The 226,380-nt window shown below is 69.4% G+C and carries 217 protein-coding genes, 5 tRNA genes and 2 pseudogenes (2 of these 224 only partly in view); 129 read left to right on the forward strand and 95 right to left on the reverse strand.

Annotation, left to right across the window (positions count from 1 at the left end; all coding sequences use genetic code 11):
- Positions 1-329 carry the end of a dihydrolipoyl dehydrogenase family protein gene (locus H0B56_RS02765; protein WP_180891321.1) on the forward strand. It extends 1,078 nt beyond the left edge of the window, so 329 of the gene's 1,407 nt are visible here — the last part of the coding sequence; the start codon falls outside the window, past its left edge; the stop codon is at positions 327-329.
- Positions 330-383: 54 nt separating this feature from the next.
- On the opposite strand, the gene H0B56_RS02770 is transcribed toward H0B56_RS02765, so the two are convergent.
- The 3 genes from H0B56_RS02770 to H0B56_RS02780 all read right to left on the reverse strand — a co-directional run bounded on the left by H0B56_RS02770 (position 384) and on the right by H0B56_RS02780 (position 3,467).
- Positions 384-899, reverse strand: a complete 516-nt coding sequence (locus H0B56_RS02770; RefSeq protein WP_180891322.1) for a gamma carbonic anhydrase family protein — start codon at positions 897-899, stop codon at positions 384-386.
- Positions 900-1,009: 110 nt separating this feature from the next.
- Positions 1,010-2,554 carry an FAD-dependent oxidoreductase gene (locus H0B56_RS02775; protein WP_180891323.1) on the reverse strand — a complete coding sequence of 515 codons (1,545 nt, stop codon included), beginning with the start codon at positions 2,552-2,554 and terminating at the stop codon, positions 1,010-1,012.
- A 4-nt stretch (positions 2,555-2,558) separates the two neighbouring features.
- Positions 2,559-3,467, reverse strand: a complete 909-nt coding sequence (locus H0B56_RS02780) for an AurF N-oxygenase family protein (protein WP_180891324.1) — start codon at positions 3,465-3,467, stop codon at positions 2,559-2,561.
- A 194-nt stretch (positions 3,468-3,661) separates the two neighbouring features.
- On the opposite strand from H0B56_RS02780, the gene H0B56_RS02785 reads away from it, so the two are divergent.
- Together H0B56_RS02785 and H0B56_RS02790 are read left to right on the forward strand one after the other, a co-directional pair.
- Positions 3,662-4,531 carry a PhzF family phenazine biosynthesis isomerase gene (locus H0B56_RS02785; protein WP_180891325.1) on the forward strand — a complete coding sequence of 290 codons (870 nt, stop codon included), beginning with the start codon at positions 3,662-3,664 and terminating at the stop codon, positions 4,529-4,531.
- Between the two features lie 233 nt (positions 4,532-4,764).
- Positions 4,765-5,229, forward strand: coding sequence for an NUDIX domain-containing protein (locus H0B56_RS02790; RefSeq protein WP_180891326.1), 465 nt, complete (start codon positions 4,765-4,767; stop codon positions 5,227-5,229).
- Positions 5,230-5,279: 50 nt separating this feature from the next.
- Here the strand turns inward: H0B56_RS02790 and H0B56_RS02795 are convergent, their stop codons facing one another.
- Positions 5,280-5,681: a MarR family winged helix-turn-helix transcriptional regulator gene (locus H0B56_RS02795; RefSeq protein ID WP_180891669.1), complete on the reverse strand. Its 402-nt coding sequence runs from the start codon at positions 5,679-5,681 to the stop codon at positions 5,280-5,282.
- A gap of 248 nt (positions 5,682-5,929) precedes the next feature.
- On the opposite strand from H0B56_RS02795, the gene wrbA reads away from it, so the two are divergent.
- The 4 genes from wrbA to H0B56_RS02815 all read left to right on the forward strand — a co-directional run bounded on the left by wrbA (position 5,930) and on the right by H0B56_RS02815 (position 9,200).
- Positions 5,930-6,547, forward strand: coding sequence for an NAD(P)H:quinone oxidoreductase (gene wrbA / locus H0B56_RS02800; RefSeq protein WP_180891327.1), 618 nt, complete (start codon positions 5,930-5,932; stop codon positions 6,545-6,547).
- Between the two features lie 83 nt (positions 6,548-6,630).
- A complete protein-coding gene (locus H0B56_RS02805) occupies positions 6,631-7,608 on the forward strand; it encodes a ring-cleaving dioxygenase (protein WP_180891328.1) in 978 nt (325 codons plus the stop codon).
- Positions 7,605-8,237, forward strand: a complete 633-nt coding sequence (locus H0B56_RS02810) for an alpha/beta hydrolase (RefSeq protein ID WP_180891329.1) — start codon at positions 7,605-7,607, stop codon at positions 8,235-8,237. Before H0B56_RS02805 ends, H0B56_RS02810 begins: the two co-directional genes overlap by 4 nt.
- Before the next feature lie 69 nt (positions 8,238-8,306).
- On the forward strand, positions 8,307-9,200 hold the full coding sequence (locus H0B56_RS02815) for an LLM class flavin-dependent oxidoreductase (protein WP_180891330.1): 894 nt from the start codon (positions 8,307-8,309) through the stop codon (positions 9,198-9,200).
- 181 nt (positions 9,201-9,381) lie between these two features.
- Here the strand turns inward: H0B56_RS02815 and H0B56_RS02820 are convergent, their stop codons facing one another.
- The gene (locus H0B56_RS02820; RefSeq protein WP_180891331.1) at positions 9,382-10,212 is read right to left on the reverse strand and encodes a helix-turn-helix transcriptional regulator; all 831 of its coding nucleotides are present in this window, start codon (positions 10,210-10,212) and stop codon (positions 9,382-9,384) included.
- 29 nt (positions 10,213-10,241) lie between these two features.
- Positions 10,242-11,882 carry an AMP-binding protein gene (locus H0B56_RS02825; protein WP_180891332.1) on the reverse strand — a complete coding sequence of 547 codons (1,641 nt, stop codon included), beginning with the start codon at positions 11,880-11,882 and terminating at the stop codon, positions 10,242-10,244.
- Between the two features lie 210 nt (positions 11,883-12,092).
- On the opposite strand from H0B56_RS02825, the gene H0B56_RS02830 reads away from it, so the two are divergent.
- Positions 12,093-13,025 (forward strand): glutathione S-transferase family protein, encoded by a 933-nt coding sequence (locus tag H0B56_RS02830; RefSeq protein ID WP_180891333.1) that lies wholly within the window; start codon positions 12,093-12,095, stop codon positions 13,023-13,025.
- A 66-nt stretch (positions 13,026-13,091) separates the two neighbouring features.
- Here H0B56_RS02830 and H0B56_RS02835 read toward each other — a convergent pair.
- From H0B56_RS02835 to H0B56_RS02845, 3 genes are all read right to left on the reverse strand, one after another.
- Positions 13,092-13,167 (reverse strand) — tRNA-Lys (locus tag H0B56_RS02835).
- Between the two features lie 144 nt (positions 13,168-13,311).
- A complete protein-coding gene (locus H0B56_RS02840; RefSeq protein WP_180891334.1) occupies positions 13,312-13,470 on the reverse strand; it encodes a hypothetical protein in 159 nt (52 codons plus the stop codon).
- Positions 13,471-13,563: 93 nt separating this feature from the next.
- Positions 13,564-14,256: a TetR/AcrR family transcriptional regulator gene (locus H0B56_RS02845; protein ID WP_180891335.1), complete on the reverse strand. Its 693-nt coding sequence runs from the start codon at positions 14,254-14,256 to the stop codon at positions 13,564-13,566.
- Positions 14,257-14,358: 102 nt separating this feature from the next.
- On the opposite strand from H0B56_RS02845, the gene H0B56_RS02850 reads away from it, so the two are divergent.
- Positions 14,359-17,076 carry an MMPL family transporter gene (locus tag H0B56_RS02850; RefSeq protein ID WP_180891336.1) on the forward strand — a complete coding sequence of 906 codons (2,718 nt, stop codon included), beginning with the start codon at positions 14,359-14,361 and terminating at the stop codon, positions 17,074-17,076.
- Positions 17,076-19,118 carry a YhgE/Pip family protein gene (locus H0B56_RS02855; RefSeq protein WP_180891337.1) on the forward strand — a complete coding sequence of 681 codons (2,043 nt, stop codon included), beginning with the start codon at positions 17,076-17,078 and terminating at the stop codon, positions 19,116-19,118. The genes H0B56_RS02850 and H0B56_RS02855 overlap by 1 nt, the downstream gene beginning before the upstream one ends.
- 75 nt (positions 19,119-19,193) lie before the next feature.
- Here H0B56_RS02855 and H0B56_RS02860 read toward each other — a convergent pair whose 3' ends face one another.
- The gene (locus H0B56_RS02860; protein ID WP_180891338.1) at positions 19,194-20,048 is read right to left on the reverse strand and encodes a PhzF family phenazine biosynthesis protein; all 855 of its coding nucleotides are present in this window, start codon (positions 20,046-20,048) and stop codon (positions 19,194-19,196) included.
- A gap of 82 nt (positions 20,049-20,130) precedes the next feature.
- Here H0B56_RS02860 and H0B56_RS02865 point away from each other — a divergent pair, with 82 nt between their 5' ends.
- The gene (locus H0B56_RS02865) at positions 20,131-20,703 is read left to right on the forward strand and encodes an HhH-GPD-type base excision DNA repair protein (protein ID WP_180891339.1); all 573 of its coding nucleotides are present in this window, start codon (positions 20,131-20,133) and stop codon (positions 20,701-20,703) included.
- Between the two features lie 97 nt (positions 20,704-20,800).
- Entirely contained in the window at positions 20,801-21,634 is an 834-nt protein-coding gene (locus tag H0B56_RS02870) for a hypothetical protein (RefSeq protein WP_180891340.1), read from the forward strand.
- 24 nt (positions 21,635-21,658) lie between these two features.
- Here the strand turns inward: H0B56_RS02870 and H0B56_RS02875 are convergent, their stop codons facing one another.
- The 4 genes from H0B56_RS02875 to H0B56_RS02890 all read right to left on the reverse strand — a co-directional run bounded on the left by H0B56_RS02875 (position 21,659) and on the right by H0B56_RS02890 (position 27,577).
- On the reverse strand, positions 21,659-23,134 hold the full coding sequence (locus H0B56_RS02875) for a hypothetical protein (RefSeq protein WP_180891341.1): 1,476 nt from the start codon (positions 23,132-23,134) through the stop codon (positions 21,659-21,661).
- Positions 23,135-23,239: 105 nt separating this feature from the next.
- Positions 23,240-24,961, reverse strand: a complete 1,722-nt coding sequence (locus H0B56_RS02880) for an ABC-ATPase domain-containing protein (protein WP_180891342.1) — start codon at positions 24,959-24,961, stop codon at positions 23,240-23,242.
- A gap of 120 nt (positions 24,962-25,081) precedes the next feature.
- Positions 25,082-25,954 (reverse strand): diacylglycerol/lipid kinase family protein, encoded by an 873-nt coding sequence (locus tag H0B56_RS02885; protein ID WP_180891343.1) that lies wholly within the window; start codon positions 25,952-25,954, stop codon positions 25,082-25,084.
- 45 nt (positions 25,955-25,999) lie between these two features.
- A complete protein-coding gene (locus tag H0B56_RS02890) occupies positions 26,000-27,577 on the reverse strand; it encodes an FAD-binding oxidoreductase (RefSeq protein WP_180891670.1) in 1,578 nt (525 codons plus the stop codon).
- Between the two features lie 80 nt (positions 27,578-27,657).
- On the opposite strand from H0B56_RS02890, the gene H0B56_RS02895 reads away from it, so the two are divergent.
- The 8 genes from H0B56_RS02895 (at position 27,658) to H0B56_RS02930 (ending at position 36,672) form a co-directional block, all read left to right on the forward strand.
- A complete protein-coding gene (locus tag H0B56_RS02895; protein WP_180891344.1) occupies positions 27,658-28,308 on the forward strand; it encodes a TetR/AcrR family transcriptional regulator in 651 nt (216 codons plus the stop codon).
- Positions 28,305-29,846 (forward strand): glycerol-3-phosphate dehydrogenase/oxidase, encoded by a 1,542-nt coding sequence (locus tag H0B56_RS02900; RefSeq protein WP_180891345.1) that lies wholly within the window; start codon positions 28,305-28,307, stop codon positions 29,844-29,846. The genes H0B56_RS02895 and H0B56_RS02900 overlap by 4 nt, the downstream gene beginning before the upstream one ends.
- Positions 29,847-29,946: 100 nt before the next feature.
- Complete coding sequence (locus tag H0B56_RS02905) at positions 29,947-30,843, forward strand: SDR family oxidoreductase (RefSeq protein WP_180891346.1); 897 nt, start codon at positions 29,947-29,949, stop codon at positions 30,841-30,843.
- Positions 30,844-30,907: 64 nt separating this feature from the next.
- Positions 30,908-31,267, forward strand: a complete 360-nt coding sequence (gene cutA, locus H0B56_RS02910) for a divalent-cation tolerance protein CutA (RefSeq protein ID WP_180891347.1) — start codon at positions 30,908-30,910, stop codon at positions 31,265-31,267.
- Positions 31,268-31,357: 90 nt separating this feature from the next.
- The gene (locus H0B56_RS02915; RefSeq protein ID WP_180891348.1) at positions 31,358-31,639 is read left to right on the forward strand and encodes a metal-sensitive transcriptional regulator; all 282 of its coding nucleotides are present in this window, start codon (positions 31,358-31,360) and stop codon (positions 31,637-31,639) included.
- A 193-nt stretch (positions 31,640-31,832) separates the two neighbouring features.
- Entirely contained in the window at positions 31,833-33,230 is a 1,398-nt protein-coding gene (locus H0B56_RS02920; protein WP_246360783.1) for a hypothetical protein, read from the forward strand.
- Complete coding sequence (locus H0B56_RS02925) at positions 33,227-34,213, forward strand: glutamate ABC transporter substrate-binding protein (RefSeq protein WP_180891349.1); 987 nt, start codon at positions 33,227-33,229, stop codon at positions 34,211-34,213. The genes H0B56_RS02920 and H0B56_RS02925 overlap by 4 nt, the downstream gene beginning before the upstream one ends.
- Positions 34,210-36,672: a serine/threonine-protein kinase gene (locus H0B56_RS02930; RefSeq protein ID WP_180891350.1), complete on the forward strand. Its 2,463-nt coding sequence runs from the start codon at positions 34,210-34,212 to the stop codon at positions 36,670-36,672. The genes H0B56_RS02925 and H0B56_RS02930 overlap by 4 nt, the downstream gene beginning before the upstream one ends.
- A gap of 119 nt (positions 36,673-36,791) precedes the next feature.
- Here the strand turns inward: H0B56_RS02930 and H0B56_RS02935 are convergent, their stop codons facing one another.
- On the reverse strand, positions 36,792-37,373 hold the full coding sequence (locus H0B56_RS02935; RefSeq protein ID WP_343063727.1) for a PaaI family thioesterase: 582 nt from the start codon (positions 37,371-37,373) through the stop codon (positions 36,792-36,794).
- Positions 37,374-37,733: 360 nt separating this feature from the next.
- Between H0B56_RS02935 and H0B56_RS02940 the strand changes: the two genes are divergently transcribed.
- The gene (locus H0B56_RS02940) at positions 37,734-37,937 is read left to right on the forward strand and encodes a cold-shock protein (protein WP_089300447.1); all 204 of its coding nucleotides are present in this window, start codon (positions 37,734-37,736) and stop codon (positions 37,935-37,937) included.
- 81 nt (positions 37,938-38,018) lie between these two features.
- Here the strand turns inward: H0B56_RS02940 and H0B56_RS02945 are convergent, their stop codons facing one another.
- Entirely contained in the window at positions 38,019-38,402 is a 384-nt protein-coding gene (locus H0B56_RS02945) for a hypothetical protein (protein WP_180891352.1), read from the reverse strand.
- Between the two features lie 447 nt (positions 38,403-38,849).
- Between H0B56_RS02945 and H0B56_RS02950 the strand changes: the two genes are divergently transcribed.
- The 6 genes and pseudogenes from H0B56_RS02950 (at position 38,850) to H0B56_RS02975 (ending at position 41,653) form a co-directional block, all read left to right on the forward strand.
- The gene (locus H0B56_RS02950) at positions 38,850-39,098 is read left to right on the forward strand and encodes a hypothetical protein (protein WP_180891353.1); all 249 of its coding nucleotides are present in this window, start codon (positions 38,850-38,852) and stop codon (positions 39,096-39,098) included.
- A gap of 158 nt (positions 39,099-39,256) precedes the next feature.
- A tRNA-Glu gene (locus tag H0B56_RS02955) sits at positions 39,257-39,329 on the forward strand.
- Between the two features lie 13 nt (positions 39,330-39,342).
- A tRNA-Asp gene (locus H0B56_RS02960) sits at positions 39,343-39,419 on the forward strand.
- 46 nt (positions 39,420-39,465) lie between these two features.
- Positions 39,466-39,539: transfer RNA gene (locus tag H0B56_RS02965), tRNA-Phe, on the forward strand.
- A 359-nt stretch (positions 39,540-39,898) separates the two neighbouring features.
- Positions 39,899-40,678 (forward strand): aminotransferase class IV family protein, encoded by a 780-nt coding sequence (locus H0B56_RS02970; protein WP_180891354.1) that lies wholly within the window; start codon positions 39,899-39,901, stop codon positions 40,676-40,678.
- A gap of 90 nt (positions 40,679-40,768) precedes the next feature.
- Positions 40,769-41,653, forward strand: a pseudogene (locus H0B56_RS02975) (SUMF1/EgtB/PvdO family nonheme iron enzyme).
- A 183-nt stretch (positions 41,654-41,836) separates the two neighbouring features.
- On the opposite strand, the gene H0B56_RS02980 reads toward H0B56_RS02975, so the two are convergent.
- Entirely contained in the window at positions 41,837-43,333 is a 1,497-nt protein-coding gene (locus H0B56_RS02980; RefSeq protein ID WP_180891355.1) for a UvrD-helicase domain-containing protein, read from the reverse strand.
- Positions 43,305-44,570, reverse strand: coding sequence for an ATP-dependent nuclease (locus H0B56_RS02985; protein WP_180891356.1), 1,266 nt, complete (start codon positions 44,568-44,570; stop codon positions 43,305-43,307). The genes H0B56_RS02980 and H0B56_RS02985 overlap by 29 nt, the downstream gene beginning before the upstream one ends.
- A 1,280-nt stretch (positions 44,571-45,850) precedes the next feature.
- Here H0B56_RS02985 and H0B56_RS02990 point away from each other — a divergent pair.
- Complete coding sequence (locus H0B56_RS02990; RefSeq protein ID WP_180891357.1) at positions 45,851-46,138, forward strand: hypothetical protein; 288 nt, start codon at positions 45,851-45,853, stop codon at positions 46,136-46,138.
- A gap of 56 nt (positions 46,139-46,194) precedes the next feature.
- Positions 46,195-47,460 (forward strand): ergothioneine biosynthesis protein EgtB, encoded by a 1,266-nt coding sequence (gene egtB / locus H0B56_RS02995; RefSeq protein WP_180891358.1) that lies wholly within the window; start codon positions 46,195-46,197, stop codon positions 47,458-47,460.
- Between the two features lie 95 nt (positions 47,461-47,555).
- Here the strand turns inward: egtB and H0B56_RS03000 are convergent, their stop codons facing one another.
- The gene (locus tag H0B56_RS03000) at positions 47,556-48,815 is read right to left on the reverse strand and encodes a cation:proton antiporter domain-containing protein (RefSeq protein WP_180891359.1); all 1,260 of its coding nucleotides are present in this window, start codon (positions 48,813-48,815) and stop codon (positions 47,556-47,558) included.
- A gap of 261 nt (positions 48,816-49,076) precedes the next feature.
- Between H0B56_RS03000 and H0B56_RS03005 the strand changes: the two genes are divergently transcribed.
- The 3 genes from H0B56_RS03005 to H0B56_RS03015 all read left to right on the forward strand — a co-directional run bounded on the left by H0B56_RS03005 (position 49,077) and on the right by H0B56_RS03015 (position 51,588).
- Positions 49,077-49,511, forward strand: a complete 435-nt coding sequence (locus tag H0B56_RS03005; protein WP_180891360.1) for a VOC family protein — start codon at positions 49,077-49,079, stop codon at positions 49,509-49,511.
- 92 nt (positions 49,512-49,603) lie between these two features.
- Positions 49,604-50,662, forward strand: coding sequence for an FxLYD domain-containing protein (locus H0B56_RS03010; protein WP_180891361.1), 1,059 nt, complete (start codon positions 49,604-49,606; stop codon positions 50,660-50,662).
- Positions 50,659-51,588: a hypothetical protein gene (locus tag H0B56_RS03015; protein WP_180891362.1), complete on the forward strand. Its 930-nt coding sequence runs from the start codon at positions 50,659-50,661 to the stop codon at positions 51,586-51,588. Before H0B56_RS03010 ends, H0B56_RS03015 begins: the two co-directional genes overlap by 4 nt.
- A 56-nt stretch (positions 51,589-51,644) precedes the next feature.
- On the opposite strand, the gene H0B56_RS03020 is transcribed toward H0B56_RS03015, so the two are convergent.
- Together H0B56_RS03020 and H0B56_RS03025 are read right to left on the reverse strand one after the other, a co-directional pair.
- On the reverse strand, positions 51,645-53,033 hold the full coding sequence (locus H0B56_RS03020; RefSeq protein ID WP_180891363.1) for an FAD-dependent oxidoreductase: 1,389 nt from the start codon (positions 53,031-53,033) through the stop codon (positions 51,645-51,647).
- Positions 53,034-53,127: 94 nt separating this feature from the next.
- Positions 53,128-53,484 (reverse strand): cupin domain-containing protein, encoded by a 357-nt coding sequence (locus tag H0B56_RS03025; RefSeq protein WP_180891364.1) that lies wholly within the window; start codon positions 53,482-53,484, stop codon positions 53,128-53,130.
- A gap of 106 nt (positions 53,485-53,590) precedes the next feature.
- Here H0B56_RS03025 and H0B56_RS03030 point away from each other — a divergent pair, with 106 nt between their 5' ends.
- Both H0B56_RS03030 and H0B56_RS03035 read left to right on the forward strand, forming a co-directional pair.
- Entirely contained in the window at positions 53,591-54,493 is a 903-nt protein-coding gene (locus H0B56_RS03030) for a universal stress protein (RefSeq protein WP_180891365.1), read from the forward strand.
- 187 nt (positions 54,494-54,680) lie between these two features.
- On the forward strand, positions 54,681-55,595 hold the full coding sequence (locus H0B56_RS03035) for a lipid kinase (protein ID WP_343063728.1): 915 nt from the start codon (positions 54,681-54,683) through the stop codon (positions 55,593-55,595).
- 71 nt (positions 55,596-55,666) lie between these two features.
- Here H0B56_RS03035 and H0B56_RS03040 read toward each other — a convergent pair whose 3' ends face one another.
- The gene (locus H0B56_RS03040; RefSeq protein WP_180891367.1) at positions 55,667-56,230 is read right to left on the reverse strand and encodes a flavoprotein; all 564 of its coding nucleotides are present in this window, start codon (positions 56,228-56,230) and stop codon (positions 55,667-55,669) included.
- A gap of 255 nt (positions 56,231-56,485) precedes the next feature.
- Between H0B56_RS03040 and H0B56_RS03045 the strand changes: the two genes are divergently transcribed.
- From H0B56_RS03045 to H0B56_RS03065, 5 genes are all read left to right on the forward strand, one after another.
- On the forward strand, positions 56,486-56,890 hold the full coding sequence (locus H0B56_RS03045; protein ID WP_180891368.1) for a nitroreductase family deazaflavin-dependent oxidoreductase: 405 nt from the start codon (positions 56,486-56,488) through the stop codon (positions 56,888-56,890).
- Between the two features lie 167 nt (positions 56,891-57,057).
- Positions 57,058-58,494: a lipase maturation factor family protein gene (locus H0B56_RS03050; RefSeq protein ID WP_180891369.1), complete on the forward strand. Its 1,437-nt coding sequence runs from the start codon at positions 57,058-57,060 to the stop codon at positions 58,492-58,494.
- A gap of 123 nt (positions 58,495-58,617) precedes the next feature.
- Positions 58,618-59,256 carry a TetR/AcrR family transcriptional regulator gene (locus H0B56_RS03055; RefSeq protein WP_180891370.1) on the forward strand — a complete coding sequence of 213 codons (639 nt, stop codon included), beginning with the start codon at positions 58,618-58,620 and terminating at the stop codon, positions 59,254-59,256.
- Between the two features lie 49 nt (positions 59,257-59,305).
- Positions 59,306-61,111 carry a hydroxysqualene dehydroxylase gene (locus tag H0B56_RS03060; RefSeq protein WP_180891371.1) on the forward strand — a complete coding sequence of 602 codons (1,806 nt, stop codon included), beginning with the start codon at positions 59,306-59,308 and terminating at the stop codon, positions 61,109-61,111.
- Between the two features lie 84 nt (positions 61,112-61,195).
- The gene (locus H0B56_RS03065) at positions 61,196-61,681 is read left to right on the forward strand and encodes a GNAT family N-acetyltransferase (protein WP_343063729.1); all 486 of its coding nucleotides are present in this window, start codon (positions 61,196-61,198) and stop codon (positions 61,679-61,681) included.
- Positions 61,682-61,733: 52 nt separating this feature from the next.
- Here the strand turns inward: H0B56_RS03065 and H0B56_RS03070 are convergent, their stop codons facing one another.
- Positions 61,734-62,105 (reverse strand): hypothetical protein, encoded by a 372-nt coding sequence (locus H0B56_RS03070; protein ID WP_180891372.1) that lies wholly within the window; start codon positions 62,103-62,105, stop codon positions 61,734-61,736.
- Positions 62,106-62,211: 106 nt separating this feature from the next.
- On the opposite strand from H0B56_RS03070, the gene H0B56_RS03075 reads away from it, so the two are divergent.
- The 4 genes from H0B56_RS03075 to H0B56_RS03090 all read left to right on the forward strand — a co-directional run bounded on the left by H0B56_RS03075 (position 62,212) and on the right by H0B56_RS03090 (position 66,222).
- Positions 62,212-63,096 (forward strand): helix-turn-helix domain-containing protein, encoded by an 885-nt coding sequence (locus H0B56_RS03075; protein WP_180891373.1) that lies wholly within the window; start codon positions 62,212-62,214, stop codon positions 63,094-63,096.
- Positions 63,071-63,277, forward strand: a complete 207-nt coding sequence (locus H0B56_RS03080) for a DUF397 domain-containing protein (RefSeq protein ID WP_180891374.1) — start codon at positions 63,071-63,073, stop codon at positions 63,275-63,277. The genes H0B56_RS03075 and H0B56_RS03080 overlap by 26 nt, the downstream gene beginning before the upstream one ends.
- A 33-nt stretch (positions 63,278-63,310) precedes the next feature.
- The gene (locus tag H0B56_RS23395) at positions 63,311-64,963 is read left to right on the forward strand and encodes a LuxR C-terminal-related transcriptional regulator (protein ID WP_180891375.1); all 1,653 of its coding nucleotides are present in this window, start codon (positions 63,311-63,313) and stop codon (positions 64,961-64,963) included.
- Between the two features lie 182 nt (positions 64,964-65,145).
- Entirely contained in the window at positions 65,146-66,222 is a 1,077-nt protein-coding gene (locus tag H0B56_RS03090) for a class I SAM-dependent methyltransferase (protein WP_180891376.1), read from the forward strand.
- Between the two features lie 377 nt (positions 66,223-66,599).
- Here H0B56_RS03090 and H0B56_RS03095 read toward each other — a convergent pair whose 3' ends face one another.
- Positions 66,600-67,448, reverse strand: a complete 849-nt coding sequence (locus H0B56_RS03095; protein WP_180891377.1) for an EamA family transporter — start codon at positions 67,446-67,448, stop codon at positions 66,600-66,602.
- Positions 67,449-67,675: 227 nt separating this feature from the next.
- Between H0B56_RS03095 and H0B56_RS03100 the strand changes: the two genes are divergently transcribed.
- A complete protein-coding gene (locus H0B56_RS03100) occupies positions 67,676-68,287 on the forward strand; it encodes a 2OG-Fe(II) oxygenase family protein (protein WP_180891378.1) in 612 nt (203 codons plus the stop codon).
- Between the two features lie 77 nt (positions 68,288-68,364).
- Here the strand turns inward: H0B56_RS03100 and H0B56_RS23400 are convergent, their stop codons facing one another.
- From H0B56_RS23400 to H0B56_RS03120, 4 genes are all read right to left on the reverse strand, one after another.
- Positions 68,365-71,421 (reverse strand): cell wall-binding repeat-containing protein, encoded by a 3,057-nt coding sequence (locus H0B56_RS23400; protein ID WP_180891379.1) that lies wholly within the window; start codon positions 71,419-71,421, stop codon positions 68,365-68,367.
- A gap of 119 nt (positions 71,422-71,540) precedes the next feature.
- Positions 71,541-72,179 carry an LppA family lipoprotein gene (locus tag H0B56_RS03110; RefSeq protein ID WP_180891380.1) on the reverse strand — a complete coding sequence of 213 codons (639 nt, stop codon included), beginning with the start codon at positions 72,177-72,179 and terminating at the stop codon, positions 71,541-71,543.
- Positions 72,176-73,834 carry an alpha/beta hydrolase gene (locus H0B56_RS03115; RefSeq protein ID WP_180891381.1) on the reverse strand — a complete coding sequence of 553 codons (1,659 nt, stop codon included), beginning with the start codon at positions 73,832-73,834 and terminating at the stop codon, positions 72,176-72,178. The genes H0B56_RS03110 and H0B56_RS03115 overlap by 4 nt, the downstream gene beginning before the upstream one ends.
- Positions 73,831-74,148: a hypothetical protein gene (locus H0B56_RS03120; protein ID WP_180891382.1), complete on the reverse strand. Its 318-nt coding sequence runs from the start codon at positions 74,146-74,148 to the stop codon at positions 73,831-73,833. Before H0B56_RS03120 ends, H0B56_RS03115 begins: the two co-directional genes overlap by 4 nt.
- Positions 74,149-74,334: 186 nt before the next feature.
- On the opposite strand from H0B56_RS03120, the gene H0B56_RS03125 reads away from it, so the two are divergent.
- Positions 74,335-74,691, forward strand: coding sequence for a GntR family transcriptional regulator (locus H0B56_RS03125; protein WP_180891383.1), 357 nt, complete (start codon positions 74,335-74,337; stop codon positions 74,689-74,691).
- 3 nt (positions 74,692-74,694) lie between these two features.
- On the opposite strand, the gene H0B56_RS03130 is transcribed toward H0B56_RS03125, so the two are convergent.
- Genes H0B56_RS03130 through H0B56_RS03145 form a run of 4 tightly spaced genes read right to left on the reverse strand, consistent with a single transcriptional unit; the run spans position 74,695 to position 77,710 of the window.
- Positions 74,695-75,081 (reverse strand): VOC family protein, encoded by a 387-nt coding sequence (locus H0B56_RS03130; protein ID WP_180891384.1) that lies wholly within the window; start codon positions 75,079-75,081, stop codon positions 74,695-74,697.
- A 57-nt stretch (positions 75,082-75,138) separates the two neighbouring features.
- Positions 75,139-75,603: an SRPBCC family protein gene (locus H0B56_RS03135; protein ID WP_180891385.1), complete on the reverse strand. Its 465-nt coding sequence runs from the start codon at positions 75,601-75,603 to the stop codon at positions 75,139-75,141.
- 9 nt (positions 75,604-75,612) lie between these two features.
- Positions 75,613-76,455 (reverse strand): phosphoenolpyruvate hydrolase family protein, encoded by an 843-nt coding sequence (locus H0B56_RS03140; RefSeq protein WP_180891386.1) that lies wholly within the window; start codon positions 76,453-76,455, stop codon positions 75,613-75,615.
- Position 76,456: 1 nt separating this feature from the next.
- Positions 76,457-77,710 (reverse strand): Tm-1-like ATP-binding domain-containing protein, encoded by a 1,254-nt coding sequence (locus tag H0B56_RS03145; RefSeq protein ID WP_219632103.1) that lies wholly within the window; start codon positions 77,708-77,710, stop codon positions 76,457-76,459.
- Positions 77,711-77,878: 168 nt separating this feature from the next.
- Between H0B56_RS03145 and H0B56_RS03150 the strand changes: the two genes are divergently transcribed.
- The gene (locus H0B56_RS03150) at positions 77,879-78,148 is read left to right on the forward strand and encodes a GlsB/YeaQ/YmgE family stress response membrane protein (protein ID WP_180891388.1); all 270 of its coding nucleotides are present in this window, start codon (positions 77,879-77,881) and stop codon (positions 78,146-78,148) included.
- 582 nt (positions 78,149-78,730) lie between these two features.
- Positions 78,731-79,387 carry a methyltransferase domain-containing protein gene (locus H0B56_RS03155; RefSeq protein WP_180891389.1) on the forward strand — a complete coding sequence of 219 codons (657 nt, stop codon included), beginning with the start codon at positions 78,731-78,733 and terminating at the stop codon, positions 79,385-79,387.
- 72 nt (positions 79,388-79,459) lie between these two features.
- Here the strand turns inward: H0B56_RS03155 and H0B56_RS03160 are convergent, their stop codons facing one another.
- Positions 79,460-79,714: a hypothetical protein gene (locus H0B56_RS03160; protein ID WP_180891390.1), complete on the reverse strand. Its 255-nt coding sequence runs from the start codon at positions 79,712-79,714 to the stop codon at positions 79,460-79,462.
- 113 nt (positions 79,715-79,827) lie between these two features.
- On the opposite strand from H0B56_RS03160, the gene H0B56_RS03165 reads away from it, so the two are divergent.
- Positions 79,828-81,231, forward strand: a complete 1,404-nt coding sequence (locus H0B56_RS03165) for an aminotransferase-like domain-containing protein (RefSeq protein ID WP_180891391.1) — start codon at positions 79,828-79,830, stop codon at positions 81,229-81,231.
- A 101-nt stretch (positions 81,232-81,332) separates the two neighbouring features.
- Positions 81,333-82,115 carry a TIGR01458 family HAD-type hydrolase gene (locus tag H0B56_RS03170; RefSeq protein ID WP_180891392.1) on the forward strand — a complete coding sequence of 261 codons (783 nt, stop codon included), beginning with the start codon at positions 81,333-81,335 and terminating at the stop codon, positions 82,113-82,115.
- A 41-nt stretch (positions 82,116-82,156) separates the two neighbouring features.
- On the opposite strand, the gene H0B56_RS03175 is transcribed toward H0B56_RS03170, so the two are convergent.
- The 5 genes from H0B56_RS03175 to H0B56_RS03195 all read right to left on the reverse strand — a co-directional run bounded on the left by H0B56_RS03175 (position 82,157) and on the right by H0B56_RS03195 (position 86,823).
- Positions 82,157-82,906 carry a LytR/AlgR family response regulator transcription factor gene (locus tag H0B56_RS03175; protein ID WP_180891393.1) on the reverse strand — a complete coding sequence of 250 codons (750 nt, stop codon included), beginning with the start codon at positions 82,904-82,906 and terminating at the stop codon, positions 82,157-82,159.
- 4 nt (positions 82,907-82,910) lie between these two features.
- The gene (locus H0B56_RS03180; RefSeq protein ID WP_246360785.1) at positions 82,911-84,254 is read right to left on the reverse strand and encodes a sensor histidine kinase; all 1,344 of its coding nucleotides are present in this window, start codon (positions 84,252-84,254) and stop codon (positions 82,911-82,913) included.
- Positions 84,251-85,945, reverse strand: coding sequence for a solute symporter family protein (locus tag H0B56_RS03185; protein ID WP_180891394.1), 1,695 nt, complete (start codon positions 85,943-85,945; stop codon positions 84,251-84,253). The genes H0B56_RS03180 and H0B56_RS03185 overlap by 4 nt, the downstream gene beginning before the upstream one ends.
- Positions 85,942-86,316, reverse strand: a complete 375-nt coding sequence (locus tag H0B56_RS03190; protein ID WP_343063730.1) for a hypothetical protein — start codon at positions 86,314-86,316, stop codon at positions 85,942-85,944. The genes H0B56_RS03185 and H0B56_RS03190 overlap by 4 nt, the downstream gene beginning before the upstream one ends.
- An 81-nt stretch (positions 86,317-86,397) precedes the next feature.
- Positions 86,398-86,823 carry a hypothetical protein gene (locus tag H0B56_RS03195; protein ID WP_180891395.1) on the reverse strand — a complete coding sequence of 142 codons (426 nt, stop codon included), beginning with the start codon at positions 86,821-86,823 and terminating at the stop codon, positions 86,398-86,400.
- A gap of 295 nt (positions 86,824-87,118) precedes the next feature.
- Between H0B56_RS03195 and H0B56_RS03200 the strand changes: the two genes are divergently transcribed.
- Both H0B56_RS03200 and H0B56_RS03205 read left to right on the forward strand, forming a co-directional pair.
- Entirely contained in the window at positions 87,119-87,430 is a 312-nt protein-coding gene (locus H0B56_RS03200; protein ID WP_343063731.1) for a DUF4212 domain-containing protein, read from the forward strand.
- A complete protein-coding gene (locus H0B56_RS03205) occupies positions 87,427-89,112 on the forward strand; it encodes a VC_2705 family sodium/solute symporter (protein WP_180891396.1) in 1,686 nt (561 codons plus the stop codon). Before H0B56_RS03200 ends, H0B56_RS03205 begins: the two co-directional genes overlap by 4 nt.
- Before the next feature lie 100 nt (positions 89,113-89,212).
- Here the strand turns inward: H0B56_RS03205 and H0B56_RS03210 are convergent, their stop codons facing one another.
- From H0B56_RS03210 to H0B56_RS03220, 3 genes are all read right to left on the reverse strand, one after another.
- Positions 89,213-89,698 carry a GNAT family N-acetyltransferase gene (locus H0B56_RS03210; RefSeq protein WP_180891397.1) on the reverse strand — a complete coding sequence of 162 codons (486 nt, stop codon included), beginning with the start codon at positions 89,696-89,698 and terminating at the stop codon, positions 89,213-89,215.
- Positions 89,699-89,774: 76 nt separating this feature from the next.
- A complete protein-coding gene (locus tag H0B56_RS03215) occupies positions 89,775-91,022 on the reverse strand; it encodes a DUF418 domain-containing protein (protein WP_219632105.1) in 1,248 nt (415 codons plus the stop codon).
- Between the two features lie 116 nt (positions 91,023-91,138).
- Positions 91,139-92,134 carry a substrate-binding domain-containing protein gene (locus H0B56_RS03220; RefSeq protein WP_180891398.1) on the reverse strand — a complete coding sequence of 332 codons (996 nt, stop codon included), beginning with the start codon at positions 92,132-92,134 and terminating at the stop codon, positions 91,139-91,141.
- Between the two features lie 134 nt (positions 92,135-92,268).
- Between H0B56_RS03220 and H0B56_RS03225 the strand changes: the two genes are divergently transcribed.
- Positions 92,269-93,264 (forward strand): Gfo/Idh/MocA family protein, encoded by a 996-nt coding sequence (locus H0B56_RS03225; RefSeq protein ID WP_180891399.1) that lies wholly within the window; start codon positions 92,269-92,271, stop codon positions 93,262-93,264.
- A gap of 42 nt (positions 93,265-93,306) precedes the next feature.
- On the opposite strand, the gene H0B56_RS03230 is transcribed toward H0B56_RS03225, so the two are convergent.
- A complete protein-coding gene (locus tag H0B56_RS03230; protein ID WP_180891400.1) occupies positions 93,307-94,671 on the reverse strand; it encodes a DUF222 domain-containing protein in 1,365 nt (454 codons plus the stop codon).
- Between the two features lie 40 nt (positions 94,672-94,711).
- Positions 94,712-95,023, reverse strand: coding sequence for a hypothetical protein (locus tag H0B56_RS03235; RefSeq protein ID WP_180891401.1), 312 nt, complete (start codon positions 95,021-95,023; stop codon positions 94,712-94,714).
- 110 nt (positions 95,024-95,133) lie between these two features.
- On the opposite strand from H0B56_RS03235, the gene H0B56_RS03240 reads away from it, so the two are divergent.
- Together H0B56_RS03240 and H0B56_RS03245 are read left to right on the forward strand one after the other, a co-directional pair.
- A complete protein-coding gene (locus H0B56_RS03240; RefSeq protein ID WP_180891402.1) occupies positions 95,134-96,003 on the forward strand; it encodes a helix-turn-helix domain-containing protein in 870 nt (289 codons plus the stop codon).
- A 2-nt stretch (positions 96,004-96,005) separates the two neighbouring features.
- The gene (locus H0B56_RS03245; protein WP_180891403.1) at positions 96,006-96,182 is read left to right on the forward strand and encodes a DUF397 domain-containing protein; all 177 of its coding nucleotides are present in this window, start codon (positions 96,006-96,008) and stop codon (positions 96,180-96,182) included.
- A 31-nt stretch (positions 96,183-96,213) separates the two neighbouring features.
- Here H0B56_RS03245 and H0B56_RS03250 read toward each other — a convergent pair whose 3' ends face one another.
- From H0B56_RS03250 to iolC, 13 genes are read right to left on the reverse strand one after another with little or no spacing between them, the layout of a single operon-like run.
- On the reverse strand, positions 96,214-97,260 hold the full coding sequence (locus H0B56_RS03250; RefSeq protein ID WP_180891404.1) for a Gfo/Idh/MocA family protein: 1,047 nt from the start codon (positions 97,258-97,260) through the stop codon (positions 96,214-96,216).
- Positions 97,257-98,285: an alcohol dehydrogenase catalytic domain-containing protein gene (locus H0B56_RS03255; protein WP_180891405.1), complete on the reverse strand. Its 1,029-nt coding sequence runs from the start codon at positions 98,283-98,285 to the stop codon at positions 97,257-97,259. The genes H0B56_RS03250 and H0B56_RS03255 overlap by 4 nt, the downstream gene beginning before the upstream one ends.
- 23 nt (positions 98,286-98,308) lie before the next feature.
- Positions 98,309-99,169, reverse strand: coding sequence for a sugar phosphate isomerase/epimerase family protein (locus tag H0B56_RS03260; protein WP_180891406.1), 861 nt, complete (start codon positions 99,167-99,169; stop codon positions 98,309-98,311).
- Positions 99,170-99,222: 53 nt separating this feature from the next.
- Entirely contained in the window at positions 99,223-100,227 is a 1,005-nt protein-coding gene (locus H0B56_RS03265; protein WP_180891407.1) for a Gfo/Idh/MocA family protein, read from the reverse strand.
- A 13-nt stretch (positions 100,228-100,240) separates the two neighbouring features.
- Positions 100,241-101,077, reverse strand: coding sequence for an ATP-binding cassette domain-containing protein (locus H0B56_RS03270; protein WP_180891408.1), 837 nt, complete (start codon positions 101,075-101,077; stop codon positions 100,241-100,243).
- Positions 101,078-101,082: 5 nt separating this feature from the next.
- Positions 101,083-102,171 carry an ABC transporter permease gene (locus H0B56_RS03275; protein WP_180891409.1) on the reverse strand — a complete coding sequence of 363 codons (1,089 nt, stop codon included), beginning with the start codon at positions 102,169-102,171 and terminating at the stop codon, positions 101,083-101,085.
- 6 nt (positions 102,172-102,177) lie between these two features.
- Complete coding sequence (locus tag H0B56_RS03280; protein WP_180891410.1) at positions 102,178-103,161, reverse strand: substrate-binding domain-containing protein; 984 nt, start codon at positions 103,159-103,161, stop codon at positions 102,178-102,180.
- A 53-nt stretch (positions 103,162-103,214) separates the two neighbouring features.
- Positions 103,215-104,189 (reverse strand): TIM barrel protein, encoded by a 975-nt coding sequence (locus tag H0B56_RS03285; RefSeq protein ID WP_180891411.1) that lies wholly within the window; start codon positions 104,187-104,189, stop codon positions 103,215-103,217.
- Between the two features lie 18 nt (positions 104,190-104,207).
- Positions 104,208-105,704 carry a CoA-acylating methylmalonate-semialdehyde dehydrogenase gene (locus tag H0B56_RS03290; RefSeq protein WP_180891412.1) on the reverse strand — a complete coding sequence of 499 codons (1,497 nt, stop codon included), beginning with the start codon at positions 105,702-105,704 and terminating at the stop codon, positions 104,208-104,210.
- Between the two features lie 12 nt (positions 105,705-105,716).
- A complete protein-coding gene (iolD, locus tag H0B56_RS03295) occupies positions 105,717-107,606 on the reverse strand; it encodes a 3D-(3,5/4)-trihydroxycyclohexane-1,2-dione acylhydrolase (decyclizing) (RefSeq protein WP_180891413.1) in 1,890 nt (629 codons plus the stop codon).
- 6 nt (positions 107,607-107,612) lie between these two features.
- On the reverse strand, positions 107,613-108,494 hold the full coding sequence (iolB, locus tag H0B56_RS03300; RefSeq protein WP_180891414.1) for a 5-deoxy-glucuronate isomerase: 882 nt from the start codon (positions 108,492-108,494) through the stop codon (positions 107,613-107,615).
- Positions 108,491-109,348: a Cgl0159 family (beta/alpha)8-fold protein gene (locus H0B56_RS03305; protein ID WP_425484488.1), complete on the reverse strand. Its 858-nt coding sequence runs from the start codon at positions 109,346-109,348 to the stop codon at positions 108,491-108,493. Before H0B56_RS03305 ends, iolB begins: the two co-directional genes overlap by 4 nt.
- 40 nt (positions 109,349-109,388) lie before the next feature.
- Complete coding sequence (iolC, locus tag H0B56_RS03310) at positions 109,389-110,375, reverse strand: 5-dehydro-2-deoxygluconokinase (RefSeq protein ID WP_343063733.1); 987 nt, start codon at positions 110,373-110,375, stop codon at positions 109,389-109,391.
- Positions 110,376-110,547: 172 nt separating this feature from the next.
- Here iolC and H0B56_RS03315 point away from each other — a divergent pair, with 172 nt between their 5' ends.
- The 5 genes from H0B56_RS03315 (at position 110,548) to H0B56_RS03335 (ending at position 116,567) form a co-directional block, all read left to right on the forward strand.
- Positions 110,548-111,594: a LacI family DNA-binding transcriptional regulator gene (locus H0B56_RS03315; protein WP_246360786.1), complete on the forward strand. Its 1,047-nt coding sequence runs from the start codon at positions 110,548-110,550 to the stop codon at positions 111,592-111,594.
- A 133-nt stretch (positions 111,595-111,727) separates the two neighbouring features.
- Positions 111,728-112,036 (forward strand): type VII secretion target, encoded by a 309-nt coding sequence (locus H0B56_RS03320; RefSeq protein ID WP_180891415.1) that lies wholly within the window; start codon positions 111,728-111,730, stop codon positions 112,034-112,036.
- Positions 112,033-114,285, forward strand: coding sequence for a DUF6571 family protein (locus H0B56_RS03325; protein ID WP_180891416.1), 2,253 nt, complete (start codon positions 112,033-112,035; stop codon positions 114,283-114,285). Before H0B56_RS03320 ends, H0B56_RS03325 begins: the two co-directional genes overlap by 4 nt.
- The gene (locus H0B56_RS03330; RefSeq protein ID WP_180891417.1) at positions 114,285-115,385 is read left to right on the forward strand and encodes a hypothetical protein; all 1,101 of its coding nucleotides are present in this window, start codon (positions 114,285-114,287) and stop codon (positions 115,383-115,385) included. The genes H0B56_RS03325 and H0B56_RS03330 overlap by 1 nt, the downstream gene beginning before the upstream one ends.
- A 6-nt stretch (positions 115,386-115,391) precedes the next feature.
- Positions 115,392-116,567 (forward strand): hypothetical protein, encoded by a 1,176-nt coding sequence (locus tag H0B56_RS03335; protein WP_180891418.1) that lies wholly within the window; start codon positions 115,392-115,394, stop codon positions 116,565-116,567.
- Here H0B56_RS03335 and H0B56_RS03340 read toward each other — a convergent pair.
- The 5 genes from H0B56_RS03340 to H0B56_RS03360 all read right to left on the reverse strand — a co-directional run bounded on the left by H0B56_RS03340 (position 116,526) and on the right by H0B56_RS03360 (position 121,606).
- On the reverse strand, positions 116,526-117,485 hold the full coding sequence (locus H0B56_RS03340; protein WP_180891419.1) for a metal ABC transporter permease: 960 nt from the start codon (positions 117,483-117,485) through the stop codon (positions 116,526-116,528). The two genes, H0B56_RS03335 and H0B56_RS03340, sit on opposite strands and share 42 nt — an antisense overlap.
- Complete coding sequence (locus tag H0B56_RS03345) at positions 117,482-118,384, reverse strand: metal ABC transporter permease (protein WP_180891420.1); 903 nt, start codon at positions 118,382-118,384, stop codon at positions 117,482-117,484. The genes H0B56_RS03340 and H0B56_RS03345 overlap by 4 nt, the downstream gene beginning before the upstream one ends.
- A gap of 8 nt (positions 118,385-118,392) precedes the next feature.
- Entirely contained in the window at positions 118,393-119,160 is a 768-nt protein-coding gene (locus tag H0B56_RS03350; RefSeq protein WP_180891421.1) for a metal ABC transporter ATP-binding protein, read from the reverse strand.
- 3 nt (positions 119,161-119,163) lie between these two features.
- Complete coding sequence (locus H0B56_RS03355) at positions 119,164-120,180, reverse strand: metal ABC transporter solute-binding protein, Zn/Mn family (protein ID WP_343063734.1); 1,017 nt, start codon at positions 120,178-120,180, stop codon at positions 119,164-119,166.
- A gap of 586 nt (positions 120,181-120,766) precedes the next feature.
- Entirely contained in the window at positions 120,767-121,606 is an 840-nt protein-coding gene (locus H0B56_RS03360) for a hypothetical protein (protein ID WP_180891422.1), read from the reverse strand.
- Positions 121,607-121,961: 355 nt separating this feature from the next.
- Here H0B56_RS03360 and H0B56_RS03365 point away from each other — a divergent pair, with 355 nt between their 5' ends.
- Entirely contained in the window at positions 121,962-122,618 is a 657-nt protein-coding gene (locus tag H0B56_RS03365; protein ID WP_180891423.1) for an RNA polymerase sigma factor, read from the forward strand.
- A gap of 5 nt (positions 122,619-122,623) precedes the next feature.
- Here H0B56_RS03365 and H0B56_RS03370 read toward each other — a convergent pair whose 3' ends face one another.
- Positions 122,624-123,799, reverse strand: coding sequence for a pyridoxal phosphate-dependent aminotransferase (locus H0B56_RS03370; protein ID WP_180891424.1), 1,176 nt, complete (start codon positions 123,797-123,799; stop codon positions 122,624-122,626).
- A gap of 228 nt (positions 123,800-124,027) precedes the next feature.
- On the opposite strand from H0B56_RS03370, the gene H0B56_RS03375 reads away from it, so the two are divergent.
- The 3 genes from H0B56_RS03375 to H0B56_RS03385 all read left to right on the forward strand — a co-directional run bounded on the left by H0B56_RS03375 (position 124,028) and on the right by H0B56_RS03385 (position 126,512).
- Positions 124,028-125,272, forward strand: coding sequence for a DUF445 domain-containing protein (locus tag H0B56_RS03375; protein ID WP_343063753.1), 1,245 nt, complete (start codon positions 124,028-124,030; stop codon positions 125,270-125,272).
- 100 nt (positions 125,273-125,372) lie between these two features.
- Positions 125,373-126,065 (forward strand): maleylpyruvate isomerase N-terminal domain-containing protein, encoded by a 693-nt coding sequence (locus tag H0B56_RS03380; protein ID WP_219632106.1) that lies wholly within the window; start codon positions 125,373-125,375, stop codon positions 126,063-126,065.
- Between the two features lie 78 nt (positions 126,066-126,143).
- Positions 126,144-126,512, forward strand: coding sequence for a VOC family protein (locus H0B56_RS03385; protein WP_180891426.1), 369 nt, complete (start codon positions 126,144-126,146; stop codon positions 126,510-126,512).
- A 54-nt stretch (positions 126,513-126,566) separates the two neighbouring features.
- On the opposite strand, the gene H0B56_RS03390 is transcribed toward H0B56_RS03385, so the two are convergent.
- Positions 126,567-126,818: a Smr/MutS family protein gene (locus tag H0B56_RS03390; RefSeq protein WP_089300377.1), complete on the reverse strand. Its 252-nt coding sequence runs from the start codon at positions 126,816-126,818 to the stop codon at positions 126,567-126,569.
- Between the two features lie 317 nt (positions 126,819-127,135).
- On the opposite strand from H0B56_RS03390, the pseudogene H0B56_RS23170 reads away from it, so the two are divergent.
- The 4 genes and pseudogenes from H0B56_RS23170 to H0B56_RS03410 all read left to right on the forward strand — a co-directional run.
- Positions 127,136-127,549: pseudogene (locus H0B56_RS23170) on the forward strand (helix-turn-helix domain-containing protein); the annotation flags it as partial.
- Between the two features lie 381 nt (positions 127,550-127,930).
- Entirely contained in the window at positions 127,931-128,668 is a 738-nt protein-coding gene (locus tag H0B56_RS03400; protein WP_180891427.1) for a hypothetical protein, read from the forward strand.
- A gap of 146 nt (positions 128,669-128,814) precedes the next feature.
- Positions 128,815-129,108, forward strand: a complete 294-nt coding sequence (locus H0B56_RS03405) for a DUF2516 family protein (protein WP_089300576.1) — start codon at positions 128,815-128,817, stop codon at positions 129,106-129,108.
- Between the two features lie 12 nt (positions 129,109-129,120).
- Positions 129,121-129,675: a YbaK/EbsC family protein gene (locus H0B56_RS03410; protein ID WP_180891428.1), complete on the forward strand. Its 555-nt coding sequence runs from the start codon at positions 129,121-129,123 to the stop codon at positions 129,673-129,675.
- Positions 129,676-129,679: 4 nt separating this feature from the next.
- Here H0B56_RS03410 and H0B56_RS03415 read toward each other — a convergent pair whose 3' ends face one another.
- Entirely contained in the window at positions 129,680-130,189 is a 510-nt protein-coding gene (locus tag H0B56_RS03415; protein ID WP_180891429.1) for a DUF2505 domain-containing protein, read from the reverse strand.
- Between the two features lie 24 nt (positions 130,190-130,213).
- Here H0B56_RS03415 and H0B56_RS03420 point away from each other — a divergent pair, with 24 nt between their 5' ends.
- The 15 genes from H0B56_RS03420 (at position 130,214) to H0B56_RS03490 (ending at position 145,676) form a co-directional block, all read left to right on the forward strand.
- The gene (locus tag H0B56_RS03420; protein ID WP_180891430.1) at positions 130,214-131,284 is read left to right on the forward strand and encodes a UDP-N-acetylmuramate dehydrogenase; all 1,071 of its coding nucleotides are present in this window, start codon (positions 130,214-130,216) and stop codon (positions 131,282-131,284) included.
- Between the two features lie 348 nt (positions 131,285-131,632).
- Positions 131,633-132,886: a D-inositol-3-phosphate glycosyltransferase gene (mshA, locus tag H0B56_RS03425; RefSeq protein WP_281373563.1), complete on the forward strand. Its 1,254-nt coding sequence runs from the start codon at positions 131,633-131,635 to the stop codon at positions 132,884-132,886.
- Complete coding sequence (locus tag H0B56_RS03430; RefSeq protein WP_180891432.1) at positions 132,883-133,374, forward strand: type III secretion system chaperone family protein; 492 nt, start codon at positions 132,883-132,885, stop codon at positions 133,372-133,374. Before mshA ends, H0B56_RS03430 begins: the two co-directional genes overlap by 4 nt.
- A gap of 590 nt (positions 133,375-133,964) precedes the next feature.
- Positions 133,965-134,714, forward strand: a complete 750-nt coding sequence (locus H0B56_RS03435) for a phosphoglyceromutase (RefSeq protein ID WP_180891433.1) — start codon at positions 133,965-133,967, stop codon at positions 134,712-134,714.
- Between the two features lie 229 nt (positions 134,715-134,943).
- A complete protein-coding gene (locus tag H0B56_RS03440) occupies positions 134,944-136,188 on the forward strand; it encodes a sensor histidine kinase (RefSeq protein ID WP_343063736.1) in 1,245 nt (414 codons plus the stop codon).
- Between the two features lie 19 nt (positions 136,189-136,207).
- A complete protein-coding gene (locus H0B56_RS03445; RefSeq protein ID WP_180891434.1) occupies positions 136,208-136,894 on the forward strand; it encodes a response regulator in 687 nt (228 codons plus the stop codon).
- 166 nt (positions 136,895-137,060) lie between these two features.
- Entirely contained in the window at positions 137,061-138,044 is a 984-nt protein-coding gene (locus H0B56_RS03450; RefSeq protein WP_180891435.1) for a Ppx/GppA phosphatase family protein, read from the forward strand.
- Between the two features lie 57 nt (positions 138,045-138,101).
- The gene (locus tag H0B56_RS03455; protein ID WP_180891436.1) at positions 138,102-139,418 is read left to right on the forward strand and encodes a hypothetical protein; all 1,317 of its coding nucleotides are present in this window, start codon (positions 138,102-138,104) and stop codon (positions 139,416-139,418) included.
- 123 nt (positions 139,419-139,541) lie between these two features.
- Positions 139,542-140,312 carry a sugar phosphate isomerase/epimerase family protein gene (locus H0B56_RS03460; RefSeq protein WP_180891684.1) on the forward strand — a complete coding sequence of 257 codons (771 nt, stop codon included), beginning with the start codon at positions 139,542-139,544 and terminating at the stop codon, positions 140,310-140,312.
- Positions 140,313-140,500: 188 nt separating this feature from the next.
- Positions 140,501-141,352 (forward strand): thioesterase family protein, encoded by an 852-nt coding sequence (locus tag H0B56_RS03465; RefSeq protein WP_180891437.1) that lies wholly within the window; start codon positions 140,501-140,503, stop codon positions 141,350-141,352.
- Between the two features lie 121 nt (positions 141,353-141,473).
- Positions 141,474-142,337: a pyrroline-5-carboxylate reductase gene (gene proC / locus H0B56_RS03470; RefSeq protein WP_180891438.1), complete on the forward strand. Its 864-nt coding sequence runs from the start codon at positions 141,474-141,476 to the stop codon at positions 142,335-142,337.
- A 316-nt stretch (positions 142,338-142,653) separates the two neighbouring features.
- Positions 142,654-142,866: a helix-turn-helix domain-containing protein gene (locus tag H0B56_RS03475; protein ID WP_089300364.1), complete on the forward strand. Its 213-nt coding sequence runs from the start codon at positions 142,654-142,656 to the stop codon at positions 142,864-142,866.
- Positions 142,867-143,022: 156 nt separating this feature from the next.
- A complete protein-coding gene (locus H0B56_RS03480) occupies positions 143,023-143,121 on the forward strand; it encodes a 30S ribosomal protein bS22 (RefSeq protein WP_089300574.1) in 99 nt (32 codons plus the stop codon).
- A 221-nt stretch (positions 143,122-143,342) separates the two neighbouring features.
- Positions 143,343-144,404, forward strand: a complete 1,062-nt coding sequence (locus H0B56_RS03485) for an NAD-dependent epimerase/dehydratase family protein (protein ID WP_180891439.1) — start codon at positions 143,343-143,345, stop codon at positions 144,402-144,404.
- 162 nt (positions 144,405-144,566) lie between these two features.
- A complete protein-coding gene (locus H0B56_RS03490; RefSeq protein WP_425484489.1) occupies positions 144,567-145,676 on the forward strand; it encodes a lysophospholipid acyltransferase family protein in 1,110 nt (369 codons plus the stop codon).
- Positions 145,677-145,717: 41 nt separating this feature from the next.
- On the opposite strand, the gene H0B56_RS03495 is transcribed toward H0B56_RS03490, so the two are convergent.
- The 3 genes from H0B56_RS03495 to H0B56_RS03505 form a co-directional block, all read right to left on the reverse strand.
- On the reverse strand, positions 145,718-146,662 hold the full coding sequence (locus H0B56_RS03495) for an HAD family hydrolase (RefSeq protein WP_425484482.1): 945 nt from the start codon (positions 146,660-146,662) through the stop codon (positions 145,718-145,720).
- A gap of 193 nt (positions 146,663-146,855) precedes the next feature.
- Positions 146,856-148,037, reverse strand: coding sequence for a DUF5667 domain-containing protein (locus tag H0B56_RS03500; RefSeq protein ID WP_180891442.1), 1,182 nt, complete (start codon positions 148,035-148,037; stop codon positions 146,856-146,858).
- A gap of 238 nt (positions 148,038-148,275) precedes the next feature.
- Positions 148,276-148,980 (reverse strand): sigma-70 family RNA polymerase sigma factor, encoded by a 705-nt coding sequence (locus H0B56_RS03505; RefSeq protein WP_425484490.1) that lies wholly within the window; start codon positions 148,978-148,980, stop codon positions 148,276-148,278.
- Positions 148,981-149,516: 536 nt separating this feature from the next.
- On the opposite strand from H0B56_RS03505, the gene H0B56_RS03510 reads away from it, so the two are divergent.
- The 16 genes from H0B56_RS03510 (at position 149,517) to H0B56_RS03585 (ending at position 165,186) form a co-directional block, all read left to right on the forward strand.
- Positions 149,517-149,753: a glutaredoxin family protein gene (locus H0B56_RS03510; RefSeq protein WP_180891444.1), complete on the forward strand. Its 237-nt coding sequence runs from the start codon at positions 149,517-149,519 to the stop codon at positions 149,751-149,753.
- A gap of 423 nt (positions 149,754-150,176) precedes the next feature.
- Complete coding sequence (locus tag H0B56_RS03515; protein WP_180891685.1) at positions 150,177-150,956, forward strand: redox-sensing transcriptional repressor Rex; 780 nt, start codon at positions 150,177-150,179, stop codon at positions 150,954-150,956.
- On the forward strand, positions 150,957-152,327 hold the full coding sequence (locus tag H0B56_RS03520) for a glutamyl-tRNA reductase (protein WP_180891445.1): 1,371 nt from the start codon (positions 150,957-150,959) through the stop codon (positions 152,325-152,327).
- Positions 152,324-153,277 (forward strand): hydroxymethylbilane synthase, encoded by a 954-nt coding sequence (hemC, locus tag H0B56_RS03525; protein ID WP_180891446.1) that lies wholly within the window; start codon positions 152,324-152,326, stop codon positions 153,275-153,277. Before H0B56_RS03520 ends, hemC begins: the two co-directional genes overlap by 4 nt.
- Before the next feature lie 127 nt (positions 153,278-153,404).
- Positions 153,405-154,949, forward strand: a complete 1,545-nt coding sequence (locus H0B56_RS03530) for a bifunctional uroporphyrinogen-III C-methyltransferase/uroporphyrinogen-III synthase (RefSeq protein ID WP_180891447.1) — start codon at positions 153,405-153,407, stop codon at positions 154,947-154,949.
- 67 nt (positions 154,950-155,016) lie between these two features.
- Positions 155,017-155,988, forward strand: coding sequence for a porphobilinogen synthase (hemB, locus tag H0B56_RS03535; RefSeq protein ID WP_180891448.1), 972 nt, complete (start codon positions 155,017-155,019; stop codon positions 155,986-155,988).
- Between the two features lie 16 nt (positions 155,989-156,004).
- Entirely contained in the window at positions 156,005-156,550 is a 546-nt protein-coding gene (locus tag H0B56_RS03540; RefSeq protein WP_180891449.1) for a hypothetical protein, read from the forward strand.
- Entirely contained in the window at positions 156,532-157,041 is a 510-nt protein-coding gene (locus H0B56_RS03545) for a DUF3093 family protein (protein ID WP_246360788.1), read from the forward strand. The genes H0B56_RS03540 and H0B56_RS03545 overlap by 19 nt, the downstream gene beginning before the upstream one ends.
- A gap of 26 nt (positions 157,042-157,067) precedes the next feature.
- The gene (locus H0B56_RS03550) at positions 157,068-157,391 is read left to right on the forward strand and encodes a hypothetical protein (protein ID WP_180891450.1); all 324 of its coding nucleotides are present in this window, start codon (positions 157,068-157,070) and stop codon (positions 157,389-157,391) included.
- Between the two features lie 120 nt (positions 157,392-157,511).
- Entirely contained in the window at positions 157,512-158,807 is a 1,296-nt protein-coding gene (gene hemL / locus H0B56_RS03555) for a glutamate-1-semialdehyde 2,1-aminomutase (RefSeq protein ID WP_425484491.1), read from the forward strand.
- Positions 158,804-159,454, forward strand: coding sequence for a histidine phosphatase family protein (locus tag H0B56_RS03560; RefSeq protein ID WP_180891452.1), 651 nt, complete (start codon positions 158,804-158,806; stop codon positions 159,452-159,454). The genes hemL and H0B56_RS03560 overlap by 4 nt, the downstream gene beginning before the upstream one ends.
- Complete coding sequence (locus tag H0B56_RS03565; RefSeq protein WP_180891453.1) at positions 159,451-160,032, forward strand: TlpA family protein disulfide reductase; 582 nt, start codon at positions 159,451-159,453, stop codon at positions 160,030-160,032. The genes H0B56_RS03560 and H0B56_RS03565 overlap by 4 nt, the downstream gene beginning before the upstream one ends.
- Positions 160,033-160,078: 46 nt before the next feature.
- A complete protein-coding gene (locus tag H0B56_RS03570) occupies positions 160,079-160,852 on the forward strand; it encodes a cytochrome c biogenesis protein CcdA (RefSeq protein ID WP_180891454.1) in 774 nt (257 codons plus the stop codon).
- On the forward strand, positions 160,849-162,495 hold the full coding sequence (gene resB, locus H0B56_RS03575; RefSeq protein WP_180891455.1) for a cytochrome c biogenesis protein ResB: 1,647 nt from the start codon (positions 160,849-160,851) through the stop codon (positions 162,493-162,495). Before H0B56_RS03570 ends, resB begins: the two co-directional genes overlap by 4 nt.
- Positions 162,495-163,514 carry a c-type cytochrome biogenesis protein CcsB gene (gene ccsB, locus H0B56_RS03580; protein WP_180891456.1) on the forward strand — a complete coding sequence of 340 codons (1,020 nt, stop codon included), beginning with the start codon at positions 162,495-162,497 and terminating at the stop codon, positions 163,512-163,514. Before resB ends, ccsB begins: the two co-directional genes overlap by 1 nt.
- 304 nt (positions 163,515-163,818) lie before the next feature.
- The gene (locus tag H0B56_RS03585; protein WP_180891457.1) at positions 163,819-165,186 is read left to right on the forward strand and encodes a nucleotide-binding protein; all 1,368 of its coding nucleotides are present in this window, start codon (positions 163,819-163,821) and stop codon (positions 165,184-165,186) included.
- Positions 165,187-165,324: 138 nt separating this feature from the next.
- Here H0B56_RS03585 and H0B56_RS03590 read toward each other — a convergent pair whose 3' ends face one another.
- Positions 165,325-165,516, reverse strand: a complete 192-nt coding sequence (locus tag H0B56_RS03590; RefSeq protein ID WP_180891458.1) for a hypothetical protein — start codon at positions 165,514-165,516, stop codon at positions 165,325-165,327.
- A 98-nt stretch (positions 165,517-165,614) separates the two neighbouring features.
- Complete coding sequence (locus tag H0B56_RS03595; protein ID WP_089302259.1) at positions 165,615-165,821, reverse strand: BldC family transcriptional regulator; 207 nt, start codon at positions 165,819-165,821, stop codon at positions 165,615-165,617.
- A 408-nt stretch (positions 165,822-166,229) separates the two neighbouring features.
- Between H0B56_RS03595 and H0B56_RS03600 the strand changes: the two genes are divergently transcribed.
- Genes H0B56_RS03600 through cds1 form a run of 3 tightly spaced genes read left to right on the forward strand, consistent with a single transcriptional unit; the run spans position 166,230 to position 168,346 of the window.
- Complete coding sequence (locus H0B56_RS03600) at positions 166,230-166,703, forward strand: Lrp/AsnC ligand binding domain-containing protein (protein ID WP_180891459.1); 474 nt, start codon at positions 166,230-166,232, stop codon at positions 166,701-166,703.
- Between the two features lie 23 nt (positions 166,704-166,726).
- Entirely contained in the window at positions 166,727-167,242 is a 516-nt protein-coding gene (locus tag H0B56_RS03605; protein ID WP_180891460.1) for a DUF4229 domain-containing protein, read from the forward strand.
- 9 nt (positions 167,243-167,251) lie between these two features.
- Positions 167,252-168,346, forward strand: coding sequence for an L-cysteine desulfhydrase Cds1 (cds1, locus tag H0B56_RS03610; RefSeq protein WP_180891461.1), 1,095 nt, complete (start codon positions 167,252-167,254; stop codon positions 168,344-168,346).
- Between the two features lie 40 nt (positions 168,347-168,386).
- Here the strand turns inward: cds1 and H0B56_RS03615 are convergent, their stop codons facing one another.
- From H0B56_RS03615 to H0B56_RS03625, 3 genes are all read right to left on the reverse strand, one after another.
- Positions 168,387-169,259: a 1,4-dihydroxy-2-naphthoate polyprenyltransferase gene (locus H0B56_RS03615; RefSeq protein WP_180891462.1), complete on the reverse strand. Its 873-nt coding sequence runs from the start codon at positions 169,257-169,259 to the stop codon at positions 168,387-168,389.
- Between the two features lie 61 nt (positions 169,260-169,320).
- Positions 169,321-174,858: an ATP-binding protein gene (locus H0B56_RS03620; protein WP_180891463.1), complete on the reverse strand. Its 5,538-nt coding sequence runs from the start codon at positions 174,856-174,858 to the stop codon at positions 169,321-169,323.
- 228 nt (positions 174,859-175,086) lie between these two features.
- Positions 175,087-176,340 (reverse strand): AMP-binding protein, encoded by a 1,254-nt coding sequence (locus H0B56_RS03625; protein WP_180891464.1) that lies wholly within the window; start codon positions 176,338-176,340, stop codon positions 175,087-175,089.
- Positions 176,341-176,470: 130 nt separating this feature from the next.
- On the opposite strand from H0B56_RS03625, the gene H0B56_RS03630 reads away from it, so the two are divergent.
- Together H0B56_RS03630 and glmS are read left to right on the forward strand one after the other, a co-directional pair.
- On the forward strand, positions 176,471-176,749 hold the full coding sequence (locus H0B56_RS03630; RefSeq protein WP_180891465.1) for a hypothetical protein: 279 nt from the start codon (positions 176,471-176,473) through the stop codon (positions 176,747-176,749).
- A 39-nt stretch (positions 176,750-176,788) separates the two neighbouring features.
- On the forward strand, positions 176,789-178,615 hold the full coding sequence (gene glmS, locus H0B56_RS03635) for a glutamine--fructose-6-phosphate transaminase (isomerizing) (protein WP_180891466.1): 1,827 nt from the start codon (positions 176,789-176,791) through the stop codon (positions 178,613-178,615).
- A 67-nt stretch (positions 178,616-178,682) separates the two neighbouring features.
- Here the strand turns inward: glmS and H0B56_RS03640 are convergent, their stop codons facing one another.
- Positions 178,683-179,636 carry a 1,4-dihydroxy-2-naphthoyl-CoA synthase gene (locus H0B56_RS03640; protein ID WP_180891467.1) on the reverse strand — a complete coding sequence of 318 codons (954 nt, stop codon included), beginning with the start codon at positions 179,634-179,636 and terminating at the stop codon, positions 178,683-178,685.
- Positions 179,637-179,744: 108 nt separating this feature from the next.
- Here H0B56_RS03640 and menD point away from each other — a divergent pair, with 108 nt between their 5' ends.
- The 20 genes from menD (at position 179,745) to H0B56_RS03740 (ending at position 204,830) form a co-directional block, all read left to right on the forward strand.
- Entirely contained in the window at positions 179,745-181,436 is a 1,692-nt protein-coding gene (gene menD, locus H0B56_RS03645; RefSeq protein WP_180891468.1) for a 2-succinyl-5-enolpyruvyl-6-hydroxy-3-cyclohexene-1-carboxylic-acid synthase, read from the forward strand.
- A 122-nt stretch (positions 181,437-181,558) separates the two neighbouring features.
- On the forward strand, positions 181,559-182,719 hold the full coding sequence (locus H0B56_RS03650; protein ID WP_180891469.1) for a glycosyltransferase: 1,161 nt from the start codon (positions 181,559-181,561) through the stop codon (positions 182,717-182,719).
- Positions 182,720-182,811: 92 nt separating this feature from the next.
- Positions 182,812-183,507, forward strand: coding sequence for a demethylmenaquinone methyltransferase (locus H0B56_RS03655; RefSeq protein WP_180891470.1), 696 nt, complete (start codon positions 182,812-182,814; stop codon positions 183,505-183,507).
- A 58-nt stretch (positions 183,508-183,565) separates the two neighbouring features.
- The gene (locus H0B56_RS03660) at positions 183,566-184,861 is read left to right on the forward strand and encodes a geranylgeranyl reductase family protein (RefSeq protein ID WP_180891471.1); all 1,296 of its coding nucleotides are present in this window, start codon (positions 183,566-183,568) and stop codon (positions 184,859-184,861) included.
- A 534-nt stretch (positions 184,862-185,395) separates the two neighbouring features.
- Complete coding sequence (locus H0B56_RS03665) at positions 185,396-185,833, forward strand: NADH-quinone oxidoreductase subunit A (RefSeq protein WP_089302271.1); 438 nt, start codon at positions 185,396-185,398, stop codon at positions 185,831-185,833.
- An 87-nt stretch (positions 185,834-185,920) separates the two neighbouring features.
- Complete coding sequence (locus tag H0B56_RS03670; protein ID WP_219632110.1) at positions 185,921-186,562, forward strand: NuoB/complex I 20 kDa subunit family protein; 642 nt, start codon at positions 185,921-185,923, stop codon at positions 186,560-186,562.
- Positions 186,563-186,677: 115 nt separating this feature from the next.
- Positions 186,678-187,442, forward strand: a complete 765-nt coding sequence (locus H0B56_RS03675) for an NADH-quinone oxidoreductase subunit C (RefSeq protein WP_180891687.1) — start codon at positions 186,678-186,680, stop codon at positions 187,440-187,442.
- A complete protein-coding gene (locus tag H0B56_RS03680) occupies positions 187,439-188,866 on the forward strand; it encodes an NADH-quinone oxidoreductase subunit D (RefSeq protein ID WP_180891472.1) in 1,428 nt (475 codons plus the stop codon). Before H0B56_RS03675 ends, H0B56_RS03680 begins: the two co-directional genes overlap by 4 nt.
- A 44-nt stretch (positions 188,867-188,910) precedes the next feature.
- The gene (gene nuoE / locus H0B56_RS03685) at positions 188,911-189,663 is read left to right on the forward strand and encodes an NADH-quinone oxidoreductase subunit NuoE (protein ID WP_343063754.1); all 753 of its coding nucleotides are present in this window, start codon (positions 188,911-188,913) and stop codon (positions 189,661-189,663) included.
- Positions 189,660-190,976 carry an NADH-quinone oxidoreductase subunit NuoF gene (nuoF, locus tag H0B56_RS03690; protein ID WP_180891474.1) on the forward strand — a complete coding sequence of 439 codons (1,317 nt, stop codon included), beginning with the start codon at positions 189,660-189,662 and terminating at the stop codon, positions 190,974-190,976. Before nuoE ends, nuoF begins: the two co-directional genes overlap by 4 nt.
- Positions 190,973-193,477, forward strand: a complete 2,505-nt coding sequence (locus H0B56_RS03695) for an NADH-quinone oxidoreductase subunit G (protein ID WP_180891475.1) — start codon at positions 190,973-190,975, stop codon at positions 193,475-193,477. The genes nuoF and H0B56_RS03695 overlap by 4 nt, the downstream gene beginning before the upstream one ends.
- Positions 193,474-194,820, forward strand: a complete 1,347-nt coding sequence (nuoH, locus tag H0B56_RS03700; protein WP_180891476.1) for an NADH-quinone oxidoreductase subunit NuoH — start codon at positions 193,474-193,476, stop codon at positions 194,818-194,820. The genes H0B56_RS03695 and nuoH overlap by 4 nt, the downstream gene beginning before the upstream one ends.
- Complete coding sequence (gene nuoI, locus H0B56_RS03705; protein WP_180891477.1) at positions 194,807-195,349, forward strand: NADH-quinone oxidoreductase subunit NuoI; 543 nt, start codon at positions 194,807-194,809, stop codon at positions 195,347-195,349. Before nuoH ends, nuoI begins: the two co-directional genes overlap by 14 nt.
- Entirely contained in the window at positions 195,346-196,239 is an 894-nt protein-coding gene (locus H0B56_RS03710; protein WP_180891478.1) for an NADH-quinone oxidoreductase subunit J, read from the forward strand. The genes nuoI and H0B56_RS03710 overlap by 4 nt, the downstream gene beginning before the upstream one ends.
- The gene (nuoK, locus tag H0B56_RS03715; RefSeq protein WP_089302279.1) at positions 196,236-196,535 is read left to right on the forward strand and encodes an NADH-quinone oxidoreductase subunit NuoK; all 300 of its coding nucleotides are present in this window, start codon (positions 196,236-196,238) and stop codon (positions 196,533-196,535) included. Before H0B56_RS03710 ends, nuoK begins: the two co-directional genes overlap by 4 nt.
- Positions 196,536-196,591: 56 nt before the next feature.
- A complete protein-coding gene (gene nuoL, locus H0B56_RS03720; RefSeq protein ID WP_180891479.1) occupies positions 196,592-198,502 on the forward strand; it encodes an NADH-quinone oxidoreductase subunit L in 1,911 nt (636 codons plus the stop codon).
- A complete protein-coding gene (locus H0B56_RS03725; protein ID WP_180891480.1) occupies positions 198,499-200,055 on the forward strand; it encodes an NADH-quinone oxidoreductase subunit M in 1,557 nt (518 codons plus the stop codon). The genes nuoL and H0B56_RS03725 overlap by 4 nt, the downstream gene beginning before the upstream one ends.
- A gap of 8 nt (positions 200,056-200,063) precedes the next feature.
- Positions 200,064-201,671: an NADH-quinone oxidoreductase subunit NuoN gene (gene nuoN / locus H0B56_RS03730; RefSeq protein WP_180891688.1), complete on the forward strand. Its 1,608-nt coding sequence runs from the start codon at positions 200,064-200,066 to the stop codon at positions 201,669-201,671.
- A 163-nt stretch (positions 201,672-201,834) separates the two neighbouring features.
- Positions 201,835-202,863, forward strand: coding sequence for a polyprenyl synthetase family protein (locus H0B56_RS03735; protein ID WP_180891689.1), 1,029 nt, complete (start codon positions 201,835-201,837; stop codon positions 202,861-202,863).
- Positions 202,864-203,051: 188 nt separating this feature from the next.
- Positions 203,052-204,830 carry a sunset domain-containing protein gene (locus H0B56_RS03740; protein WP_180891481.1) on the forward strand — a complete coding sequence of 593 codons (1,779 nt, stop codon included), beginning with the start codon at positions 203,052-203,054 and terminating at the stop codon, positions 204,828-204,830.
- Between the two features lie 157 nt (positions 204,831-204,987).
- On the opposite strand, the gene H0B56_RS03745 is transcribed toward H0B56_RS03740, so the two are convergent.
- The 4 genes from H0B56_RS03745 to H0B56_RS03760 form a co-directional block, all read right to left on the reverse strand.
- Positions 204,988-206,052: a thiamine pyrophosphate-dependent enzyme gene (locus tag H0B56_RS03745; protein WP_180891482.1), complete on the reverse strand. Its 1,065-nt coding sequence runs from the start codon at positions 206,050-206,052 to the stop codon at positions 204,988-204,990.
- Positions 206,049-207,956, reverse strand: a complete 1,908-nt coding sequence (locus H0B56_RS03750; protein WP_180891483.1) for a 2-oxoacid:acceptor oxidoreductase subunit alpha — start codon at positions 207,954-207,956, stop codon at positions 206,049-206,051. The genes H0B56_RS03745 and H0B56_RS03750 overlap by 4 nt, the downstream gene beginning before the upstream one ends.
- A 367-nt stretch (positions 207,957-208,323) precedes the next feature.
- The gene (locus H0B56_RS03755) at positions 208,324-209,085 is read right to left on the reverse strand and encodes an enoyl-CoA hydratase (RefSeq protein ID WP_180891484.1); all 762 of its coding nucleotides are present in this window, start codon (positions 209,083-209,085) and stop codon (positions 208,324-208,326) included.
- On the reverse strand, positions 209,082-209,561 hold the full coding sequence (locus H0B56_RS03760) for an Lrp/AsnC family transcriptional regulator (RefSeq protein WP_180891485.1): 480 nt from the start codon (positions 209,559-209,561) through the stop codon (positions 209,082-209,084). The genes H0B56_RS03755 and H0B56_RS03760 overlap by 4 nt, the downstream gene beginning before the upstream one ends.
- A gap of 74 nt (positions 209,562-209,635) precedes the next feature.
- Here H0B56_RS03760 and ddaH point away from each other — a divergent pair, with 74 nt between their 5' ends.
- Together ddaH and htpX are read left to right on the forward strand one after the other, a co-directional pair.
- The gene (ddaH, locus tag H0B56_RS03765; protein ID WP_219632114.1) at positions 209,636-210,499 is read left to right on the forward strand and encodes a dimethylargininase; all 864 of its coding nucleotides are present in this window, start codon (positions 209,636-209,638) and stop codon (positions 210,497-210,499) included.
- A gap of 139 nt (positions 210,500-210,638) precedes the next feature.
- Positions 210,639-211,493 carry a zinc metalloprotease HtpX gene (htpX, locus tag H0B56_RS03770; protein WP_180891486.1) on the forward strand — a complete coding sequence of 285 codons (855 nt, stop codon included), beginning with the start codon at positions 210,639-210,641 and terminating at the stop codon, positions 211,491-211,493.
- Positions 211,494-211,549: 56 nt separating this feature from the next.
- Here htpX and rfbA read toward each other — a convergent pair whose 3' ends face one another.
- Positions 211,550-212,431: a glucose-1-phosphate thymidylyltransferase RfbA gene (gene rfbA, locus H0B56_RS03775; RefSeq protein ID WP_180891487.1), complete on the reverse strand. Its 882-nt coding sequence runs from the start codon at positions 212,429-212,431 to the stop codon at positions 211,550-211,552.
- A gap of 27 nt (positions 212,432-212,458) precedes the next feature.
- The gene (locus H0B56_RS03780; RefSeq protein WP_180891488.1) at positions 212,459-212,950 is read right to left on the reverse strand and encodes a YajQ family cyclic di-GMP-binding protein; all 492 of its coding nucleotides are present in this window, start codon (positions 212,948-212,950) and stop codon (positions 212,459-212,461) included.
- A 248-nt stretch (positions 212,951-213,198) separates the two neighbouring features.
- Between H0B56_RS03780 and H0B56_RS03785 the strand changes: the two genes are divergently transcribed.
- Positions 213,199-213,280, forward strand: a tRNA-Tyr gene (locus tag H0B56_RS03785).
- A gap of 121 nt (positions 213,281-213,401) precedes the next feature.
- On the opposite strand, the gene H0B56_RS03790 is transcribed toward H0B56_RS03785, so the two are convergent.
- From H0B56_RS03790 to H0B56_RS03865, 16 genes are all read right to left on the reverse strand, one after another.
- A complete protein-coding gene (locus tag H0B56_RS03790; RefSeq protein ID WP_180891489.1) occupies positions 213,402-214,769 on the reverse strand; it encodes a tyrosine-type recombinase/integrase in 1,368 nt (455 codons plus the stop codon).
- Positions 214,769-214,957 carry a helix-turn-helix transcriptional regulator gene (locus tag H0B56_RS03795; RefSeq protein ID WP_180891490.1) on the reverse strand — a complete coding sequence of 63 codons (189 nt, stop codon included), beginning with the start codon at positions 214,955-214,957 and terminating at the stop codon, positions 214,769-214,771. The genes H0B56_RS03790 and H0B56_RS03795 overlap by 1 nt, the downstream gene beginning before the upstream one ends.
- A 204-nt stretch (positions 214,958-215,161) precedes the next feature.
- Positions 215,162-216,526 carry a DUF3987 domain-containing protein gene (locus H0B56_RS03800; RefSeq protein WP_180891491.1) on the reverse strand — a complete coding sequence of 455 codons (1,365 nt, stop codon included), beginning with the start codon at positions 216,524-216,526 and terminating at the stop codon, positions 215,162-215,164.
- On the reverse strand, positions 216,523-216,900 hold the full coding sequence (locus H0B56_RS03805) for a hypothetical protein (protein ID WP_180891492.1): 378 nt from the start codon (positions 216,898-216,900) through the stop codon (positions 216,523-216,525). Before H0B56_RS03805 ends, H0B56_RS03800 begins: the two co-directional genes overlap by 4 nt.
- Entirely contained in the window at positions 216,900-217,826 is a 927-nt protein-coding gene (locus H0B56_RS03810; protein ID WP_180891493.1) for a bifunctional DNA primase/polymerase, read from the reverse strand. Before H0B56_RS03810 ends, H0B56_RS03805 begins: the two co-directional genes overlap by 1 nt.
- A 229-nt stretch (positions 217,827-218,055) precedes the next feature.
- Positions 218,056-220,308: an FtsK/SpoIIIE domain-containing protein gene (locus tag H0B56_RS03815; protein ID WP_343063738.1), complete on the reverse strand. Its 2,253-nt coding sequence runs from the start codon at positions 220,306-220,308 to the stop codon at positions 218,056-218,058.
- Positions 220,309-220,400: 92 nt separating this feature from the next.
- A complete protein-coding gene (locus H0B56_RS03820; RefSeq protein WP_180891704.1) occupies positions 220,401-220,577 on the reverse strand; it encodes a hypothetical protein in 177 nt (58 codons plus the stop codon).
- Between the two features lie 25 nt (positions 220,578-220,602).
- Positions 220,603-221,517 carry a DUF2637 domain-containing protein gene (locus tag H0B56_RS03825; protein WP_180891494.1) on the reverse strand — a complete coding sequence of 305 codons (915 nt, stop codon included), beginning with the start codon at positions 221,515-221,517 and terminating at the stop codon, positions 220,603-220,605.
- The gene (locus H0B56_RS03830) at positions 221,514-221,939 is read right to left on the reverse strand and encodes a hypothetical protein (RefSeq protein WP_180891495.1); all 426 of its coding nucleotides are present in this window, start codon (positions 221,937-221,939) and stop codon (positions 221,514-221,516) included. The genes H0B56_RS03825 and H0B56_RS03830 overlap by 4 nt, the downstream gene beginning before the upstream one ends.
- 20 nt (positions 221,940-221,959) lie before the next feature.
- Positions 221,960-222,190 (reverse strand): hypothetical protein, encoded by a 231-nt coding sequence (locus H0B56_RS03835; RefSeq protein ID WP_180891496.1) that lies wholly within the window; start codon positions 222,188-222,190, stop codon positions 221,960-221,962.
- Between the two features lie 122 nt (positions 222,191-222,312).
- The gene (locus H0B56_RS03840; RefSeq protein WP_180891497.1) at positions 222,313-222,549 is read right to left on the reverse strand and encodes a hypothetical protein; all 237 of its coding nucleotides are present in this window, start codon (positions 222,547-222,549) and stop codon (positions 222,313-222,315) included.
- The gene (locus H0B56_RS03845) at positions 222,546-223,028 is read right to left on the reverse strand and encodes an RRQRL motif-containing zinc-binding protein (RefSeq protein WP_180891692.1); all 483 of its coding nucleotides are present in this window, start codon (positions 223,026-223,028) and stop codon (positions 222,546-222,548) included. Before H0B56_RS03845 ends, H0B56_RS03840 begins: the two co-directional genes overlap by 4 nt.
- Positions 223,028-223,228 (reverse strand): hypothetical protein, encoded by a 201-nt coding sequence (locus H0B56_RS03850; protein ID WP_180891498.1) that lies wholly within the window; start codon positions 223,226-223,228, stop codon positions 223,028-223,030. Before H0B56_RS03850 ends, H0B56_RS03845 begins: the two co-directional genes overlap by 1 nt.
- Before the next feature lie 124 nt (positions 223,229-223,352).
- Positions 223,353-223,493, reverse strand: coding sequence for a hypothetical protein (locus tag H0B56_RS03855; protein WP_180891499.1), 141 nt, complete (start codon positions 223,491-223,493; stop codon positions 223,353-223,355).
- A gap of 147 nt (positions 223,494-223,640) precedes the next feature.
- Positions 223,641-223,844, reverse strand: coding sequence for a hypothetical protein (locus H0B56_RS03860; protein WP_180891500.1), 204 nt, complete (start codon positions 223,842-223,844; stop codon positions 223,641-223,643).
- On the reverse strand, positions 223,844-224,155 hold the full coding sequence (locus H0B56_RS03865) for a hypothetical protein (RefSeq protein ID WP_180891501.1): 312 nt from the start codon (positions 224,153-224,155) through the stop codon (positions 223,844-223,846). The genes H0B56_RS03860 and H0B56_RS03865 overlap by 1 nt, the downstream gene beginning before the upstream one ends.
- Positions 224,156-224,310: 155 nt before the next feature.
- On the opposite strand from H0B56_RS03865, the gene H0B56_RS03870 reads away from it, so the two are divergent.
- From H0B56_RS03870 to H0B56_RS03880, 3 genes are all read left to right on the forward strand, one after another.
- On the forward strand, positions 224,311-224,667 hold the full coding sequence (locus H0B56_RS03870; RefSeq protein WP_180891502.1) for a helix-turn-helix domain-containing protein: 357 nt from the start codon (positions 224,311-224,313) through the stop codon (positions 224,665-224,667).
- A gap of 237 nt (positions 224,668-224,904) precedes the next feature.
- Positions 224,905-226,104 (forward strand): helix-turn-helix domain-containing protein, encoded by a 1,200-nt coding sequence (locus H0B56_RS03875; protein WP_180891503.1) that lies wholly within the window; start codon positions 224,905-224,907, stop codon positions 226,102-226,104.
- Positions 226,101-226,380, forward strand: the 5' portion of a protein-coding gene (locus H0B56_RS03880; protein WP_219632116.1) for a flavoprotein. 263 nt of this gene lie beyond the right edge of the window; only the first 280 of its 543 coding nucleotides appear in the window; the start codon lies at positions 226,101-226,103; its stop codon lies off the right edge, out of view. Before H0B56_RS03875 ends, H0B56_RS03880 begins: the two co-directional genes overlap by 4 nt.

Consider the following 226,380-nt stretch of genomic DNA (forward strand, 5'->3'; position numbering starts at 1 on the left):
CCCCGCTGGTGGGTGCGGTCGGGCTCACCGAGGCCACGGCACGGGAGCGCGGCCACCGGGTCGTGACCGTCACGCACGACACGGGAGCCGTGGCCGGTGCGGTGACCAAGGGCGGCGGCCTGTCGGGCACGAGCAAGCTGGTCATCGACGATGACCGCCGGATCGTGCTCGGCGCGACGTTCACCGGCCCGGCCGCCGACGAGCTGGTGCACGGTGCCACGATCGCCGTGGCAGGGGAGGTACCCGTGGACAGGCTGTGGCACGCCGTGCCGTCGTTCCCCACGGTCAGCGAGGTGTGGCTGCGGCTGCTGGAGAAGTACGGGCTCTGAGTACCGCTTCCTGAACGGCAGCGAGCATCGGGTGCCCGCGCGCGTTCCGCCGTGTCAGCCCACCGCGGCGGAATGCGTGTTCTTGTGCCGCAGGTACGTCCGGGCGTTCGCGGTGATGTGGTCCCGCTCGTCCTGGCTCGTCTCGCGCCGCACCTTGCCCGGGACTCCTGCCACCAGGGAGTTGGCGGGTACCTCGGTGTTCTCTAGTACGACAGCACCGGCGGCGATGATGCTGCCGGAGCCGATCCGGGCGCCGTTGAGCACGGTCGCTCCCATCCCGACGAGCACGTCGTCCTCGATGGTGCAGCCGTGCAGCACCGCGCCGTGGCCGACCGAGACCCCTGCGCCGACGGTGACGGGCCGGTCCGGGTCGGCGTGCACCATGCACCCGTCCTGCAGGTTGCTCTCCCGCCCGAGGACGATGCGGTCGTTGTCGGCGCGTAGCACGCAGCCGTACCAGACACTCGCCTCGGCGGCGACCTCGACGGCACCGATGAGGTAAACCCCTGGGGCGACCCAGCCGCCGTCCGCCACGTGCGGGGTGGACCCGTCGAGACTGATCCGGTGCATCCGGCCTCCCTCGTACTCGCCTGCGTGCCGCGTGCCAACGTACCTATCGTCGGCGAGCGGCCGAGCGACCGCCACCGCACATCCGGCCGCCCCGTCGCGGGAGCGCCGGATCAGGAGGGTCCGGCGGCGGCGCGTGCGGGGCGCCGGGCGCGCCGCGAGGCCAGCTTGACGAAGTTCTTGGGCTTGCGGCGGGGCTCGGGCAGCCGTCCCGCGATGGCGTCGTCGAGCAGAGTCCCGACCGTCTCCTTGGCGCACGCCCTGTTCGCGCCGATGCCGCCCGAGGGGCCGCGCTTGATCCAGCCGACCACGTAGGAGTTCTGCCGCCCCTGCACGCGCCCGCCCGAGTGCGGGATGGTCCCTGCCTGTTCGTCGAACGGCAGCCCGTCCACCGGAGCGCCCCGGTAGCCGATCGCGCGGATCACCTGACCCGCGGCGATCTCGACATCGCCCGTGCCGCCGGTGGCGCGGATACCGCGAACCTGCGTGTCGCCGAGGATCTCGGCGGGCGCGGAGTTGAAACGGAACACGATGCGACGTTTCCCGTGCCCGGGTGGCGCCGAGCAGTCGACCGCCTCGCGCGTGACGCCCTGGAGCAGCCGCGCCTTGTCGCCGGTACCCGCGTCGTCGATGGCCTGGGCGACTGCCGGGTCATGCGCGTCCACCACGAGCTCGATGCCCTCGTGCTCGGTGAGCGCGAGAAGCTCCGGCCTGGTGTACGCGGCGGCGTCGGGCCCGCGCCGCCCGAGGAGCACGACCTCGCGCACCTTGCTGGACTTCAGCTGTGCCAGGGCGGTCTGCGAGATCGTCGTGCCGTCGAGCGCGCTCGGGTCGGTGGTCAGGATCCGCGCCGCGTCGAGCGCGACGTTGCCGTTGCCGACGATGACCACACGCTCGGCAGAGAGGTCGACGGCGTCCTCCGGCACGTCCGGGTGGCCGTTGTACCAGGCCACCACGGTCGTTGCCGCGATGCTGCCGGTCAGGTCCTCGCCGGGGATGCCGAGCCTGCGCGCGGACGAGGCACCGACGGCGTAGATCACGGCGTCGTGGTGGGCGGCCACCTCGTCGACCGTGACGTCCTTGCCGATCTCGACGCCCAGCCGCATCCGGAGCCGGGGGTGGTTGTGGAAGCGGGCGAAGTTCTCGCCGATCTTCTTGGTGGACTGGTGGTCGGGCGCGACGCCGTACCGGATGAGGCCGCCCGCGTGCGGCAGCCGGTCGATCAGGGTGACCCGGGCGTTGGTGTGCAGGAGCAGGTCCTCGACCGCGTACATACCCGCGGGCCCTGTGCCGACGACGGCGACGTCGAGCGGCTCGAGGTCGGCCGGGATGACCCGGTCGAACACCGGCTGGTCCCAGGAGTGGAAGTTCGGGCTCGGGTCGCTTGCTTCCGCGATGGGGTTGCGGTCCGCGTAGTAGTCGGCGTTGATGTCGGCGTAGGGCTTCAGCGACTCGGTCAGCCCCTCGACGGGGAAGATGGCGTCGACCGGGCAGGCATCCGCGCAGGCGCCGCAGTCGATGCACGCCTGCGGGTCGATGTAGAGCATCTCGGTGAGGCCGAAGTCCGGCTCGTCCGGAGTCGGATGGATGCAGTTGACCGGGCAGACCGAGATGCAGGTCGCGTCGGTGCAGCAGGTCTGTGTGATCGCGAAAGCCATGGGCTCAGATCAGGTTCGCTCGCTTGTAGAACCACATCGCCGACCTGGTGAGCAGCCCGGCCGAGTTGAGGAACTCCATCAGTCCCGCGCAGCTCGAACGCATCATCGACTTGTGGTGCTCGTTCGCCTTCGCCTCGCGGATGGCGCGCTCGGGGTCGAGTCCCGCGTTGGCGTACACGTCCTTGTTCACCATGCTGGTGACGATGAAGTACGAGGCGATCGCCACGACGAGGGCGTCGACCTGCCTGCGCAGCTTGCCGGATCCCTGCAGCCGTGCCTTGGTCTCCTCCCTGGCGAACTTCATGTGCCGGGACTCTTCGACGACGTGGATGTTGTTGATGGTGCGCACGAACGGTGCGACGCGCTCGTCCCGCATCCAGTCCCGTTGCATCACGTCGAGCACTTCCTCGGCGACCAGGATCGCGGCGTAGGCGGACTCGCCGAACGCGACGGACTTGAACAGCCTGCCGAGCTCGACGACGACGCGGTTCGGGCGGTAGGCGGGGGCGCCGAGCTTGGCCGCACCCCGCGCGAACATGATGGAGTGCCGGCACTCGTCGGCGATCTCGGTCAGCGCCCACTGGAAGGACGGGTCGGTCGGGTCCTTGGCGTAGAAGTCCCGCAGCACCATCTGCTGCAGGATCATCTCGAACCAGATGCCGGTGCTGGCTACCGAGGCGGCTTCCTGGCGGGTCAGCTCGCGCTGCTGTTCCGGCGACATCTCGTCCCAGTAGGACGTCCCGTACAGGGTGCTCCACTCGGGGCTGGCGCCGTGATAGCTCGTGTCGAGCGGCGTGTCCCAGTCGACCTCCTCGGTGGGGTCGTAGGACAGCGTCTCGGACGAGTCCAGCAACCTGCGAGCGACGTCGTCTCGGTCCTGCTGCGGGGCGACCCCGGACTCGACGGCGACCATGAGCGCCTCCCTTCGATGGTGTTACCTGAGGTAACGTTACACGAGGTAACACGGACGTCGACACCCCCGTGAATTCGATGATCATGTGGCGCGAGTCACATACGGTTGCGGCGTCAAGATCGTCTCTGAGCCGCGGTTCCCGGTCCCGGTGAGCAGCGCGGGAATGCCGCGGTCACGGTCACGGTTATCCGGACATGGTCGCTGCGTCTCGTGTTGATGTCCTCCGTTACGCCGCCTTCACCGGTGAGCCCGCCGGGGGCAATCCAGCCGGAGTGGTCCTCGATGCCGGCGAGTTGAGTGATGCCGAGATGCAGCGGATCGCGGCGGAGGTGGGCTACTCCGAAACCGCCTTCGTCGTGGACGCGACCCCTGAGCGGGGGAGCTACCGGTTGCGATATTTCAGTCCCCGCGCGGAGGTGGCTTTCTGCGGCCACGCCACCGTCGCCACCGCGATCGCGATCGCGGAGCGGTCGGGAACGGGCGAGGTGCGGTTCGAGATCGGCCCCGGCGAGATGACGCTCAACGTGACCGGGGGACAGGACGGTACCTTGTGGGCCACGTTCACCAGCGTCGCCACCCGCAGCCGCCTCGCGACCGCTGCAGAGTGGGAACCGGTCCTGAGCGCGCTCGGGTGGTCCGGCTCCGAGCTGGATCCCGCGTACCCGCCCGCGGTGGCCTACGCGGGCAACGACCACCTGGTGCTCGCTGCCGCCAGCCGGGAACGGCTGGCACGGTTGGACTACGACTTCGAGGCACTGGGTGCGCACATGCGAACCCATGGCTGGACGACGGTCCACCTCGTGTGGGCGCAGTCAGCCACCGTCTTCCACGCCCGTGACCCGTTCCCCGTCGGTGGTGTCGTGGAAGACCCCGCGACCGGAGCCGCGGCTGCCGCGTTCGGTGGTTACGTGCGTGAGCTGGGGTCGGTGGGCCTGCCTGCGCGGCTGCACATCGTTCAGGGCGAGGACATGGGCAGGCGCAGTGACCTGATGGTCGATCTGGCGGCCGATGACGACCGGGTCAGCGTCACCGGCACGGCTGTGCGGCTGCCCCGGCCGAGCTGATGCGGTCCGGGGTACGCAGGTCCGGCGAGTACGCCGTCCGGGCCTGGATACGCCGCGAGGGCCGGTGCCTCCTGGCGCGCGAATACGGCAGGACCTGGTCGTTCCAGCTCGGCAGTCACGTCGAACCCGACGAATGACAGGTCACCGCGTAGGCTGCGGCCAGGTCGGATGCACCACCTGTGCGGATGTAGCCGGCCTGGCCGCAGAGACCACACACGCGAGGACCCGTCGTCGTGCCCGACCGCCACCTCATCGATGTCCACGTTCTTCTGATCAGCGACCCCGGACTACTGCTGACCAGGCGACGCGGCGGCGGCTTCGACGGCATGTGGCACCTCCCGTCCGGCAAGCTCGACGCCGGTGAGGACGCGTTGACCGCCGCTGCGCGCGAGGCCGAGGAAGAAGTCGGCGTGCTGATCGACCCCGCCGACCTGGATCATGTGCACACGCTCCACGTCAACGGCTCCGGTCCCGAGCCCCGGCTCGGGCTGTTCTTCGCCACGGCACGCTGGATCGGTGAACCCGTCAACCGGGAACCCGACAAGTGTTCCGGCATCGGCTGGTTCGACCTCGACAGCCTGCCCACCGACCTCATCGACTACCCCGGAGCCGGGATCACCGCCTACCGTGAGGGCGTGTCCTTCTCCATCAAGGGCTGGAACCGCGAACCCGACACCGCCGTTACGGCCGGGACGTAACCCGAGCAGCGACCCCGCCGAGGACACATCGGCGGACCCGGCGACGGAGGTCACTGCGTGTCGTCGAGCCGCGCCTGCACTTGTGTGCTGATCGCGAGCAGGGTGTCGACCTGCTCGGCGGTGAGCTGGTCGAAGACCAGGTCACGGACCGTGTTCACGTGTTGGGGGGCCGCCTGTTCGATCGTGCGACGGCCCTCAGCGGTCAGCGCGATGAACGCGCCCCGCGCGTCATCGGGGCACTCCTGGCGTTCGACGAGGCCGCGGCGCTCCATGCGTGCGAGGTGATGCGACAGGCGGCTCTTCTCCCACTGCAGTGCCTGGGCCAGTTCGAGCACGCGGACGCGCTCGTCGTCTCGATCGGTGAGCTGGACCAGCACGTCGAAGTCGGACAGCGACAGCCCGGAGTCGGCCTGGAGGTCCCGGTGCAGGCGGGCGGTCAGGCGAGCGTGCATGTCGAGGTAGGCGCGCCAGGCGCGCTGCTCGTATTCGGTCAGCCAGCGAGGGTCGGTCACATCTGCCAGTGTAGCGGAGTAGTTGACACGTCACCATGTTCCCTCTATTATCTTTGGTGATACGTCAACTATCTGGGTGCGGCCGTATCGGATCCCGAGTCCGACGAGAGCGAGCGGGCGCCCGGCAGGACGAAGCAGCGCACGCATTCCGGCCGTGCCGGAATGCCACCGAAGGAGGACAGGACGACATGAACCAGCCGGTCAAGCTGAGCGTGATCTACTACTCGGCCACGGGCACGATCGCGGAAATGGCGTCGGTACTGGCCAAGACCGCCGAGGCCGAGGGGGCGGAGGTCCGCGTACGCCGGGCAGCCGAACTGGCTCCGGACGAGGCGATCGATTCCAATCCGGCTTGGCGCGAGAACGTGGAGTCGACCAGGCACATACCCGAGGCCACCCCCGATGACGTGGTGTGGGCCGATGCGGTGGTTTTCGGCTCGCCGACGCGGTACGGCAACGTGGCGGCGCAGCTGAAGCAGTTCCTCGACACGCTCGGGCCGCAGTGGCAGCAGGGCTTGCTGGCCGACAAGGTGTACAGCGGGTTCGTCTCCAGCGCCACGCGGCACGGTGGACAGGAATCCACCCTGCTCGCCCTGTACAACACCATTCATCACTTCGGCGGAATCGTCGCCAGCCCCGGCTACACCGATCCGGCGAAGTTCGTTGACGGCAACCCGTACGGCACCAGCCACGTGGATGGCAACGGTCAGCTGCCCGTCGACGAGGACACCCGGACCGCCGCGAGCGTGCAGGGCAAGCGTGTCGTGGCCATCGCGGCCGCGATGGCGAACGTTCGTGCGGCGTGACGATGCGACACGCCTGAAGCCCTGGTACGGCCGCCGGGAACTGCACCTGCGGCCGGACCAGGGTTTCGGGGAGGAGAGCAAGTATGACTCTGGCAACCAGCGGGCTGCACCACGTGACAGCCATCGCGGGTGACCCGCAACGCAACGCGGAGTTCTACCTGCGCACGCTCGGGCTTCGGCTGGTCAAGACGACGGTCAACTTCGACGCCCCGGACGTCTACCACCTCTATTACGGCGACGAGTCCGGTCGGCCGGGCACCTTGTTGACCTTCTTCCCGTTCGGCCAGGTACCGCCGGGCCGACGCGGGACGGGGCAGGCCACGACGACCGCGTTCTCGGTACCGGCATCCTCGATCGGCTGGTGGCGCAAGCATCTGCGGGACCTGGGGGTCGAGGTCAGCGATATCGCCGAACGTGACGGTGAGGCGGCGCTGACCTTCAACGACCCGGACGGGCTCGAGCTGGCGCTGGTGGCCCATCCGCAGGGAGACCAGCGCGACCCGTGGGACAACGGGGTCATCCCGCCCGAGCACGGGGTTCGCGGGCTGCACTCGGTGACGCTGTCCACGGCAAGCGAGTCCGGCACTGTCGCGATGCTGGAGGAGCTGGGGCTGCACGCAGCGGGCCAGGACGGCAACCGGCTCCGGTTCGCCGCGGGAGCCGGCGAACCGGGCGGTTTGGTGGACGTGGTGGTCTCCCCGAACGGTCCGCACGGGCTCGTGGCAGGCGGTACCGTGCACCACGTGGCATGGCGCGCGCCGGACGAGGCCACGCAGGAACGGTGGCGCGCGGAGCTCGTCGAGCGGGGAGCGCAGGTTACCTCGATCCTCGACCGGCAGTACTTCCGCTCGATCTACTTCCGCGAACCCGGCGGAACGCTGCTGGAGATCGCGACGGACCAGCCCGGGTTCAACGTCGACGAGCCCCTGCTGGAACTCGGCAGGGCGCTGAAACTGCCACCGTGGTTGGAGCCCGATCGCGAGCAGATCGAGGCAGCACTGCCGGACCTGTCGTTGCCGGCCGAGAACAACCCGGAACTCGAGGAAAGGACCACGCCATGACCGCCACATTGGACCGTCCCCACGTGTGGTTACCAGGCTCCTCGGACACGCCGGAAGCTCCGCTGTTGTTGCTGCACGGCACCGGCGGTGACGAACACGACCTGCTGCCGTTGCGCGACCACCTCGCACCCACGGCACCGGCGCTGTCCGTGCGCGGGTCGGTGCAGGAGAACGGGATGCCCCGGTTCTTCCGCCGCCTGCGCGAGGGGGTGTTCGACGAGCAGGACCTGCGTGCCCGGGTCGACGAGCTCACTGAGTTCCTCACCGCGGCGGAGCAGGTGTACGACGTCGAGCCCGGCACGTGGCGCGCGGTCGGGTTCTCCAACGGCGCCAACATCGCGTCCGCGACCCTCCTGCGCAGACCGGGGGCGCTGTCCGGAGCGGTGCTGCTTGCCGCGATGGTTCCGTTCCACACCCCGCCGCGGGCGGACCTGACCGGCAAACGGGTCGCGGTGGTCAACGGGCAGGCCGACCCGATGGCCACCCCCGAACACACCGCCACGCTCACCGAGCAGCTTCGTGCGGCGGGTGCGACGGTGAGCGTTCACACTCACCAGGGTGGACACACGATCAATCCACAGCTGCTCCCGGCTGTGGCCGAGTTTCTGGAGAGAGCGAACCACATGTGACCGGCGGAGCGGGGCCGGGCGTCAGCCGCCGGTTGACGCAGGCACCCACCGTACGGAAAGGAACGGGACATGGGTGACTACGGGCGCGAGCTGCAGTTCGGCGCATTCGTCACGCCGGATGCCGAGGCTGTGGCCCACACGCTGCACGTAGCCTCCGTGAGCGATGAACGCGAGCTTGACCTGATCGGTATCCAGGACCATCCGTACCAGAAACGATTCCTGGACACCTGGTCCCTGATGGCCACCATCCTCGCCCGCACGCACCACGTTCGCGTCTTCCCCGACGTAGCGAGCCTGCCCCTGCGCGCACCGGCGGTGCTCGCGAAAGCCGCTGCCAGCCTCGACCTGCTGTCCGGCGGGCGCGTCGAGCTGGGCCTGGGTGCCGGAGCGTTCTGGAAAGCCATCGGTGCCATGGGCGGGCCGGTACGCAGCCCCGGTCAGGCCGCGACGGCACTGACCGAGGCGGTCGCGGTGATCCGAGCCATGTGGTCCGGTGCGCCCTCCGTACGAGTCGACGGCACCTACTACCAGCTGTCCGGGGTGCACCCCGGCCCCGCACCCGCGCATCCCATCGGCCTGTGGCTCGGTGTGCTCGGCCCACGCCTGCTCGCCGAGGTCGGACGCTCAGCAGACGGCTGGGTACCGTCGTCGAGTTACGTGGCGCCGGACGGTCTTGCCGACAAGCACGCCCGTATCGACGACGCCGCGTACGACGCGGGCCGTGACCCCGCCGGGATCCAGCGCATCTACAACATCTTCGGCACGATCACCACCACCGGATCGCGCGGATTCCTGCACGGTCCGGCCGAACAGTGGATCGACCAGCTCACCGAACTCGTCCTTGAGTACGGCATGGACACCTTCGTGCTCGGAACCGACGGGGACGACCCTGACCAGATCCGCGCCTTCGCCGACGACATCGCCCCTGCGGTTCGTGCCGCCGTGGCCGACGAACGCCGCTGAGACCGGCAGCGCGAATCGAGGTCCGGGAGGCCGGTGTGGACGGCTGCTGCGACGTCCAGGGCAGCGACGATCGCACCGCCGGACACGCGGCCCCTGCTCAGAACGAGTTGGTTGCCCAGACGTGTTCCGCTCCTTGGAGTCGTTGCCGATCACCGTCAGCGAATCGGCGACATGACTGCCGCTAGGTAATCAGCCCGGCCCGGCGGCACGCCGCGATCAGCGCCAGTCGGTTGTGCACGCCGGTCTTACGCATGGCCGTCTTGAGGTAGGCCTTGATGGTTGCGGGGGCGAGCCCGAGCCGGCAGGCGACGTCGGCGTTGGACAGCCCGGCAGCGACCTGCACCACGACGTCCAGCTCGCGGCGGGTGAGCTGGTAGTCGGTCTGAGGCGGCTCGCTCGGTTGCCCGCCGCCACCGGCCCGCACGGACAACGCCTCGATGCGGGCGCGCAGTTGGGGGTCGGTGACCTCGTCGGCGAGAGCGCGCGCCTCGGCGTGGACGGCGCGTAGCTGCTCGCGCAGGTGTGCCGACTCCCGGGCACCGGCCGCGGTGTCGAGCTCGTCGAACCGGCGTGCCACCTCGTCGTCGACCCGCAGGTCGAACCGGTACTCGTTGATCAGCCGGTACGCGATGTCGATCCGCCGGTCGCTGATCGGGTTCGCGCTGCGCAGGGCGCCGTAGATCATCGCGCGCGGCACGCCGTCCAGCATCACCGGAATCGCCAGGATCGACCGTAGTCCCGACTGCGCGACCGGCTGGTCGAAGTCGTGCGTGATGCAGTCGGCGCGCTGGTAGTCGGTGACCGCCATCGGCCTGCCAAGCAGCATCGCCTTGCCGCCGATGCCGGCGCCGGCATCGACGACGACGCCGTTCAGCGGGTGCATGCGCTGCCCGGAAACCCGGTCGATCAGGTACCGGTCGCTACGGGGCGCTATCTCCGCGCCGAAGGAGCCGTCGAGTCCGGCCGAACTCCGGATCCGCTCGACAAGACCCTCTAACCGTGCTCGCGGCATCTTCCGAGTGTCGCACAGGAAATGCCTGATCAGCGACCTCCGGAGAGGATCTCGATGGCCCGCTCGCGCATGTCGACCTTGCGCACCTTGCCGGTGACGGTCATCGGGAACTCGTCGACGACGTGCACGTAGCGCGGGATCTTGTAGTGCGTGAGCCTGTCGGTGGCGAACTCCCGCAGCGACTCGGCGGTAATCGGCTCCGCGCCGTCGCGGAGGATGACCCAGGCCATCAGCTCCTCGCCGTACCGCTCATCCGGCACGCCGATGACCTGCGCATCGACGATGTCGGGGTGGGTGTGCAGGAACTCCTCGATCTCGCGGGGGTAGATGTTCTCGCCACCCCGGATGATCATGTCCTTGATGCGGCCGGTGACCTGGACGTACCCCTCGTCATCCATCACGGCGATGTCGCCGGTGTGCATCCAGCGTGCGGCGTCGATGGCCTCGGCGGTTTCGTCCGCCTGCTCCCAGTACCCGAGCATCACCGAGTAGCCGCGGGTGCAGAACTCGCCAGGGGTGCCGCGTGGCACGGTCAGTCCGGATTCCGGGTCGATGATCTTCACCTCGAGGTGCGGGTGCACCTGCCCCACCGTCGACACCCGGCGTTCGATGGTGTCGTCGGTACGGGTCTGCATCGACACCGGCGACGTCTCCGTCATGCCGTAGCAGATGGTGACCTCGCGCATGCCCAGCCGGTCGATGACCTGCTTCATGATCTCGGCCGGGCAGGGAGCGCCCGCCATGATCCCGGTGCGCAGGCTCGACACGTCGTACTGATCGAGCGACGGCTCGGACAGCTCGGCGATGAACATCGTGGGTACGCCATACAGCGAGGTGCAGCGCTCGGCGGCGACGGTCTCCAGCGTCGCCTCGGGGTCGAAACCGGGCGCGGGGATGACCATGCAGGCGCCGTGGCTCGTGGCGGCGAGATTGCCCATCACCATGCCGAAACAGTGGTAGAACGGCACCGGGATGCAGATCCGGTCGGCTTCGGTGTAGCCGCACAGCTCGCCGACGAAGAAGCCGTTGTTGAGGATGTTGTGGTGCGACAGCGTCGCGCCCTTGGGGAACCCGGTCGTGCCCGAGGTGTACTGGATGTTGATCGGGTCGTCCGGCGAGAGGGTGGCCGCGATGTCGTCGAGCCTGGCGTGGTCGGCGGCCGCACCTGTGGCGAGCAGGTCGTGCCACTCGGGGGTGCCGAGAACCAGCACGTCGCTCAGGGTGGGGCAGTCCGGCCGAGCCTCGTCGATCATGGCGACGTAGTCCGACGACTTGAAGCCGGACGCCGAGATGAGGGTGCTGATACCGGCCTGGTTGAGGACGTAGGTCAGCTCATGCGTGCGGTAGGCCGGGTTGATGTTGACCAGGATCGCGCCGAGCTTCGCCGTCGCGTACTGCACGAGTGTCCATTCCGGGCAGTTCGGGGACCAGATGCCCACCCGGTCACCCTTGCCGACACCGCGTGCGGCGAGGCCGAGCGCGACGGCGTCGACGTCGTCGGCGAACGCCCGGTACGTCCAGCGCCTGCCGCTCGGGTGGTCGACCAGCGCCTCGCGGTCACCGAACGCCGCGACGGTGCGGGTGAGGTTGTCGCCGATCGTGTCACCGAGCAGCGGGACCTCGGACGTGCCTGACGCGTAGCTCGGACGTTGCGGCGTCGCTGCTGACATGGGCCCTCCGGTCGTCGTGCTGTGCTGGGTCGCGGGGTGAAGTACGCCACCCTCGCCGCGGTGCGCTCAACCGGCTACCCACAAAAGTGGGTGCCTGACGCCCGGAGCGGTTCACCGCCCGAGGATCGACTCCTCACGGGCACCGTGCCGCCGTCGTACGGCGTCCGACGCGTGCCGACATCGCGGGACCGCCGGACGTAGGCTGGGCGTATGGCCGACAAGTCGTTCCGCCGGGACATGAACTACGTGCCGGACCGGATCACCAAGGATGCCCGCACGCCCGAGCACGGGCCGGTCGACGGCGAGTTGTGGCCCGTCGAGCCGGGCCGGTACCGGCTGATCGCAGCTCCTGCGTGCCCGTGGGCGAACCGGAGCGTCATCGTCCGCAAGCTGCTCGGGCTGGAGGATGTGATCTCGCTCGGGCAACCCGGCCCCACCCATGACGAGCGCAGCTGGACCTTCGACCTCGACCCGGGCGGCCGTGACCCGGTGCTGGGTATCGAGCGGCTGCAGGAGGCGTACTTCCGGCGGTTCCCGGACTACCGACGCGGTATCACGGTGCCCGCGATCGTCGAGGTTTCCAGCGGGAAGCTGGTCACCAACGACTTCCCGTGGATCACCCACGATTTCTGGCACGAGTGGACCGACTACATCAAGCCGGATGCACCGGACCTGTGGCCCGCCGGACTCCGCGAGGAGATGGACGCGGTCATGGAGCGAATCTTCACCGAGATCAACAACGGCGTCTACCGTTGCGGCTTCGCCGGATCCCAGGAGGCGTACGAGGAGGCCTACGACCGGCTGTGGACGAGCCTCGACTGGCTCGAGGAACGGCTGGCGGGGCGTCGGTACCTGATGGGGGACACCATCACGGAGGCAGACATCCGGCTGTTCACCACACTGGTGCGCTTCGACGCCGTCTACCACGGCCACTTCAAGTGCAACCGGCAGAAGCTGTCGGAGATGCCCGTGCTGTGGGCCTACGCCCGCGACCTCTACCAGACCCCCGGTTTCGGCGAAACGATCGACTTCGAGCAGATCAAGACCCACTACTACGTGGTACACACCAGCATCAACCCGACCCAGATCGTGCCCAAGGGCCCCGACCCGGATGCGTGGCGGACACCGCACGGGCGCGGCTGACGCGGCGAGGTCGATTCGGCGCCGTTCACCGCGGCCGACTGCCGTCCGATCGCTGACCTGGGATGATGGTGGGCCGCCTGGGACTCGAACCCAGAACCTACGGATTAAAAGTCCGCAGCTCTGCCAATTGAGCTAACGGCCCGGCGCGGTCAGTGTATCCGGACGTCTTGACGTGATCACATGGGCGGTGCCTGCTTGTATTGCCTGCACGAATGCGTCTACGCCGCTTGCGGCTACAGGGGCGTGCCTTGTGTGTCCGGCGTCGGCGCCCCGGCGCTGTGCCGGCTCATCGGCGCTCCATGATCGCCAGGTAGTCGCCGCTGCCGGTCTGGTGCACATCGGTGAGTTGCCAGGGTGAGTCGGCCAGGGGTTCTTCCAGCTCCCGCGGGGAGCAGAGCAGGTAGTCGAACCAGGGCGTGGCCAGCCGCTCGTGGCGGACCCGCATGCGCACCTGCCCCGCCATCCTGTCGTGAGCCCGGTTGTGCCGGTGGTACGCGAGGTGATCAGGATTGTCCGTGGCGTACGGGTCGTAGCCCGCTCATTCCTCGCGCACGACCAGCGACAGCAGGACCTCGGGCAGCACCTCGGTGAGCAGCCGGTCGTCCGTCGTCGCGTCCACGCCCTCGAACAGGGCCTGCTCCAGGGCCTTCTCGTATATCGCCGCCAGCACCGATACCGCGTCATGCGGTGTGACGCGCAGCGCGATGTCGAGTCGCCGGAGCATGTCGGCCAGGATGTCGCCGATCTCGTCGAAGAACCGGCGCTGCGCCCGCTCGGCCTGCTCCCGTAGCCGCGGCTGCCGTAACGCGTGCACCCGGAACTCGCTGACGAGCAGGTGCCACCGCTGGTCGGGCACGAGCGGTTCCATGAACAGCGTGCCGATCTGCCGGACGGTCTCCCGCAGCGACTGCCTTCCCGCCACGGCGTTGTCGGCCAGGACGTCGTCGATGACGGCCCGCAGCCGCTCGCGGCGCTCGTGCATCTGTTCCTCGTACATCGCCAGGAACAGGTCTTCCTTGCTGGTGAAGTTCGAGTAGAACGCACCCCGGCTGAAGCCGGCCCGGTCGCAGATCAGCTCGATCCGCGCGTCCCGGATCCCGTGCTCGGTGAGTACGTCGAACGCCGCGTCGACCAGCCTGCGCCGCGTCTCGGCGCGCCGGGGTGTCGTGCGAGGGCGCGGGACCTCCTCCACCGCCTCGGCCGTGGCACTGTCACCCGTTGCCCGCGTCATCGTGTGATTCGCCCCGCATTCCACGCCCAGCAAGCGCTTAGCGTACTTAGGGTAGGACGATACACCGTGTATCGATCGAGGTGAAAGCCCCGGGAGTGTGAATTGTCGTCGTTGCTGTACCGCCTGGGCCGGGCCACGGCCCGTGGCCGGGCCCTCGTCCTGGCAGCCTGGCTCGCCCTTCTCGCGCTCTCCGGCGGTGCCGCGCTGCTGCTGGGTCAGGGCACCGACGACACCTTCGCCATACCCGGCTCCGAGTCCCAGGAGACGTTGGACTACCTCGGGCACGTCTTCCCCGAGATGAGCGGGGCACAGGCGCAGCTGGTGGTGGTCGTACCCGAGGGTCAGCGGGTCGACACCCCGGCCAACCGGGAGGCCGTCGAGGCCGCGGTCGGCGAGATCGAGGAGGTCCCCGATGTCGCGCTGGTGGCGAACCCGTTCGACGAGGACGTGCATGATGTCGTGTCCCCGGACGGGCGCGCGGCCCTGATCGCGGTACCGCTCGACGTCGACATCGAGGACGTCTCCGAGCGGACCAGGAGCGACATCGCGGCCATCGCCGAGGACCTGCGCGCCGACATCGGTTCCGGGGCCGAGGTGCACACCGGCGGCAAGGCCTTCGAGGAGCTCGTGCCGGAGTTCAGCATCGTCGAGATCATCGGCGTCGCCGTCGCGCTCGTCGTGCTGCTCGTGCTGTTCAAGTCGATCCTCGCCGCGGGCATGCCGCTGATCACGGCGGTGATCGGCGTGGGGGTCTCCGTCGGGCTGATCATGGCCGTGACCGTGCTGACCCCGATCTCGTCGACCGCCCCGATGCTGGCCGTGATGCTCGGGCTCGCGGTCGGTATCGACTACGCCCTGTTCATCCTCTCCCGGCATCGTGACCAGCTCGCCGAGGGCGTCGAGGTGGAGGAGTCGATCGCGCGCGCCGTGGCGACCGCCGGGTCGGCGGTGCTGTTCGCGGGCGTCACCGTGATGATCGCGCTGCTGGCGCTGTTCGTGGCGGGCATCCCGTTCCTCACCACGATGGGTATCGCCGCCGCGGGTGCGGTGGCGATCGCCGTGCTCGTCGCCGTCACCCTCCTGCCCGCCCTGATGGCGTTCGCGGGCAGGCGCCTACGCCCCCGCACGCCGCGCCGCGCGCGAAACGGCCGGGGGCGTCCCGCGCGGGCCGGTCTGGCCGCGAAGTGGGTGCGCGGGGTGACGAGGGCACCGGTGATCACCATCGTTGTGCTGGTCGCCGGTCTCGGCCTGATCTCCCTGCCGGGTGGCAGCCTCCAGCTCGCCCTGCCGAACGGCGGCAGCGAGGAGGAGGGCGCCCCCGCACGGGATGCCTACGACGCGCTCACCGAGCACTTCGGCCCCGGCTACAACGGCCCGCTGCTGGTGGTCGCGGACATCATCGGCTCGCACGACCCGGTCGGCGTCGTCGACGGCATCGCCGGGGACATCGAGGAGATCGACGGTGTCCAGACGGTCCCGCTGGCCACACCCAACCGGGACGCCGACACCGGCGTCATCCAGGTGATCCCCTCGAGCGGACCCGACTCCGAGGAGACCAAGCAGCTCGTCCAGACGCTGCGCGACCACGAGGAGCACTTCGCCGACGCCTACGGCGTGAGCACCTCCGTGACCGGACTGACCGCGATCGCCATCGACGTCTCGGACCAGCTGGGTGACGCGTTGCTGCCGTTCGGGGGCATCGTCGTCGGGCTCTCGCTGTTGCTGCTTGCGATGGTGTTCCGCTCGATCTGGGTACCGATCAAGGCGAGCGTGGGCTACCTCCTGTCCGTCGGTGCCGCGTTCGGCGCCACCGCGCTGGTGTTCCAGCACGGCCACTTCGCGGAGCTGCTGAACGTCACCGAGACCGGCAGCGTGATCAGCTTCCTGCCGATCATGCTCATGGGCATCCTCTTCGGACTCGCCATGGACTACCAGGTCTTCCTGGTCTCCCGCATCCGTGAGGACTACGTGCACGGCGGCGACCCGCACCGCGCGATCGAGACCGGGTTCGTCTCCGCGTCCCGGGTGGTCGTCGCCGCCGCCGTCATCATGTTCGCGGTGTTCGCCGCGTTCGTGCCGGAAGGCATGGCGACGCTCAAGCCCATCGCGTTCAGCCTCGCGGTCGGCGTGTTCGTCGACGCCTTCCTCGTGCGGATGACGCTGGTGCCCGCGATCCTGTCGTTGCTCGGCGAGCGCGCGTGGGGGCTTCCGCCGAGGCTGGACCGCAAGCTGCCCGCTTTCGACGCCGAAGGTGGCGCCCTGGAGCACGAGCTGCAGCTGGCCGACTGGCCGTCCCCGGACTCGGCCGAGGTTGTCAGCGCGCGCGAGCTGAGCCTGACCGACGACAGGGGCCGCGTGGTGTTCTCCGGCGTGGACACCCACCTCCTGCCGGGGGGTCTGCTCGGCGTGCACGGCTCCGGACCGTCCGGCAAGACCGCGTTGCTGTACGCGATCGGCGGCCGGGTGCCCGGCATCGACGGGGACCTGAAGGTGCTCGGCAGGGTGGTCCCGCAGCACGCTCGGGCGGTGCGCACCCGCGTGGCGCTGATCGCCTGCCGTGACACAGACACGCCCGCGGACGAGGCGCGGACGGCCCTGTCCGACGGCCTGTCCTTGCTCCTGTTCGACGACCTGGACGCGGTGGTCAACACCGGCCAGCGCGACGCCCTGCGCACGCTGCTCGCGCGGCCGGTCACCCCGGACGGGACGCCCGCCGGGGTCGTGTTCACCTGCCAGGACCCGAACCTGCTGCTCGACATCCTGCCCCCGACGCGGTTGTCGACCATCGATCTGTCTCGCCGGCTCGTTGAGGTGCCCTGATGCTGAATCCACTGGCCAACACCGCTCGCGCCCACGCGCCGGGACCGCTGTCCTGGCGCACCTGGGCGGGGCTGGTCGTCATCCCCGTACTGGTGCTCGGCTTGCTCACGTGGGCGTTCGCCGCGCCGCAGGGTGAGCACAACGACGCGCGAGCCGCCGTGGTCAACAACGACGAACCCGTCGAGATCGACGGCCAGATGATGCCCATCGGGCGGGAGCTCGCCGCGAAGCTCACCCAGGACGACGACCCCGCCGGGTACTCGTGGGTGCTCACCGACGCCGAGGACGCGCGCTCCGGTGTGGACGACGGGAGCTACGTCGCGACGGTGACGATCCCGGAGAACTTCTCCGCGCACGCTACGTCGACCGCGAACGAGGACCCGATGGAGGCCACGCGGGCGTTGCTGGAGATCGAGGTCTCCGACAGCGCCGGGCTGGCCGACCCCCAGGCCAGCAAGCGATCCGCCGAGGAGCAGGTCGACGAGCTCAACCGGGAGGTCGTGCAATCGCAGCTCGAGCAGATCTACGGGGCGTTCACCGAGATGCACGACCAGCTCGGCGAGGCCGTCGACGGTGCCTTCGAGCTGGCAGGAGGTGCGGGTGAGCTCGCAGGCGGCGCCGAGGAGCTGGCTGGCGGCGTCGGTGAGCTGAACCGGGCGGCGCAGGAGCTCGCCGGGGGTGCCGAGGAGCTGGCCGACGGCACCGGCGAGCTGTCGGCGGGCGCCGGGGAGCTCGCGGACGGTCTCGGCGAGGCGCGGGACGAGACCGCGCGGTTGCCCGAGCTGACCCGCAAGCTCGCCGAGGGCGCGCGCGAGGTCGCCAAGGGCAACCGGCAGATCGCCGACACGGTGGCCCCGCTGGCGGACCGGGTGATCGACGCGGTGGACGCCCTGCCGTCGGCGACGGAGACCGCGGACAAGCTCAGCCGGATGGCCCAGCGTTGTGCCGACGAGGGCGGCGAGGCCGAGTTCTGTGAGCAGTTGACCAGCCTGTCCGAACGGGTCAGCGAGCACGCCGCGACGATCGACGGGGCGACCTCGCGCGTGCGGGACGCGGCCGTGCAGGCCAAGGAGGCGGTCACCGGGCTCGCCGACGGCGCCGAGCAGGTCGCCGATGGCAACGAGCGGCTGGCAGACGAGATGCCCGGGCTCACCGCGGGTATCGCCGAGGCCGCGGACGGCGCGGAGGAGCTGCACAGCGGGATCGTCGAGCTCGACTCCGGTGCCGCGGAGCTGGCGACAGGGGCAGGCAGGCTCGCCGACGGCACCTCCAGGTTGTCCGGCGGTGCGGCCGAGCTGGCAGGCGGCGCGGACGAGGTGCACGGCGGCACCGAACAGCTCGCTTCCGAGCTGGACGACGGGCAGGACCAGGTGCCGAACTACGACGAGGACGAGCGCGAGCACCTCAGCGAGATCGCGGCGACGCCGACCGCGGCGGACGTCCGCGGGACGCCGGACTTCGGCCACGCGGCGGTGGCGCTGTTCATGGCGCTCGCGTTGTGGGCAGGTGGACTCGCGACCTACCTGGTCACCCGGGCCGTACCGGCAGAGGTGCTGGCCTCGAGGGACCCCAGCTGGAAGATCATCCTGCGCGCCGCGGTCCCCGGCGCGACGATCGCGACGATCAGTGCCGTGGCGGTGAGCCTCATCCTGTGGCCGGTGCTGGGGCTGAGCTTCGGCGAGGTGGTGGCGTTCCTCGGTGTCTCGCTGCTGGCCGCGGCCGCGTTCATGGTGCTCAACCAGGCCCTGGTGGCGATATTCAAGCGTCCGGGCCGGTTCGTGTCCGTGGCGGTGCTGGTGCTGACGCTGGGCGTCAACGTGATCTCCACGGTCCCGGCGAGCTTCTCCGCCCTGGGAGCGTTGCTGCCGACCCAGGGGGCGGTGCGGGCGCTGAGCGCGATCACCACCGGAGCCTCCGGCGGGTACTCAGGGGTGCTCGAGCTGGTGATCTGGCTGGTCATCGGCAGCGTGGCGATGATCGCCGTCACCGACCGCCGCCGCGTGCTGCCTGCCAAGAACCTACGGGTGGGGAGCCGAACGTGACATCGGGCTCCTTCTAAGGAACCGAGGTCACCCTCGGCTCCCGCCCCGTGCCCCGCATCGCCCGGTCGGCGCGGGTCACCCGCCTGCGGCCAGCACGGTGCCGTCGAGCACCGTCACGGCCCCCCCGGTGAGGTGCACCCGCTCACCGGCGATCGCGGTGCGGGCGGTCCCGCCACGGGCGGAGGCCTGCAGGCCGACCAGCTCGGTGGAGTCGAGGCGCCGCGACCAGTAAGGGGCCAGCGCGGTGTGCGCGCTGCCGGTGAACGGGTCCTCGTCGACGTCGACGGCAGGCGCGAAGAAGCGGGAGACGTAGTCGTAGCCGGTACCCGGCTCGGCGGCGGGCGCGGTGACGATCACGCCACGGACGTTCTCCGCCCGGGTCCACTGCGCGAGCGCGGCCAGGTCCGGTTCCAGTGCCCGCACGGTCGCCTCGTCCCGCACGACCACCAGCACGTCCCCGAGGTCGCCGGTGCCGAAGGCCGCTTCCGGGCTGGCGCCGAGCGCCTCGGTCAGCGCACTCGCGACCGGCACGGTCGCGAGCCGCGCGGCGGGGAAGTCCAGGGTGATCGACCCGCCCCCGTGGGTGTGCGCCAGCAGGATCCCGCTACGGCTGCTGAACCGGATGGTTCCGGCGCGGCCGGAGTCGGCGTGCAGCGCGTGCGCGGTGGCCAGGGTGGCGTGGCCGCACAGGTCCACCTCGGCTGCCGGGGTGAACCAGCGCAGCGCCCAGTCGGCGCCGTCGCCGTCCGGAAGGGGGTAGGCGAAGGCGGTCTCCGAGTGCCGCATCTCGGCCGCGACGCGCCGCATCCAGCTCTCGTCCGGCCAGCCGCCTGCCTCCAACAGGCACACCCCTGCGGGGTTGCCGGTGAACGGCTCTCCGGTGAAGGCGTCGATGACACGGATGCGTACCCCTGGCCCCTCGATCGTCATGGGCGACACCTTACGTGTGTGAGGCGGCCCTGGGTGCGCCTGGCGCGACGCGCGGGGCGACGGGCCGTGAAATACTGGCGCCATGACCACGACGTTGTGTTTGACGCAGGATCCGGACGCCGACGCGCTGCTCGCCGAGAACCCGCTTGCCGTGCTCGTGGGGATGTTGCTCGACCAGCAGGTCGCCATGGAGGTCGCGTTCGCGGGGCCGAAGAAGATCGCGGACCGGTTCGGCAGTGTCGACGCCGAGTCGATCGCGGGTGCCGATCCCGAGGAGTTCGCGGCGCTCTGCGCCGAGAAACCGGCCGTGCACCGCTACCCGGGCTCGATGGCCAAGCGGATCCAGACGCTGTGCCAGTACCTGCTCGAGCACTACGAGGGCGACGTGACCCTGCTGTGGAAGCGTGGCGAGCCGGACGGTCGTGAGGTGCTGCGCAGGCTCAAGGACCTGCCCGGCTTCGGGGACCAGAAGGCCAGGATCTTCCTCGCGTTGCTCGGTAAGCAGCTGGGGGTTCAGCCTGCAGGCTGGCGCGAGGCCGCGGGCTACTACGGGGAGGACGGTGCCCGGCGCTCGGTTGCCGATGTCGTCGACGAGGTCACCCTGGACGAGGTGCGGGCCTTCAAGAAGGCCGCGAAGGCCGCTGGGAAGAAGTAGCCACGTCCGAGTATTGCTGACATAGAGTCAACAAGCTAGGCTCCGTGCGCGCATGCACGGGTAGGCACTGCTGTCGGCTCACCGGAGTGTGGTGGTCATGCGCTCACGACGTGTCGGGGCTCTCGCGGCCATGGTGTCGCTGGTGTTGCCGCTGATCGCGCCCGCGCCGGCGGCCGGGGTCGCTGCTCGCGGGCCGGACGAGTGCGCGGCGACCCTCGACTGCACGGCCGAAGAGATCAACCTGATGTCGATGCCGGAGCGGGCCGAGTTCGTCCGTGACATGTCCGAGGGTCCGGCCGCGGAGCTGCTGCCCGGTTACCAGCCCCGGTGGCGCAACATCGAGGGTGTCATCGCGTTCTTCGACGACTACTCGCTCGGTGAGCCGGGTTCCTGGATATCCTATGTGGACGCCGGGATCGTCGAGGGGATCGAGCGCGGGATCGCGCTCGCGCTCGGCGAAGGGACGGACGACTTCGGCAACCCGGGGTCGGTGTTGTGGGCCGAGTACCTCACCAGGCTGGCCGACGGCGAGCTCGAGGGGCGCGCCGCGCACGACGAGGCCTGGAGCGTGGCCGAGCAGGCGGCCACCGAGCACGGCGTCCACCTCGCCGAGGAGGTACACGGCGTCGAGCCGAGCGGGGCGGAGCGGCGCTACTACACCTTCTCGGAGTTCTACCGCTGGATGATGCGCAACAGGCTGGAGGCCTTCGACATCCTGGCACCACCGGTAGAGCCGGGCGAGCGCGAGAAGCAGCACTTCGTCGACTGGTTCACCGACGTGACCACACCGGACCCGAGTTACCGGGGCTCCGTGATGGCCTACGAGTACGCCACGCTCGACGTCCCGGGCGGTACGCTCGGCGCTCTGCTGCTGTTCCGCGCGTACCTGGCGGAGATGTACGAGATGTACACCGCCGAGCAGGGCGGCTGAGCACGGCCGGTGCGGTGGTCCGTCCTACCCGGCCAGAGTGCACTCCGGGAGGTCGACCCGCGAGCCGATCGGGTCACGCTCCAGGAGCGCCGCGATGGTGCCGGGGTCCTGCGTCATCGCGAACGCGCGACGGCCGTCGTCGAGCAGGCACACGAGATGGCCGATGTTCGGCTCCCCGGATCGGTCGTAGCTGACCGTGTAGGTCTCCACGACGGCCCGTCCTGTGTAGTCCTCCGCGATCTCCCGTGCGGGGAGGGCGTCCACTTCGGCCTGCACATCGTGGTGGGCGTACCGCTCCCGCGGCTCGCGTGCCGACAGCACGACCGCGGCGTGCTTGGTCAGGTACCACCCCGTCGCTGTGGCGAGCCCGCTCGCCCCGGGGTCGGCGCGGAGGCGCTCGTGCAGCGTGGCCAGCGAGTGCATCACGTAGTTGCTTCCCGGGCCTCCCGCGAAGGTGAGCCCGCCGGTCACGGTCGGTGCGGGGTGCGGCTCCTCCAGCTCGATGCCGAGCTCGGTCGCGGCAACCTGCACCGCGGAGGGGAAGCAGGAGTAGATGTCGCGGTAGGCGATGTCGTCGACGGTCATGCCCGTGTGGCCGAGCAGTGCGCGCCCGATCGCGCGAATGGCGGGCGAGCGGTGCAGCTCGGCGCGGTTGCCGACGTACCAGTGGTCGTTCGCGGCCGCCGTGCCGTGCACGAACACCCAGTTCTCCCGGGGGATCCCCGCCCGCTCGGCAGCGGCAGCCGAACACAGCACCACAGCGGACGCCTGGTTGACGTAGATGTTGGCGATGGTGAGCTTGCGGTAGGGGAAGGCGACCATGCGGTTGTTCGCCGGGTCGGCGATCTCCTCCGCACTGGTTCCCGCCGTGTTCCACGCGTGCGGGTTGGTCGTGGCCACCTCGGCGAAGCGTGCCCACAGCCGGGCGATCCAGCGCTGGTGGTCCTCGACGTCGCGCCCGGCCGCCGCCCGCAGCGCGTTCTCGAACAGCGGGTAGAAGTGCACCGGCAAGCGCAGCTCGGCGGCCTCCTCCGCGGGGTGGTTGGCGTGCTTGTCGGACCCGAGCGTGCGGGTCGGCCCCGGGCCGTCCTCGGTGACCTGCCCGTTGTCGATCTGGCCCTGCTGCAGCGCCCGGACGGCCTCGCAGCCCGCGAGCAGCGCGGTGTCGACCTCGCCGTCCCGGATCTGCTGGCAGGCGTCGGCCAGCAGGTCGAGCGGGCTGGTCCCGCTCGCGCGGGTGGTTACGGTCTCGCGCGGCTTCGCACCGAGCTCATCGGCCAGCTCGCGACCGGGATCGCTGGGCCGCCACGTCAGGCAGTCGGCGACGCCCACGAGCTGGATGTCGTCCCGCAGCCCGTCCGTGCCGGCACCGGTGTCGGCCAGCGCGTCACGGGCGGCTGAGGAGATCAGATCCGGGATGGAGATCGTCCCGGTGGCGTCGGTCGCGCCGACCTGGCCGGCTCCGACCAGTACCGGTGTCGTGGGGTCCAGCGTGCTCATCGCCGTACCGTAACAATCGTTGTCCGGATGCTAATAAGGATTGTGACGTAGATCAGAGCGCGCCGTCACCGGGCGTTCGCGCCCGCGCCCGGTCGGCAGGCGCGGTCAGGACTCGCCGTCCCTGGTCGCGCTGATCCGCAGCGAGCGCAGCCTGGCCAGCGCCGCGGCGACCTCGTAGCGGCGCGGCACGGCGAAATCGCCGAGGAAGCCGCGCTGCAGCGCGTCCGCCCCCGACTCGTCCAGGTCCCGTTCCAGCAGGTCCAGGAACTCCGCGATGGAGCGCTTGCCGTCCAGCAGCCCCTTCTCCACGCCGTAGCTCAACGCGAGGCCGATCCCCATCACCTGGCTGGTGTCGACGATCTGCTCGACCGCGCGCAGGTCGATGTCGTCGCCGCCGAGAACCAGGGTGTCGGTGCCGCGCTGCTTGATCCGCCGCTTTCCCTTGCTGTCCTTGCCGAGCGCGTCCGGCCGGCACACCCGTTGCCGGATCCGGGGGAACCGGTCGGTCTCGGTGCGCCGCTCGGGCTCGTCGGAGCGCAGCCGGAACGCCTCGGCTGTAACGTCGTATGCCTCGTAGGCGGCCATCATGATGACCCGGTCGGCGATGTCGAGGTAGTCGCCCGAACCGCCCATGGCCAGCACGGTGGACACGCCGTGCTGGCTGTACAGCGGCCGGGCGAGGTCGATGAACGGCGTCAGCGGCTCGTTGTCCTTGGCGACCAGCGCCTGCATCCGCGCGTCCCGGATCATCATGTTGGTCGCGGCGGTGTCCTCGTCGATCAGCAACACGTCCGCGCCTGCCTCGAGGGCCTCCACGGTCGTGGCCGCCTGCGAGGTCGAGCCGGAGGCGTTGGTGGTGGAGAAGTCACTGGTGTCGGCGCCGTTGGGGAGCCGCCCGACGAAGGAGCTGACATCCACGCGCTGCACGCTGCGGCCGTCCTCGGCGCGCACCTTCACCGCGCTGTCCCTGCTGACGACCAGCTCGCGCCCGTCGCCGGGGATGTGGTCGTAGACCCCGTGCTCCAGGGCCCGCAGCAGGGTGGACTTGCCGTGGAACCCGCCACCGGCGATCAGCGTGATGCCCTCGCCGACGCCCATGCCGCTGACCCGTCCCCGGTTCGGCAGGTCGACGCTCACCCGGAGCGACTCGGGTGAGTGGAACGGTATGCCGTCGGCAAGCGGCCGGTCATCGGTGCCGCTGCGCCGCGCCAGCATGGCACAGTCGGCGACGAAGCCCACCAGGCCCAGCGAGGGAAGCGCCCTGCGCAGCGCGTCGGTGTCCTCCACGGAGTAGACGAACTCCTCCAGCGCCTCGGCGTCGAGTGCCGCGTGGCGTGCGGCGGCGTTCACGGCGTCCGGCAGCTGCTCACACAGCGCCTTCCGCGCGCCCTTGCCGTCGATCCGCCTGCGCGGACCGGGCAGGTTCAGGCCCATCCGCAGGGTCAGGTCTCCGTCATGCACCCGTACCGCGCTGCGGTCGAGCACTTCCTGCCCGCCGACGTCGATGTTGAGCTCCGTGTTGCGCAGCCGCTTGCCGAGGGCGCGCAGCACGAAGTCGGCCAGCCCGCGGGCACGCACCCGGTTGGCCCAGAGGTGCTCGGGGAAGTCCGCGGTGCGCGCGGGCACCCGCACCTCGACGCGGCTGGCCGGGGCGAACGGGTCCGTCTGTGCCTTGAGCAGCTCCACGACGAAGCCGTTGGCCTCCCAGCTGCCCTCGATCGACCGGTACTGCCCGTACCCCTTGCCGTCCAGCGCATGGAGCCGGGACTCGAGCTGCTGCAGCGAGCCCCGGATCGTGCCGTGCCTGTTGCTGTGATCGCCGCTCATCAGTCCTTACCGTGCCTCATCCCGGTACCGGCCCTGTCAGCGGCCCCGAGGGGCGAGCCGAAGGCCCTCTTCGGTGCGTATGTGGTACCCGAGGAGTCCTTCGGCTCGCCCCCCGGACGGTTAGCCGGGGGCGATGACGTTCAGCGCGCCGGGCAGGATGCGCACCCGGGCGGGGAGCTCGCCGATCTCGTCGCCGTCGGCGCACAGCGGGACCGGCCGGTCGGCGTCGAGGACGATGTCGGTGACCGTCTCGTGGGTGACCTCCGCGCGGTGCACGTGGCCGCCCGTGCGGGCCTCGCGCAGGAACTTCACGATCTCCCGCCGCGGTCCGGTACCGACCACGAGCAGGTCGCTCATCCCGTCGTCCAGTACGGCCTGCGGCACGATGGACAGCCCGTGGCCGTAGGCGCCCGAGTTGGCGATCACGACGGTGTGCGCGCGCATCGACCGGGTCTGCCCGTCGCTGCTGAGGGTGTACCGGGGAGGGCGCCACGTGAGGATCGCCCGTACCGGTGCCAGCCGGTACAGCAGGCCGGCCGGCACCCATCTGCTTCCGTTGATGATCGAGGTGGCCGCGGCGTCGATGCCCGCGTAGACGTTGCCCGGCACGATCACGCTGCCCACTTCCAGGACGTCGATCTGCCGTGCCTGCCCCTCGAACAGCAACCGCGCGAGCTCGGTGGGATCCTCCGGCAGGGCGAGCGCGCGGGCGAGGTCGTTGCCCCGCCCGGACGGCACGATCCCCAGGGTCCCTCCGGTGGTGACCACGCCGCCCGCTACGTCGCGCACCAGCCCGTCCCCGCCTGCGGCCAGCACGACGTCACCCCGGGCCGCGGCTTGCTCCGCGGCCGAGATCGCGTGCTCGCGGCCGTGCGTCTCCTCGACGGTGACCGACGCGCCCCACTGCTCGAGCAGCCGGGTCACCGGCCGCAGGCGCTCGGCCGCATGGCCGCCGCCCGCGATCGGGTTGATCAGCGCCGTGTACCTGCGCATCGCGGTTCTCACCCTCTAGTGGTCTGGTCGTCAGCGGCGTTCATGCTACGGGGCGATGAGCACACCGGGATTGAGGATGCCGGCGGGGTCCAGGGCCCGCTTCGCCGCGCGCAGCGCCTCGGCGGCCTGCTCGCCGACCTCCTCGGCGTAGCTCTCCCTGTGGTCGATCCCGACCCCGTGGTGGTGGGTGATCGTCCCGCCCGTGGAGCGGATCGCCTCGTTCGCCGCGGCCTTGGCGGCCGACCACTGCGCGACCGGGTCGCCTGCCTGGGCGCAGACCACGGTGAAGTACAGCGAGGCCCCCGTCTCGTAGACGTGCGAGATGTGGCACAGCACGAGTGCGGGCGTGTCCGCGGCCTCGAGCTCGGCGCGCACGGCCTCGGTCACCGCCTGGCGCAACCGGTGCAGGTTGGACCAGAAGGTGGCGGTTTCCAGCGTTTCGACAAGGGCACCCGCGTCGAGCAGCGGGTCGCGCAGGTACGGGGCGCGGTACCGGCCCGCGCGCCACGCCTCGCCGGGCTCGGTGCCGAGCGGGCGCCCGCCCGCCGCGCGCAGCACCTCGGCCGCGGCCGCGCGGTTCGCCGCGACCTCGTCCGCGCTGCCCTCGTGGCCGACGACGGCCAGGCAGCCATCGGCCCCGCTGCCGGGGCCGCGTGCCGGGTCGGCGAGGTTGACGCTGGTCTCGGCCTCGTCGGACAGCCGCAGCACCGTCGGCAGTGGCCCGTCCTGGGCGAGGGCGCGCAGCGCGTCCGAGCCCGCCTCGAAGGAGTCGAACCGCCATCCCTCGTAGACACGCTCGGCAGGCGCGGGGCGTACCCGCACGGTCACCGAGGTGATCACGCCGAGGGTCCCTTCCGAGCCGAGCACGAGCTGGCGCAGGTCGGGCCCGGCGGCGGACATCGGGGCGCTGCCGAGCTCGATGGTGCCCTGCGGGGTGGCCAGGGTCATGCCCACGACCATCTCGTCGAACCGGCCGTACCCGGCGGAGGCCTGCCCCGCCGAACGGGTGGCGGCATACCCGCCGATGCTGGCCCCCTCGTAGGACTGCGGGAAGTGCCCGAGCGTGAACCCGTGCGCGGCGAGCAGCCGCTCGGCGTGCGGCCCGCGCACGCCCGCCTGCAGCGTGGCCGTGCGGGAGGTCTCGTCGATGGCGGTCAGCCCGTCCAACCGGCCGAGATCCAGCGTGATCACCCCGTTGAACCGGTCTCCCCGGGGCGCGAGCCCGCCGACCACGGATGTCCCGCCGCTGAACGGGACGACGGCGATCCGGTGCTCGGTGCACACCTGGAGCAGGAACAGGACCTGCTCGTGGTCGGCGGGAACGACCACGGCGTCCGGCGCGTCCGCTGCGTCGCCGGAACGCAGCTTGAGCAGGTCTGGGGTGGACCATCCGCGGGTATGCCTGACCCGCGTCGCGCTGTCGGTGTGCACGTGGTCGCGCCCCACCACGTCCTCCAGCGCCGCCCTGGCCTGGTCGGTGAGCCGGACCGGCGGTACGGCGATCTCGTCCGGCTCGACGGGCTCGCGTGCCGGCTCGCCCGCACCGAGATGGGTCAGCGCGGTGCGTACCGCTTCGGGTAGCTCGGCGGGGCGGGAGGGGTCACCCCAGCGGTAGGGGTGCATATCCACGACGGGGAGATCGGACTCGCTCACGGGGGCCTCGCGGGTGTGTCGGCTGGCAACGTGCTGATACACTTTTACATATGATGTCTCAGCATAACAGCCCGGAGCTACACCGGCCGGAGAGCGGCGGAGCCGGGCTGCGTGCGGCCAACGCGATCGATGAGGAGCACATCCTCGATGCCGCCTACGAGCTGCTGCTGGCCATCGGCCTGCGCCGGATGACCATGGCCGAGATCGGCCGTGCGGCCGGGGTGTCGCGGGCGACGCTGTACCGGCGGTGGCGCAGCGTGCGCGAGGTCGTCGCGGCGCTGATGACGCGCGAGTGGAGCGCGCTTGCAGACGGGGTGTTCGACATGCCGGCGGATTCGGCCAGGGAACGCCTCGTCGAGGGGATCGTGCGCATCGTCCGGCAGACCCGGGCCCACCCGCTGATGCGCAAGATCATCGAGCTCGACCCCGACTTCCTGCTGCCGTACATGCTGCAGCGGCGCGGTCGCAACACCGACCAGCAGCTCGAGCTGATCGAGCAGGGTCTGCGTGCCGGAGTCGCGGACGGCTCGGTCCGCGCGGCCGACGTCGAGACCCAGGCGCAGTCGTTGCTGCTGACCGCGTGGTCGTTCGCGCTGACCGGTCCCGTGTTCGCCGACAACGCGCCGACGAGCGAGAGCGCGCGGCTGGAGGCCCTTGACGGCGAGCTGCGCGAGTTGCTCGCGAGGTACCTGAAGCCATGAGCGGCACGCATTCCTCCTCGCTGAACGCCGCGCGCCGCGCGCGCGAGCTCGCCGGGCTGCCCGGTGAGTCCCCCGTCGACGTGCTCGTTATCGGCGGCGGGGTCACCGGTACCGGGGTGGCGCTGGACGCCGCGAGCCGCGGGCTGTCGGTCGTGCTCGCCGAGAAGCACGACCTGGCCTTCGGCACAAGCAGGTGGAGCTCGAAGCTCGTGCACGGCGGGCTGCGCTACCTCGCCTCCGGCAGCGTCGGCATCGCGCACGAGAGTGCTGTGGAGCGCGGCATCCTGCTGAGCAGGACGGCCCCGCACCTGGTACGCCCGTTGCCGCAGCTGGTGCCGCTGCTGCCGGGGGTGAGCGGCCCTGCTGCCGCGCTGGTACGGGCAGGCTTCGCAGCGGGAGACCTGTTGCGTCTCTCGGCACGCACCTCGCACCACTCGCTACCGCGGTCGCGCCGGGTGACACGGGCCGAGGTGCAGCGGCTGGCACCGACGGTGCGTGCCGAGGGGCTGCGCGGCGGCCTCCTCGGCTGGGACGGCCAGCTCACCGACGACGCGCGTCTGGTGGTGGCGCTCGCGCGCACCGCAGCCGCGCACGGCGCGCGGGTGCTGACGCGATGCGCGGCCGAGGACGTCACCGGTGGTGGTGCCGTGCTGCGTGACCGGCTGACGGGGCAGGCCACGCAGGTCGATGCCCGCATGGTCGTCAACGCCACCGGGGTGTGGGCAGGCGGGCTCGCGCCCGGCGTGTCGTTGCGGCCGAGCAGGGGCACGCACCTGGTGCTGCCCCGTTCGGCCTTCGGCGATCTCGCCACCGGCCTGATGACGCCCGTGCCGGGCGAGCGCAACCGGTTCGTGTTCGCCCTGCCCGCAGACGAGCGCCGCGTGTACGTCGGGCTCACCGACGAGGAGACCGGTGGTGAGATCCCGGATGTGCCACGGGCCTCGGATTCCGAGATCGGCTTCCTGCTCGAGACCATCAGTACGGCGTTGCGCGCCCCGCTGACCCGGCGGGACGTGCTCGGTACGTACGCCGGGCTGCGACCGCTGCTGGACTCGGGAAGCGGGCGCTCCGCCGACGTCTCGCGCGAGCATGCCGTGCTCACCGCGCCGGACGGGCTGGTCACCGTGGTCGGCGGGAAGCTGACCACCTACCGCAGGATGGCCGAGGACGCGCTGGATGCCGCGCTCGCCCGCAGCGGGGTCGTGGCGGGGCCCTGCCGGACGAGGCGGCTGCCGCTGGTCGGGGCAGGCAACCGCGCGGAGCTCGCCGGGGTGGCGGCGCCTGACCGGCTCGTGCGCCGGTACGGGACCGAGGCCGCTGCGGTGCTGGACGGGGCCGCCCGCGAGGAGGGCGCGACGGAGCCGATCGCCGACGGAATCCCGGTCACCCGGGCAGAGCTGCTGTTCGGGCTCCGGCACGAGGGCGCGCTGGACGAGTCCGACCTCGTGGACCGGCGCACGCGCATCGGCCTGTCCACGGCCGACAGGGAGCGAGCCCTTCCCGCTGTCACCGAGACGCTGGGACGCATCCGGGTATGAGGCGGCTCGTCACTTGCCTGATCGGAAGCGACGCCATACTGTAGAACACGTTCTCATCGTGTGGTCTCGCCCGCATCACGAGGTATCAGGAGGATCCGACATGGCTCGCCAACCCCGCTCGCTGGTAGGACGGACGATCGCGATCACCGGAGGTGCCCGGGGGATCGGAGCGGCGACGGCGAGCATGCTCGCCGGGCAGGGCGCCCGCGTGGCGATCGGTGACCTCGACGGCGACCTCGCCGAGCAGACCGCCGCGAGCCTGCGCACGCCGTCCCTCGGCGTGGCGCTGGATGTGACGGACACCGAGGCGTACACCGCGTTCCTCGATCGGGTCGAGTCCGAGCTGGGGCCGGTCGACGTGCTGATCAATAACGCGGGCATCATGCCGATCGGGCCGATCGACGAGGAGACCGACAGCACCACGACGAACCAGCTGGCCATCAACCTGCACGCGGTGATCCACGGCAGCAAGGAAGCCGTACGGCGTATGAAGCGGCGCGGTGGGGGGCACATCGTCAACATCGCGTCCGCGGCCGGTAAGAGCCCGGTGCCCAGCGCGGCCACCTACTCGGCGACGAAGTTCGGGGTGGTCGGCTTCTCCGAGTCGTTGCGACTCGAGGTGGCAGGCGACGGCATCGACGTCTCCTGCGTGATGCCCGGCATCGTGCGTACCGAACTCTCCTCCGGCTTGAAGGACACGGCCGGGTTCCCTCCTGTGCAGCCGGAGGACGTGGCCGAGGCGATCGTGGGGGCATTGCAGCGTCCCCGGTTCGACGTGTTCGTGCCCGCATCCATCGGCCCGATCAGCAGGCTGAGCTACCTGATGCCGCGCCGTTTCGGAGACTGGCTGGTGCGCAGGATCGGCGTGGACAGGTTGATGGCCGAAGCGGCGACGTCGCAGGAGCGAGCGAGCTACGAGGCACGGGTCGCGGACAGTGCCCCGGCCGCGGGCCGCGGCAAGAAGTCCAAGGCGTCCGGAAAGAGCCGGACCGGCTAGCCGCATCGGTCCGGCCGGCCCCGCGCGCGTCGAGGCGCGCTCCGCGTCCGGTTACGGTAGAGCCATGCCGTCAGACCAATCCTTCGAGCAGACCCCGGCGCGAGGCGCGGAACACGTGATCGTGTCGTCGACAACGGATTCCGAGGCGGCCGCCCAGCGGCTCGCCGCGGCAGCGATCGAGGCGAAGCTGGGTGCGTGCGCCCAGGTGGTCGGGCCGATCACCAGCGTCTTCCGCTGGGAGGGCGATGTGCAGACGGATACCGAGTGGCGTGTGGACATCAAGACAGCCTCCGACCGGGTCGAGGCCCTGACGGGCCGTCTCACCGAGCTGCACGACTACGACGTTCCGGAGATCATCGCTACCCCGATCACCGGTGGCAGCGCCGAGTACCTGTCCTGGGTGGTCTCCGAGACCCGTGCCTGAGCGCGCCCGCTGACGCGATCGTCGCGCGTCAGGAACCCCCAGAGGGTACCCTGGTCACGTTGACCGCTCGGGGAACACGGGAGCGCGGTGATGCAGGGATACACGCACGACAAGGACAGGCACATCAAGCGGCTCCACCGGATCGAAGGTCAGATCCGGGGGCTGGCGCGGATGATCGAGAACGACGAGTACTGCATCGACGTGCTGACCCAGGTCTCCGCGGCGACCAAGGCACTGCGGTCGGTGTCTCTCGAGCTGCTCGACGAGCACCTCAGGCACTGTGTCACGCAGGCAGCCGCCGAGGGCGGAACCGATGCCGACGAGAAGGTGAAGGAAGCCAGCGACGCCATCGCGCGTCTCGTACGCTCGTGACCGGAACCGGTGACGGGGCGCCGTGATCGGGGCTCGTGCGCGGGCACCGGCGGGGGTCTGGCGTACCTTGCTACGCTTCGCCGACCGCATCGCCCCCGGGGCGCGCGATGGGCGGCACCGTGGTGGGGGATGATCGCAGACGCGCCCCGACTCGACGGCGTGTACGGAGCGGGAAGGTGCGAAGGATGGGCCGATGACAACCCCCGGGGGAAGCTGGAACACCGACGCCGACGGCTCCGGGGAGTCCCCACGCACGCCGGGGTACCGGGCGTGGATCGGTGGCTTGGTCGAGCTGGCACAGCAGGCGTTCCGCCGCCTGGCCGTCTCGGCCGCGCGGACACCCGGCAGGTTGTCGATGATCGCCGTCGGACTGGTCACGCTGACCCTGCTGGTCGGGCTCGTCAGCACGGTCATGGCGCAGGGCAAGAAGGACGCCGTCGACGGGTTGCTCGAGCATCGTGAGCCGGTGACCGCCGAGGCCCAACGTGTCTACAGCGCACTGTCGGACGCCGAGGCCACCGCGGCCGGGGCCCTTCTGGCCGACGACTCCGAGACGGAACGGCTGCGCGAACGTTACGAGGACAGTATCGCCCAGGCCGGGGCGTCGCTGGCCAAGGCAGCGGCCTCCGCCCAGGAGGTTCCGGAGGCCGCCGAGCAGGTCGACATCATCGGTCAGCAACTGCCGGTCTACACCGGGCTGGTCGAGACCGCGCGCGCCAACGACCGGCAAGGGTTCCCGGTGGGGGCTTCCTACCTGCAGGAGGCGTCGGAGCTGATGCGCTCGACGATCCTGCCCGCCGCGCAGGAGCTCTACGAGCTCGAGACCGGCCGCCTCGCCGAGCAGCAGCGGGATGCGCGCTCGTTTCCCGTGTTCACCGCGTTGCTCGCGCTCGGGCTTGTCGCCGCGCTGCTCGCCACGCAGCGCTACCTGCAACGCAGGACGAACCGGGTGCTCAACCCCGGCCTGGTGGTGGCGACGGTGGCGGTACTCGTGAGTCTGCTGTGGACGTCCGTCGCGCTGGTCGTGCACGGGGTGCAGGTCGGCTCCGGGCAGCGCGACGGTACCGAGCAGGCCGACCGGCTGGTCAGTACACGGATCGTAGCGCTGCAGGCCAGGGCCGACCAGACGATGTCGCTTGTGGCGCGTGGGGCCGGGGACCAGCACGCGGAGGGATTCAGCAGGCTGTCCCGGCAACTGGGCGGTTCGGACGGCGCAGGTGGCCTGCTCGGGGAGGTGCGTGAGCAAGCCGCAGGTGGCCCGGCGGAGGAGCTCGTGAACGAGGCGATCGAGAACGCGGAGAGCTGGCGTCTCGCCGACGAGCGGATCCGCGAGCACAGCGACGAGGGTGACTACGGCGCGGCGGTGGAGCTCGCGATCAGCGCGGACGACGAGGGGGCCGCGCGGGCGTTCCACGCGCTCGACGACAACCTCAGCCAGGCCATCGACGAGGGGCGGCAGGACTTCGTGGACAGCACCACGACCGCTTCCCGTGCGCTGCACGCGCTCCCGCAGGGCCTGGCCGTTCTCAGCGTCGTGGCGGCGCTGGGCATCACGGTCGGGGTCGGGGAACGGTTGAGGGAGTATCGATGACCCCGCGGACCAGGCGGCACGCGCGGCGTCACCCGCGGCATCTGCTGGTGGCGCTGCTGCCGGCGCTCGGCCTCGCCGTGGCCGCGTGCGGCCCCGCCGGTGAGCCGCGCGACCTCAGCGGGCAGGTCGTCGCCCAGCGGCCGCAACCGGCGGGTGTCGGCGGGGCACCGCCCGAAGAGGACGGCGAGGTCGCCGACGACGACTGCGACGCCACGGCGAGCCTGGAGCCGGACGGGGCGGATATCCCGGACGGCTCGACGATGGCCGAGATCCGCGATCGCGGTCACCTGGTCGCGGGTGTGGACCAGAACACCTTCCTGTTCGGGTTCCACAACCCCGCGACCGGGCAGCTGGAGGGGTTCGACATCGATATCGCGCGCGAGGTCGCGGGCGCGATCTTCGGTGACCGTGACCGGGTACGGTTCCGCACGATCACCTCGGCGGAGCGTATCCCCGCCCTGCGCGAGGGCGATGTGGACATCGTCGTGCGCACGATGACGGTCAACTGCGCGCGCCGGGAGCACGTCGAGTTCTCCAGCGTGTACTTCGAAGCGGGCCAGCGGGTCCTCGTGCGGGCGGCCTCCGGCGTGGACAGCCTCGACGACCTCGCCGGTCAACGGGTGTGTGCCGCGGAAGGATCCACCTCGCTGCGCAACATCGCCGAGGCGGCCCCGGAGCCGGTGTCGGTGCCGAACTGGTCCGACTGCCTGGTCATGCTACAGCAGCGGCAGGTGGAGGCTGTGTCCACCGACGACACCATCCTGGCCGGCATGGCCGAGCAGGACCCGACCACCGAGGTGGTTGGTGAGCCGTTCACCGAGGAGCCCTACGCCATCGGTATCCCGCCGGGAGACGAGGACATGGTCCGGTACGTCAATGCCGTGCTGGAGGACGTGCGCGAAGACCGGTGGGACGAGCTCTACGACAGGTGGATCGAACCGGTGCTCGGCGGTGCGAGCCCACCGGATGCGAGGTATCGATGAGTGGACCGGACGAGCAGGAACTGACCAGCGCGCTGTTCACCGAGCGACCGGAGACGCGGGTGGTGCGTCCCTCCGGCGAGTCGCCGGCACGCGAACCCGCGCTGCCCGAACCCGGCCCGGACAGCGTGCTGGAGCAGCCCGGCGACAGTGACTCCGAGCCGGACTCGCGCTCGGACTCCCGGTCCGGCTCCGAGCCGGACTCCGGGTCGGGCTCCGGCTCCGGAAGGGGGTCGGGGTCGCGCTCGGATTCTCGCTCGGACTCCCGCTCGGGGTCGCAGGGCACCGGCGACGAGACGTTCCCGCGTAGCTCGCGGCGGTCGTCCTCGCGCGGGTCGCGACGTTCCCGCAGGGGCGCGCTGGGCGCGGGGCTCGTCGAGGTGCCGCCCGTGCCGTACCGGGACCCCTCGTCGGCGGTGCTGGACGATCCCGTGGTCGCCGAGCACAAGCGCTACTGCGCGCGCTGCGACGCGAAGGTCGGGCGCGGTAGCGACGGGGAGCCGGGTCCCACCGAGGGGACGTGTGCCAACTGCGGCGCCGCGTACTCCTTCACTCCCCGCCTGCGTCCGAACGAGGTGGTCGGAGGGCAGTACGAGGTGCTCGGCGCGCTCGCCTACGGCGGGCTCGGGTGGATCTACCTGGCTACCGACCGCAACGTCAACGACCGCTGGGTGGTGCTGAAAGGTCTGATCGACACCGGGGACGCGACGGCGACGGAGGCGGCGGTCAACGAGACCCGCTTCCTGGCCGAGGTCGAGCACCCGAACATCGTCAAGATCTACAACTTCGTCAAGCACGAGGACCCGCGTACCGGCCATTCGGTGGGCTACATCGTGATGGAGTACGTCGGCGGGCAGTCCCTGCGCCAGCTGGCGCTCGCCAGGCACCGCGCGGCCGGGCGGCCGGAGAGCATGCCGATCGGGCAGGTCATCGCCTACGGCCTGGAGATCCTGCCCGCGCTGGGGTACCTGCACAACAAGGGGTTGCTGTACTGCGACCTCAAGCCGGACAACGTCATCCAGACCAACGAGCAGCTCAAGCTGATCGACATGGGCGCGGTTCGGCACATGGACGACTACACCAGCCCGCTGTTCTTCACCTCGGGCTACAGCGCTCCGGAGCTGGGCACACGTGGCGCCAGCGTGCAGTCGGACCTGTTCACCGTCGGCCGCACGCTCGCGGTGCTGTCCTTCGAGTTCTCCGGGTACACCACCAAGTACAAGACCACGCTCCCACCGCAGGAGAACGTCCCGCTCTTCCAGCTGTTCGACTCCTACTACCGGTTCCTGAAGCGGGCGACACACGCGGACCCGGACAGGCGCTTCGCTTCCGCCGAGGAGATGGCCGACCAGCTCACCGGGGTGCTGCGCGAGGTCATGGCCCTGGGTACCGGTGAGGAACGTCCTGGATCGTCCACAGTGTTCGGTGCGGAGAACAGGACGTTCGGGGTGCACTCGGTGGTGCCGGACCGCACGCCCGGTCGCCGCGGGGCGGTGCGGGTGCCCGCCCCGGAGCCGCACGATGTGATCGCAGGCCTGCCCGCGCCGCTGGTGCACACCGACGATGTCGCCGCGAGCCTGCTCGCGTCGACGACGACCTCGGAGCCCCGCGAGGTGATCGAGGCGCTGGCGAGGGCGCCGCAGGACTCGATCGAGGTGCGCCTGCGGGTGGTGCGGGCGCGTATCGAGCTGGACGAGCTCGAGGAGGCACGCAGGCAGCTGCAGGCCGCGCAGTACCTGGCTGTCAAGGCCGGGATGCCGCACGACTGGCGTATCGAGTGGTACCGGGGGATGATCGAGCTGGTCGCAGGCAGGCCGAAGCTCGCCAGGACGGCCTTCGACGCGGCCTACAACGACGTGCCGGGCGAGCTCGCGCCGAAGCTGGCGCTGGCGGCCTGCGCGGAGCTGCTCGGCGACTACTTCGCCGCCGCGCGTTTCTACGAGCAGGTGTGGCGCACCGACCGTAGCTACGTGAGCGCCGCGTTCGGCCTGGCACGGGTGTACCTGGCGCAGGGCGGGCGCGACATCGCGATCGAGACGCTGGACGCCATCCCCCGGTCTTCCAGCCACCATGTCGATGCCCAGGTCAACGCGGTGCGTATCACGGCGTCGGTGCCGCCTGCCGGCCAGCAGCAGCCGGTCGTCACCGCGCACGAGCTGGTGGCGGCCTCGCGGCGGTTGGAAGGGCTGGACCTGGACGCCGAGCGCCGCGCGTGGGCTTCGGCGGACCTGCTCGAGGCGACGTACGGGTGGATGCAGGAGTGGCAGCGCGCCGATCCGGCACACGCGCACGGCACCGTGTGGGCCCCCGGCGAGGTTCTCGGTAGCGAACTGTCCGAACGCGACGTCCGCTTCGGTCTCGAGCGCTGTTACCGCTGGCTGGCCAGGTTCGCGGCAACGAGCGACGAACGCATCGACCTGGTCGACCGAGCCAACGACATCCGCCCCCGCACCCTGACCTAGCAGCCCGTGCGGTGTGGAGCCCAATGTGACATCGGGCTCCTTCTATGGAACCGCGGTCACCTTCGGCTCCCGACCCCGTGGCTCGGAGAGCCGCTGCGCCGTGCCGGCCGCGGGCCCGGTCAGGGGTTGATGTCCCAGCGATCGGTGCGTTCGGGCTCGCGGGCGCTGTCGCGCAGCTTCTTCAACGCGTCCTGGTCGCCGTGCTCGGTGAAGTGCTCCAGGTCGACCACGACGAACAGCGCGCGGGCCTCCACAGCCACCGGGCCGTCCGGAGCGCCGAGGTGGCCGCGCGCGCTCGCGTAGACCTTCCGGCCGGCCGTTCCGTCCAGCTCGGCTGTGATGTGCAGGGTGGAGCCGACGGGCACCGGCCTGCGGAAGTCGGTCTCCAGCTTGCCGGTCACCGCGGGCTTGCGGAGCAGCTGCCCGACGACGGTCCCCAGCGCCTCGTCGAAAGCGCACGACAGCAGGCCGCCGTGTGCGAGGCCGGGAGCGCCCTGGTGTTCGGCCGATACGGTGAACGACGAATGCACGACGTGCCCGGCGCCGATGGTGGATGACATGTGAAGCCCGCCCGGCTGGTCCTCACCGCAGCCGAAGCACTCGCTGTAGTGCGAGGTGAGCTCCGCGCCTTGCTCGGGTGCCTTCGGGTGCACCTGGGGAGGTTGGGTCTCGACGGGTGGCCACTGCTGAACGCTATGCACGCCGTCCACGCTAACCACGCGGACGGCGGATACGTAGCCGAGGTGGCCAACCGCACGCCTCGCAATTAGCAGGACGTGCGGCATCTCAGCAAGAGTAGCGCCATACTACAAATGAGTGTGAGGTATATCACATTCATTGTTGTGCGACCGATATCGTGGCGCGGGGTTCCCGGGACGAGGGTTCGGGGTAGGCTTGCCTTGGGCCGTCGTTTTGCGTGTTCGTGTTCGCACGCTCGCGGAACTTCTGACGCGGGCCGATTGTGTGCTGAGCGTGCACGTGCTCGACTCGTTGGAACCGTCCGGGACGGCCCGGGTGCCGTTCGCGGCACTTGAAACGGATGTGTAACGAGGAGTAAAGCGGTGGCGCAAGGCACTGTGAAGTGGTTCAACGCCGAGAAGGGTTTCGGCTTCATCGCGCAGGACGACGCCGAGGGTGACGTGTTTGTGCACTACTCGGAGATCGAGGGTCGGGGGTTCCGGACCCTCGAGGAGAATCAGCGTGTGGAGTTCGAGGTAGGCCAGAGCCAGAAGGGCCCGCAGGCCCAGAAGGTTCGCGCTCTCTGACGCGGCGCGTCGACTAGACTGCTCAGCCCCCGGTGGATCGTTCCTCCGGGGGCTGAACTTATTTCGGGGGTGTTCGTCTGGCTACCGCTGTGGCGAGCCGGTGGCTCCGTACGACTCCCAGGACAATCGGTCCAGTACCCATCCGCGGACAAGGGTCTCCGCCGACACTCCGCGCTCGCCTGCGATAGCGGCCAGCTGTGCGGTGGCCGCGGGCGCGAGCCGCAGCTGCATCGGCGGTGCGTCACGCATGTGCAGTCCCGGGTCGGTGGCCGGTTCCTCGTCGTCCCCGGAGGGCGCCGCGTCCTCGCCGGCGACCGGCTCCCCGGCGAGCGCCGCGATGTAACCCTCCAGTTCGTGGTCGGTCACTCGCTCGTTGTCGGTCGTCGGCGCTTCCTGGCGCCGCTCGTCGCTGTCCGTCGGGTTCTTGTTGCGGCCGCGGGATCGGCCGAGTGAAGGGAATGGCACCGGGACAGGATAGCCGCGCGCTGCCGATGCAGGCGGCCGTGCCGCGCCGGTAACCGCGACGTTCGGCCGCACGGACCAACCGTGACGTTTAGCCCCGCACCGCGCGGGCAAACCAGTAGGAAGCCCCCGCGCCAGGGGGAGGAACGCGGGGGCCGGAGGGGATCTCCACAGGCGCTGACCGGGGGTGTGTCAGCACCCCGATTGTTACACGAAATACGGGTTCACGGCGAGCGATCGATGGGAAAATCTGCACCAGGCGGCCACCGGGAGTTCCCTCGTTCTCCCTTGTGCGCAAGGCGGTACGGGTGTAGGGGCTTCCCGATGGCCGGCGTTGGAACAACAGAGCGTTCTTGAGAGTTCACCCTGCGGGGGACTGTGAGTGCGATGTCACAGTAGCTAGCCTCGCGGCTAGTCGTCAGGAACGCCGTGTTGAGTGGAGGAGGAACCATGAGTGGTTCTCTTGAAGTCCGCCAGTTCCTCATGCGTCAGGAAGAGACGCGATCGACGGGCTCCGGCATGGGCGTTCCTTCGCAGCGTTCGTCCGGTGCTGACTCGCTTCGGATCTCCGACGATCAGCTCAAGAGGGCGCGGCGAGCCGTCGCCGGTAGCGCGCACGACGCCGAGGACTGCGCGCTGCTGTTGGACATGCTCGGGTTGCGGCCGGACGAGGACGGCGTACCTCCCGTGCAGCGGTGACACGCTCCGGCCGTTCGATGCAGGTCAGGGCGTCACGCCGCGCTTAGTGGCACCCGCTGTGGTGCGCTGTGCGCGGGTGTCGTATGCTATTCGCGGCTCCCAGGGACGGACCGGCGGAACTCTGGGAACACGGTTGGCCGGTTAGCCGGACTAGCCGGGCTCCCATCGTCCAGCGGCCTAGGACTCCGCCCTTTCAAGGCGGCGACGCGGGTTCGAATCCCGTTGGGAGCACGGAAAACTACATGGCCCTGTGGCGCAGTTGGTTAGCGCGCCGCCCTGTCACGGCGGAGGTCGCGGGTTCGAGTCCCGTCAGGGTCGCCAACGTACTCCTCGGTGCACGGTGCGTGTCACCGTGCGAGTATCCCTTGGCCAGGTAGCTCAGTTGGTACGAGCGTCCGCCTGAAAAGCGGAAGGTCGACGGTTCGAATCCGTCCCTGGCCACCCTCTTGACCTGCGGAAATCCCTTCGATCGATCCTCCGGTCGGAGGGACTTCGTTTAGGTAGTCTCACTTGCACCCCCTTGCTGTAGCAACGGATGTAGCAACGTACCCACTCGGGATGCTTCTCCAGCTTGGCCGGTTCCGAAACTTGTTCGTGTATGCGAAGCCGCATCGTGGTGTTCGCGCCGGACGGCCACACGAATGACGCAGGTTATGGAGATGGGTCGCGGGGTGGCCGGTCGTCTACCGACGGCGTGTTGACCGTGCCCAGATGTCATCGCCAGTAGCCGAGAAACGTTGCCCACCCTTCCTCACGGTTGTGCGGACCTGTGGAGGCGTTGAGGTGCGAGGCTGGCCGGTATGGAACTGAATGGCGCCACTCCGACGCTTGACCAGATGTCGGCGCTTGCGTTGACCAACTACGGGCATTTCACGTCGATGCTTGTCGAGAACGGTCGAGTGCGGGGCTTGTCCTTGCACATGCAGCGGCTCGCGAAGGATTGCCGCTTCCTCTTCGACACCGACCTCGACACCGACCGTGTGTGCGCCTGCGTGCATCAGGCGTTGGCGGATCGGCGAGAGGCGATCGTGGTCCGGGTGACTGTCTACGATCCTGCGCTGAACCTCGGCACCGTCGGTGCCGACGCGGACCCACACATCCTGGTCACCACCCGGGACGCCGGGGCGGCCTCGCCGTCGCCACTACGGCTGCAGGCCGCCGCCTACCAGCGCGAGATCCCGGCGGTGAAGCACATCGGCCTGTTCGGTGCCCTCCAGCGGCGCCGGGCCGCACAGCGGGAGGGTTTCGACGATGTGCTGTTCCTGAACCCCGACGGCACGATCTCCGAGTTAGCGACGTCGAATATCGGGTTCATTCGTGATGGCCAGGTGGTCTGGCCTCGGTCGGAATGGCTCAGTGGTGTGACCATGACCCTGATCAACCAGGCATTGGACGAGCCGATCACGGCCAAGCCCTTGACTCTGTCGGACCTGCCGGGCATGGAAGCGGCATTCGCGACCAACGCGGCGACCGGAATTCGCCCGATCGCCTCGGTGGACGGCACGAGCTGGCCAACCGAGCACACGATCCTGCGGGAGCTGCGGGAGTTGTACGGGAACATCCCGGCCGAACCGGTATAGCCGCGCTTGAAGTGCAGCTCTCCTGCGACAAGGGTGATCGACTAGGGGAGTGGAGACGTGGCGACTGTCCAGCACTGGTCCGGCGTCGAGGTGCGCGCGCTGCGGGACGCCAAGCGCATGAGCATCCGCGAGTTCGCCGCACACCTCGGCGTCAGCGAACGCATGATCTCCAAGTGGGAAGCCGGTGGCGAGTCAATCACTCCGCGACCGGTGAACCAAGCGGCATTGGATACGTGCCTGACGTGCAACGACCCGGACACGCAAGCCCGCTTCTCGTACCTGACCGGCGACTCGCTAGTCCCCGGCAACGGTGACGCGCAGGTCGACCTCGTCGGCTCCACGGAAACGCGCCACCCGGTCGACGGCCGGCTCATGGTCAAGGTCGAGGGCAGCGTCTACCTCGCAGGACCCAGCAACGAACCGGTGTGGGTACCGGACTACTACATCGACGTCCACCCCGGCACCAACGCCGAGCACTCCCGCTTCGTCGCCGCCACCGGTCACACGCCACCACAACACTGGATAGACGGCACCTATCCGGAACGGCTCGCTGATCATCCCGTCGTCTTCGTGACCTGGAACGACGCCAGCGCCTACGCCGAATGGGCCGGCAAGGCGCTCCCCACCAGCCAGCAATGGGAGAAGACCGCGCGGGGCACCCGTGGGACGGTGTACCCGTGGGGCGATCAACCCACGCCGACCTAGTGCAACGTCCGCGAGAACGGGGTAGGGGAGACCACCGCGGTCGACTGCTACCAGAGCGGCGTCAGCCCATACGGCGTCTACGACTTCTGCGGCAACATCTGGGAATGCTGCTCCACCAAGACCAAACCAGGCCGCCACGACCTGAAGGGCGCAGCTTGGACCAGTCCCTTCGACCGCGCAACGTCGTCATCGTTCAACGACGCCGCCGCCTCAATGTGTGACGATGACACCGGCTTCCGTTGCGTCGCCATCCCCGACCAGGAAGGGTAACTGAGGTATGGAACGTGACGGAAGCAGTGAGTGAGGCTTTTTGTCCGTCGAGTGTTTGCGGCGGCTCGACGCGGCCGACATTCTAGTTGCTGCGACGCCATGAATCTTTAGGATCGAAGCATGGTAAATTATCGCTTGACAGGTTAACTGCCCCTCGGCCAGCTAGCCGCGCCACACCGACGCTTACACGAACCGCACTGATTCGCTGGCACGTGTGAGAGCCACGTAGAGTGCGCGATCGTTTGCACTACTTTCCGTAAGACCTGTGCGTATTCTGTCAGCTTGGGTAGGCTGAACTCGAACGCCGACCGTGGGCCATTCCTTGCCTTTAGCTTGATGGATGGTCATTCCAGGAATGCATCTGGCTTGGTTTAATCTTTGGGCAAGGGAATGAAGTCGAGCGCGTTGTTTTTCCTCTCCACTACCGGGGAGAGTCCGTAACTGGCGAGGACTTCCGAGTTCCTTTAGCGCACTACGTAGTTGGTTCAACGCACTGGCCATCGCTTCCGGTGTGCCGTGACTGATGGTTTCGAGGACCTGTCGAAACTGGGAGGAACCTTCAGCCTGCACTGTCTCCGGTTCAAGGCCGAGAAGGGCCATTGCTTCTGGTGCGAAGATGGCGCGTCGATCGAAACGTTCGGTAACTACTTGGTCTAACAGTAGAATGATTCCAGCCTCAGTTTGATTGTCCACTCGCCCAAAGGACAACGGGAGGACGCGTGCATCGGACTGCCACAACATCCCCCACTCAGGAGCCAATACAACATCGACTTCTCCGGCAGAACCGTCCTCTACGGCGACGCCTCGCCCAGCTCGTAATTCAATCGCAATATGCCGCATCTCGTGCGTCGCAAAGCGAAATGATTCCGTTACGGGAAGCGATAGGTATCCCTGGCTCTTCACAAGCTGCGGTACGAGGTCGGGCTGGGCGCCGCGAAACTCGTATAGAGCTTGCCATGGATCCCCAATGAGCGTGGTGCGTAACCCACTTTTCCCTGCGAGCAAGATCAGATCGACATCGAGGTCATTCGCGTCGAATACCTCGTCAACGATCAACGAGCGGGTCGTATTGCGGAGATAGTCTGCCAGCACTTGTCGAAGGTCATCGCGGGACAACGCTGCTTGGAGGACGGCGCGAATCTCCTCGTGCGTGCATAGTCCGTTCGCAAGATGAGTCTCGAAGTGCTGCTTCGTCCCGATGCCGTACCCAGGCCGGGTGATGTGGGTACCGACTGACGTCACGTCTCGACCGTGTAACGTGGCGACGCGGCGCCATCCTTGATTCGGCTGCAGGTAGCGGGCGCCACGTTGTCCGCGCCAAATGTCGAGCACCTTGAGTTCGGTGTGGCCACCAGGCCAGCGGAGCGTGCCGGTTACCAGGAGATGCCTGACAAGCTCGCAGTGCAGCGAGTCAAGAGTCTTGATATCGTGCGGCCAGCCGACGGCGCGTGTCCCCCAACGTTGTTGTACGCGAATCCGGAACTCTTGCGTGGCCGAGCGAGCAAAGCTGACTCCAATCGTGCGTCGCCCTGGGTCACGGTCTGCGAAGCGTGTGACGCCATAGCGTTCAGCGGCGATAGTAGTTTTTCCCGCACCCGGAGCAGCAATGATGAACACATGTTCGGCACGACTGGCTGCTGCTCGACGCTGCTCATCCGTTAGCGAAAAGCGAGCTGGCATCGGGTTCCTCGTTGTCGATGTAGAGAAACTTGAACATTTCCTGGAAATGCAATGGGACAGCTACCGAGTCATTGTTGTCAAGCCGTCTGGAAAGTTCTGATCCGAGCTCAAGGGCGAACTCACCTTTGCGGTTTCTACCCGAATTCTGGAATATGCTGTCAACGACTTCGTCGGTGACTTCGGACGGGGCAGAAATCCCTATAGACTTGAGAGCAGCAGTCACTGCTTCCTCATTTCCCGGAGTGATTGATGGTTCTAAAGTTGGCTTACTAAAGAATCCTCTCACGACAGCAGCATCGTAGGAATTGATCCATGCAGGAGGGGAAAAAGAATCACCGTCTCGTGTGTCGGTATCGGTTAGGATAGCGACGCGCTGCACAATCTCGTGTCCGGGTGTGGCGAGTAGGTCAAGGGGCCAACGTCCAACTCTGCTTCCCATGACAGTGATAGTCAGGGCATCAATAAATCTTTGCTTCTGGGAATCGTTTGAAGCCCATGCTCGACCGTACTGCCGTACTAGTACGGCATCAGTTACGCCCTCAACCAGCAGCATGCGTTCGGCAAAGAGGGATGCTGAACGTGTCGCATCCATATGCAGTCTTGCCATTCGAAGAGTCTTTCCTCGGTCGTGGAACGGAATTTGCGCTATGCAACGAGACGTGCTATTGCCGTCGTTCGTCCGGCGTAGAACGACCAGTTCTTCAGGTTGGCAAGCTGAAATGATTTCACCTGCATGACTGCTGATGATAACTTGAATCTCGGGTCGGAGTTTGGTCACCTGCTGCAGGTAACGAGCGAGACCGTGCTGCAATTGGGGGTGTAAGTGAGCCTCAGGTTCTTCAACTACGACTGTAACGTGGAACAAGTCAGGAAAGAAGGAGTCCTGTTCGGATTCGGCTTCCGCTTCCGCTTGATTTAGGCGTTCCTCGTCTGTAGGCGACTTGACGTCGATGTCTTTGTGGGCGGCTGCCTCTTCGGATTCGGCCCGATACGTACCGTCCGCTCCGGCGCCGGTCGATGCGGGCGTCCCGACGCTATCGGGGATCGCAGCTAGAACGACAGCAATGTGCAGTAAGTTCACGTAACCGAGCCCAGATACTTCCAGACGCTGGGCAAACGCCCTGTCGTCAATGCTACTGATCAGCAGTTCGAGTACACGTGCAAGATAAGTGTCGTCAACTTCCTGCCCACCAATGAAGGCATGTTGGCGGTTGACACCTGAGGACAGCGCGCTCATATGCTCCCTGACTCGTCGTTCCACCGACGCGATAAGCCCAGACTGTGTGAGCTGGTCCAGGAAACGTGCCGCTATAGCACGTAGCTCGGTGAGATTTCGGTGTCCGCGCCTACGCTGCTGCTCAGCCCGGAATAGCTCAACCAGAATTTGAGCCTCACGTCGCGCCAGCTCGTCAAGTGGATTGCGTTGAGCTTGCAGGTAGACGAACCGTATCTGGTCCGCATCGTCTGAATATGTGCCAATCGTGGACGAGCGGACACGGCCAAGACTTCTCTCTAGTTGTCGCGTCCAGGTCGGCGCAGGCGTTCCATGTGCCCTTAGTGATTTGCCAAGCGGACTCTCTGGCTGTCCCGAGGGGCTTAGTGAATATTCGACGTTGATCTGACGAGGAGTCTTGCCGCTTAACGTGGCAGCGCTCGGCCGGTTTAACTGCGGAAAATTATGTGGATGCCCCAGATAGAGGGCATCGGTAATTGTTGTCTTTCCAGTGCTGTTTGCGCCGATAAGGACAGAAAACCTACCCGGTAGATCGCAAACAATAGGAGCGTCAGCGGAGGCGCGAAAGCCGTGAACGGTTGCGCGACTTAGGTACACGCCGGCACCTTGGCTAAGTGCTGCATGCTGGCGGTGGTTCTTGGGCAGTCGAGGGGTGGTGTCATAAGAACATCCTTAGCTAGGCCTCCCAGGCGCCCGAATGTCACGAAGGACCATCGGGCAATAAGCGGTCGTTGTCTGTCATATAATGATCCCAGACGATATAAGTTGCGTAATCGGGCAAATAGGTGTAACTTCTCGTGGTCTTGTCGCTCGGAGGTCGCATCTTGTTACACACAGTCATTGCCATGCGGGAGTGCTATTGGGTGAGTTTCTATTGCCGATGGGGTGACGCGCTAGGTGCGTGAGTTCGACGCGTCCTGTGTGAGTATGCGACGTATGGAAGCTGAGCTCGTCCGCTGGTGGCGGGTTGATCTCGCGTTCGCGTCATCTCGGTGCCAGTCTCAGTCCGTCCGACTTCACCACCGTTACTGACGTCTCAGCAGTTTCCTGACCTCGACTGGAGCAACACCAGAGTGGGTGTGAACCCACTACCCGGGACCTGAGAAGCGTAAGGTCGACAGTTCGAATCCGTCCCTGGCCACCCCGCACAGTAGCCGCCTTGATAGAGGCCAGGGCCTTTGAGGTTCGGGCCGATAATGGCCGAGCCGCCGTTGCCCCTGATCTCCCGGTGCTAGGTCTACGTGGACCGCACGCGGTGCTAATGTTCCCTGTCCCCTCCGCCCTTGCTGCTCCTGAATCCCGACGGCGCGAGCTTCGAGCTCAGCGGCTTCGCCGTGACGGCGATCAACCATCCGTTTGTCGAGCGGAACGCACGGTCTCGAAATGGGAGGCAGCGGGAATCGGTCACGCTGCGGCCGGTGAACCAGTCAGTGCTGGATACATGCCTGACGCACAACGACCCGGGCGCGCAAGGCCGCTTCTCGTGCGTGACCGGCGACGCGCTCGTCATCGATGGTTCAACCGGTCGGCTCCACGAACGCCATGCCCGGGGCTCCCGACGCGTGCCATGATCGTCGGCAGGGCGGGAGTACGGCCCGCCTTCGGCAAACGCAGGGAGGAGCGTTCCATGACGATGTTGGGGGCACAGACGATACCGGCCAGCACCGAACTGGCCGAGAAGTACGAGGAGGTGCGCGCGCTCACGGAGCGGTTGGCCGGCCCGCTCTCGCCGGAGGACCAGACGGTCCAGTCCGCGCCCGAGGTCAGCCCGACCAAATGGCACCGCGCGCACACCTCGTGGTTCTTCGAGACGTTCCTGCTGTCGGCGACGGACCCCGGATACCGGGAGTTCCATCCGCGGTTCTCCTACCTGTTCAACTCTTACTACAACACCGTCGGCTCCCAGTACCCGCGCTCGGCGCGCGGCCTCATCTCGCGACCCGGTCTGGACGAGATATCCGAGTATCGTGCGCACGTGGACGCGGCGATGCGCCGCTTGCTCGAACGGGACCCGGACGCCGAAACGCTGCGGTTGATCGAGCTGGGGTTGAATCATGAGCAGCAGCACCAGGAGCTGCTGCTCATGGACATCAAGCATGTGCTCTCGTGTAACCCGCTGGCGCCGGTTTACGCGGCGCTGGACACACCCGGAGCGACCTCGGCGACGCGTCAGGAATGGGTCGAGCACGCAGGCGGCTTCGTGGATATCGGTCACGACGGCGGCGGATTCGCCTACGACAACGAACAACCGCGCCACCAGGCGTGGTTGCATCCGTTCGCGTTGGCTGACCGCCCGGTCACCAACGGCGAGTGGCTGGAGTTCATCGACAGCGGCGGCTACCAGCGTCCCGAGCTGTGGTTGTCCGACGGCTGGGCCACCGTGCAGTCCGAGGGTTGGCAGGCACCGCTCTACTGGTCGCGATCTGGCGGCGAGTGGGAAGTGTTCACGTTGTCCGGCCCCCGCGCGGTCGATCCGGCTGAGCCGGTCTGTCACATCAGCTACTACGAGGCCGATGCTTATGCCCGCTGGGCTGGTGCGCGGTTGCCCACCGAGTTCGAGTGGGAAGCCTTCGGTGCCCGGCAGCCGGTGGGTGGCAACCTCCTGGATCCTGCCGTGCTACACCCTCGGCCGTCCGGCCACGGGCAGGGGCCGCGGCAGATGTTCGGCGACGTGTGGGAGTGGACGGGCAGCGCGTACCTGCCGTATCCGGGCTACCAGCCGCCCGCCGGTGCGATCGGCGAATACAACGGCAAGTTCATGGTCAATCAGCACGTGCTACGCGGTGGCAGCTGCGTCACGCCGTCCGACCACATGCGTGCCAGCTACCGGAACTTCTTCCCGCCGTCCGCGCGGTGGATCTTCGGCGGCATGCGGCTCGCGCGCACGCTGTGAAGCGATCGCGACCACGGATGAGCAGGCTCGGAACCAGGAAACGAGATACGGGCAGGCTGGCATCGGACTCGTGGCGCGCGGCCGCGAACGCGCCGTCACGTGGGGCGGTTGCGCACATGGTGTTCGGTGACGGGGGAACGTTCGGGTGCCGTCGCCGGGTACCGGTTGGCGTGCTGCCCGAACGCCCGCGCCAGCGGCGCCGCGCTGATCCCGTGCGCGTACACGCTCAGCAGCACGGTGGCACTGGTGACGACCATGATCTCGTCGGCGACCGCGATCCCGGCGTGCTCGACCACGAGCAACCCGAACAGGATCGAAGCCAGCCCGCGCGGTCCGAACCAGCCGAAGAACAGCATGGTCGTCCACGTCACCTTGGTGCCTGCCATCGCGACGCAGGCGGCGACCACCCGGACCACGAGCAGGCTGAGCACGGCGTAGGCGACGACCCGCCAGTCCATGTCCGCCAGCCGGGGACCGGCGATGATCGCGCCGAACATCGCGAACGTCGCGATGGCCAGCAGCTCGCCTTCCCGCTCGGCGAACTCGTGCACCTGCGGGCACTGGCTGCGTGCGACGAATCCGAAGCTCAGCCCGGCGACGAAGCTCGCGATGAAGCCGTTTCCGGTGACCAGCTCGGCGCCGCCGTAGGCGAGGCCCGCGATGGCGAGTACCGCCAGGCGCCGGTAGGTCGCGTTGATCCAGCCCGCCCTGTCGACCCGCGTGAGAAGCCAGCCACCGAGCAAACCCGTGACCAGCCCCACCAGCACACCGAGGCCGATCTGCTCGGCGGCGAACTCCACCCACGACACGGCTGAGCCCGCACCGGACCCGGCCGTCCCAGCGACCGCCGCGAACAGCAGCACAACAGGCAGCGCGATGCCGTCGTTGAGCCCGCTCTCCACGTTCACTGTCTGCCGGATCCGCACCGGCAGCCGCTCGTCGAAGACCGCGGAAGCGCCGAGGGCGGCATCGGTCGGCACCAGCACAGCGGCCAGCAGCGCGGCCTCCCACACCCCGAAGTCGTCGAAGACGAGCAGCGCGGTACCCGCGCCGAGCGCGACGGCGGCGGGTATGCCGATCGCCAGCAGCCGCAACGGGAAGTGATACTCCCGCCGCAACACGGGCAGCTCGATACGTGCCGCATCGGTGAACAGCACGAGCACCAGCGTGACCTCGGCCAGCACCCGGACGGTGGACTCGGTCACCGGGCCACCGATGACGTCCAGCCCCGCGGGGCCGAGCGCGAGCCCGGCGGTCACGAAGACCATCGGCGCGGTCAACGACGTGCGTTGCACGCGACCGGAGACCAGCGCGTAGCCGACGATCAGTCCGGCCAGCACGACCAGATCGATCACCGGTGTTGCCTTCCTCGGCCGACGGTGGACGGGGTTGTCGTGGCCGGTGTGGCATTCGGCCGCGCGCTCGGCCCGAGCCTAACCACTCGCACCGTCCGCGGATCGCCACGCCACGCGACGACTCACCAACGGCTCGAGCCGGCTTCGACCTCGTCCCGATGAGTTCCGTCCCGGCAGCGGGTCGGAACAGTAGCGGGTCTGTCGGTGCAGCGTGCGACAGTTCGAGAACCAACCCGGCAACTCACCTATCGAGGAGCAACGATGGCGGATCAAGACGTACTTATGCCAGCGGTGACACCACACCTGGTCGTGGAGGGCGCCGCGGAGGCGATCGAGTTCTACAAGGCGGCGTTCGGCGCGGTGGAGGCCGAGCGGGTCCCGGCAGAGGACGGGTCGGGCAGGCTGATGCACGCCGCCGTCACCATCAACGGCGGCCTGGTCATGCTGATGGACGACTTCCCCGAGTACGGGGACGGCAACGGTAGCTCCCCGCGGGCACTCGGCGGGTCACCGGTGGTTATCCACCTGTATCTCCCCGATGTGGACGCCACGTGGCAGCGCGCGGTCGACGCGGGCGCCACCGTGGCGATGCCGCTCGAGGACCAGTTCTGGGGTGATCGTTACGGTCAGCTCACCGACCCCTTCGGGCACACCTGGTCGCTGGCCACCCCCAAGGCTGTCGACACCGCGGAGTAGCCCAGCACGCCGGGGCCGGGCACCCGGCGCCGTACACGCACCGTAGGCACGACGATTGATGCCGCCTTCTTCCCGGCAGTAGACTGAGTTGTTTGGCCATCCCTGCCGAGCAGCGTGTGAGCCGGTCGAGCACACCGGAGGAGTGGGCGCCGATGCCCGGAAGCGGCCTGTCGGGAAGGGGACGCGCCGGCTGGGCCGCGGTGGCCGTGGTGTTGCTCGCGGTGATCCCGGCGTCCTCGCCGAACTGGCCCGTCGTCCAGGACGGTGCCACCGGCGCGGGAGTCGAGCACGTCGACCTGCCCGAGCTGCCCTCGCTGCACGAGCGTTCTCCGGAGCTGTACGACGAGCGGGATTGCCTGCGCGTGCCTCCGGACGATGGTGGCGAGGCCGACTGCGGCGCCGAACCGCCGCCCGGCGAGGTGGACGCCGTGGCGCGGGTGACGGACCGCAACCTCGCCGGTTTCCGTGGCCCGCACTACACCACCGATGTCACCAGCGACGAGGTCGTCGTGCTCGAACCGACCGTGCGCACCGGCGGGGAGGGGAACTGGGTGGCACGGGGGCTGGTGCGCAACGAGACCTCCGAGGACGTCGGGCAGGTGACTGTCCACGCCCAGCTGGTCGACGAGCAGGGGGCGACGCTCTCGATAGCCTCGGCCGTGGTGCCGGTGGATCCGGTTCGCCCGGGTGAACCCGCGCCGTTCGTGGTGGATGCGGACGTGCCCGCGGACGAGGTGGCAGGGGTGCGCTGGGCGGTGCAGCCGGCAGGGGTATCCACGGACTCCCCGCGCGAGGCCGAGCTGCTGCTGCACTGGCTGCGCTCGCACGGCGGGTCGCGTGATGTCGCGGTGGGAAACCTGCTCGGCGACGAGGACGTCGGCGAGCGGCCGTACCTGCTGTTCGGGTCGGTGCGAAACCACGCAGACAGCTCCATCGAGCGACCGGCTGTGGTGATCGCGTGGCTGGGTCCCGATGGCCGGGTGCTGCACGTCGCCGAGACCCCGGTTGTCCAGCCCGGCTCGGGTGATCGGCTGCCCGAGCTCGAACCGGCGATGCCGCAGGAACTCGGCGACTTCCTGCACGCCGAACCCGCCGATCCCGGTGCGGACCTGAGCGGGAGGATGCCGATGCTGTGGGTGGTGGGCTCATGACGTGCTCGGCGGTGCGCGGTGCCTGCGGCGCGGTACTCGCGCTGGTGCTGGCGATGGGCGCGCTCGCGGCAGGCCCACCGGCAGCGGCGGACCACGTCTTCGGCGACGAACCGCTCGACGACGTGCTCGAGCACGCCGAGACGCACCGTGACTGCGGCCTGTCCAGGGACGAGCTCGCGGCGATGATGCTGGCGGTGGTCTGGCAGGAGACCGGAGCGCCGCGGGACACCGCCCCGTCCCCGATGACGCTCGGCCGCTGGGACGTCCAGCGCGGGTTGCACTCGTTCACGGACCCGGAGGAGTCCCCGGACGCTTTCTGGCATGCCGGCGTGGGGATGTGGCAGTTCGACTCCGCCGGGTCCGGGGCGCACCTGCCGATCTCGGCCCGGATCAACAGCTGGCAGGCCGCGAACGAGGCCGCGCGGGTGATGAGCGCGCGCTACTGCGCGGCGGGTGGCAGCGACACCGACCGTCGCCGCGCGGCGTGGCAACCCTGGGTGGGCTGCAGGGACACCGCCGATCCGTGCGGCGACTGGTACCGCGAGCACTACGACGCGGGCAGCGACACGCTACGCGGCATCTCCCGCGACCCCGAGGTGACCAGGCACGGAGGCATGCGGCACCGCACGTGCCGCTGGGCTTCGTCCCCGGTCGAGTGGGACTGCTGGTACATCGACCCGGCGCGGGCACAGGGCTACGCCGCGTGGGCGGACCCGGACTGGGGACCCACACCTGTCGCGCTGCCGTTCTACGGCCACCACCTCGCCGTGAACCGGCAGGAGTACCGGCACTGGATCCGGGACGACACCGGGTACGGCACCGGCGTCCTCGTGCGGCGCCGGCTCGGCGACGACGCCAGGCACGGCCTCGAATGGCACGGCCGCGAGCGGCTGTGTGACACCGGCGAGGAACGCGGCACCTGCTGATCGCCGCCGAGCGGGCGCCCACGGTGACGACATCCGGCCGGGAACGGATCCCGCGGCTAACGCGCGGGCCGGCGGGCGAGCTCCAGCAGCGACGGCTGGTCGGGAACCTTCACGCGGGGGCGGTTCTGGGCCTCGCCGAGCTGGGTCTCGTGGGTATCCACCCGTAGCCAGCCCGCCCAGTCGACGTAGTCGACGCCGCGCCGCTCGAGCAGCCGGGTGATGCCGGTGCGGTCGTAGCTCCGGGTGCTGGCCCGGTCCGCGAGGTCGGCAAGCAGGCTGTTGACGGTCTCAGCCGCGTCGTTCTTGTTCGTCCCGATGACGCCGCTCGGGCCGCGCTTCGCCCAGCCGGTCACGTACTCCCCGGGTTCCTGCGTGCCGTCGCTGCCGAGCACCCGGCCGGCGTCGTGCGGGACCGTGGCGGTGTCGTGGTCGAACGGCACGTCCGGCAGCGGGAGCGCCTGGTAGCCGACCGCGGCGAACACCAAGCCCGCGTCGAGCGTCTCGTACTCACCCGTGCCGCGAACCTTGCCGTCGTCGAGCAGTTCGTTGCGTTCGATGACCACACCCTCGACCTCGTTCTCGCCGAGGAGCCGTACGGGGCTGCGCAGGAACCTCATGTGCACGCGGCGGGGCTTGCCCTCCAGCGGCCGCTCGGCCCACTCGCGCAGCAGCGCGACGTTCTTGCGGAGCTGGCGATCGGCGGCAACGCGCTGCTCGTCGTCCTCGGTCAGCACGAGCTCGCCGGGGTCGATGACGATGTCGGCGTTGACCAGCTCACCCATCTCGCGCAGCTCGATGGGTGTGAACTTGGCTTGCGCGGGTCCACGGCGCGACAGCAGGTGTATGTCGGTGATCCGGTTGTCCCGGAACGTCTCGAGCACGCGGTCGGGGACGTCCGTGCCGGCGATCTCCTCGGGGCTCTTGGCGAGCATCCGCGTGACGTCGAGGGCGACGTTGCCCGCACCGACCACGGCCGCGTGCCTGCACCGCAGCGGGAAGTCGTGACCCGCGGCGTCCGGGTGGCCGCAGTACCAGCTGACGAACTCCCTCGCCCCCGAGCTTCCCGGCAGGTCCTCACCGGCGACGCCGAGCTTGCGGTCACCCTGGGTCCCGGTGGCGTAGATGACGGCGTCGTAATGCGCGCGCAGGTCGGCCCGCGTGATGTCCGTACCGAAGGTGACGTTGCCCAGGAAGCGGACGTCGTTGTCCTCGTCGAACGAGCCGTGCAGCACCCGGATGACCGACTTCATCTTCTGGTTGTCGGGCGCGACCCCGTAGCGCACCAGGCCGTACGGGGCAGGCAGCCGGTCGAACACGTCGACGCTGACCTCGACGGCCGACTCCAGGAGGGCGCGCACCGCATACAGGCCGGATGGGCCTGCGCCGACCACCGCCACCTGGAGCCGGTCACCGCCCTCGGTGACCGTCGCATCGCTGGGACACATCACCGCCACCCTACGGCCCGTCGCGGAGCACGGTCGACTTCTCGCGTGCCGCTCCGCGGAACACCACGGGCGCGGCCGGGTCCCGCCCCGGCCGTCAGATCCGCGCGCGCTCGGCGTTCAGCTCGCCGCCCGAGTCGCCGGTGTTGACGGTGCCGCTCGGCTCGAACAGCAATACCGATGTCTCACCCGCGCTGACCGGTTGGTGGTACACGCCGCGCGGTACCACGTACAGCTCGCCGGGCCCGAGCGTCACCTCGCCGTCGTCGAAACGGATGGTCAGCTCCCCGTCGATGACCAGGAACAGCTCGTCGGTGTCGTCGTGCTGGTGGCGGACGAACTCACCTTCCACCTTGACCAGCCGGACGTCGTAGTCGTTGACGGTCGCGACCGTCTTGGGTGACCAGTGCTCGTCGAACTGTGCCAGCTTCTCCGCGATGTCGATGCCCCGCATACCGGCAACCCTGCCACAGCGCGCGACGGCGTGACGCGATCGGCGCCTATGCCACGGGCGGACATCCCTGTACCTTTGGTGGGGAATGTCACTACTGGGAGGTTCGATGGACACGGTGGCGCACGAGACGGGCTCACTCGTCGTCGGGATCGACGGTTCCGAAGCTGCCTTGCAAGCGGCGCGGTGGGCGGCACGCGAAGCCGCGCACCGCGAGCTGTCGGTGCACCTGGTCTACAGCATCAACCTCGCCGAGCTCTATACCGGCGTGATCCCGCCGACGGCCGACGTGCGCGAAGCGCTGCGGGAGGAAGGGTCGGCGCAGCTGCGGGCGGCCGAGCAGGCAGTCAAGCAGGCGGCCGACGTCGAGGTCGCCACGTGTCTGGAGTCCGACGCGCCTGCGGTCGTGCTGCGTGACGCTTCCCGCTGGGCGCATATGCTCATCGTCGGTTCCTCCGGCGGGGGCGCCTTCGGGACGGCCCTCGGCTCGATCACGCTGAAGCTCGCCGGGCACGCCGAGTGTCCCGTGATAGTGGTGCGCGGCGACACCTCCGCCGGCAGGACGCGGGGCCTGCCGGTGGTCGTCGGGGTGGACGGCAGCTCGCGCTCGTGGCCCGCCCTTGCGTACGGCTTCCAGGAGGCGTCCCTGCACGGATCGCCGCTGACGGCCGTGCACGTGTGGAGTGACGCGGACGCGGAGCGCATGCTCAGGTCGACGCGGGATTTCGTGGACTGGGAACCGATCAGGGAAGCCGAGCAGCGCTCGCTCGAGCAGACGCTGACGGGCTGGACGGAACGCTACCCGGATGTCGAGGTGGAGCGTGTGGTCAAGCGGGACAACCCGAAGCGCGTGCTGTCCGACCTGAGCGAGCGGGCACAGCTCGTGGTGGTCGCGACCCGCGGCCGCGGCGGGTTCTCGGGCTTGCTGCTCGGTTCGACGAGCCACGCGCTGATCCACAGCTCCGCGTGCCCGGTGATGCTGATCGGACCGGAGTCCTATCCGGCCGGGTGATGCGCGGCGCGTCAGTTCCGCGGTAGCCGGTGTACGTGGCGGAATGCCCATTCTGGATGATTCGCGAGGATCTGCCCTTGTCGTGTCATCGGGGCGGATCGTCACGGCCGGCTCACCGGGTTCATACCAGCGGCACGGTTACGCTGTCGGTGGAATCGGGTCCGGACTGGCGAGAGGAGTCGGCGTCGTGTCAGGTACGCCTACCCGTGCCGCGCTCATCGTGAACACCCATTCACGCACCGGCGCCAGCGCGTTCACCATGGCGCGTCGCAAGCTGACCGAGCTGGGCGTCCCGCTGGAGTCGACCTACCCGCTGGAGGACCCGGCCAGGCTGGTCGAGACCGTCAACGCGGCGGTGGACGACGGCAGCGACCTCGTCATCCTCGGTGGTGGCGACGGCAGCGTCAGCTCGGTGGTCGACGTGCTCGCGCACCGCGAGGTACCGCTCGGGCTGCTGCCGCTCGGTACGGCCAACGACTTCGCGCGCACGCTGCACATCCCGACGGACCTGTCCGAGGCGTGCCGGATCATCGCCTCGGGCACGGTCGTCGACATCGACCTTGGCCTGTGCGGGAACAACTACTACGTCAACCGGGCGTCCGCGGGTATCGGCGAGAAGGTCGCGCACGCGATGTCCCCGGTGTTGAAGAAGCGTCTCGGCACGCTGGCCTACCCGGTGGCCACGGTCCGGGCGATCGCCGAGCACCGCCCGTTCTCCGCGCGACTGACGTTCCCGGACGGCGACCACCCGCCCCAGGAGTTCCCGCGCTTGCTGCAGGTCTCAGTCGCGAACGGGCGCTACTACGGCGGCGGTCAGCTTCCGGCGCACGACGCGGGGATCGACGACAACACGCTGGACGTGTCGGTGCTCGAGCACGGCCCGCTTCGTGAGCTGGTGACCGTGGCCCGCAACCTCAAGAACGGGTACCCGGACAACCACCATGCCGAGCACTACCGCACGGCCCGCGTGCGGGTCGAGACGGATCCGTCCCTGCGCATCAACGTCGATGGTGAGGTCGTCGCCACGACACCGCAGGAGTTCTCGGTGGCCCGCAACGCGTTGCACGTACTCGTGCCGTCCACATGGGTCGATGGCGTGTAGTCCCACGGCGTAGTTCGCCGGTCGCGTGCGCGGACCTGTGCTCGCGCATGCCCGCCCGTGCTCACCCGCGCTCAGCGGGCGCGCACCGCCCGCGCGGCGGTCTCCAGCACGTGCTGCCACGGGAGCCGCTGGTCGGCCGGGGCTTGTCCGGGCTCGTGCAGCGGCCAGACGCCGGCGCCCTCGACCAGCCACACGCCTGCCTCGTGCAGGGCGTCGAGATGACCGCGCCATGCGGGATGCCGGGCGTGCGCGGCGTTGATCCGGGGAAACAGCACGACCGGGACCGGCGGTGTGCCGAGCGCCTCGCACAGCTGGGTGAGTGCCTGGTTGTCCGCGATACCCAGCGCGGCCTTCGCGACCGTGTTCGCGCTGGCGGGCGCCACGACACAGCAGTCGGGGTCGGGATGCGGGCGCGGGTCGCGGGGCAGGCGCGGCCTGCTGCGGACGGGTAGTCCGGTCGCGCGTTCCAGCAGGGGAATCTCGCCGAGATCGTCCAGCCATGTCGCCGCGGTGGGGGTGAGCGTTACCGTCACCCGCCAGCCCGCTGCGAGTGCGGGCTCGACGAGCCCTGGCCGGAGTGCCTCCAGGCCGCCCGCGGCGCTCGCGGTCACCGCCAGCACGGGTGTTCCCGCCATCGCACCGTCCCTGCGTGTGTAGTCGCGTGGTCGCCGTCGAAGGTAGCCCACGCCGACTCAAAGGGCGCGAACGACCGGCTGGCCGCGTCACTCGCGGGTCGGTGCGAGTGCTGCGCGTGCGCCTGACTGTCCCGAGGGGCCGGTCCATTTCGGGCCGCCGCGCGCGAACGCGGCCGCCCGGCGCGAGCGCGGCGCGGCCGCCCATGGATCGGTAGTCTCAACGCCGAAGGCGGTTCCCGTCCGGAAGGGGTATGCATGCTGTTCGGTGACGAGCACGTCCGGCGCTACGAGGAGACCGACGGCGAGGTCGGGCACATCTGGCTGAACGACACTCCGGTGCTGGTCCTGACCACGACCGGCCGCAAGAGCGGCGCGACCAGGAAGTCGGCGCTGATCTACCAGGAGTACGGGGACAGCTACGTGGTGGTCGCCTCCAAGGGTGGTGCGGACACGCATCCGGACTGGTACCTCAACCTGCGCGCGAACCCGCGGGTCGAGGTCCAGGTCGGCGCGGAGACGTTCGCGGCCGAGGCGAGAACGGCCGGCGCGGAGGAGCGTGCGGAGCTGTGGCCGAAGATGGCCGCGGTCTGGCCCGACTACGACAAGTACCAGGCAAGCACGGACCGGGAGATCCCTGTGGTGGTGCTCGACCGGGTGTAGCGAAACACCTCGCCGGGTAGCCCCGGCCCGCGTCCGGCACCGCGCTCCGGGTGTCGCGCTCGCAGTGCACGTGGGAGCTCGGCGGGCGACACTGGGGGCCGGGCGTGGCCACACGCGGCGAGCTACCGTCCACGGTGGAGCGCGAGCGTAGACGAAGGGGGTGGCGCGTGGACTGGTTCGGTGCCGAGAGCTACTGGGTGAGCAGCATCGTCTTCCAGCGGGGGCTCGCGCTGATCTACCTGGTCGCGTTCGTCAGCGCGGCCTTGCAGTTCCGGGCGCTCATCGGCTCGCGGGGGTTGACCCCGATCCCGAGGTACCTCGAGCGCGTGTCGTTCCGGTCCTCGCCGAGCCTGTTCCACCTGCATTACTCGGATCGCTTCTTCGCGGTGGTGGCCTGGACCGGCGTCGCCGTCTCCGCCGCGCTGCTGCTCGGGCTGGGCGATGGCCTGCCGTTGTGGGCGCACATGGTCGTGTGGGCCGTGCTGTGGGCGCTGTACCTGTCGATCGTCAACGTCGGCCAGGTCTGGTACGGCTTCGGCTGGGAGACGTTGCTGTGCGAGGTCGGCTTCCTGGCGATCTTCCTCGGCCCGGCGGCGATGGAACCGCCGTTGTTGATCCTGCTGGCGCTGCGCTGGCTGCTGTTCCGGGTGGAGTTCGGCGCGGGCCTCATCAAGATCCGCGGTGACCCGTGCTGGCGGGACCTGACCTGCCTGTACTACCACCACGAGACCCAGCCCATGCCCAATCCGCTGAGCTGGTACTCCCATCACCTTCCCAAGCCGCTGCACCGGGTGGAGGTGGCCGCGAACCACGTCACGCAGCTGGCCCTGCCGGTGCTGCTGTTCCTGCCGCAACCGGTGGCGGGCATCGCCGCGATCGTCATGATCGTGACCCAGCTGTGGCTGGTGGCCAGCGGCAACTTCTCGTGGCTGAACGTGCTGACCATCGTGATCGCCGCCTCGGCGATCAGTGACGGGTTGTGGAGCACGTTGCTGCCGGTCACCCCACCGGCGGAGCTGGAGCCAGCACCGCTGTGGTTCCGGGTTGTGGTGCTGCTCGTCGCCGCGGTCGTGGTCGTGCTCAGCTACGGGCCGGTGACGAACATGGTCTCGCGGCGGCAGGTGATGAACCGCAGCTTCGACCCGCTGCGCCTGGTCAACACCTATGGCGCGTTCGGCAGCATCACGCGGCGGCGCGACGAGATCGTCATCGAGGGCACAAGCGACGCAGCGCCGGGCGCGGACACCGAATGGTTCGAGTACGAGTTCAAGGGCAAGCCCGGTGACGTCAGGCGGCGTCCCCCGCAGGTGGCGCCGTACCACCTGCGCCTGGACTGGCTGATGTGGTTCGCGGCGCTGTCGCCGAGCATGGCGGGGCCGTGGTTCCGCCCGCTGGTAGCCAAGCTGCTGGAGGGCGACCGCGACACGCTGAAGCTGCTGCGGCACAACCCGTTCCCGGAGCGGCCGCCGACGCACGTGCGGGCGCGGCTGTACCGCTACCGCTTCACCACTCCCGCCGAGCGGCGCGAGACCGGCGCGTGGTGGCACCGCGAGCTCATCGGCGAGTTCCTGCCACCGGTGTCGCTGGGCGGGCGAACCGGCTGACGCGCATCCCGGTCGGCGTGCCTCGCCGGGACGGTTCCGAGGACTGTTGACGCAACGACAGTAGTAGTTGTACTTTGTTCAACACTATTCGGCGGCTCGACAGCCGAGCACGGTGGAGGCGGCATGGCCGAGACTGAACCGCCCGGCGCACCGGAAGGTTCGCGGCTGGGACCCGATGAACGCCGTGACCAGATCCTGGCCTGCGCGCGACGCCTGTTCAGCGAGCACGGGATCGACGGGGTGTCCAATGCGGACGTCGCGAGGGCGGCGGGCGTCAGCAGGGCGCTGCTCAACCACTACTTCGGCTCCAGGCGCGAGCTGTATCGCGAGGTCGTGCGCCGCATGATGGACGTACCGCCGGTGCCGGTTCCGGAGTACGTGCCGGGGGCGAGCGTGGAGGACCGCGTCGCGCAGAGCCTGGACGGGTGGCTCGAGCTGCTGAGCCGCAACCGGAGCATCTGGCTGGACGCGATCGGCATCGCCGGATGCGGTGGCGACGAGGAACTGGAAGCGATCATCGACCAGGCCCGCGACCGGGCGGTGAACCGCGCCGTCGAGGTCACCGGGTTGGGCCCGGTGGTCCGCGCGCATCCCGAGATCCATGCCGTGCTGCGTGGCTTCAGCGGGATGGCCGAGGCCACGACGCGGGAATGGCTGCGGCACGGCCGGCTGACCCGCAAGCAGGTACACACCCTGCTCGAACACACGTTGCTGACGATCATTCGAGACGTCGTACCGGAGGTCACCGCTCTCGGCGAGTAGTGAGCCCCGTCGCGCTGGGTTCCGGCGACGTCAGTACGGGAGGACGATCATGACGGAAGCCAGCGCGGGATCGGCGCCACACTCGCGCCGACGGTTTCTCCGCACGGCGACGACCGTGGGCGCCGCCACGGCGGCGGCGCTGAGTGCGGGCCCGGGGCAGGGCTGGGCGGCGAGTGGGAGGCAGGGGCGCGACGTCGCGGTGCTCGGTGCCGGGGTGGCCGGGCTGACCGCCGCGCACGAGCTGGTCGAGCGGGGCTATTCCGTGACCGTGTACGAGCGCAAGGCGCTGGGCGGGAAGGCCCGGAGCATCCCGGTACCCGACTCCCCGGCCGGAGGCCGCGCGCTTCCCGGTGAGCACGGGTTCCGCTTCTTCCCCGGCTTCTACCACGACCTCGGGGACACGATGCGGCGCGTACCGTTCCCGGGCAATTCGCATGGGTGTTGGCAGAACCTCACCCGGGCGACGAGCTACCTCGGCGCGCGTGCCGGGCGGGCCAACCTGACCGTGCCGTTCCCGGAGCCGTTTCCCCCGCGGCCTTTCCCGTATACACCGGAGTCGTTCGCGGAGACGGTGCGCTCGGTCGCCGAGACGTCGTTTCGCCTTCCGCCACACGAGGCCGCGTTCTTCGCGCAGAAGGCGGTTGTCTACGTGACCAGCTCGGATGAGCGGCGCCTCGGGCAGTGGGACGCCCTGCCGTGGAGTGACTTCGTGCGGGCGGAACGTATGTCCGACGAGTACCGTGCCTTCCTCGCCGACGGCATGATCCGCAACCTGGCCGCCATGAAGGCTGACGAGGCCAGCACCCACTCGATCGGGCTCGTCGGCGAAGCCACCGCTTGGAGCGCCATGGGGCGGGGCAACGAGGAAGGCGGGTCGGTCGACCGGGTGCTGGACGGCGCGACGAGCGAGCGCTGGCTCGATCCGTGGGTCGAGCACCTGCGTGACCTCGGGGTGCGCTTCGAGGTCGGGTGGGCGGTCGAGGAGCTGCTTGTCGACGACGGAGCCGTGGGTGCGGCGACCCTGCGGCACACCTCCGGCAGGACCGAGCAGGTGCGCGCGGACTGGTTCGTCTCCGCTATCCCCGTGGAACGGTTCACGGCGCTGCTGACACCCGAGGTCCTCGACGCGGCGCCCGAGCTCGACCCGGTGCGCGAACTCGGTACCGACTGGATGAACGGGTTGATGTTCTACCTCACCGAGGAAGTGCCGATCACCCCGGGACACGTCAACTACGTCGACTCGGGCTGGGCGGTGACCTCGATCAGCCAGGCACAGTTCTGGAAGCGCGACTTCGCCACGTACGGCGACGGCACCGTCAAGGACTGCCTGTCGGCGATCCTGTCCGACTGGACCTCCCCCGGGATGTTCAACGGCAAGGCCGCACGGGACTGCCGGCCGGACGAGATCGCGCGCGAGACGTGGGCCGAGGTCAAGGCACACCTCAACGGCTCGGGCACCGAGGTGCTGACCGACGACATGCTGCATTCCTGGTTCCTCGATCCGGCCGTCATCGACCCGGGAACGCCGGAGGTCCGCAACGACGAACCCCTGTTCACCCAGCTTCCCGGGTCGTGGGCCGACCGTCCCGGCTCGGGGACGGGGCTTCGTAACCTGTTCCTGGCGGGTGACTGGGTCCGCAACGACATGAACGTCACCACGATGGAAGGTGCCAACAAAGGGGGAAGGCAGGCGGTGAACGCGCTGCTCGACACGGCCGGGTCGGGTGAGCCGAGATGCCAGGTCACGCCGCTGTTCCGGCCTCCGGAGTTCGAACCGTTCAAGCGAGTCGACCGGCAGCTGTACCGCGCGGGCCTGCCGAACCAGTTCGACGTCATGGACCCGCGCGCCCCGTGAGCGTGATCATTTCTTGTGCGCGGCCGCCTCGGCTCGGCCGAGGTATGGATGCCTGCCGGGACCGGTTCGACGTACAGTGCGGACGTGCATATCCGTCCGTACACCGTCGAGGACTGGCCGAGGATCTGGCCGATCTTCCGGGAGATCGTCTCCGCGGGGGACACCTACGCCTACGACCCCGAGTGGTCGTCGGATCAGGCGCAGGACGTGTGGGTGGAGCCTCCGCCAGGCACCACCGTCGTCGCCTGCGAGGACGACGAGGTGCTCGGCACGGCGAAGATCGGGCCGAACAAGGCCGGACCGGGCTCGCACGTGGCCACGGCGGCGTTCATGGTCTCCTCCGGAGCACGTGGTCGCGGGCTCGGGCGCACCCTCGGTGAGTACGCGCTGGAGTGGGCGCGTGAGCAGGGATACGCGGCGATGCAGTTCAACTCCGTCGTGGAGTCGAACCACGCGGCCGTGCGGCTGTGGAAGGAACTCGGGTTCGAGATCGTCGGCACCGTCCCCGAGGCCTTCGAGCACCCCACGCTCGGCCGCGTGGGGCTGCACATCATGCACCGGCGGCTGTGACGGGCGGCGGTGGAGTTCCGTCCTGGCTTCCGCGCGGCCCGGTCGGACGCCGTCACGGGCCAGAACCGATAGTGCCGGTGTGCGGGTAGGCGTGTCCGAGCCGCACGCGCTCCTGTTCACCGGCGACATACAGGGCGTGCGTGGTGCTGCCCGTGGCGTTGAGGTGGGCGTGCACGGCCGAGACGGTGCGGCACGGCCACTGCTCGCCGCAGTCGCAGGTGCCGGGCTGTGCCTCGGTGTGCACGCGGAAGACCTGCCGGATGGTCTCGACGAGCTCGGGGATGACGTCGCGGGCGATGTCGGCGTCGGTTCCTGTCCAGTCCGCTGTCTTCATCGCCAGGTACTCGGTCTCGTCGAGGTGCCCGTAGAGGTCCTGCCGCAGCAGGTGGAACGCGTCGGCGCGGGTGAGGGCTGTGCTGTCCATGGATGCCAGTGCACGCTGTGACGGCGGGACACCGCATTCCTCCGCTTGAGTGAAATGACGGTTTTGTCCACCGGACACAACCAGTCGCCTCGCTACGGTGCCGGTCATGGAGGATCGAGCACCCACCATCCGGAGCCGGGAGCTGGGCGAGGGGCTGCGCCAGGCGATGACCTACGCGGGGTATCACGCCAGCGAGATCGCTCGCCTGCTCGACTGGTCGCCGAGCAGGGTATCCCGTCTGCTGTCCGGCAAGCGCGGCGGCACGGGCTACGACGTCTCGGCCTTCCTCGCGGTGTGCGGGGTGAAGGGAGCGGAGCGGGACCGGCTGATGGCGCTGACCGTCGACCAGGACAAGAAGGGCTGGTTCCAGCAGCACGGCCCCGTGCTCCCCAAACAGGTCCGGACCCTGATCGACCACGAGAGCATGGCGGTGTCGATGGAACAGGTCGAATCGATCATCGTGCCGGGGCTGCTGCAAACCGGGGACTACGCGCGGGCGGTGATCAGCCGCAACGTGAATGTGCCCGCCGGTGAGGTCGACGACCGGGTAGCCGCGCGCCTGGCGCGGCAGAGCGTATTGAGCCGTCGCCAGCCCCCGACGTGCACCTTCTTCCTCCACGAGTTCGTGCTGCGCACTCCGGTCGGCAGCTCCTTGACCATGTCCGACCAGCTCCATCACTTGCTGCGCGTGGCGGTCCGGCCGCACATCACGGTGCGGGTGCTTCCAGCAGCCGTCGGCGCCCACGCCGCGATGTCGGGTCCGTTCACGTTGCTGGATGTGAAGGCGTTCAAGCCGATCGTCTACCTGGACAGCGAGACGTCGAGCCTGTTCCTGGAGCTGCCCGTCGAGATCGATGCGTACCGCAACATCCTTGCCACGCTGGAGGACACCGCGCTGGATGAGGGACAATCACGGGAGCTGATCGCCTCCGTGGCGACGGAACTCTACGCGGATGGAGAGAGCGATGATCACCCCGGTCGAGTGGGATAGCTTCAGCGATGTGACCTGGCGGACCAGCAGTTACAGCGGGAACGGCGGCAACTGCGTCGAGGTCGGCTGGCGGCGGGACGCCGAGGCGCTGGTGCGCGACTCCAAGGCACCCTCCGGCGGTGCCCTGCGGGTAGCAGTGCCCGCGTGGCGCGCCTTCCTCACCGCTCTCGACCGGCGCTGAGCCCGCTACCGGCCGCGATACCGGGCGTCGAGGGTGGATGGCACGGAGCTGGGCGAGACGCTGGGGGCGGCCCGGGACGCCTACCGGCGTCGCGACTGGCGAGCGGCCGCGGAAGGCTTCCGCTCCGCGGCCGACGAGCACTCGCTGTCCACTGACGACCTGTACGCGCTGTCCCAGTGCGCCTGGTGGCTGGGGGAGATGTCCGACTGCGCCGCCCTGCTCGAACGGGTACACCGCGCTTACCTCGACGAGGGGGATCAGGCCGCTGCCGCGATGACCGCGCTGGAACTCGGGGTGGATCACTTGCTGCGCGGGGACGAGCCGGTGGGTTCGGGCTGGCTCGGCCGCGCCGCCCGGCTGGCCGAAACCGTGCCCGAGGGGCCGGTGCACGGCTACCTGCGCTACATCCTGGAGGTCGAAGCGCAGCTCGGCGCGGCCGAACTCGACGGGGCCGTCGATGCGGCGCGCCGCGTCCGGGACCTGGGCCGTGCACACGGCGAGACGACCCTGGTGGCCTGCGGGCTCAACGGCGAGGGCCGGGCACTGATCAGGTCGGGCGAGGCAGGCCGTGGCCTCGCTCTGCTGGATGAGGCAATGACGGCGGTGCTCGCCGGGGAGGTCGACGACGCCTGGGCGGGCAACCTGTACTGCAACACCATCGCGGCTTGCCACGAGCTGGGTGATTTCCGGCGGATGGCACGGTGGACGGAGCTGACCGAACGGTGGCTGGAGACACTTCCCGCGGCGGCGCTGTTCGCGGGTATTTGCCGGGTGCACCGGGCGCAGCTGGCAGCACTCGCCGGGGACTGGGTGCGCGCCGAGCGAGAGGCTACGCGCGTGTGCGAGGAACTGGCGGGGATTTCCGTGGCCAACGTCGCCGAGGCCTGGTACGCGATCGGGGAGGTCCGCCGCAGGCGGGCCGACCTGGACGGTGCGGAGCAGGCGTTCTCCGCCGCGCATGCGCACGGGCGCGACCCGCAGCCGGGTCTCGCGCTGCTGCGGCTCGGGCAGGGGCGGATCGAGGCCGCGCACGCGGCGATCCGGACGGCGATCGCCGCGGCGGGCGGCGAGCCGTACCCGCTGGCCACGCTGCACGCGGCCCGGGTCGAGATCGCCGTCGCCGCCGGGGATACCGCAACGGCCCGCGCGGCGTGCGCGGCGTTGGAGGAAGCGGGCGCGGGCGGGACCGGCCAGGCGCCCGGCGCGATGGCAGCCGCCGCGCGCGGCACCGTCGAGCTGGCGGAGGGCAGGGCGGAGCGAGCCCTGCCGTACCTGCGGCAGGCGTGTCGTGCGTGGCGTGAGCTGGACGCGCCGTACGAGGCCGCCCGCACGTGTGTTTCGCTGTCCCGCGCGTATCGCGCGATGGGGGATGCCGAGGCGGCTGGACGCGAGGCTCAGGCTGCGGCCACCCTGTTCGCCCGCCTCGGCATCGACGCCGCGACCGGGCTCGGCGAGGCGGGTGGCGGCAATGCCGGCTCGTACGGGCTGTCCGACCGGGAACTGGAGGTGCTCGTGCTCGTCGCCGAGGGTCGCAGTAACCCGGAGATCGCAGAGGCGCTGTTCATCAGCCGCAAGACCGTCGCACGCCACCTGTCGAATATCTTCACCAAGCTCGGGGTCGGCTCACGCACCGCCGCCGCACGATACGCGTTCGCGAGGGATCTCAGCGCGGACCTCACCGAGTAGGACCGGGTGTCCGGGCCGGCCGTGCCCATCGGTACCCACCACCGCATCGGCGCGAATGGGTCATCCGCCCGATGCGTCGCTGGTCCACGTCGCGCATGCTGGCTGCCGAGGGTGGGCAGGGCAGTGATCGGCACGTCCGGCCCGCCCGGCCGATGTCCAGGAGTGAAGGAGATGACGACACGATGACCGCATCGCAGCAGCTCGACCAGGCACGGGTCGATGAGTTCACGGGAAAGATGGTCGAGGTGCTCAGCGGCGCCAGCGTCGCATTGCTCGGCAGCATCGGTCACCGGCTCGGGTTGTTCGACACCCTGGCGGAGCTGGGGGACGTGCGCAGTGAAGAACTCGCCGAGCGGGCCGGACTGCAGGAGCGCTACGTACGCGAATGGCTCGGGGGTGTGACCACGGGCGGGATCGTGGAGTACGACCCGGAAGCCGGCACCTACCGGCTTCCCGCGGAGCACGCCGCGTGCCTGACTCGCGCCGCGGGTCCGGACAACTTCGCCACGATCCTGCGGTTCATCCCGCTGCTTGCCCAGGTCGAGGGGCAGGTGGCCGACGCGTTCCGCGAGGGTGGCGGGGTCGGCTACGCGGCGTTCCACGACTTCCACGCGCTCATGGCCGAGCAGAACGGCAAGGTCTTCGACGCCTCGCTCATCGACACGATCCTCCCGCTGGTGGACGGACTGCCGGAGCGGCTCGCGCGCGGCGTCGACGTAGCCGACATCGGCTGCGGCAGCGGTCGCGCACTCAACATCATGGCGGAGGAGTACCCGCAGAGCAGGTTCGTCGGCTACGACTTCTCGGAGGAGGCGATCGCCACGGCCCGCACGGAGGCGGAGGAGCGTGGGTTGTCGAACGTGCGATTCGAGCTGTGTGACGTCACGACGCTGGATGTGCCCGGCGCGTTCGACGTGATCACCGCCTTCGACGCGATCCACGATCAGGCGCGGCCCGCCACCGTGCTCGGCGCGGTGTACCGGGCGCTGCGGCCGGGCGGCACATTCCTGGCCGCCGATATCAAGGCGTCCAGCTACCTGGAGGACAACCACGACATCCCGTGGGCGCCGTGGCTGTACACGGTGTCGACGATGCACTGCATGACCGTGTCGCTAGCACTCGGCGGGGACGGGCTCGGCACGGTGTGGGGCCGTCAACGGGCCGTGGGGATGCTCGACGACGCCGGGTTCTCCCGCGTGGACGTCCGGGAGGTGGAGACTGATCCGTTCAACCTGTACTACGTCGCGGGGAAGGACTGATGCGGCACGCCTGGAGCGGCCGCACTCCTTACCGTGCTACGTAGCACGGTAAGGAGTGCGACACTTCCTGTCGTGGAGTCGATGGGTGTCCGGGAACCGCGAGAGCACGCGACACGGCATTTCCGCTGCCCGACCCGGTTCTGCGTCCGTTGGATGTCATCCATCTGGCTACGGCATTGCTGCTGGGGTCGGAGTTGACGGCCCCTGTGACCTACGACCAACGACTCGCTGCGGCTGCCGACGCCCGGGGGCTCAGCGTCGCCAGCCCCGCCTGACGCGTGACGTGCCATGGAGCGAGGCAAGTCGATATATCGACTCGGGTCGTCATGTCCGGCGGTCGACAGGTCGATTGTCTCGCTTACTCCCGTCGCCGGCGCCTATCCCAGTCCGATCAGTACCAGCGCGGCGATCGCCACGACCAGGCCCACAGCTCGGCGCGCGGGGAGGCGTTCGGCGAGCGCGAACCGGGCGAGCAGCACGGTCACCGCGGGGGACAGGGAGGCGAGCACGGCGGTGATGCTGACCAGACCCGCGCGGGTGCCGAGCAGGAACGACACGGTGGCAAGTGTGCCGATCACCCCCGCACCGGCCAGCGGTGCCCAGGACGGCCGAGCAGGCACGAACGACTGTCCACTGACGATCAGAAGGAGCAGGAAGATCGCTGCGACCGCGCACTGGGCGGCCAGCACCGGCCAGATCCCGCTGTCGCCGCTGGTGCGGTCCAGCGCGAGGTAGAGCGTCGCGAAGCCGCCTCCCGCCGCGAGGCCGAACCCGAAGCCGGCCGCGAGACGACCGCCGAGCCTGCCTGCCCGGGCCTGCTCACCGCCCGCCGAGACGAGACCGATCGCCAGCAGCCCCAGCGCCACCCCCGCCCACGCGAGCAGTGTGGGGCGCTCACCGAGCAGTAGTGCCGCGAGGATCGGCAGGCCAGCCCCGGACAGCGAGCTGACCGGGGCCACCACGTTCATCCGCCCGATCAGCATGCCCCGCAGCAGGAACAGCGCGCCCGCACCCTTGCCGAGCCCAGCGGCCAGGCCCCACGCGAGGTCGGCGGGGTCGGGAGACGCATCGGGTGCGAACGGGAGCACGAGCAGGACGGCGAGCAGGCCGACGACTTGCGTGCCCGCCAGCACCGGCCACACACCACCGCGCCGCCCGGCCAGCCCCACCAGGAAGTCGCCCGCGCCGTACCCGAGTGCGGCACCGAGCCCGAGGAGCAGGTTCACCGTGGCCGCCGCGCGTGGTGCGTGGCCGGCACGGGCGACAGCGGGGCAGGCGATGCGGGAGCGTGGACCATGAGACCGAAGGTAGTGGGCGGGCCCGGCAGCGGCGGCAGGAGGCTTCGGCAACACGCTTCGGCGGCTACCGCGTGTCCGAGACGTCGGCGGGGCCGGTGGGCCTCCGGGTCGTTGACCGGCCTAACGCGATCGCCTGACCTGGCACCATCGTCACTATGAGGGCGCTGCACCCGGAGCTGGATCTCGGGCCGCCGCTTCGCCAGGCGGCGTGGTCCGGTGGCGTGTTCGTGCCGCATGCCCTGAGGGAGCCGTTCCGTGAGGTGCTGGTCCGCGAGGTCGGGGACGCGCCGTTCGAGGAGATGCCGGACCACGTCGGTGCCTACGGTGTGCGCCAGCAGGGCGGGCAGTTCTTCGTGTACGGCGACGACATCACCGGCTGGCCCGCGATCGACCGGCTACGCCGCGAGCTCGTCCGGGTCGTAGGCGAGCATGGCGGGGATATCGGCGGCGCCGCCGCGTGGGAGCCGAACGAGGCGGCCGCGCAGCGCTACCGGGCCGGTGCGGGCGGCATCGGGGTGCATCGTGACGGCAAGCGGTATCGCCTGCTGGTGGCGATCTTCACGGTGGAAGGTTCGGCGCCGCTCGCTCTCTGCACCGACCGGGACGGCACGGTGGCACGCGAGTGGCGCACCACACCGGGGAGCCTGACCGTGCTGCGCGGCCCCGGCCTGGGCGGCACTGCGGACGGGCGCCCGCTGCACCGCGTCAGCGGCCCGGCCGAGACACGACGGATCTCGCTGACGTTCCGCATGAGCGATCGTCACTGATCCCGGCGCGGCACGTGCAGCGGCCGAGTAGCCCTTCCCTGTGTACGGCGTGGCGGTGGCCGGGGAGGCAGACGCCGTCAGCCCAGATCGGCGCACGCGACCCGGGAACCACCGTGCCGCAGCGCGACCGAACCCGGGGCCTCGGCGCTGGAGTACACGGTCCGGTCGGCGATGGCGACCCCGTGCGCGTCCGCGGTCACCTCGGCGCCGAGCTCCTCGCCGCCGTCGAACGTCAGCGGCCGCGAATCCGCGTCGCAGGAGCGGCGCTGCACCGTCGCCGTGTACGTCTCGCCCGGGTCCAGCCCACTCGCCCGCAGGCGCAGCGTGGTCGCCCCGGTCACGGCCCGCTGCACCTCGGCGGAGCCGGTCGCCTCGCCGTGCATGCGTGCGTGCCACAACGGTGCGCCGCTGCTGCGGTCGCCACGGGCATCGCCGGGTGAAGCGCCGTAGTGGTCCTCCAGGTCCCTGGTGACACCGGAGCCGACCTGCGAGGTGTCGCCGAGGATGCGCACCTGTTCCAGGATGTCTGCGACCGTGGCACCACCCTCGGGGTGGTTCGGTGTCCCGTTCAGCCACGTTTCCGTGGGGGTGCCGCCGATACCGTCGCCTGCCAGCAACATGACACCTTCGTCCACGGCGGCTGCCGAACCGGCGGCGCCGGTCGCGGCGTCGTCCCCGCCCGCCAGCCACAGCTCGGTCGGGTCGGCACCGGCCTGGAGGGCGAACCGGGCCACGTTCAGGGAGATCTCGTAGCGGTCGGAGCCGCCGATACGCTCGACGTCGTCGAGCCGGGTCGACAGGTCGTCGACCACCCCGTCGCTGACCGCGCCGCTACCGCCGACCACGTCGACGGCCTCGATGTCGCCCCTGGCGAGCACATCGCCGGTCGGTCCGGGCAGCGAGTCCCGCCCGGACAGCAGGATCGGCCGTTCCAGCAGCGCGGCCACGGAACCGACGGTGCCGGCATCGCGCCAGTCGTCGCGCGCGACGACGAAGGCGTCGGTTGCTGTCATGCTGCTCGCGATCTCCGCGGCGGTCCCTGCGGGGCCCGACCCACCCAGGCGCTGGATGTCGTCCCCGCCGAAACCCATCCGGCGCAGGTCCGCGGCCAGTCGCGGGGACAGCGACTCCCGGTCGCCGACCAGCACGGCCGACGTCGCCCCCAGCCGTTCGATCTCCTCGGCGGTTCCGGCGTCGAGCCGGTCTCCGGAGGTGAGCAGCACCGGCCCGCCTCGCGCGTGGGCCAGTGGTGCGGCGGCCAGTGCCTCGGCCGGTTCCTCGGCAGCGGCGAGCACCACGGTCGGCGCGCCCGTCGGGTATCCCTCCTGGGACGCGAGTACCGAGTCACCCACCGGGCCGCCCTGGGCGAGCCGTTCGAGCGTGGGAGCGGCCGGTTGCCGCCCGTCCGGAGCGGGAAGCGGGTCGAACCAGTCGCATCCGGCCGGGTCGGGGTTGTCGCTCGGGTCGTACTCGATGCAGCCGGCCTCGAGCGCGTTGGTCGACACCGGCGAGTAGGTCGCCTCCCGTTCCCGGCAGCCGGGGAAGGCGGGTAGGTCTTCCTGCACGATCGTCGTGTCGATACCGGAGTAGGTGACCTCGCCCGCGGCCGAGGTGTTCGCGCGGTCACCGGACCGGGCCCAGCAGTTGCCCTGGCCTTCCAGGTCCCAGCCGAAGTCGGCCCCGTTGGGTTGCGTGGTTCCCTGCGCCACGTTGCCCGCCATCCGGTTGCCGCTGTAGGTGTTCCAGTGCGAGGTCTCCTGCGGCGGGCACGGCTGGTCGCCGTCGGGTCCGCAGACGTCGCGCAGGTGCGCGTCGGGGACGGGCTCCTGCTCGCGCAGCTCGGCAGGGACCCAGAGCTGGTAGGTGCCCTGACGCCAGTTGTCGTAGAAGTCGTTGCCGTCGACCCAGTTGAAGTTGCCGCCCGCGATGAACAGGCCGGTCCCCACGGGGAGGGGAACCGCGGGACAGACGGCGCCGTCCTCGTAGTCCCGCTCGTCCAGCGGTCCCGTGCACCGGCCCTGCTGGGCGTGCCGGGCCACGTAGTTGACGTTGTTGCTGTGGAAGAGGTTCTCCTCCCACAGCGCGTGGTTCTGCGGGGTCCCGGGATGGTCGGGGAACAGGCTGTCGGTGGCCAGTCCGGTGGAGTTGTGGTCGAACTCGTTGCGGTAGGCGTGCACCGAGTTCCCGGTCGTCCCGGAGTAGCCGAGTGCGTTGTGGTGGCTGCGGCAGTTGCGGACCTCGGTGGAGAACTCCGGTTGCTCCTGCCGGGAGATCAGTCCGGAACCGGCCAGCACGTTGGGTGAGGCGCCCGGGTAGATGGCCGAGTCGCCGTTGGCCTGGCCCCCGCAGTTCTGGTAGCGCACGAACGACACGAAGCTCAGGAAGCCGTACTCGTGGTTGAAGCTGCCCTCCACCCGGTCGACGGTGGCCCCGCTCGTCTCGATCAGGTAGATGCCGTTGAACTCGAAGTGCTGGGTAGCGAAGTTGCTGAGGTACAGCCCGCTGGTCCGGTCGGCGCGCAGGCCGTTGAGGAAGGTGTCGAACTCACCGTCGACGACCACGTCGTACGGCCGGGTTCCGGTCCCTTCGATCTGCAGGTCACACAGCCTGCTGTCGCAGCCGACCGAGTCGTCCTCGGGGGAGCTGTCGCCGAGGACGGCGACCAGGTTCTCCAGGTGCGGGCAGGTCAGCTGCTCCTCGTAGGTCAGCGCCTCGTCCCCGTGGTCGGTGTCCTCGGCGATGCGCGCGCAGGTTTCGGCGAGGTCGGGCCGGTCAAGCGGCGCACCGTGCCGCTCGGCGCGTGCCTGCCTGCTCGGCTCCTCCCGGTAGACGCCGGGCAGTACCTGGATCCGGGTGCCGGTCTCGCCCTCGTGCTCGACCCAGTTCACCGCCTGCTGGATGTGGTTGAAGCGGCAGCGCTCCAGCAGCCCCAGGTTGCGCTCGCGCACCGGTGCCGGGAGCGCGCGGATGAGGTCGGCGGAGTTCGCCTTGCACACCACGACGGATGGCCCGGTGTCGCGGTAGTCGGGGTAGCCGGTGCGCTCCGGCTCCGTGACGACGCGCTCGTCGTGTGCCGAAGCCGTCCCCGCGATCACGGTGGACAGCGCGACACCGATCGCGAGTACCACCGCCACCGCCCGAGAGTGCCTTCGTGTCGCCCGGAGCGTCGACCACATCCCGGGACCTCCGTCCTCGCTGGTTGCCCGTTGCCCGACGTGGATTCTGCTGTCTCAACGAGCCTGCGGGTGCGAGGTCACTCGCGGTATTGCTCACGTTCTTCTTCGTCCATCTCGCGTCGTTCTTCCTGGGAGATGGGTCTACCGCGTTCCTTGGCGCCAGGCGTTAGGTGGCAGCCGGTGGCGCCGCCAAGGAGCACGTTGGAACCGCGGCCAGATCGGAGGGTGATCTTAGCGCCCGTGTCGTTCATCAGCTCATAAGCCAGGTTGTCGCTTTGTGCGATGTCGATGCTCACCTTGTCGAAGCCGTGCTCTTGGCTGAAGGTTCGTAGGATGGCCTTCGCCTGGGACCAGTCCTCAAGCGAGATACTCGCTTCGGACACCCAGCTTTGTAAGCTACTGCTCTCAGCGTCCCACCCGATCAGGTCGGGAAAATCTCCGCATCCGGGCGTCCTTGTTTCCTCGTGAGTACCCTTCTCCCACGCAGGAAGGTCGAACTTTTCCCGTAGCTCGGCCTGCACCTTGTTGTGTAGTTGCTCGTAGGCTTTGATCGCCTCATCTATGTCGGGTCGTTGGGCGACTTGCTCGTACTGCTCTTCTAGGGTCATGTCGCTCCTGTCGTCGGGATCTCCGGCGGCGCAGCCGGCCAACAGCAGGGCGCAGATCGTGAGTGCGGCCGTGGTGTTCAGTGGCCGGGCGCGAGTTCGGCTGTTCATGGCGCTCCGTGCGGGAATCCGGGGTATTCGTGTTTGGGCTGGTCGATGTAGTTGCTTTCCTGCCCGATCATCGCCGCGGCGGTGTTGTACTCGCTGGTCGACATCCCGTCGTTGGCCTCGGTGTAGCCGGTGTGGCCCGTTACGCCCGGAAGTGGCTCGCCAGTGTCCGGAGTGACAGCGTCATCAGTTGACAGCTCTCGCACCGTAGGATCGTCGCTCGGATAGCCACCGTGCACCATGCCGCCGAGGTCGGCGACGGCATCCTGGTCGGCGGAGAGGTTGAAACGGTCGCCCTCGGGCACTTGCAGGCCCTCGCTGCCGTACCAGCCTGGTGAGCCCTGCGCGATGAACGCATCGGCGGCATCAGTCTGCTTCAGCGCCTCACCCATGGTCGTCGAACCGTAGGAATGGCTGATGCCTGCCAGCCGCTGCGGAGGATCATCAGTGCGGCTGGCCTGGACCCCATCCATGAACTCCGCCAATCGCTCGGCACCGGCGTCGGCCCGCTCCCGTGACAGCACGCTGCCCACGTCCTGGGGAGCGTGATAATCCATCCACACGACCGACGCAGTAGTTTCATCTCGCCGGTTCGGATCTGCACCGAGCATTTCGTCGGCGTGCCGTTGAACTTCACGCACCTCCTCGATGTAGCGACTCATGTTGTCCTCGACAGCCGAGTGCATGCCCGGGGTATACACACCGACGTTGTCGGCGCTGTCCACATTCCCCAGCCCGACAGCCGCTCGTACTCCCTCGCCAGAGGTATCGAATGCCAGCACCTGGCGCCCGCGACCCACCTGATCGTCAAGTGCATCCAGCGCGTCCAGCTTGTTCTCGACCCGTTCGATGCGTTCGTCGTACTCTCGATGCTCGGAGGTCTCGCTCCCGCGCGGTCCACGTTGCAGCTCGCTCCGCTCGGCCCGCAGCTCGTCGAGCCTGGACTGCAACCGCTCACGCTCGTCCGGAATGCGGGCGACGTTGGCCTCGTGGCTGGCGCTGTATGGCACGCCGTCGAGGTTGCCGATCGCGGCGGGTTCGGTGCGGATGAGCTCCTCTCGCTCCTCGGCAGACAGGCCGTGCCACCACTCGCTCACTTGCGCGGGAGCGGTCCCGGGTGGGGGCAATGTCAACCGGTCCTCGTCCCCGTCCTCGTCGGCGAACACGGTCGGCGAGTGCGCGCGCCGCATCGCGGCAGCCAGCTCGGCATCGATCTCCCCGGCCTTGTCCTCGACGGCGGAGATGGCATCGGACAGCTGCCGGGCGGTGTCCTGGCGTAGCTGGGCGAACTCGGGGTCGAGCTGCTCCACCCCGTCCAGGGTGCTCTCCAGCGCCCCGGCATCGGTGATCCGCCAGAAGTAGCGCCGGGCCAGCTCGTCGGCCTCGTCCTGCTCGCGATGCAGGTCGGTGATGGCATCCGCCGCGTCTTGCAGCTGCTTCCACACCGGCTCGGCGGCGTGTGTGACATCGTCGTACTCATCGACCAGCTCACCGCGCTTCGTGCGCGCGGCTCGTGAGGCCTCACCGATCCACTCGCGGGGGTGGGCGCCACCGAGGTCCTCCGCGTGCCGCCGCAGCTGGTCGAGTGCGGCCTTGATGTCGTCGGCCGCGCTCTCCAGGCCCGCGGGATCCCAGTCGCGGATGTCGCCCCAGTTCACACCGGACCACCTGGCCCGGGCGTGTGCAGGCGCAGGTTCTCCGCCGCGGCCTCGTCCTCCTCCTCGTACCGCTCGGCGGCTCGCACCATGTCGTCGCCGTACGAGGACACGCGCCGGCCGAGGTCGCGGAGCACGCCCTCCCAGTGCTCGCTCAGCCGCTCGGCTTCACCGGGGGTCTCGGCACTGCCCGGCATCGCGGCGGCGATGCCCCCTGCGGCCTCGCCCAGCTCGACCTTCGCGGTGGCCTCGCCGACGTCGATGGCCTCCTCGCCACGCCGCTTGATCTCACCGATAACCGCTTCGTAGCCGCCCATGCTGGATCTCCCGAGTCACCGACCAGGCACAGAATGCCACAGGAGTGCCGCGCTCGCTGGTGCTTTCCCGGAAATCGCGCAGCCTTCTTACCAGTGGCGATCTGTGCGCGCGGGCGAGGATCGCGGTTTGTACCAACAGTCGTGTTACCGTCGTGCGACAACCCCTGACCAAGGACCGGCCTGGCCATGAACGTCACCGTGCACGGCGACTCCCCAGTTCCGCCGTTCGAGCAAGTGCGCGCACAACTGGCGCAGCAGATCAACGACGGCACGTTGCCCGTCGGCACCAAGCTGCCCACGGTGCGGGCGCTGGCTGCGGAGCTGGGCATCGCAGCCAACACCGCCGCCCGCGCTTACCGCGAGCTGGAGTCCGCCGGAATGATCGACACGCGGGGACGGTCGGGCACGTTCGTCTCTTCCAGCGGCGACCGCAGCAGGCTCCAGGCCGCCGAGCACGCCGCGGAGTACGCCCGCGCCGTCGACGGTCTCGGTATCGACCGGGAGGAAGCCCTGGCGATCGTCCGGGCCGCGCTCGACGTGTGACGCTCAGCCGGCCTCCATCGCCGCGCGATGCTCCTCGCTGAGCTCGATGATCTGCACGTAGTTACCGTCCGGGTCGATTGCGGTGGCGAACAGGCTGCCGTCGCGATCCTCCAGCCCGGCCAGCCAGGTCGTGCCCGCGGCGTCAAGGCGCTCGACGACCGCGCGAGCGTCGGCCACCTCGAAGTTGAGCAGTACCCGGCCGGGCTCGGGATTGCTGTCGCCGATGTCCTCCCGGCTGTCGATCAGGACGTAGAAGCCACCGAACCCGAGCACGGCGTACTTGTCCTGGTCTGCGTCGACGTCGGGCTCCAGCGCCTGGACGTACCAGGCACGGAGCTTGTCGGGGTTGGTGCTGGCCAGCAGGATGCTGGTGAGCGTGTTCGCCGCCATGAAGGGCCTCCCTGGTTGAGGATTGTCACCAGTACAGACCGCTCCGGTGGCACGAACTCATCGGTGCAGCCCGGTCTGGTGCTCACCGGCCCCGAACTTCTCGGCGAGCGAGGTGATGCCGGTCGCGAACACGCCGTTCGCGAAGGTCTCGGCGAGCTCGGCCTCGTCGGCGGCATCGGCGTCGAAGTGGCACCACCACTCCACGAACGCCTCACCTGTCGCGGTGACCGGCGCGACCCGGATCGTCGCGCGGTAGCTACGGATCGGGAACGGGCTTTCCAGGATGTCGTAGGTATAGCCGCGTTCGGTGTCGTCCAGCCGCACCAGCCGCTCGCGCACGGTGTTCCCGTCGGTCAGCGCCAGCTTGCGCACCGCACCGATCTCGGCGGCTCGCGGTCCCGGCTCGATCTCGCTGCCCGCGATGGCCGGATGCCAGGAGGGCAGGCCGTCGAAGTCGCGCACGACGCCCCAGACGGCGTCGGCATCGGCGGGAACGATTCCACTGGCATAGGCTTTCGGCATCGGCACTCCTCAGTTCTCCGGCTCTGTCCGCAGCTGCTTGAACGACCGTGTCTGTTCGGTAAGGGCCTGCTCGACGGGCAGGCGTTCCATGCTGCTCGCGCCGTAGAAGCCGTGGCAGTATTTGGTACGCGCAAGCACGTAGGCGGCATCGTCCGGCATGGCGATGGGGCCGCCGTGGCACAGCACCAGCACGTCCTCACGCACCTCCCGGGCAGCGGCCGCCCACTCGTCGATGAGCGCGACGCAGTCGTCCAGACCCTTAGCGGTCTCCGCGCCGATGGTTCCGCTCGTGGTCAGTCCCATGTGGCACACCAGCATGTCGGCGCCCGCACGCGTCATCGCGCGCGCATCCTCGGCGGAGAACACGTACGGGGTGGTGAACATGCCTGCCTCGCGTGCCGCGGAGATCATGTCCACTTCGGCCTGGTAGCCCATCCCGGTCTCTTCGAGGTTGGCGCGGAACGTCCCGTCGATCAGCCCGACCGTGGGGAAGTTCTGCACACCGGAGAAGCCCAGCCGCGCCAGCTCGCCGAGGAAGCGGTCGGTGTCCAGGAAGGGGTCGGTGGCGTTGACCCCGGCCAGCACGGGCGTGTGGCGCACGACCGGCAATACCTCCGGGGCCATCTCCACGACGATGTCGTTGGCGTTACCGAATGCGAGCAACCCGGCAAGGGATCCGCGGCCCGCCATCCGGAACCGCCCGGAGTTGTAGATGACGATCAGGTCGATCCCGCCTGCTTCCTCGCACTTGGCGGACAGGCCGGTCCCCGCGCCACCGCCCACGATGGTCTCGCCCCGCGCGGCCATGGCCGAGAATCGGGATATCAGCTCGTCCCTCGGCACCCGTGGCACGTCAGCTCCCCTCTCGCGGCGCGTCGCCGATCTCGTCGAATACGGCCACCAGTTCGGCGGCGAACTCCGGGTCGTTGATGTGGTGCGGTGACCGCAGTACGCGGCGGTCGGTGGTCTGCTCGACCTCGCGCTCCAGGGTGCTGAACAGCACCTCGTCGGCGCGCGGATCGTGGAACGGCTGACCCGGACTGTCCAGAGCGGAGACCCCGCCTTCCGGGAGCAGGAAGCGCACCGGCCCGTCGCAGGCGTTGAGCTTGCCCGCGATGAACGACGCGATCCGCTCGCATTCCTCCGCCGTGGTGCGCATGAGCGTGATCTGCGGGTTGTGCGGGTACAGGTTCCGGTCGGAGTAGCGCTGGGGCACGGTGTCCGGCGCGCCGAAGTTCACCATGTCGAGGGCGCCGCAGGAACCGACGTACGGCACCCGTGTCCTGGCGATCGCGTCCAGGCGGTCCTCACCGGCACTGAGCACGCCGCCCGCGATGAGGTCGCACACCTCGGTGGTGCTGATATCCAGCACGCCGGTGACCAGCCGGTCGTCGACGAGCTTCTCCATGGCCTTGCCGCCGGTACCGGTGGCGTGGAAGACGAGGCAGTCGAACCGGTCCTCGAGCCGCTCGGTCACCGCGTTCACGCACGGCGTCGTCACCCCGAACATCGTCAGCCCGAGCGCGGGCCGGTCGTCGCTGACCGGAACCGGGTGCGCGCAGGCGCCGGCGAGGGCGTGCGCGGCGTTGCCGAGCACCCGGCGCGAGATGCGGTTCAGGCCCGCGACGTCGGTGACCGAGTGCACCATGGTGATGTCGCTGCCCTCGACGTAGCGGGACGTGTCCCCGGAAGCCACGGTGGAGACCATCACCTTCGGGACACCGACGGGCAGTGCCCGCATGGCGGGTGTGATCAGCGCGGTACCACCGGATCCGCCGAGCCCGATGACCCCGTCGACGTCCCCGCGACCGGCGAGGTACCGGCCGAACGCGACGGTCATGGCCGCGACGGCGCTGCCACGGTCGCCGGTGAACACCGCCTCTGCGCCGTCGGGGTGGCAGGCGGCGACCTCGGCAGCGGGCACGTCCGCCTCGGAACGTCCCCCGGTCGGGGCGAGGTCCACGGTGCGGGCCGCTACTCCCGCCGCGGTGATCAGCTCCGCGACGTAGGAGAGCTCGGTGCCTTTGGTGTCGAACGTCCCGACCACGTAGGCGTACCCCACATCGCCTCCTGCGCGCCGTATCTCGACCGTGCGGCGCCATCCCATCACGGAACGCCACGCGGGCGCATCCCCTTCGGTAACGAGACCGCTCGTGATTCCCGATGCCGCGCCTCGCTCACCGGGCGTGTGCGGGCCAGGTCCGCGTTTGCGAGACTGCAGGAGTCATCGCTCGTTCGGTCCGTGCACCTCGACCGGGATGGAAGGACACTGCCAGTGGGAATCATCGGTTGGATCGTTCTGGGACTGATCGCGGGAGCCATCGCGAAGATGCTCATGCCGGGCAAGGACCCTGGCGGGTGCATCATCACGATCCTGCTGGGCATCGGGGGCGCGATGCTCGGCGGATGGATCGGCCAGGCGGCGTTCGACGTCGGTCTCGGGACGTTCTTCGACATCCGTACCTGGGGGCTGGCAATCGCGGGTTCCCTGGCCATCCTGGGTGTGTACCGCTTGCTGATCGGGTCCCGCAGCCGCTACGAGTAGCCCCGGGCGAGGGGCATCACCGGCTCCGGACGGGACCTCGAGAGGCCATGCGGCCGGTGACACGCCGAACGCCCCGGCCGGAGTCGCCGGGGCGAGATCCCGCCGCAGGCGAGGGACACGGGAAGGACGGATGGGGGACGTGACGTCGGGTTCCGGTGGTGCACGCCCGGCGAGAGGGTGGCGGCCGGTCGCCGTCGCGGCGCCGCTCGGCGCGGCCTGGCCCGCACCGACCGCGCTGATCGGCATCTACGCGACGGCAGCACCCACGGGCCAGGGGAGAGCCCAATGTAACGTTCGGCTCCCTCTATGGAACCGAGGTCACCTTGGGCTCCCGGCGAGAATCACCAGCTGGCCCTCGCCGGGCACCTCGTCGTGCCGTAGCGCGTCCCGGGCGGAGGGTCGTGACGCTGGCAGGGGCGGTCGGCGTCCGGTTCTTCGGGGTCCTCGTGGCGGGATCGTAATGCTCTGTCATCGGTAGGATGCACGCGCAAGGGGCAGAATCATCTGCCGTGCGCGAAGTTTCCGCGCGAGGGGACGGTGTCGCAGTCGCGTGCCCGCTCGGGCCGCCTAGGATGCCTGCTTGTGACTGAGCCCGGCTTCGTGCGGCGCACGCGGTGGTCCTATGACACTGCCGCCGATGACTACGCTGAGTGGATCCGTGACGAATTGGCGGTCAAGCCGTTGGACCGCGCTGTGCTCGGTGGGTTCGCCGAGCTCGTGCAGACCGTGGGCGGACCGGTGGCCGACGTCGGGTGTGGCCCGGAACGTGTGACCGCACATCTGGACAGTCTTGGCCTGTCGGTGTTCGGCATGGATCTGTCGCCGGGGATGATCGCTGTGGCGCGAAGGAGATACCCGGCACTGCGCTTCGACGAAGGATCGATGCTGACTCTGGATCACGAAGACGGTGCGCTCGGTGGCATCGTGGCCTGGTACTCGATCATTCATCTCCCGGACGAGTGCCTGCCGGGCGTCTTCGCCGAGTTCCGTCGAGTCTTGGCTCCCGGCGGCTACGTCCAGCTCGCGTTCCAGGTGGGCGACGAGATCAAACATCGAACCGAGGCCGCGGGCCACGAGATCTCGCTCGACTTCTACCGACGGCGGCCGGAGCACGTCGCCGAACTTCTGAGCCGGGCCGGGTTGACCGTCCGGGCTCGACTTCTGCGCGAGCCCGATGACGACGGAGACTTCCCCGAAGAGACACCACAGGGATTCGTGCTGGCCAGGAAACCGGTCTAGACGTACTCGGGCCGTGAGGCCGGTAGCGGCGGTGTGTGTTCACGTAGGGAGAGCGTTCGTTCGGGGGCGCGGCTACCGGTGGCCGCCGACGTCCACCTGCCCCGGCTCACGAGTACCGCCCGGCTGCTGCTCAGGGACCTCGGCAGCGGGCTGATGTGCCTGCTCGGATCCCGCCGCGGGTGGCTGCTCGTCGGCGTGCACGAGCGTGCCGCAGAAGCAACGCAGCACGACGCAGGGGTCGGCTGTGCCGCCCCATGCGATGCGCACGATGCGCCGCGTTCCCAGCAGCATCCGGTTGCGGCAGGTAGGGCAGTAGGGAGCGAACATCGGTGGTGCACCTCCAAGGTCCCCCCACAGCATGACCACCATCGCTTGCCAGATCACGATCCAATCGATCATTATTGGCATGTAAATTCACATACCAATTGGAGTTCCGTGTCATGAACAGCGAGGAACTCAGCTCGGTACTGGCAGGCTGGACGGATGCCGACCACGGGACGCTGGCACAGCGACTCGCGCACGCCGTCCGGCGCCGTGTGCAGTCAGGGGTGCTGTCCGACGGCACGTTGCTGCCTGCCGAGCGGGCGATCGCGGCGGCCCTGGCGATCAGCCGCTCGACGGTGACAGCCGCGCTCGACGAGCTACGCGCCGAAGGTCTGGTGGAGTCGCGCCAGGGCAGCGGCACCAGGGTGTGCAACCGGTACGCCCCGGCCATCACCGGCACCAGGATCGCGGAGCACTTCTCCACCGCGCAGGGCATCGATCTGGCGGCGGGCAACCCGCTGGACGCGGCGCATCTACCCCCGCTGCAGGTCGATGTCGCCACCCTGCTTGCGGGCGGTGGGCCCGGTGTGCAACCGCTCGGGCTGCCGGCCCTGCGCGCCGCCCTGGCCGATCACGACAGCGAGCGGGGCAGGCCCACCACCCCGGACCAGGTTCATGTCACCGCGGGCGGCCACCAGGCCGTATCGCTGGCCTTGGGAGCGGTAGCCACCCGGAACACGCCCGTGGTCGTCGAGGACACCAGCTATCCCGGGGTCTTCGACATCATCGACTCGCTCGGAGCCCGCCCGGTCCCTGTGCGTACCGACGGCGCGGGACTGGTTCCGGAGGAACTCGACCGCGCCCTCACCGAGCACCGGCCGGTCGCGCTCTACACGCAGAACGGGCCGCACAACCCCACCGGATTCGTGCCGACGCCGGAGCGGCTGCGCGCGCTGGCGGCGGTGTGCGACCGGCACGAGACGACCGTCGTGGAGGATCGCGCGCTGGCCGAGCTCGCCTTCGCGGGGCCCATGCCCGTCGAGCTGGCCGACCTGTGTCGCCGTGCCACGGTCGTCAGCGCGGGTTCGTTCAGCAAGGTCGCCTGGGGCGGGCTGCGCGTCGGGTGGTTGCGCGCCCCGGAGCCCTTCATCGAGCGGACCATGTACCTGCGGCTGGCGAACGATCTCGGCCCGTCCGTTCCCTCGCAGCTCCTCGTCATCCAGCTGCTCCCGCAGCTCGACGAGCTCGCCGCCCGGCGGCGCGCGGGCCTGAGCGAGAGCGTCGATCGGGCCGTGGAGTACCTGCGTACCGAGCTCCCGGACTGGACCGTCACCGAGCCGGCGGGCGGGTCGGTGCTGTGGGCCGCGCTGCCGGTGGCCGACACCGGTTCCTACGTCCCGCTGGCCGCCCGCCATGGGGTGCACGTCGCCCCGGGCAGCATCGCCGTGCCCTCCCGCGCCCCGAGCTCCCGGATCCGGATCTGCGTGGATCGTCCGTGGGACACCGTGCAGGACGGCATCCGGCGGCTCCGTCTCGCCTGGCGGGAGCTCGTCAGCACCGAGCAACGGGTGCTCGGCTGAGCCGTCCGCTCGGTCCGGTCGGTGTGCGGAGCCGGGCGCGAACGGGCACGCTGTCTGGGTAGGAACGGGTGTGAGCCAGCCGGTGGTGGAGGTGACCGGACATGTCCGCTGCAACGGTCCGCGCCGTACTGCTCGATATCGAAGGGACGGTGTACTCCGGGGACGGGCTCGTGCCCGGGGCCGCCGAGGCCCTGGCATGGCTGCGGGAGCGGGACATCCCGGTGCGGTTCGTGACCAACATCGACTCGCGGTCGCCTGCGACCATCGTGGACCAGCTCGTCGACTTCGGACTCGACGTCTCGGAGAGCGAGGTCTTCACACCGATCGCCGCGGCACGGGCCGCGCTCGACGGTGACCACCGGGCGAGGGTGTACCCGCTGGTCAACGTCGCCGTGCACGGGTTGCTGGGCGGGCTGGTGACGTCCCCTCCGTATACGCACGTCCTCGTCGGCGACTGCCGGGAGGTGCTCAGCTACGAGGCACTCGACGAGGCGTTCCGCGCGGTGCGGGACGGGGCCGAGCTGGTCGCGCTGCAGCGGTCCCGGTACTACAAGCGCGCCGACGGTGACCACATCGACGCGGGCGCGATCGTCGCCGCGCTCGAGCACGCCACCGGCACGCAGGCGCGGGTGCTGGGCAAACCGTCGACCGAGTTCTTCGCTCTCGCTGCGGCCTCCGCGGGCGTCGACGTGAGCCAGTGCCTCGTCCTCGGCGACGACGCACTCAGCGATGTCGCCGGGGGCCGCGCCGCCGGTGCGCGGTCCGTGCAGGTGCGCACGGGTAAGTTCGCCGACCAGCACGCAGACGGAGTGGTCGACTCCACGGGGGAGTTCATCGACTCGATCGCCCAGCTCCCCGGTCTGATCGGCGGCCTCCACGGGTGACCCGCCGTGCCGCACCATCGTGGGCGTCATTCAGCACACGCCTACATGCCGAGGAGGCGGCGTAGTTCGCGGGCCTGGCGGCGGGAGACCTCGACCTTGCTGTGCTGGTGGTCGTTCATCACCAGCACGAGGGCGCCCTTGAAGTCGGGCACGAGCTCCTTGATGTGGTCCAGGTTGACCAGGTACGAACGGTGCGCCCGGAAGAAGTGCCCGCGGAGCCTGCGTTCGAGTTCGTTGAGCGAGAGGCTCACCAGCACGCGTTCCTGCGCGAGCTGCAGGTACGAGTAACCGCGTGCCGCGCTGGCGTAGACGATCGACGACTGGTCGATCAGTACGGTCCGGTCGCCACGCTGCACCGGGATGCGCCCCAGCGCGTCGCCCTGCCAGCCGCCACCGGTAGCGGGTTGCTGCGGCTCGCTCTCGTCCGGGGCGCCGGACAGGGCGCGTTCCAGTGCCCTGCCGAGGCGTTCCGCGTCGAAGGGTTTGACCAGGTAGTCGACAGCTTCCAGGTCGAACGCCTCGACGGCGTGGTCCGGGTAGGCGGTGGTAAAGATGATCTTCGGTCGGTGTGTCGCCTCGCGTAGCGCCGCCGCGACCTCGAGGCCGGTTCCGCCCGGCATCCGCACGTCCAGCAGCACCACGTCGTAGTGCAGCGAGCGCAGCAGCGTCAGCGCCTCCTCGGCGTTGGTTGCCTCGCCCACGACCTGGACGTGCTCGAAGGTGTCCAGCAGGTACCGCAACTCGGCCCGTGCGGGAGCCTCGTCGTCGACGATGAGACAGCGAGCGCGCATCGGCCTACCCTAAGGGGATCCGCAGGTCGACAACAGTGCCTTGCCCGGCGGTCGAGCGGACGTCGAAGCGGTATCGCTCCCCGAACAACGTGTCGAGCCGTTCGGAGATGTTGCGCAGCCCGATGCCACCTTCGGCCGTGACATCGCCCGAGACGATCTTCTCGAGCTCATCGTCCTCGATACCGACTCCGTCGTCGGACACCTGGATCGTGGTGGTCCGGGTCAGCGGGTCGACGCGCGCCTTCAACGTCACCGTCCCTCCGTCCACCTTGTTCGCCAGCCCGTGCTTGACGGCGTTCTCCACGAGCGGCTGGATGGTCAGCACCGGTACGTTGGTGGTCAGTACCTGGGGGTCGACGTCGTAGCGTACCCGCAAGCGATCCCCGTAGCGTGCCTGCTCGAGCGAGAGGTAGGTGCGGACGAAGAAGTACTCCTGGCCGAACTCGGCGAAGTGCCCGTCCTGCCGGACCGCGTAGCGGAAGAAGTCGGACAGTCGCAGCAGGAGCTGGCGGGCCTCCTCGGGATCGGTGCGGGCCTTGGACGCGATCGTGTTCAGCGTGTTGAACAGGAAGTGCGGGTTGATCTGGGCACGCAGCGCGTCGAGTTTGGCATCCACCGCGAGTTTGCGTTCCCGGTCGAGCTCGGCCAGCTCGAGGTGCAGTGACAGGATCCCCGCCATGCCTTCGACCAGCCCGCGCGGCGGTGGGGTCTCGTCCAGCCGGTACACCTTCAAGGCACCGACCACCCGCTTGCCGATCGCCAGCGGCGCGACCACTGCCGTCTGCAGCGGGCAGCTCGGCTCCGGGCAGCCGAGCTTGGCGCGGTGCCGCACCACCACCGTCTTCGCGCGGTCGAGGACCTTGGCCGATATGTCGGTGCGCGGCGGGTCCCCGACGGTGTGGTGGTCCGAACCGGGGCCGAGGAACGCGAGCACCTTGTGCCGGTCGGTTATCGCCACCGAGTCGCCGCCGAGCAGGGGGTGGAGCAGCTGGGCGGTGCGCTGCGCGGCCTCGGAGGTCAGGCCGGAACGCAGCGGGATGGACCTGCCGACGGCGGCGATGGTCTGCCCGGGCCGGGTGATCGCGCCTTGCTTGCCCTGCTGTCGCGTGGCCAGCCGCGCGCCGCGCGGCCCGCGCAGCGCCGAGGGGTACCCGATCGTCAGCAGCAGCGTCAGACCCACGCCGATCAGCAGCGTGGTGCCGACGCCGAGCGGTGGGGCGGCGATGACCTGCGTGATCAGGTAGACCAGCCCCCAGGCCAAGGCGAGCGCGGCAGCGAGCGGGAGACTGCCGTTGCGCAGGGCGCCGCCGGCCCGGCGCGCGGCGGGCGCCCGGTTCACCCCGCTCATGGTTCCTCCTTCGACCGCCCGGTCACGCCAGTGATGGTAAGCCTGGCCAGGCGCAGCGTATGCCGGTCGGCGGCGGTGCCGTGCAGCTTGAGCCACAGCCGGTCCAGCTCGGCGGGGGTGGTGGTGAAGCGGGAGACGACCACGGTGACCACCGCCGACAGCGGTGCGGCCACGATGGTCGGGGTGAGCAGCATCTCGCTGAGTCCCGCGTCGCCGTAGACGGTGCCGAGGGCGAACATGGTGATCGCTGTGACCGCACCGGTGATCATGCCGGCGATCGCGGCGGGCGCGGTGGTGCGTCGCCACCAGATGGTCAGGATGAACACCGGGGTCAGCGCGGACCCGGCGAGCGCGAATGCCCAGGTCACCATGGTGGCCACGATCGACGGCAGCAGTGCGGTCAGCGAGTCGGGCCGCAGGCCGACCGCGACAGCCGCGGAGAGCACCGCGACGAGCACGACCGCGCCACGGCCGGCCCACACTGCCTGCCGTTGCGAGGCGTGCGGGTTGATGTGCCGCTCGTAGACGTCGTGCCCCCAGGACGCGGCCGAGGCCAGCAGGAGCCCCGCGATGGTGGACATGACCGCGATCAGCGCGCCGCTTGCGATGAACCCGAGCCCGATCTCCCCGCCGTACACCCGGCCGAGGACGAGCAGCGCGTGCTCGGGCACCTTCAGCACACCGCCGACGGTCAGTTCCTCCATCCAGGCGTGCTCGGCTGCGGCATCGGGGATGAGCGAGCGTGCGGCCGTGCCGAGCAGCACGGCCAGCGCGTAGAACAGGCTGGCCAGGCCGAGCACCCATACCGTCGTCATGCGGGCGGCCAGGCCGGTGGGGCTGGTGAAGTACCGGTTCATGATGTGCGGCAGGCCCGCTGTGCCCATGATGAGGGTGATGATCAGTGCGAACTGCCCGAGGCTGCCGTAGCGGGCGCCGGGCTCACCGAAGGTGGCCGGGTCCTCGCCGTCGATGCGGTCCCGCTCGGTTTCCAGGTGCCACTGCCCCTCTTCGGTGGCCGTCGGGTTGGTCAGCGGCTGTTCGTTGAGCCGGTCGACGGCCTCGGGGTAGTGGAAGCCCGAGCCGATCGCGGCGACGGTCAGCCAGATGAACGCGCACAGCAGCACGAGGAACTGCACAGCCTGCGTCCAGGTGGTGCCGCGCATCCCGCCGAGCGCGACGAGCGCGGTGATGGCGGCGGTCGACACGGCCACCCCGGTCGCGTACGGGCTCAGCCCGGCCATGCCGTGCCCGACGAGCAGCTCCCAGGTGATCCCGCTACCGACGGCCTGTGGCACCAGGTAGGACAGGATGATCAGCTGCACGACGCAGACGGCGGTCAGCCGTACCCGGTCCGAGGTGAGCCTGCGCCCCAGGAAGTCGGGGATGGAGAACTCCCCGAACCGCCGCAACGGCGCCGCCACGAACAGCAGCACGGGGATGAAGCCCGCCGCGAACCCCGTCGCGTACCAGACGCCGTCGAGACCGGAGACGTACACGGCAGCGGCGACCCCAAGGAACGAGGCCGCCGAGAAGTAGTCGCCGCAGATGGCGCAGGCGTTGGTGACGACCCCGACGCGCCTGCCAGCCAGGTAGAAGTCCAGAGTGGACGCACCGCGCGGCTGGAGCACCAGCGCGATGCCGAGCACGACGAGTAGCAGGGCTGCCAGCCCGATGATGCTCGCCGTGATCATGGTGCGTCGCCCCGCTGTTCCGGGTGGTCCCGTTCGGGGCCGCCGAGCATGCGGTCCTCGACGGCGTTGGCGAGGGTGGCCGCGGCGACGGCCAGTACGAAGAAGAAGACGTAGAGCCCGAACGCGGCCATCACGAAGCTGGGGCTCATGCCGCCGACGAGCCGCCCCTGGGACCACCAGTCCAGCGCGAGCGTCAACCCGGGGACGGCGGCGACCACGACCACGAAGAGCGCGAAGTAGCCGAACGCGGCCCGCCGCAGCGTGCGGAACGTCGCGTCGACCTCGGCCGGCATGTCGTACTCGTCGGTGAGTTCGAATCCTGCCGGGTCACGGTCCTCGGGCGGCGGCGAGCCAGCATCGGATGGTGGCACGGCCGGAACCATACGGCAGCCCTTCGGCGCGCGGGAAGCGTGCTGGGCACGGTGCTCGGGAGCTCGCGCCCGCAGTTGATGCTAGCGCGCCGCGTGTATGCGCCGCGCGGTGCGCAGCGCGATCACCGCGCCACCGGCGACCATGACGAGCCCGATGCCGGGCAGGACCTGGCCCCAGCTGCCGGTGCTGGCGCTGATGTGGATCATCCTGCCGATCTGCCAGACCACGATCGTCGCCACGACAAGGGCCGGGATCACCGCGTGCAGCAGCGCTACCCGCGGGTACGGCAGCAGCGCGCCCGCGATCACGAGCGTTCCCGCGCACAGCGTCCACAGGCCGGGGCCAACGGTCCCGGCCAGCGAGCCGACGGGTGTGGACACCCACGGGAGGAGCGAGCCGACCAGGAGGAGAAGTCCCCCCACGAGCATGCCGGGGCTGCCGGTGTGCAGTACCCGGCTTCCGGCATGCTTCGTGGCGGGACGCGCAGGGTGTGTGACCGATGTCATGGCCGAAGCGTAGGGCCTGCGGGGCGGTATCCACAGCCGCGAGTTCGCCGGAGGTTCGCAGTGGTGCGCGAGTGGTCCGCTGCCCGTCCCGAGCGGTCGTCAGCGGGCACCGCGACCGCTCGTTCCCCGCATGCCGACCACTGACCATCATGCTGGAGCCGCCTGCGAGAACGGGCCTTGTACTGCCCCGCTCGGGTGATCAGTGTGTGAGCTCACAGGTGACCGCGCACCCCGAGGCGGTCACGTGCCGCACGTCGTCGGCGGCGCTGTCGCCGAGCACGAAGGGAGCCCGGACGTGACCCAGGCATCACCACAAAGACCACCGGACCACCTCGAGCAGTGGAGGCGCGACTACTGGCGGAGCAACCTCCGGCTGATGGTCGTGCTGCTGGCGATATGGGCGTTCGTCTCGCTCGGTTGCGGCGTGCTGTTCGTCGAGCAGCTCAACGCCATCACCATCGCCGGATTCCCCGTCGGGTTCTGGTTCGCCCAGCAAGGAGCGATCTACACGTTCCTGCTGCTGATCCTCATCTACGCGGTCCGGATGGATCGACTGGACCGCAAGTTCGGCGTCAGCGAGCGTGCTGAGGAGGGGCAGGAGCAGTGACCGACATACAACTGTGGACCACCGTATTCATCGTCCTCACCTTCGGCCTCTACATCGGGATCGCCTGGCGCAGCAGGGTGAAGGAGACATCGGGCTTCTACGTGGCAGGCCACGGGATTCCCGCCTTCGCCAACGGTGCGGCAGTCGCCGCGGACTGGATGTCGGCGGCCTCGTTCATCTCCATGGCCGGGCTGGTGGCCTTCCTCGGCTCGGACGGCTCGGTCTACCTCATGGGATGGACGGGCGGTTTCGTGCTGCTCGCCCTCCTGCTGGCCCCGTACCTGCGTAAATGGGGCAAGTTCACGGTGCCCGAGTTCGTCGGTGACCGCTACTCCGAGCTGGTGCGCACGCTGGCAGCCGTCGCGGCGGTCCTCATCTCGTTCACCTACATCGTCGGGCAGATGAACGGTGGCGGCATCGTGTTCAGCCGCTTCCTCAACCTGAATCTGACCGGCGGCGTGATGGTCGCTGCCGCGATCATCTTCGTCTACTCGGTGCTCGGCGGGATGAAGGGCATCACCTGGACGCAGGTCGCCCAGTACACGGTGCTGATCATCGCCTATCTCATCCCGGCCGTGGCGATCGCGCAGCAGTTCACCGGGCTGCCGATCCCCCAGGTGACGTTCGGTCAGATCCTGTCCGAGCTGAACGCGCTCAGCGCCGAGCTGGGGCTCAACGAGTACACGGCGGCGTTCTCCGAACGGCCGATGGTCGACGTGTTCCTGGTGACGCTGGCCCTGATGCTGGGTACGGCAGGCCTCCCGCACGTGATCATCCGCTTCTACACCACCAAGACCGTGCGCGGTGCGCGGTACTCGGCCTTCTGGGCGTTGTTCTTCATCGCGCTGCTCTACACCACGGCCCCGGCGATCGGCGCCTTCACCAAGTTCAACCTGCTCGACGGGGTGAACGGGACCGCGGTCGCCCAGCTGCCCGACTGGGTGGACAACTGGGCGGCGACCGGCCTGGTGTCGGTGGCCGACGGTGCGGAGACGATCAACTCGGTCAGCAACGACCCGGCCGCGGGCGCGGACCTGACGGTCAACAACGACATTCTGGTGCTCGCCACACCGGAGATCGCCGGACTGCCCGCGCCGATCGTCGGTCTGGTTGCCGCGGGCGGCATGGCGGCGGCGATGTCGACCGCGGCGGGGTTGCTCCTGGTGATCTCCTCGTCGGTGTCGCACGACTTCTACTTCCGGCGTATCAAGAAGACCGCATCGGACTCCGAGCGGTTGCTGGTCGGGCGGTTGGCCATGACGGCTGCGGTGATCGTGGCGATCGTCGCCGGGATCAACCCGCCCGCGTTCGTCGCGGAGGTGGTCGCGTTCGCGTTCGGTCTGGCGGCGGCGAGCTTCTTCCCGGCGCTGGTACTCGGCATCTTCTGGAAGCGCTGCAACGCCTCCGGTGCGGCGGCAGGGATCGTGGCCGGCCTGACATTGACCATCACGTACATGATCTACACGCTCGACGTGTTCGGTACCGAGGCGCACGAGCACATCCTCGGCGTCAGCCCGGAGGGCATCGGGTCCATCGGTGCGCTGGTCAACGTCCTCGTGGCCGTCGCGGTGTCCAAGGCGACGGCGCCACCACCCGCCCACCTTGCCGAGCTGGTGGAGAGCATCCGTTACCCGTCGGTCTCGCGGGAGGAGGAACCGGCAGGATCCGGTGAGCGGAGCTGAGCTCCGCACCGGCCTGCTGTAACCGACCCTCGGCACTCGCGCGCGGGACGCGAGTGCCGAGGGTTACCCATGGGCGCGGTAGCGGGCGGGTACGCGCGGCTCAGCCGGTGTCGCGCAGGGAGATCTTCATGCCGGGGTAGTTGCCCTCGCCGAAGCCCAGCGAGCGATACAGCGGCTCACCGTCCGTGGTGGCGTGCAGCTCGACCTGGACGATCCCCTCCTGCCGGTACCAGTCGAGCAGCGTCGTGAGGATCTCCCTGGCGAGTCCCTGCTTGCGCCACTCGGGTGCGGTGGCGACCCACTGGATGTAGCCGACGCGCCCGCTGAGGTTGGCGGGTCCGGGCAGGCGCGTGCAGATCGACCCCGCACCGGATGCGACCAGGCTGCCGGAGTCGCTCGGGTGTTCGGCGACGACGATCGCTACGCCGTCGCCGAGGCGCTCGGTGATCGCCGCTCGTGCCGCTTCCTGCCAGGCTCGCGTCGAGGCATCGAGGTCGATCGACTCGTACATGAGCGAGGCGAGCCGGATGATCTCGGCAGTGTCCTGAGTGGTCGCGTATCTGACCTGGGGCCGATGTGCCGTCATGTCGCGAGCATGCATGATCATCGATGCTGCTCGCATGCGATTTTCGGGGGTGTGAGCGGGCCCGGTCGCGGCCGTGTCAGCGGTAGATGAGTTTGCGCAGCAGCCATTCGGCTGGACCGCGGAGCCCGGTGCGCTCCAGGGCGAGTGCCGCGACAACGGTCACAAGCCACAGTCCCATGGCGAACGCCGCCATGCTCGCGCTGGTCAGCACCGCTCCGAGCCCGAGCCCCCATGCGGCGAGCACGGGTGCCATGACGACCGAGTGGCTGAGGTAGCCGGAAAGCGACCGTTTCCCGAGCGCGCTCACCGCGAGCACCGGGGCGCTCGACCGCGCCCGCGCGGACAGCGCGTGGGTGATGAGCCCGAACAGTGCGACGTAGCCCATGCCGCCTGCGAGCCCGGTGGTCCACTGCATGGCGAACAGCATCTCCCCGGTGAGGCCCGCCGCCGGGTGGATGTTGGCCAGCCCGACGTGCTGCAGTGCCGACGGCAGCGAGCCGGCCAGCCCGATGGCGATCCCGAGCACGGCGACCCGCCGTAGCAGCCGCAGGTGATCGTGTGGTTCCTCCAGGATGCGCCGGTGCGCTGCCCACATGCCGAGCAGCATGGCCACGGGCGGCACGACGGCGAGCGAGTTCAGGGCGAGAATCAGTGCCCAGCTGGACAGCCGGATGCCCACCGCAGCGACCCAGCTTTCCTCTCCTGCGCCTGCCAGCTCCGCTCGCGTGCTGGCGAGCTCGGCCTCGCCCGGGATGGTAAGTGTCCCGGTCGCCAGCGCGACCACGGTCCCGGCAGCCATGACGAAACCGATCGTCAGCACACCCGTGCCGACCGCGCACCAGACGAGCATCGTGCTCGTGCGCCTGCGGAGGAACAACCAGCCCAGCACGAGGCTGATCAGCCCGTAGGCCGCCAGCACCTCGGTGGCGAGCAGCAGGGCGGCGTGGACGAAGCCGAACAGCACCAGCCAGAGGCTGCGCCTGCGCAGCAGAGCCTGCGCCGCGCGCTCATCGCTTCCCGCCCGGAGCTGACGATGGTACAGCTGCACCATCCCGTACCCGAACAGGAACGCGAACAACGGGTAGACGCGGACGTCGAGCACGGCGATCATCAGGAACTGCGCCACCGAGTCGGCGAGCCACTCCGGCTCCGGGTACTCGCCCGCGCTGCTGTAGTCGGTGTCCCACAGGAAGTACGCCGTGTTGGACAGCACGATGAGCAGCAGCATCAGCCCCCGGGCGAGGTCGGGAGTGAGTGCGCGCTCATCCGCCCGGACCGGGCCGCGAGCCGCCCTGGTCTCCTGGTGTGATGGTCCGGTCGTCATGGGACCCCCAGGTCGTGATCGCCGCATCGGTACGGATGCTGTCCGATGCTATCGCTGTCGAGCCCACGATCCCAGGCTTGACGGCGGCGAGCGTCTCGTACCGGCCCGGCAGGAGCTCACGAGGCCGTGCCGGTCGTGGTGCGCTCGACGAGCGAGGGGCGCAGCAGGTGGCGAACCGGTGTGGTGCGTTCGCCCCGCACGCGTTGCAGTAACGCTTCGGTGGCCAGCCGTCCCATCTCGGCGCGCGGCTGGTCCACCGTGGTCAGGCCGATGTGGCGGAAGGCAGCCAGCGAGGTGTTGTCGTAGCCGACGACCGAGATGTCCTCCGGGACGCGAAGCCCGGCCCGGCCGAACGTGGAGATCGCTCCGATCGCGTTCACGTCGTTGGCCGCGAGCACGGCAGTAGGGAGGTGGTCGCCGCGCGCGAGCAGCTCGGCCGCTGCCTTCTCCCCGGCCACCTCGGTGTACTCGCTCGGAATCACGTCGGGTTCGAGCCCGTGCCCGCGCATCGCCGTGCGGTAACCGGTGCGCCGCGCAGCGGACTGGGCGGCCCTCCCGCCGTCGAAATGTGCGATGCGGCCGTGGCCCAGCTCGACGAGCCGGTCGACGGCCAGGGCGGAGCCGACCTTGCCGTGATCCTGCACGGTGTCCACGGAAGCCAGGCGGGAGCCGCGCGCGACAAGTACGACGGGCAGCCTCGCGGCGGCATCGGAGATCACCGACGCCGGCACGGCGGGCCCGAGGAGGAGGACGCCGGCAGGGCGGAACGACAGCAGGTTCGTCACGGCCGCACGCTCGCGGGCGGGGCTGCGCCCGCCGGTGTTGATGACGAGTTCGAACCCCTCGGCGTGTGCTGTGGCATCGATCCCGTCGATGATCTCGGCGAAGAACGGGTTGTGCAGATCGGACACCAGCACACCGAGGATCCTGGAGTTCCTGCTCGCCAGGGAACGCGCGGCCGCGTGCGGCGCGTAACCCAGCTCCTCGGCGGCGTGTAGCACGGCCTCCCTGCGGCGCGTGCTGACCTTGGGGGAGCCGCGCATCACCAGCGAGACCAGGGCACGCGAGACCCCGGCACGCGCGGCGACATCCTCCATCGTCGGTGTGATCACCAGGCGCTCCTCGCTCGCATGCCCCTTGACACCCGCCGAGATCACCATACAGGATTGGAGCGCTCTAACTGGTAGAGCGCTCCAATCGGCTCGGGATGCCGGGATGTAGTGGACGCGCGGCGAAAGGGTTACGGATGAGGATCGGAGTGGTCGGGCTGGGCCGTATCGGCCTGATGCACGCCACGAACCTGGCAACTCTCGACGCGGTCGACACCGTGCTGCTCTACGATCCCGTCGCCGGCAAGTCCGCCGAGGCCGCAGGAGCGGTGGGCACGAAGGCGCGGTCGGTCGCCGATCTGGACGCGTTGCTGTCGGCTTCCGACGGGGTGCTGGTGGCCACCCCGACCGGGAGTCATCCGGATACCGTGCGCAGGGCGATCGGCGCGGGCACGCCGGTGCTGTGCGAGAAACCGCTGGCGGGGAGCCTGGCGGAGACGGAGTCGCTGGTGGTCGACATCGAGGCAAGTGGGGTGCCGGTCGTGGTCGGTTTCCACCGCAGGTTCGACCCCGCCACCGTGGAGGTGCACCGGCGGTTGCGCTCCGGCGAGGCCGGGCGGGTGTACCTGGTACGCGCGGTGTGTAACGACGCCGATCCGCCTCCTCCGGAGTTCATCGCCTCGTCCGGCGGGCTGGTCAAGGACTGCCTGATCCACGACCTGGACGCGGTGCCGTGGCTGGTCGGTGACGAGGTCGAGGAGGTTTACGCCTCGGGGTCGGTGCTGGTGAACTCCTCGTTCGCCGAGGTCGGCGACTGGGACAACGTGGTCGCGACGCTGCGTTTCGCGGGCGGCGCGCACGCGTTGCTGTCGGCAGGGCGGCACGACCCGGTCGGCTACGACTGCCGCACCGAGGTGTTCACCAGCGTGGACTCGCTCGGTATCGGCGTGGACGCGCGAACGCCGCTGCGCTCGGCGGAGCCGGATGGGCCCCGGCTCAGCCCGAACGCCCACTCGAGTTTCCAGGAGCGCTACCGGCCCGCGTATCTCAACGAGATGCGGGTGTTCACCGACATGGTGGCGGGCACGGCGGGTAACCCGTCTCCGGCGCGGGACAGCCTGACCAGCCTGCGCCTGGCGGAGGCGTGCGAGGAGTCCGCCCGCAGCGGGAAGCCGGTACGGGTCGGGCAGTGACGGGCAGTCGCTCGGCCGGGATGCCAGCACCCACGGCACGGTTCAGAATGGCGGGTCGCCCGGTGGGTCGGTGCCGCTGGTTGTGCGGCCGGTGGGCCGGTCCAGTATGGATGGTTTCTGAACCTCGGCGGGTGGGCGCCGGTGGTGGGTGTAGCACCGTCCGGTGGGGGTGGTGACGGTGGTGGTGCCGCTGGCGGGCTCGTGGTCGAGTGACCACTGGGGATGATCCTTCAGTGCGTGGTGCCATCGGCATTTGGCGCCGCCGTTGGTCTCGGCAGTGGTGCCGTTGTGGTGCCAGCCCTGCAGGTGGTCGTAGTCGCTGTGCTGGGCGGGCCGGTGGCAGCCGGGTGCGGTGCATTCGGCGTCGCGGACGGCGATGAGGTCGCGGATGGCGGCGGTGGGGCGGTAGCGCTTGCGGCCGACGTCGAGGACGGCCCCGCTGGCGGGGTCGGTGAGGACTTTGCGCCATACGCTGTGCCGGCTGGCCAGGATCTGCCGGGCGATGGGTGCCGGCAGGGGTCCGTACCCGGAGAGTTCGCAGCCGGTATCCGACATGCCCAGCGCGGTGTCGACCGGCATGTGCAGGAACACCGTCGCGGCCGCCTGCGGGGCGGTGATGCCGGGGTCTTGGCCCAGCAGCAGGTCGGCGTGGATGTCGGCCCGTAATTGGTCCAACGTGCGCGCATCACCCCGGCTGCGCTGTGTGCGGGCCATCGCATCGATCCGCGCGTACGCGGAGGCCGCGACCTCGGCAGGCAGATCAGCGGCGAGGGTGGACATCCCGTCCTCCCCGGGCAACAGCTCCACCTTCCGCCCCGCCCGGGCCTGCCGCGCACGCTCCGCCTGCCCGTCGGGGTCGGCGTGTTCCACGAGCCTGCGGGCCGCCCGGGCCAGGTTGGCCGGATTCGTGGGACTCACCCGGCCGGAGTCGAGTTTCTCGGCCAGCTGTGTGTCCACCTGGCGGGCCTGCTGGTCGTCGAGCATGTCGGTGGTGTCGGTGATCCGCCCGGCGGCAGCACCCTCGACCTCCCCGGCTTCCATCGCGTCCAGCAGCCTCGGCATGCGTTGCGTGAGTTGGCGCGCCCGGTGCAGCCGCAGCGCCGCCGTATGCCGCGACACCCGCAGTTCGAGCGCGGCCTCATCCGCCACATAGCGATCCTGCCCCCGCAACTGGTCGAGCCGGGCCAGCGCGTGCGCCTCGATCGCATCGGTATGCGCCCGGATCCGCCGTGCGGCCGCCAACGTCTCGATCACCTGCTCAGCAGTGAGGTCAGCGACTTGCTCGCCGGTGAAGGTGCGGCACCGGATCTCGGCCTGCTCTTCGGGCGTGAACGCGACCGCAGGCGCCTGCCCGGCCGGGAGGAACATCACCCCGGCCGGACCGACCACCTGCACGAACTCCGACACACTCACAGTATATCGAACTGTTGTTCGACCATCAAGCGTGTTAGCGATCGAACTCAGCCGACGTGCGATCGCCGCCTGGTCGGTCGTCCAGCCAGACAAGGTGCGCCTCGCCGAAGCGGCGGTGCAGGTGGAGCAGCCGTTCCGCGGACTGCGAGTACCAGGTGTTCCTGCTGTCCGGGCAGTAGAAGACGGTGCCGAGGTCATCAGGGAAATCCATGCCCCAGCCGATGAGCGGTTCAAGCTCCCCGTTTCCCGGCAGTTGTGTGAGCCGGTAGAGGGCGAACAGGCGCGGCCGCTGGAAGTCGGCTCCCTCTGCCAACATCTCCAGCAAGGTCTCTCGTGATGGTTCCATGGTCACCCTTCCCGTCGGTGGTGACGAGAACGTGGCACCTTGCCACAGGTGACAGCAAGACAGCCAATGTGGTGATTGCTCGGGCGTCTTCTCCCGGTAAGGATGGCACCATGCCGCCGACACAGAACCTCAGCGCGCGATCGCGCCAGGTCTCCACCGAGCTACGCAGGCTCCGCGAGGAAGCAGGCATGTCCGGTGCACAGGTCGCCGAGATCCTCGGCATGTCCCCGAGTAAGGTCAGCCGGATCGAGACCGGCAACCGGGGACTGCACGTCGAGGACGTCGCAGCGCTGCTCGGTCTCTACCGCGTACCCGAGCAACGACGGGAGGAGTTGCTGGACCTGGTGCGCAAGGCAAGCGAGCCTGGCTGGTGGTCGGGGCCGGCGACCGGATCCCTGCCGTCGCGGTGGCGCGAGTTCCTTCGACTGGAGACAGACGCGACTAAGCTCTACAACTTCGAGCTGTCCGTAGTTCCAGGGTTGTTACAGACCGCCGAGTACGCTGCCGCCCTCATCTCGGGTTTCTCCACCACTCTCACTGAGTCCGAAGTGGATGAACTTGTGACGATGCGGATGGGTCGCCAGGTCAAGCTCAGACATCCGGGCACGTCACTGATCGCGATCATCGATGAGATGGTCTTGCGTCGTTGCGTCGGGGATCCCGGCGTTATGCGACGGCAATTGCACCATTTGGCTGACGAAGCAGGCCGCCCGAATATTACGGTGCGTGTTGTTCCCTTGCAGGCGGGGCAATACGTCGGCTGGAAAGGCCCGTTCTTCCTGATGGACTTCGCGGATCAGCCGAGCCTGGTGATACTTGAAGCACAGGGTACGGCCATGTATCTGGAGGAGCGTGCGGACGTCGAGTACGTCCGCACTGCGATATCGGGAGTCGTGGACAAGGCACTCTCCCCGGCGGACTCGGTCAAACTCATCAAGATGCTTGCCGACGAGATCTATCCAGGAGAGGTAGTCGAGTAACGATGCCGCACGGCGAGTACCAGCGTTGGCGCAAGAGCTCCTACAGCACCGACGACTACAACTGCGTCGAGGTCGCTTTCGCCGGCCCCGTTGTCGGGGTCCGCGACTCGAAGCATCCCACCGAGGGCGCGCTGACCGTGCCCGGTGAGTGCTGGCGGGAGTTCCTCCGCGCGCTGTGACGTCTTTCCGCGGGACGTCTACCGGTCCGCCTCAGCGGCCGATCTCGACCACCTGGCCCTTCTCGGCGCTGGTGCGGGCGGCGTCGAGTACTTCCAGCGTGGCCACGGAGTCCCACGGGTCGACAGGGAGAGGCCCGTAGCCGCGAACCGCGGCGGCCAGCCCCGCGTAGAAGCGGGTCCAGTCGCCCTGCTCGGACGGTACGGTCTCGCCGGTACCGGCACGGTAGAGCCGTCCCCACCGTTCCTCGGGCACCGATCCCCACGCTGCACCCTCGGACGCCGGGGTGCGGCCTCCGAGCAGCTGGTCGGCCTGACCGTCGTCGCTCTCCACAGCGAACGTTCCGCCGCTGCCGGTGACGCGGAACCGCCAGCCCGGTCCGCCCTGCAGGTCGAGGTCGCCCCACAGGTGGGACGTCACACCGTCCCTGTGGTGCAGGGACGCGAAGAACCAGGTGTCCAGCCCGTCGAGATCGGCGCGCGCGTCCTTCTCCGCGTAGACCGAGCTCACCGGCCCGAACAACCACATGGCCTGGTCGACAACGTGGCTGCCGAAGTCCCGCAGGAGGCCACCGGAAACCGGGGTCAGCCCGGCCTGTGGACGGTACTGTTCCATCCGCGACTCGAACCGGGCCACCGTTCCCAGCTCACCGGAGTCCACGAGCCGTGCCACTGTCCGGAAGTCCGCGTCCCAGCGCCGGTTCTGGTACACGGTCAGCAGCACGCCGGCCTGCTCGGCAGCCGTCACCGCCTCGCGCGCGCTCGCCGCGTCCAGGGCGAACGGCTTGTCACACACCACCGGCGTCCGCAGGGCGATGGCCTCGTGTACCAGCTCCATGTGGGTATCGACGGGCGTGGTGACGACCACCGCGTCGACGCCCGAGGCGACCAGCTCGGCCAGGCTCGCGTACGGGCGGGCCTCGGGGAAGTCCCGCGCGAGCTCGTGGCGTCGCTCCGGGGACAGGGTGACCGCGCCTGCCAGCTCGCACCCGTCCGCGCCCGCCAGCAGGGGTGCGTGGAAGTACCGGCCGCCCTTGCCGTAGCCGACCAGCCCTATCCGGATGTTCTCCGTTCCCGTCATCGGCTCCTCGCTCCCGTCTCGATCAGCACCTTCATCGTCGTCTCCGGCTCACGCAGTGCCGCGAACGCATCGGCGAACTCCTCGAGCGGGGTCAGCGTCGTCGTCAGGGTCTCGACATCGATCGCGTTCGCCGCGAGCAGGTCGATCGCCTGAGCGAACTCCTCGACGTAGATGAACCCTCCCAGGATCCGAACCTCCTTGGTGATCGCCTGCACGGCATCGAAGGACGGTGGCTTCGGGGCCATCCCCACGAGGCGGATGCTGCCACCGGCGGCCACCAGGTCCAGCGCCATCTGCACGGCGTCGACGTGGCCGGAGCACTCAAGGACGTGGTCGACGTCGGCGAGCTCGCCCGCGCCCGCCCTGGCGGTCACCTCGTCGGGCGTGAGCGTCTCGTCCGCACCCAGCCGGGCCGCGACCTCCCGCCGGAACGGGGACGGCTCGACCATCAGCACCCGCGTAGCACCCGCGCGGCGCAGGACCTGCAGCACGAGCTGGCCCACCGGCCCGCCCCCGATGACCGCCGCACTGTCCCCGACGCGCAGCGGCGACGTCCGCACCGCGCGGATCGCGACGGCGAGTGGCTCGGTCCACGCACCCCGCCGGGTGTCCACGCTGTCCGGGAGCTCGTGCAGGTACGAGGTGTGCAGGGCGACATACTCGGCCATGCCGCCGTCCCGCGCCACCCCGAGCGGGTTGTCCCGGGTGCCGACCCTGCAGAGGTTGTACCGGCCGTCGCGGCAGTACCGGCACCGGTGGCACACGTTGCCGTTCGGGTTGGCGGTGACCCGCTGGCCGACGGTCCAGTCGGTGACTCCCTGCCCGACGGCGACGATCTCGCCTGCGAACTCGTGACCGGAGATCACGTCCGAACGGAAGAGATCCTCGATCTCGGGGCCGTGCAGGTCGCTGCCGCAGATCCCGCAGTAGTGCGAGCGCACCAGCACCTCGTCATGGCCGGGTTCCGGAACGGGCATGTCGCACAGTTCATGGCGGCGCCGGGATGTGAGAACGACGGCTTTCACGGGTAGCTCCTTCGCAGAGAGGGTCAGGCAGCGAGTTCCTTGCCGACCCGCTCCAGGTTGTAGGCCAGCGACTCCCGTGCCCGCTCCTCCCAGGCGAACACGCACACGGTGGCGACACCGTCGAACCCGACCTCGCGCAGCGTCGCGAAGAACTCGCCCCAGTCCACCTCCCCCTGGCCGATGTCGAGGTGCTGGTGGATGCGGGCGGGGCTGCCGGGCGGGTTGGTGATGTAGCGCAACCCCGACGACCCCTTGTGGTTGAAGGAGTCCGAGATGTGCACGTGCCGCAGCTTCGACCCGGCGTACCGCATCATCCCCGCTACGTCGCCCGCCCCGTCGGACAGGTGGAACGTGTGCGGGGCGCAGTACAGGTAGTTCACCCACGGCTTGTTGATCGCGCGCACCAGGTCGACCCCGGCGGCGTTGCGCTCGCAGAAGTCGTCCGGGTGCGGTTCCAGGTTCAGCGCGATCCCTTCCCGCTCGAACACCGGGAGCAGCTCCTCCATCGACCGCCAGAACTGGGCCTCGCTCTCGGCAGGCCGTTCCGGGCGCCCGTTGAACTCGGAGTTCATCAGCTCGCAGCCGAGCTCGCTGGTGACCTCGATGGCGCGCTTCCAGTACCGCACAGCCGCCTGGCGCTCGTCCTCGTCCGGGCCCGACCAGCGATACAGCGGCAGCACCGAAGCCAGCTGCACGCCTGTCTCCCGCAGGGCGGTCTTGAGCTCGGCTACCCGCTCGTCGTCGGCCCTTGGGTGCACGAAGAACGGGAGGAAGTCCTCGCGTGGCGAGAGCTCGATGTAGGAGTAACCGAGGTCGGCGACGGTGCGGACCATGTCCGTGAGCGACAGGTCGCGGAGCATGAAGGGGTCGACCGCGATTTTCATGGCAGTCTCCGTTCGAAGGGTGTCGGTGAGGTGAGCTCGGGTGGCGCGCCGGGTCAGGCGTAGAACGCCGGGCGCTCCGGCAACGGGACGTCGACGACCCGGCCGGAATGCAGCGCCTGGACGGTGGCATCGGCGGTCACCGCTGCCGCGTAGCCGTCCCAGGAACTCGGACCGGCTATCTCGTCATCCAGAACGGAGCCGACCCACTCCTGGAACTCCACATCGAACGCCTCCGCGAACCGGGTCTTCCAGTGCTGGTGCACGTGCGTGCGAACCTGGGAGTCGCTGCGCAGCACCACCTGGTGCGGGTCGGGCAACGTCAGCGTTCCCCGCTCACCCACCGTCTCGCAGCGGATGTCGTAGCCGTACTGGCAGTTGACGAACACCTCCACATCCACCCGCACGCCGCCTGCCGTCTCGAACAGCAGAATCTGCGGGTCCTGCAGGTGCTCGAACCGCAGGCTGGTGGTGCGCGGCTTGAGTACCTGCGCGGAACGGATCTCCTCGTTCAGCAGCCAGCGCACGGTGTCGATCTCGTGGATCGCCGTGTCGTGCGTGGCCATCTCCGAGTGATAGGTCTCCGGGACGGTGGCGTTGCGGTGCGCGCAGTGCATCAGCAGCGCCGCGCCGATCGAGCCCGAATCGATGGCGTCCTTCATCGCCCGGTACCCGGGGTCGTACCGGCGCATGAACCCGACCTGCACCAACCTGCGGCCTCGTGCCATCTCGGCGTCCACGATGCGCCTGCAGTCCTCCGCCGTGGTGGCCAGCGGCTTCTCGCAGAAGACGTACTTGCCCGCCTCGATCGCCGCGAGCACGTACTCGGCATGGGTCGGACCCCACGAGGTGACGAGCACGGCGTCGACGGCCGGGTCGTCGATCACCTCCTGGCCGGTGTCCACCGCTCTGGCGTCCACGCCCGAGGCGACCTCCTTGGCACGTTCGGTATCCACGTCGGACACCGTGCTCACCCGCGCTCCTGCCACGGTGTCTGTCAGCCTGCGGATGTGCTCCTGCCCGATCATCCCGGTGCCGATCACACCAACTTGGACGGTCATACTCCGACGCTCCTTACCTCGACTCGCTCAGCTCGTGGACAGCACCGACGTCCGGGGGGTCCATGCTTCGGAGCTCGTGTTGCAGGGTCTCGAGCTCGGCCCCACCGGCCATGTAGTGCGTGAGCTCGTCGAGTCCGAGCTCGGAGCGAGGCGCGGAGAGATCCACCGTGCCCTGCTTCAGGATGGTGAAGTGGTCACCGACCATGTACGCGTGATGCGGGTTGTGGCTGATGAGGATGACCCCGAGGCCCGCCTCGCGTGCCGAGGAGATGTACTTCAGCACGACGCCCGCCTGCTTCACGCCGAGGGCCGCTGTGGGCTCGTCGAGGATGAGCACGCGAGCCCCGAAGTGGATCGCGCGCGCGATCGCCAGCACCTGACGCTGACCTCCCGAGAGGGTGTTCACGGGCTGGTTGATGTCCGGGACCTCGATGCCCATCGCCTTGAGTTCGGCATCGGCAGTGTCCCGCATCTCCTCGGCCCTGATCTGCCGGAACGGCCAGACACCTCTGGTCAGCTCGGAACCGAGGAAGAAGTTCCGCCAGACCGGCATCAGCGGCACCAGGGCCAGGTCCTGGTACACGGTGGCGATCCCGCGATCGAGGGCGTCGCGGGGCGAGGTGAACTTCACGGGTTCGCCGTCGACCCGGTAGCTTCCCGCGGTGTGCTGGTGCAGCCCTGAGACGATCTTGATCAGTGTGGACTTGCCCGCACCGTTGTCGCCGAGGATGCAGCTCACCTCGGCCGGCCGCACCGCGAAGCTGACGTCGCTCAGCGCGATGATGTTGCCGAAGTTCTTGCCGACGCCCGCGAGCTCGACGAGGGGGCTGGAGGGAGAGTTGTCGGACATGGCGGTTACCTCCTGGCGGTGCGCAGCCGCACCCACAGATTGAGCAGGGTGGCCAGCAGCAGCGTTGCGCCGATGAAGAACATGAACAGGTCGGCGTTCCAGCCGGCGTAGACGATGCCCATCTTGGCCATGCCGAAGATGAACGCGCCGATGGCGGCTCCAACGGCAGTGCCCCAGCCGCCCATCAGGGCGCAGCCGCCGATGACGCATGCGGCGATGTAGAGCAGCTCCATGCCGACACCCTCGCCGGACTGCACCGTGTTGAAGCGGAAGAGCTGGTGCATTCCGACGAACCAGGCCATGAACCCGACCGTCATGAACAGGCCGATCTTGGTGTAGTTGACCGGGACGCCGACCGCGCGAGCGGCGTCGGCGTTGCCGCCCGCTGCGTAGATCCAGTTACCCACCCTGGACCGCAGCAGCACCCAGGTGGCCAGGGCCACGAACACGATCCACCACAGCACGGTGATGCGCACCGAGACCGGGCCGAGGGTGAACGAGGTCGCGAACACCGACTGTGCCGAGGAGAACCCGTCCATGTTCGAGATCGACTGGGTGGAGACACTTCCGGTCACGGCTCTGGTGACGGCCAGGTTGAGACCCTGGAGCATCATGAACATCGACAGGGTGATCAGGAAGCTGGGTAGCTTGGTCTTGATCACCAGCAGTCCGTTGATGTAGCCGATCGTCAGGGAGACGGCGAGGGCGAAGGCCACCCCGACCCAGACGTTGGTGGAGAATTGGAAGGCGAACATCCCGGCAGCCAGCGCGGAGGTGATCACGCCGACACCGGCGGAGAGGTCGAACTCGCCACCGATCATCAGCAGCGAGACGCCGACGGCCATGATGCCGATCGTGGAGCTGGCATACAGCACGGTGGTGATGGCGTCCGCGCTGCGGAACGTGTCGGAGATGACGAAGAACAGCACGAACACCGCCACCGCACCCATCAGCGAGCCCACCTCGGGCCGGGACAGGAACCGTCTACCCAGCGAGCGTTGCGTGATCCGGGCCGGGGCGGCGGCAGCCGGCTCGGTAGCCGGAGCCGCCCCCTGCGGGCCGGAAGGTTCGGGGGGACTAGCGGTACGCGTCATGGACGATCACCGGGTCCCTTCCGCGGCGAACTCGGCGATCTCGTCGATGTTCTCCGAGTCGACGAACGCGGGACCGGTCAGCACCGGCTCCTCCCCGCCGCCGCTGTAGTTGCCGTTGTGCGCGTACAGCCAGAACGAGTCGATCGCCAGGTAGCCCTGCAGGTAGGGCTGCTGGTCCACGGCGAACTCGATGTCGCCTTCCTTGATCGCCTCGGCAGCTTCGGTGTTGAGGTCGAAGGTCGCCACGGTGGCATCGCTCCCGGCGCCGTCGACCGAGTCCAGCGCGGTCATGGCGTACGGCGCACCCAGCGTCACCACGTAGTCGATCTCGGAGTCCTCCTGCAGTTTGGCCTGGATACCGGACTGCACCGAGGGCATGTCGGCCCCGTCCACGTACAGCTTCTCGGTGTCACCGTCGAAGGCATCGGCCAGCGAGCCGCACCGCGTCTCCAGGGCCACGTGACCCTGCTCCTGGATCACGCACAGCGCCTTGTCGGCGTCGGTCTCCTCGCTGAGACGCTCACCGAAGGCCGTGCCAGCGAGGGCCTCGTCGGTGCCGAAGTACTGCAGCACGCCGAGCTCTTCCCAGTCCTCGATACCGGAGTTGAGACCGACGACCGGGATGCCGGCCTCGTTGGCGCGTTGCACGGCACCCTCGAGACCCTCCGGGGTCGCCAGGGTCAGGGCGATCCCGTCGACACCCTGGTCGATCGCGTTGTCCACGAGGTTGGCCTGCTCGCGGACCTCCGGGTCGCCGTGGTATTGCAGATTGATGTTGCTCTTGGCTGCCGCGTCCTCGGCTCCGGCGCGGACGATGTCCCAGAACGTGTCGCCGGGCACGGCGTGGGTGATCAGGGCGACGTCCAGCTCGGGCTTCTCCACGGCCTCGTCCTGCGCCTGCTGCCCGCCTTCGGAGCTGCACGCGGTCGCGAAGGCGAGCGCCCCGGCGAGGGTCGCGGCGAATCCTGCTCTACGGATCGTGTGTGACATGGTCGGCACCTCTCTGTGCGGTGGTACGGCCGGCGGCACCGGCCGCTGGGCGGTCAGGTGTGGTCTGTGGTTCGGGGGGTCGGTCGCGGCCGCGCGGTTCCGGACAGGCCGCAGGAGTTCAGGTACTGCCGGGTGCGGATGGCGATCGGCAGCGGGACATCGGGTGCGCAGGGGTACAGGTCCTGCTCGACGATGACGAAGCGGTCCAAGGCCTGTGTGGACAGTTCATCGATGATCCCGGCGGGGTTCGGTACGCCGGCGGGTGGCTCGACACAGACACCACGCTTGACGGCCTCGCCGAAGGACAGGCCCTCGTCCCAGACCTGCCGGAGCACGTCGCCGTCCATCTGTTTGATGTGCACGTACTCGACGCGCTCGGCATACCGGCGGATCAGGTCGATGTTGTCGCCGCCGCCGTAGGCCACGTGCCCGGTGTCCAGGCAGAGGTTCGCGTAACGGGAGTCGCTCTCGTTGAGGTAGCGCTCGATCTCCTCCTGGGTCTGGATGTGGCTGTCCGCGTGCGGGTGCAGGCACAGCCGCACGCCGTACTCCTCGAGCAGGATCTTGCCGAGCTCGCTCGCGGCGGCGCCGTACTGCGCCCACTGCTCGGCGGTCAGCGTGGGCTCCTCCGTGTATCCGCCGGTCTTCTCGTCGCGGTACATCGTGGGGATGTACACCAGGTGCTGCGCGCCGAGTGCCGCGGTCAGCTCGGCGACCGTGCGGGTGGTGGCGAGCATCTCGTCCCACTGCTCGGGCCGGTGCAGCGCACCGAAGGTCGTTCCGCCGGACACCTTCAGTCCGCGCCGGCCCACCTCCTCGGCAAGTCGGTCCGGGTCGGTCGGCAGGTAGCCGTACGGCCCGATCTCCAGCCAGGTGTAACCGGCCTCGGCCAGCTCGTCGAGGAACCGGGTGTACGGGACCTGATGCTCGTCGGAGGGGAACCACACACCCCAGGAGTCGGGGGCGGAGCCCAGGCACAGGTTGTTGATCACCGCGCGCGCGGTGGGGGGCAGGGATGCGGTACTCAACGGGTGCTCCTCGGTGGTTCAGCTGGTGGTGGGGAAGTGGAAGGCCGCACCGGATGTGCGCGAGGTATGCGGCCAGCGGCTGGTGATGACCTTGTTGCGGGTGTAGAAGCGCACGCCTTCGGGGCCGTGGATCGGGGAGTCGCCGATGAGGGAGTCCTTCCACCCGCCGAAGGAGTAGTACGACATCGGCACGGGGATCGGCACGTTGACGCCGATCATGCCGACGCTCACCTCCCGGCCGAACCGCCGCGCCGCGTGGCCGTCGCCGGTGAAGATGGCCGTGCCGTTGCCGTACGGGTTGTTGTTGATCAGTTCGATCGCCTCGTCGACCGTTCCGGCGCGCGCGACGGACAGCACGGGTCCGAAGATCTCCTGCTGGTAGGCGTCCATCTCGGGAGTAACCCTGTCCAGAAGGGACGGTCCGACGAAGAATCCCTCCTCGTGGCCGGGCACGGTCAGCTCGCGGCCGTCGACGACGACGTCGGCGCCTTGCTCCGCGCCGGAGCGCACGGCGTCGATCACGCGCCCGCGGGCCTCCGCGGTCACGACCGGTCCCATGTCGGTACCCGGGGCGTCGCCGGGGCCGACGGTGATCTCGTTCGCCTTGCGGGCGAGCACGTCGACCAGGGCGTCGCCCGCGTCGCCGACGGCCACCCCGACGGATACGGCCATGCAACGCTGCCCGGCCGATCCGTAGGCGGCCGCGGTCAGGTGGTCGGCAGCGAACTCGAGGTCGGCGTCCGGCAGCACGACCGCGTGGTTCTTCGCGCCGCCGAGCGCCTGTACGCGCTTGCCGGTCGCCGTGGCGCGTTCGTGGACGTAGCGGGCGATGGGGGTGGAGCCGACGAACGAGACGGCCGCGACGTCTGGGTGGTCCAGGACGGCGTCTACGGCGGTCTTGTCGCCGTGCACGACGTTGAACACCCCGTCGGGGAGCCCGGCCTCGGCGTAGAGCTCGGCGACGAAGTTCGACGCCGACGGGTCACGCTCGCTCGGCTTGAGTACGAAGGTGTTGCCGGTCGCGATCGCCACCGGGTGCATCCACAGCGGCACCATGATGGGGAAGTTGAACGGGGTGATGCCCGCGCAGACCCCGAGGGGCTGCCGGAGGCTGTGCACGTCCACGCCGCTGGAGACCTGGTCGGAGAAGCTGCCCTTGAGTGCCTCGGCGATGCCGCAGGCGTACTCGACGACCTCGCGGCCGCGCACGATCTCGCCCCTCGCGTCGTCGATCACCTTGCCGTGCTCGGCGGAGATCAGCCTGGCGAGCTCGTCCTCGTGGCGGACGAGCAGCTCGCGGAAGGTGAACATGACCCGCTGCCGCTGTGTCAGTGACGAGTCGCCCCACGACTCGAAAGCCTTGCCTGCCGCGGCCACCGCGGTGTCGACATCGGCGGGATCGGCGAGTACGACCTCGGCCTGCTGCCTGCCGGTAGCGGGGTTGAACACGGGCCCGGTCCGGGTCGCCACTCCCGGGGTGCCCGCCCCGTTGATCCAGTGCTGAATGCTCGTCACGGTGATGCTCTCCTAGAGGTAGTGGCGTTGGTTCTGCTTGTGTGCGGCATAGGTCTCGTAGGCCTTGGCCGTACTGTCCATCCGGGACACCTCTGCTACCGGCACGTCCCACCACCCGGATCCTGGCGGGCCGGGGCCGAACAGGTCGGTGTCGATGTGCACGACGGTCGTCGTGGAGTTCGCCCTGGCCTCGGCAAGGGCGTCGCGCAGCTCCGCGACGGAGCCCGCCCGCAGGACGGTGGCGCCGAGGCTTGCGGCATTGGCGGCCAGGTCCACCGGCAGCGCCTCCCCGTCGAGCAGGCCGGACTCGCCGGAGCGGTACCGGTAGGCGGTGCCGAACCGCTGGGACCCCAGCTCCTCGGACAGCGAGCCGATGGAGGCGAACCCGTGGTTCTGCACGAGCACGATGACGACCTTGATGCCCTCGGAGATCATGGTGACCAGCTCCGAGCTCAGCATCAGGTACGAGCCGTCGCCGACGAGTACGAACACCTCGCGGTCGGCGGCGGCCATCTTCGTGCCCAGCCCGGCGGCGACCTCGTATCCCATGCAGGAGTAGGCGTACTCGACGTTGTAGGCCTTGGGGTCGCGGGCGCGCCACAGCATCTGCAGGTCGCCTGGCATGGATCCGGCGGCGTTGATGACCACGTCGCGCTCGCCCGCTGCCTCGCTGACCGCCCCGATGACCTCGGTCTGCGCGGGTAGCGGGCCGTGGCCGCGCGAGTAGCACTCGTCGGTCACCCGGCGCCACTCGGCGGCGAGCCGCCCGGCATGGTCGCGGTAGGACGTCTCGACCCGCCACCCGTCGAGCTCGGCGAGCAGTGCCCGCAGGCCCTCCCGCGCGTCGGCTGTCACGGCCACGGCCGAGTGCTTGACCGCGTCCAACCGGGCGACGTTGAGGTTCACGAAGGTCACGTCGGGGTTGCCGAACACCGTGTGGCTGGCGGTGGTGAAGTCGGAGTAGCGGGTGCCGATCCCGAGCACGACATCGGCCTCGGCAGCCAGCGCGTTCGCGGCAGCGGTGCCGGTGGAACCGATCCCGCCGACCGCGCACGGGTGATCGGCCGGTAGCGCGCCCTTACCGGCGTGCGTGTCGGCCACCGGCACACCGGTCGCGTTCGCCAGCTCGGCCAGCTGCTCCCCGGCTCCGGAGTAGACCACCCCGCCACCAGCGACGACCAGCGGCCTGCGCGCGGTGCGCAGGACCTCGGCGGCGCGGGCGATCGCTGCCGGCTCCGGTGCCGGGCGGGGAACGTGCCACACCCGGCGGGCGAAGAACCCGGCCGGCCAGTCGAATGCCTCGGCCTGCACGTCCTGCGGCAGGCACAACGTGACCGCGCCCGTCTCGGCCGGGTCGGTCAGCACCCGCATCGCCGCCAGCGCGGCCGGGATGAGCTGTTCGGGTCGGGTGATGCGGTCGAAGTACTTCGATACCGGCCGGAACGCGTCGTTGACGGTGACGTCCCCGCCCCGGGTGTCCTCCAGCTGCTGCAGCACCGGGTCCGGGTAGCGGGTGGCGAACATGTCGCTCGGCAACAGCAGCACCGGCAGCCGGTTGGTGGTGGCCAGCGCGGCGCCGGTGATCATGTTGGTGGAGCCGGGACCGGTGGATGCGGTGCAGGCGAACGTGGCCAGCCGGTCACGCATCTTGGCGAACGCGGCGGAGGTGTGCACCATCGCCTGCTCGTTACGGGCCAGGTAATAAGGAAGTCCGCCGCTGTGCTCGTCGCTGGTGTGCGCGGCCTGCAGCAGAGCCTGACCGACCCCGGCGACGTTGCCGTGCCCGAAGATTCCCCACATGCCGGGGATCAGCCGCTGCTCGGCGCCGTCGCGCTCGCTGAACTGGGCGGCCAGGAAGCGCACGACGGCCTGGCCGGTCGTCAGCCGGACGGTCTCGCTCATCTGCGCTCACGCCTTCCCGTCGCGGTCGGTGCCGAACGGCAGCCGGGGGTCGATCTCCTGCTGTTGCCACTCCTCGCGGATCCACCCGTGCGCCGGGTCGTCGCAGATGCGCCAGGCACGCTCCTCGCCGGGGCCCGCCATGACGTTGAGGTAGTACAGGTCGTACCCGGGGACGGCCATCGACGGGCCGTGCCAGCCGTGCGGGATCAGCACCACATCGCCGGAGGCGACCTCGGCGCACACGTCGATCGGACCCGCGTCGGAGCCGTACACCCGCTGGTAGGCCATGCCCGGTCCACGCGGGCCGGACCCGACCTCGAAGTAGTAGATCTCTTCCAGCCGGCTCTCGCCTTCCCGTTGCTCGTCGTGCTTGTGCGGCGGGTAGGACGACCAGTTGCCTGACGGGGTGAGCACCTCGCAGACCAGGATGCGATCGGCGTCGAAGGTGTGCGGCAGGCAGTAGTTGTTGACCTGCCTGCTGCAGTTTCCCGCCCCGCGCAGCTCGGGCCGGGTGTTCGCGGCGGACTGGTAGCGCGGGGCGAGGGCGTGCTCGCAGCGGGAGGAGGGCAGCGCGAACCGGCCGCCGGTCTCGCTGGTGATCACGGCTGCCGCATCGCGCGGGAGGTAGGCGAAGTCGGTCGGGCCGGAGAACACGTCCGCCCGGCCGTCCAGCGCGAACGACTGCCCGGCGCACTCCACCGAGCAGCTCCCGGACAGCGGCAGCACGAGCATCTCGTCGGCTCCGGTCGTGACCCGGTGGCTGCCACCGGGAGCCAGGGTGAGGACCCGGAGGCCGGAGTATCCCCAGCCCGCGGACTCCGGGGTGACGGCCACCGGGTACGGCCCCTCCTCGGTCGATCCAGCGCGCAGGTGGTACTTCGAGTTCACAGCAAGCTCACCGCCTCGTCTACGGCTCCGGCAACGTCGTCGTCGTGCGGGTACAGCAGGGAGCGCCCCACGATCAGTCCGTACACAGTGGGCACGGCGAGTGCCCGGGACCAGCTGGCGAAGGCGGAGTCGCGGTCGGTGACCTCCCCGCCGAGCAGCAGCGCAGGCAGGGTGGACGAGGCCATGACGCGCTCCACGTCGTCCACTGCGGGCAGTTTCAGCCAGGTATGCGCCGAGGTGCGTCCGAGGCCTGCGGCGATGGTGATCGAGCGGATGACCGCTTCGGGGGAGAGGTCGTTGCGCAGCGCCCCGTCCGTCCAGTACGACACGAACGGCTCGATCATCGCCATGAGATCGCGGTCGGCCAGCTCGTCGACCGCCCGCGCGGTGCCTTCCAGCACCGACGGGGTGCTGGGGTCGTCCAGCGCGATGCGGGTGAGCACCTTCCCGCCGTCGAAGCCCGCCGCCGACAGCGACTCGGCGTCGTAGCCGGTGAACCGGTCGTCGATCTCGAAGGTGGACCCGGCGAGCCCGGAGCGGTTCATCGACCCGATCACGACCTTGCCGTCGAGCGCGCCGAGCAGTAGCAGGTCATCGATGATGTCGGCGGTGCCGAGGATGCCGGTCACGCCAGGGCGGTCCAGTGCGACGCGCAGCCTGCCGAGCAGCTCGGCCCGGTCGGCCATGGCCTGCGGGTCGGAGCCCACCGCGTTGGCGCCGCGCGCCGGATGGTCGGCCGCGATGATCATCGCTCGGTCGCCGGAGCCGACCGGGGACTTCGCGGCCGCGCGCCGGGCCGCGGCCTCGGCGATCGCGGCGGGTTCGTGCACCCGGGTACGCACGATCCGGCTGATCTGCGCGTCCGGCAGCCGGTAGGAGCCTGCGCTGTGGTGTTCAGGCACGGGACACCTCCCCGAGCTTGCGGCGCACCTCGGCCTCTGTGGGCATCGCGTCCGAACACGCGAACTGCCCGGCGACCAGCGCACCCGCCGCGTTGGCGAACGCGATCGTGCTTTCGGTGTCCCAACCGGACAGCAGCCCGTGGCACAGTGCCCCGCCGAAGGCATCGCCTGCGCCCAGCCCGTTGACGACCTCCACAGGAGCCGGCGGCACCTCCACAGGGCCGGTCCCGTCGTCGGCCAGCACCCCGCGCGGTCCCTGCTTGACCACCGCGAGCTCGATACCGCGCTCGCGTAGCGCGCGGGTGATCGCGACCGGCTCGGTCAGGCCGATCGCCGTCTCGCACTCCGCGATGTTGCCGACGGCCACGGTGACGTGCTCCAGAGCGGAATCGATCACCGCGCGGGCCTGTTCGGCGGAGTCCCAGAACATCGGCCGGTAGTCCAGGTCCAGGATCGTGATCCCCCTCCGGCCACGAGCCCGCAGCGCGGCGAGCGTGGCCGACCGGGACGGCTCGGTGCACAGCCCCGTCACCGTGGTCCAGAAGATGCCTGCCCCCGCGATCGTGTCGAAGTCCAGCTCGTCGGCGGAGATCTCCAGGTCGGGGGCCTTGGGTTCGCGGTAGAAGTACAGCGGGAAGTCGTCCGGCGGGAAGATCTCGCAGAAGGTCACCGGCGTCGGCAGGCCGGGTACCGCGGTCACGAAACGGTCGTCCACGCCGTAGCCCCGCAGGGCCTTGTGCACGAACGTGCCGAACGGGTCCTGCCCGGTGCGCGTGATGACCGCGGAGTCCTGCCCGTAACGAGCGGCGGCCACCGCGACGTTCGTCGGGCTCCCGCCCAGGTACTTCCCGAAGCTGGTCACATCCGCCAGCCCGACACCCACCTGCTGCGGGTAGATGTCCACACCCACCCGGCCCATCGTGAGTACGTCGAACCGCGCGGGGTGTGGGGTGTCGACGCCGCCCGTGCTGGCTGCCACCGACGCACCTCCTCACTCGCTGGGTTTACGATCTAGAGCGCTCTACTAGCGCGCTCTAGTACCCAGTACTATGATGGCAGTCACAGGACATGTCAAGGGAGCGTTATCCGGCCATTACCGAAGCCGTCCGCGGTGGTGTGCGAGTCTGGTGGCCGACCGGAACGGATGAGGTATGCAGGAGCAGCCAGCACAGCGAGCGGGCGATGACGGCGGCCAGCGGTCCGAGCGTCGCCCGACGATGGCCGACGTCGCGGCGAGGGCCGGAGTGTCGCGTGCCCTTGTCTCCCTGGTCTTCCGCAACGCGCCGGGGGCGAGCGAGCAGACACGGGAACGGGTGTTCCAGGTTGCCGAGGAGATCGGATACCGCCCCGACAGTGCGGCGCGTTTGCTGGCGAGCAGCAGGACGAAGGTGCTCGGCGTTACGATCACGCTGCGTCACCCGTTCCACGCCGAGATCGTGGAACGGATCTACCCGGTGGCGGAGGAGCTGGGGTACGAGATCCTGCTGTCCGCCGTGGCGCCGACGCACAGCGAGCACCGGGCGATCGATGCGTTGCTCGACCACCGGTGCGAAGGCGTGATCCTGCTTGCGGAGGTCGACGAGCACTACCTGTCCACTGTGGGGAAGAAGGTTCCCGCCGTTGCGGTCAGTACGCGCGCCACCGGGGCCGGTGTGGATCTGGTCCACTCGGCGGAGGCCAAGGGAGTGCGGCAGGCCCTGGACCATCTGATCACACTCGGCCACAAGAAGATCGTCCATATCGATGGTGGGGACGGCGCAGGGTCGACCGAGCGCCGCCGCGCCTACCGGGCAGCGATGCGCAAGCACGACCTCGCCGGGTTCGCGCGGGTGATCCCTGGAGACCACACCGAGCAAGCCGGGGTCCGGGGTGCGGAACTGATGCTGAGTGAGGGCGAGCTACCGACGGCGGTGCTGGCCAGTAACGACCGGTGCGCCCTCGGCCTGCTGGACGCGCTCAGGAGGGCCGGCGTGCGGGTCCCGGACGACGTCTCGGTCGTCGGCTACGACGACAGCCACGTGGCCACGCTGTCGTATATCGACCTCACCACAGTGCACCAGGACGTGGAAGGGATCGCGCAGCGCGCCGTGCGAGCCGTCGTCGAGCGCATCGAGGGCACCGGATCCGAGTCCAGGGAGATCGTCCTCGAACCGAGCCTGGTGGTGCGTGGCACGACCGCGCCGCCCCGCTCGGTGTGACAGGACTGCCTGGCCGAACCCGATCCTCTGTCCCGGTCGGATTGCCGGAACGTCGCGCACCGGAGGGCGACGGCTGGCAGAATGATCGCCGCTGTGAGCGATCGCGTCGAGGGGGACCGGGAGGTAGTAGCGCGTGGCGGATATGCACATCGACACCGACAGCGTCAGTTCGGTGGCCGGGCAGGTGGAGAAGATCGCCGATGCGATGCCCGAGGCGCTGTCGGGAGCCGTGGACGAGGTCGACGCGGTGATGTCGGGAAACGGCTGGAGCGACCTCGCAGGTGAGCTGAGGCGGGGACTGTCGGACTTCGTCGAGTCCTACGATCTGCTGACCAGGCAGGTGACCGGGTTCGGCGAGGACCTGCGCGCCTGCGTGGCCAGCTGGAACGAGACGGAAAGCGCGCACGCCGAGGTGTTCGCCAGGTACGGAGAGGACCTGTGACCTACTTCGAGCAGTTCTACAACGCCGATACCGGCGAGTTCCACGATGCCGCGCGTGCCTGCGGCAGGGCGGCCGAGGCCGTGCGCGACCGGGCCGACGACTTCCGGAACAAGGTCGTCGAGCATCTCTCGGATACTTCGGAGTCCGGGGTGTGGAGCGGTAAGCCCGCGGACGCGGCACAGGATCCGATGCTGGACGTGCTGGCGGCGTTGAACCGTGCGGCCGACCAGCTGGAGGAGGTGCCAGGGCTGCTGGAAGGCTACGCCGATGACGCGCAGTCCCTGCAGTCGCGGCTGCACGAGATCGTCAAGTCCGCCGAGGCGCGAGGCATCGAGGTGGACACGACCAACGGCTCGGTACACGTGCCGGCGGAGGTGGCCGAAAAGCTCGCCGCGGAAGGCGAGCAGGATCCCGCCCTAGCGGTGTCCCAGGACATCAGCCGGGTGATCAACGAGAAGAACGACCTGGACCGCCGGGTGGCACCTCAGGTGCGTGAGGCCCTGAACATGGAGCTGAACGCCCACACGGTGGGTGACGATTATCGCTCGGATGCCAACCGTGCCGCGGAGCTGGTCGAGGAGTTGAGCGAGGGCTCCCTTGCGGGGACCGACGAGGAGCGGGCAGAGCTTCTGGCGCTGCTCGCCGAGCACGGTGACGACCCGAAGTTCGCGGGGCAGGTGTTCGATGAGCTGGGTGGCAGGGGCTCGGTGGAGGCCCTGTCCGTGATGGCACGTCTCGGGTCGGCCGCTGCCATGCACGGCGAGGATGCTGCAGAACTCTCCCGGCAGACCGGAGAGCTGCAAGCACAGTTCGGGAGAGCGTTGGCGACGGCCACGGACCCGGATTCGCCGTATGCCGTTGATGTGTCCGAAGGCTCGGAGTGGATGCAGGAGTTCACCGCGGCAGGCGAAACCAAGATGGATATCGGCTTGCCGAGTTACGAACCGTACGGGTATCAGCTCATCGGTACGGCGTTGCGCTCGGGAGACTACTCGAGCGAGTTCCTGAACACGCTGGGCACGGAGATGCTGGAGTTCGAGCGGGGTGACCCCAACGACTCGGACGACTCGGGTAATCCGGACGCCTTCCGGATGAACGTGCCGACCGATCCGATGCACGAAGGCTTCCAGCTCAACCACATTGACGATTCCGGTGCCGGGTTCGATCCGTTCGACGGCCTGATGATCGCGATGGAGGGCAACCCGGAAGCGGGCCGCGAGTTCTTCGACCCTGCTGCGCACGACGGTCGGATCGAGTACATGCTCGATCGAGGCGACTGGAACGACCTACCCGCGCTGCACAATCCTGGCGCAGACTACGACAACCCCAGCCAGAGCTACGTCCTGGACACGCTGGCCTCGGCCACCGATGGCGCCGAGCGGGGATCAGTTGGTAACGATATCGCGGTCGAAACCATCAAGCATGTCGGCAGTACCGATGGTGAGGCGGTTGGATTGGTCAATGACACCGCTCGGGAAAGTATGGGGCAGCTGCTCGAGGGGCAACTCGATCACATCAATGAAGCGTATGGCCCCGGTACTTCTCGTTTTGAGGACGAAGTCGGCGTCACTCTGAACCGGGTTCTCGGTGATGTGGCCTACAGCCCGGAAGCCTACGGGAACTTGAGCAACGCCCAGAACGCTTATACGGCTCTACATATGAACGAGGCTGCAGCAGCCGGAAACGAGGCTGTACTCAAAGAGCACGCCGCGAGTATGGGGAATGTAATGGCGCAGCTTGATCAGGGCAAGGCTGCTGCGATCGAGGACAAGTGGAGCGGCGAAGAAGACGACTACAACTCACGCGTCGACGCTGTGGGGCGAGTTGGCGGGTATGCGATAGGTGTGGCTACGGAGTCGGTGCCTGTTGTCGGTGATGTAACCAGCGACGTATTGGACGATATCGTCGAGCGGAGCAAAGTCGACTACAGCGATCACGCGGAAGGCGAAGTTGCGCGATTGAACTACGACTCTTCGAAGGAGATTTCCCGGATGACCGAACAGATTATCTGGGAAAACGGACTGTACGAGACGAGCAAGGACGTTCCGGCCAACCTTATGCAAGGTGGAGATTCGGATGGGAAACCGATCCCACTGTCCGATATGACGGACGCTCAACGTGATTCTTATGATAAGTGGAAGTCAGAGAACGAGAAGTATTCCGAGACTGCTGGCGAAGCCTTAGCGGACGTTAATAATTCCTACAAGACGGGTTCCGTGTCCGCCGGGCAGAGTCAGGGTGACAGCTGATGCTGCACTTGCAATCGCGCGTCGCGCGGGCGTTCGTGATGCTCGTCTCGTGTGCCGTAGTTATCTCGGCGTGCACGACATCCGAGTCAGACGAGTCCGATCTGTTGTGTGGTGTTATTGACCCGGCCGAAGCGCGAAACGCGTTAGGTGATCAGGAGTTAGAATTCGACGGATCGGACACAGTTGAAGAGGATCCGTTATCCTGGGAATGTGTTGCTACTTTCCCTTCGGGAAGCCGATTGTCCCTGCGCCTCGAGTATGACGCGGGGATGAAGGACGCTATTACACCTCAGATCGATACGGCGTCGGCGGTGTCTTTGGGTCGCGTTCGGCCAGGAATGATGGTGCGCGACCGGACCGGCACCGAACCTTTGGTTGGTGGGTTCTTCTATATTTCGTGCCCGGAGAGCAAGGAGCATCCTCGCCTCCTTGGTCTTGTGGGAGATCCTGCCGAGAGCGACGTCGTGGATGACAAGCCAGGTTACCGGGATCTTGCGACGGTTCTCACGATCGCGGGCAATGGCGTTCGACGTTCCTTGGGGTGCGGCGGACCCGCTCCGTTACCTGACGACCAACTGGTCGTGCCATCTGATGTGCCTCCGGACGGCGTCCGGTTGCGTACTCAGTCGGACGTGTGTGGGGTTTTCGATGCTGATGAGCTTATTGATCTCCTCCCCGGCAGGGAGGACGGAAGCACCACGTGGAACGTGTGGCAATCGCCAGGTGACCATGACCCGATCTCGTGCCAGGTGTGGCCTGATCCGGTCAGCGACGAGACTCGGTCCGAGGATCGCGGCGCCGAGGATGGCCCGGTGATCGCCTTTTCCCGGGCAGGCGGGGTAACGGCTGAGGGGTATGACCTGGATGCCTCTCGTGATCGGCACGATGGTGAACCGTGGGGTCGACACCTGGACGGCGATGGCTACGAGGCTCAGGGCGAGTTCCGGTTCAAGTGCCAGTGGAGTCCGGAGGACTTCCATGTTTATGTTGCTCGCTACGACGATGAGGTAATCGATGCGCGCGACATGGAAGGGTTGTTCAATAGGTGGATGCATGATCGTGCGCCTGTCTCACGTTGCCCCGGGTCAGATGACGGATGACGACTCGTGTTCGACGCGACGGTCCTGAACTCCGTGCGCGAGGGCCTCATGGTGCCGTGCCGTGTGGCTACGGTGGCGGCGGCCGTCGTGCTGTTGGTCGCTGCGTGCACCGGTTCAGAGACTTCGGAAGCGGATCCTGATCTGTGTGGGGAGATCTTCAACAGCTCCAGTGTTACGGAGACGCTCAAGATACCGATAGCTGAGTACGAAGGTGACACAGGCATCCGATTTTCATACTCGGACTCGGAGCGCTGGTCGTGCTTCATACATATGCCGGAGGGCGGTACGATTGAGCTGACGCTGCACGATCGAGTCCGTGCTGGCACGCTGGGAACGGTAGCTGATGCGCCAGTATCGATAGGCGAGAAAATCGATGGTGTTATCAACTACCGTTGGGCGTCAGAAGTGGCGACCGGGTATGTGGCATTCGGCTGCGAGAAGGGTACCGGTGCTGGCGACGGTTCATACAGCCTTGTGGGCCGAGCGAACCGTTTGACAGTGGATAGTGTTGGCTACCGGGAGATCGGGTTGCTGTTCACTATGGCTGCCAACGGCTTGCGTGCGCGCCACGGGTGTGAAGGCGAGTCGTTCCCGTTGCCAGTCGATTTACCCGACGCCCCGGAACTCACTACGCTGGAAGACGTCGAGCACGTATGCGAAACGTTTCCCGTAGAGGAACTGTCGGCATTGTTACCGGTGGATGAGGATGGTGTGACCGAGTGGCGATCTCCTGGGAGTTCCTACCCCGCCGAGTCGTGTCAGGTCTGGCGTAAACCTACGGGTGAGCAAAGGCAGCGGTCCGAGGACCACGAACAAGATGCACCGGGGTCCGAACGTACGATGTACTTCTCACGAATCACCGGTGCCTTGGGTGATGCGTACGATCTCGATGATGACGTGGTTTTTGGGGAGGCTGCCGAACCTTGGGCGAGTGAGCTGTCCGAGGAGAGCTACGTCAATGATTCCCGGTACCGGGTGATGCGCTTCTGCGACGGGGTCAGCCATGTCTACCTGGGTAGTTTCGCCCAGGATACGGTCTCTCGCACTGACTACGAGGCGCTGTTCGAGCGGCGGATCGTGCGCAGGCGGAGCGCGACGGGTGCCCGGTGGGGGTCGGCTGACCGGCCGGTGACGTGCGGCTCACCGGTCCCGAGAGGGTGCTGCGGTGGTATGTGTGTCTGATGGGCGTGCTTGCTGCACGGGAATCGCCGTCCCGGTCGCCGTGCCACGAGCCGACTCCCGATGCCGGAACCGGCCAAGCCGTCCGCGTCCTCGTCCGGCCAGCCACGCCAGCGCGAACAGCGCGACACTGGCCAGGCCGATCGATCCGGGGATCGACGAGTCCAGGTGCTCGGCGAGCCGGTAGCCGAGCAGCGAGCTCGCCCAGCCGATGCCGATAGCCGTCAGTAGCATCGCGCTCAGCCGGGACGCCACCTGGTGCGCCGCCGCTGCGGGAACGACGAAGAACGTGATCACCAGGATCGCCCCCACGCTGTCGAACGCGACGACCGCGACCACGGTCACCGCGACCAGCAGCACGGTGCTGACGGCCCGGCCACGCAGCCCGGCCGACTGGGCGAAACCCGGGTCGAACGTGCTTGCCTTCAGCGGGCGCCACAACACCACGACCAGGATCGCGACGGCGATCGTGGCGCCGCCGGTGATCAGCAAGGACCGTGGCACGGCGTGCCCGGCGAGCTCCACGGTGCGCAGCGGCGCGAAGGTGAGGTCGCCGTAGATAGCCGAGTCGACGTCGATGTGCGCTCCCGAGGCGTACGTACCGATCCCCAGCACGCCGAGGGAGAACAGCGCGGGAAACACCAGCGCGAGTGCGGCGTCCGGCGCCACCAACCCGGTGCGGCGCAGCCACTCGAACCCCGCGACACAGATCAGGCCGAACGCTGTCGCGCCGAGCACCGTGAGCACGCTGCCACGCTGCCCGGTCAGCACGAAGATCAGCACGATCCCGGGGAGCACGGCGTGGCTGACCGCGTCCGGCAACAGGGCTTGCCTGCGGAGCACGAGGAAGCTCCCGAGTACGGCGCAGGCCGTGGACAGCAGGCCCGCGATCACGATGATCATCAGCGCGTCGGTACTCATCGCGCCCCCTCCACATCCCGCGCGGCCTGCCCGCCTGTGCGGCGCCTCGCGACGACACCCCGGCGTGGCGCGAACAGCACGGCAAGCACAGCCACGGTGGTCGCGATGAGCACGATCACCGGCCCGGCAGGCAGCTCGGCCTTGCCCGAGACCACACCACCGGCCACACCCGCGACCGCGCCGATCAACCCGGCAAGCGGAACCAGCCGCGCCAGGGTCGTCGTCAGCTGCCGTGCCGCGACGCAGGGGGCGACCAGCAGCGCGACCATCAGGATGGCCCCCACGGTGCGCACCCCGAGCACGATGGCCACAGCGAGCAGCCCCGTGCTCGCGGCGTCCACGATCCACGGTCGCGCCCCGATCACCGCGCTGAACCCGGGATCGAAGCTCGCCGAGCGCAGCAGGCGGAACCACACCAGCAGGCAGCCGAGCGCGATCGTCCCCAGGGTGAGGGTCAGCGCGATGTCCTGCTCGACCATCCCTGCGGCCTGGCCGAGCAGGTACGCGTTCAGCCCTGCCTGCTGGCTGTCGCCGGTGCTCGCGATATGGGTCAGCAGGACGAGGCCGAGCGTGAGCGAGACGGACAGCACTACCCCGATGGCGGCGTCCGGTGCGATGCGGGCCGAGCGGACCATCGCGGTCATCGCCAGCGCCGCCGCCGAGGCCGATGCCGCGGCGCCGAGCAACAGGTACTCGGGAGAGGCCGCGCCGGCCAGCAGGAACGCGATCGCCACACCGGGCAACGTGGCGTGACTCATCGCGTCACCGAACATCGCGCGCCTGCGCAGCACGAGGAGCGGTCCGAGGGCGCCCGCGACGAAACCGAGCGCTGCCGTGCCCACCACGACGACCGCGTCAGGGTAGGGCAGCGGTAACGAGTTCAGCAGCCAGTTGAGCATCCCTGTTCCTACGCCTCCACCGTCGCCGCAGGCTGAGCCAGCGGAGCGATGCCGTACGCGCGTTCGAGGTTGTCCGCCGACAGCGCATCGCCGACCGGCCCCTCCGCGACCACGGTTCCTGCCAGCAGTACCGCGTACGCGAAGCGGTCCCGCACGGTGCGCAGGTCGTGGTGCACCGCGAGCACCGTGACGCCCGTGGCGCACAGCCGCTCCAGCAGCGAGAGCAGATCGCTCTCGGTCCGCGCGTCGACGGCGGTGAACGGTTCGTCGAGGATCAGCAGGTCGGCGCGCTGTGCGAGCGCGCGGGCGAGGAAGACCCGCTGCCGCTGTCCCCCGGACAGCTCGTCGAGCGGGGTGTCCGCCAGCCCCTGCACGCCGGTGGCTTCCATGGCCTCGGCGACGGCGATGTCGTCCTCGGAGGTGAGCCTGCGGAACCACCCGCGATGCGGGTACCGGCCCATCTCGACGACCTGCACGGCGGTGATGGGAAAGTCCTCGGCCACCGCGTCCTGCTGCGGCACGTACGCGACCCGGCTACGTACCCTGGCCAGCGGGCTCCCGAAGAAACGGGCCGAACCGCGCGTGGCGGCCAGCAGTCCGAGTGAAGCTTTGACCAGTGTGGACTTGCCGGAGCCGTTCGGGCCGACCACCGCGCCGAACGTTCCGTGCGGCACGTCGAGATCGACGCCGCGGAGTACGGTGCGACCGTTGTACCCCGCGCGGAGGTCGCGCAGGCTCAGGGCGGCGGTGTCCTCGTGCTGTTCCGGGTGTGCCATGGTCTACTGTTCCGTTCCTGCCAGGCCTGCCGCGATGCGTTCCGCGTTCGCGCGGAGCATCCCGATGTAGGTTCCCTCCGGGGTGCCGTCGTCCCCCGCGGCGTCGCCGTACAGCTCCGCGCCGACAGTGACCTCGTGGCCCCGCTGCTCGGCGGCTGCGACTACGGCGTCCAGGGTGTTGCGCGGGACGCTGGACTCCATGAACACCGTCGGTACCCCGGCATCCGTGACGAGCCCGGTCACCTCGGAGATGTTGGCGGTCGTGGCTTCCTCCTCGGTGGAGATGCCCTGGATGGCTGCCACGTCCATGTCGAACGCCCTTCCGAAGTACTGGAAGGCGTCGTGCGAGGTGACGAGGGTGCGATGCCGCTCGGGGATGGCCTCGAGCTCGCGCTCTATCTCCTCGTACAGGGCCAGTATGTCCGCGCGGTAGTCCTGTGCCCTGACCCGGTACGCATCGGCGTTGTCGGGGTCGAGCTCGGCGAGCTCGTCGGCGATCACGCCGACGACGTCCGCCCACAGCCGGGGATCCAGCCAGACGTGCGGGTCGTGCTCGGTCCCCTCCGGCGCACCCACCTCGGGCTCGAGCAGCCGGTCCTCGTCGAGCTGCTCCCCCACGAGCACGACCGGTTTCGTGCGGGCGAGCTCGGTGAGCGTGGGGCGTAGCGACCCTTCCAGGAACAGCCCGACGGCGAACACCGCGTCCGCCGCGCGCATCTCGTCGAGGTCGCTCGCGCGAGCCTGGTACAGGTGCGGATCGACACCCGGCCCCATGAGGCGTGCGGTTGCCACGTCGTCGCCGCCGACACGGTCCACCGTGTCGGCAAGGAAGTTGGTCGTGGCGATGACCCGGAGCCGGTCGTCACCCTCCCCGGCGGAGGCGTCGGATCGCAGCGCATACCCGACGATCCCGGCGGCGATCAGCACCACCACGAGCGCCAGCGCCCCGATTATGACGGCCTCGCGCCGCCTCTCGCGTTGCCGCCCCCGCCGGTATTCCGCGTAGCTGCCCGCATCCACGATCGGTGAACTCCCTGTTCAGACAATAAATTTCGGCATGCCGATATCACCTGTTCGGTTGACAGTACATTGTTGTTCGGAGGAAGCCAATCCGCAATGGCGGTGCGGGACACCGCACAGTGCCGCAGGGCGATGGGGAGGTGGCACACCACGGGCGGGGCGGGCCGGTGGCATACCTCGAGCTCCGGTCCGACCGCCGGGGCCGCCCCTCGTAGGCGGCCGCGCCGGCGATCGCGATAGGTATTGGGGGCGGGGGGCTTCCTGGCACTGCCCCTCAGCGTGCCGAGAAAGCCCCCCGCCCAACAGGTGCGCGGCCGGAGGGTCGTGTATTGGCGCGGTGAAACACGACCGCTCCTCGCGCACCGGATCGGGCTCCGGCGCCGCGGGGGCATCGCGGCGCCGGAGCACCTGGCCCGAATCGGCCGGGCGCGGTCGGTCGATTCGGGTGGCCCATGGACGGGTTCGGGTGTTTCGGGGAAGTCGGAGTGAGACGCGGCAGCGCTCCCGGGTGGGTCCGGGCTCGTCTGCGGTGGGAGACCCCGGTCGGAACCGTCAGTAGGGCACAGGTGGGCCCGGGGTAGCGGCGTCAGTCAGGCGATGTGCACGGCAGGGCGGCTTCCGTGGCCGTGTCCTGCGCGGCGTCGCGCTCGGCCTGCCCGAGGGGTGCGTACCCGGTCATCGCAGGCGCGGGGTCGAGGTGGGCCTGATGGGGCTTGGCGCTGCCCCCGGCGTCGCAGGCCGCCCCCGCGCTGGTGCCGCCTGGCAGTGGCTGCGTGCTCGTCCGCAGCATGTTCGCGGTCTCGTCGCCGTGTGGGGGGCCGGACGGGCCGAGAGTGCGCCCGGGAACGTCGCCGAGCTCCCCGAGCGCGTCGCCGATGACGGCCTCCCGGGGGCGACCTTCGGTCTCCGGCGGCTCCTCGGCCGTTTCCGCGGACTCCGGCCGGTCGTGCGCGGCACGCTGAGCATCGGTGCCGGGCGAGCCTTCCGGCTGCGGCTCCGGGGCGGGCTGCGGGCTTTCGCCCGCATCGCCACCGGGTGCCGGAGGCTCGACCGGGTCCGGCTCGTCGGGGACGACCAGATCGGCTGCCTCGGTGACATCGTTCGCGGCGTCGGTGGCCGTCGAGACGGTGTCGTCGACGACATCCGTCGCCGATCCGGTCGCCGCTTGTGTCGTCTCGATCGCGTCGCCTGCCACCGAGTCGACGGCGCCGAGCAGGCCACTACCGGAGGAGTCGTCTGTGTCCGCGGAGGTGTCGGTAGTCGAGGTGTGCGAGTCGGCGCCGGTATCCGGCTCGGAGGCCCCTGCAGGTGTACCGGTCGCGAGCGCCAGCACCATCCAGCCCGCTGCCACCAGACCCGCGACGACGAGGACACGGAGGAGGGCACGCCGTACCGCGAGGGCGGCTCGACCGGGCACGGCCAGCACGGCTGTCACCTCTATCCGTCCGTCCGATGGGTCCGGGTCCGATCGGGAACGCGGCCGCATTCCCGGCACGTCATTCTCACACCGTGCTCGAGTGTTGCACCCAGCGGCGGCTCGATCCACCCCATACGGCCGATCAGCGCAACCGCCGCCGGCGGCTTACCTCGGGTGATCGTGACTACGCGTGTCCGGGATGCTACTCGGCCGGACTGAGTACATGGCCGTGTGACCCCGCGCGCGAAACTACTCCACTTGGCGCACAACGGGGTTTTCGGCGGCCGTCGAGTGGATCCGCGCAGGTCGGGACACACGTCTCAGCGGCGGTGTTGGTACGGATCGACAGCGCGGGTGGGGCGGTATGGAGTCCACGGAAGACCACGACGCGAACGTCGTGCGGCGCGGGACCGTCGGCGATGAGGCCGCTGTCGTGCGGCGCGGGACCGTCGGCGATGAGGCCGCTGTCGTGCGGCGCGCCGCCGCGGGGGATCGAACGGCGGTCGAGATACTCGTCGCGCGCTACTCGCCCGCGATGCGCTCGATCGCGTGGCGGTACCGGCTCGGCCACGCCGACGTCACGGATGTCCTGCAGGAGGTGTGGCTGCTGTTCTGGCAGCACGTGGACACCATCCGCGAGCCCGAACGGATCGCCGGCTGGCTACGCACCACGACGCAGCGGGAGGCGCTGCGGGTGGTGCGCCTGCGGCGCAGGGAAGAGCCGGACGAGCGGTGCCACGAGCTGGCTGTCCGGACGCTCGACCGCTACACGCCGGAAGCCCAGGTGCTCCGGGCCGACGAGGCGCGCGCTCTGGTTCGTGCGGCCCACCGGCTCGATCCGCGGGACCGCGAGCTCGCCTCGGCGATCGCCAACGAACCGGACCTGACCTACGCCCAGCTCGCCCGGCGACTCGGCGTGCAGGAGAGCAGCGTCGGCCCGATCCGGGCGCGGTGCCTGCGCAAGCTACGCAGGATCCTTGCCGCGGAGGGCGTCGGCGACGCGCACGGGCGAGAAGGGTGAGGCGGTCACGTTCCGGTCAGCCGGTGCAGCCGTTCGATGGCGGTGTCCAGCACCTCGTCCCGCTTGCAGAAGGCGAACCGCAGCAGGTGCGTGTTCCCCGCGCCGTTCTCGGTGAACACGCTGACCGGAACCGCGGCGACGCCGACCCGTTCCGGTAACGCCCAGGCCAGGTCGGTGGCGTCGGAGTAGCCGAGCGGGCGCACGTCGGCGCACACGAAGTAGGTGCCGGAGGACGGCAGCACGGAGAATCCGGCCTCGGCGAGCCCGGCCGAGAGCCGGTCCCGCTTGTCGCCGAGCGCGGCGCGCGACTGTCCGACCCAGTCCAGCTCGGTGCGCAGCGCGTGCGCGACGGCCGGCTGGAACGGACCTCCCGAGACGAACGTCAGGAACTGCTTGGCTGCGCGCACCGCGGCGATGAGGTCCCGGTTCCCGCAGGCCCATCCGATCTTCCATCCGGTGCAGTTGAAGATCTTGCCCGCGCTGGAGATGGTGACGGTGCGCTCGGCCATGCCGGGTAGCGTCGCCACCGGGACGTGTTCGGCGTCGTCGAAGACGAGATGCTCGTACACCTCGTCGCTGATGGCGATGAGGTCGTGCCGCACGCACAGCTCGGCAAGCGCGGCGAGCTCGGCGCGGGTGAACACGGTGCCGGTGGGGTTGTGCGGCGAGTTGACGATGATCGCGCGCGTGGAGTCGGTGATCGCGGCCTCGAGCGCGGCCACGTCCAGCTCGAAGCGCCCGGAGCTCTCGTCGAGGTGCAGCGCCACGACACGCCTGCGCGCGCCTGCCATCGCCACGGCAGCCACGTAGGAGTCGTAGTAGGGCTCGAGCACCAGCACGTCGTCGCCCTGGTCGGTCAGCGCGAGCACCGAGGCCGCGATGGCCTCGGTGGCGCCCGTGGTGACCAGCACCTCGGTATCCGGGTCGTACTCCACCCCGAAGCGTTTGCGGTGCTCGGAGACGGCCGCCCGCAGCTCTGGCCTGCCGGGGCCGGGCGGGTACTGGTTCGCGCCGTTGTCGATCGCGTCGTGGACCGCGTCCAGCATGCCTGCCGGACCGTCGGTGTCCGGGAAGCCCTGCCCGAGGTTCACCGCGGAGGTGCGGGTGGCGAGCGCGGTCATCTCGGCGAAGATCGTGGAGGCGAACGGGCGCAGGGCGGGGACGAGGGCAGGTTCACGCACAATGCGTGATCCTCGCCGACCCGCGGGGTCGAGCGCAATCCGGCCCGGCCGGCCGCGGTGCCGCAGGGCACTGACCGCCTGGTGTGCCTGCGCCGCACGCCGTGGTCGCGGGTGCGGCGCGGCACGTGGCCCACAATGGTCGCTGTGAAACGACTAACCGCCGGTGAACGAGTCCGCCCCGGCGCCGGGGCGCCTGCGACAGCGCCCGTCCCGCCCCGGGGTTCCTCGATCGGTGACGAGGCCAAGCGGCGCGACCTGAACAGGATGAAGGCGGTATCGCTGGCGTTCCTCGCCGGTGCGGCCGCCGTGTTCTTGCTGGCCAGCTGGGCGGAGTCGCGGGGTTGGCCCGGCTGGGTCAGCTACCTCCGGGCAGCAGCCGAGGCCGGCATGATCGGCGGGATCGCCGACTGGTTCGCGATCACGGTGCTGTTCCGCCATCCACTCGGGCTCAGGATCCCGCACACGGCGATCATCCCGAAGCGCAAGGACCAGTTCGGTGCGAGCCTCGGTGAGTTCATCGACACGAACTTCCTCGCCGAGGAGGTCGTGCACGACAAGCTGCGCAGGATGGACGTCGCGCGCACCATCGGCGAGTGGCTGGCACAGGAGGTCAACGCCCAGCGGGTGACCGCGGAACTGGCGTCGGTCACCCGCGGCGCGGTCACCGTGCTGCGCGATGCCGACGTGCAGGCCATGCTCGAGCGTGCCGTGACCGCGCGCGCCGTGGACACGCCATGGGCACCCGCGCTCGGCCGCGTGCTCGAGCAGGTCTGCGTGGACGGCGCGCACCACCAGCTGGTCGACCTCGTGTGCGACCGGGCGTACGAGTGGGTGCGGGACAACCACGCCACCGTGCTGCGGGTCGTGTCCGACCGGGCACCGAGCTGGTCCCCGCGGTTCGTCGACGGCCTGGTGGCCGACAAGGTGTACGGGGAGGTGCTGTCCTTCGCGTGGGCGGTCAAGGTCGACGTCAACCACCCGATGCGGATGGCCGTGGACACCTTCCTCGCCGAGTTCGCCCGCGATCTGCGTGACGACCCGGAGACGATGGCGCGCGCCGAGGAGATCAAGCAGCGTGTCGTCGAGCATCCCGAGGTCGGCAAGTTGATCGGCTCGGCATGGTCGACGGCCAAGGAGATGCTGCTCAGCGCGGCGGAGGACCCGTCGAGCGAGCTGCGGAGCAGGGTGCGCGACGGCATCCGCGGACTCGGCGTCCGGATGTCGTCCGACGAGGCGTTGCGTGACAAGGTGGACGGCTGGGTCGAGGGCGCGGCGAGCTACCTCGTCACGAACTACTCCACGCAGATCACCTCGTTGATCACCGATACCGTGGAGCGCTGGGACGCCGCGGACACCTCGCGCAGGATCGAGCTCCAGGTGGGTCGGGACCTGCAGTTCATCCGGATCAACGGCACCCTCGTCGGCGCGCTGGTCGGCATCGTCATCCACGCGGTCTCCCAGCTGCTGTTCTGAGCCGCGAGGTGGGAGCCGAAGGTGACATCGGGATCCTTCTAAGAACCCGATGTCACCTTCGGCTCCCACTGTCCGCGCACCGGTTGCGTACCGTGCGTGCGTGGCCGAATCTTGGGGCATGACCACCGAAGAGCGTGCCGGTCACCGGGTGCTGCGGTCCGCCTACGCCGGTGTGGTCGACGCGTCACGAGGCATCTCCGAGGGACAGGCATGGCTGCCGACCGGCTGCACCGGGTGGTGCGTGCGCGACGTGCTGTTCCACCTGATGCGCGACGCCGAGCGCGCGCTCGTCGCGCTGAACACCCCGGCCGAGGGTGAACCCGACACCGACGCGATCTCCTACTGGCGGGCGCATCGGCCGAGTACCGACCCCATGCAGCACAACCTGCGGATGACCAGGATCAGCGCGAGCGTGTATCCCACGTTCGAGCCGCTGCACGCCGCGTTCGACGAGACCGCGACGGCCGCCGTGAACGCCGCGCGGTCCAGCGGAGCCCGCCGGACGGTACGCACCCAAGGGTGCGTACTGCTCGTCGAGGACCTGATCACGACATTGATCGTGGAAGCAGCGATCCACCATCTCGATCTCGTCGTCGTGCTCGACCGGCCGGGTCCCTCCGAGGACACGTTACGGGTGGTGCGCGGAACGCTCGACGGTCTGCTCGGCGAGCCGCTCCCGTTCCCTGCCGGGGACGAGACCTACGCGCGTATCGGTACCGGTCGCCAGTCGCTGACCACCGAGCAGCGCCATGCCCTCGGCTGGCGGGCGCACCGCTTCCCGCTGCTGGGATGACGGTCCTCCCGGGACTGTCGGGGGTCGGCGGCATCCTGTAGGCGCAGAACGACGTCTCACCGTCAAGCGAGGTTGATCATGAGTGCCGCCGTGCGTTTCGAGTGTGTCGCACTCGACTGTCCCGACCCGTACGAGCTCGCGTCGTTCTACGCGGGCGTGCTCGGTTGGGAGATCCATTCCGACAGCGAGCCGGACGACAGCTGGGTGACGCTGAGCAATCCGGACGGAGGAGCCGATATCTGCTTCCAGCTGGATCCGGCGTACCAGGCGCCGACCTGGCCGTCGAACGAGCGCGCGCAGATGCTGCACCTGGATTTCGAGGTCGCCGACATCGCTGCCGAGCACGAGCGTGTACTGGCGCTCGGTGCGCGGCTGCTGGATGACAGGCCGGAGCGGTTCCGGGTGTACGCCGACCCTGCGGGGCACCCGTTCTGTCTCGTGTGGTGACACGCGCCGGCGAGCCGGGCGGGACCCGTCCCGCGTTGCCGGCAGCACGGCGCGTCAGTGCCGGAACCGCACGAAGATCCGGCCGTGGTTCTTCGAGTCCTTGTCCACGCGGTGGTACATCGCCTTGATGTCCTTGCGGTCGAGGAACCGCAGCACGCGCTTCTTCAGCTGCCCGGTCCCCTTGCCCGGGATGATCTCGACCAGCGGTGCCTTCTTGGCCACGGCCTCGTTGATGATGTCGTGCAGGGCCTTGTCGATGTCGGTGCCCCGGTTGTAGATGTCGTGCAGATCGAGCTTGAGCTTCATGTGGCATCCGTGGCTGTAGCTGCGTAGGTCGGATGGTCGGACGCGTGCTGGTCGCCATCATGAGCGTGGCGTCACCGGGCGGTCAATCGGCAGGCGGGCTGCCTGCCGTGGGCCACGCGCGGATCCCACGTACGGCCCGCCCCGGCGAGTGCGGGTGAGTGGCGATCCAGGTACCCGGTCGAGGCGAGTAGCCCGGCACGCGAGTAAGCCTTCCGGTGCCGCGAATCACACCCGATCGATGCAAGCAGAGTGCTTGCTATAGCTAGCATCGCAGCATACAGTAGATACTACCGCGAGGAGGTGGACCAGATATGGGCATGCAGACCGGTTCCGAAACGGATGCCGACGGTCAGGGTGTGGCCGATGGTCCGCACGGAAAGCCGATCGGCAAAGTCGCCGATATCGGTCGCGATATTGGTTCCTATATCCGGCAGCAGCGCAGCAACGCCAAAATTTCATTGCGTGAGCTCTCCAAGATGGCGGGGGTCTCTAACCCCTACCTGAGCCAGATCGAAAGGGGAGTGCGGAAACCGAGCGCGGAGATCCTGCAGCAGATCGCCAAGGGACTGCGCATCTCGGCGGAGGCGCTTTACGTGCAGGCGGGGATCTTGGATGTGCCGGAAGGCGGCGCCGTATCCGACGCGATTCGCGCGGATCAGGAGCTGTCCGAACGGCAGAAACAGGTCCTCCTCGACGTCTACGAGTCGTTCCGGCGGGAGAACTCGGCGTCACAGGTTCCATCCGAGATTTCGGAAAACGAAGCGGGATCCGGTCTCTGGGAGTCGCAAGTGGATACTCCGAATCCCGGAAGGTCGGAACTGGACGGAAGTCGCACCTCCGGGTCGGCGTACTCCGGGCAGCGCCCGGAGGACACGCCTGGCGATCGTGCTGGTTGAGCCAGGAATGTGGGCGAGGTGAGAGGGCGGCCCGCTACCCGAGCGCGGACCCGCGGATGCGCGCCTTTCGGGAGACTGTTCGCGAACCGGTGGATCGCACCGCCGGGGCGTTGGAGGCCCGAGTCGTAGGCAACGGTGCCGCGGCGACCAGCTCGACATACGAATATGGGCGCCATGCTTTTCAACAGTACATACGATATCGAGGAGTGAACGAAAATGACTCGTTCGAACGAGGAGAATGCCCGCACCGTGCGGGAGAATGTCCGCACACCGCTGCTCGCGGTACTCGGCGCCGGTAGCGTCGCCAGCCAGTCCGTCGTGGACGCCGTGCAGAAGGCGCGCGAGCGGGTCACCGAGCGTAGCGAGACTGCCCGCAAGAACTTCGAGGAACTGCCTACCGAGGTCGAGGAGCTGCGCGAGAAGCTCGACCCGGCCGAGCTGCGCAAGCTGATCGACGACTACACCGAGGCCGCTCGCAAGCTGTACGACAAGCTCGCCGAGTCCGGTGAGGAGACACTGGACCAGATCATGGCGCAGCCCCAGGTCAAGCGCGCTTTCGAGCAGCTGGAGGAGACGACCCGGCTCGCCCAGGAGCGTGTGGAGGACGTGACCGGCGAGGCCCGCGAGCGGGTCGAGGACGCGTTCGGCAAGGTCACCAAGCGCACCCGCTCGGTTGGCGAGAAGGCCGCCAACGCCGTGGAGAGTGCCAGCGAGACCGGCGCGAAGAAGGTGGAGTCGGCAGGCGAGGAGCTCGCTTCCGAGACCCGCAGCGCCTCGCGCAAGGCGGCGAACAAGACCGCCCCGCGTACCGCGAACGGCACCCGCAGTGGTGGCAGCGGCAGCGGCGGGGCCGCCAAGTCCTCCGCGAGCAAGTCCAAGTCGACCTCCTCGTCGAGCTCGACCGGTTCCTCCGCGAACTCGACGAAGAAGTCCACAACCAAGGACGAGAGCTGAGCCCCGGTTAGCTCTCCCGGTTAGCTATCCCCGGGCTGCGGGCAGGCCGCGGAAGCCGGCGGCCTGCCCGCAGCTCAGGCCGGTGACACGCGGCCTGCACGGTGGCCGGGTGTGAAAACACCGCGGGCCCGCCGTACGCTATACGTGTGCCTGGGATCGACACGCTGATCATTTACGCGATCAACCTGGCGGGGATACCGCTGGGTATCTTCGCGTTCGTGCATGCCCTGATGCAGCGAGCCGACGCGTACACCGCCGCGAACCGGATGACCAAGCCTGCCTGGCTCGGCATCACCGGAGCGGCCGGGTTCGTGCTGGTGCTGCCCGTATTCTCGTTCTACGGACCGGGCACACTCTTCTGGCTCGCCTCCCTGGTCGCCGTGCTTGTCTACATCGTGGACGTGCGTCCGAGCCTGGCCGAGGTGCAGGGTAAGGGCTGAGGCCGAGCGTTGATGACGAGCTGGACCATCGCCGGGAGCCTGACCGTCGAGCACGTCGACGAGCGTCCCGACCTCATCGCGGAGCCGGTCGCCGCCGCGCTGCGGCGGCTGCGCGGCGGTACGGACATCGGCGTCGTCGGGATCGACCCCGACCTCGCCGACACCGCGGAGTTCTGCGCGGCGTACTCCTCACCCCTTGAAGCCTCGGCGAACTGTGTCGTGGTGGCAGGCAAGCGTTCCGGAGAGATCCGGTACGCGGCCGCGCTCGTGCTCGCCACGACACGTGCCGACGTCAACACGGTCATCCGGCGCAGGCTGGACGTGCGCAAGGCTTCGTTCCTCGGCAGCGAGGAGGCGGTCGAGCTGACCGGGATGGCCTACGGCGGGATCACCCCGATCGGGCTCCCGGACGGGTGGCCCGTGCTGCTGGACAGCGCCGTCGCCGGAGCCGCCGAGCTCGTCGTCGGCAGTGGCCTGCGCGACAGCAAGCTCCTTGTCACCGGCGAGTTCCTGGCCGGGCTTCCGAACGCGGAGGTCATCGAGGGTCTCGGCAAGCCAGTCTCCTGACCGGCTACGGGCGGTGCGCGGACAACCGTTCGGCCGTGTACCGCGCCTCGGCATCCAGCAGCGTGCACACGTGCTCGGCGATCATGCGCTCGAACTTCCCGCCGACCAGGGGTATGCGCACGGTGGCTTCCCCCGTGACGCGCAGCAGGCTGCCCTCGTCACGTGCTGTGAGCTCGGTCACGGCCGTGACCTCGCCCGGCACGCCGGAAACGGTGGCGCGAGCCGAACCCCGCACGATCCCGCCCGCGGTGCGCGTGCCCCATTCCTGTTCCCGGTGCACGACGAGATCGCCAGCCAGCACGTCCCGTACCGCGCGCGGGACCTTCTCGGCAGGGACTCCCTGGCGCATGTGATAGGACACACCGGAGCCGCTCGCGGAGTGGGCGAGCAACTCGGCGTCCTTCCCGCCGATCTCCGTGAGCTGCTCACGCAGGGCGTCCTCCGAGGTGAGTCTGTCGAGGACCAGCTCGACCGGCCACCCGAAGCTCGCGGAGTGCTCGATGCGCGCGCCCATACCGGGCACACTACCGTGGCGGTCATGGACGGCGTCGCGATCCGGCTCGGCGAGTACACCACGTTGCGGCTCGGTGGTCCCGCTGCCGGCATGGTCACCGCGGACGACGAGGAAAAGCTGATCTCGGCTGTACGGGAGCGGGACGAGACAGGGGCGCCGGTTCTGGTGCTGGGCGGTGGCTCCAATCTCGTGGTCTCCGATGCGGGCTTTCCCGGCACGGTCGTGCACGTCGCCACGCGCGGCGACGCGGTCGTCGGCTCGTACCCGGAACGCTCCGAGGTGCATGTCGAGGCAGCTGCGGGGCAGGACTGGGACGAGTTCGTCGCTCGCACGGTCGAGGCGGGGTACGGGGGGTTGGAGTGCCTCTCCGGCATCCCCGGCAAGGTCGGGGCCACCCCGATCCAGAACGTGGGGGCCTACGGCTGGGAGGTCGCGCAGTTCCTGCGGTGGGTCCGGCTCTACGACCGGCGGCGCGGCGAGACGGTGACCCTGCTGCCCGACGACCTGGGGCTCGCGTACCGCACCAGCAAGCTCAAGGGCACCGACACGTCGGTCGTGCTGAGCGTGTGCTTCGGCCTGCACACCGACGGGCTCAGCCAGCCCGTCCGGTACGGGGAGCTGGCCCGCGCGCTCGGAGCGCAGCCCGGCGCCCGGGTGCCGGTCGCCGACGTGCGGGCTGCCGTACTGGAGCTGCGCCGTTCCAAGGGAATGGTGCTCGACGCGGAAGACAGGGACACCTGGAGCGCGGGATCGTTCTTCACCAACCCGATCGTCGCCGAGGCGGAGCTTCCGGCGGTGCTGGAACGGGTCGCCGAGGTTGTGGGCGCGGACGTGCCGGTCCCGCAGTTCACCGTGGACACGGGGGTGAAGCTGTCCGCGGCCTGGCTGATCGAGCGGGCCGGGTTCGGCAAGGGTTACCGAGGGCCCGGTGGGCGGGTGAGCCTGTCCGGCAAGCACACGCTCGCGCTGACCAACCGGGGGACGGCATCGACGGCGGACCTGCTCGCGCTCGCCAGGGAGGTGCGTGACGGGGTGGCGGCGCGGTTCGGTGTGCTGCTGCATCCCGAACCATTGCTGATCAACTGCTCGCTCTGAGCCCGCTGCCCGGCACAGCCGCCGCACCCGGCGCGCGTGCGGCGAGATTATGACGACTGTCACCCCAGTGGGTACCGCACGGCGATCGGGAAGACGCCGGGGTGTTGCGGTGTTGGTCGGTTGGGGAGTTCGTCGCGGACCGCCGCGGGCGTGCTCCGGTCACGACCCGGCGTCGGACATAACGCGGATGCGAGGAGTCGCAGGTTAATGAGGGCATTGGGCAGTGATCTGCCGGACGACGAGCAGGCGGAAGTGGCGTCGCCCGCACGAATCGCTGGACCAACGGAAAATGTGATACCGCACACATACGCGGGGCGGGCCGCGCGGTTGCCCCGCCGTGTCGCGGTGATGTCGATGCACACCTCCCCCCTGGAGCAGCCGGGGACCGGTGATGCCGGGGGCATGAACGTCTACATCACGCAGACGGCCGAGGCGATGGCCCGCAAGGGTGTGAACGTGGAGATCTTCACCAGGGCGACGTCGTCCGACCAGCCGCCGGTGGCCGAGCTGTCGCCGGGGGTGCTCGTCCGGCACGTGCCTGCGGGCCCCTACGAGGCTCTCGACCGCAGCGAGCTGCCGTCGCAGCTGTGCGCGTTCAGCGCCGGCGTGCTGCGCACCGAGGCGTTTCACCCGCCCGGCTACTACGACCTGGTGCACTCGCACTACTGGCTGTCCGGCCAGGTCGGGTGGCTCACAGCGGAACGGTGGGGCGTACCGCTGATCCACACGGCGCATACGCTGGCCAAGGTCAAGAACGCCGCGCTGGCAGACGGGGACACGCCGGAACCGCGCACGAGGGTCTTCGGCGAGCAGCAGATCGTCGACGAGGCCGACCGGCTCGTGGCCAACACCGAGGTGGAGGCGGAGCATCTCGTGGATCTCTACGGCGCCGATCCCGGAATGCTGAGCACGGTCGCGCCCGGCGTGGATCTGGGCAGCTTCACCCCTGGCCCTGCCGGGACCGCCCGTGCCGAGCTGGGGTTGCCTGCCGACGCGATCGTGCTGGCCTTCGCAGGCCGCATCCAGCCGTTGAAGGCGCCGGATGTGCTCCTGCACGCTGCCGCCGAGCTGGTCCGCCGCGATCCCCGGTTACGGGAGCGCCTCGTGGTACTCGTCGCGGGCGGGCCGTCGGGCTCCGGGCTCGAACAACCGGAGTCGCTGCGCGACGTGGCACGCTCGCTCGGTATCGACGACCTGATGCGGTTCCTGCCACCACAACCACGGCCTGACCTGGTTCGGGTGTTCCGCGCGGCCGATGTGGTCGCCGTGCCGAGCCACAACGAGTCGTTCGGCCTGGTCGCGCTGGAGGCGCAGGCCTGCGGAACCCCCGTCGTCGCCGCCCGGGTCGGGGGCCTGCCGGTGGCCGTCCGGCACGGGGTGTCGGGGCTGCTCGTACCGACACACCGCACCGGCGACTGGGCGGACGCGCTCGGGTCGGTGGCGCTCGACCCGGCCCGCCGCGCCGAGATGGCCGACAATGCCGCCGACTACGCGCGCCAGTTCTCCTGGCAGCGCACCACGGACGCACTATTGTCGGTGTATGCCTCCGCCGTCGGCGAGGCACGTCAGCGGCAAGCGAGGAGAGCGGAGGTTGCCGTATGAGCCCGGCCGTGGAGGACGTGGTCGTCGCCACACTGGACGGGATGGGGCTGTCCTATGCCGCGCACGGTGAGGGGCGTTACTTCGTTACCCTGCCCGGCACCAAGAAGCTCCAGACGAACTGCTGGCTCATCGTCGGCGACAACGCGTTCACGGTCGAGGCGTTCGTGTGCCGCCGCCCGGACGAGGCCCATGCCGAGGTGTACTCCTACCTGCTGCGCCGCAACACGAAGCTCTACGGGGTGCACTACGCGATCGATCCGGTCGGCGACATCTACCTGGTCGGCCGGACCGGCCTGGGCTCGGTGACGGAGACGGAGCTGGACAAGCTGCTCGGCCAGGTGCTGCAGGCCGCTGACGGCGACTTCAACACCTTGCTCGAGCTCGGGTTCGCGAGTTCGATCAGGCGTGAGTGGGAGTGGCGCGTTTCCCGCGGCGAGTCCCTGGCCAACCTGGAGCCGTTCAAGCACCTCATCGACACCGACGGGTGACGCGCCGAGTGGCGGGGCCGCAGCGGTCGTGGTGCAGTAGTGGGCGAGCGGCGCTGCGGTGTGAACGCAGTGGTGCTGTCACCGGGCCCGTCACGGAGGCGGCGGGATGCGGACACGAATAGTAGGCGCGAGGCGGCTCGAGGGAGGGGGAGTCGCGAAAACTCGAGCCACCCCGCGCGAGTATCCCGCCGTGATGACCCGGTGACGAGGGGGTGTCATCGGGATCTGGCGGGCGCAGCTCGGCAGGGGAGACGAGCTGCGTCTTTCCCGCCACGAACCGGGGAGTGCGTGGAGACCGACGTGGCGGGCTGATTGACAACTTGTCAGATGTATGCCGTATCGCACAACCCCCTACAGGCCTCCGATCGAGTGTATTCGGTGAAATTTGCCCACGCAGCGCAACTACATTCCGGCGGTCTTCGCGTCTCTAATCAGTGAACGCTCTGTTCAGGAGTGGCACGCACCGGTGGAGGAACACTCTGGGTAGAGCGACGGCAGGACGACGGCAGGACGTTGTGTCGCCCGGCCACGCGCCGCCGGATGCGCGACCCGGCGCCCGGTCCGTACGGCGTTCTGGCAAGCTGGAGTGCATGGGCGATGTCGGGACGCTGGTGCTGCTGCGGCACGGGGAGAGCACGTGGAACGCCGAGAACCTGTTCACCGGGTGGGTGGATGTCCCGCTCTCGGAACGGGGTGAGGGCGAGGCCCGCAGGGGTGGCGAGCTGCTCGCCGAGTCCGGGTTGCTGCCGGACGTGGTGCACACCTCGCTGCTACGCCGCGCGATCTCCACGGCGAACATCGCTCTCGACGTCGCTGGTCGACACTGGATCGACGTGCGCCGCGACTGGCGGCTCAACGAGCGTCATTACGGGGCGCTTCAGGGCAAGGACAAGAAGCAGACCCTCGAGGAGTTCGGCGAGGAGCAGTTCATGCTCTGGCGCCGCTCGTACGACACGCCGCCGCCGCCGATCGAGAAGGGCAGCGAGTTCAGTCAGGACACCGACCCGCGGTACGCCGGCATCGGCGATGACGCGCCGCTGACCGAGTGCCTTGCCGACGTGGTCGCCCGCTTGGTTCCGTACTGGGAGTCCGCGATCGTGCCGGACCTGCGCGCCGGTAGGACCGTGCTGGTCGCCGCGCACGGCAACTCGTTGCGTGCCTTGGTGAAGCATCTGGACGGTATCTCCGAGGCCGACATCGTGGGGTTGAACATCCCCACGGGTATCCCGCTGCGCTACGACCTGGACGAGCGGCTCACCCCCGTCACGCCGGGTGGAACCTATCTCGATCCGGATGCCGCGTCCGAGGCGGCCGCCGCGGTCGCCAGCCAGGGGCGCTGAGCGACGCTTCGTGTATACGCGGTGATGGACGTGAACTCTTTCGGGTAACGCGTGCACCGCGCGGGAGATCGCCACGGTGCGTGACCCGACATGCGAGTGAGGCGCCGGCAAGCGGAGCCTGTCGTGCAGGTGAACGGGGAGCGAACAGGTGGCGGGATAGTGTCACGGGCGTCACGGATGTGCGGATAACACTAGGCCGACACGCTACGTACGTGCTTACCATGCGCCCGTGACCCTGCTCGGAACGCTCGCACTGGCCGCAGGCGCACTGATCGCCGGACTGCTGATCGGCTACGCGGCCACACGGGCGCGCCAACGCCGGGGCGGCGGCAGCCGGACCGGACCCACGGTCGTCGACCTGCTGATGCGCCTTGTGCACAACTCGCACAACGGCATCGTGGTACTCGGCCCGAGCGGCGATACGGTGGTGCACAACCCGCGCGCGGCCGAGCTGGGGCTGGTGCGGAACAACCAGGCCGACCCCCGCGCCCGGCAGGCAGCGGGGCAGGTGGCGAGCTCCGAAGAACGGGTGGAGATCGATCTGTCCCCGCTCGAGGCACGCGGGCGGCAGCCGGAGGCCGTTGTCGGTGAGGTGGCATCGCTCGGTAACGGCTACACGGTGATCCAGGCGGTCGATCACTCCGAGGCCGTCCGGCTCGAGGCCACCCGGCGCGATTTCGTGGCCAACGTCAGCCACGAGCTCAAGACACCGGTCGGGGCGATGGCCCTGCTCGCGGAAACGCTGCTCGACGCCGCGGACGATCCCGACGAGGTGCGCCGTTTCGGTGAGAAGTTGCTGCACGAGTCCACCAGGCTGGGGGCGCTGGTAACCGAGCTAATCGCGCTGTCCCGCCTGCAGGGCGCCGAGAAGCTGCCCGAGCCGACCGCCGTGGAGGTCGACGCGGTCGTCAACGACGCGCTCAGCCGGGTGAGTCATGCCGCCGAGGCGGAGGAGAGCACCGTCAACACCGACGCCGACAGCGGTCTGGTGGTGCAGGGCGATCACATGCTGCTCGTGACCGCACTGGCGAACCTGCTGACCAACGCCATCGCGTACTCGCCTGCCGGTAGCCCGGTGTCGATCTCGCGCAGGCGCGTGGACGACACCGTGGAGATCGGCGTGACCGACCGGGGGATCGGGATCGCGGAGGAGGACAAGCAGCGGGTGTTCGAGCGGTTCTACCGGGTCGACAAGGCCCGCTCCCGGATGACCGGCGGCACCGGCCTCGGCCTGGCCATCGTCAAGCACGTCGCTGCCAACCACGGTGGCGAGGTGCGGCTGTGGAGCCGCCCGGGCACCGGTTCCACGTTCACCCTGTGCCTGCCGGCAGGCCAGCAGGGGGAGGGTGCGGGCGAACACCCGGCGGCGCAGGAGGAAGACCAGGACACGATGGTCCAGCGCCGGTCCCAGCGAGGCGTGACCGGAGGGGACGGTCGTCCGAACGATACCGGGGAGTCCGGTTCGGATAGTTGACAAGGCTTGGAGGAGCCGCGTGACAAGGGTACTGATCGTCGAAGACGAGGAGTCCTTCGCCGAACCGCTGGCGTTCATGTTGCGGAAGGAAGGTTTCACCGCGGCCGTGGCGACGGAAGGCAAGCAGGCGCTGGACGAGTTCGACCGCAACGGCGCGGATATCGTGCTGCTCGACCTGATGCTGCCCGGGATGAGCGGCACGGACGTGTGCAAGCAGCTGCGGCAGCGTGCAGCCGTACCGGTGATCATGGTGACGGCGCGGGACAGCGAGATCGACAAGGTGGTCGGGCTGGAGATCGGCGCGGACGACTACGTGACCAAGCCGTACTCCGCGCGTGAGCTGATCGCGCGTGTGCGAGCCGTGTTGCGGCGGAGGAGCGACCCGGCTCCGGAGGGCGAGGAGCAGCCGGTGCTCGCCGCGGGGCCGGTACGGATGGATGTGGAGCGGCACGTGGTCACCGTGGACGGCGCCGAAGCCACCTTGCCGCTCAAGGAGTTCGACCTGCTCGAGTACTTGCTGCGCAATGTGGGCAAGGTGCTCACCCGGGCACAGCTGATCGACAGGGTGTGGGGAGCCGACTACGTCGGCGACACCAAGACCCTTGACGTGCACATCAAGCGCCTGCGCGCGAAGATCGAGAACGACCCCGCCGCACCGCAGTATCTCGTGACGGTGCGGGGCCTCGGGTACAAGTTCGAGACGTAACGGGCACCGCGCCGGAGGCCGGGTACGCCGAGACGAACCGCGTGAGTCGTATAACCAGCGCATTTCGGCCGATCGTGCGGCGCGTGGGACCGCCCGGCGCCGCACGGACGTGTCTCGTCTCTCGATACTGCACAGCGAGACGGCAAAGCGGGTACCGTAAGCGACTGTGCGACTCGGAGTGCTTGACGTGGGATCCAACACAACGCACCTGCTTGTGGTGGACGCGTACCGCGGCGGGCACCCGACGCCGATGCACAAGGAGAAGACGTCCCTGAGGCTGGCGGAACGGCTGACCCCTTCGGGGGATCTCAGTGACGTCGGCACCGAGGATCTGATCCGTGCTGTGCAGGCGGCGAAGGACTCCGCGGCGCGGCTGCAGTGCGAGGAGATGCTCGCGTTCGCGACCTCGGCGATGCGGGAGGCCGGTAACGCGAGCGACGTGCTGCGCACCGTCGCCGAGCACACCGGGGTGGAGCTCCACGTGCTCTCCGGCGACGAGGAAGCACGGCTCACCTTCCTGGCCGCTCGCCGATGGTTCGGCTGGTCGGCGGGGCGGTTGCTGGTAATCGACATCGGCGGTGGCTCTCTCGAACTCGCCATGGGGATCGACGAGGCCCCCGACATGGCCGAGTCCTTCCCCCTCGGCGCCGGCCGTGTCACGCGGACGCGCTTCTCCCACGACCCGCCGACACGGTCCGAGGTGGTCGACACCGCGGCGTGGCTCGAGCACGAGCTGTCCGAGCTGCCAAGGGAGCTGGAGATGTTCGGCAGCCCCGATCGGGTCGTGGCCACCTCGAAGACGTTTCGCTCGCTCGCGCGGCTCACCGGCGCGGCTCCGTCCTCCGCGGGCCCGCGCGTGCGGAGGACGTTGACCGATACGGGACTGCGCCAGCTGCTGTCGTTCATCACCCGGATGACCGCGGCCGACCTCGCCGAGCTCGAGGGAGTCACGGCGAGCCGGGCTCACCAGCTGGTGGGCGGCGCACTGGTCGCGCAGGCGTCGATGCGGGCGCTGTCCTGCTCTGAGGTGGAGATTTGTCCGTGGGCGTTGCGGGAGGGAGTCATCCTGCGCCGCCTGGATCATACGAACGGCGACAATCACGTCGAGCCGCTGACACGGGCTCGGCGCGGGATTGAGATCCTGTCCTGAGGGGCAGGGCCGATGTGAACTGGACTTGGTTGGCCGAGCTCGGGCACGGTGACAGAGATGAGCCGAAATCGTGATAGTCAACAGTCTCAGCGCACGGTAGCTGAGCTGCTGGCACAGCACGGCGGTAGCGTGGAGAGTGGTTCGCGCCGCCGTCATCGCCGTCGTGCGGACGACGACGGCGATGACGGCGCGCCCGCCGAGGCCGATATCGCGACGACGGCGCCACAGGCGATCATCGAGCGGATCCGTTCCGAGACCGGTGACACCGGAGGGGAAGACCGTAACGGGCACCCGCACCCCACGCCGCGGCACGAGTCGGCGAACGGGTCGAGCGCCCCCCCTCCGCCCGCGGGCGGTACCGCACCCCCCGAAGGGGGCAGGCACGGGACGATCGACTCCCGGCCGAACCACGTCGAACCCGCCGAGCCGCGGCACGCGGGGCAACCGCAGCACCCCCCGCGACCGGCACAGGCACCGCGATCGGCGGATGCCTCGCACCCCCCTGCGACGTCACAGTTCCCGGCGGGGCCTGCGGCTCCCTCCCCGCCGCCTCCCAGGCAGGCACACCCCGGCTCGGGCTACTCGCAGTCGGTCCAGCAGCATCGCAGGCAACTGGACGGCGGAACGGCAGGCGCGGATGCCGAGCCGCGCCGCGGTCAGCACCCCGCGCAGGGCGAGGATCTCGCGCAGGCGTGGGGCGAGGACGCGTACCCGGACCCGTGGCAGGCCGCGACGACCGTGCGTACCGGGCCATCGCGCGAGGCCGATACCGACGAGTTCGCCCCGGTATCCGGCGAGGATCCCGGCAGGCAGCCGGGCGTCGGCCCGCAGGACGGCCTCGCCCCGGCAGTCTCCGGCGGCGACATCGCCGACCAGGATGCCGGTGAGCTGCCCGCGCACGAGGACGACGTGCACCAGGCGGGAATCGCAGTCGAGGAACCGGACGTCGACGTCGACGCACCCGCCTACGCCCCCGACGACGACGGAACCGGCGTGGCGAGCGACGGCTGGTTCGCGGACGCCGACCTGCGCGGTGCGGACCGTTATGCCGACGACAGCGAGTACGCCGACGCGTATCCCGACGAGTACGACGACGAGTTCGAGGAGCGCTCGCCGGTCAAGCAGTGGCTCGTCATGGCCGGTCAGCTCGTGCTCGGCGTGCTCGGCGGAGCCGTCGTGTGGTTGTCGTTCAACTGGCTGTGGATGCGGACCCCGGCCGCCGCTCTGATAGCCGCGCTCGCGGTGATCGTCGGCCTCGTGTGGCTGGTGCGTAAGATTCGTCGGGCAGAGGATATGCAGACCACCGTGCTCGCGGTGCTGGTTGGACTCATGGTGACCGTGTCCCCCGCCGCGATGCTGTTGCTTTCCCGATAGGACCGTTGGGTGAACCACGCTGAGAACGTCGGTGATAGTGCAGGTCGTGCTGGACATCACGAAGCGGGCAGGTATGCCGGTTCCGCTGCCGCCGGGGGCGGTGCCGGGCACATACCGGTAGGGCTGTCCACCGCGTCGGTGTGGCCGTCGCGCGCGAACACCGCGTTCGAACTGGCCGCCGATATCGGCTACGACGGGGTCGAGGTGATGGTCTGGCCCGACCCGATCAGCCAGGATGTCTCCGCGCTGAAGTGGCTGTCCCAGAGCACCGGCGTGCCCGTGCTGTCCGTCCATTCGCCGTCCCTGCTCATCACGCAGCGCATCTGGTCACCCGACCCGGAGGAGCGGCTGCGCAGGACGGTCGACGCCGCGCTGGAGCTCGGGGCGCGCACGGTAGTGGTGCATCCGCCCTTTCGCTGGCAGCGCCGTTACGCCGATGCCTTCCCTGAGCTGGTCGCCGAGCTCGAGGAGTCCAGCGGCGTCGAGGTCGCCGTCGAGAACATGTTCAAGGTTCGGCCTCCGGGGGGTAAGGATCGGCGGGTGTCGGCGTTCCGCCCCTCGGTCGACCCCACTGATGTGGGCCATGCGCACTACACGCTGGACCTGTCGCACACGGCCGCGGCCGGTATGGATGCTTTCGCGCTGGCCGACCGGATGGGTACCGGGTTGACCCACCTGCACCTCGCCGACGGCACCGGGCAGCCCAAGGACGAGCACTTGATGCCGGGTCGCGGGTCGCAACCGTGCGCGGAGATGCTGGAGAAGCTGGCGGCTACCGGCTTCGACGGTCAGGTGGTGATCGAGCTGAACACGCGCGCGGCCCGGAGCCAGGCGCGCCGTGTGAGCGAGCTGACCGAGGCGCTCCTGTTCGCCAGGCTGTACCTCGGCCAGTAGCCGGGCTGCCTCCGGGGCACTCGCGGCTCGGTGGTCACCGGAACTCAAGCAGGACTGACACGAACCGTGTGTTGCCATGTTCGAGCTGCCACGTAGGGTTCCCCCGTGTCCCTGCTGACCTCACGTGCCACCGCTGGTGTGGTGAACCCGCCGAGAACACCACGTGACGACGAACGGGGCTGTACCACATGACGACCGCAGATACCCCGGTAGCGTTCGCCGAGGCGTGCCACCCGCGCTCGCTGGGTGACGGCACATTCACCGCGACCCTGCGGTCCGAGTGGTCCATCGGAGGGCATCCGCACGGGGGCTTCATCATGGCCCTGCTCGCCAGGACGGCAACGTCCGTGCTGTCGGGACACACCGAGCTGGGCGGTGATCCGCTCGCCGTCAGCGCCGAGTTCCTGCGCGCAACCGAGCTCGGGCCGGTACTGCTGCGTACCGAGCTGCGCAAGGCGGGACGCCGGACCACCGTGGTGGGAGTGCGCCTCGAGCAGCGAGGGCGCAGCTGTGTCGAGGCGCACGTGCTGCTGGGGCGGTTGCCCGAGCAGCGCGCGACCTCGGCGGAGCTACCCGTCCTCGCTGCCGAGCCCCCTGCGAACGCGATCACGCTGGCCGACCACCTCGGCGATGGCGTGTTCCGGCTCGCTCAGGATTGCGAGGTGCGCATCGACGCCAGCACGGCGGGGTTCTTGACGGGCAAGAAGGGGCGCCCGGCCGGGACCGCTGACCCGAGCTCATCGCTGCGCATGCGGCTGTGGGCGCGGCCGCGCAGCGCGGACGTGGACGTGTACTTCGCGCTGCTCGCAGGCGACATCAACCCGCCGGTCCCGTTCAACCTGGGCCGCAAGGGGTGGTCACCGACCGTGCAGATGACTTCCTACCTGCGCACCACACCCGCGCCGGGATGGATGCGGATCCAGGTGGACTGCGAGGCGGTGTACGGCAACTGGTTCGACTCCAGCGCCACCGTGCTGGACTCGGCAGGGCAGCTGATCTGCCAGTCGCGGCAGCTGGCCATCACCCCCGGTCCGGCGTAGCCGCGGAACGGGCCGGGCGGGCCGTGACGTGCCCGGTGACCGCGCCGCTGTGTGCAGCCCGGCCTCGCCCACAGCCGACCGTCCTACGCGGCTGCCGTACCGGCTCTGGCAGGCTTAGGGCATGACCGACCGCGACTCCGTGCCCGAGGCCGATACATCCCCCGCACCGGCGAACCCCGTCGTCGCTGTGCTGGGAGCAGGCAAGATCGGCGAGGCGTTGATGTCCGGACTGCTGCACAGCGGGTACCGGCCCGAGGAGCTGCTGTTCACGGAACGCCACCCGGAACGGGCGGCCGAGCTGACCGAGCGGCTCGCCGCGCGGCACGTCGAGCTCGACGAGGCCGCCGCCACGGCGGACGTTCTCGTGGTCGCGGTCAAGCCGCAGGACATCGACCCGCTGCTGGAGAGGCTGGCCGGCCTCATCGACGGCCGGACACTGCTGGTGTCGCTGTGCGCGGGGTTGCCGACCGCGTTGTTCGAGCGTCGCCTGGGTGGTGCGTGCCCGGTCGTGCGGGTCATGCCGAACACCCCGATGGTCATCGGCGAGGCGATGTGCGCGATCTCGCCGGGCAGCCACGCGACGGACGCGCACGTGAAGCTCGTCGAGCAGTTACTCTCCAGCGTCGGCGAGGTGGTCTCGATCCCCGAGGAGAAGCAGGACGCGGTGACGGCCCTGTCCGGATCGGGCCCCGCCTACGTATTCTTCCTGGTCGAGGCCATGATTGACGCCGGTATCCTGCTGGGGCTGCCACGCAACGTGGCAGAGAAGCTGATCATCCAGTCCACCTACGGGGCGACGAAGATGCTCGCCGAGACCGGAGAGCACCCGGTCACCCTGCGGGAGGCTGTCACGTCACCGGGCGGTACGACGATCAACGCGATCCGGGAGCTGGAGAACCACGGAGTGCGTGCCGCGTTCCTGTCGGCGATCGAGGCCGCGCGGGACCGCTCGGTGGAACTGGGCAAAGCTCATGAAGATTCCTGAGCACGCATAACGCGCTGCCGTACCGATACGGAGTCGAGTCACCCACAGGCACCCACAACACCGCCTCGGGTAAGGCTCATTAACACGAATGGCTGCGTCTGTTCGGTACCGACACGCCTACGATGGTTGCAACTTGGTCGCAGGTGTCGCATGAGCCTCGCCTGTACCGCTAGGCTCGGGGATGAGGATGCTGGCCGTGGACGGACACGGCAGGTGTGCCCGCGGGGCGGCTGGTGGCCGGACAGGTGAGCAGGACCCGTTGAGAATGGTGTCAATGTCGTCAGCGGTGTAGCTGGCGCGAAGGGCACGGTGACGTATGCCGCCGAAGAAGGATGACTCGCCCTCGCACAAGCAGGTGCAATTCCTGACGGTGGCCGAGGTCGCGACGCTGATGCGGGTGTCGAAGATGACCGTGTACCGCCTCGTGCACTCCGGCGAGCTGCCGGCGGTCCGGGTCGGTAAGTCTTTCCGGGTGCCGGAGAAGTCCGTGCACGACTACCTCGAGGGCGCCTACTTCGACGCCGGGTGACGACGGGTGGCGCGGCTGGACGCCGTCCGCGCGCGAGGCAGCACGACGCAGGAGGCGTGGTGAGCCCGCGCGGCCGTGGGCGCCACGCGCGGACCCCGGGCACGCGAGGTGGCTGACCCGGCCCGTGCCGGTACCGGCGATCGTGAGGTGACGTCCGTGGGCTCGGTGGTCAAGAAGCGCCGTAAGCGCATGTCGAAGAAGAAGCATCGCAAGCTGTTGCGCCGCACCCGGATGCAACGACGGCAGGGGAAGTAGACGCGGGGCCGCCGGCGCACGCGCCGGAGCACGCGTCGGGGCCGCGCGGGCCCGCCGGTCGTCGAGCTTGTTACCACCAGGTGAACGCCCGTCCATATGACTATCTACCGGCGTGCCGGCCGCGATAGTATCGCCACCACGAAGCGTGTGACCGTCTTGGCCGGGACGATCGACCGCGCTGCGGTACACACGCAGATTGAATGTATCCACGAGGGGTATCGATGCCGTCGAACGTAGTGCTTGTGACCGGCGTCGGGGGCGAGCTGGGCGGGAAGCTTCTCGCGCGGCTGGGTTCCAACGAGCAGCTGGAGCGAGTGATCGGTGTCGATACCGTGCCACCGTCCCAGTGGTTGGTCGACCGTATGGGCCGGGCGGAGTTCGTGCGGGCCGATATTCGTAACCCCCTCATCGAACGGATCATCGCCGACGCAGGCGTGGACACCGTGGTGCACGCCTCGATGACGGCGCACCCGGCGGGGCCCGCGCCGCGGGTGGCGGTCAAGGACACCAACATCATCGGGACGATGCGGCTGTTCGCCGCGTGCCAGCGTTCGCCGCGGGTGCGCAAGCTCGTGGTCAAGTCGACCGCTGCGGTGTACGGAGCGGGACCACGGTCGCAGGCGGTGTTCACCGAGGACTCCCCGCTCAAACCGGCATCCTCCCGCGGTTACGTCTCCGACGCGATCGATATGGAGGGCTATATCCGGGGGTTGCGGCGCAGGCGACCGGATCTGACCGTGACGACGGCCCGTTTCGCCAACCTGATGGGGCCTGCCGTGGACACGGTGCTGACCAGGTACTTCGCGCTGCCTGTCGTGCCGACGATCTTCGGTTACGACGCGCGCATGCAGTTCGTGCACTCCGCGGACGCGCTGGCCGTGCTGGAGCAGGCCACGATGCGCGACATTCCCGGAACGTTCAACGTGGCCGCCGACGGCGTCATCATGCTGTCACAGGCGATCAGGCTCGCCGGACGCGTGGAGCTGCCGGTTCCGAGCTCGGCGCTACCGACGATCGCCCCGGTCCTGCGCGGTGCGAAGCTCGTCGACTTCTCACCCGACCAGATCCAGCTACTCACCTACGGCCGCGTGGTCGACACGACAAGGCTCGAGCAGGAGTTCGGCTACGCGCCGCGGTGGACGACTCGCGAGGCGTTCGACGACTACGTTCGAGGCAGGGCCCTTGGCCCGGTCGTGGACAGGGAGTCGTTGGCGACCCTGGCTGGGAAGGTCGCGACATCGGCCGTGTCGGGCCAGGCATCCGGACGAGCACAGCCCTGGTGACACGGCATTGCCCGCCTCCAGACACGGTGAGGACTACGGAGGGACATCACCATGACCGACAGGGATCATGTCAACGGCGCCCGTCTCTCCGGAAACGGTCGCGGACGCCGGGACGGTGTGGCCGAGGGGCCGCCGATTCCCGAGCAAGCCACGGTCCTGCGGTTGCCCCGGCCGGATCGGGGGCCGGCCGGGGAGCCGGACGGGGCCAGGGAGCCGGACGAGGCCGGCGATCCGGAAAGTCACGGCGCTTCGCGCGGGACCGGCACCGGTGCGGAGCCCGCCACGGCGGCGCAGCGGGGCGAGTCCGGCGAGCACTCCCGGAGCGGGGAGCCCCGGCGGTCGCAAGGCGCGTCGATCGTGCGCTTCCCCGGCGCCGCCACCACGGAGGAGCGCTGGGCCCATTCCGGCCAGGACGGCAGGACCGACGCCGTGCCCGAAGTGCTGCCGGAGTCGCTCGCCGAGGCCGTCGCGTTCCTGGCGAACCGGCTCACCGGTGAGTACACCGTAGACGAGTTCGGGTTCGATGCCGACCTGACCGAGCAGGTGATCGCGCCCGCGCTGCGCGTGCTGTACGACAAGTGGTTCAGGGTCGATGTGCGCGGTGCCGAACACCTCCCGGAACGGGGCGGGGCGCTTCTCGTGGCCAATCATTCGGGAACGTTGCCGCTGGACGCCGCGATGACCGCGCTCGCGGTACACGACAACCACCCAGGAGACCGGTTCCTGCGCATTCTCGGTGCCGATCTCGTTTTCCAGATTCCGGTGCTGGGTTCGCTCGCCAGGAAGACCGGGCAGACGCTGGCCTGCTCTTCCGACGCCGAGCGCCTGCTCGGCCGAGGCGAGTTCGTCGGGGTCTTCCCGGAGGGTTTCAAAGGCGTCGGAAAGCACTTCTCCGCCCGCTACAAGCTGCAGCGCTTCGGGAGGGGAGGGTTCGCCTCGGCAGCGATACGCGCCGGGGTGCCGATCGTCCCGTGCGCGATCGTCGGCGCTGAGGAGATCTACCCCAAGCTCGGGGACATCAAGCCGCTCGCGCGGCTGCTCGGCCTGCCGTACTTCCCGGTGACGCCGTTCTTCCCGCTGCTCGGCCCGCTCGGCGCCATCCCGCTGCCGACCAAGTGGACCATCGAGTTCGGCGAGCCGATCGAGGTGGACGGCTGCGCGAGCGACGGCGACCCGATGGAGGCGTTCACCCTTACCGACCAGGTGCGTGAGGCGATCCAGCAGATGCTCTACACGCGCCTGGAGCGGCGCCGCGGGGTGTTCGGCGGGTAAGGACCCCCGCCCCCGCGGGCCCCTGGCGGGACGGGCACGATCTAACGCTTGCGGAAAGCGACGCCCGCCGCCACCGCGCCTGCGAGCGCGCCCGCGCCGAGCACCGAGGGCACCCCGATCTTCGCGGCCTTGCGACCGGTACGGAAGTCGCGGATCTCCCACTGGCGCCGGCGGGCGACCTCGCGCAGGCCCGCGTCCGGGTTGATCGCCACCGCGGTTCCGGTCACCGACAGCATCGGCACGTCGTTCTGCGAGTCCGAGTACGCCGTGCACCGCTTGAGGTTCAGGCCTTCCTTCGCCGCCAGCGCGCGCACCGCGTGCGCCTTCGCCCGCCCGTGCAGCAGGTCGCCGACGAGCTTGCCGGTGTACACCCCATCATCGGTCTCGGCCACGGTCCCCAGCGCACCCGTCAGGCCCAACCGGCGTGCGATGATCGCGGCGAGCTCTACCGGGGTCGCCGTGACCAGCCAGACGCGTTGACCGGCGTCCAGGTGCATCTGGGCGAGTGCGCGTGTGCCCGACCAGATCTTGTCGGCCATCAGCTCGTCGTAGATCTCCTCGCCGACCGTGTTGAGCTCCTCGACGCTGCGCCCAGCCACGAACGACAGTGCCTGTTCCCTGCTCGAGGAGACGGTGTCCTTGGTCTCCTTGCCGCCGATCCGGAACTTCGCCTGCCGCCACGCGAACCCGGCGAGATCCGATGTGGTGAAGTACTTGCGCGCGGCCAGCCCCCTGGCGAAGTGGAAGATCGACGCGCCCATCATCATCGTGTTGTCGACATCGAAGAAGGCCGCCGCGGTGAGATCCGGCGGGGCGGGTGGCCCGGCCGTCGCGGAGCGCGCGGCGTGGCCTTCCGGCTCGTCGCCGTCGCGCTGCGCGGCGAGGTCCATCCGGCTGGCTGCCTCGGCCGAGGCCTCCCCAGCCAGCGTGGCAAGCCGTTCCAGCTCGTGGCGTTTGGCCTTCCGGCGCCACAGCGACACGCGCACCGCCTCCCGTCACGGATATGAATGGAGTGCTGGGCCACAGCGTAGCCACCATGCCGGCGCGCTCGCGTAGCGCTGTCGCTCTCGTTTCCGCCCGCGGCGTGACACGCCCTCTCCCAACCGGCTGTCCTGCCGCGCGACAGGGCCCCTGTCCGGCGGCCGTCCCGTCGCCGGGCGGGAGCGCCGGAGACCTGGGTCAGCCGGAGTCGCCCGTGAGGTCCGTCTCGAGCTCGTCGAGCTCGGAGCCGGTCAGCTCGGTATCGTCCGAGATGCCCGTCTCGGCGCTCGTCTCCGGCGAGGGGGCCTGTGGTGAGCCGGGCACGTCCACCCCGGTGTCCGGTGCCGACGGCTCGTCCGTCGCCGCCGGTGCACCGGGCATGTCGACGGGGTCCTGTACGTGTGGTGTGCCGGACTCGGCGCCGGACTCCGTGGGGTCCGCAGCGGTGCCGGTGCCGGGGCCGGACGCCGTCGGCTCACCGGGCGAGGTGGAACCCGCCTCCTGCCCGCCCTGCTGCAGGCCCGTGCTCGCTGCCGCGGAGCCCGCGCAGGAACCCGTCGCCGGGACGGCTCCGAGCTCGTCCGTGCGGCCCGTCGTGATCGGGTAACAGGTCATGCGCTCGGCAAGCGCCTTCGCGCGGTCCTCGATCGCGGTGAGTAGCTCGGCACCGGCCCGTGCCCGGGCGCGCGCCTCCGCGGGCAGGGCGGTCTCGATGTCGCGCATCCGGCCCGCGTGCTCGGCGGCCCAGTCGCCGAGGATTTCGAGACGGTCGCCTCCCGACCGCGTGGCCGTGGTGGTCACCAGCTGCGCGCCGGTGGTGGCGTGGGTCTCGAGATTGGTGAGTAGCTCCCGGTGGACGGAGTGCGCCCGTCCCACGTCGCGGTCACCGGCAAGCGACTCGAGCTCGGCGACGCGGGTCGAGGCCAGCTCAAGATGCTTGGCACCGCGCGCACTGTCGCCCACCGCTGTCTCGAGTTCCAGGGCTTCCGTGCTGCGCTTGACCTCGTAGAGCATCTCGCCCGGCAGCGCGTCCTCGGCGAGGTCGGCCCCGACGAACGCGAGCGCGAAGACGGCGGCGACCGCGGCGGCGAGCATCGTGCTCACGCGCGGGCGCCGGGGCCGGCTCGCGCCGGTGCCCGGTGAGCCTGCGGCCGCGCCTGCGACGGACCCGGCCTGCGCATCGGCCCCGAGCACACGCTCCCGCATACGCAGGCGGGCATGCTGGTCGACGCCTTCCTCGGTGCCCAGTGTGCGTAGCGCGGACACCACGGCCAGCTCCCTGGTGAACTCCTGGGGCCCGGGGTGGTCATCGTCATCGATCGCCCGGGCGAAGCGTTCGCTCCGTTCCCGGTTACGCCGGTACCACACGGGCTGGTTCACCGCTTGCTTCGCCTCCAAGTGCGTCGACCGCCCCTGACGTGCCGCGCGGAGCGGCACGTACTCGACGTCGCTGACGAGTAGGGGTTCGTTCCTGGAGTAACGACTCGTGACCTCGAGGGTTACGGCGCAGCGGGCGATACGCACAAACGTATGAAAGCGGCTACGCCGGCCGGCCGAGGCCCACACGGTCAGCGGGCACGGTGCGGTCGTGATCGGCGGCTCGTGCCTGCCGGTGCGCTCAGTGGAAGCCGGGGGGAAGGAGGTGCGCGAGCCTGCGCACCGCGCGGTGCTGGAGGGCCTTGATGGCGCCCTCGTTGCGCTGCATGATCTGCGCTGTCTCGGCGACGGACAGGCCCTGGATGAAGCGCAGCACGATGCAGTCGCGCTGGTCACCCCCGAGCGTGTCGATGCACCGGAACAGCTCGTTCTTGGTCGCAGAAGCCAGGACCTGCTGTTCGGGCCCGGAGTCGTCGGCACGGTCGGTGCCGACGAACGCGACAGGCCCCGACTCCGCCAGCTCCGAGGTCACCACCTCGCGCTTGGCCCTGCTCGACTTGACGTGATCGAGGACGAGGTTCCTGGCGATGGTGATGAACCACGCGCCGACATCGCGGCCCTGGTAACTGACCGACGAGATCCTGCGGAGGGCGCGCAGGAAGGTCTCGCTGGTCACATCCTCGGCCAGCTCCCGGTCCCCGACACGGAACAGCACGTACCGGAAGACCGTGTCGACGTAGCTGTCGTAGAGCCTGCCGAACGCGCCCGTGTCGCCTGCCTGGGCCGCGTGTACCAGCTCCCATGCCTCGGCCGTGGCCGCTGCTGCCGCGGCGTCCCCGGTGTCCTTGGCGTCCTTGGCGTCCTGGGTGTTCTTGGCGTCCTGGTCCTGCTGAGTGTCCGCACGAGCCTCGTCGTGGGCGGTGCGGGCGCCATCGCGGGCGCTCACCCGCTCGCCATCAGGGGCACGGGTGGCGGGGGCGTCCCGCTCCACCGGAGCGATCGTGCTCGACGCGCTGCCCGATGGGCGGGATCCGGCCCGTTCGGCGGGAGCGCCGGCGGGCGGAGCCGTAGCGGAGAAGGCGAGGTGCAAGGTCATCCAAGCAGCCCTCCTGGGAGCTCGCCGGTGTACGCACGCGGCGCACGGGTACCGGTGTGCCGGCGAACACCAGCGGCGATGCGGTCGCCGGATCGATCGGCGAGGCGGTGTGACACGGGGTCTCCTCGTCGTGCTGGTGTCCGTCACTCCAAGTCGCAGCGTTCTGGCCGCTATAACCCGGGCTAGGGAAGCATACGTCGTATTACCCGTCAGTAGGTAGTCTTTCCCGGGTTGCAATTCGGAGACGTCCATCCGTTCGGTCTATGACGCGAGTCACTCTAGCGTGTGAGTAGTAGCCGTATGTCAACCAACGTTCGCGGTGCATACGGGCTTGCTGCGCCCCCTGCGGGGCCCGCGGCGGGCGAACGGGGGCATTATGGGTGTTTATGGGTCATGTCACGGTTCTGAGCCGGCACGGTTGCACGTTGTGCGTCGAGGGTGAGCGCGCGGTCGAGCGGATCTGCACCGAACTGGGCGCGAGCTGGTCGGTTACCGATGTCGACAGCGATCCGGAGCTGCGTGCCGAGTACGGCGACCGGGTTCCGGTGTTCCTGGTGGACGGGCAGGAGCACGGCTACTGGGCTGTGGACGAGGCGCGGTTGCGTGGCGCGCTGCGTGGCTGAGGGCCGGCCGAGAGGCGGCTTCCTGGACGGCTCGCCCGGCCGGCGGATGCCGGACCCCGCGAGGCCGTCGTGATCGCGCGCGGGCCCGGGGCGAGCTCCTGAGCAATCGAGGATTTTGTGCACACCTTCACAAGCGGTTACCGTTAGCCGTACACCGCTCGCGGAAGACGCATCCAACACCGTGGCGGGCAGTGCGTCAAGCGTTGGTGCGTATCCCTCGTGTGAGTTGAGTTATCTGCAAGGAGAAGCAGCGTGGTCGGACGGCGGAGCCGAGACGGCGGTACCGGTAGTCGGGCCGGCAATCAGGCCACAGCCAAGTCCGCCGGATCCGCGGGCAACAACGGCGACGCCGCTGCCGCACGGCGCGCGCGGCCCAAGCGCGCACGTCGCGCGGCCGACGCGGACAGCGCGCCGACGGCGGAGATGCCTGCGGTGACCGACAACGGGTCGGGACCGGACGGTTCGGCGCCGGACGGGGACGCGGGCAAGGCGCGTGCCGTTCCCGAAGCGGCCGTGGCGCGGCTGGCTGTATACCTGCGCGTGCTGACCACCATGGCCGAGCAGGGCGCGGTGACCGTCTCCAGCGAGGAGCTCTCGGCCGCGGCGGGAGTCAACTCGGCGAAGCTACGCAAGGACCTGTCCTACCTGGGGTCCTACGGTGTCCGCGGGGTGGGCTACGAGGTCGGGGTGCTCACCGAGGAGATCGAGCGGATCCTGGGGCTTACCCGCCAGCACAAGGTGGCCGTGGCCGGGATCGGGAACCTCGGGCACGCGCTTGCCAACTACGGGGGCTTCCCCGGGCGCGGCTTCCCCGTCGCCGCCCTGTTCGACGTCGACCCCGACCTGATCGGTGTTCCGGTGGGCGGTATCGCCGTCTCGCACCTGGATGACATCCCCGCGGTGTGTGCCGAGCGGCAGGTGTCGATCGGCGTGATCGCGACCCCGCCGGGGGCGGCGCAGGTGGTGTGTGACCGGCTGGTCGCGGGCGGGGTGGAGTGCATCCTGAACTTCGCGCCGGTGGTCCTGCACGCCCCGGAGCACGTCCAGGTGCGTAAGGTCGATCTCGCCGTGGAGCTGCAGATGCTGTCGTTCCATGTGGCGTCCCGCGACGCCGGGAATCCGGCAGACGGCGGTCCGGTCTCAGTCACATCCGCTGGAACGGGCGTGCTTTCCCGGGCATCATCCAATGGTGAGGTGGTATGAGTGAGCGTGCTGGCTGTCGGGCTGTCGCACCGCACCGCTGAACTGCGCACCCTCGAGCGAGTCACGGTACCGCAGGACGAGGTACCCAAGGCCTTGCACGAGCTGCAGAACGCGCAGGACGTCAGCGAGGTCATGCTGGTGTCGACGTGTAACCGCGTGGAGATCTACGCGGTCGTGGAGAGCTTCCACGGTGGCTTGTCCGGGGTGTCATCGGTGCTCGCCCGGATGGCGGGCGTGGACGTGGCAAGCCTGTACGACAGCATGTACGTGCACTATGCCGGTGCCGCGGCCGAGCACCTGTTCAGCGTCGCGTGCGGCCTCGACTCGATGGTGGTCGGCGAGACCCAGATCCTCGGACAGGTCCGGGCGGCCTACGCGGCGGCGCGGGAGGCGGGCACGGTCGGCAGCACGCTGCACGACCTCATCCAGAGCACCCTGCGGGCCGGCAAGCGTGTGCACAGCGAGACCGAGCTCGGCGCGCTCGGTGCGTCCGTGGTCTCCGAGGCGCTCGAAGCGGCCGTGGACGGTACCGGAGCGTTGGCAGGCCGGTCCGCAGTGATCATCGGAGCGGGCTCGATGGGCGCGCTCGCCGCGGCGCAGCTACGCGAGTACGGTATCGCCGACGTCACCGTCGCCAACAGGAGCGTGGACAACGCCACGCGCCTGGTCTCCTCCTTCACCGAGCACGGCATCCCGTCCCGCGCCGTGGGGCTCGGCGAGCTTCCGGACATCCTCGCTGGCGCCGACCTCGTGGTGTGCTGCACGGGTGCGCAGGACACGGTACTCACCGCCGACGTGCTTCCGGAACGCACGCGCGAGGACGGGCTGGTGATCTGTGACCTCGGCCTGCCGCGCGACGTCGAGCCGGCCGTCGGCGACGTCGCGGGCGTGCGCCTTGTGGACCTGGAGACCGTGCGACACCAGGTCGACGAGCACAGCGTGCGGGCGCACACCGAGCATGCCGCGGAGATCGTGCGTGCCGAGGTCCGCGAGTACCTGGCCGGCCAGCGCAGCGCCGCGGTCACCCCCACGGTTACCGCGCTGCGCAGGCAGGCTTCCGAGGTCGTCGATGCCGAGTTGCTGCGGCTGGACAGACGGCTGCCCGGGATGGACGAGCAGACAAGGGACGAGGTGACGCGGACGGTGCGCCGCGTCGTGGACAAGCTGCTGCACGCGCCGACCGTGCGGGTCAAGCAACTGGCCTCGGAGGGAACCGAGAGCAGCACCGACTACGCAGGGGCGTTGCGCGAGCTGTTCGGACTCGATCCCGCGACCCCTGCCACGCTCAGCCGCCCGAGCCGGCCGCTCGGCGAGCACGACCGCGCCGAGCAGGACGGGACGGCGGACCCCGAAGGGGGGTCGGCACGGTGACAGGCACGATCAGGATCGGGACCAGGGCGAGCACGCTCGCGCTGGCGCAGGCTCGCACGATCGCCGACAAGCTCGAGAACGCGGGTCATACCGTGGAGACCGTGCGGATCTCCACCTCGGGTGACCGGTCCAGCGCACCGATCACCGAGATCGGCGTCGGCGTGTTCACGTCCGCGCTGCGCGAGGCCTTGCACGCCGGGGACATCGACGTCGCCGTGCACTCCTACAAGGACCTGCCGACGGCCGAAGAACCGGGCCTGGTCATCGCCGCCGTCCCGGAACGGGAGGATCCCAGGGACGTGCTGGTCGCCAGGGACGGGCTCACCCTCGGCGAGCTGCCCGCCGGTGCTGTCGTCGGCACCGGGTCGCCGCGCAGAGCCTGCCAGCTTCGGGCACTGGGGCTCGGTCTCGAGGTGACCGGGGTGCGCGGCAACATCGACACCCGGATGCGCAAGGTCGCCGACGGGGAGATGGACGGGGTCGTGCTCGCGCGTGCCGGACTGGCACGGGTGGGCAGGCTCGACGAGGCGACGGAGACGATCGACCCCATACAGATGCTGCCCGCCCCGGCTCAGGGGGCGCTGGCAGTCGAGTGTCGCTCGGCCGATGTCGAGCTGGAGCAGCTGCTGCGGGACAGCGCCGAGGACTCCTCGGCGCGTGCCGCGGTGGTCGCCGAGCGCGCTGTGCTGGCCACGCTCGAGGCCGGCTGTAGTGCGCCGGTCGGGGCGCTGGCCGACGTGGTGTCCGATATCGACGATACGGACGGTGTGGCGCAGACGGTGCTGCGTATCCTGCTGCGCGGCGTGGCGGCGTCCGGCGAGCCGGACGACAGCGAGGTGTTGCGGGCGTCCGCGACGGGGGACCTGGCCGAGGCCGAGTTCCTCGGCAAGAAGGTGGCCGCGGAGCTGCTCGATCTCGGCGCAGGAGCGTCGAAACCCCTGGGTATGTGACCGAATAACCGGTGTGACCGAGCGGTAGGAGGACGACGCGGGTACGCGAGCGGGACGCTCGCGCTGTGCCCGCGCGAAGCCCGGCCGCGCGCAAGCGAGAACGAGAAATCAAGGAGTAGCGCAGACGATGACCCCCGCAGAGAAGTCCCCAGGGCGTGTCGCATTCGTGGGCTCCGGGCCGGGTGACGCCGGGCTGCTGACGGTGCGCGCCAAGGAACTGCTCGGCTCGGCCGATCTGGTCGTCACGAACCCGGACGTGCCGTCGACCGCCCTCGCCTACGCGGGCGACGAGTCCGAGGTGCGACCTGCCGTGGGTGAGCCGGGCGAGGTCGCCAAGGACCTCGCCAACGAGGCGGACGCGGGAAGGCTCGTGATCCGCCTCGTGGCGGGCGACCCGCTGACACAGCAGGCCGTCGTCGGCGAGGCGCACGCCGTCGCGCGCACCGACGCGGTGTTCGACATCGTCCCCGGTGTCTCGCCCGGTGTGGCTGTGCCTGCCTACGCCGGGATCGCCCTCGGCGGCGACTACACCGAGATCGACCTGCGCAACGAGGTCGACTGGGCCTCGCTCGCGAGCGCGCCGGGCACCCTGGTGCTGCACGGGACCTCGGCCCACCTGGCCGAGGTCGCCTCCGCGCTCACCGAGCACGGGCGCAAGCCGGAGACGCCGGTCGCGGTGACCGCGAACGGGACGATCAACACGCAACGCACCATCGACACGACGCTGTCCGCGCTCGCCGCGGACGTGGGTGAGACGGTCGGCCCGCTGGTGATCACTATCGGCGAGGTCGCGGGCGAGCGTGGAAACCTGTCGTGGTGGGAGTCGCGTGCCCTGTACGGGTGGAAGGTGCTCGTCCCCCGCACCAAGGAGCAGGCGCGCGACATGACGGACCGCCTGGTCGGCCACGGGTCCACCCCGCACGAGGTGCCGACGATCTCGGTGGAGCCGCCGCGCAGCCCCGCCCAGATGGAGCGTTCCGTCAAGGGACTCGTCGATGGCCGCTACCAGTGGGTGGTGTTCACCTCGGCCAACGCCGTGCGTGCGGTGTGGGAGAAGTTCAGCGAGTTCGGGCTGGACGCCCGCGCGTTCTCCGGAGTGAAGATCGCCTGCGTCGGGGAGGCCACGGCGGCGAAGGTGCGCGCGTTCGGGATCGTGCCGGACCTCGTGCCGTCCGGCGACCAGTCCAGCGAGGGCCTGCTCGCGGAGTTCGACCCCTACGACGACGTGTTCGACCCGGTCAACAGGGTGTTGTTGCCGCGGGCCGACATCGCGACCGAGACGCTCTCGGCAGGCCTGACCGAGCGTGGCTGGGAAGTCGACGACGTCACGGCGTACCGTACGGTGCGTGCCGCGCCGCCACCGGCCGAGACCCGCGAGATGATCAAGACAGGTGGTTTCGACGCGGTGTGCTTCACCTCGGCATCGACGGTGCGCAACCTGGTGGGTATCGCGGGTAAGCCGCACCAGCGCACGCTGGTGGCCTGCATCGGGCCGAAGACCGCCGAAACCGCGGCGGAGTTCGGCCTGCGCGTCGACGTGCAGGCCTCCAAGCAGCTGGCGACCGTGCTCGTCGACGAGCTCGCCGAGCACGCGGCGAAGCTGCGTGCCGAGGGTGCCCTGCCGCCGCCGCGCAAGGCCAAGCGCACCCGCCGCAGCTCGACATCGTCCTGACGCGCTGACCCGGACGGCGGTGGGGGGCTGTGGTGCCCGCCACCGCCGTCCGAGTACCGTCAGTGGCGTGTTTCCCGAGCACCGACCACGCCGGTTGCGCGGTACGCCCGCGCTCCGCCGCCTTGTCAGTGAGACCACGTTGCGGCCACGGCACCTCGTGCTGCCGATGTTCGTCGCCGAAGGCAACACCGAGCCACACCCGATCTCGAGCATGCCCGGAGTCGTGCAGCACACGAGGGACTCGTTGCGCAAGGCAGCCGTGGCGGCTGTGCAGGCCGGTGTCGGGGGGCTGATGCTCTTCGGTGTCCCCCGCGTACACGACGCGCGCGGGTCCGGCGCGACGGATCCCGACGGCGTACTCAACTCCGCGCTGCGCGACGTGCGCGCGGAGGTCGGCGACGACACGGTCCTGATGGCCGACACCTGCCTCGACGAGTTCACCGATCACGGGCACTGCGGTGTTCTCGACGCGTCGGGCAATGTGGACAACGACGCCACGCTGAGCAGGTACGCGGAGATGGCCGTTGCCCAGGCCGACGCGGGCGCGCACGTGCTCGGCCCGAGCGGCATGATGGACGGCCAGGTGGGCGCCATCCGGCAGGCGCTGGACGAGGCGCGCCGCACCGACGTCGGCATCCTGGCCTACTCGGCCAAGTACGCGAGCGCCTTCTACGGCCCGTTCCGGGAGGCCGTCGACTCGCAGCTGTCCGGCGACCGCAAGACCTACCAGCAGGACCCGGGAAACGCGCGAGAGGCGCTGCGCGAGATCGAACTGGACATCGCCGAGGGCGCCGACGCGGTGATGATCAAGCCGGCGATGTCGTACCTCGACGTGCTCTCCGACGCGGCGGAGCAGTCCAGTGTGCCGGTCGCGGCGTACCAGGTCTCCGGTGAGTACGCGATGATCGAGGCCGCCGTGGCCAATGGCTGGCTGGAGCGTGAGCGTACCGTCCTGGAGTCGCTGACCGCGCTGCGGCGTGCGGGCGCGGACATGGTGCTGACGTACTGGGCGGCCGACGCCGCCCGCTGGCTCGACTGACCCCGGGAGCGGCGCCGTGTCGGAACAGGACGAACCCGAGAACGAGTCGGAGCGCGAGGCCGCGGGCCTGTCACCCCGTTCGGGTGCGCGACGTACCCCGGAGGGCGGCCCGCCGGTGCAGGTGCGGCTGTCGTTCTGGATCTGGGTGGTCGCCTCGGCCGGGCTGATCGTCGGTTTCCTGCTGCTGCCCGCGCGGCAGGACGCCATCGTCGCCGAGCTCGTCGAGGCCGACCCCGGCGGGGTCAGCGCGGAGGACATCGCCGCGGGGATACCCACCGTGCTGTGGATGTTCGCGATGGCAGGGGTGGCGTTCGGGGTGCTGTCGCTGCTCTTCGCGTACAAGATGCGGGAGGGGACCCGCTCGGCGCGGTCGGTGCTCATCGCGCTGACCCTGGTGATGGTCGCGTTCCACATCCTCCCCCTCGACCCGTTCGTCAACGCCGTCACCACGCTCGCGGTCGTGCTGGCCTGCGTGGCGATCGTGCTGACCTTCCTGCCGGGCGCCGGGGACTACTTCCCGAAGCTGCCGCGGACGGTCCGGCGATGGCGGGACACACCATGAGCGAGGGGGCGCCGGGGGCGGCCGACCGCAGCGGGACGGTCCTCTACGAGGAGATCGGCGCGACCTGGTGGCCGCTGGTGTGGGCGCCGGGCCTCGCGGTCGCGGGGATGGGTTTCGACCTGCTGCTCGGCCTGCGCCCCCACGTCATGGGATGGACGCTCGCAGGCGCGGTCCTGATGCTGTTCACCGCGCTGTGGGTGTACGCGCGACGCCGCTTCCTCCAGGTGCGGCTGACCGCCGCCGAGCTGTGCCAGGCGGACGAGCGCGTGCCCGTGGACCGGATCGACCGGGTCGAGGCAGGCGCCGACGCGGACAGCGGTGAGCGTCCCAGCCTCGCGCCGGCGGGTACCCGGGTACTCGGCGGTGGTATGACGCCGCCACGCAAGTACGAGGAGCTGTTGCTCCGCCTCGACGACGGCACGCTCGTGCTGGCCTGGGCAAGGGACGCCGCGCGGCTGGAGTCCGCGCTGCGTAGCGTCCTGTCCCGGTGAGCATCCCGGTTGAGTAGGGTGAGTACGTGGGCGATACGGCAACGCAGCGAGTGGATACCCGGGTGGCTCCGGGCCGGAGCGGTCCCGTCGGGGTGCACCGGCCGCGACGCGCGCTGGTCGCCGTGCTGGAGGTGCTGCTCGCCGCGGGACTGCTGTGGGCGGCGTGGGCTGCCTGGTCACAGGGCGTGGCGGTGATGGAGGCCGCACCGATCACCGGCGCGGACGGCACCGTCACCCGCTACCACGGAAACTGGAGCGGGTTCGCTGTCGCGTTGGCGACCGGGACCGCGCTGTTCGTGCTCGACGCCGTGCGGCAGGTCATGCTCGCTGTCGGCTCGCGGCGCAACTAGGTCGAGTCTGTCGATCCCGGTTACCTGCCGCGCGGGGCGGCGTGGCGGCTGACGGCGTTCTCGCGGACCTGACCCCTGCTCGTTCACGACAGGCCACGTGCCAGACTGGCTGCTGTGAGTGTGCGGATCCAGCAGTCGCAGGAATTGTTCGAGCGAGCGACCTCGGTCATCCCCGGTGGTGTCAACTCGCCGGTGCGGGCGTTCAGCTCGGTCGGTGGGACACCACGCTTCATGGTCTCCGGCGAGGGCGCGTACCTGTCCGACGAGGACGGCAACCGCTACGTCGACCTGGTCTCGTCCTGGGGGCCGATGATCCTGGGGCATTCCCATCCGGCTGTCGTCGAGGCCGTCCGGTCCGCGGCCGGCTCGGGGCTGTCCTTCGGCACGCCCGTGCGGGGCGAGGTGGACCTGGCGGCTGAGATCATCAGGCGGGTCGATCCGGTCGAGCAGGTACGGCTGGTCAACTCCGGCACCGAGGCGACGATGACCGCGATCCGGCTCGCGCGGGCGTTCACCGGCCGCGACAAGATCGTCAAGTTCGCGGGCTGCTATCACGGTCACGTGGACGCGCTGCTCGTGCAGGCGGGCTCCGGGGTGGCGACGCTCGGCCTGCCGACCTCGCCGGGGGTCAGCGACGCGCAGGCGGCCGACACCATCGTGCTGCCCTACAACGACATCGAGGCCGTGCGTGCCTGCTTCGCCGAGCATGCCGGCCGGATCGCCGCGGTGATCACCGAGGCCGCCGCTGGCAACATGGGTGCGGTCGCTCCGGTGCCCGGGTTCAACGCCGAGCTGCGTCGGCTGACGGCAGAGGACGGCGCCCTGCTGATCATGGACGAGGTCATGACCGGGTTCCGGGTGTCGGCGGCGGGCTGGTACGGCCTCGACCAGGTGGCAGGAGATCTGTACACCTTCGGCAAGGTCATGTCGGGAGGCCTGCCTGCCGCGGCGTTCGGCGGCCGGGCCGACGTGCTCGCCATGCTCGCGCCGAGCGGCTCGGTGTATCAGGCGGGCACGCTTGCCGGCAACCCGGTGGCCGCCGCGGCCGGGTTGGCGACACTGCGGGCTGCGGACGAGGCGACATACCACGTGCTGGACGCCAACGCGCAGCGGCTGGGCACGATGCTGACGGAGGCGCTGTCGGCGGCAGGGGTCGCCCACACCATCGGGCAGGCAGGGAACCTGGTGTCGGTGTTCTTCAGCGAGGAGCCGGTGCGCGACTACGAGGGAGCTCGCAAGGCCGAGTCGTTCCGCTACCGGCCGTTCTTCCATGCCCTGCTCGAACAGGGCGTGTTCGCGCCACCGAGCGCGTTCGAGGCGTGGTTCGTCAACACCGCGATGGACGACAACGCGTTCGAGGCCATCGAAGCGGCATTGCCCGCGGCGGCGCGGGCCGCGGCGGAAGCGACGGCATGAGCCGCCCCGGTTCGGCCAGCGCGCGTACCGTCGTGCATCTCGTGCGGCACGGCGAGGTGTACAACCCGGAGGGCATCCTCTACGGCAGGATGCCGGGCTACCTGCTGTCCGAGCGCGGCGTGAAGCAGGCGGTCACGGTGGCCGAGACGCTCGCGCGGCACGACATCGTGCACGTGGTCTCGTCGCCGCTGGAACGCGCGCAGCAGACGGCGGAGCCGATCGCCGACGCGCATCGCCTGGAGATCGGCACCGACGAGCGGCTGATCGAGTCGGACAACCGGTTCGAGGGGTACCGGGTGTCCGTCGGCAACGGCGTGCTGCGGGAGCCACGGCACTGGTGGAAGCTGCGCGACCCGTTCACGCCGTCCTGGGGTGAGCCCTACACCGACATCGCACGGCGCATGCTGGCCGCGGTGTACTCCGCTCGCGCGGAGGCCGAGGGAAGTGAGGCGGTGTGCGTGTCGCACCAGCTGCCGATCTGGACCCTCCGGCGGTTCCTGGAGATGCGCAGGCTGTGGCACGACCCGCGGAACCGGCAGTGCTCACTCGCGTCGGTGACGAGCCTGGTTTTCCGTGGTGAGATGCTCGGTGAGGTCGTGTACAGCGAACCGGTGGGGCGTACCGACCCGACGGTGACCGGCGCATGACCCGGTGGACGGCGTACGTGGCGCTGGCAGCGGCGGCGCTGCTGGCCGTCACCGGGTGCGAGGCAGGCGCAGGCGACGCCGCGGGCGGCGAGTTCAGCTTCGTCGCCCCGGGCGGGGACACGGACATCCGGTACCCGGTCGAGGAACGGCAGGAGATGCCGCCCGTGGCCGGGGAGGACCTGTTCGACGAGGACGAGGAGATCTCCACGGAGGACTTCGCTGGCGAGGTCGTCGTCATCAACATCTGGGGCCAGTGGTGCGGCCCGTGCCGCAGGGAGGCCCCTGTGATGCAGCGGATCCACGAGGAGTTCGCCGACGAGGGAGTTCAGGTCCTGGGTATCGACGTGCGCGATCCGTCGCGGCAGGCCGCGCAGGACTTCATGGCCGACCGCGGGCTGGACTACCCCTCGATCTACGACCCGCCGGGCAAGTCGCTACTGGCGCTGTCCGGTTACCCGCGCAACATCGTGCCGTCCACCATCATCGTGGACCGCGAGCAGCGTGTCGCGGCCGTGTTCCTGCGGGAGCTGCTGTACGAGGATCTGCGTCCCGAGGTGGAGCGCCTGGCGGCCGAGTAGTGCCCCGGGGGAGTTGAGACGCACGCCACTGCCTACGCTGGGTTGCGTGGACGGCGTGACTGAGCTGGCGATCTCGGGGCCTTTGCTGTTCGCGGCCGCCGTCGCGCTACTCGCCGGGCTCGTGTCGTTCGCATCCCCGTGCATCGTCCCCCTTGTGCCCGGTTACCTCGCGTACATGTCCGCGATGGTCGGCGCGGACGCTCCCGCCGTCTCGGAACACGAGGATCGGGGCGCGGGCCGGTACCGGGTCGTAGTCGCCTCGGTCCTGTTCGTGCTCGGGTTCACCGCGGTGTTCGCCGCCGGGATCGGCGGAGTGGTGTGGCTCGCCGATGCGCTGCTGATCAATCAGGGGCTGCTGGAACGCGTCGGCGGGGTGCTCACGATCGCGATGGCGCTGGTGTTCCTCGGCCTGGTGCCGTTCATGCAACGGGAGGTGCGGGTACACGCCGTCCCGCGCGCGGGCATGGTCTCCGCGCCGATGCTGGGTGGGGTCTTCGCGCTGGGCTGGACTCCGTGTGTCGGGCCAACGCTGGCGGGGGTCCTGGCCATCGCCAGCTCGACGGGGGAGACGGCGGCCAGGGGTTTCCTGCTCGTCGTGGTGTACTGCCTCGGCCTCGGCCTGCCGTTCGTACTGATCGCGTTCGGGACCCGCTGGGCGATGCGGGCAACGGACTGGTTGCGCAGGAACAGCCGCCGCGTGCAGGTCTTCGGCGGAGTGCTGATGCTCGGGGTGGGGATCATGCTCGTGTCCGGTCTCTGGGGATGGCTCATGGCGTGGATGCGTGACGCGTTCATCACCGACGTGGTGCTGCCCATATGACCACTGGAGGTGACGGCGGTCCCGCAGCGCGGGAGCGGACCTACCGCGACACCCCGGTGCGGCGGATGCTGGCGTTCGCGCGCAACACCTGGCGTGGCCTGACGTCGATGCGGGTCGCGCTGATCCTGCTCTTCCTGCTCGCGCTCGCCGCCTTCCCCGGCGCCGTGCTGCCGCAGCGGATGGTCGACGACTCGGCCGTGTCCCGCTACATCGATGACTACGGCTGGTGGGGCAGGCTGCTCGACCGGCTGCAGTTCTTCGACGTCTACGGCAGCGTGTGGTTCTCCGCGATCTACCTGCTGCTACTGGTGTCCCTCGTGGGGTGCCTTGTGCCGCGCAGCGCCGAGTACGTCAGGTCGATGCGCGCCAAACCCGTCCTGACGCCACGCAACCTGGCGCGGATGCCGCATCACCGCGCGGGTGAGCTGCGCGCGGACCCGGACTCGGTGATCGCCAGGGCGCACGACAGGCTGGCGAGGTGGCGCCGCGTCGAACGCACCGAGCAGGACGGCGCGCGCACCATCAGCGCGGAGCGCGGTTACCTGCGGGAGACCGGCAACCTGGTGTTCCACTTCGCGTTGCTCGGATTGATCATCGCCTTCGCCGTCGGGCACATGTACAAGTACGAGGGCCAGGTGATCGTGCACGCCGACGGCTCGGAGTTCTGCAACTCGGGGATCTACGCCTTCGACACCTTCAACGCGGGGCTGAACGTCGACGGGACCGGGTTGACGCCGTTCTGTGTGCGGGTGAACGACTTCGAGGCCGACTACCTGCCGAACGGCCAGCCGGACAACTACCGCGCCGACATCGAGTACCAGTCCGGCGACGACCTGCGGGACGGCACCTGGCGGCCGTACGACCTGCAGGTCAATCACCCGCTGCGCACCGAAGGTGACCGGGTCTACCTGCTCGGCCACGGGTTCGCGCCCGAGTTCACGGTGACCTTCCCGGACGGGCAGCAGCGCACGAAGGCCACCCAGTGGCGCCCGAACGACCAGGTCACCCTCCTGTCCGACGGGGCGACCAAGTTCGACCCGCCCGGGGTGACCGACGCGGCGGAGCGTCGCTCCAGCCAGATCGCGATCACCGGCCTGTTCGCGCCGACGGCGCACTTCAACGGCAAGATCCTCACCTCGTCCGCTCCCGATCTCGAAGATCCGGCCGTCGCCGTCGACGTGATGCGTGGTGACCTCGGCATCGACTCCGGCTACGGGCAGTCCATCTTCGAGATCGACGAGAAGATGGTCGAGCAGGACAGGCTGGAACGGGTCGCGAGGGAGAACCTCCGGGTCGGTGAGGAGATCGAGCTCGACGACGGCACCCGCATCTCGTTCGACGGGGTCCAGCGGTGGGCCTCGCTGCAGGTCTCGCACGATCCCACGCAGGGCTGGGTGCTCGCCTTCGCGATCGTGATGCTGGTCGGGCTGGCTGCCTCGCTGATCGTCAAGCGCCGCAGGTTGTGGATCCGGGTGAGCCCGTCCGGTGACGGCGGCGCGGGTAGCCTCGTGCACGTCGGTGGCCTGGCGAGAACCGACCAGGCCGGGTACGGCGAGGAGTTCACCCGGCTGGCCGCGGACCTGCTCGAGGATACGGGCGGCGAGCGGGACGCCCGGAACGGTTCGGAAAGGAATCGCAGCTGATGCCGGTCAACGCAACGCTGTCGCAGCTGTCCGACTGGTCGTACGGCTCGGCGGCGGCCATCTACCTGCTGGCCATGATCCTGTTCCTCGTCGAGCAGGCGTTCGGCAGGAAGGGGCGGGAGGCGGCCGAGCGTGCCGGAGCGGGCCGGGACGGGTCGGCCGTGGCGGCGGCCGGCGGCGGGGAGCCTCCGGAGGGCCCGGCGAGTACGACGGCGAGTACGGCTGCGACTATGGCTGCGAGCGCCGCCGAAAGCCGCCGCAGGGGGCGGGCCGAGCGGTTCGGCAGCATGGGTGTGGCGGTCATGGTGCTCGGCATGTTGCTGCACCTGGCCGCGCTGGTGTTCCGTGGCTGGTCAACGGGCCGCGCGCCGTGGGGGAACATGTACGAGTTCCTCATGGTGCTGTGCTTCGCGGCGGTCGTGACCTGGCTTGTCGTGATCAGCAGGCATGCCGTGCGGCACCTGTCGGTGTTCGTGCTGCTGCCCGTCGTCCTCCTGCTGTTCCTCGGCGGCACGCTGCTGTACAGCACGGCGGTCCCGGTCCAGCCCGCGTTGCAGTCCTACTGGCTGGTCATTCACGTCTCCACCGTCGCGGCCGCGTCCGGAGTCTTCCTGGTGCCCGGTGTGGCCAGCGTGCTGTACCTGTTCCACTCGGCGCACCAGCGCGACCCGGCCCGGTTCGCCTCCCTGGTGCGGCGGTTGCCGTCGAAGGAGCAGCTCGACCGGGTGGCCTACCGAGTCACGGTCTTCGCGTTCCCGGTGTTCACCTTCGGCGTGATCGCGGGGGCGATCTGGGCGGAGTCGGCCTGGGGCCGATTCTGGGGGTGGGACCCCAAGGAGACGGTCGCGTTCATTACCTGGGTGATCTACGCCGCGTACCTGCACGCGCGCGCGACGGCCGGCTGGCGCGGGGACCGTGCCGCGATGATCAACATAGCGGGCTTCGCGGTCGTGGTGTTCAACCTGTTCTTCATCAACCTCGTCGTGGCAGGCCTGCACTCGTACGCCCAGGTGGACTAACGGCCGGTCCGGCAGGGGCGAGCCGAAGGGCCTCTTCGGTGCATATGTGGTACCCGAGGAGTCATTCGGCTCGCGCCAGCCGTCCGGTGGGCGGGGACGGCCACTCTGCGCGGGGTGGCCTGGTGCGACTACCGTCGGGGTGGGTGCGGCGACCACGTGTCGTCGGCATCGCGGACGTTGCGCACGGGGCGGGCAAGGCCCCACAGGCGAACCCCAGCGGTGGGCCCAGCGGTGAGCCCAGCGGCAGGAACCCAGCGCGCACGGCGAATGGCCCGACCGGGGCCGGACAGGGAGGACCACACGAGTGAGCGAGCCGGACAACGAGGCAACGACTCGACAGCCCTCGCACGTCGACGGCCTGGAGTCAGCGGAGGAGCGCACGGACTCGCATCCGCACCCGCCCGTGGATGAGCAGCAACAGGCGCAGGCGGGGTGGACACCGGCGGATCCGGCGACTCAGCAGGACCTGCCGCCCGTCGTGCCTCCGGGAGACCCCGCGCACACTGCGGGAGCCGGCAACGCGCAGGGTGACCAGCGTGGCCGGTTGCCGTACGACCAGAACCAGCAGCCGTTCCCCCCACTCGGTCCGCCGCAGCCGCCCTGGCAGCAGGCCCAACAGCAGGCCCAACAGCAGGCCCAGCAACAAGCCCAGCAGCAGTACGCCGCCGGGCAGCCGCATCCAGGGGCGCAGCCGCGGTCGGCGCACCCGGTGGACGATATGCGACGCCCGCGCCGGGGTCGGCATTCCGCCGCGGGGCCGGATGAGCTGGCCTCGGCCCAGCTGATCAAACCGGTGAAGCGTCACCCGCAGAGTGGCTGGCGCAAGGCCGTCTACGTGGCGAGCGGGCATCTCATCAACCCGGGTGAGAGCCCCGCCGACCGTCGGCGCAGGGAGCTCATCGCGCGGGTCAACCAACCGCTGCGCGGCTGCTTCAAGATCGCCATGCTCAGCCTCAAGGGCGGTGTCGGTAAGACGACGACCACGACCACCCTCGGGTCGACCTTCGCGTCGCTGCGCGGGGACAGAGTGGTGGCCATCGACGCCAACCCGGACCGGGGCACGCTGTCGCAGAAGATCCCCATGGAGACGACGGCGACGGTGCGGCACCTGCTCCGGGACGCCGACCGGATCCACCGCTACAGCGACATACGTGCCTACACGTCCCAGGGCTCGAGCAGGTTGGAGATCCTGGCGAGTGAGCAGGACCCCGCGGTGTCCGAGGCGTTCTCGGAGCAGGACTACCGCCGTGCGGTCGACCTGCTCGAGCACTTCTACAACATCGTGCTCACCGACTGCGGCACCGGGCTGATGCACTCGGCGATGAAGGGCGTCCTCGATGTCGCGGACGCACTCGTGCTGGTCTCATCGGGTTCGGTCGACGGTGCGCGCAGCGCCTCGGCGACGCTGGACTGGTTGGACGCGCACGGGTACGGCGGCCTGGTGCAGCGTTCGGTCGTGGTGATCAACTCGGTGAGGCCGAAGATGAGCTCGGTCGACCTGGACAAGCTCGAGGCGCATTTCGGGGCACGTACACGCGCCGTGTGCCGGATCCCGTTCGACGCGCATCTGGAGGAAGGTGCCGAGATCGAGCTGGACCAGCTCCAGGAGGGGACGCGGCTCAAGCTGCTCGAACTCGGCGCGACGGTTGCCGACGGCTTTACCAGTCCTTGACGACCCGCACCGGGAATCAGCGCCGGGACCGGGTTGCCGGGAGCGGTCACGGGCCGCGTGGCCCGGGAAAACTCCCCGAGAAAACTCACAGCCCCCTCGGTTTCCCGAGGGGGCGTGGGGCACTTCTGTCCGGGACGGCTAGTTTTGCTCGTCGTCGCGCCGCTTCCTGCGCTGTTCCTCGCTGAGCTTGCGAAGGAAGTCCGGGTCATCGTCCGGAGCGACGGGCGCTGCCTTGCGTGTCGGCGTGGTGTCGTCGCGTTCGGAGCTCAACACCCGCCACAAGAGCACCGCGATAGTGATTACGCCGATCGCTGCGAGCAGGTAGTGCATGCTCGCTCCTTCCCGCTGTGCCGCGTTGGTGTCCTCTACCCCGAGGGTAGCCGCATTCGTGGCGGGGGAGAGCGGAACCGGGGCATTAATGCCGAAATTTACTCGACCGCCTCCGATGTCAACTTGGCGAGAAGCTCGTTGACCTCGGCTTCCCGGAAACGGCGATGCCCGCCAGGCGTGCGGATGGAGCCGATCCTGCCTGAGGCCGCCCACCTGGTCACGGTTTTCGGGTCGACGCGGAACAGTTCTGCGACTTCGCCGGGCGTGAGCAGACGGCCCCCCGACTGAGGCACGGTCGCGGTCATGGTCTGACCTCCTTATCGCGATCAGTGCGATACCCGCCGCCAATCGTGCAGGTATACCCTATCTTGGCAGCACTGGCTGCTTGATGCCACAAGCGTCGCATCTCGCCTGGCGGGTACTCGAACGGTTGGCTGAGAGTAAAGAGTAGGTAAGGGGATGAATCGGGCATCTCTACTGGCCGCCGACCCGGCGATCCGGCTGCGGAACACGCAACCGGCTCATGCGGTGACCGAGCTGAGACCGGTGCAGCCGGCCGGTCTCGCGCGGGTACGTTCGGTCCCGCGCGCCGCGCGCACCCCGAGAAGGTAACCTGCGGGCGAGACATCAGCACACCGGGAGTGCCCCACCCGCGTGTCCACCGGAGCTTCCCGGCGCGCGGCTGCGGCCCCCATCCTGTTCGATGAGGCACTGTGGACGCGATAGATCGGAAGATCATTGCCGCCCTGCGGGACAACGGCAGGGCGACGTACGCCGAGCTGGGGCGTCATATCGGTCTCTCGGCGTCGTCGGTGCACGAGCGTGTCGCCAAGCTCGAGGCCGCCGGGGTCATCACCGGGTATCACGCCGTCGTCGACCCTCGGGCCGTGGGGCTGGACGTGACCGCGCTCGTCGGCGTGCAACCGTCCGACACCGCATCCGACGACGCGGTGGCCGATGCCCTTGCCGAACTGGAAGAGGTGGAGAGCTGCTACGCGGTGGCCGGAGACGACGCCTTCGTGGTGAAGGTACGCGTGCCGACCATGGATGACCTGGAGCTCGCGCTGGGACGGTTGCGCCGCATTCCCGGTGTCTCGCGCACGCACACCACCGTCGTGCTGTCCACCCGGTTCGAGGGGCGCCCGAACAACACCGCGCTGGCGGGCGGCGGCACGAACGTCACGTGACCGTGGAGCGTAGCGTGGGCACCGTGAACGAGTGGCGTACCGGGCGACCCGGTGGCGACTTCGCCGTCGACCTGACGTTGTACCTGCTTGCCAGGCTCGGGCTCGTGGCAGCAGGCACCATCGTGCTTGTACTCGTCAACGTTCCGCTGCTCGTGGCGATCGCGATCGCCCTGGTGCTCTCGCTGCCGCTGGGCCTGTTGTTCCTGCGCGGGCTGAACGCGCGCGTCACCGCCGGTCTGGCCGAGCGTGGTGAACGGCGGAAGGCGGAGCGTGCGCGACTGCGCGCGCAGCTGCGCGGGGAGTTGCCGGAGGAGGCGGGCCCGGTCGCCGGCACGGCCGCTGCCTCCGGGGACGGCGTGACGGCCACCACCGATGCCGGGGTCGAGGGCGACGAGGCCACCGGTGCCGGTGGCGGAGATCGCGGTGCCGAGGACTCGCAGGGGGACTCGCGGGGTGACGCGCCGGGAGACTCACCGGGCGAAGCCGCTGGAGATGCCGCTGGGGACGGGTCGGGCCGGTCGCGGCCCGAGTCGGCATAATCGCCCGCCATGGGCCAGCACTCGACTCGTGACTGGGTGGCTGAGGCGATCCGCATCATCGACGCCGACGCCAACCGCAGCGCCGACACGCACCTGCACATGTTCCCGCTTCCCCAGCAATGGGGCATCGATCTCTACCTCAAGGACGAGTCGGTACACCCGACCGGGTCCCTCAAGCACCGGCTCGCGCGTTCGCTGCTGCTCTACGGGCTGGTCAGCGGGCGGATCGGCCCGCGAACGGTGTTGATCGAGGCATCGAGCGGGTCCACGGCCGTGTCGGAGGCGTACTTCGCGCGCATGCTGGGGCTCGAGTTCGTCACCGTCGTCCCTCGCTCGACGAGCAAGGAGAAGATCGAGCTCATCGAGTTCTACGGGGGACGGTGCCACTACGTGGACACCGCGCCGGAGATGTACAGCGAGGCGGAGCGGCTCGCCATGGAGTGCGGGGGCCACTACCTCGACCAGTTCACCTACGCCGAGCGGGCCACGGACTGGCGGGGTAACAACAACATCGCCGAGTCGATCTTCATGCAGATGCGTGAGGAGCGTTACCCGGTACCGAGTGCCGTGGTCGTGGGCGCGGGGACCGGTGGGACCAGCGCGACCATCGGCAGGTACGTGCGCTACCGCAGGCACCCCACGAGGATCGTCGTTGTCGACCCGGAGAACTCCGCGTTCTGCCACGCGTGGGAGACGGGGGCGATGGACTACACGACGGGGATGCCGTCCCGGATCGAGGGGATCGGGCGGCCGAGGGTTGAGCCGTCGTTCCTGCCCGAGGTGATCGACGAGATGATCCGGGTCCCGGACGCCGGGTCACTGGCTGCCATGCGGTTGCTGCTGCAGTACACCGGCCACCGGGCGGGCGGATCCACGGGCACCAACCTGTACGGCGCCTTCCAGGTGATCGCGCGCATGGTGCAGCGGGGGGAGACCGGCAGTGTGGTGACCCTGGTCTGCGACGGCGGCGAACGCTACACGCACACCTACTACGACGACAGCTGGGTGGCCGCGCAGGGCCTTGACCTGCAACCGCATCGCGCCGCGCTCGACGACTTCCTCGTCACCGGCCGCTTCGCCCCTCCGGGAGAGAGCCCGATGTGACGTCGGGCTCCCTGGATGGAACCAACGTCACCTTCGGCTCCTAGCCGAACGCCAGCGCGGTCGCGGTGACAGCCGCCCACAGCAGCATCGCCAGGCCGGTGTCGCGCAGCACGGGAACGAGCGCGTGACCGGTGTGCCTGCCGAGCACCGTCCGTAGCGGCGCGATGAGCAGCAGTGCGGACACCACGGCGAAGGTGGCTGGTGGATGCCACGTCCCGACGAGCAGGCTCGCGACGAACGGCAGCACCAGCAGAGCCACGTACAGCCTGCGCGTCCCCGCGTCGCCCAGCCGTACGGCGAGGGTCCGCTTGCCGACCGCGGAGTCGCTCCGGATGTCCCGGAGGTTGTTGGCCAGCAGCACCGCAGCCGATAACGCGCCGATAGCGACCGCGCACGCCACCGCGGTCGGGCTCACGGTGCCTGCCTGGACGTACATCGTGCCGAGCACGGCGACGAGCCCGAAGAACACGAACACGGCGGGCTCACCGAAGCCCGCGTAGCCGTACGGCTTGGCGCTGCCGGTGTAGAACCACGCACCGGCGACGCAGGCCGCCCCGACCGCGAACAGCCACAAGTGGCCGCTGAGCACGACGAGCGTGGCACCGACGATGCAGGCGACAACCAGGCTGCTCAGCGCGGTCGCGCGGACCGACGTGGGGGCCGCGAGCCCGGTGGCGACCAGCCGCACCGGCCCGACCCTGCGGTCATCGGTACCGCGGATGCCGTCGGAGTAGTCGTTGGCGAAGTTCACACCGATGATCAGGGCGAGCGCGACGATCAGGGCGAGCGCCGCGTACGCCGGGGACGCGTCCCCGGCGTACGCCGCCGCCCCGGTGCCGGCGAGCACCGGGGCGATGGCGTTCGGCAGCGTGCGGGGGCGTGCCCCTTCGATCCATTCCGCGATGGTGGCCATGGGGGCATTTTTTCCCACCGTACGCGCGCGGCCGACAGGACCCCGCCCGCCCGGGCGGCGCTCACCCGCCCAGGCCGCGCTCCAGCGCCGCGACGATCCGCGGTCGCAGCTCGTCCGGCTGGATGATCGCGTCCACCGAGCCCACGTCGACCGCCCGCCGGATGTTGTGCACGCGGTCGAACTCCGTGGCCACCTCGCCGAGCTTCTCCGCGCGCACCGAGGAACGAACCTCGTCCAGCTCGGTGGTCAGCGCGGCACGCTGCGGCCCGGACGCGTTCGCGATCCGCTGCTCCAGCTCGCGGACCCGCTCGTCGGCCGCGGTGCGAGCGTTGACGTCACCGGCGAACACCACAGCAGCGGCAGGTGCTCCCCCGATCACGGACGCGAACGAGCCGTCCACGGCGAGCACGGTCATGTTCGGGTTGAGCGCCTTGGAGAACACCACGAATGCGCCGCCGTGGTACCGCGAGACGACGCAGAACACGATCGGGCCGTCGAAGTTCACGATCGCCCGGCCGATCTCGGCGCCGTACTCCAGCTGCAGCTTGCGCAGCGACTCCGGGGAGCCGTCGAACCCGGACAGGTTCGCCAGCACCACGAGCGGCCGGTTCCCGCTAGCCGCGTTGATCGCCCGCGCGACCTTCTTCGACGAGCGGGGGAACAGCGTGCCCGCGGTGTAGGTGTCGGGGCCGTCGGTCGGCGGGAACCCGCGACGCGGAACGGACCGCGACTCCATGCCGATCAGGCACACCGGGATCCCCGCGAGGTGGGCGTCGGCGACCACGGAGGTCTCCGCGTCGGCCATGCCCGCCCAGCGCTCCAGCATCTCGTGGTCGGCGTCGGCGAGGGCGCGCATCACCGTGCGGATGTCGAACGCCTTCTTGCGGTCGGGGTTGGTCTCCGCGGAGAAGATCTCCCCGACCCGCGTGAAGTCGCTGCCCTCGCACTCGTGCGGGGAGGACGATACGTCCCTGTCGACGGGGTCCTCGGTCCGTGCCCGGCGCGGTGCGGACTCGCCCGGCGCGACGTAGCTGTGCTCGTAGTGCCGCATCAGCACCTCGCGTGCCCCCGCGAGGTCCCGGGCCCAGTACTGGGCCTGGCCGTTCGGGCCCATCACCCGGTCGTAGCCGCCGATGCCGAAGTTGTCCTCGGCCGAGACCCCTCCGGAGAAGTCCAGCGACTGCTTGCCTGTGAGCACCATCGCCGAGTCGGGCGTCATCACGAGGATTCCCTTGGTGTGCATGAGCATGGTGGCCTCGGCGTTCCAGTACGGCTGGGCGCCGACGTTGATCCCGGCCACCACGATATTGATCTCGCGACCACCCTGCGTGAACTCCACGATCCGCTTGATCACGGCCGCGATCCAGTCCATGTTCTCCGTACCGGAGTCCATGGAGATCTTCGCGCCCGCGGAGACGGCGAACCATTCCACCGGCAGCCGCATACGCTCGGCCAGATCGAGAGCCGCGATCACCCGGGAGCATTCGGGCTCGGCCAGCGCGCCGAGCGCCTTGGTCGGGTCGCCGAGCAGCGCCACCCTGCGCACGCCCTCCGGGTAACGCTCCGTCGGGGTGCTCACCACCCCGGTCACGATCGCCGAGGTGTTCTGCCCCTTGGGCCGGTCCACGGGCACCAGCTCGCCGCCCGCATCGAGGTCGTACTCGGTGAAGGTCCCCTCGGAGCCTGCGAGCGTGTCGACCAGCTCGTAGGGGTAGACGGTGCCGCGCCTGCGTGCCCGCAGCACCTTCTGGTCGTAGTCGTCCAGCGGCTTGATCGGCTCGACGTCCGGCTCGGTCACGTCCAGCCGGACCCCGGACCCGGGCTCGTACGAGACCCGTACGGCGGCGTCGTGCAGCTCGCCGGTCGTGTGGTCGCGCTGCCGTCCGAGGAACATCACTTCCTCGATGCCCGCCCCCGCGGTGCTGGGCACGGCCCGCTGCGCGATCGAGTTGATCTCCTGAGCGGTCAGCTCGCTCGGCGGCCAAGCGTAGATGAGGATCCGGTTGGTGTCGAGCCTGCCCTTGGCCGGGCGCTGCGCCTGCACCTTCCGGATCGCATCGACACAGGCAGCGAGGGTGCCCTCCACCGCAGGCAGCGCGGCCACCCGGCCGTTCGTGTCGCGCAGCGGGGTCAGGTCGCGTACCTGGGCCATCGCCACCAGCCGTTCGTCGGAGGGATTGCTCGGCGCCACGCAGGAGAACAGGTAGACGTCCTCGTCGGCCGAAGGCAGGCGGGTGACGTCGAAGTTGCGTAGCCGCTGCAGCTCGAGCCGCTGCGCGATGAGCGGGTGGATACCGCGGATCAGGCGCTCCTCGGCCAGCCCGGTCGCGGCGGGGCGGAACGTGAAGTGGTGATGCATCGCGTCGCCGCTGCGCCCGGCAACGGAGGTCGTCACCCTGCGTACCTTCGCCAGAAGCGGGATCTCGCTGAGCACCCCCCGCAGCGCGGCGGCCTTGGCGTCGGCTCCGTCCGGCTGGTCGTCCCAACGCAGGTAGATGTCGACGACCAGGCCTGCCAGGTCGGCCTGCCCGGCCAGTTCGGCTACGGCGCGAGCCGCGTCGCCCAGCTCGGCGACGTCGGCTGCCGTGCTGATCAGGCGTAGCCGGTGACCATCGAGGTCGTACTCGGCGGAAACCAGCGCGCGCCCGCCGACCCGCTCGCAGCGGACGTTCTCCAGCCCCCTTGTGCGGTAGTAGCGGCGCACGAGAACCTCCAGCAGCGGCCCCAGGTCGGTGCCCGGCCGGGTGATGCGCTGCCCGAGCAACCGCACAAGCGGCTCGGGGCTGGCGACCATCTCGGAGATCCGCTCCTCGCGGTCCGGTGCGTCCGGGTGCTCGTCGAGGTACCGCAGGTGCTTGCGCACGCCCGCGTACACCTCGGCCCGGCCGCGCCGCAGCATCGGCTGGGCGAACCACCGGAAGACGACACCGCGGGCCAGGTCGCCGACGGTCGGGAAGCGCAGCTGGGTGGCGGTGACCAGCCGCTCCAGCGCCTCGCCTGCGAGGTCGCGCAGCGAGTTGCCCGGCGGGGCCTCCTCGATCCAGCGCTGCAGCAGCGCTGTCACCACAGCCACACCCGAGGTGACCTGTTGCTGGGCGAGGAAGATGCGGAACACCGCTTCCTCGAGCGCGTCGGTACGTTCGAAGTCGGCGACCCCGTAGTGGGCCAGCGCCCTGCCCAGCTTGGCCTGGAACGCCTCGGACAACCCGGCCCGCTCGACGTCGAGGCTCTGCAGGTAGGTGTGGAAGTACTCGCGCGGGCTGTGTACCCGGGTGTCTGCCTGCTCCGCCTCCCCGGCAGGCTTGTTCCTGCTCAACTCGCACAGGTCGGTGAACACGCCGAGCAGCTCGACCTCGCCGCGCAGCGGGCGCTCGCCCGCGCGGGCCATCTCGTCCCGCGCGGTGAGGTAGTCGGCCAGGGTGCGGTGCTCGTCCACCGGGTCGACGTCGAAGCCGAGCAGCAGGCCGCGCAGCTCCTCGAGCCCGCGTGTCACCCGCTCCGCCGCGGCGACTTCGCCCGCGACCTCCGGCAAGCCGAGCTGCCCGGTGTCCTGGCCCGTCGCGGGGGTGTCGTCGGCGCCGTTCGTGTCGCCGATCGGCTCCAGACGCAGCACCGGTACGCCTGCCTCGACCTGGCTACCGACCGAGACGAGGCACTCGCGCAACCGCGCGGCGAACGGCGCGCGCAGCACCGTCTCCATCTTCATGCTCTCCAGCACGAGCACCGGCGCACCTGCTTCGACCTCGTCGCCCTCGGCGAGCGGGGTGGAGACGACCAGCGCCGGTGCGGGGGAGCGCAGCACGCCACCCTCGTCCCGGCTGATCCGGTGCGTGACGCCGTTGACCTCCACAAGATGAACCGGCCCGTGTGTGGCGGTCATGAGCCGGTAGGTGTGCCCGTTGACCGAGAACCTGGCCGCGGCGGACTCCTGCTCGCCCCGCCGCCCCGAGTCGAAACGCTCCAGCTGCGCGTCGACGGTGCGCGGGCCGGTCTCCGCGTCGTCCCGCCCGGCACCGAACGCGACACGGAAGCGGCGGGGACCGATCCGCGCGACCGTGATGCGGTGGTCGACGCCGCGTAGCCGGAGGTCGATGGCGCGCCCCACCTCGTGCTGGACCTGGGGCCTTCCGCCGTGCGCCGTGGTGAACAGCCGCTGGCGCTCGGCACGTTCCTCCTCCTGGTAGGCCTCGATCGCAGCGGCGGCCAGCGCGATCCCGGAATGGGTGTGCGTGACGAGCCGTCCCTCGGCGCGTACCCGGTCGATCCAACCGGTGTCGGCCGTGGCGCCGGTGACCTCGGGGGCGTCGAGCAGGTCGAGCAGGAAGCTCTTGTTCGTGACCCCACCTTCGATGATCACCGAGGTGCCGGACACCGCGCGGCGTAGCCTGGCCAGCGCCTCGTCCCGGGTGCGGCCGTAGGCGATGAGCTTGGCGATCATGGAGTCGAAATCGGCCGGGATGGTGTCCCCCTCGGCGACCCCGGTATCCACCCGGATACCGGGACCCGCGGGCAGGTCGAGCAGCGTGATCCTGCCAGGGGCCGGGGCGAACTCGCGGTCGGGGTCCTCGGCGTTGAGCCGGGCCTCGACGGCGTGGCCGGACTCGGCAGGCGGGTCTCCCTCGAGCCTGCCGCCCGCCGCGACGTGTAGCTGGGCCTTGACCAGGTCGACTCCCGTGGTGGCTTCCGTGATGGGGTGCTCGACCTGCAGTCGCGTGTTGACCTCGAGGAACGCGAGCTGCTTCTCGTCCGGGTCGTACAGGAACTCCACGGTGGCGGCACCGCGATAGCCCGCGGCAACGATCAGCCGTTCGGCTGCCGCCTTGAGCTCGCCGACCTGCCCGGCGTCCAGCAGCGGGGACGAGGATTCCTCGATGATCTTCTGGTTGCGCCGCTGTATCGAGCAGTCACGCACCCCGAGTGCCCAGGCTGTCCCCTGACCGTCCGCGATGACCTGCACTTCCACGTGCCGACCGCCGGTGACCAGTGACTCGAGGAAGACCACCCCACTGCCGAACGCGCGCTGTGCCTCCGCCCTGGTGTTGTCGAAGGCCGCGGTCAGCTCCTGATCCGAGCGCACGACCCGGATGCCGCGCCCGCCGCCGCCCGCGCTCGCCTTGAGCATCAACGGGTAGCCGATCTCCGCGGCCACCCGCAGCGCGGAGTCGAGGTCGGTGAGGGAGCCACGGCTCCACGGGGCCACGGGAACGCCCGACTCCTCGGCGATGAGCTTCGCGCCGATCTTGTCACCGAGCGCGCGCATGGCATCGCCGCTCGGGCCGATGAAGGTGACACCGATGCGCTCGCAGAGTTCGGCGAACGCGGGGTCCTCGGCGACGAATCCCCAGCCGACCCAGGCCGCGTCGGCTCCGGTGTCCGACAGCGCGCGTTCCAGCACGGTGTGGTCGAGGTACGGCCGGTCCGCGGCCGCGCCGATGCAGTAGCCGACATCGGCCTCCCGCACGAATGTGGACGTGCGTTCGGCGTCGGTGTAGAGCGCGATGGTCTGCAGCGGCGGGCCCTGGGCTCCGAGTTCCCGGACCGCGTGGATGAGCCGCATCGCGGCCTCCCCCCGGTTGACGATCGCGATGCGCTGGAACACGAACTCAGACCTCCTGGAAACAGGCTCGGGGATGTCGGTGGTGGACGTTTCTCGCGCCGTGCGCAGACGTCCGACTACATACCAGCATGTCCGTTACCGGGTGGTACGGCGACAGCCGGTGCGGTTACGCGATTCCGTCAAACTTTGTCGGACGGCGACCTTGACAGGCTGTGCGCAGGGCGTACCCGTTGCGCGGCCGGGCGGCTCGGCAGGGGTGCTGGTGTGGCGTCACGCACGTCGCTGCCGGTCGGAGCCAGCCGGCCGCATGAGGGTGTCGCGCAGCGCGGCGCGGTCGACCTTTCCCGGTCCCAGTACCGGGAACGAGTCGAGCACGTGTGTGCGCTTGGGGACCGCGGCGCGACCGGCGGCCGCGCGGGCGAGCTCGGCCAGCGCATCGCTCGCGGGCGGTTCGGCGGGGTCGGTCGGGACGATCGCCGCCACGACGATCTCGCCCCACTCGGCATCGGGAATCCCGACCGCGCAGGCCTGGTCCACGCCGGGATGGTCGAGCAGGGCCCGTTCCACCAGTACCGGGGGCACCTTCACACCGCCGGTGTTGATGACGTCGTCGGCACGGCCGAGCACGTCCAGACGGCCGTCGGCGCGGAAACGGCCGAGGTCGCTCGTACGGAACCGGCCTCCCGAGAACGCGTCCGAGGTGGCGGTGGGGTCGGCGCGGTAACCGTGCGCGAGGACGTCGCCGGACAGCGCGATGCGTCCCGGAACCCCTCCGGTGCCGCGGGCGATGGCGCCCGTGTCCCCGTCGCTGCCCTCGCCTGCCCCGTCACCGCCGGGCTCCAGGTGAACGCCGACCCCGTCCAGCGGCGTTCCGTCGTAGACGCACCCGCCCGCGGTCTCGCTCATGCCGTACGCGCTGACGACGGTCAGGCCGGCGTCGGCGGCACGGCGGCGCAGGGGTGCGGGTGTGGCCGCGCCGCCCACGACGATCGCGTCGAAAGCCCTCGCGGCCTCGCGGGCCGCGCCGCCCGCGTCGAGGATCCGGGTGAGTTGCGTGGGTACCAGCGAGGTGTAGCGCGGCCCCGTGCCGCGCAGCACCGGTCGTGCGGTGGCGGCGAACTCGTCCGGCCGGAACCCGGCGCTGAGGTCGAGCACCGCGGGTCGCGTGCCTGCCAGAAGCGAGCGCACCAGCACCTGAAGGCCCCCGATGTAGTGCGCCGGGGTGGCAAGCAGCCACTGCCCGGGCCCGCCGAGCCGGGCGTGCGTGGCCCGTGCCGAGCTGGTCAGAGCGTGCGCGGACAGCAGCACACCCTTCGCGGGCCCGGTCGAGCCCGAGGTGGGCACGATGACCGCGGTCGCGTCCTCGACGGGTTCGCCGGGGCGCATGGCGGCACGGACCGATCCGGCCCGCGGGTCGTGCGCGTCCAGTGGGAGTACCGTTCCCGCGCCGGCGAGCGCACCGGCCAGCGCGTCGGCCAGCTCCCGCACCGACGCCTCGCTGCCATCGACCCAGACCTCCCGCACTCCACCATTGTGCGGGTGTGCCGAATGACGCCCTGAGTCCACCCGACGGACCGACAGCGTCATTCAGCCTCCTGCCCGATTCCGGGCAGGACATTTGGTTGTGGCGAGCCGCGGGTGGCAGGGTCCTGGTGTGCGCGCTACCGAACACGCACCACCGGCGGAGCTGGTCCGGTATGTGTCCGGCTCGACGGGCCTGGCACCCGATACGGCGGCGAGGGTCGTGGCTGATGTGGTCGCCTACTTCAGCGAGACGCCCGAGCAGTACGTCCGCCGCAGGCACACCGAGCTGCGGCGGCGCGGCTGGAACAACGAGCGGATCTGGGACGCGCTGGCCACCGAACTGGCGGGTAGGCCGTTCGGGGCAGGCGAGGTCAGCAGGCGCCAGCTCAGGCGGATGGTGTACGGCTGACCGCTCGGACGCGCCACTCGACCGGACGGGGAGGTAGGAATGTGCGGAATCGTGGGCTACGTCGGCGGCGAGCAGGCGACACCGATCCTGCTCGAGGGACTGCACCGGCTCGAGTACCGCGGGTACGACTCGGCGGGTCTGGCGGTGACGGACGGCGACACGCTGCACGTCACCAAGGCAGCGGTGCGCGTGGCGGAGCTGCGGGACCGTGTCGGCGAAGGCCACGCCGCCACGACCGGTATCGCGCACACCCGGTGGGCCACCCACGGCGAGCCGACCGACACCAATGCCCACCCGCACACCGACGCCGGCAGGCGGGTCGCCGTCGTGCACAACGGGATGATCGAGAACGCCGGTGAGCTGCGCACGGAGCTTCTCGCGGCAGGTGTGGCGCTGGCCTCCGACACCGACACCGAGGTGCTCGCCCACCTGATAGCCGGGCAGCTGGAGGGTGGCGCTCCGAGCCTCGAGGAGGCGGTGCGCAGGGTACTGACGCGCGTCGACGGCGCGTACGGCATCGCCGTCGTGGACGTGACCCGGCCGCGGGAGCTCGTGGTGGCCAAGGACGGCAGCCCCATCGTGCTCGGTATCGGTGACGGGGAGATGTTCGTGGCATCGGACCTCGCCGCGCTGGTCCGGCACACCCAGCGAGTCATCTACCTGGACGACGGTGAGCTGGCCACGATCAGCGCGGGTGACTACCGGACGAGCACGCTCGGCGCGAACCGGACCGCGAAGACCGCGACCACGGTCGACCTCACCGAAGAGGACTACCAGCTGGGTGGCTTCGCGAACTACATGCACAAGGAGATCCACGAGCAGCCGGAGGCCGTGCGCCGCGCGGTGCTCGGCCGGTTGGACGAACGGTTCAGCACGGCGCGTCTCGGTGGTCTGCACCTGGATGCCCGCGAGCTGCGTTCGATCCAGTCGGTGAAGGTCCTCGGCTGCGGTTCCGCCTACTACGCGGGTGAGATCGGCGCCAACCTGATCGAGGAATGGGCCCGGATCCCCGCCGATGCCGAGCCGGCTTCGGAGTTCCGCTACCGCAACCCGGTCATCGCCCCGGACGCGCTGTACATCGCGGTCAGCCAGTCCGGCGAGACCAAGGACACGCTGGCTGCCGTGCAGGAGCTCAAGCGCAAGGGCGGGCGCGTGATCGGAGTGGTCAACGCCCCGGGAAGCGCGATCGCGCGGGAGTGCGACAGCGGGGTCTTCCTGCATGCCGGCCCGGAGGTCTCGGTCGCGTCCACGAAGGCGGTGACGAACATGGCCGTGTGCTTCGCGATGCTCGGCCTGCTGCTCGGCCGGGTGCGGGACCTCTCCGTCTCGCGTGGCGGCGGGATCGTCTCCGCGCTGGACGCGTTGCCGCAACGGATCGGAGAGGTCCTCGCGCTGGAGGACCGGATCGCCGGCGTCGCCGAGCGGTTCAGCTGGGCCGTGCGGATGTTCTTCGTCGGCAGGGTCTGGTACTGGCCGGCGGCCAGGGAGGGCGCCCAGAAGCTGAAGGAGATCTCCTATATCCACGCGGAGGCCTACCAGGCCGCCGAGCTCAAGCACGGGCCGCTCGCGCTGATCGACGGCGGCATGCCCTCTGTCGTGCTGGTCGCCGATGACGAGCTGCTCGCCAAGAACATCTCGACGCTCGAGCAGATCAAGGCGCGCGGGGGGCCGGTGATCGCGGTGACCAGCGCCGACCTCCCGGACGGGCTCGCGGACGAGGTGATCCGGCTCCCGCGCAGCCATCCCGAGCTCGACCCGATCGTGTTCACGATCGCCTTGCAACTGTTCGCGTACCACCTCGCCGTGGGTCTGGGCAAGGAGATCGACAAACCCCGCAACCTGGCCAAGAGCGTGACGGTGGAGTAGCCGCTCCCGGCGGTTGGCTGAATGACGCTTTCCGTCCCGCACACGGACGGAAAGCGTCATTCAGCGCTCAGTAGAAGTAGGGGAAATCGGTCCAGTCCGGATCGCGCTTGTCGAGGAAGGCGTCGCGGCCCTCGGCGGCCTCGTCGGTCATGTAGGCCAGGCGTGTCGTCTCACCAGCGAAGACCTGCTGGCCGGGCAGGCCGTCGTCGATCAGGTTGAACGCGTACTTGAGCATCCGCTGCGCCGTCGGGGACTTGCCGTTGATCTCCCACGCCCACTGCAGGGCTTCGGCCTCCAGCTCGGCATGCGGGACCACCTCGTTGACCGCCCCCATGTGATGCATCTGCTCGGCGGTGTAGGTCCTGCCCAGCGCGAAGATCTCCCTGGCGAACTTCTGCCCGACCTGACGCGCGAGGTAGGCCGAGCCGAAACCGGCGTCGAAGGAGCCCACATCCGCGTCGGTCTGCTTGAACCGGGCGTGCTCGGCAGAGGCGAGCGTGAGATCGCACACCACGTGCAGCGAGTGCCCGCCGCCCGCGGCCCATCCCGGCACCACGGCCAGCACCACCTTGGGCATGAACCGGATCAACCGCTGGACCTCGAGGATGTGCAGCCTGCCTGCCTGCGCCGGGTCGATGGTGTCCGATGTCTCGCCGCTGGCGTACTGATATCCGGAGCGGCCACGAATACGCTGGTCACCACCGGAGCAGAACGCCCAGCCGCCGTCGTGCGGGGACGGCCCGTTGCCGGTGAGCACGACCGCGCCGACGTCCGAGCACATCCTGGCGTGGTCGAGTGCGCGGTAGAGCTCGTCGACCGTGTGCGGGCGGAAGGCGTTGCGCACCTCGGGGCGGTTGAACGCCACCCGGAGCACACGTTTGCCGCCCCGGCTCTCGGCGGAACGGTGGTAGGTGATGTCGGTGAAGTCGAAGCCCTCGACCTCGCTCCACGCTCGCGGGTCGAAGAGCTCGGAGACGGGCGGGGTGGAGCCGGCTGCGGCTGGCGTATCGGGATCGGGCACATCTGGGAGGATAGTTGGCCAGGAGTGCCGCTGTTCCGACGGGAGATCAACGGGTGTGCTGATGCCGACAGACGCGCGACCGGGAGCACGCCCGCCGGGGGAGCGCCCATGAACCCTTCCACAGCGCAGGCACGTGTCCTCGTGGACGAGCTGGTGCGCAACACCGTCTCGCATGTCGTGGTCTGCCCCGGATCCCGCAACGCACCGCTGTCCATGGCGCTCTACGACGCGGCGGAGGCCGGACGCCTCGCCATGCATGTTCGGGTGGACGAGCGCACCGCCGCGTTCCTCGCACTGGGTATCGCCGCCCGCACCGGGCGCCCGACGGCGGTGGTGTGCACCTCCGGTACCGCAGCCGCCAACTTCCACCCCGCGGTGCTGGAAGCCGACCGGGCGGGCGTCCCGCTGATCGTGCTCACCGCGGACCGGCCCGCGGAGCTGCGCGCGGCGGGAGCCAACCAGGTGATCGAGCAGGATCGGCTGTACGGCAGCGCGGTGCGCTACTTCGACGAGCTGGCCGTAGCCGAGAAGCGCCCCGGCCAGAACGCGTACTGGCGCAGCCAGGTCTGCCGGGCATGGAACGCGGCCTACGGGGAGTGGCGGTCCGGTCCGGTGCACCTCAACGTCCCGTTCCGCGAGCCGCTGGTACCGGACTCCGGCCGGCACGACGAGCCGTGGTGCGAGCCGCTCGACGGGCGGGAGAACGGGCAGCGTTGGACGGAGCTGCCCGACTTCGGTGCGTTCCCCGCGTTCGTGGTCCCGTCCGCGCGGTGCGGGCTGGTCATCGCCTGCGACTCCGGGGTACGGGCCGCCAGCGAGTGGGCCGCCGAGCACGGGTGGCCGATCATCTCCGAGACCGGGGCGGCCGGGCTGTCCGGCGACTGCGCCATGACAAGTGGTGCCTGGTTGCTCGCCGTCCCGGAGTTCGTCGCCGCGCACAAGCCGGAGCAGGTGCTGTGCATCGGGCGGCCGACGGTGTTCCGGCAGGTGGAGTCCCTGCTCGCCGACGAGGACGTGGAAGTGCTGCTGGTACGCCCGGACACCGACTGGCCCGCTCCGGCGCACAACGTGCGCCAGGTCGGCCAGTGGTTCGCCGAGCCGACCAAGCCTGCCGATCCCGCGTGGCTGGAGCGCTGGCAGCGCGCCGACGGAGCCGCGCGGCGCGCCGTGTCGGAGAAGCTGGCCGAGGCGCCGTGGCCGACAGGTCCCGGCGTCGCGGCCGAGCTGGTCGACACGCTTCCCCCGGAGTCGTTACTCGTGATCGGTTCGTCCAACCCGACACGGGACGTCGCGCTGTCGGCCTGCTCCGCCCGGCCCGACATCGTGGTGCACCGCAACAGGGGCGTCGCCGGTATCGACGGCATGGTCTCGACAGCGCTCGGCGCGGCCACCGCGCACCGTGGGCCTTCCTACGCCCTGCTCGGCGACCTGACGTTCCTGCACGACATCAACGGCTTGTTGAGCTGTTCCGGTGAGGACCTTCCCGACCTGACGATCGTGGTGCTCAACGACGACGGGGGCGGCATCTTCTCGTTGCTCGAGCAGGGCGCCGACGAGCACTCCCGCAGTTTCGAGCGCGTGTTCGGGACGCCGCACGGCTCGGACATCGCGGCGCTGTGCGCGGGGTACCGGGTCGCGCACACGCGGGCGCACACGCGCACGGAGTTGCGGGAGGCGTTGCGGCCCCGCCGTGGCCTGCGGGTGGTCGAGGTCGTCGTGGACCGCTCGTCGCGGCGTGAGCTGCACGCCGGGCTGTACGAGGCTGTCGGCGAGGCGGTCGCCGCGGCGTTGCGTTCCTGAGCGGCAGCCCGGGGCCGGTTCCCGCCGGGAGCGGCGTGGGTCAGCAACACTTACCCGGGTGTTCGCTCGCCCGCCACGTGAGTGCGGTTCGTCCGATCATTCGCGGTTGTGATGGTTGGCATGTGCGCATCGCGATCGTGACCGAGTCATTCCTGCCCCAGGTCAACGGCGTAACCAACTCGGTGCTGCGGGTCCTCGAACAGCTGCGTTCCGCGGGGCACCGGACCCTCGTGATCGCGCCGGGCTCCGGTGTGGAGTGGTACGGGGACACCCGGGTCGTCCGGCTGCCGGCTGTGCAGTTCCCCGCGGTGAAGTCCCTGCCGATCGGGTTGCCGACCAGGGCGTTGGACGCGGCTCTCGGGGAGTTCGACCCGGACGTGGTGCACCTGGCGTCGCCGTTCGTGGTGGGGGCGCGTGGCGCGCAGGCCGCGCGCCGCCTCGGCGTGCCGAGCGTGGCCGTCTACCAGACCGATGTCGCGGGGTTCGCCGAGTCGTACGGATTGGGGTTCGCTCGCCGGGCGGCGTGGCGATGGATCAGGCGGCTGCACGGGACCGTCGACCGTACGCTCGCCCCCTCCAGCGAGTCGGCGCGGGAACTGCACGAGCACGGTGTGCCGCGGGTGCACCTGTGGCGGCGCGGGGTGGACGTCGCGCGGTTCTCCCCCGAGCTGACCGACCCCGGCTTGCGAGCGGCGCTGGCGCCGCGCGGTGAGCTGCTGGTGGGGTTCGTCGGGCGGCTGGCACCGGAGAAGGAGGTGGACCGGCTCGCCGCGCTGGAGGACGTCCCCGGCGTGCGGTTGGTCGTCGTCGGCGACGGCCCCGCGCGGGAGGCGCTGCGCGAACGCATGCCGGGTGCGACGTTCCTCGGGGCATGCTACGGCGACGAGCTCGCAGCCGTGTACGCGAGCCTGGACGTGTTCGTGCACACCGGCCCGCACGAGACGTTCTGCCAGACCGTCCAGGAGGCGATGGCCTCGGGCGTGCCCGTGCTGGCCCCCGCCGCGGGTGGCCCGATGGACCTGGTGCGGGACGGCGTGACCGGCTACCTGCTCCCTGTCGAGCGGGGCGCGTTCCGAGCCGCCCTGCTCGACAGGCTCGACCGGCTCGCCGACGACCGGTTGCGTGCCGGGATGGGTGCGCGCGGGCGAGCCACGGTGCGCGCGCGCAGCTGGCAGGCGGTCTGCGCCGAACTGCTCGCGCACTACGGCGACGTCACCGGCCTGCCGGTGAGCCCGGCCCGCGACGCCGTCGAGGACGGGTACGCGGGGCGGATGAGTGCGTAACGACACGCGCGGCGGGCCGCGGATGCCGGAGGTGGGGCGCTCGCGCTGCCCGCGCGTATCGCCGGTGGGGCAGGGTTACTAGGCTGCTCACTATGTCGCGCGCCAATCTGGACAAGGACCCCCGCGAGGTCGCGGCGATGTTCGATGACGTCGCGAAGGGGTACGACCGCGCGAACTCGGTGATGACCTTCGGGTTCGACCGGCGCTGGCGTAGCGTCGCCGCGAAGATCCTGGACGCCACCCATGGTGATCGCGTGCTCGACCTGGCAGCGGGAACCGGGGTGTCCACCGCGGAGTTCGCCAGGCACGGCGCGTGGTGCGTCGCGGCGGACTTCTCGGTGGAGATGCTGCGCAACGGCAAGCAGCGCGGGGTGCCGATGGTGGCGGCGGACGCGCTGCGGCTGCCGTTCGCCGACGAGTCGTTCGACGCCGCGACGATCCTGTTCGGCCTGCGCAACTTCGTGGACACCGCTGCCGCGCTCACCGAGGTCGCCCGGGTGGTCAAGCCGGGTGGCAGGTTGGTGATCTGCGAGGTCTCGACCCCTCCCAACGCGCTGATGCGCTTCCTGCACACCAAGTTCCTCATGCGCGTGGTGACCTGGTTCGGCAAGCGGGCCTCGTCGAACCCGGACGCGTACTCCTACCTCGCCGAGTCGATGGCCGCGTGGCCGCAGCAGCGCGAGCTCGGCGAGATCATCGCCGCTGCCGGCTGGTCCGGGGTGGAGTGGCTGAACGTCACGTTCGGGGTGGTCGCGATCCACCGCGCTGTCAAGCCGGAGCAGGAGTGACGGCACGTGTGACCTACGGGCCGGGGCGCACCGACCGTGCCCGGGCTAGGGTGGCGCCATGAGCACGGCGAGTCGGCGTCGTCCCGATGAGGACGCGGAGGTCATTGTTGTCGGCGGGGGTCCTGCGGGGGCGACCGTGGCGACCTACCTTGCCCGCGCGGGTGTCGATGTCCTTGTACTGGAGAAGACCACGTTTCCCAGGGACAAGGTGTGCGGGGACGGCTTGACCCCGCGTGGCGTCAAGCAGCTGATCGATCTCGGGATCGACACGCGCCAGGAGGCGGGTTGGGTGCACAGCAGGGGCCTGCGCATCCTCGCCGGTGAGCACACCATCGAGCTGGACTGGCCCGAGCTGAGCAACTACCCGCCCTACGGGGTCTCGCGCACCCGCCACGACTTCGACGAGTTGCTCGCCCGTACCGCCGAGCGGGCGGGGGCGAGGTTGCAGGAGCGCACGACGGTGACCGAAGCGATCACCGAGGAGCGCACCGGCAGGGTCGTCGGGGTGCGCGGCAAGTTCGGCCCGGACAAGGAGCCGGTGGCCTACCGCGCGCCGCTGGTGCTGGCATGCGACGGCGTGTCGGCCCGGCTCGCGTTGTCGGTCGGGATCGACAAGCTCGACAACCGCCCGATGGGTGTGGCGGTCCGCCGCTACTACAAGAGCCCGAAGCACGACGACCCGATGATCGAGGGTCACCTGGAGCTGTGGGACAGGCGCGACCCGGACGACCCCCGGCTGCTGCCCGGCTACGGATGGGCGTTCCCGCTCGGCGACGGCACCGTCAACGTGGGGCTGGGCATCCTGTCGACGAGCAAGGCGTTCCGGAATACCGACTACCGGGCCCTGATGCGCTCGTGGCTGGACTCCACCCCTGAGGAGTGGGGGTTCCGGGAGGAGAACGCGATCGGCCGGATCGGTGGCGCCGGGCTGCCGATGGGGTTCAACCGCACCCCGCACTACCGCAACGGTCTGCTGCTGCTCGGGGATGCCGGGGGGATGGTCAGCCCGTTCAACGGGGAGGGCATCTCGGCGGCGATGGAGTCGGCTCAGCTGGCCGCCGAATGCGTCGTGCAGGCGCTCGCCCGTCCGGAGGGGCCGTCCCGGGAGCGCGCCTTGCAGGGCTATCCGCGCGCGCTGTCCGAGGAGATGGGTGGCTACTACCGGCTGGGTAACCTGTTCGCCAAGGCGATCGGCAACCCGAAGGTGATGCGCGCGTCGACGAAGTACGGGCTGCGCATCAAGAGCCTCCTTCCGCTGATCTACAAGGGTATGTCGGGCTGCTACGAGGCGCGGGGCGGCGACGCGGTGGATCGCCTGATCACCACGGCATCCCGGTTGACACCGAGCGCGTAGGCACCGCCTGCGCGCACAGCCCATCGGCTCGCGCGGTGCGCGAGACGCGCTCGGTCACGACGGGGGTGCCGTTGGTCACGGCGGCGTCCGGCCGTAAAAGGCGTGTGATCTTTCTCGCGTCGCCGGTTCGGCGCTCGTCGTCGCTCGGTTCCGCCGGCCGGCCGTGCCGCGTGCGTCCCGGGGGTGACCTCGCCGTTCCCGCTGCGCTCGATGCCCCCGTCGCCGGTGCGGGTTGAGGATCCGGCGGGAGATGAATCGTGTTCGAAAGGGGGGCCACGTCACAACCGCCGGAATATGCGTCCTAGACTACGGCCAGATCTTGTGAACGCGTTCACAACGCTGTGCGCCTGCTTGTGAACGAATTCACAAGATGTGTGCCGGTTCGTGCCCCGCATGCGCGGGGAGCTGACCGGTAACCCGTTGGGGCCGGAGGTGATCCGGGTCTCTTAGGGTGCCCCGCAGAGACTGCGGAACAGGACAGGAACGCCCAGCCGGCAAGGGCTGTGTCCGGAGCAGGAAAGGACGACGGTGCCAATGCTCGAGGCCGAGCCAGCCGCAGCAGCCACCGATGTATGGCACTTCGCGCAGGAAGCGGGAGTCACCAGCAGCGTCGAGACCTACCTCCCGCTGGTGCTGCTTCTCGCGCTTTCCACGGGGTTCGCGCTCTTCTCTGTCGTGATCGCCCCGCTGGTCGGGCCGAAGCGTTACAACTCGGCGAAGGTCGAACCGTACGAGTGCGGCATCGAGGCGTCCCCGCAACCGGTGGTCGGTGGTGGCCGGATCCCGGTGAAGTTCTACCTGACCGGGATGCTGTTCATCCTGTTCGACATCGAGATGGTCTTCCTCTACCCGTACGCGGTCGCCGCCGACTCGATCGGCTTGTTCGGTTTCGTCGCCGTCACGATCTTCATCGTCGCGATCACCGTCCCGTACGTGTACGAGTGGGCGCGAGGGGGCTTGGAATGGGATTGATCGTGCGTCACCCGCGCTCGCGTGCATGGCTCGGTGCCCACGCGGTGTGTACGACCCGCAGTCGAGCCGACCAGGGAGGGATCCATCATGGGGCTTGAGGAGAAGCTGCCGAGCGGGATCATGCTGGCCAGCGTGGAGAAGCTGGCCAACTGGTCGCGACAGTCCTCGTTGTGGCCCGCGACGTTCGGGCTGGCTTGTTGCGCGATCGAGATGATGACCACCGGCGGTCCGCGCTACGACCTGTCCCGCTTCGGCATGGAGGTCTTCCGCGCGTCGCCACGGCAGGCCGATCTGATGATCGTGGCCGGGCGGGTCAGCCAGAAGATGGCGCCGGTCCTGCGGCAGATCTACGACCAGATGTCCGAACCCAAGTGGGTGCTGTCCATGGGCGTCTGTGCCTCGTCCGGCGGGATGTTCAACAACTACGCCATCGTGCAGGGCGTCGACCACGTCGTTCCCGTCGACATGTACCTGCCGGGCTGCCCGCCCCGCCCCGAGATGTTGATCGACGCGATCCTGAAGCTGCACGCGAAGATCAACGAGGAGCCGATGGGGCCGCGGCGGGCCGAGGAGAAGGCCGAACGCGGCGAGGAGCTCCCGCTCCCGCCGTCGTCGGTGAAGTACGCCCCCAAGTCGACCCGCGAAGCGCGGCTGGCCGAGGTCCCCGCCAACGAGGTAGAGGGGCGACGTCGTAGCACCATCCCGCTCGAGCTGCTTGAGGAGCGCTGAGGCAAGCGTGACCGAACCTGACGAACCCACCACACCCACCACCGACTCGAGCGCCGCCGGTGCGGGCTCCGACGGCGGCTCCGGCGCACAGGGGCAGGCCGCGCAGCCCGAAGAGGTGGCGGAGAGCAAGCCGCAGCCGGGCGGCACCCAGTCCAGTGCCGAGCGCGGCGGCGGCAACGGTGGCGACAGCCTCGAGCCGTACGGCGCGCGCCCGGCCGAGCCGGTTGTCGCCGGCCGTGCGCGCAGGGGAATGTTCGGTGTCGCCGGGACGGGGGACACCTCCGGCTACGGCGGGCTCCGCCTTCCTGCGTACGTCCCGCCCGCGGCAGAACGGCCCTACGGTGGCTGGTTCGACGAGTTCGTCGACGACTTCCTCGCGGCGCTGGACGAGAACGGCATCCCGCGCGATGCGATCCAGCAGATCACCGTCGACCGAGGTGAGATCACCTTTTACGTGCGGCGGGAGCACCTCGTCGGTGTCTGCCGCACGTTGCGTGACGACGGCGCACTGCGTTTCGAGTTCTGCAGCTCGGTCTCCGGTGTGGATTTCGGGGAGGATGTGCCGCAGCGGCTGCACTCCACCTACCACCTGACATCGATGACCTACCGCAGGAGGATCCGGCTCGAGGTCTGCGTCGACGTCGACGACCCGCATGTTCCGTCCATCGTGGACGTCTATCCGGCAGCGGACTGGCAGGAGCGAGAGGCCTGGGACATGTTCGGCATCATCTATGACGGGCATCCGGGCCTGACCCGCATCCTGATGCCCGATGACTGGGAAGGGCACCCGCAGCGGAAGGACTACCCGCTCGGCGGTATCCCCGTGGAGTACAAGGGCACCGAGGTTCCTCCCCCCGACCAGCGGAGGGCGTACTCATGAGCAACAACGAGAGCGCTAACGGCTCCGGCGGCGCGCGCGCACACGACGCCACGCTGCACGACAAGGGGCTGGCGGATGTGACCACGGGCGTGGACACCAGCCCGGAGGGTTCGGAAAGCGATCCCTACGCCCAGTACCGGGACACGACGGAAGGCAGGGTCTTCACCGTCACCGGTGGTGACTGGGACGAGGCCATGGCCGACGTCGGCGGTGACGAGCGGATCGTGATGAACCTCGGCCCGCAACACCCGTCCACGCACGGGGTGCTGCGGCTGGTGGTCGAGATGGAAGGCGAGACCGTCACCAACCTGCGCTCGGTCGTGGGGTACCTGCACACCGGTATCGAGAAGAACACCGAGGTCCGCAACTGGACGCAGGGTGTCACCTTCGTGACACGGATGGACTACCTGGCACCCCTGTCCAACGAGGCCGCGTACTGCATGGGTGTCGAGAAGCTGCTCGGCCTGGAGATCCCGCGCCGGGCGCAGGTGATCCGCGTGCTGCTGCTCGAGCTCAACAGGATCAGCTCGCACATGGTCGCGCTGGCCACCGGTGGCATGGAGCTGGGCGCGCTCACCGCGATGACCTCCGGGTTCCGGGAACGCGAGGAGGTCCTGCACCTGCTCGAGTACCTCACAGGGCAGCGGATGAACCACTCGTACATCCGGCCGGGCGGTCTGGCCCAGGACGTTCCGGAGGACACGCCGGAGAAGGTCGCAGAGTTCGTCAAGCTGATGAAGAAGCGGCTGCCGGACTACGACAGGATGCTCACCGGCCAGCCGATCTGGCAGAACCGGCTGAAGGGCGTTGGCTACCTGCCGGTCGACGCGTGCCTGGCACTCGGCGCGAGCGGTCCGATACTGCGCGCCGCCGGGCTCGGCTGGGACCTGCGCAAGACCGAGCCCTACCTCGGCTACGAGGAGTACGACTTCGAGGTGCCGGTCTCCAACGACGCCGACGCCTACGCGCGGTACGTGCTGCGCGTCGAGGAGATCCACCAGTCGTTGCGGATCATCGAGCAGGCCGTGCAGAAGCTGGAGCCGGGACCGGTGATGGTCTCCGACCAGAAGATCGCCTGGCCCGCTCAGCTGTCGGTGGCCTCCGACGGGATCGGCAATTCGCTGGACCACGTGCGCAACATCATGGGCCAGTCGATGGAGGCGTTGATCCACCATTTCAAGCTCGTGACCGAAGGCTTCAGCGTGCCGCCCGGCCAGGTCTACACCGCGGTCGAGTCGCCACGCGGCGAGCTCGGGTACCACATGGTTTCGGACGGCGGTACGCGACCGATGCGGGTTCACGTGCGTGACCCCAGTTTCGTGAACCTGCAGTCCATGCCGGCGATGTCGGAAGGGGGGATGGTCGCGGACGTCATCGCGGCCGTCGCCTCGCTTGATCCGGTGATGGGAGGGTGTGATCGGTGACCGAGGCGCACGAACAGGCGCGGTCGGCAGCGCGCGAACCGTCCGTGGACCCCGCGACGGACCCGTCGACGGAGGAGGTGTTCGACGCGGACATCCATGCCAAGGCGCGCGAGGTGATCGCGCGCTACCCGCACTCCCGGTCGGCCCTGCTTCCCCTGCTTCACCTGGTGCAGTCGGTGCAGGGCTATGTCAGCCGGGAGGGCATCACCTTCTGCGCGCGGCATCTCGACCTGAGTGAAGCCGAGGTCAGCGGGGTCGTCACGTTCTACACGATGTACAAGCGCAGGCCGTGTGGCCAGCACCTGGTCAGCGTGTGCACCAACACCCTGTGCGCGGCCCTCGGCGGCGACGCGGTGTACCGCAGGCTGTGCGAACACCTCGGCGAGGACGGCAGGCCGCTCGGGCACGAGGAGACCGCGGGCACCCCGGGGGAGCAGGGCTCGATCACGATCGAGCACGCCGAGTGCCTCGCGGCGTGCGACCTCGCACCCGTGCTGCAGGTGAACTACGAGTACTTCGACAACCAGTCACCGGACAGCGCGGTCGAGCTGGTCGACGCGTTGCGTGACGGGGACAGGCCCGCTCCGACGCGGGGGGCGCCGCTGACGGATTTCCGTTCGGCGGAGCTGCAGCTCGCCGGGTTCTTCCCGGAGGAGGCCGAACAGTCCCGGTCCGATGTGGATGCGCCGACCGCCGCAGAGGAGACCGTGCGCGGCGCGCGGCTGGCGCGGGATCGCGGCTGGACCGCCCCCGCCATGCCGGACGACGTCGCCCTGCCGGAGGTGGAGCAGAAGTGAGCGATCCGATCACGCCGGTGCTGACCAAGCGGTGGCTCTCGCCGAACTCGTGGCGGCTGTCCACCTACGAGCAGCTCGAGGGCTATACCGCGGCGCGCAAGGCGTTGCGCGGTACGCCGGAACAGCTCGTGTCGCTGATCAAGGAAGCGGGCCTGCGCGGACGTGGTGGTGCCGGGTTCCCCGCGGGTGTGAAGTGGGGCTTCATGCCGAAGGACGAGGAGAAGCCGCACTACCTCGTGATCAACGCGGACGAGGGAGAGCCGGGTACCTGCAAGGACATCCCGCTGATGATGGCCGACCCGCACTCGCTGATCGAGGGCTGCATCATCTCCGCCTACGCGATGCGCGCGCACCACTGCTTCATCTACGTGCGCGGTGAGGTGCTGCACTGTATGCGCAGGCTCAGCGCGGCGGTGTCCGAGGCCTACGAGGCGGGTTACCTCGGTTCCGACATCTTCGGTTCCGGCTTCGACCTGGACATCACCGTGCACGCCGGGGCGGGCGCGTACATCTGCGGCGAGGAGACCGCGCTACTCGACTCGCTGGAGGGGCGCAGGGGCGAGCCGCGGCTCAAGCCACCGTTCCCCGCCGCCTCGGGGCTGTACTCGCAGCCGACCACGGTGAACAACGTGGAGACCATCGCGACGGTCCCGTTCATCGTCAACGGGGGTGTGGACTGGTTCCGTGCGATGGGGACCGAGAAGTCGCCCGGCCCGAAGATCTTCTCGATCTCCGGGCACGTGGAGCGTCCCGGCCAGTACGAGGCGCCGCTGGGCACCACGCTGCGCGAGCTGCTGGATCTCGCGGGCGGGATGAAGGACGGTATCCCGCTGAAGTTCTGGACGCCGGGTGGCTCGTCCACCCCGCTGTTCACCGCCGAGCACCTCGATGTCCCGCTGGACTTCGAGGGTGCGGCCGAAGCGGGCTCGATGCTCGGCACCACAGCCCTGATGATCTTCAACGAGACGGTGTCGGTGCCGTGGGCGGTCATGAAGTGGACGCAGTTCTACCGGCACGAGTCCTGCGGAAAGTGCACGCCGTGCAGGGAAGGGACGTACTGGCTCGCGCAGATCCTCGAGCGGATGGTCGACGGCCGTGGCACCGAGGAGGACATCGAGACGCTGCTCGACGTATGCGACAACGTGCTCGGCCGGTCCTTCTGCGCGCTCGGTGACGGCGCGGTCAGCCCGATCACCAGCGGCATCCAGTACTTCCGATCCGAGTTCCTCGAGCTGTGCAGGCAGAACGCCACCTCGTCTGCGGCCAGTTCAGGGGGAGACGCCCAATCGGCCTTGGTGGGAGCCCAGTCATGACGATCGCACCCGAGGAACAGCAGACGCAGGTGCCGGAAGGGCATGTCAAGCTGACCATCGACGGGCAGGAGATCATCGCTCCGGAAGGGGAGCTGGTGATCCGCACGGCCGAGCGGATCGGCACCGTGATCCCGCGGTTCTGTGATCACCCCCTGCTCGATCCGGCAGGCGCGTGCCGCCAGTGCCTCGTCGAGGTCGAGGTGAACGGGCGTCCGATGCCCAAACCACAGGCCTCCTGCACGATCGCGGTCGCCGACGGGATGGTCGTGCGGACCCAGAAGTCCTCCGAGGTCGCGGACAAGGCGCAGGAGGGGGTGATGGAGCTACTGCTCATCAACCACCCGCTGGACTGCCCGATCTGCGACAAGGGTGGCGAGTGCCCGCTGCAGAACCAGGCCATGGCGCACGGCAGGGCGACCTCCCGATTTGTCGACACCAAGCGGACCTTCCCCAAGCCGCTGTCGATCTCCTCGCAGGTGCTGCTCGACCGCGAGCGGTGCGTGCAGTGCCAGCGCTGCACGCGCTTCTCCGAGCAGATCGCCGGTGACCCGTTCATCGAGATGCTGGAGCGCGGGCCGAGCCAGCAGGTCGGTACGGCCGAGACCAGCGACATCGTCGACTCCGCCTCGCATACCTCGGCAGGCGATCCGTTCCAGAGCTACTTCTCCGGCAACACCATCCAGATCTGCCCTGTCGGCGCGCTGACCTCGGCGGAGTACCGTTTCCGCTCGCGGCCCTTCGACCTGGTCTCCGCGCCGAGCGTCTGCGAGCACTGCGCCGCGGGATGTGCCCAGCGCACCGACTTCCGGCGCGGCAAGGTGATGCGCAGGCTCGCAGGGGAGGACCCGGAGGTCAACGAGGAGTGGGACTGCGACAAGGGGCGCTTCGCCTTCCGCTACGCCACCGCGCGGGACCGCATCCGTAAGCCGCTGGTGCGCGACCCCGGTGACGGCGAGCTGCGGGAGGCCTCGTGGACCGAGGCGCTCCGGGTCACCTCCGAGGCGCTGCTCGGCGCGCGTGCCGGCGCGGGGGCCGGAGTGCTCAGCGGCGGCAGGCTCACCGTCGAGGACGCCTACGCCTACGCCAAGTTCGCGCGGGTGGCACTGCGCACCAACGACATCGACTTCCGCGCTCGCGCCCACTCGGACGAGGAGCTGGAGTTCCTGACCAGTAGCGTGCTCGGGACCTCACCGGGCACGGCGGTCAGCTACGCCGACATCGAGAAGGCTCCCGCCGTACTGTGCGTGGCCTTCGAGCCGGAAGAGGAGTCGCCGATCGTGTTCCTGCGGCTGCGCAAGTCCGCGCGGGACCGCGGGACCAAGGTCTTCCACATCGGGCAGTGGGCGACGCCTGCCGTGCGCAAGACGTTCGGTGAGCTGCTCACCTGCGCGCCCGGTGCGGAGGCGGCCGTGCTCGACGGGATCGCCGAGCACGCACGTGACCTCGACGAGGCCCTGCGCACGGACGGCGCGCTCGTGCTGGTCGGCGAGCGGGCCGCGGAGGTCCCGGGGCTGTTCGCCGCCGTGGACAGCCTGGTGCGGCGTACCGGGGCCAGGGCGGCGTGGGTACCCCGGCGTGCCGGGGAGCGCGGCTCGCTCGACGCGGGGGCCGCACCCACGTTGCTGCCGGGTGGCATCCCGTACGACGACGAGCGCGCCAGGAACGAGCTCGAGTCACTGTGGGGGATCGAAGGCGGCACGCTGCCCGCGCGGCGGGGTCGTGACACCGCGGGGATACTCGCGGCGGCTGCCCGAGGCGAGCTGGACGCGCTCGTCGTTGCTGGGGTGGACCCCGACGACCTGCCGGATCCCGAGGGCGCGCGGGAGGCTCTCCGGGCCGCCGGGTTCGTGCTCAGCATCGAGATGCGGCCGAGCCCGGTCACCGAGCTCGCCGACGTGGTCCTGCCGATCGCCCCTGCCGACGAGAAGTCCGGCAGTTACCTCAACTGGGAGGGACGTTCCCGCGGTTTCGAGGTCACCGTCTCCGGTACGGGCGCGCTCCCGGACTGCCGGCTGCTGGACACGCTGGCCGTCGAGATGGACGTCGACCTGTTCACCCAGACGCCCGCGGCGGCCGCCGCGGATCTCGCGAAGGTCTCCGAACTGCGCGCGGGCGGGACGGCGGCCGGGCGACCGGTGGAGGCGGGTTCGTCCGCACGGCGCGAGCTCGGTACGGGGCAGGTGTGGCTGGCGACCTGGCGTGAGCTGATCGACAACGCCTCCCTTCAGGTGGACGAGCCCTACCTGGCCGGAACCGCGCGGCGCGCCGTGCTACGCCTGTCGCCTGCCACGGCGCAGCGTTTCGGTATCGAGCGGGGGAAGCCGGCGAGCGTGCGCACCGCGCTCGGTGAGGTGACCCTGCCCGCCGAGCTCACGGACATGCCCGATGACGTCGTCTGGGTGCCCGCACGGTCCCCGGTCTCGGTGCGCAGCGCTCTGGGGGCCGGGCATGGTGCCGCTGTCGGGCTCGCGGCGGCGAGTACAGAGGGAGACCGAGGATGAACGCGCTTCTCGCCCAGGCCCCCGAGGAGATGCCCCGGGGTGAGGTGCTTGCCAACGACCCGTTGTGGCTTGTGCTGCTGAAAGTCGTCCTGCTGTTCGGTTTCGGCGTGCTCATGACCCTGTTCATGATCGTCTGGGAACGCAAGGTCGTGGCGCGGATGCAGCACCGTAGCGGGCCGAACCGGGTGGGCCCCGGTGGCTGGCTGCAGTCGCTGGCCGACGGCATCAAGCTCGCGTTCGCCGAGGAGATCATCCCGGCCAACGCCGACAAGAAGGTGTACTTCATCGCGCCGGTGATCTCCACGGCCACGGCATTCGCCACGTTCTCGGTGATCCCCTTCGCGCCGCAGGTCGAGATCTTCGGGCACACCACCTACCTGCAACTGATCGACATCCCGGTCGGCGTGCTGGTGGTCCTGGCAGCCTCGGCCATCGGGGTGTACGGCATCGTGCTCGGCGGCTGGGCCTCGGGCTCGCCGTACCCGCTGCTCGGGTCGTTGCGGTCGGCGGCACAGGTGATCTCCTACGAGATCGCGATGGGCCTGTCGCTGGTCGCCGTGATCCTGTACGCCCAGTCGCTGTCCACAGGCGACATCGTCGACGCGCAGGTGGACGGCTGGTTCGCGTTCCTGCTGCTGCCGAGCTTCGTGATCTTCTTGATCTCGATCGTCGGCGAGACCAACCGGGCGCCGTTCGACCTGCCCGAGGCCGAGTCGGAGCTGGTCGGTGGGTTCCACACCGAGTACAGCTCGTTGAAGTTCGCGCTGTTCTTCCTCGCCGAGTATGTGATGATCGTGTCGCTTTCGGCGTTCACCGTGACCCTGTTCCTCGGCGGCTACATGGCGCCGTGGCCGCTGTCGATGATCGGTGACGGGATGCTGAACGAGGGCTGGTGGCCGTTCCTGTGGTTCGTGCTCAAGTGCCTGGTCATCATGTTCCTGTTCATCTGGCTGCGCGGCACCCTGCCGCGGTTCCGCTACGACCAGTTCATGCGGCTCGGCTGGAAGGTGCTCATCCCCGTGAACCTGGCGTGGATCGTGCTGATCGCAGGCATCCGGGCGATCCGGACCGACGCCGAGGTGACGACGAACCAGATCCTGATCTTCGGTGGCGCGGTGATCGCCGTCATCGTGTTGCTGAGCCTGCTGATCCCGGAGAAGCCGGCCCCTGCCGATGACGACCGGGTGCCGGTGACCGGTGGCGACTACCCGGTGCCGCCGCTTGATCTCGAGGTGCCGAAGAAGCCCAAGCGGCGCGCCGTGACCGGCTCGGGTGAGCGCCGTACCACCCCCGAGATCGGCACCGAAGGCCGGAAGGAGGCCGACGACAATGGGAATGTTTGATCCGATCAAGGGCTTCGGGGTCACCTTCTCGACCATGTTCAAGAAGGTGGTTACCGAGCAGTACCCGGAGGAGTTCCACGCCACGGCCCCGCGTTACCGCGCTCGGCACCAGCTCAACCGTCACCCCGACGGGTTGGAGAAATGCGTCGGTTGCGAGCTCTGCGCGTGGGCCTGCCCCGCGGACGCGATCTTCGTGGAGGGTGGCGACAACACCGAGGAGGAGCGCTACTCGCCAGGGGAGCGTTACGGCAAGGACTACCAGATCAACTACCTGCGGTGCATCGGCTGCGGGCTGTGCGTCGAGGCATGCCCGACACGCTCGCTGACGATGATCAACTTCTACGAGCTCGCCGATGACGACCGGCGGAAACTCATCTACACCAAGGAAGACCTGATGGCGCCGCTGTTGCCGGGTATGGAGGAGCCGCCACACCCCATGCGGCTCGGGGACGACGAGCAGGACTACTACACCTTCGGTCCGGAGCTCGAGCGTGACCGGTCCGGCAAGGATGAGGAGGCACTGCAGTGACGTCGTTCGTCGACGCGGGTCTCGTGCTGGCCCAGACCCCTGGCCAGGAAGCGGTGACGACCGGCGAGGCCGCGGCGTTCTGGATACTCGGCCCGTTGGCCGTCGCCGGCGCGCTCGGCATGGTTTTCGTGCGCAACGCGGTGCACTCCGCCCTGTGGCTCGTGGTCACCATGCTGACGCTCGGCGTGTTCTACCTGATCCAGAACGCCTCGTTCCTCGGCTTCACCCAGATCATCGTCTACACCGGCGCGGTCATGATGCTGTTCCTGTTCGTGCTGATGATGGCGGGAAAGGACAGTTCGGACGCGCTGGTCGAGGCATTGCGTGGTCAGCGGCTGGCCGCCGCGGTGTTCGGTGTCGGCTTCGCGGCCCTGCTCTCGGCCGCACTGGTCCGGTCGCTGCGCGACACGCGGTTCGCCCCGCCGCTGGACCCCACGAGCCCCGAAGGCGGCGGCGCAGGCGGGCTCGGTGAGCTGATCTTCACCGACTACCTGTTCCCGTTCGAGCTCACCGCCGCCCTGCTGATCGTCGCCGGCCTCGCAGGCATCGTGCTCGCCCAGCGTGACAAGCGTGACGAGGGTGCGAAGCGCTCGCAGCGCGAGCTGGTCGAGGCACGCTTCCGCGGCGAGTACGAGCGGCCTTCCGGTAGGCCCGGCCCCGGCGTGTTCGCCACCGGCAACTCGGTGGCCACGCCCGCGCTACTGCCGGACGGCAGCATCGCGGAGGACTCGCTGTCCGACCTGATCGAGTCGACGCCGACGGCGCGCCGCGTCTCGCCACCCGGATGGATGCGTGCGCTGGAGGGCGGCGAGCAGGCCGAGGGCGTCCACGGCGGTGAGGACGGCGGCGCGGGGCCGAGCACGACCGACGATGAGGGGAGCGAGCGGTGACCCCGGAGTACTACCTGCTGCTGTCGGCGCTGCTGTTCTCGATCGGGGCCGTCGGTGTCCTGGTGCGGCGCAACGCGATCGTGGTGTTCATGTGCATCGAGCTGATGCTGAACTCGGTCAATCTCAGCCTGGTTACCTTCGCCCGGATCGAAGGCACCCTCGACGGTCAGGTCATGGCTTTCTTCGTCATGGTGGTCGCGGCCGCGGAAGTGGTCGTCGGGCTCGCCATCATCATGTCCATCTTCCGTACTCGCAGGTCGGCGTCCATCGACGACACCAACCTGCTGAAGTATTGACCCCGGGGAGTGGGAGTGCTGCCGCAAACGAACGGGAAGACTGTAGGGGTTAGACAGTGATCGCATCATCGTGGCTGCTGGTGGCCTTGCCCGCCCTCGGCGCACTCGTCCTGCTCGCCGGTGGCAAGCGGACGGACGGGTGGGGGCACCTGCTGGGGTGCGCGACGGTCCTCGCGTCCTTCGCCTACGCGCTGGCACTGTTCGCCACACTGCTCGGTAGGCAGGCCGCGGATCGCTCGGCCGAGGCACGCCTGTTCTCCTGGATCCCCGTCGGCGAGCTCCAGGTCGACATCGCGCTGCTGATCGATCCGCTGTCGGTGACGTTCGCCCTGCTGATCACCGGCGTGGGCTCGGTGATCCACGTGTACTCGCTGGGCTACATGGGAGAAGACCCGGAGCGCAGGAAGTTCTTCGCCTACATGAACCTGTTCGTGGCGGCGATGCTGGTGCTCGTGCTCGGCAACGGGTTCGTCAGCCTGTACCTCGGCTGGGAAGGCGTCGGCCTGGCGTCCTACCTCCTCATCGGTTTCTGGCAGTACAAGCCGAGCGCGGCGACCGCGGCGAAGAAGGCATTCGTCATGAACCGGGTCGGCGACGTCGGCCTCGCCGTGGCCATCTTCCTGATGTGGAAGCACATCGGCGGGACATCCTACGCGGAGGTCTTCGCCGGGATCGGTGACGTACCCACCGGAGTCGCGGTGGTGATCGCGCTGCTGTTGCTGCTCGGTGCCTGCGGCAAGTCCGGTCAGGTCCCGCTGCAGGCGTGGCTGCCGGACGCGATGGAAGGTCCCACGCCGGTCTCCGCGCTGATCCACGCGGCGACGATGGTGACCGCGGGTGTCTACCTCATCGCACGGGCCAACCCGATCTACAACGTCACCCCGACCGGGCAGCTGGTCGTGACCATCATCGGTGCGGTGACCCTGCTGGTCGGGGCGATCATCGGCTGCGCGTACGACGACATCAAGAAGGTGCTCGCCTACTCCACCGTGAGCCAGATCGGGTACATGATGCTCGCTGTCGGGCTCGGCCCGTTCGGCTACGCACTGGCGATCATGCACCTGCTGACGCACGGCTTCTTCAAGGCAGGACTGTTCCTCGGCGCGGGCTCGGTCATGCACGGCATGAACGACGAGGTCGACATGCGCAAGTTCGGTGGTCTGTACCGGAAGATGCCGATCACCTTCGTCACCTTCGGACTCGGGTACCTGGCTCTGATCGGGTTCCCGTTCCTGTCCGGCTATTACTCCAAGGACGCGATCATCAACGCGGCCTTCGGCCAGGGTGGTTGGCAAGGCTGGGTCTTCGGGGGCGCCGCGCTGCTGGGCGCGGGCATCACCGCCTTCTACATGACCCGCTTGATGGTGTTGACGTTCTTCGGCAAGCAGCGCTGGGCGGAGCTGACCGACAGCGATGGACGCGAGTTCCACCCCCACGAGTCGGGCCCGGTCATGACGGTGCCGATGATGCTGCTTGCGGTCGGTTCCGTGGGCGCGGGGTACTTCTTCGCCACGGGGGAGCGCCTCGCGCACTGGCTGAGTCCGTCGCTCGGCGAACTGGAGCACGGAGCGGAGCCGGTGCTCGGCCACGGCACGGTGGTCGCGGCCACGATGACCGCTGTGGCCCTCGGCGTGGTGCTGGCCGTGTTGCTTGTTGCCAGGCCCGAGACCCCGGTCGAACGCCCCGCGCGGGTGAGCGCCGTGGTGCGGGCCGCCCGCGCGGATCTCTACGGGAACGCGCTCAATGAGGCGCTGGTCGCGCGTCCGGGTATCTGGCTGTCCAGGGCGCTGGTCTACGTGGACAACAGGGGCGTCGACGGGGTCGTCAACGGCCTCGCGGCCGGGCTCGGCGGTGGTTCCGGGCGGCTGCGCAGGTTGCAAACCGGATTCGCCCGCTCCTACGCGCTGTCCATGCTTGCCGGAGCCGGTGTGCTCCTCGGTCTGTTGTTGATGGTGAGGTTCGTATGACCTGGCTACTCGCGCTGATCCTGCTACCACTGGTCGGCGCCGCCGCCGTCGCGGGACTACGCGGTAATGACCGGCTCGCTACGCTGACCGCGTTCGGCTTCTCGCTGGCCACGCTGCTACTGGTGGTGCCCCTGTGGGCGGGTTACGAACCGGCGGGCGACCGGATGCAACAGACCAGCTCTGTCGAGTGGATCCCGCAGTTCGGCATCCACTTCGCGTTCGGTATCGACGGGATCGCGCTGGTGATGATCGCGGTCATCGCGCTGCTGGTACCGCTGGTGATCGGCGTCCTCGGTGTCACGGACAAGCTCCCGGAAGGCCGCAGCGCGGGCGGCTACCTGTCGCTGCTGCTTGTTCAGCAGTCGCTGACCATCGGGGTGTTCGCGGCGACCGACGTGTTCCTGTTCTACGTACTGTTCGAGGTCATGCTGATCCCGATGTACTTCCTCATCGGGGCCTACGGCGGCCCGAACAGGCAGTACGCTGCGGTGAAGTTCTTCCTCTACTCGTTCCTCGGCGGCCTGATCATGCTGGCCTCGGTGATCGGCTCGTACGTACTCGCCGCCGACGAGCTCGGCGAGGGGACCTTCGACTGGGCCACGCTGGTATCGGTCGTCTCCGACGCACCGCTGGGTACGCAGGTGTGGCTGTTCCTCGGGTTCTTCCTGGCGTTCGCGGTGAAGGCTCCGCTCGTGCCGCTGCACACGTGGCTGCCGGACGCAGCCGGGCAGGCCCCGATCGGGGTGGCCGTCGTGCTCGTCGGCGTGCTCGACAAGGTCGGCACGTTCGGTTTCCTGCGCTACTGCCTGCCGATGTTCCCCGCCGCGAGCGTCGAGCTGGCCCCCCTGGTACTCACGCTGGCCGTGGCTGGCGTGCTGTACGGCTCGGTGCTGGCCGCAGGGCAGCAGGACATGAAGCGGTTCATCGCCTACGTCTCGATCGCGCACTTCGGCTTCATCGCGCTCGGCATCTTCGCCTTCACCACGCAGGCCCAGGTCGGCTCGGTGACCTACATGGTCAACCACAGCCTGGCCACCGGGATGTTGATCCTGGTCGTGGGGATGGTGATCGCGCGGGGCGGCTCGAGCACGATCTCCGACTACGGCGGTATGGCCAAGCTGACGCCGTTGCTCGGCGGGATGATGCTGCTGGCTGGGCTCGCGACCCTGGCACTGCCCGGGACCAATGCCTTCGTCAGCGAGTTCCTCGTGCTGCTCGGTGCCTTCGAGTCCAGGCCGGTATTCGCCGTGCTCGCCGTGCTGGGCATGGTGCTCGCGGCGGTGTACGTGCTGTGGCTGTACCAGCGGGTGATGCAGGGCCCCGTGCGTGGCGACGCGCTGGTCGGGGCCGGTGGTGGACCGGGCGCCGTGCAGGCACCGGAAACCGGGGCGCGCAAGGCCATCCGGGACACGTCCCCCAGGGAGCTGGCCGTGCTGGCGCCGCTGATCGTGCTGATCATCGGCTTGGGCCTGTACCCCAAGCCGGTCGTGGACGTGGTCACTCCGTCGGTCGAGGCGACGCTGAGTGCCGTGCAGGAAGGTGACGAGAGGTGAGGCTCGAGATGTTCGGAGCGCAGGTGACGGCCCTTTCTCCTCCGTCCGTCGACTACACGGCGATACTGCCGGTACTGATCGTGCTCGGCGCGGCCGCCGTCGGTGTGCTGCTCGAGGCGTTCGTACCGCGGAATCTGCGCTGGTCGGTACAGGTCACCGTGAGCCTGGTCGCCCTCGCCGGAGCGGGCATCGCGCTCGGCGCCTACGTGCCGGGGGCTCCGGCACAGGGAGTCACGACGATGGTCGATACCCTGGCCATCGACGCGCCCGCGCTGTTCCTCTGGGGAACGTTGCTGGCCCTGGCCTTCGCGGCGCTGCTGTTCATCGCCGAACGCACGGTGGAGCCGGGTGGTGCGTTCGTGTCCCAGGCCGCGCTGCGTGGCGCGGCAGGCGGCGGGGGCTCGGTGACCACCGGCGTACCGGGGACGGCAGGCGGGCGTGCGGGCGCCGCGCCCGCCGACGGCACGCGCGGGATGCAGACGGAGGTCTTCCCGCTGACCCTGTTCGCGCTCGGCGGGATGATGACGTTCGTCGCGGCCAACGACCTGCTGACGATGTTCATCGCGCTGGAGGTGCTGAGCCTGCCGCTGTACCTGATGTGCGGGCTCGCCCGCAGGCGCAGGCTGCTGTCCCAGGAGTCCGCCGTTAAGTACTTCCTGCTCGGCGCGTTCGCGAGCGCCTTCTTCCTCTACGGCGTCGCCCTGCTGTACGGCTACGCGGGTTCGGTCCGGCTGGGCGATATCGCCACAGCAGCCGCCGGTAGCGACCGCTCGGACACCCTGCTGTTCGCCGGCTTCGGCCTGCTGGTGGTGGGCTTGCTGTTCAAGGGCTCCGTCGGGCCGTTCCACGCCTGGACGCCGGACGTCTACCAGGGCGCTCCGACCTCGGTGACCGGGTTCATGGCCGCGTGCACCAAGGTCGCCGCGTTCGGTGCGATGCTGCGGGTGCTGTACGTGGGCTTCGAAGGCACCAGCTGGGAATGGCGCGGCGTCCTGTGGGCCGTGGCGATCGTGTCCATGGCGGTCGGGGCGGTCCTCGGGCTGACGCAGCGTGACGTGAAGCGCATGATCGCCTACTCTTCGATCGCGCACGCCGGGTTCCTCGTGATCGGGGTGATGACGCTCAGCGACAGCGGGCTCGCCGCGACGATGTTCTACCTGCTCGCCTACGGTTTCACCACCCTCGCCGCCTTCGCGGTTGTCAGCCTGGTCCGGGACGCCGACGGAGAGGCGACCGACCTGTCGTCCTGGGCCGGGCTGGCGAAGCGTTCGCCCCTGATCGCCGGGGTGTTCACGTTCCTGCTGTTCGCGCTCGCCGGGATCCCCCTCACCAGCGGGTTCGTCGGCAAGTTCGTGGTGTTCTCGGCAGCGCTCGGCGAGGGTCTGGCTCCGCTGGTCGTGCTCGCCCTGGTGTTCAGTGCGGTGGCCGCGTTCTTCTACCTGCGGGTCGTGGTGGTGATGTACTTGACCGAGCCGGCAGCGGGCGGGGCGAGCGTCACCGTGCCAGGGGCCTTCACGACCATCACCATCGCTGCCGGCACCATCGTGACGTTACTGCTGGGCATCTACCCTGGGTTCGCGCTCGAGTGGGCTGGGGCAGGCGGATTCGCCTTCTGACCTCGCGGCCGTCCCGTCCGGGTAGCCGGGGTGGGGCCCGGTCGTCAACGTGTGATCCGGCGACGACGCCGCCGAGGCGCCCGACTAGGCTTGGCGGCGATCGTGGTCCGCTGCTGGAGAGGGCTTAGCCGACGTGTCCGAGTTCGAAGACGCCGCGCGCGAGATGTCCGATCCGTCACTGGGCAGCGGCGCTGTCGCGGAGCTGAAGGCCGCTATCGGTCTACAGGTCGACGATGAGGGCCTGCTCACCGACCTGGCCAAGGGCCTCGGCGCGGTCGAGTCACGCCTGCGCGACGTGGTGCGCAGCGACGTGCGTTTCGTGCACGACGCGGCGCTACACCTCGTCGAGGCGGGCGGCAAGCGGTTCCGCCCGATGTTCACGTTGCTGGCCAGCCAGTTCGGTAGCGACGGCCGCGACGACGTGGTGACGGCAGGCGCGGCTGTGGAGCTGGTCCACCTGGCCACACTGCACCACGACGACGTGATGGACGAGGCGGTCATCCGGCGTGGGGCCCCGAGCGCGAACGCGCGCTGGGACAACACTGTGGCCATTCTCACCGGGGACTTCCTGTTCGCCCACGCGTCACGCCTCGTCGCCGGACTCGGCTCGGAGGCCTCCCGGATCATCGCCGAGACGTTCGGTGAGCTCGTCACCGGGCAGATGCGGGAGACGGTGGGAGCCAGGGACGGTGAGGATCCGATCGACCACTACCTGGCGGCGATCGGGCAGAAGACGGGCTCGTTGATCGCGACCGCGGGACGGTTCGGCGCGATGCTGTCCGGCGCCCCGCCCGAACAGGTCGCGGCGTTGCGTCGGTTCGGGGAGCTGATCGGCGCGGCGTTCCAGATCTCCGATGACATCATCGACATCGCCTCCCCGTCGGACGAGCTCGGTAAGGCACAGGGGACCGACCTGCGCGAGGGCGTACGGACGTTGCCGATGCTGTACGCGCTCAGCGACGACAGGGAGAACGCACGGCTCGTCGAGCTGCTGTCGGCGCCGCTGGCCGAGGACGCGTTGATCGGCGAGGCCGTGGAGCTGTTGCGCAGCTCCCGTGGCCTCGAGCATGCACGGGCCACGCTGTCCGGTTACGCTCAGCGAGCACGGTCCGAGCTGGAAGTACTTCCGGACTCGGCGGCGCGGGCGGCTTGCGAGTCCATAGCCGACTACCTTGTCGCGCGTACCCACTAGTCGGAGCGTGATGCGTATGCCGGGTTGTTCATACAAGGGGCAGGGTACGAGCCGACCGTTGGCCCCGATCCACCCATCGCGAGCCACCCTTAGGGTGTCTACATCAGCATGTCAACTCCGGTGGCGTGCCAGCGGCCCCCGTCCGCTGGATGGTGCGTAACCCGCCGGGAAGGGAGACTGTCGAGAGCATGTCCGTCTTTGCGCAAGTCTGGTTGTGGGCACTCGTCGCCTTCCTCATCGGTGTCCTGCTCACCTGGATACTGCTCGTCCGTCCCGCGCATCAGCGGGTGCGGCAGCTCGAGCGTCATCTGGCTGAGGAACACGAACGGCACCGGTCACAGGGGCAGAGTGCGCCTGCCGCCACGGGGGGCCGCGGTGAGCGCGACGACCCGGTCGACGCCGCGTCCGGTGCGGAGTGGCCGCAGCGGGAACCGGGGCAGGACCATCCTCCACCGCCGGGGGTGGACCAGAGTGTCCGGCGCGGCCGTACGTCATGGATGGAGTCGGACAGCTTCTCGGCGGCACCACCCCGGCGGGTGGACCCCGGCCAGGCGCATCGCGAGCAGCACGCGCGCTTCACGGAGCCCGTGACGCCCCCGCAGCAGCCCCCGCAGCCCCCGCAGCCCCCGCAGCCTCCGCAGCAGCCCTCGCAGTCCCCTCCTCAGCAACCGGGCACACCGGCAGGTGGCACTCCGGCGCACCGGGAACGCCAGGATGCCGAACGGACTCGCTTCATCCAGCCCGCCGGATACGGCGACTACGGCGCCACCGCGCCTGCCCCCGCCGGCGAGAGCGCGCAGCCCGCGGAGGTGACGGATTACCAGGACACCGCGCCCCGGGGAACCGACTACATCTCGGCCGGCGAGCAGCAGCACGGCGCGGCCGAACCCGCCGGTGCCGAGCGCTTCCCGGCAGGCGAGCAGGTGTACGAGGGCGGTGGCGCCGACTACCCGGCAGGCACGTCGTGGCAGCAGCAGGAGGATGTCGCGTACGCGGGTAGCGAGACGGTGCCGGAGCCGCAAGAGGCGACCGGGAGCGAGCTCTTCTCCCCGGACGAGCCCCAGCCGGACTACATGGGCACCACGTTCGAGCCCGAAGCCGAGCCGGAGCAGCGGTTCTCCGCGCCCGGCCAGGCTGCCGAGTGGCAGTGGTCCGCGCCAGAGCAGGAAGCCGAGCGGTGGAGCACCTCGGCCGAGCACCAGCGGACGTCGCCCGCCGATACCGGCGTCGACGAGCGGTTGGCTTCGCCCGCCGATACCGGCGTCGAGCAGTCGTGGGCCTCGCACACCGATGCCGGTGTCGAGCACGGGTTCGAACGGAGCGCGGAGGACGCGGCCGGCTACGGCGCAGCGGAACGGCCGGGCGATGCCACCGGGAACCGGGCGGATGTGGACACGGCGGCCGGTACGGAGGACTCGACCGCGCTGTCGGATCCCTTCTCCGAGCCGTTGGAGACCGATGTGGCGCCGGACGGCCCGCCGCTGCCGAAGCGCACGCGGGGCGCGAACCACAGCATCCGGGGTGGCTTCGAACCGCCGAAGCCGATCCAGCCGTCGATGCGCCCGGTGGCCAGGAGGGCGCCGCACCCGGAGTCGGCCCAGGCGACCAGCGGGTCGCTGTTCGAGCCCGCCGAGGAAGGCCGCGGGCCGGAGCGGCAGGACGCCACGCCGGGCGGTAACGACCTGCCCGGCTCCGGGGGGCAGGACACGGCGGGCGCTGCGGCGACCGAGCAGCCTCCGGGGCAGGTCGGGCAGGACGGTTCGAGCTCGTCGGGGCCCTTCGGCCCCGGGTCGGCTATGCCGCTGCCCGGCGGGGGACAACCATCCCCGGAGTATCCCGTCAAGGCGAGTGTGACGGCCCTGCGCTACTGCACGGAGGACTCACCGCAGTACCCGCGGATGGTGGCCGAAGTGTGGTTCGCCAGCGCGGCGGACGCAGAACGGGTCGGCTTCCGGCCCCTGGCGTGACCGGGGCCGGAAGCCGCAGGTAAGCCGTCCCGCTCCGGTCGGAGCCGGCCCCGGCACGGATGTGCGCCGCTGGGGTATACCGGCCGGGATCTGCCCACGGCAGGCCCCAACGGTCCGGGCAGGCTGCGTCGACCTGGCTATGTCGACGCAGTGTCGGCTACGACACGGTCCAGGTGTCGTTGCCGGTGAGTACGGCTTGCAGGTCGGCGGGTTTGTTGTGGCGTGCTTTGCTGACCTGCTCGCGTGCGGCGTCGTCGTAGGTGGGGCGCTGCACCTGACGGAAGATGCCGGTGGGCGTGTGGGTCAGGGTCTGGTCGTCCAGGCGGGACAGCGCGAAGGCGTAGGCCGGGTCGTCGATGGTGGGGTCGTGGGTGACGATGTCGGCGGTGGAGACCTCGCTGGTTGCGGCGACCTTGAGGCCGCCGAACCCGGAGCGGACCACGGCGTGCTCGCCTTCGGGGCCGAAGGTGACCGGCTCGCCGGTGCGCAGCGGGATCAACCGGCTGGCCGCTTCGTCGGAGTCCTTGAGGACGTCGAAGGCGCCGTCGTTGAAGATGGGGCAGTTCTGGTAGATCTCCACCAGTGCCGAGCCGCGGTGGGCGGCAGCGGCGCCCAGTACCTCGGACAGGCCCTTCTTGTCGGAGTCCAGGGCGCGTCCCACGAACGTGGCCTCGGCGCCAAGGGCCAGTGAGATCGGGTTGAACGGCGTGTCGACCGAGCCCATCGGGGTGGACTTGGTGACCATGCCCTGGTCGCTGGTGGGGGAGTACTGGCCCTTGGTCAGCCCGTAGATGCGGTTGTTGAACAGCAGGATGGTCAGGTTGACGTTGCGGCGCAGGGTGTGGATCAGGTGGTTGCCGCCGATGGACAGGGCGTCGCCGTCCCCGGTGACCACCCACACCGACAGGTCCGGCCTGCTGGTGGCCAGTCCGGTGGCGATCGCGGGGGCGCGGCCGTGAATGGAGTGCATGCCGTAGGTGTTCATGTAGTACGGGAAGCGGCTCGAGCAGCCGATCCCGGAGACGAACACGATGTTCTCCCGCTTGAGCCCCAGGCTCGGCAAGAACGACTGCACGGTGTTGAGCACGATGTAGTCACCGCAACCGGGGCACCAGCGCACTTCCTGGTCGGACTTGTAGTCCTTGGCCTTGCCCGGCTCCTCGGTCGTGGGCACGTCGTCCAAGCCGCCCAGGGCGGGCAGCCCGAGGTCGATCGCGGTCACAGGTGACCCTCCTTGCCGTTGGAGCTGGTGATGACGTCGGTGAAGGTGTCTGCGAGTTCTTCTGCCTTGAAGGGCAGGCCGGCGACCTTGGTGTGGCTGATGATGTCGACCAGGTAGCGGGCGCGCAGCAGCTGGGCGAGCTGGCCGAGGTTCATCTCGGGAAGGATCACACGGTCGTAGGCGGCCAGGATCTCGCCGAGGTTGGCCGGTAGGGGGTTGAGGTGGCGCAGGTGGACCTGGGCGATCGGCAGGCCTGCGGCTCGTACGCGGCGGCAGGCCGCGCCGATCGGGCCGTAGGTCGAGCCCCACCCGAGGGCGAGCACGCTGGCGTCGCCGGTCGGGTCGTCGACGGTGGCCTCGGGCACGGTGATGCCGTCGATCTTGGCTTGCCGTAGCCGCACCATGCGCTCGTGGTTGTCCGGGTCGTAGGAGATGTTGCCCGCGCCGTCCTGCTTCTCCAGGCCGCCGATGCGGTGTTGCAGGTCCGGGGTGCCGGGCAGGGCCCACTCGCGAGCCAGTGTCTCGGTGTCGCGGACGTAGGGCCAGAACTCGCCGGAGCCGTCGGTGGCGTTGGGCTCGGTGGCGAATTTCACGCGCAGGTCGGGCAGGGTCTCGACGTCCGGGACCAGCCAGGGTTCGGAGCCGTTGGCGATCGCCCCGTCGGAGAGCAGGAACACCGGGGTGCGGTAGACCAGCGCGATGCGGGCGGCTTCCAGCGCGGCGTCGAAGCAGTCCCCCGGTGACTGCGGCGCCACGATCGGCACGGGTGACTCGCCGTTGCGCCCGTGCATCGCCTGCAGCAGGTCGGCCTGCTCGGTCTTGGTCGGCAAGCCCGTGGAGGGGCCTCCGCGCTGCACGTCGATGACGATCAGCGGCAGCTCGGTCATCACGCCGAACCCGACCGTCTCGGACTTCAGCGCCACCCCGGGCCCGGAGGTCGAGGTCACGCCCAGTGCGCCGCCGTAGGAGGCGCCGAGTGCGGCACCGATGCTGGCGATCTCGTCCTCGGCCTGGAAGGTGGTCACATTGAAGTTCTTGTGCTTGCTGATCTCGTGCAGCACATCCGAGGCCGGGGTGATCGGGTAGGAGCCGAACATCACCGGAAGCTCGGACTGTTGCCCGGCGGCGAGGATGCCGTAGGCCAGCGCGAGGTTGCCGGTGATCTGCCGGTACGTGCCGGACGGCAGCGACGCCGGGGCGACCTCGTAGGTCGTGGCGAACGACTCGGTGGTCTCGCCGTAGTTCCACCCGGCCCGGAATGCCAGCACGTTGGCCTCGGCCAGTACCGGCTTACCCGCGAACTTCTCGCGCAGGAACCGCTCGGTGCCCTCGGTCGGGCGGTGGTACATCCACGACAGCAACCCCAGGGCGAACATGTTCTTGGCGCGCTCGGCGTCCTTCTTGCCCAGGCCGGTCTCCTCCAGGGCACCCTTGGTCAGCGTGGACATCGCCACGTGATGCACGGTGTAGGGCTCGAGCGAGTCATCGGCCAGCGGGTCGCTCTCGTAGCCCACCTTCGTCAGGTTCCGGGAGGTGAACTCGTCGGTGTTGACGATCACCGTCCCGCCGCGCGGCACATCACCGATGTTGGACTTCAACGCGGCCGGGTTCATCGCCACCAGCACATCCGGCCGGTCGCCGGGTGTGAGGATGTCGTAGTCGGCGAAATGCAGCTGGAACGACGACACACCGGGCAACGTGCCCTGCGGCGCCCGGATCTCCGCCGGGAAGTTCGGCAACGTCGCCAGGTCATTACCGAACGCGGCGGCCTCCGAGGTGAACCGATCGCCCGTCAACTGCATACCGTCGCCGGAGTCGCCGGCAAACCGCACCACAACCCGCTCCAGGCGAGTCACCTCAGTGGAACGGCTTGCACGCAGTGCCGTGGATTCATCGGTGGTCATGAGTGAAGAGCTCTCGCTTTCCCGATAGGTGCGGCCTCGCTGCCTCGCGTGTCCCTATCCGCAGTCGTGTCGAGTCCATGGGCGATCGCGATGCGTCACCGGTGTCTGGCCACCGGGCGTATGCGTGTCCGTCCACGATTTGAGGCTAGCTCGCACGGCATTGTTCTGACGAACCGAAGTCCTGCCATTCCACTGCGTGGACGGAACAACTTCGGAGCAGGTCATACCCCACAAGGTTACCTATGGTAACGGCGCTGCCGAGTAAGTCGTGAGTGAGCGCACAGAATCGATAAACAGTGCTTACTCGCGAGTTGGTTATTCACCCGAGCCACGCCATCCGACGTGGTCCCGCACCCTCGCGCCGCGCTTACTCGCCGCTGATACGCCCCTTGCTCGCGGTGAGCCGTTCGGTGAATTCGGGGGAGGTGATCGACTCGATCTGCGGGGCGATCTCGGTGTCCACGGCCTCCTGGTGCTCGCCGAGCGACCTGGTCGTGCGCATGGTCCGCTTGGTGGTGGTGAGCAGGTCCCGAGGTGCGTCCGCCGCGCCGGAGGCGAGCGAGCAGGCGGCGGCCACGAGCTCCTCGTGCTCGCCGTCCACGGTGCGCAGCACCAACCCGGCATCGTGTGCCGCAGGTGCGTCCAGCACCTCGCCGAGCAGCGTCATCGCGGTCGCTTGCTGGGGGCCGACGGCACGTTGCAGCATCCAGGTCATTCCGCCACCCGGGTGAATACCCAGGCGCAGGAACCGTGCGTCGAACCGCGCACGCGGGCCCGCGACGCGGATATCGGCGGCGAGCGCGAGGTTGAGCCCGGCACCCACGGCTGCCCCGCCCACCGCGGCGATGGTCGGAAGCGAACAGCGCGCCACGGCGAGGAATCCCGCGTAGATCGCCCGCAGCCCCTCCTCGCGTGCCTCACCGAGCGCCGAGAGGTCGGCGCCTGCGCAGAACGCGGGCGGTGTCCCGGTGACCACGACCGCGTGCACGTTCTCGTCCTGTTCCGCGGCGGCGACGGCCGACTCCAGCTGCGCCGACAGGTCCAGGGTGAGGGCATTGCGCCGGTCGGGGGCATCCACGGTGATGACGGCGACCGCTTCGCGGTGTTCGGTGGTGACCTGTCCGCTCATGCGTGCCCCTGTTCGTGCGGGTTCGATGTCCGTGCCGACGGTACCGGTGCTCGTTCCAGCAAGGTGGACAGCACCACGGTGGAGACCGTCGATTCCACGATCTCCAGCGCGCGGAGACGCTCCAGCGCCGACTCCATGTGATGGATGCTCGCCGCGCGCAGGTGCACGATCGCGTCCGCCGCCCCGGAGACGGTGTAGGCCGCGGCGACCTCGGGCAGGCCTTCCACCGCACCGCGGATGCGTGCGGGGGAGACATTGCCCGCGCAGCGCATCTCGACGAAGGCCTCGGTCCCCCAGCCGAGCGCTTCCGGGTCGACCACGGCGGTGAAACCGCGCAGCACTCCCTCGTCGAGCAGCCGGTCGACACGACGTTTGACGGCGGGCGCGGACAACCCGACATCGTGGCCGATCTCGGCATAGCTGGCGCGCGCGTCGCGAACCAGGTACGAAACGATTCGCTGATCCAGCTCGTTCATACGCAATATTTTGACTGTATCAACGCAATACTTGTCAATTGATCGCCGAAAAATACCCCACTAGATTGGGATGTATGACGGCTGCCCCGATGCCTGTGAGCTACGCGCGCGAACCCGTACCCACGACGCGCCACTTCCTGATGTGCCCGCCGCGGTACTTCGCGGTGCGTTACGTCATCAACCCGTGGATGAACCCGGACCGTCCGGTGGACGCCGGCCGCGCGATGGAGCAGTGGTCGCGGATACGCGCGCACTACATCGCGCTCGGGCACAAGGTCGAGGAGATCGAACCGCAACCGGGGCTGCCCGACATGGTGTTCGCGGCGAACGCGGCGACCGTCCTGGGCGGGACCGTGCTCGGTGCCCGGTTCCGCAACGCCGAGCGCGCCCCGGAGGCCGAGCACTACCGGCGGTGGTTCCTCGCCAACGGCTACCGGGACATCGTCATGCCCACCGCGATCAACGAAGCCGAAGGCGACTTCGTCTGGACGGGCCGGGAGCTGCTCGCCGGTACCGGATTCCGCACCGAACCGCGGGCCCACACCGAGGCCCAGGAGATCCTCGGCGCGCCGGTGGTGTCGCTACAGCTCGTCGATCCGCACTACTACCACCTCGACACGGCCCTGTTCGTGCTCTCGCCTGCCGACGAGTCGAGACAGGCCGTGATCGCCTACTACCCGGACGCGTTCTCCGCGGAGTCGCGCGGGACGCTCGAGCGGATGTTCCCGGACGCTGTCCTCGCCGGGCGCGCCGATGCCGAGGCGTTCGGCCTGAACGCGATGTCGGACGGCCGCACCGTGATCCTGCCCAGCGAGGCCGAGGGACTGGCGGCCTCCGTCGCGGCGCGCGGCTACGAACCGGTCGGCGTCGACATCTCCGAGTTGCGCAAGGCCGGTGGCGGCCCGAAATGCTGCACGCTGGAGCTGCGCGAGGGGTGATCATCCGGCTGCCGGGTAGCCGCGTGGTGTGACCGGCATCGCTCCGGCGGCCTCGACGCGGAACTTCTGCACCACACTCGGTCGTTGGCTGGGCGAAACGCATTCGTCGAGTGCAACAGGCTGAGTGGGAGGCGCGTAGGTGCACACGCATCGGAACGGGCTCAAGACCGCGCTGCTGCTCGGTCTGATGAGTGCGTTGATCATCGGCGTCAGCTGGCTGATCGGTGGTCAGGGAGCGCTGTTCATCGGCATGGTGCTCGCGCTGGCGATGAACGGCTACGCTTACTTCAACTCCGACAAGCTCGCCCTGCGGGCGATGCGCGCGCGTCCGGTGTCCGAGGCCGAGCAGCCCGCGATGTATCGCATCGTGCGCGAGCTCTCCAGCGCGGCCAGGCAGCCGATGCCGCGGCTGTATGTCAGCCCCACGAGGGCGCCGAACGCGTTCGCCACCGGCCGCAACCCGCGGAACTCGGCCGTGTGCTGCACGCAGGGGATCCTGGAGATACTCGACGAGCGGGAGCTGCGCGCCGTTCTCGGGCACGAGCTCTGTCACGTGTACAACAGGGACATCTTGATCTCCAGTGTCGCCGGGGCGCTGGCCAGCGTCGTGACGGTGCTCTCCTACATCGCGATGTTCGCGGGAGGACGCAATGGCGGCAACCCGCTGCTGGGACTCCTGCTCGTCTTCATCGGGCCGCTGGCCGCCGGCATCGTGAAGATGGCAGTCAGCAGGTCACGGGAGTACCAGGCGGATGCGTCGGGTGCCGAGCTGACCGGTGACCCGCTCGCGCTTGCCTCGGCACTGCGCAAGCTGGAACGTGGCACGCGGGCCGCGCCGTTGAGCCCGGACCCCGGGGTGGTGTCCCAGTCACACCTGATGATCGCCAACCCGTTCCGCACGGGTGAGTCGTTCTCCCGGCTGTTCGCCTCGCACCCGCCGATGGCGGACCGGGTGCGGCGGCTGGAGGGAATGGCCGGGCGCCGTTCGCGCTGAGCCGCTCCGCCGTGCGGGCCGGCGGGATCGGCTGACCGCGCGCCCCGGCCGCGCGGTCAGCCGGACACAGCGAACTGCCGCGCGATGCTCATCACGTAGTCACCGTATCCGGAGGTGGCGAGCCCGCGGCCGAGCTCGAGGCACTGGTCGGCGTCGATGAAGCCCATGCGCAGCGCGATCTCCTCGATGCAGGCGATGCGCACCCCGGTGCGGTGCTCGAGCACCTGGACGAACTGGGCGGCGTCGAGCAGGGAGTCGTGCGTCCCGGTGTCCAGCCAGGCGAACCCGCGTCCCAGATCGACCAGCCGTGCCGTGCCCAGCTCGAGGTAGGTGCGGTTGACATCGGTGATCTCCAGCTCGCCCCGGCGGGACGGCTCGAGGGACCGCGCGATGTCCACAACGGAGTTGTCGTAGAAGTACAGGCCGGTGATGGCTTTGTTCGAGCGAGGACGCTCGGGCTTTTCCTCGATGGAGACAAGGCGGCCGGCATCGTCGAGCTCGCCGACGCCGTACCGGCCAGGATCGTTGACCGGGTAACCGAACAGGGTGCAGCCCGTGACGGTGGTGACCTCCTCCTGCAGGCGGCGGGAGAATCCCTGCCCGTAGAAGATGTTGTCGCCCAGCACAAGGGCCACCGGGTCGTCACCGATGAAGTCCGCCCCGATGAGGATTGCCTCGGCGAGACCGTTCGGGGCCGGTTGCTCGGCATAGCTGAAGCTGAGCCCCAGGTGGCTGCCGTCGCCGAGCAGCTTGCGGAAGTTCGGCAGGTCCGGCGGGCTCGAGATGATCAGGATGTCCCGGATGCCGGCCAGCATCAGCACCGAGAGCGGGTAGTACACCATCGGTTTGTCGTAGACCGGTAGGAGCTGTTTGGACACGGCCTGCGTGATCGGGTACAGGCGCGACCCGTTCCCCCCGGCGAGAACGATGCCCTTCAACGGGGCCTCCCCAGCGCGATCGGCCGCCTACCGGTAGTTGACGAACTGGAGAGCGATATCGAGGTCCTTGCCCTTGAGCAGCGATATCACATCCTGCAGGTGGTCCTTCTTCTTCCCCGTGACGCGGAGCTGGTCCCCCTGGATCTGGGCCTGCACGCCCTTGGGGCCCTCGTCGCGGACGATCTTGGCGATCTGCTTCGCCTTCTCCGACGAGATTCCCTGCACGATCTTGCCCGCGATCTTGTACTGCTTTCCCGATGCCGCAGGCTCGCCCGGGTCGAACGCCTTGAGCGAGACGCCGCGCTTGACCAGCTTCTCCTTGAAGACGTCGAGGGCGGCGCGGACACGTTCCTCGGTCTCGGCTTCGATGGCGACCGCCTCCTCACCCGTCCAGCTCACGCCGGCACCGGTGCCCCGGAAATCGAAGCGGGTGGAAAGCTCCTTGTTCGCCTGGTTCAGTGCATTGTCGACCTCTTGCCGGTCGACCTTGCTCACGATGTCGAAAGACGGGTCAGCCACGGGATCTCCATACGTCGCGAATCGTCGGCCGCTGCTTGGCTGCTACGTGGCAGCACTGTAGCGCGAGTGCCGGGACCTCGGTCACGCCAGTGCCGCACGGTGCGCCGCGCTCCCGGCCGCACCGTGGCGCGGGGAGGTCAGGAGGACGTCGCGGTCCGGCGCAGCACGCCGCGCGGGAGGTCCGACCCCGTGACAGGATCCGTGTTGCCGGTTTGTATGCTGTTGCAGGTCGGCATGGTTCCGGCCCTGGCGGGTTACCCAAGCGGCCAAAGGGATCTGACTGTAAATCAGCCGGCTTAGCCTTCGGGGGTTCGAATCCCTCACCCGCCACCCAGCGAGAAAGCCCCGCTGACCTGCGAGCGAGCAGGCAGCGGGGCTTTCTCGTGTGTCCGGCTATTCACGGGCGGGGGCGGCTTTGTACGGCTGGTTGTGCCCATGGCGTGCCCACGGTTCACCAGCCCCGGAGCGCTCGGGCAACGTTGTCGCGGGCGGCTTGCTCCCCGCCATCGAGACACTTGGCGTAGACACGCAGTAACACCGCCAGGCTATGGCCGGCCCAGGCGGCCACCCGCGGCGCTTCGACGCCGCTCGAGAGCCACATCGACACAGCAGCGTGGCGTAGATCATAGGGCCGCTTGCCCAGAGGACTAGCCACCACTTCATCGGTGAACACGGCTTTCCGTGCATCCCTCCATACACGCCCGTATGTGGTTCCGCTCACGCGCCCGCCATTGCGGGCACCTCGAAACAGCCGCCCGTCAGAGGCAGTGCCGAACGTCTCCATGTGGGCGTGCAACATCTCGGTCAGCTCGGGCGGGCAAGGGACGCTGCGCCCAGCGCCGTCGTCGCGGTGCTTGAGCGAACGTTCCTCGCTGGCTTCGCCGGTGTCGGTCCACGCGTCGTCTACCTCGGGGCGCGCATTCTCAAGATGGATCGTGCCCCACCCACTGGCGGGCAGCGAGAGATCTTGCTTCTTCAAGCTGCATGCTTCTTCCGGTCGGAGTGCGGCGTAGTACAGGCAGCCGAAGAATGCGGTGAGTCGCCGTCCTGGTTTGCCCGTTTGCGTTCTTACCGCATCCAGGAGCATCCGTGCCTGCATAGGGTTTACGACTGAGCGCGGGTCGACCTGTCCCACAGTTTGCTTACGGCTTTTCACCTTAAGGTCCGACATAGGATTTTCATCGAAGACTCCCTTTTCCACGGCGAGATCGATCGCACCGCTCAGCGCCACGCGCCTAAGCCGCACGGTATTCGCGGACGCTCGCTGGCCGTCGAAGTTGAAGTCAAGTGAGCGGAGCACGTTACGCAGCACCTCAGGGTCGCCGAGAACCTCTGAGTTTGGACTACTGCGCCTCACCCAGCGGAGAACGGTGTCGTCCATGTCGTCGCGGTCGCGTGTGCTGCGGTTGAGCGCTCGTATGATGAACTTGCGCAGCGCCTCATCACGGGGCCGACCTTGCCCTTCGGGTAGAAGTGCCAATGTCACGTTCATCAGTGAACGTGCGGTCGTCTTACGATGCTTCGGCGACCAGTCGGACCACTTGGTGCCCATGTAGTCGCATGCCAGCTCAAACCACGTCATCGTTTTCTGGGCCCGCAACATTGATACGGGGTAGCCCTTTGTCGTATGGAATGCTTCGCCGCTTCGAGCGGAAGCGAGCAGCCTTCCACGGAAACTGTCAGCGAGCGCGTACGTCGTGAAGGGTTCTGTGAAGCGTTTGTCCCCAACTTGCCATCGAACGCGGTAGCTGGTGACTTTGCCTCCGCCATTCTTCCGAGATTCCAGTGCCCAGATGCGCACCTTGTATGTGGTGTCCATCACGCGGCCTCCTCCAGGTTGTCTTCCCAGCGTTCGAGGTCGGTGCGGCGGATGCGGAGTTGCCCGTTGGGCAGCTTGATGCAGCGGGGCGCGCGGCCTTTGGCACGCCAGTCGTTCCAGGTGGATCGGGAGACGCCGTACTCGGTCAGGAATTCGGCGATGGTGAGGTAGCGGCGGTGGGTTGCCATGTGTGCTGGTACTCCTCGGTGTCGCGCCGGTCGGTGCGGGTGGGATGTGGCATGGTTCTGTCCTCCTGGTCGTGTCGTTGGGCTGCGAAGGTGGCGAACTTTCGAACTTTGGGGCTGACCTGGGGTTCCGAGATGACCTAAGTTCGCGGCCGCGAACTTAGGGTTTCGCGTTTTCCCTGGTCACGAGCTAGGTTCGTAAGTTCGCTATGTTCGCGTGGTCGGTTCGTGGGCGGTGTAGATCTCGGCGCTGCGGCCGGGTTTGCCGTCGGCGCGGGGGCGGGTGGTGCGGGTGATGTGGCCGGCTTCGATGAGCTGGTCGAGCATCGCGGTGATGTCCTCAGCGGGGGTCTTGCCCTTGAAAAATCCGGTGGTGATGTCTTTGCGGGTGCGGCCGGTCTGGCCGGCTTCGGCGATCCAGGCGGCCAGCCGGGCCGGTGTGTGGGTGTCGGTGAACACCGTGCGGGCGCTGGCGATGCTGTAGCGCACGAGCGCGGCCGCGGCTTGCAGGTGGCCGGGTTCGATGGTGCTGGTGGTATCGAGGGCGGCGTGGATGGCGGCGATGCGCAGGCAGGTGGGGGCGGCGCGGGAGATGAACTGTTCGACGGGGCCGGTGTCGCCGTGGTCGCTGCCGAACTCGACGTAGAGGGCGCGCCAGAGGTCGGCGGCCGGGCCGGTCATGCCCATGCTGCGCAGCCGCGCGCCGGCGGCGAGTCGTTCGGAGAAGGAGAAAGCGAGGCTGCTGATCAGCTCGCTGGGCGCGCCCTGGGTGAAGGGCAGGAACTTGGACCGAGCCACCGCCAGCGGCAGGAACCGGTTGTAGGTACCGCCGGCCATGTCGCTCGCGGAGACTTTGCTGCGGAACTCGCCGGGGGTGATGTGGGCGAGGATGCCCACGTGGCTGCTGGGGGCGATGCGGGCGGTGACGGTGAGGGTGGAGAGGTCGCCGCCTTCCCACGCGGCCCGCAGGATCGCGGAGAGGCTGTTGCCCTCGCGTTTCATCTTGGCCATCACCCCGGCCCATTCGGGTTCCATGACCAGCAGCCGCAGGTCGCGCGGCCCGTCGTGCCGGATCGGCGGCGCGTCCGGGTCCGGCTCCGGGGTGCTGGTGTCGGCGGTTTCGCTGCTGTCGGTGGTGTCGCTGGTGGTGAACATGGCGGCCAGCCCTTCGCCGGAGGTCAGCCCGGAGCGGATGTTGTCGTGGCAGAAGTCCGTATCGACCGTGTCCAGGAGTCGCTTGGCTGTGCTCCACGAGGTTCCCTTGCGGCCCGCGCTGGTGCGGCCGACCAGTAGCGGCCACACCAGCAGCGGGTGGGCATCGTCGCCGGCCTGCACGTGGGGGGCTTGCCCGAGGTGCACCCCGGCCGCGCACAGCAGGGACGCGAGCACGGCCACCGGGTCGGCCTCGGTGGTCGGTTCCAGCTCGCGGGCCAGGCTGCCGAGGTAACAGTCGAACACCGCCGGGTCCAGCGCGGGCAGCGCCGCCCGCGCGCGGGCGACTTCGGCCGCGGCCCGGTCTTCGGCGGCGGCCTCCTCGGGCACGGCCCGCAGCGGGCGGGCAGCATCGGTCATCGCGAGGGCTCCTCGAACAGCGGGTACATGGTGGCGGCGAGGAAGGCGCTGTGGGTGCGGGCGCGGGTGGTGGCGTGGTGCTCGCGGTCGTAGTGCAGGTGACACCCCTGGCACAGGGCGGCCAGGTTCGCGTCGCGGCAGTCTTCGGGCTGGTGGTTGAGGTGGGCCACGGTCAGCACCACCCGCGACCCGGTGGCCCACGCGGGCCTGCCGTGGTGGTTGTGGCACCGCTGATCGCCGGCGAGGTGGACGGCCGGGCGGCCGCAGTAGCCGGTGCACTCGCAGCGACCGGCAGCACGGTCGAACCGGATGCGTCGTGAGATCGCCGGCCACTCGGGTGGGTAGCGGTGCCGGTTCTCCGGGCGGATCGGCATCAGGCGGCCTCCGTGCTGGGGCGGGCGGTGCGGGGCCGGTGGGTGCCGGCGTCGAGGCCGGCGTGGATGACGCGGGTGATCTCGCGGGTGGTGCAGTCGCAGTCGCTGCGGGCCATGTGGCCGGCCGCCTCGGTGAGGTCGCGGGCGGCGGCGTCCCGGTCGATCAGGCCAGCGCCAACGAGCTGGCCCAGGGCGTAGGCGGCGCGCGACAGGATTGCGTTGTGCTGCCCGCGAGCGGCGCGCTGTACCCGGTCGAGTTCGTTGCGTAGGGCGGCGGTGGTGTAGGAGTCGCGCCGCTCAGGCGGGATCTCAGCCCTGGCTGAGGTGGCCTGTGCCGGCTTTTCGAGCAGGGCTTGGACCAACCAGGCGGGCAACTCGACCGGGTCACGATCGTCGTGAAGCTCGTAGCCACCCTCGGGCAGGAGCGAGCCGGGCGCGACAACGTAGCCGCCGTGTGCGCGGGTGTCGATGTGTTGCGCGAGGCTGCCGCTGGTGTTGCGCAGGACCACCCCGGGCGGGGCGGTGAAGTACCGGTGTGTGCCGCCGTGGGGGGTGGTGACGGTGTATGTCTGGGGCAGCTCCACCCCGCGTGCGCGGCACAGCGCGGCCAGGGTGTCGGTGCCGTCGGGGGCGTCGCGGCCGGTTTTGGCGGCGGTGTCGAGGTCGAGCACGACCAGATTGGAGGGTCCGGCGGCGATGCCGATGTTGTAGGGCGTGTGGGCCCAGGCTTGCTGGATGCGGTCGGGGTCGACGGTGGCGCGCTGCTCCCAGCCCTGGTGGCCCTCGACGCAAGGCCCGGTGCCGGGGCAGCGGCGTCGGCCGTGCAGCGCGGGGGCGCGCTCACCGGGGCGTAGGGGGAAGACGGGCCAGCCCATGGCGGCGAGGTAGAGCGCCCATTCCCGCAGGGCGGTGGTGGTGGCGTCCATCGTGGGTTCCTTCCGTCGGTGTTGGGTACGCGTGTGTCCACGCGGCTGGGTGTGGGGTGTGGGGAGGGAGGCGCGGGCTGGGGTGTGGTGCCGGCGCCTGTGGCCGGGTCAGCGCTGGGTGGCTGGTGGGGTCTCTGGCCTCCCTGGTGGGGTGTTGTTGCTGGTCACCGGTGGGGAGTCGGGTGTGGGGAGGTGGGTGGGGAAGACTCCCCTGCTCCCCGGCTGCGGCTTAGCTGGTTCCCTGACTGTCGCCCTCCTCGTGCTCGTGCTCGTCGTCGGTGGTGGTGTGCTCGTCGCGGTGGGCGAGGGCGGTGTGGACTCGTTCGGCGGAGACCTGCATGGCGCCGCCGGTTTTGTAGGGGGCGGCGTCGTAGCCATCGAGGTAGTCGGTCAGGTGTTGGAAGGTCCAGTCGCGGTAGGTGGCGCGGTCGCGCTCGGCCAGCCGGTGCAGGACTTCCATGGTGCGCATGCGTTTGTGGCCGGTGAGGATGTCGGCGATATCGGCCAGCGGGTCGGCCCGCTCCTCCTTGGGGGTGGCGGTGGCGGTGCTGGTGATGCCGGCCTCCTCCCGCAGGGCGAGGGCGCGGTCGACGACGGGGGTGATCTCGTCGATGCCTTTTTCTTTGCGGACGTAGTTGCAGCGGATCAGCCCGGGCTGTGGGGCGAAGCCGGCGGCCATGGCGGTGCCCACGTCGTCACCGGCCACCAGGGTGGTGGCGCTGTAGCCGCGCTTGTGCATGCCGGTGCCGAGGATGGCGTCGTTGCCCTGGTGGTCGTTGATGGCGAAGGCGACCCGGTGGGAGGCGGTTTTGCTGATGCCGCGGGGCAGCGAGTTGGCATCGGCATCCGGGGTGGCCCAGATCAGGGTGATGCCGGTCTTGCGGGCCTTCTTGGTGACCTTCAGGGCGAGTTCCTTGGCCTCGGTGCCGTAGGTTTTGTGCGTGAACAGCTCGTGCACCTCGTCGAACACGACCACCCGGGGGCGCATGCGCGGGTCGCGGGCGGCGATATCGCGGGTGTTTTTCGGGTCGTCGCCGCCGAGCTCGTCGAGGATCTGGCCGCGGCGGGTGACCTCGCCGGCCAGCTCCCGTAGCGCGGTGATGGCCTGCTCGATGTGCTCGTCCTCGTCGCCTTTGACGAGGGTGCGCAGCCGGGGCCGCATGGGGTCGTAGTCGACGTTGTAGGCCAGGACGTAGACGTCGATGTCGACCAGCGGGTCGAGCATCGCCCCCAACACCAGGCAGATGACCAGGGAGGATTTGCCCGAGCCCATGATCCCGGCGATGAGGTAGTTCGCCGCCATCAGCCGGGCGGTGATGCGCTCGCCGCGCACGTTCACCCCCACGGGCACGCCCTTCCAGTAATCGCTGCTGCCCTCGGTCAGCAGGGGCCACGGGTCGATGGGGCCGGAGAGGATGCCCTGGTCGGCCGCCCACAGATCCAGCACCCCGGGCTGGTTCTTCGGCTCGGTGGGCCACACCTCGATGGGTTTGCGCATCAGGTTGTGCGCCAGCACCGCTTTGCGTTTGGCGATCTCCTCGACCGGCACGCCCTGCGGCAGCAGCAGTTGCGCGTGCCAGCCCTTGCCCATGCGGGTGGCACCGGTGATCCAGCGGGGCTGCCACCCGTCCTTGAGCGCCCGGTTCAGCGCATCGATGTTGAGGTTGCCCAGCGCGGAGAGGATCGCGCCCTCATCCGGCACCACCTCCCGCTGCTCCCCCTCACCAGCCGCCGGGGGCTGGGCCCAGCGGGGTGTGTGCCCGTCCTGCCGCCCGAGGTGCCACAGGATCGCCACCACCAGCGCACCCGCCGCCAGCGACAGCAGGAGGCCGAAGGCGGAGACGAACCACACCGCCCAGCGCACGAACTCGACCACGCCGACGATCGGGTCGATCACCCGGCCGGCCTGCCCATCGGCCACGGCCAGGATCAGCCCCAACCCGAGCAGGAGGCCGACGAACGCGGCGACGCCGATGGCGGCGGCCTTGACCAGCTGGATCGGCGCTCGTAGCCAGTCCATCGCCCGCTGGTGGCGCTCCCGCTTGGCGAGGCGTTCGCGTTCCTCCCAGTCGGCGACCCGGTCGTAGTCGCCGGCAGCCTCCGCGGCCCGCATCATCCGCTCATACCGCGAGCTGGTGTGGGCCTCCCACAGCCGGCGGGCGGCCACCCCCGCCCCCGTGGCGACGTAGGCGCTGTGCCGGGTCACCGCCCGGCCGGTGGTGCGGGTCCGCGGGTGCGTCGCCGCGGTACGCAACACCCGGCCGGTGGCCACGACGTCGTGGCGGTAGCCGCGCCACCGCAGGGCGGCCTTGTGCCGCTCCGGCAACCGCGGATAGTCGCCCTCATCGACGATCTCGCCCTCGATCACCTCCCCCGCCTCGCGCGGCTCCACCTGCCGGCCAGGGGCGGTGTTGGGCAGGTAACGCACATTGCCGTGCTCGCGCTGCTCTCCGTCGTCTCGACGGTCCCTGTCGTGGTCCACTGGTCGCTGCCCCTCCTGGTTGCTGGTGTGGGGTGGGTGGTGCCGGGCGGCGGCCGGGGCACGTGGGGCCCGGCCGGCCGCCGCCCGGTGCCCTATTTCTTCTTCCGGTCCCAGCCGGCCTTGCGGGCGCACGTCTCGCAGTAGGGCGCGTTCTTGCTCGCCCCGTTCGTGCGGATCCGCGCGCCGCACAGAGCGCGGGCATTCGGCGCCAGGCCGGCGTCGAACAGGTCCGCCTTGGCGGTGTCGGCGATGTGCATCGGGCGCGCCATCGATCTCTCCTCGCTCTCGGTGGGGTTAGTGGCTGGTGCCGATCGGGGCCAGCGATCGGGTCTCGATCGGGCTCGGCGGGTCGGGCTCGACTGCCGTGGTGGTGTGTTCGTCGCGTAGCTGCCGCGCCCGCTGCGGACCACAGCGCAGCGCCCGCCGGATCGACTCCGCCGAGGACGGATCGACCTCGACCGCCGGCGAGGCGATCGCCGCCGCCAGCTCGGCCCGCAGGTCCTCGATCGAGCGGTACCCCGGCCCAGCCGACGCGGGGGCCGGCTCTGCCTCGGTCGGGCTCGATTCCCGCCGGTCACCACCGCGACCGACCCCAGCCACAGCGGGCACGGACACGGCCCGATCGGTGGTGTCGGTCGGCTGTCTCTCCGCGGGGGCCGTCGAGGCCGCCGCGCCAGTCGACGTCGGTGCGATCGAGGGCGACTCGACCTCCCCCGCGTCGACCGGCTCGGGCTCGATCGGGTCCGGCTCGATCGACGCAGCCGCCTCGGGCCTCGTGCGGTCGGCTTCGCGGTGGTCGGCGTCGGCGGCCAACAAGACGGCGAGGTGGACCGCGGCGGCCAGGGCGGCCGGCGGGATCGCCGCCACGGAGACGACCACCGGCCAGGGGGTGTCGACCGCGTACAGGGCCATCGACTTGTGCCCGGCGTTACCGGCGATCGCTAAGCACACGGCGACCAGGCACAACCCCCGGGCGTAGCCACGGCACCGGCGCGCGGCTACCGGGGCGAGCCAGGCCAGGGCGGCCACTGCGGCCATCACATCCAGCGCGACTGGCAGGCTCGCCGCCGTCCACGTCCCATAGCCGGTACGCCGCGCCAGGCTGTACAGGGCTTCGGCACTGGCCGCGATCGCCGAGGCCGCGATCACGGCGATACCGATACGCAGCCAGACGTGATACCAGCCGCGCGTCCTGCTCCGCTCGGTCACGCCGGCACCTCCCCACACCCCTCACCGGACCCATCCGCGTCCGCGTCGGTGTGGGCCTCGTCGGGCTCGGTGGCTTCGGGTGCGGCGTTAGTGGTGGGGCGGGCGCGGGCCCGCAGGCGTGCCGAGCGGGCCACCCACAGCGCCACACCCAGCACACTGGCCACGGCCCACCACGGGGAAACCAGCACAGCCAGCGCCGTCGGCACGGCCAGTACCGCCAGCTCGGGCAGGTGCCAGCCCAGCCACGTCACCGTGCGATCCATCCGCGTCGCCTCCCGTGTGAGTGCCCGCTGCTCGGCGGCGAGCAGGTCCTGCCACGGCACCGCCTCATCCCGCCGCGGGGCAGGGATGCCGGCCGGCGTCGCCGCCCGGGCGGTCACGTGTGTCTGCTCCTGCGTGTCGCTGGTGGTGCGCTTACTCATCACTCGGGCTCCTTCCGGGCTCACGCGGCCGCCGCAGCGGGCCGGGCACTGGGTTGGTGGGGATGCCGCCGCGCGGCCGTGACACCGGCGGTGAGGTGGCCATCGATGCGCTGCATCGCCACCTCCAACGCCCGGGCAGTCAGTACAAGCGGCATCCGGGCCAGGTGCAGCAGCGCGAAGGCCAGCGCCAGGCCCAGAAACCGCAACAGCGCGGCCGTGCCGTAGCGCTCCAGCACGTCGAAGCCGGACATGTCAGATCACCTCGCAGCCGCAGGGCGCCGCGAACACCGGCGGTGGCGGGGGCTGGAAGATGGCCGACCAGCACGGCATGCAGTAGCCGTCCTTCTCAGCGGGTCGTGTGCATCCCGACGTGCTACACATGGGCATTCACCTCGCGTGGGGTGGTCGATAGGCGTACAGAGTCAGCGCGGGCGTGGGCAGCCGCGGCTAGCGCCCGCTCGGTCACGGCTTCCTCGGATTCGTGGGTTTCGGTGGCCAGGCGTTCGTGCGCGTGGGCCATTGCGTCGAGGTAGTCGGCCACCTCGTTCGCGTCGGCTTGTGGGTGTGGCCGGCGTAGCCCTAGGCAGGTCAGCTCGGATAGCGCGGTCATGCCGCCACCCCCACCTGCGGCGCCGCGATCGGGTCGCCGTCCAGGTAGTCGTGCAGGTAGTCATTGGCGTCCAGCTCGCCCAGCTGGTAGCGGCACGGTTCGCACACCGGCCGCTGCCGCGGTAGGTACGTTTCGGTGTCGGTGTCGCACTGGCCGCACGTGCGGCGGGCCGCCAGTGCGGTGTGCACCGCCCGCCACCGGGCCGGGGTCATGGCCCGTACCGGACGTGCCCGCTCGATCAGGAATAGCTCGGCAATCACCTGCGTATGCGCTGCTCGGTGCCGGAACATCAGCAGCGCCACCGGGTCTTGCCCGCCCGGGCGCAGCCCCATCGCGCGTAGCTGGCGTCGGGTGGCCAGCTTGTCGCGGGGAGCGAGCCCCCACGACAGCAGCGGCAACCCCTCGTAGGTGCCGCGCGTGAACTCCGGGCGGTCCGACCACGGCACCGGCCGCAGATCCCACGGGTACTGGCGCACCATCACGACTCACCCCCGGCCGCATCCACGCCGGGCAGGTGCCGCTCTCGCTCGATCCGCTCCAGCGTCTCGCGGGCGTGCCGCACCCAGATCGCCTCGGACGCGGTCAATGTGTGCGCCCGCGGTTCAAGCACCGTCAGCAGCGCGCACACCGCCCAGCGCAATCGCCCGAGCTGCTCATACACCCGGGTGTCTCCTACCATGGGTGTCCTCCTCGGATCGTCAGCTGAATGGTTGGGGAGCCCGGCCGGCGGACGTTCTTGGCGGGACCACCCGCCGGCCGGGACACCGCAACGGTCAATACATCGGCGCATGCGGCGCTCCCTGCTACTTCTTGCGGTTGCGCTTGTCGGTGCCTTCGAGCTTGCGAATGTCCTTGCTGGACTGCGGCGCGGTTTCGCGCCAGTCCCGCTGGGCGTTCTTCGCGTACTCCTTAGCCGCGGCTGCGGCGTCCTTGGCCTTACCCATTGATTGCTCTCCTTGTCCTCGGTGCGTGCTTGCTCGTGTGGTCAATCCAGCGCCGCGACACAGCGGCGTCAGGTCTCGGCTTCGACGGCGGCCAGCACCACGGCCCACAGCAGCAGCGCGGCCACCACAACACCGGTCGTCATCGCCTCACCCCAGCCCGGAAATGGTCTCGGTGATCACCCGCGCCACACCCTGGGTGAGCTGGGTGAACGGACCGGAGACCGCCGGGACACCGGCCAACAACGACAGCGCCACCGCACCCGCGATCACCCAGGCGATCGCGCCCTTCTTCAGCGCAGCGATGACTACGACGGCAGCGATCGCCAGGCACACGACTAGATACAGACTCATCACGCGGCCTCCCCATCGATCTCGCCGACCGGGGCGCGCTCCAGCCGCACCGGAAACGACCGCACCACTTGGCGGTCGGCACGCCGGCGAGCACGCCGCGCCCGCACCTGACCCCGCACCTCGCGGTGCACCCGCTCGGTCTCCACGCGCGCCTCCGCCGCGAACTCCCGATCGGCCTCCTCGATCAGCGCGTCAATCTCCGCGCGCTCTCTTGCCATGTCCTCCTCCTGCTGAACAGCCAAAACGTCCGGGTCCAGAACCGTGCCCAGGCGCAGCCGCGCCTCCCGGTCCGCGATCCGCGTGAACTCCATGCGGCTCCAATTCGTTGGTGATGCAGGACGTAAGTCCCAACGTAAGACCTAATATTAGGTCATATATTGGGAGTGTCAAGCCCGGCTGGTTGGGCTCGAAGTTTTCGCAGATCAGGGCTAGTGTTAGACCTGATACCGGGAGCAGTGGAGGTGCGGTGAGCAAGGACTGGCAAGCGGTCTCGGCAGCGATCAAGTCTCGGCTCGACGAACTCGACATGACCCAAGCCGAGCTGTCCCATCGGGCGGGCGTGGCCCTAGAAACCGTCCGCGAGCTGCAGCACAACTTGCGGCCGCGGCGACGCAGTCCCCGCACACTTGGTGCTGTCTCCGAAGCACTCGGGTGGCCGTCGAGCCACCTTGCGGCCATCGCCGACGGCCAGAGCCCGGACGATCCCGATGTCGGCGATCCAGTGCTAAGCGAGCTGGACCGGATCAACGAGACGCTCACGTACATCACCGCCCGCCTTGACGCCATCGAGCGTCAGCTAGCTGACGACGACGGGCGATCCTGATGTTCTCGACACGTAACCGCAGGGCACAGACGTGCGCCCGCAGTGCCGCTGTCGTACAAGCTGGTTGGCTGCTCATAGCTGACGTGCCCTTTCAGCTCGCCGTTTCTGCTCCGTCGCCAACCACTGTCATGGCGCAGGCGGCGAACCAGGCGCACTCACGTACGGCCGCTCAGAAGTACGGGCACCACCCGCACAAAAGTGCGGGTCACCGTCAGCCACTTGGGGTGAAATGGGGTCATGGTTACTGAGGGACCGATTGGCGAGCGCGTTCGCATCTACCGACGGCGACGCGGACTGGGGCAGAAGGAACTGGCGCACATGGTGGGCCGCTCGGAGTCGTGGCTGTCCCAGGTCGAGCGGGGTATCCGCAGCGTGGACCGGCTGTCGGTGCTGATCGATATCGCGCGCGTGCTCAAGACCGACGTGGAGACGCTGTCGGGCCACAAGATGGCCTACGCGCCCAACGGGCAGCCCGAGGTGGAAAGCCTCGATGAGATTCGCGACGCGCTCAGCGCCTATCCCGGGTTGGGGTTGAGCGAGGTGCGTACCAGTCCGCTGCCGGAGATCGAGCAGCTCACCACCGAGGTGCACCGCCGGTACCAGGCAGCCGACTACGGCGCGGCGGCCAGCATCCTGCCCCGGCTGATCACCTCGACGGAAGCCGTTGTCGAAGACAGCGCCTCGCGAGACTTACCGACGGCGCTCGGGGTGCAAGCCCAGGCGTATGTGGCAGCGGCCAAGCTGGTCACGAAGGTCGGCGACGGGCAGTTGGCCTGGATCGCTGCCGACCGGGCGGCGAATGCCGCGATGCGGGCGGAGTCACCCGTACTCAAGGCGATGGCCGCGTACCAGGTGGCGTGCGCGTTTTTGAAGATGGACCGCATCGAGCAAGCCGAGCACGTCGCCGTGACCACCGCGGAGAACTTCCTCGACGACTCCCCGGCAGGCATCTCGGTACAAGGCGCGCTCTTTCTGATCAGCTCGGTCATCGCCGGCCGCCGGAGTGACCGCGCCGAATCCACCGAGCGGCTGCGCAGGGCCGAGTACCTGGCCGATGCGCTCGGCGCCGATGGCAACTACGGCTGGACCGCCTTCGGCCCCACCAACGTCGCCATCCATCAAGTATCAGCAGCCGCCGAGCTGGGAGACGCACAGCAGGCCATCAGCAAGGCCGAAGCACTCGACACCGATGGATTACCGGATGGGCTCAAGAGCCGCCGGGCGCAAGTCCACATCGACACCGCGTGGGCTTACTCCCAGCACCGCGAGGATGCGGCGGTCGTCATCAACCTGATGGAAGCCGAACGGGTCGCCCCGCAGGCGTTGCGCTATAACGTGATCGTGCGCGAGATGCTTCGGGAGCTGCTCAAGCGCGAGCGGCGGTCAGCCACGCCAGGCTTGCGGCAACTCGCCAAACGGGCTGGGGTGCTGCATTGAGCGCGAGCCGGGTCGTCTACGTCATCGGCACCGCCGCACCGCCGGTCTTCGACTGGCCAACCCTGTTTCGGCTGCTCCGCGAGCGCGGATGGAAGCCACACCCCGTGCTGTCTCCGATCGCGGCCACCTGGTGTGACCTCGACGAACTCTCAACAGCAGCTGGCGTCGATGTTCGGGTGGAGCTGCGCAGCCCCACAGACTCGGACCCATGGCCGAAGGCCGATGCGGTGCTGGCCGCGCCACTCACATTCAACACGATCAACAAGTGGGCTGGGG

The organism is Haloechinothrix aidingensis (assembly GCF_013450155.1).
Classification (GTDB): Bacteria; Actinomycetota; Actinomycetes; order Mycobacteriales; family Pseudonocardiaceae; genus Haloechinothrix; species Haloechinothrix aidingensis.

What these genes read in the sequence shown, in the direction of transcription:
- nuoI (WP_180891477.1), top strand. Translation starts at nt 194,807, where the DNA reads ATGGGAATGTTTGATCCGATCAAGGGCTTCGGGGTCACCTTCTCGACC.
- H0B56_RS03865 (WP_180891501.1), bottom strand. Translation starts at nt 224,155, where the DNA reads ATGGAGTTCACGCGGATCGCGGACCGGGAGGCGCGGCTGCGCCTGGGC.
- H0B56_RS03830 (WP_180891495.1), bottom strand. Translation starts at nt 221,939, where the DNA reads ATGAGTAAGCGCACCACCAGCGACACGCAGGAGCAGACACACGTGACC.
- H0B56_RS03565 (WP_180891453.1), top strand. Translation starts at nt 159,451, where the DNA reads ATGACCCGGTGGACGGCGTACGTGGCGCTGGCAGCGGCGGCGCTGCTG.
- H0B56_RS03660 (WP_180891471.1), top strand. Translation starts at nt 183,566, where the DNA reads ATGAGCACGGCGAGTCGGCGTCGTCCCGATGAGGACGCGGAGGTCATT.
- H0B56_RS03845 (WP_180891692.1), bottom strand. Translation starts at nt 223,028, where the DNA reads ATGGTGCGCCAGTACCCGTGGGATCTGCGGCCGGTGCCGTGGTCGGAC.
- H0B56_RS03420 (WP_180891430.1), top strand. Translation starts at nt 130,214, where the DNA reads ATGGACGGCGTCGCGATCCGGCTCGGCGAGTACACCACGTTGCGGCTC.
- H0B56_RS03400 (WP_180891427.1), top strand. Translation starts at nt 127,931, where the DNA reads ATGACTCGTTCGAACGAGGAGAATGCCCGCACCGTGCGGGAGAATGTC.
- H0B56_RS03250 (WP_180891404.1), bottom strand. Translation starts at nt 97,260, where the DNA reads ATGACGGGAACGGAGAACATCCGGATAGGGCTGGTCGGCTACGGCAAG.
- H0B56_RS03040 (WP_180891367.1), bottom strand. Translation starts at nt 56,230, where the DNA reads ATGGCGGGAACACCCGTGCTGGCGGTGACCGCGAGCGCCGCGGGCGGC.
- H0B56_RS03215 (WP_219632105.1), bottom strand. Translation starts at nt 91,022, where the DNA reads ATGACGACCGGACCATCACACCAGGAGACCAGGGCGGCTCGCGGCCCG.
- H0B56_RS02770 (WP_180891322.1), bottom strand. Translation starts at nt 899, where the DNA reads ATGCACCGGATCAGTCTCGACGGGTCCACCCCGCACGTGGCGGACGGC.
- H0B56_RS03125 (WP_180891383.1), top strand. Translation starts at nt 74,335, where the DNA reads ATGAACGTCACCGTGCACGGCGACTCCCCAGTTCCGCCGTTCGAGCAA.
- egtB (WP_180891358.1), top strand. Translation starts at nt 46,195, where the DNA reads ATGACGATGTTGGGGGCACAGACGATACCGGCCAGCACCGAACTGGCC.
- H0B56_RS02895 (WP_180891344.1), top strand. Translation starts at nt 27,658, where the DNA reads ATGATGTCTCAGCATAACAGCCCGGAGCTACACCGGCCGGAGAGCGGC.
- H0B56_RS02930 (WP_180891350.1), top strand. Translation starts at nt 34,210, where the DNA reads ATGAGTGGACCGGACGAGCAGGAACTGACCAGCGCGCTGTTCACCGAG.
- H0B56_RS02780 (WP_180891324.1), bottom strand. Translation starts at nt 3,467, where the DNA reads ATGGTCGCCGTCGAGTCCGGGGTCGCCCCGCAGCAGGACCGAGACGAC.
- H0B56_RS02825 (WP_180891332.1), bottom strand. Translation starts at nt 11,882, where the DNA reads ATGTCAGCAGCGACGCCGCAACGTCCGAGCTACGCGTCAGGCACGTCC.
- H0B56_RS03590 (WP_180891458.1), bottom strand. Translation starts at nt 165,516, where the DNA reads ATGCACTACCTGCTCGCAGCGATCGGCGTAATCACTATCGCGGTGCTC.
- H0B56_RS03260 (WP_180891406.1), bottom strand. Translation starts at nt 99,169, where the DNA reads ATGAAAATCGCGGTCGACCCCTTCATGCTCCGCGACCTGTCGCTCACG.
- H0B56_RS03795 (WP_180891490.1), bottom strand. Translation starts at nt 214,957, where the DNA reads ATGGCAACCCACCGCCGCTACCTCACCATCGCCGAATTCCTGACCGAG.
- H0B56_RS03175 (WP_180891393.1), bottom strand. Translation starts at nt 82,906, where the DNA reads ATGCGCGCTCGCTGTCTCATCGTCGACGACGAGGCTCCCGCACGGGCC.
- H0B56_RS03070 (WP_180891372.1), bottom strand. Translation starts at nt 62,105, where the DNA reads ATGGACAGCACAGCCCTCACCCGCGCCGACGCGTTCCACCTGCTGCGG.
- H0B56_RS03020 (WP_180891363.1), bottom strand. Translation starts at nt 53,033, where the DNA reads ATGTGTCCCAGCGATGCGACGGTCACCGAGGGCGGTGACCGGCTCCAG.
- H0B56_RS03415 (WP_180891429.1), bottom strand. Translation starts at nt 130,189, where the DNA reads ATGGGCGCGCGCATCGAGCACTCCGCGAGCTTCGGGTGGCCGGTCGAG.
- H0B56_RS03130 (WP_180891384.1), bottom strand. Translation starts at nt 75,081, where the DNA reads ATGGCGGCGAACACGCTCACCAGCATCCTGCTGGCCAGCACCAACCCC.
- H0B56_RS03875 (WP_180891503.1), top strand. Translation starts at nt 224,905, where the DNA reads ATGGTTACTGAGGGACCGATTGGCGAGCGCGTTCGCATCTACCGACGG.
- H0B56_RS03530 (WP_180891447.1), top strand. Translation starts at nt 153,405, where the DNA reads ATGACCCCCGCAGAGAAGTCCCCAGGGCGTGTCGCATTCGTGGGCTCC.
- H0B56_RS03195 (WP_180891395.1), bottom strand. Translation starts at nt 86,823, where the DNA reads ATGACATCGGTCACACACCCTGCGCGTCCCGCCACGAAGCATGCCGGA.
- mshA (WP_281373563.1), top strand. Translation starts at nt 131,633, where the DNA reads ATGTCGATGCACACCTCCCCCCTGGAGCAGCCGGGGACCGGTGATGCC.
- iolD (WP_180891413.1), bottom strand. Translation starts at nt 107,606, where the DNA reads ATGAGCGAGACCGTCCGGCTGACGACCGGCCAGGCCGTCGTGCGCTTC.
- H0B56_RS03390 (WP_089300377.1), bottom strand. Translation starts at nt 126,818, where the DNA reads ATGAAGCTCAAGCTCGATCTGCACGACATCTACAACCGGGGCACCGAC.
- H0B56_RS03465 (WP_180891437.1), top strand. Translation starts at nt 140,501, where the DNA reads ATGACGACCGCAGATACCCCGGTAGCGTTCGCCGAGGCGTGCCACCCG.
- H0B56_RS03750 (WP_180891483.1), bottom strand. Translation starts at nt 207,956, where the DNA reads ATGACCACCGATGAATCCACGGCACTGCGTGCAAGCCGTTCCACTGAG.
- H0B56_RS02900 (WP_180891345.1), top strand. Translation starts at nt 28,305, where the DNA reads ATGAGCGGCACGCATTCCTCCTCGCTGAACGCCGCGCGCCGCGCGCGC.
- H0B56_RS02855 (WP_180891337.1), top strand. Translation starts at nt 17,076, where the DNA reads ATGCTGAATCCACTGGCCAACACCGCTCGCGCCCACGCGCCGGGACCG.
- H0B56_RS03120 (WP_180891382.1), bottom strand. Translation starts at nt 74,148, where the DNA reads ATGGGCGGCTACGAAGCGGTTATCGGTGAGATCAAGCGGCGTGGCGAG.
- H0B56_RS03145 (WP_219632103.1), bottom strand. Translation starts at nt 77,710, where the DNA reads ATGGGATGGCGCCGCACGGTCGAGATACGGCGCGCAGGAGGCGATGTG.
- H0B56_RS02925 (WP_180891349.1), top strand. Translation starts at nt 33,227, where the DNA reads ATGACCCCGCGGACCAGGCGGCACGCGCGGCGTCACCCGCGGCATCTG.
- nuoN (WP_180891688.1), top strand. Translation starts at nt 200,064, where the DNA reads ATGTTCGGAGCGCAGGTGACGGCCCTTTCTCCTCCGTCCGTCGACTAC.
- H0B56_RS03045 (WP_180891368.1), top strand. Translation starts at nt 56,486, where the DNA reads ATGCTGTTCGGTGACGAGCACGTCCGGCGCTACGAGGAGACCGACGGC.
- H0B56_RS03850 (WP_180891498.1), bottom strand. Translation starts at nt 223,228, where the DNA reads ATGGTAGGAGACACCCGGGTGTATGAGCAGCTCGGGCGATTGCGCTGG.
- H0B56_RS03665 (WP_089302271.1), top strand. Translation starts at nt 185,396, where the DNA reads ATGCTCGAGGCCGAGCCAGCCGCAGCAGCCACCGATGTATGGCACTTC.
- H0B56_RS03340 (WP_180891419.1), bottom strand. Translation starts at nt 117,485, where the DNA reads ATGAGTACCGACGCGCTGATGATCATCGTGATCGCGGGCCTGCTGTCC.
- H0B56_RS03015 (WP_180891362.1), top strand. Translation starts at nt 50,659, where the DNA reads ATGACGTGCTCGGCGGTGCGCGGTGCCTGCGGCGCGGTACTCGCGCTG.
- H0B56_RS02980 (WP_180891355.1), bottom strand. Translation starts at nt 43,333, where the DNA reads ATGCCAGCTCGCTTTTCGCTAACGGATGAGCAGCGTCGAGCAGCAGCC.
- glmS (WP_180891466.1), top strand. Translation starts at nt 176,789, where the DNA reads ATGTGCGGAATCGTGGGCTACGTCGGCGGCGAGCAGGCGACACCGATC.
- H0B56_RS03800 (WP_180891491.1), bottom strand. Translation starts at nt 216,526, where the DNA reads ATGACCGATGCTGCCCGCCCGCTGCGGGCCGTGCCCGAGGAGGCCGCC.
- H0B56_RS02875 (WP_180891341.1), bottom strand. Translation starts at nt 23,134, where the DNA reads ATGAGCACGCTGGACCCCACGACACCGGTACTGGTCGGAGCCGGCCAG.
- H0B56_RS03160 (WP_180891390.1), bottom strand. Translation starts at nt 79,714, where the DNA reads ATGTTCGCTCCCTACTGCCCTACCTGCCGCAACCGGATGCTGCTGGGA.
- H0B56_RS03315 (WP_246360786.1), top strand. Translation starts at nt 110,548, where the DNA reads ATGCAGGAGCAGCCAGCACAGCGAGCGGGCGATGACGGCGGCCAGCGG.
- H0B56_RS03615 (WP_180891462.1), bottom strand. Translation starts at nt 169,259, where the DNA reads ATGGCCACCATCGCGGAATGGATCGAAGGGGCACGCCCCCGCACGCTG.
- H0B56_RS03810 (WP_180891493.1), bottom strand. Translation starts at nt 217,826, where the DNA reads ATGGACGCCACCACCACCGCCCTGCGGGAATGGGCGCTCTACCTCGCC.
- H0B56_RS03270 (WP_180891408.1), bottom strand. Translation starts at nt 101,077, where the DNA reads ATGTCCGACAACTCTCCCTCCAGCCCCCTCGTCGAGCTCGCGGGCGTC.
- H0B56_RS03100 (WP_180891378.1), top strand. Translation starts at nt 67,676, where the DNA reads ATGAGGGCGCTGCACCCGGAGCTGGATCTCGGGCCGCCGCTTCGCCAG.
- H0B56_RS03080 (WP_180891374.1), top strand. Translation starts at nt 63,071, where the DNA reads ATGATCACCCCGGTCGAGTGGGATAGCTTCAGCGATGTGACCTGGCGG.
- H0B56_RS03655 (WP_180891470.1), top strand. Translation starts at nt 182,812, where the DNA reads ATGTCGCGCGCCAATCTGGACAAGGACCCCCGCGAGGTCGCGGCGATG.
- H0B56_RS02985 (WP_180891356.1), bottom strand. Translation starts at nt 44,570, where the DNA reads ATGAGCGCGCTGTCCTCAGGTGTCAACCGCCAACATGCCTTCATTGGT.
- H0B56_RS03820 (WP_180891704.1), bottom strand. Translation starts at nt 220,577, where the DNA reads ATGGCGCGCCCGATGCACATCGCCGACACCGCCAAGGCGGACCTGTTC.
- H0B56_RS03280 (WP_180891410.1), bottom strand. Translation starts at nt 103,161, where the DNA reads ATGTCACACACGATCCGTAGAGCAGGATTCGCCGCGACCCTCGCCGGG.
- H0B56_RS03725 (WP_180891480.1), top strand. Translation starts at nt 198,499, where the DNA reads ATGACCTGGCTACTCGCGCTGATCCTGCTACCACTGGTCGGCGCCGCC.
- H0B56_RS03245 (WP_180891403.1), top strand. Translation starts at nt 96,006, where the DNA reads ATGCCGCACGGCGAGTACCAGCGTTGGCGCAAGAGCTCCTACAGCACC.
- cutA (WP_180891347.1), top strand. Translation starts at nt 30,908, where the DNA reads ATGCCGTCAGACCAATCCTTCGAGCAGACCCCGGCGCGAGGCGCGGAA.
- H0B56_RS03385 (WP_180891426.1), top strand. Translation starts at nt 126,144, where the DNA reads ATGAGTGCCGCCGTGCGTTTCGAGTGTGTCGCACTCGACTGTCCCGAC.
- H0B56_RS03860 (WP_180891500.1), bottom strand. Translation starts at nt 223,844, where the DNA reads ATGAGTCTGTATCTAGTCGTGTGCCTGGCGATCGCTGCCGTCGTAGTC.
- H0B56_RS02820 (WP_180891331.1), bottom strand. Translation starts at nt 10,212, where the DNA reads ATGCCGCGAGCACGGTTAGAGGGTCTTGTCGAGCGGATCCGGAGTTCG.
- H0B56_RS03595 (WP_089302259.1), bottom strand. Translation starts at nt 165,821, where the DNA reads ATGACCGCGACCGTGCCTCAGTCGGGGGGCCGTCTGCTCACGCCCGGC.
- cds1 (WP_180891461.1), top strand. Translation starts at nt 167,252, where the DNA reads ATGGGCCAGCACTCGACTCGTGACTGGGTGGCTGAGGCGATCCGCATC.
- H0B56_RS02860 (WP_180891338.1), bottom strand. Translation starts at nt 20,048, where the DNA reads ATGACGATCGAGGGGCCAGGGGTACGCATCCGTGTCATCGACGCCTTC.
- H0B56_RS03185 (WP_180891394.1), bottom strand. Translation starts at nt 85,945, where the DNA reads ATGATCACGGCGAGCATCATCGGGCTGGCAGCCCTGCTACTCGTCGTG.
- H0B56_RS03430 (WP_180891432.1), top strand. Translation starts at nt 132,883, where the DNA reads ATGAGCCCGGCCGTGGAGGACGTGGTCGTCGCCACACTGGACGGGATG.
- H0B56_RS02880 (WP_180891342.1), bottom strand. Translation starts at nt 24,961, where the DNA reads ATGAGCGGCGATCACAGCAACAGGCACGGCACGATCCGGGGCTCGCTG.
- H0B56_RS02865 (WP_180891339.1), top strand. Translation starts at nt 20,131, where the DNA reads ATGACCACGACGTTGTGTTTGACGCAGGATCCGGACGCCGACGCGCTG.
- H0B56_RS02775 (WP_180891323.1), bottom strand. Translation starts at nt 2,554, where the DNA reads ATGGCTTTCGCGATCACACAGACCTGCTGCACCGACGCGACCTGCATC.
- H0B56_RS03055 (WP_180891370.1), top strand. Translation starts at nt 58,618, where the DNA reads ATGGCCGAGACTGAACCGCCCGGCGCACCGGAAGGTTCGCGGCTGGGA.
- H0B56_RS02870 (WP_180891340.1), top strand. Translation starts at nt 20,801, where the DNA reads ATGCGCTCACGACGTGTCGGGGCTCTCGCGGCCATGGTGTCGCTGGTG.
- H0B56_RS02890 (WP_180891670.1), bottom strand. Translation starts at nt 27,577, where the DNA reads ATGCACCCCTACCGCTGGGGTGACCCCTCCCGCCCCGCCGAGCTACCC.
- H0B56_RS03350 (WP_180891421.1), bottom strand. Translation starts at nt 119,160, where the DNA reads ATGGCACACCCGGAACAGCACGAGGACACCGCCGCCCTGAGCCTGCGC.
- H0B56_RS02810 (WP_180891329.1), top strand. Translation starts at nt 7,605, where the DNA reads ATGACCGCCACATTGGACCGTCCCCACGTGTGGTTACCAGGCTCCTCG.
- H0B56_RS03165 (WP_180891391.1), top strand. Translation starts at nt 79,828, where the DNA reads ATGAACAGCGAGGAACTCAGCTCGGTACTGGCAGGCTGGACGGATGCC.
- H0B56_RS03760 (WP_180891485.1), bottom strand. Translation starts at nt 209,561, where the DNA reads ATGAACGAGCTGGATCAGCGAATCGTTTCGTACCTGGTTCGCGACGCG.
- H0B56_RS03330 (WP_180891417.1), top strand. Translation starts at nt 114,285, where the DNA reads ATGCTGCACTTGCAATCGCGCGTCGCGCGGGCGTTCGTGATGCTCGTC.
- H0B56_RS03545 (WP_246360788.1), top strand. Translation starts at nt 156,532, where the DNA reads ATGGCGGGACACACCATGAGCGAGGGGGCGCCGGGGGCGGCCGACCGC.
- proC (WP_180891438.1), top strand. Translation starts at nt 141,474, where the DNA reads ATGACCGACCGCGACTCCGTGCCCGAGGCCGATACATCCCCCGCACCG.
- H0B56_RS03855 (WP_180891499.1), bottom strand. Translation starts at nt 223,493, where the DNA reads ATGGGTAAGGCCAAGGACGCCGCAGCCGCGGCTAAGGAGTACGCGAAG.
- H0B56_RS03180 (WP_246360785.1), bottom strand. Translation starts at nt 84,254, where the DNA reads ATGAGCGGGGTGAACCGGGCGCCCGCCGCGCGCCGGGCCGGCGGCGCC.
- H0B56_RS02830 (WP_180891333.1), top strand. Translation starts at nt 12,093, where the DNA reads ATGGCCGACAAGTCGTTCCGCCGGGACATGAACTACGTGCCGGACCGG.
- ddaH (WP_219632114.1), top strand. Translation starts at nt 209,636, where the DNA reads ATGACGGCTGCCCCGATGCCTGTGAGCTACGCGCGCGAACCCGTACCC.
- H0B56_RS03805 (WP_180891492.1), bottom strand. Translation starts at nt 216,900, where the DNA reads ATGCCGATCCGCCCGGAGAACCGGCACCGCTACCCACCCGAGTGGCCG.
- H0B56_RS03735 (WP_180891689.1), top strand. Translation starts at nt 201,835, where the DNA reads ATGTCCGATCCGTCACTGGGCAGCGGCGCTGTCGCGGAGCTGAAGGCC.
- H0B56_RS03835 (WP_180891496.1), bottom strand. Translation starts at nt 222,190, where the DNA reads ATGTCCGGCTTCGACGTGCTGGAGCGCTACGGCACGGCCGCGCTGTTG.
- H0B56_RS03210 (WP_180891397.1), bottom strand. Translation starts at nt 89,698, where the DNA reads ATGACGGCACATCGGCCCCAGGTCAGATACGCGACCACTCAGGACACT.
- resB (WP_180891455.1), top strand. Translation starts at nt 160,849, where the DNA reads ATGACCACTGGAGGTGACGGCGGTCCCGCAGCGCGGGAGCGGACCTAC.
- H0B56_RS03030 (WP_180891365.1), top strand. Translation starts at nt 53,591, where the DNA reads ATGGACACGGTGGCGCACGAGACGGGCTCACTCGTCGTCGGGATCGAC.
- H0B56_RS03510 (WP_180891444.1), top strand. Translation starts at nt 149,517, where the DNA reads ATGGGTCATGTCACGGTTCTGAGCCGGCACGGTTGCACGTTGTGCGTC.
- H0B56_RS02840 (WP_180891334.1), bottom strand. Translation starts at nt 13,470, where the DNA reads ATGCGGGTCCGCCACGAGCGGCTGGCCACGCCCTGGTTCGACTACCTG.
- H0B56_RS03790 (WP_180891489.1), bottom strand. Translation starts at nt 214,769, where the DNA reads ATGGACACCACATACAAGGTGCGCATCTGGGCACTGGAATCTCGGAAG.
- H0B56_RS02885 (WP_180891343.1), bottom strand. Translation starts at nt 25,954, where the DNA reads ATGCGCAGGTACACGGCGCTGATCAACCCGATCGCGGGCGGCGGCCAT.
- H0B56_RS03275 (WP_180891409.1), bottom strand. Translation starts at nt 102,171, where the DNA reads ATGACGCGTACCGCTAGTCCCCCCGAACCTTCCGGCCCGCAGGGGGCG.
- H0B56_RS03235 (WP_180891401.1), bottom strand. Translation starts at nt 95,023, where the DNA reads ATGGAACCATCACGAGAGACCTTGCTGGAGATGTTGGCAGAGGGAGCC.
- ccsB (WP_180891456.1), top strand. Translation starts at nt 162,495, where the DNA reads ATGCCGGTCAACGCAACGCTGTCGCAGCTGTCCGACTGGTCGTACGGC.
- H0B56_RS02920 (WP_246360783.1), top strand. Translation starts at nt 31,833, where the DNA reads ATGACAACCCCCGGGGGAAGCTGGAACACCGACGCCGACGGCTCCGGG.
- H0B56_RS03515 (WP_180891685.1), top strand. Translation starts at nt 150,177, where the DNA reads ATGCCTGCGGTGACCGACAACGGGTCGGGACCGGACGGTTCGGCGCCG.
- H0B56_RS03560 (WP_180891452.1), top strand. Translation starts at nt 158,804, where the DNA reads ATGAGCCGCCCCGGTTCGGCCAGCGCGCGTACCGTCGTGCATCTCGTG.
- H0B56_RS03240 (WP_180891402.1), top strand. Translation starts at nt 95,134, where the DNA reads ATGCCGCCGACACAGAACCTCAGCGCGCGATCGCGCCAGGTCTCCACC.
- H0B56_RS03135 (WP_180891385.1), bottom strand. Translation starts at nt 75,603, where the DNA reads ATGCCGAAAGCCTATGCCAGTGGAATCGTTCCCGCCGATGCCGACGCC.
- H0B56_RS03345 (WP_180891420.1), bottom strand. Translation starts at nt 118,384, where the DNA reads ATGCTCAACTGGCTGCTGAACTCGTTACCGCTGCCCTACCCTGACGCG.
- menD (WP_180891468.1), top strand. Translation starts at nt 179,745, where the DNA reads ATGAACCCTTCCACAGCGCAGGCACGTGTCCTCGTGGACGAGCTGGTG.
- H0B56_RS02845 (WP_180891335.1), bottom strand. Translation starts at nt 14,256, where the DNA reads ATGACGCGGGCAACGGGTGACAGTGCCACGGCCGAGGCGGTGGAGGAG.
- H0B56_RS03025 (WP_180891364.1), bottom strand. Translation starts at nt 53,484, where the DNA reads ATGCGGGGCATCGACATCGCGGAGAAGCTGGCACAGTTCGACGAGCAC.
- H0B56_RS02805 (WP_180891328.1), top strand. Translation starts at nt 6,631, where the DNA reads ATGACTCTGGCAACCAGCGGGCTGCACCACGTGACAGCCATCGCGGGT.
- H0B56_RS03435 (WP_180891433.1), top strand. Translation starts at nt 133,965, where the DNA reads ATGGGCGATGTCGGGACGCTGGTGCTGCTGCGGCACGGGGAGAGCACG.
- H0B56_RS02795 (WP_180891669.1), bottom strand. Translation starts at nt 5,681, where the DNA reads ATGCACGCTCGCCTGACCGCCCGCCTGCACCGGGACCTCCAGGCCGAC.
- H0B56_RS03075 (WP_180891373.1), top strand. Translation starts at nt 62,212, where the DNA reads ATGGAGGATCGAGCACCCACCATCCGGAGCCGGGAGCTGGGCGAGGGG.
- H0B56_RS03060 (WP_180891371.1), top strand. Translation starts at nt 59,306, where the DNA reads ATGACGGAAGCCAGCGCGGGATCGGCGCCACACTCGCGCCGACGGTTT.
- H0B56_RS03670 (WP_219632110.1), top strand. Translation starts at nt 185,921, where the DNA reads ATGGGGCTTGAGGAGAAGCTGCCGAGCGGGATCATGCTGGCCAGCGTG.
- H0B56_RS03740 (WP_180891481.1), top strand. Translation starts at nt 203,052, where the DNA reads ATGTCCGTCTTTGCGCAAGTCTGGTTGTGGGCACTCGTCGCCTTCCTC.
- H0B56_RS02950 (WP_180891353.1), top strand. Translation starts at nt 38,850, where the DNA reads ATGAGTGGTTCTCTTGAAGTCCGCCAGTTCCTCATGCGTCAGGAAGAG.
- H0B56_RS03225 (WP_180891399.1), top strand. Translation starts at nt 92,269, where the DNA reads ATGAGGATCGGAGTGGTCGGGCTGGGCCGTATCGGCCTGATGCACGCC.
- H0B56_RS03170 (WP_180891392.1), top strand. Translation starts at nt 81,333, where the DNA reads ATGTCCGCTGCAACGGTCCGCGCCGTACTGCTCGATATCGAAGGGACG.
- H0B56_RS02970 (WP_180891354.1), top strand. Translation starts at nt 39,899, where the DNA reads ATGGAACTGAATGGCGCCACTCCGACGCTTGACCAGATGTCGGCGCTT.
- H0B56_RS03840 (WP_180891497.1), bottom strand. Translation starts at nt 222,549, where the DNA reads ATGACCGCGCTATCCGAGCTGACCTGCCTAGGGCTACGCCGGCCACAC.
- H0B56_RS03475 (WP_089300364.1), top strand. Translation starts at nt 142,654, where the DNA reads ATGCCGCCGAAGAAGGATGACTCGCCCTCGCACAAGCAGGTGCAATTC.
- H0B56_RS03365 (WP_180891423.1), top strand. Translation starts at nt 121,962, where the DNA reads ATGGAGTCCACGGAAGACCACGACGCGAACGTCGTGCGGCGCGGGACC.
- H0B56_RS02915 (WP_180891348.1), top strand. Translation starts at nt 31,358, where the DNA reads ATGCAGGGATACACGCACGACAAGGACAGGCACATCAAGCGGCTCCAC.
- H0B56_RS03410 (WP_180891428.1), top strand. Translation starts at nt 129,121, where the DNA reads ATGACGAGCTGGACCATCGCCGGGAGCCTGACCGTCGAGCACGTCGAC.
- H0B56_RS02815 (WP_180891330.1), top strand. Translation starts at nt 8,307, where the DNA reads ATGGGTGACTACGGGCGCGAGCTGCAGTTCGGCGCATTCGTCACGCCG.
- H0B56_RS03695 (WP_180891475.1), top strand. Translation starts at nt 190,973, where the DNA reads ATGACGATCGCACCCGAGGAACAGCAGACGCAGGTGCCGGAAGGGCAT.
- H0B56_RS02905 (WP_180891346.1), top strand. Translation starts at nt 29,947, where the DNA reads ATGGCTCGCCAACCCCGCTCGCTGGTAGGACGGACGATCGCGATCACC.
- H0B56_RS03455 (WP_180891436.1), top strand. Translation starts at nt 138,102, where the DNA reads ATGAGCCGAAATCGTGATAGTCAACAGTCTCAGCGCACGGTAGCTGAG.
- H0B56_RS03110 (WP_180891380.1), bottom strand. Translation starts at nt 72,179, where the DNA reads ATGAACAGCCGAACTCGCGCCCGGCCACTGAACACCACGGCCGCACTC.
- nuoH (WP_180891476.1), top strand. Translation starts at nt 193,474, where the DNA reads ATGAACGCGCTTCTCGCCCAGGCCCCCGAGGAGATGCCCCGGGGTGAG.
- H0B56_RS03005 (WP_180891360.1), top strand. Translation starts at nt 49,077, where the DNA reads ATGGCGGATCAAGACGTACTTATGCCAGCGGTGACACCACACCTGGTC.
- H0B56_RS02785 (WP_180891325.1), top strand. Translation starts at nt 3,662, where the DNA reads ATGGTCGCTGCGTCTCGTGTTGATGTCCTCCGTTACGCCGCCTTCACC.
- wrbA (WP_180891327.1), top strand. Translation starts at nt 5,930, where the DNA reads ATGAACCAGCCGGTCAAGCTGAGCGTGATCTACTACTCGGCCACGGGC.
- H0B56_RS03090 (WP_180891376.1), top strand. Translation starts at nt 65,146, where the DNA reads ATGACCGCATCGCAGCAGCTCGACCAGGCACGGGTCGATGAGTTCACG.
- H0B56_RS03755 (WP_180891484.1), bottom strand. Translation starts at nt 209,085, where the DNA reads ATGAGCGGACAGGTCACCACCGAACACCGCGAAGCGGTCGCCGTCATC.
- H0B56_RS03485 (WP_180891439.1), top strand. Translation starts at nt 143,343, where the DNA reads ATGCCGTCGAACGTAGTGCTTGTGACCGGCGTCGGGGGCGAGCTGGGC.
- H0B56_RS03680 (WP_180891472.1), top strand. Translation starts at nt 187,439, where the DNA reads ATGAGCAACAACGAGAGCGCTAACGGCTCCGGCGGCGCGCGCGCACAC.
- H0B56_RS03265 (WP_180891407.1), bottom strand. Translation starts at nt 100,227, where the DNA reads ATGACCGTCCAAGTTGGTGTGATCGGCACCGGGATGATCGGGCAGGAG.